The organism is Curtobacterium herbarum (genome assembly GCF_016907335.1).
Classification (GTDB): Bacteria; Actinomycetota; Actinomycetes; order Actinomycetales; family Microbacteriaceae; genus Curtobacterium; species Curtobacterium herbarum.
In genome coordinates this window covers 1,927,983-2,158,668 of sequence record NZ_JAFBBT010000001.1, presented here as the reverse complement: position 1 = coordinate 2,158,668, position 230,686 = coordinate 1,927,983, and the positions used below count along the sequence as shown (strand labels likewise).

203 protein-coding genes, 3 tRNA genes, 1 other RNA gene and 3 pseudogenes (2 of these 210 only partly in view) are annotated in these 230,686 nt (G+C 71.2%); 150 read left to right on the top strand and 60 right to left on the bottom strand.

All coding sequences use genetic code 11. From position 1 onward, the window contains the following. A protein-coding gene (gene pknB / locus JOD51_RS10315; RefSeq protein WP_204608176.1) for a Stk1 family PASTA domain-containing Ser/Thr kinase crosses the window boundary here: on the bottom strand, window positions 1-341 show its 5' end (the start). The gene continues 1,690 nt to the left of window position 1, outside the view; the window shows 341 of its 2,031 coding nt (coding positions 1-341); it begins with the start codon at window positions 339-341; the stop codon falls past the left edge of the window. Window positions 342-527: 186 nt separating this feature from the next. Beyond that, entirely contained in the window at window positions 528-1,766 is a 1,239-nt protein-coding gene (locus tag JOD51_RS10310) for a LysM peptidoglycan-binding domain-containing protein (RefSeq protein ID WP_259557167.1), read from the bottom strand. Window positions 1,767-2,021: 255 nt separating this feature from the next. Between JOD51_RS10310 and JOD51_RS10305 the strand changes: the two genes are divergently transcribed. After that, complete coding sequence (locus JOD51_RS10305; protein ID WP_259557165.1) at window positions 2,022-2,378, top strand: Rv2175c family DNA-binding protein; 357 nt, start codon at window positions 2,022-2,024, stop codon at window positions 2,376-2,378. Window positions 2,379-2,473: 95 nt separating this feature from the next. Here the strand turns inward: JOD51_RS10305 and JOD51_RS10300 are convergent, their stop codons facing one another. After that, window positions 2,474-3,592, bottom strand: a complete 1,119-nt coding sequence (locus tag JOD51_RS10300) for a polyprenyl synthetase family protein (RefSeq protein WP_204608174.1) — start codon at window positions 3,590-3,592, stop codon at window positions 2,474-2,476. 84 nt (window positions 3,593-3,676) lie between these two features. Between JOD51_RS10300 and JOD51_RS10295 the strand changes: the two genes are divergently transcribed. From JOD51_RS10295 to JOD51_RS10180, 24 genes are all read left to right on the top strand, one after another. Continuing rightward, on the top strand, window positions 3,677-4,075 hold the full coding sequence (locus JOD51_RS10295; protein ID WP_204608173.1) for an SCO2097 family morphological protein: 399 nt from the start codon (window positions 3,677-3,679) through the stop codon (window positions 4,073-4,075). 343 nt (window positions 4,076-4,418) lie between these two features. Further along, window positions 4,419-4,850 carry a division/cell wall cluster transcriptional repressor MraZ gene (gene mraZ, locus JOD51_RS10290; RefSeq protein WP_111075069.1) on the top strand — a complete coding sequence of 144 codons (432 nt, stop codon included), beginning with the start codon at window positions 4,419-4,421 and terminating at the stop codon, window positions 4,848-4,850. Between the two features lie 104 nt (window positions 4,851-4,954). Next, the gene (gene rsmH, locus JOD51_RS10285; protein WP_204608172.1) at window positions 4,955-5,908 is read left to right on the top strand and encodes a 16S rRNA (cytosine(1402)-N(4))-methyltransferase RsmH; all 954 of its coding nucleotides are present in this window, start codon (window positions 4,955-4,957) and stop codon (window positions 5,906-5,908) included. 1 nt (window position 5,909) lies between these two features. Continuing rightward, a complete protein-coding gene (gene ftsL, locus JOD51_RS10280) occupies window positions 5,910-6,635 on the top strand; it encodes a cell division protein FtsL (RefSeq protein ID WP_204608171.1) in 726 nt (241 codons plus the stop codon). A 32-nt stretch (window positions 6,636-6,667) separates the two neighbouring features. Then, window positions 6,668-8,437: a peptidoglycan D,D-transpeptidase FtsI family protein gene (locus JOD51_RS10275; protein WP_204608170.1), complete on the top strand. Its 1,770-nt coding sequence runs from the start codon at window positions 6,668-6,670 to the stop codon at window positions 8,435-8,437. A gap of 35 nt (window positions 8,438-8,472) precedes the next feature. Beyond that, a complete protein-coding gene (locus tag JOD51_RS10270; protein ID WP_204608169.1) occupies window positions 8,473-10,095 on the top strand; it encodes a Mur ligase family protein in 1,623 nt (540 codons plus the stop codon). Next, window positions 10,092-11,558, top strand: a complete 1,467-nt coding sequence (locus JOD51_RS10265) for a UDP-N-acetylmuramoyl-tripeptide--D-alanyl-D-alanine ligase (RefSeq protein ID WP_204608168.1) — start codon at window positions 10,092-10,094, stop codon at window positions 11,556-11,558. The genes JOD51_RS10270 and JOD51_RS10265 overlap by 4 nt, the downstream gene beginning before the upstream one ends. Then, a complete protein-coding gene (gene mraY / locus JOD51_RS10260; protein ID WP_204608167.1) occupies window positions 11,555-12,670 on the top strand; it encodes a phospho-N-acetylmuramoyl-pentapeptide-transferase in 1,116 nt (371 codons plus the stop codon). The genes JOD51_RS10265 and mraY overlap by 4 nt, the downstream gene beginning before the upstream one ends. Next, entirely contained in the window at window positions 12,667-14,184 is a 1,518-nt protein-coding gene (gene murD, locus JOD51_RS10255; protein WP_259557157.1) for a UDP-N-acetylmuramoyl-L-alanine--D-glutamate ligase, read from the top strand. The genes mraY and murD overlap by 4 nt, the downstream gene beginning before the upstream one ends. Beyond that, window positions 14,147-15,466 (top strand): putative lipid II flippase FtsW, encoded by a 1,320-nt coding sequence (gene ftsW, locus JOD51_RS10250; RefSeq protein WP_204608165.1) that lies wholly within the window; start codon window positions 14,147-14,149, stop codon window positions 15,464-15,466. Before murD ends, ftsW begins: the two co-directional genes overlap by 38 nt. Then, complete coding sequence (gene murG, locus JOD51_RS10245; protein WP_204608164.1) at window positions 15,463-16,632, top strand: undecaprenyldiphospho-muramoylpentapeptide beta-N-acetylglucosaminyltransferase; 1,170 nt, start codon at window positions 15,463-15,465, stop codon at window positions 16,630-16,632. Before ftsW ends, murG begins: the two co-directional genes overlap by 4 nt. Continuing rightward, window positions 16,629-18,083, top strand: a complete 1,455-nt coding sequence (gene murC, locus JOD51_RS10240; RefSeq protein ID WP_204608163.1) for a UDP-N-acetylmuramate--L-alanine ligase — start codon at window positions 16,629-16,631, stop codon at window positions 18,081-18,083. Before murG ends, murC begins: the two co-directional genes overlap by 4 nt. Then, entirely contained in the window at window positions 18,080-19,351 is a 1,272-nt protein-coding gene (locus JOD51_RS17560) for a cell division protein FtsQ/DivIB (RefSeq protein ID WP_204608162.1), read from the top strand. The genes murC and JOD51_RS17560 overlap by 4 nt, the downstream gene beginning before the upstream one ends. 177 nt (window positions 19,352-19,528) lie before the next feature. After that, on the top strand, window positions 19,529-20,695 hold the full coding sequence (ftsZ, locus tag JOD51_RS10230) for a cell division protein FtsZ (RefSeq protein ID WP_204608161.1): 1,167 nt from the start codon (window positions 19,529-19,531) through the stop codon (window positions 20,693-20,695). Between the two features lie 13 nt (window positions 20,696-20,708). Then, entirely contained in the window at window positions 20,709-21,434 is a 726-nt protein-coding gene (locus JOD51_RS10225; RefSeq protein ID WP_204608160.1) for a YggS family pyridoxal phosphate-dependent enzyme, read from the top strand. A gap of 42 nt (window positions 21,435-21,476) precedes the next feature. Beyond that, complete coding sequence (locus tag JOD51_RS10220; RefSeq protein ID WP_204608159.1) at window positions 21,477-22,061, top strand: cell division protein SepF; 585 nt, start codon at window positions 21,477-21,479, stop codon at window positions 22,059-22,061. A 118-nt stretch (window positions 22,062-22,179) separates the two neighbouring features. Further along, on the top strand, window positions 22,180-22,476 hold the full coding sequence (locus JOD51_RS10215; RefSeq protein WP_259557153.1) for a YggT family protein: 297 nt from the start codon (window positions 22,180-22,182) through the stop codon (window positions 22,474-22,476). Between the two features lie 216 nt (window positions 22,477-22,692). Further along, entirely contained in the window at window positions 22,693-23,373 is a 681-nt protein-coding gene (locus tag JOD51_RS10210; protein ID WP_204608158.1) for a DivIVA domain-containing protein, read from the top strand. Window positions 23,374-23,375: 2 nt separating this feature from the next. Next, on the top strand, window positions 23,376-24,041 hold the full coding sequence (gene lspA / locus JOD51_RS10205; RefSeq protein ID WP_239539836.1) for a signal peptidase II: 666 nt from the start codon (window positions 23,376-23,378) through the stop codon (window positions 24,039-24,041). Further along, window positions 24,038-24,961 carry an RluA family pseudouridine synthase gene (locus JOD51_RS10200; RefSeq protein ID WP_204608157.1) on the top strand — a complete coding sequence of 308 codons (924 nt, stop codon included), beginning with the start codon at window positions 24,038-24,040 and terminating at the stop codon, window positions 24,959-24,961. Before lspA ends, JOD51_RS10200 begins: the two co-directional genes overlap by 4 nt. A 165-nt stretch (window positions 24,962-25,126) precedes the next feature. Beyond that, window positions 25,127-28,609, top strand: coding sequence for a DNA polymerase III subunit alpha (gene dnaE, locus JOD51_RS10195; protein ID WP_239540421.1), 3,483 nt, complete (start codon window positions 25,127-25,129; stop codon window positions 28,607-28,609). Between the two features lie 44 nt (window positions 28,610-28,653). After that, a complete protein-coding gene (gene hisD, locus JOD51_RS10190) occupies window positions 28,654-29,961 on the top strand; it encodes a histidinol dehydrogenase (protein WP_204608155.1) in 1,308 nt (435 codons plus the stop codon). A gap of 12 nt (window positions 29,962-29,973) precedes the next feature. Then, window positions 29,974-30,465, top strand: a complete 492-nt coding sequence (gene nrdR, locus JOD51_RS10185; RefSeq protein WP_204608154.1) for a transcriptional regulator NrdR — start codon at window positions 29,974-29,976, stop codon at window positions 30,463-30,465. 5 nt (window positions 30,466-30,470) lie between these two features. Continuing rightward, window positions 30,471-31,529 (top strand): quinone-dependent dihydroorotate dehydrogenase, encoded by a 1,059-nt coding sequence (locus JOD51_RS10180; RefSeq protein WP_204611070.1) that lies wholly within the window; start codon window positions 30,471-30,473, stop codon window positions 31,527-31,529. A gap of 382 nt (window positions 31,530-31,911) precedes the next feature. Here JOD51_RS10180 and JOD51_RS10175 read toward each other — a convergent pair whose 3' ends face one another. Further along, window positions 31,912-32,487 (bottom strand): DUF3043 domain-containing protein, encoded by a 576-nt coding sequence (locus JOD51_RS10175; RefSeq protein WP_204608153.1) that lies wholly within the window; start codon window positions 32,485-32,487, stop codon window positions 31,912-31,914. Window positions 32,488-32,538: 51 nt separating this feature from the next. On the opposite strand from JOD51_RS10175, the gene JOD51_RS10170 reads away from it, so the two are divergent. From JOD51_RS10170 to JOD51_RS10145, 6 genes are all read left to right on the top strand, one after another. Beyond that, complete coding sequence (locus tag JOD51_RS10170; RefSeq protein WP_204608152.1) at window positions 32,539-34,017, top strand: dipeptidase; 1,479 nt, start codon at window positions 32,539-32,541, stop codon at window positions 34,015-34,017. Window positions 34,018-34,135: 118 nt separating this feature from the next. Next, window positions 34,136-34,504, top strand: coding sequence for a HesB/IscA family protein (locus JOD51_RS10165; RefSeq protein ID WP_204608151.1), 369 nt, complete (start codon window positions 34,136-34,138; stop codon window positions 34,502-34,504). A 369-nt stretch (window positions 34,505-34,873) separates the two neighbouring features. Next, the gene (gene ctaC, locus JOD51_RS10160; protein ID WP_204608150.1) at window positions 34,874-35,776 is read left to right on the top strand and encodes an aa3-type cytochrome oxidase subunit II; all 903 of its coding nucleotides are present in this window, start codon (window positions 34,874-34,876) and stop codon (window positions 35,774-35,776) included. Between the two features lie 12 nt (window positions 35,777-35,788). Then, on the top strand, window positions 35,789-37,528 hold the full coding sequence (gene ctaD, locus JOD51_RS10155; RefSeq protein WP_181432887.1) for an aa3-type cytochrome oxidase subunit I: 1,740 nt from the start codon (window positions 35,789-35,791) through the stop codon (window positions 37,526-37,528). Window positions 37,529-37,533: 5 nt separating this feature from the next. Beyond that, the gene (locus tag JOD51_RS10150) at window positions 37,534-37,950 is read left to right on the top strand and encodes a cytochrome c oxidase subunit 4 (RefSeq protein WP_204608149.1); all 417 of its coding nucleotides are present in this window, start codon (window positions 37,534-37,536) and stop codon (window positions 37,948-37,950) included. Window positions 37,951-38,160: 210 nt separating this feature from the next. Next, window positions 38,161-39,534 (top strand): glucose-6-phosphate dehydrogenase, encoded by a 1,374-nt coding sequence (locus tag JOD51_RS10145; RefSeq protein ID WP_204608148.1) that lies wholly within the window; start codon window positions 38,161-38,163, stop codon window positions 39,532-39,534. A gap of 93 nt (window positions 39,535-39,627) precedes the next feature. On the opposite strand, the pseudogene JOD51_RS10140 reads toward JOD51_RS10145, so the two are convergent. Both JOD51_RS10140 and JOD51_RS10135 read right to left on the bottom strand, forming a co-directional pair. Further along, window positions 39,628-41,502, bottom strand: a pseudogene (locus JOD51_RS10140) (glycoside hydrolase family 15 protein); the annotation flags it as partial. A gap of 93 nt (window positions 41,503-41,595) precedes the next feature. Continuing rightward, entirely contained in the window at window positions 41,596-42,771 is a 1,176-nt protein-coding gene (locus tag JOD51_RS10135) for an App1 family protein phosphatidate phosphatase (RefSeq protein WP_204608146.1), read from the bottom strand. A 142-nt stretch (window positions 42,772-42,913) separates the two neighbouring features. Here JOD51_RS10135 and JOD51_RS17375 point away from each other — a divergent pair, with 142 nt between their 5' ends. The 13 genes and pseudogenes from JOD51_RS17375 (at window position 42,914) to holA (ending at window position 60,151) form a co-directional block, all read left to right on the top strand. Then, on the top strand, window positions 42,914-43,561 hold the full coding sequence (locus JOD51_RS17375; RefSeq protein WP_204608145.1) for a TetR/AcrR family transcriptional regulator: 648 nt from the start codon (window positions 42,914-42,916) through the stop codon (window positions 43,559-43,561). A 180-nt stretch (window positions 43,562-43,741) separates the two neighbouring features. Further along, window positions 43,742-44,647, top strand: a complete 906-nt coding sequence (locus JOD51_RS10125) for an ABC transporter ATP-binding protein (RefSeq protein ID WP_204608144.1) — start codon at window positions 43,742-43,744, stop codon at window positions 44,645-44,647. Beyond that, entirely contained in the window at window positions 44,644-45,360 is a 717-nt protein-coding gene (locus JOD51_RS10120; protein ID WP_204608143.1) for an ABC transporter permease, read from the top strand. Before JOD51_RS10125 ends, JOD51_RS10120 begins: the two co-directional genes overlap by 4 nt. Continuing rightward, window positions 45,357-46,085 carry an ABC transporter permease gene (locus JOD51_RS10115; protein ID WP_204608142.1) on the top strand — a complete coding sequence of 243 codons (729 nt, stop codon included), beginning with the start codon at window positions 45,357-45,359 and terminating at the stop codon, window positions 46,083-46,085. Before JOD51_RS10120 ends, JOD51_RS10115 begins: the two co-directional genes overlap by 4 nt. Beyond that, window positions 46,082-47,005 (top strand): ABC transporter substrate-binding protein, encoded by a 924-nt coding sequence (locus tag JOD51_RS10110; RefSeq protein WP_204608141.1) that lies wholly within the window; start codon window positions 46,082-46,084, stop codon window positions 47,003-47,005. The genes JOD51_RS10115 and JOD51_RS10110 overlap by 4 nt, the downstream gene beginning before the upstream one ends. 208 nt (window positions 47,006-47,213) lie before the next feature. Beyond that, a complete protein-coding gene (locus JOD51_RS10105) occupies window positions 47,214-48,626 on the top strand; it encodes a cytochrome ubiquinol oxidase subunit I (protein WP_204608140.1) in 1,413 nt (470 codons plus the stop codon). A gap of 2 nt (window positions 48,627-48,628) precedes the next feature. Continuing rightward, complete coding sequence (gene cydB / locus JOD51_RS10100; RefSeq protein WP_204608139.1) at window positions 48,629-49,633, top strand: cytochrome d ubiquinol oxidase subunit II; 1,005 nt, start codon at window positions 48,629-48,631, stop codon at window positions 49,631-49,633. Window positions 49,634-49,646: 13 nt separating this feature from the next. Further along, on the top strand, window positions 49,647-51,326 hold the full coding sequence (gene cydD, locus JOD51_RS10095; RefSeq protein WP_204608138.1) for a thiol reductant ABC exporter subunit CydD: 1,680 nt from the start codon (window positions 49,647-49,649) through the stop codon (window positions 51,324-51,326). Continuing rightward, window positions 51,323-53,023, top strand: coding sequence for a thiol reductant ABC exporter subunit CydC (cydC, locus tag JOD51_RS10090; protein WP_204608137.1), 1,701 nt, complete (start codon window positions 51,323-51,325; stop codon window positions 53,021-53,023). The genes cydD and cydC overlap by 4 nt, the downstream gene beginning before the upstream one ends. Before the next feature lie 50 nt (window positions 53,024-53,073). Next, window positions 53,074-55,635: a leucine--tRNA ligase gene (gene leuS, locus JOD51_RS10085; protein WP_204608136.1), complete on the top strand. Its 2,562-nt coding sequence runs from the start codon at window positions 53,074-53,076 to the stop codon at window positions 55,633-55,635. Between the two features lie 174 nt (window positions 55,636-55,809). Further along, window positions 55,810-56,583, top strand: a complete 774-nt coding sequence (locus JOD51_RS10080) for a ComEA family DNA-binding protein (RefSeq protein ID WP_204608135.1) — start codon at window positions 55,810-55,812, stop codon at window positions 56,581-56,583. A gap of 317 nt (window positions 56,584-56,900) precedes the next feature. Further along, window positions 56,901-58,409 (top strand): annotated as a pseudogene (locus JOD51_RS17660) (ComEC/Rec2 family competence protein); the annotation flags it as partial. Window positions 58,410-59,131: 722 nt separating this feature from the next. Beyond that, the gene (gene holA / locus JOD51_RS10065) at window positions 59,132-60,151 is read left to right on the top strand and encodes a DNA polymerase III subunit delta (RefSeq protein ID WP_204608134.1); all 1,020 of its coding nucleotides are present in this window, start codon (window positions 59,132-59,134) and stop codon (window positions 60,149-60,151) included. 245 nt (window positions 60,152-60,396) lie between these two features. Here the strand turns inward: holA and rpsT are convergent, their stop codons facing one another. Continuing rightward, on the bottom strand, window positions 60,397-60,657 hold the full coding sequence (gene rpsT / locus JOD51_RS10060) for a 30S ribosomal protein S20 (protein WP_204608133.1): 261 nt from the start codon (window positions 60,655-60,657) through the stop codon (window positions 60,397-60,399). 203 nt (window positions 60,658-60,860) lie between these two features. Here rpsT and JOD51_RS10055 point away from each other — a divergent pair, with 203 nt between their 5' ends. From JOD51_RS10055 to JOD51_RS10045, 3 genes are all read left to right on the top strand, one after another. After that, window positions 60,861-62,027 (top strand): pyridoxal phosphate-dependent aminotransferase, encoded by a 1,167-nt coding sequence (locus tag JOD51_RS10055; protein WP_204608132.1) that lies wholly within the window; start codon window positions 60,861-60,863, stop codon window positions 62,025-62,027. A gap of 82 nt (window positions 62,028-62,109) precedes the next feature. Next, entirely contained in the window at window positions 62,110-63,957 is a 1,848-nt protein-coding gene (gene lepA, locus JOD51_RS10050) for a translation elongation factor 4 (protein ID WP_204608131.1), read from the top strand. Next, window positions 63,954-64,601, top strand: coding sequence for a DUF1990 domain-containing protein (locus tag JOD51_RS10045; protein ID WP_259557118.1), 648 nt, complete (start codon window positions 63,954-63,956; stop codon window positions 64,599-64,601). The genes lepA and JOD51_RS10045 overlap by 4 nt, the downstream gene beginning before the upstream one ends. A 166-nt stretch (window positions 64,602-64,767) precedes the next feature. Here the strand turns inward: JOD51_RS10045 and JOD51_RS10040 are convergent, their stop codons facing one another. Beyond that, entirely contained in the window at window positions 64,768-65,460 is a 693-nt protein-coding gene (locus JOD51_RS10040; protein WP_204608130.1) for an HAD family hydrolase, read from the bottom strand. A gap of 29 nt (window positions 65,461-65,489) precedes the next feature. On the opposite strand from JOD51_RS10040, the gene hemW reads away from it, so the two are divergent. Next, the gene (hemW, locus tag JOD51_RS10035) at window positions 65,490-66,707 is read left to right on the top strand and encodes a radical SAM family heme chaperone HemW (RefSeq protein ID WP_204608129.1); all 1,218 of its coding nucleotides are present in this window, start codon (window positions 65,490-65,492) and stop codon (window positions 66,705-66,707) included. A gap of 43 nt (window positions 66,708-66,750) precedes the next feature. Here the strand turns inward: hemW and JOD51_RS10030 are convergent, their stop codons facing one another. Continuing rightward, window positions 66,751-67,236: a DUF4870 domain-containing protein gene (locus JOD51_RS10030; RefSeq protein ID WP_239539834.1), complete on the bottom strand. Its 486-nt coding sequence runs from the start codon at window positions 67,234-67,236 to the stop codon at window positions 66,751-66,753. Between the two features lie 120 nt (window positions 67,237-67,356). Here JOD51_RS10030 and hrcA point away from each other — a divergent pair, with 120 nt between their 5' ends. The 15 genes from hrcA to JOD51_RS09955 all read left to right on the top strand — a co-directional run bounded on the left by hrcA (window position 67,357) and on the right by JOD51_RS09955 (window position 82,626). Beyond that, a complete protein-coding gene (gene hrcA / locus JOD51_RS10025) occupies window positions 67,357-68,379 on the top strand; it encodes a heat-inducible transcriptional repressor HrcA (protein ID WP_204608128.1) in 1,023 nt (340 codons plus the stop codon). 51 nt (window positions 68,380-68,430) lie between these two features. Next, window positions 68,431-69,543, top strand: a complete 1,113-nt coding sequence (gene dnaJ, locus JOD51_RS10020; RefSeq protein ID WP_204608127.1) for a molecular chaperone DnaJ — start codon at window positions 68,431-68,433, stop codon at window positions 69,541-69,543. Next, window positions 69,543-70,307: a 16S rRNA (uracil(1498)-N(3))-methyltransferase gene (locus JOD51_RS10015; protein ID WP_204608126.1), complete on the top strand. Its 765-nt coding sequence runs from the start codon at window positions 69,543-69,545 to the stop codon at window positions 70,305-70,307. Before dnaJ ends, JOD51_RS10015 begins: the two co-directional genes overlap by 1 nt. A 77-nt stretch (window positions 70,308-70,384) precedes the next feature. After that, the gene (locus JOD51_RS10010) at window positions 70,385-70,738 is read left to right on the top strand and encodes a histidine triad nucleotide-binding protein (RefSeq protein ID WP_204608125.1); all 354 of its coding nucleotides are present in this window, start codon (window positions 70,385-70,387) and stop codon (window positions 70,736-70,738) included. Then, on the top strand, window positions 70,728-71,783 hold the full coding sequence (locus JOD51_RS10005) for a PhoH family protein (RefSeq protein ID WP_204608124.1): 1,056 nt from the start codon (window positions 70,728-70,730) through the stop codon (window positions 71,781-71,783). Before JOD51_RS10010 ends, JOD51_RS10005 begins: the two co-directional genes overlap by 11 nt. Then, entirely contained in the window at window positions 71,780-72,241 is a 462-nt protein-coding gene (gene ybeY / locus JOD51_RS10000; RefSeq protein WP_204608123.1) for an rRNA maturation RNase YbeY, read from the top strand. The genes JOD51_RS10005 and ybeY overlap by 4 nt, the downstream gene beginning before the upstream one ends. A gap of 5 nt (window positions 72,242-72,246) precedes the next feature. After that, window positions 72,247-73,569, top strand: coding sequence for a hemolysin family protein (locus tag JOD51_RS09995; protein ID WP_204611064.1), 1,323 nt, complete (start codon window positions 72,247-72,249; stop codon window positions 73,567-73,569). Beyond that, window positions 73,566-74,504 (top strand): GTPase Era, encoded by a 939-nt coding sequence (era, locus tag JOD51_RS09990; protein WP_204608122.1) that lies wholly within the window; start codon window positions 73,566-73,568, stop codon window positions 74,502-74,504. Before JOD51_RS09995 ends, era begins: the two co-directional genes overlap by 4 nt. 56 nt (window positions 74,505-74,560) lie before the next feature. Further along, complete coding sequence (locus tag JOD51_RS17555; protein ID WP_204608121.1) at window positions 74,561-75,775, top strand: sensor histidine kinase; 1,215 nt, start codon at window positions 74,561-74,563, stop codon at window positions 75,773-75,775. A gap of 10 nt (window positions 75,776-75,785) precedes the next feature. Continuing rightward, window positions 75,786-76,484 (top strand): response regulator, encoded by a 699-nt coding sequence (locus tag JOD51_RS09980; protein ID WP_204608120.1) that lies wholly within the window; start codon window positions 75,786-75,788, stop codon window positions 76,482-76,484. A gap of 107 nt (window positions 76,485-76,591) precedes the next feature. Continuing rightward, entirely contained in the window at window positions 76,592-77,341 is a 750-nt protein-coding gene (locus tag JOD51_RS09975) for an ABC transporter ATP-binding protein (protein WP_204608119.1), read from the top strand. Continuing rightward, window positions 77,338-78,744 (top strand): ABC transporter permease, encoded by a 1,407-nt coding sequence (locus tag JOD51_RS17550; RefSeq protein WP_204608118.1) that lies wholly within the window; start codon window positions 77,338-77,340, stop codon window positions 78,742-78,744. Before JOD51_RS09975 ends, JOD51_RS17550 begins: the two co-directional genes overlap by 4 nt. A gap of 264 nt (window positions 78,745-79,008) precedes the next feature. After that, window positions 79,009-80,778, top strand: coding sequence for a 2-isopropylmalate synthase (gene leuA / locus JOD51_RS09965; RefSeq protein WP_204608117.1), 1,770 nt, complete (start codon window positions 79,009-79,011; stop codon window positions 80,776-80,778). Window positions 80,779-80,983: 205 nt separating this feature from the next. Continuing rightward, window positions 80,984-81,829 (top strand): DNA repair protein RecO, encoded by an 846-nt coding sequence (gene recO / locus JOD51_RS09960; RefSeq protein WP_204608116.1) that lies wholly within the window; start codon window positions 80,984-80,986, stop codon window positions 81,827-81,829. Continuing rightward, on the top strand, window positions 81,826-82,626 hold the full coding sequence (locus tag JOD51_RS09955) for an isoprenyl transferase (RefSeq protein ID WP_204608115.1): 801 nt from the start codon (window positions 81,826-81,828) through the stop codon (window positions 82,624-82,626). Before recO ends, JOD51_RS09955 begins: the two co-directional genes overlap by 4 nt. Before the next feature lie 317 nt (window positions 82,627-82,943). Here JOD51_RS09955 and JOD51_RS09950 read toward each other — a convergent pair whose 3' ends face one another. Beyond that, complete coding sequence (locus tag JOD51_RS09950) at window positions 82,944-83,957, bottom strand: LysR family transcriptional regulator (protein WP_204608114.1); 1,014 nt, start codon at window positions 83,955-83,957, stop codon at window positions 82,944-82,946. Between the two features lie 71 nt (window positions 83,958-84,028). Here JOD51_RS09950 and JOD51_RS09945 point away from each other — a divergent pair, with 71 nt between their 5' ends. The 4 genes from JOD51_RS09945 to JOD51_RS09930 all read left to right on the top strand — a co-directional run bounded on the left by JOD51_RS09945 (window position 84,029) and on the right by JOD51_RS09930 (window position 87,644). After that, window positions 84,029-85,093, top strand: coding sequence for an aminotransferase class V-fold PLP-dependent enzyme (locus JOD51_RS09945; protein ID WP_204608113.1), 1,065 nt, complete (start codon window positions 84,029-84,031; stop codon window positions 85,091-85,093). 98 nt (window positions 85,094-85,191) lie between these two features. Next, window positions 85,192-86,577 (top strand): glycine--tRNA ligase, encoded by a 1,386-nt coding sequence (locus tag JOD51_RS09940; protein WP_204608112.1) that lies wholly within the window; start codon window positions 85,192-85,194, stop codon window positions 86,575-86,577. Between the two features lie 183 nt (window positions 86,578-86,760). Beyond that, a complete protein-coding gene (locus JOD51_RS09935) occupies window positions 86,761-87,480 on the top strand; it encodes a DsbA family oxidoreductase (RefSeq protein WP_204608111.1) in 720 nt (239 codons plus the stop codon). Further along, window positions 87,477-87,644 (top strand): hypothetical protein, encoded by a 168-nt coding sequence (locus tag JOD51_RS09930; protein WP_204608110.1) that lies wholly within the window; start codon window positions 87,477-87,479, stop codon window positions 87,642-87,644. Before JOD51_RS09935 ends, JOD51_RS09930 begins: the two co-directional genes overlap by 4 nt. Window positions 87,645-87,650: 6 nt before the next feature. On the opposite strand, the gene JOD51_RS09925 is transcribed toward JOD51_RS09930, so the two are convergent. After that, complete coding sequence (locus tag JOD51_RS09925) at window positions 87,651-88,139, bottom strand: aminoacyl-tRNA deacylase (RefSeq protein ID WP_204608109.1); 489 nt, start codon at window positions 88,137-88,139, stop codon at window positions 87,651-87,653. A 47-nt stretch (window positions 88,140-88,186) separates the two neighbouring features. Here JOD51_RS09925 and dusB point away from each other — a divergent pair, with 47 nt between their 5' ends. From dusB to JOD51_RS09870, 11 genes are all read left to right on the top strand, one after another. Next, on the top strand, window positions 88,187-89,341 hold the full coding sequence (dusB, locus tag JOD51_RS09920) for a tRNA dihydrouridine synthase DusB (protein ID WP_204608108.1): 1,155 nt from the start codon (window positions 88,187-88,189) through the stop codon (window positions 89,339-89,341). Further along, complete coding sequence (locus tag JOD51_RS09915) at window positions 89,338-90,618, top strand: deoxyguanosinetriphosphate triphosphohydrolase (RefSeq protein ID WP_204608107.1); 1,281 nt, start codon at window positions 89,338-89,340, stop codon at window positions 90,616-90,618. The genes dusB and JOD51_RS09915 overlap by 4 nt, the downstream gene beginning before the upstream one ends. A gap of 80 nt (window positions 90,619-90,698) precedes the next feature. Continuing rightward, entirely contained in the window at window positions 90,699-92,633 is a 1,935-nt protein-coding gene (dnaG, locus tag JOD51_RS09910) for a DNA primase (RefSeq protein WP_204608106.1), read from the top strand. A 382-nt stretch (window positions 92,634-93,015) separates the two neighbouring features. Continuing rightward, the gene (locus JOD51_RS09905; RefSeq protein ID WP_204608105.1) at window positions 93,016-94,635 is read left to right on the top strand and encodes an ABC transporter substrate-binding protein; all 1,620 of its coding nucleotides are present in this window, start codon (window positions 93,016-93,018) and stop codon (window positions 94,633-94,635) included. Between the two features lie 71 nt (window positions 94,636-94,706). Next, entirely contained in the window at window positions 94,707-95,804 is a 1,098-nt protein-coding gene (locus JOD51_RS09900) for an ABC transporter permease (protein ID WP_204608104.1), read from the top strand. A gap of 2 nt (window positions 95,805-95,806) precedes the next feature. Further along, the gene (locus tag JOD51_RS09895) at window positions 95,807-96,805 is read left to right on the top strand and encodes an ABC transporter permease (protein ID WP_204608103.1); all 999 of its coding nucleotides are present in this window, start codon (window positions 95,807-95,809) and stop codon (window positions 96,803-96,805) included. Further along, a complete protein-coding gene (locus JOD51_RS09890) occupies window positions 96,802-98,508 on the top strand; it encodes an ABC transporter ATP-binding protein (protein WP_204608102.1) in 1,707 nt (568 codons plus the stop codon). Before JOD51_RS09895 ends, JOD51_RS09890 begins: the two co-directional genes overlap by 4 nt. 144 nt (window positions 98,509-98,652) lie before the next feature. Continuing rightward, complete coding sequence (locus JOD51_RS09885; protein WP_204608101.1) at window positions 98,653-99,528, top strand: ATP-binding cassette domain-containing protein; 876 nt, start codon at window positions 98,653-98,655, stop codon at window positions 99,526-99,528. 68 nt (window positions 99,529-99,596) lie between these two features. Further along, window positions 99,597-100,604 carry a D-isomer specific 2-hydroxyacid dehydrogenase family protein gene (locus JOD51_RS09880; RefSeq protein WP_204611063.1) on the top strand — a complete coding sequence of 336 codons (1,008 nt, stop codon included), beginning with the start codon at window positions 99,597-99,599 and terminating at the stop codon, window positions 100,602-100,604. Window positions 100,605-100,743: 139 nt separating this feature from the next. Beyond that, window positions 100,744-100,816, top strand: a tRNA-Asn gene (locus JOD51_RS09875). A 143-nt stretch (window positions 100,817-100,959) separates the two neighbouring features. After that, on the top strand, window positions 100,960-101,502 hold the full coding sequence (locus tag JOD51_RS09870; RefSeq protein ID WP_204608100.1) for a hypothetical protein: 543 nt from the start codon (window positions 100,960-100,962) through the stop codon (window positions 101,500-101,502). Between the two features lie 67 nt (window positions 101,503-101,569). On the opposite strand, the gene def is transcribed toward JOD51_RS09870, so the two are convergent. Then, complete coding sequence (def, locus tag JOD51_RS09865; protein ID WP_204608099.1) at window positions 101,570-102,145, bottom strand: peptide deformylase; 576 nt, start codon at window positions 102,143-102,145, stop codon at window positions 101,570-101,572. Window positions 102,146-102,184: 39 nt separating this feature from the next. Here def and JOD51_RS09860 point away from each other — a divergent pair, with 39 nt between their 5' ends. From JOD51_RS09860 to JOD51_RS09840, 5 genes are all read left to right on the top strand, one after another. Then, window positions 102,185-103,099 (top strand): DMT family transporter, encoded by a 915-nt coding sequence (locus tag JOD51_RS09860; protein WP_259557089.1) that lies wholly within the window; start codon window positions 102,185-102,187, stop codon window positions 103,097-103,099. 194 nt (window positions 103,100-103,293) lie between these two features. Then, window positions 103,294-104,526: a glycosyltransferase gene (locus JOD51_RS09855; protein WP_204608098.1), complete on the top strand. Its 1,233-nt coding sequence runs from the start codon at window positions 103,294-103,296 to the stop codon at window positions 104,524-104,526. Next, window positions 104,517-104,591 (top strand) — tRNA-Ile (locus tag JOD51_RS09850). Before JOD51_RS09855 ends, JOD51_RS09850 begins: the two co-directional genes overlap by 10 nt. A gap of 64 nt (window positions 104,592-104,655) precedes the next feature. Then, window positions 104,656-105,726 (top strand): AI-2E family transporter, encoded by a 1,071-nt coding sequence (locus JOD51_RS09845; protein ID WP_239539832.1) that lies wholly within the window; start codon window positions 104,656-104,658, stop codon window positions 105,724-105,726. Between the two features lie 199 nt (window positions 105,727-105,925). Beyond that, window positions 105,926-106,459 carry a DUF3145 domain-containing protein gene (locus JOD51_RS09840; RefSeq protein ID WP_204608097.1) on the top strand — a complete coding sequence of 178 codons (534 nt, stop codon included), beginning with the start codon at window positions 105,926-105,928 and terminating at the stop codon, window positions 106,457-106,459. Between the two features lie 741 nt (window positions 106,460-107,200). Here the strand turns inward: JOD51_RS09840 and JOD51_RS09835 are convergent. From JOD51_RS09835 to aceE, 6 genes are all read right to left on the bottom strand, one after another. Next, window positions 107,201-108,445 (bottom strand): beta-ketoacyl-[acyl-carrier-protein] synthase family protein, encoded by a 1,245-nt coding sequence (locus JOD51_RS09835; RefSeq protein ID WP_204608096.1) that lies wholly within the window; start codon window positions 108,443-108,445, stop codon window positions 107,201-107,203. Between the two features lie 88 nt (window positions 108,446-108,533). Beyond that, window positions 108,534-108,782 (bottom strand): acyl carrier protein, encoded by a 249-nt coding sequence (locus JOD51_RS09830; protein WP_058741348.1) that lies wholly within the window; start codon window positions 108,780-108,782, stop codon window positions 108,534-108,536. Between the two features lie 83 nt (window positions 108,783-108,865). Further along, complete coding sequence (locus JOD51_RS09825) at window positions 108,866-109,984, bottom strand: beta-ketoacyl-ACP synthase III (protein ID WP_204608095.1); 1,119 nt, start codon at window positions 109,982-109,984, stop codon at window positions 108,866-108,868. Then, window positions 109,981-110,925, bottom strand: a complete 945-nt coding sequence (locus JOD51_RS09820; RefSeq protein WP_204608094.1) for an ACP S-malonyltransferase — start codon at window positions 110,923-110,925, stop codon at window positions 109,981-109,983. Before JOD51_RS09820 ends, JOD51_RS09825 begins: the two co-directional genes overlap by 4 nt. 79 nt (window positions 110,926-111,004) lie before the next feature. Next, window positions 111,005-112,228, bottom strand: a complete 1,224-nt coding sequence (locus tag JOD51_RS09815) for a PucR family transcriptional regulator (RefSeq protein WP_204608093.1) — start codon at window positions 112,226-112,228, stop codon at window positions 111,005-111,007. Between the two features lie 10 nt (window positions 112,229-112,238). After that, on the bottom strand, window positions 112,239-114,983 hold the full coding sequence (gene aceE, locus JOD51_RS09810; RefSeq protein WP_204608092.1) for a pyruvate dehydrogenase (acetyl-transferring), homodimeric type: 2,745 nt from the start codon (window positions 114,981-114,983) through the stop codon (window positions 112,239-112,241). Window positions 114,984-115,226: 243 nt separating this feature from the next. On the opposite strand from aceE, the gene JOD51_RS09805 reads away from it, so the two are divergent. Beyond that, window positions 115,227-115,715, top strand: coding sequence for a peroxiredoxin (locus tag JOD51_RS09805; protein ID WP_204608091.1), 489 nt, complete (start codon window positions 115,227-115,229; stop codon window positions 115,713-115,715). Between the two features lie 88 nt (window positions 115,716-115,803). Continuing rightward, window positions 115,804-116,733, top strand: a complete 930-nt coding sequence (locus tag JOD51_RS09800; RefSeq protein WP_204608090.1) for an alpha/beta fold hydrolase — start codon at window positions 115,804-115,806, stop codon at window positions 116,731-116,733. Here JOD51_RS09800 and JOD51_RS09795 read toward each other — a convergent pair. Continuing rightward, window positions 116,726-117,676, bottom strand: coding sequence for a L,D-transpeptidase (locus JOD51_RS09795; RefSeq protein ID WP_204608089.1), 951 nt, complete (start codon window positions 117,674-117,676; stop codon window positions 116,726-116,728). The genes JOD51_RS09800 and JOD51_RS09795 overlap by 8 nt on opposite strands. Window positions 117,677-117,850: 174 nt before the next feature. Here JOD51_RS09795 and JOD51_RS09790 point away from each other — a divergent pair, with 174 nt between their 5' ends. Together JOD51_RS09790 and JOD51_RS09785 are read left to right on the top strand one after the other, a co-directional pair. Further along, entirely contained in the window at window positions 117,851-118,903 is a 1,053-nt protein-coding gene (locus JOD51_RS09790) for a nitroreductase family protein (RefSeq protein ID WP_204608088.1), read from the top strand. Beyond that, a complete protein-coding gene (locus JOD51_RS09785) occupies window positions 118,900-120,474 on the top strand; it encodes a phenylacetate--CoA ligase family protein (RefSeq protein WP_259557080.1) in 1,575 nt (524 codons plus the stop codon). The genes JOD51_RS09790 and JOD51_RS09785 overlap by 4 nt, the downstream gene beginning before the upstream one ends. 59 nt (window positions 120,475-120,533) lie before the next feature. Here the strand turns inward: JOD51_RS09785 and JOD51_RS09780 are convergent, their stop codons facing one another. Beyond that, the gene (locus JOD51_RS09780; protein WP_204608087.1) at window positions 120,534-121,088 is read right to left on the bottom strand and encodes a lipoprotein; all 555 of its coding nucleotides are present in this window, start codon (window positions 121,086-121,088) and stop codon (window positions 120,534-120,536) included. A 77-nt stretch (window positions 121,089-121,165) separates the two neighbouring features. Between JOD51_RS09780 and JOD51_RS09775 the strand changes: the two genes are divergently transcribed. After that, window positions 121,166-121,238 (top strand) — tRNA-Val (locus JOD51_RS09775). Between the two features lie 419 nt (window positions 121,239-121,657). Continuing rightward, window positions 121,658-122,245, top strand: a complete 588-nt coding sequence (locus JOD51_RS09770; RefSeq protein WP_204608086.1) for a helix-turn-helix domain-containing protein — start codon at window positions 121,658-121,660, stop codon at window positions 122,243-122,245. A 744-nt stretch (window positions 122,246-122,989) separates the two neighbouring features. On the opposite strand, the gene JOD51_RS09765 is transcribed toward JOD51_RS09770, so the two are convergent. Next, the gene (locus tag JOD51_RS09765; RefSeq protein ID WP_204608085.1) at window positions 122,990-124,789 is read right to left on the bottom strand and encodes a histidine phosphatase family protein; all 1,800 of its coding nucleotides are present in this window, start codon (window positions 124,787-124,789) and stop codon (window positions 122,990-122,992) included. Between the two features lie 438 nt (window positions 124,790-125,227). Here JOD51_RS09765 and JOD51_RS17080 point away from each other — a divergent pair, with 438 nt between their 5' ends. Then, entirely contained in the window at window positions 125,228-125,671 is a 444-nt protein-coding gene (locus JOD51_RS17080; RefSeq protein ID WP_204608084.1) for a barstar family protein, read from the top strand. Window positions 125,672-125,753: 82 nt separating this feature from the next. Here the strand turns inward: JOD51_RS17080 and JOD51_RS09755 are convergent, their stop codons facing one another. Then, window positions 125,754-126,245 carry a hypothetical protein gene (locus JOD51_RS09755; protein ID WP_204608083.1) on the bottom strand — a complete coding sequence of 164 codons (492 nt, stop codon included), beginning with the start codon at window positions 126,243-126,245 and terminating at the stop codon, window positions 125,754-125,756. An 85-nt stretch (window positions 126,246-126,330) separates the two neighbouring features. Continuing rightward, window positions 126,331-127,338, bottom strand: a complete 1,008-nt coding sequence (locus JOD51_RS09750) for a phosphotransferase (protein WP_204608082.1) — start codon at window positions 127,336-127,338, stop codon at window positions 126,331-126,333. A 143-nt stretch (window positions 127,339-127,481) separates the two neighbouring features. On the opposite strand from JOD51_RS09750, the gene JOD51_RS09745 reads away from it, so the two are divergent. Next, a complete protein-coding gene (locus JOD51_RS09745; protein ID WP_204608081.1) occupies window positions 127,482-128,129 on the top strand; it encodes an HAD family hydrolase in 648 nt (215 codons plus the stop codon). A 36-nt stretch (window positions 128,130-128,165) separates the two neighbouring features. On the opposite strand, the gene JOD51_RS09740 is transcribed toward JOD51_RS09745, so the two are convergent. After that, window positions 128,166-128,957 (bottom strand): DeoR/GlpR family DNA-binding transcription regulator, encoded by a 792-nt coding sequence (locus JOD51_RS09740; protein WP_204608080.1) that lies wholly within the window; start codon window positions 128,955-128,957, stop codon window positions 128,166-128,168. Between the two features lie 54 nt (window positions 128,958-129,011). Between JOD51_RS09740 and JOD51_RS09735 the strand changes: the two genes are divergently transcribed. Next, window positions 129,012-129,380: a DUF4406 domain-containing protein gene (locus tag JOD51_RS09735; RefSeq protein ID WP_204608079.1), complete on the top strand. Its 369-nt coding sequence runs from the start codon at window positions 129,012-129,014 to the stop codon at window positions 129,378-129,380. Beyond that, entirely contained in the window at window positions 129,373-130,383 is a 1,011-nt protein-coding gene (locus JOD51_RS09730; RefSeq protein ID WP_259557073.1) for an alpha/beta fold hydrolase, read from the top strand. The genes JOD51_RS09735 and JOD51_RS09730 overlap by 8 nt, the downstream gene beginning before the upstream one ends. Before the next feature lie 114 nt (window positions 130,384-130,497). On the opposite strand, the gene JOD51_RS09725 is transcribed toward JOD51_RS09730, so the two are convergent. The 6 genes from JOD51_RS09725 to JOD51_RS09700 form a co-directional block, all read right to left on the bottom strand. Beyond that, window positions 130,498-132,192: a ribonuclease J gene (locus JOD51_RS09725; protein WP_204608078.1), complete on the bottom strand. Its 1,695-nt coding sequence runs from the start codon at window positions 132,190-132,192 to the stop codon at window positions 130,498-130,500. Window positions 132,193-132,346: 154 nt separating this feature from the next. Beyond that, window positions 132,347-133,864, bottom strand: coding sequence for a SulP family inorganic anion transporter (locus JOD51_RS09720; RefSeq protein WP_204608077.1), 1,518 nt, complete (start codon window positions 133,862-133,864; stop codon window positions 132,347-132,349). 202 nt (window positions 133,865-134,066) lie between these two features. Next, on the bottom strand, window positions 134,067-134,885 hold the full coding sequence (locus tag JOD51_RS09715) for a metal ABC transporter permease (RefSeq protein WP_204608076.1): 819 nt from the start codon (window positions 134,883-134,885) through the stop codon (window positions 134,067-134,069). Continuing rightward, window positions 134,885-135,811, bottom strand: coding sequence for a metal ABC transporter permease (locus tag JOD51_RS09710; RefSeq protein WP_204608075.1), 927 nt, complete (start codon window positions 135,809-135,811; stop codon window positions 134,885-134,887). The genes JOD51_RS09715 and JOD51_RS09710 overlap by 1 nt, the downstream gene beginning before the upstream one ends. Next, on the bottom strand, window positions 135,808-136,620 hold the full coding sequence (locus JOD51_RS09705; RefSeq protein ID WP_204608074.1) for a metal ABC transporter ATP-binding protein: 813 nt from the start codon (window positions 136,618-136,620) through the stop codon (window positions 135,808-135,810). Before JOD51_RS09705 ends, JOD51_RS09710 begins: the two co-directional genes overlap by 4 nt. Then, window positions 136,617-137,534, bottom strand: coding sequence for a metal ABC transporter solute-binding protein, Zn/Mn family (locus JOD51_RS09700; RefSeq protein ID WP_204608073.1), 918 nt, complete (start codon window positions 137,532-137,534; stop codon window positions 136,617-136,619). The genes JOD51_RS09705 and JOD51_RS09700 overlap by 4 nt, the downstream gene beginning before the upstream one ends. Window positions 137,535-137,666: 132 nt before the next feature. Here JOD51_RS09700 and JOD51_RS09695 point away from each other — a divergent pair, with 132 nt between their 5' ends. Continuing rightward, window positions 137,667-138,041 carry a Fur family transcriptional regulator gene (locus tag JOD51_RS09695; RefSeq protein WP_204608072.1) on the top strand — a complete coding sequence of 125 codons (375 nt, stop codon included), beginning with the start codon at window positions 137,667-137,669 and terminating at the stop codon, window positions 138,039-138,041. Between the two features lie 25 nt (window positions 138,042-138,066). Here JOD51_RS09695 and JOD51_RS09690 read toward each other — a convergent pair whose 3' ends face one another. Continuing rightward, complete coding sequence (locus JOD51_RS09690) at window positions 138,067-138,537, bottom strand: GNAT family N-acetyltransferase (protein WP_204608071.1); 471 nt, start codon at window positions 138,535-138,537, stop codon at window positions 138,067-138,069. A gap of 49 nt (window positions 138,538-138,586) precedes the next feature. Between JOD51_RS09690 and JOD51_RS09685 the strand changes: the two genes are divergently transcribed. The 3 genes from JOD51_RS09685 to JOD51_RS09675 are packed head-to-tail and all read left to right on the top strand — an operon-like array spanning window position 138,587 to window position 141,090. Then, window positions 138,587-139,540: a TetR family transcriptional regulator C-terminal domain-containing protein gene (locus tag JOD51_RS09685; protein WP_204608070.1), complete on the top strand. Its 954-nt coding sequence runs from the start codon at window positions 138,587-138,589 to the stop codon at window positions 139,538-139,540. A 38-nt stretch (window positions 139,541-139,578) separates the two neighbouring features. After that, window positions 139,579-140,127, top strand: a complete 549-nt coding sequence (locus tag JOD51_RS09680; RefSeq protein WP_204608069.1) for a GNAT family N-acetyltransferase — start codon at window positions 139,579-139,581, stop codon at window positions 140,125-140,127. A gap of 9 nt (window positions 140,128-140,136) precedes the next feature. After that, the gene (locus JOD51_RS09675) at window positions 140,137-141,090 is read left to right on the top strand and encodes a GNAT family N-acetyltransferase (protein WP_204608068.1); all 954 of its coding nucleotides are present in this window, start codon (window positions 140,137-140,139) and stop codon (window positions 141,088-141,090) included. Window positions 141,091-141,132: 42 nt separating this feature from the next. Here JOD51_RS09675 and JOD51_RS09670 read toward each other — a convergent pair whose 3' ends face one another. Both JOD51_RS09670 and JOD51_RS09665 read right to left on the bottom strand, forming a co-directional pair. Next, window positions 141,133-142,605 carry a GH32 C-terminal domain-containing protein gene (locus tag JOD51_RS09670; RefSeq protein WP_204608067.1) on the bottom strand — a complete coding sequence of 491 codons (1,473 nt, stop codon included), beginning with the start codon at window positions 142,603-142,605 and terminating at the stop codon, window positions 141,133-141,135. Further along, on the bottom strand, window positions 142,606-143,649 hold the full coding sequence (locus JOD51_RS09665; RefSeq protein ID WP_204608066.1) for a LacI family DNA-binding transcriptional regulator: 1,044 nt from the start codon (window positions 143,647-143,649) through the stop codon (window positions 142,606-142,608). A gap of 133 nt (window positions 143,650-143,782) precedes the next feature. Between JOD51_RS09665 and JOD51_RS09660 the strand changes: the two genes are divergently transcribed. The 8 genes from JOD51_RS09660 (at window position 143,783) to JOD51_RS09625 (ending at window position 153,372) form a co-directional block, all read left to right on the top strand. Next, window positions 143,783-145,192 (top strand): ABC transporter substrate-binding protein, encoded by a 1,410-nt coding sequence (locus JOD51_RS09660; protein ID WP_204608065.1) that lies wholly within the window; start codon window positions 143,783-143,785, stop codon window positions 145,190-145,192. Beyond that, window positions 145,189-146,136 carry a carbohydrate ABC transporter permease gene (locus JOD51_RS09655; protein ID WP_204608064.1) on the top strand — a complete coding sequence of 316 codons (948 nt, stop codon included), beginning with the start codon at window positions 145,189-145,191 and terminating at the stop codon, window positions 146,134-146,136. The genes JOD51_RS09660 and JOD51_RS09655 overlap by 4 nt, the downstream gene beginning before the upstream one ends. Then, entirely contained in the window at window positions 146,133-147,041 is a 909-nt protein-coding gene (locus JOD51_RS09650; protein ID WP_204608063.1) for a carbohydrate ABC transporter permease, read from the top strand. The genes JOD51_RS09655 and JOD51_RS09650 overlap by 4 nt, the downstream gene beginning before the upstream one ends. Continuing rightward, a complete protein-coding gene (locus JOD51_RS09645; RefSeq protein ID WP_204608062.1) occupies window positions 147,038-148,456 on the top strand; it encodes a glycoside hydrolase family 32 protein in 1,419 nt (472 codons plus the stop codon). The genes JOD51_RS09650 and JOD51_RS09645 overlap by 4 nt, the downstream gene beginning before the upstream one ends. Continuing rightward, the gene (locus JOD51_RS09640; RefSeq protein ID WP_204608061.1) at window positions 148,453-149,373 is read left to right on the top strand and encodes a carbohydrate kinase family protein; all 921 of its coding nucleotides are present in this window, start codon (window positions 148,453-148,455) and stop codon (window positions 149,371-149,373) included. Before JOD51_RS09645 ends, JOD51_RS09640 begins: the two co-directional genes overlap by 4 nt. Window positions 149,374-149,442: 69 nt before the next feature. Further along, window positions 149,443-151,038 (top strand): glycoside hydrolase family 32 protein, encoded by a 1,596-nt coding sequence (locus JOD51_RS09635; RefSeq protein ID WP_204608060.1) that lies wholly within the window; start codon window positions 149,443-149,445, stop codon window positions 151,036-151,038. A gap of 191 nt (window positions 151,039-151,229) precedes the next feature. Further along, window positions 151,230-152,504 (top strand): SGNH/GDSL hydrolase family protein, encoded by a 1,275-nt coding sequence (locus JOD51_RS09630; protein ID WP_204608059.1) that lies wholly within the window; start codon window positions 151,230-151,232, stop codon window positions 152,502-152,504. Between the two features lie 199 nt (window positions 152,505-152,703). Continuing rightward, a complete protein-coding gene (locus JOD51_RS09625; RefSeq protein WP_204608058.1) occupies window positions 152,704-153,372 on the top strand; it encodes an NUDIX domain-containing protein in 669 nt (222 codons plus the stop codon). Between the two features lie 203 nt (window positions 153,373-153,575). Here JOD51_RS09625 and JOD51_RS09620 read toward each other — a convergent pair whose 3' ends face one another. Beyond that, window positions 153,576-153,998 (bottom strand): hypothetical protein, encoded by a 423-nt coding sequence (locus JOD51_RS09620; protein ID WP_204608057.1) that lies wholly within the window; start codon window positions 153,996-153,998, stop codon window positions 153,576-153,578. Window positions 153,999-154,222: 224 nt separating this feature from the next. On the opposite strand from JOD51_RS09620, the gene JOD51_RS09615 reads away from it, so the two are divergent. Genes JOD51_RS09615 through JOD51_RS09605 form a run of 3 tightly spaced genes read left to right on the top strand, consistent with a single transcriptional unit; the run spans window position 154,223 to window position 156,850 of the window. Next, window positions 154,223-154,906: an ATP-binding cassette domain-containing protein gene (locus tag JOD51_RS09615; protein ID WP_204608056.1), complete on the top strand. Its 684-nt coding sequence runs from the start codon at window positions 154,223-154,225 to the stop codon at window positions 154,904-154,906. Window position 154,907: 1 nt separating this feature from the next. Continuing rightward, window positions 154,908-156,206 (top strand): DUF7224 domain-containing protein, encoded by a 1,299-nt coding sequence (locus tag JOD51_RS09610; RefSeq protein ID WP_204608055.1) that lies wholly within the window; start codon window positions 154,908-154,910, stop codon window positions 156,204-156,206. A gap of 8 nt (window positions 156,207-156,214) precedes the next feature. Continuing rightward, window positions 156,215-156,850, top strand: a complete 636-nt coding sequence (locus tag JOD51_RS09605) for a hypothetical protein (protein ID WP_204608054.1) — start codon at window positions 156,215-156,217, stop codon at window positions 156,848-156,850. A 39-nt stretch (window positions 156,851-156,889) separates the two neighbouring features. Here the strand turns inward: JOD51_RS09605 and JOD51_RS09600 are convergent, their stop codons facing one another. The 4 genes from JOD51_RS09600 to JOD51_RS09585 are packed head-to-tail and all read right to left on the bottom strand — an operon-like array spanning window position 156,890 to window position 160,003. Further along, on the bottom strand, window positions 156,890-157,486 hold the full coding sequence (locus tag JOD51_RS09600; RefSeq protein ID WP_204608053.1) for a GNAT family N-acetyltransferase: 597 nt from the start codon (window positions 157,484-157,486) through the stop codon (window positions 156,890-156,892). After that, window positions 157,483-158,160 (bottom strand): ribonuclease FAU-1 family protein, encoded by a 678-nt coding sequence (locus JOD51_RS09595; protein ID WP_204608052.1) that lies wholly within the window; start codon window positions 158,158-158,160, stop codon window positions 157,483-157,485. Before JOD51_RS09595 ends, JOD51_RS09600 begins: the two co-directional genes overlap by 4 nt. A gap of 51 nt (window positions 158,161-158,211) precedes the next feature. Further along, complete coding sequence (locus JOD51_RS09590; RefSeq protein ID WP_204608051.1) at window positions 158,212-159,237, bottom strand: LLM class flavin-dependent oxidoreductase; 1,026 nt, start codon at window positions 159,235-159,237, stop codon at window positions 158,212-158,214. 49 nt (window positions 159,238-159,286) lie between these two features. Beyond that, on the bottom strand, window positions 159,287-160,003 hold the full coding sequence (locus tag JOD51_RS09585) for an alpha/beta fold hydrolase (protein ID WP_204608050.1): 717 nt from the start codon (window positions 160,001-160,003) through the stop codon (window positions 159,287-159,289). A gap of 161 nt (window positions 160,004-160,164) precedes the next feature. Here JOD51_RS09585 and JOD51_RS09580 point away from each other — a divergent pair, with 161 nt between their 5' ends. The 3 genes from JOD51_RS09580 to JOD51_RS09570 all read left to right on the top strand — a co-directional run bounded on the left by JOD51_RS09580 (window position 160,165) and on the right by JOD51_RS09570 (window position 162,012). Next, entirely contained in the window at window positions 160,165-161,271 is a 1,107-nt protein-coding gene (locus JOD51_RS09580) for a fatty acid desaturase family protein (protein WP_239539828.1), read from the top strand. Between the two features lie 68 nt (window positions 161,272-161,339). Beyond that, window positions 161,340-161,822, top strand: a complete 483-nt coding sequence (locus JOD51_RS09575; RefSeq protein WP_204608049.1) for a GNAT family N-acetyltransferase — start codon at window positions 161,340-161,342, stop codon at window positions 161,820-161,822. A 28-nt stretch (window positions 161,823-161,850) separates the two neighbouring features. Next, complete coding sequence (locus JOD51_RS09570) at window positions 161,851-162,012, top strand: hypothetical protein (RefSeq protein ID WP_204608048.1); 162 nt, start codon at window positions 161,851-161,853, stop codon at window positions 162,010-162,012. 30 nt (window positions 162,013-162,042) lie between these two features. Here JOD51_RS09570 and JOD51_RS09565 read toward each other — a convergent pair whose 3' ends face one another. Beyond that, window positions 162,043-163,152, bottom strand: a complete 1,110-nt coding sequence (locus JOD51_RS09565) for a hypothetical protein (protein ID WP_204608047.1) — start codon at window positions 163,150-163,152, stop codon at window positions 162,043-162,045. Between the two features lie 116 nt (window positions 163,153-163,268). On the opposite strand from JOD51_RS09565, the gene JOD51_RS09560 reads away from it, so the two are divergent. Together JOD51_RS09560 and JOD51_RS09555 are read left to right on the top strand one after the other, a co-directional pair. Beyond that, the gene (locus tag JOD51_RS09560) at window positions 163,269-164,030 is read left to right on the top strand and encodes an SDR family NAD(P)-dependent oxidoreductase (protein ID WP_204608046.1); all 762 of its coding nucleotides are present in this window, start codon (window positions 163,269-163,271) and stop codon (window positions 164,028-164,030) included. Continuing rightward, window positions 164,027-165,202, top strand: coding sequence for a low temperature requirement protein A (locus JOD51_RS09555; RefSeq protein ID WP_239539826.1), 1,176 nt, complete (start codon window positions 164,027-164,029; stop codon window positions 165,200-165,202). Before JOD51_RS09560 ends, JOD51_RS09555 begins: the two co-directional genes overlap by 4 nt. Window positions 165,203-165,300: 98 nt before the next feature. On the opposite strand, the gene JOD51_RS09550 is transcribed toward JOD51_RS09555, so the two are convergent. Then, on the bottom strand, window positions 165,301-166,587 hold the full coding sequence (locus JOD51_RS09550) for an AI-2E family transporter (RefSeq protein WP_259557038.1): 1,287 nt from the start codon (window positions 166,585-166,587) through the stop codon (window positions 165,301-165,303). Between the two features lie 93 nt (window positions 166,588-166,680). Between JOD51_RS09550 and JOD51_RS09545 the strand changes: the two genes are divergently transcribed. From JOD51_RS09545 to JOD51_RS09535, 3 genes are all read left to right on the top strand, one after another. Continuing rightward, entirely contained in the window at window positions 166,681-168,753 is a 2,073-nt protein-coding gene (locus tag JOD51_RS09545) for an acyltransferase family protein (RefSeq protein ID WP_204608045.1), read from the top strand. 80 nt (window positions 168,754-168,833) lie between these two features. Further along, complete coding sequence (locus JOD51_RS09540) at window positions 168,834-169,793, top strand: SDR family NAD(P)-dependent oxidoreductase (protein WP_204608044.1); 960 nt, start codon at window positions 168,834-168,836, stop codon at window positions 169,791-169,793. 56 nt (window positions 169,794-169,849) lie between these two features. Further along, window positions 169,850-170,860 (top strand): YwqG family protein, encoded by a 1,011-nt coding sequence (locus JOD51_RS09535; protein WP_204608043.1) that lies wholly within the window; start codon window positions 169,850-169,852, stop codon window positions 170,858-170,860. Here JOD51_RS09535 and JOD51_RS09530 read toward each other — a convergent pair. Next, the gene (locus tag JOD51_RS09530) at window positions 170,857-171,864 is read right to left on the bottom strand and encodes a hypothetical protein (protein ID WP_204608042.1); all 1,008 of its coding nucleotides are present in this window, start codon (window positions 171,862-171,864) and stop codon (window positions 170,857-170,859) included. The genes JOD51_RS09535 and JOD51_RS09530 overlap by 4 nt on opposite strands. 57 nt (window positions 171,865-171,921) lie before the next feature. Between JOD51_RS09530 and JOD51_RS09525 the strand changes: the two genes are divergently transcribed. Beyond that, complete coding sequence (locus JOD51_RS09525) at window positions 171,922-172,587, top strand: copper resistance CopC family protein (RefSeq protein WP_204608041.1); 666 nt, start codon at window positions 171,922-171,924, stop codon at window positions 172,585-172,587. Between the two features lie 26 nt (window positions 172,588-172,613). Here the strand turns inward: JOD51_RS09525 and JOD51_RS09520 are convergent, their stop codons facing one another. The 4 genes from JOD51_RS09520 to JOD51_RS09505 all read right to left on the bottom strand — a co-directional run bounded on the left by JOD51_RS09520 (window position 172,614) and on the right by JOD51_RS09505 (window position 174,734). Next, entirely contained in the window at window positions 172,614-173,228 is a 615-nt protein-coding gene (locus JOD51_RS09520) for a hypothetical protein (RefSeq protein ID WP_259557033.1), read from the bottom strand. Between the two features lie 137 nt (window positions 173,229-173,365). Next, a complete protein-coding gene (locus tag JOD51_RS09515) occupies window positions 173,366-173,791 on the bottom strand; it encodes a RidA family protein (protein WP_204608039.1) in 426 nt (141 codons plus the stop codon). Further along, window positions 173,788-174,225, bottom strand: a complete 438-nt coding sequence (locus tag JOD51_RS09510) for an HIT family protein (RefSeq protein WP_204608038.1) — start codon at window positions 174,223-174,225, stop codon at window positions 173,788-173,790. Before JOD51_RS09510 ends, JOD51_RS09515 begins: the two co-directional genes overlap by 4 nt. After that, window positions 174,222-174,734, bottom strand: a complete 513-nt coding sequence (locus tag JOD51_RS09505) for a heme-degrading domain-containing protein (RefSeq protein ID WP_204608037.1) — start codon at window positions 174,732-174,734, stop codon at window positions 174,222-174,224. Before JOD51_RS09505 ends, JOD51_RS09510 begins: the two co-directional genes overlap by 4 nt. Before the next feature lie 64 nt (window positions 174,735-174,798). Here JOD51_RS09505 and JOD51_RS17365 point away from each other — a divergent pair, with 64 nt between their 5' ends. After that, window positions 174,799-176,283 carry a reverse transcriptase family protein gene (locus JOD51_RS17365; protein ID WP_204608036.1) on the top strand — a complete coding sequence of 495 codons (1,485 nt, stop codon included), beginning with the start codon at window positions 174,799-174,801 and terminating at the stop codon, window positions 176,281-176,283. A gap of 33 nt (window positions 176,284-176,316) precedes the next feature. On the opposite strand, the gene JOD51_RS09495 is transcribed toward JOD51_RS17365, so the two are convergent. Then, window positions 176,317-177,285, bottom strand: a complete 969-nt coding sequence (locus JOD51_RS09495) for an acetylxylan esterase (protein WP_204608035.1) — start codon at window positions 177,283-177,285, stop codon at window positions 176,317-176,319. A gap of 107 nt (window positions 177,286-177,392) precedes the next feature. Here JOD51_RS09495 and JOD51_RS09490 point away from each other — a divergent pair, with 107 nt between their 5' ends. The 4 genes from JOD51_RS09490 to JOD51_RS09475 all read left to right on the top strand — a co-directional run bounded on the left by JOD51_RS09490 (window position 177,393) and on the right by JOD51_RS09475 (window position 179,993). Further along, the gene (locus tag JOD51_RS09490; protein ID WP_204608034.1) at window positions 177,393-177,578 is read left to right on the top strand and encodes a zinc transporter permease; all 186 of its coding nucleotides are present in this window, start codon (window positions 177,393-177,395) and stop codon (window positions 177,576-177,578) included. Window positions 177,579-177,733: 155 nt separating this feature from the next. Continuing rightward, window positions 177,734-178,285 (top strand): hypothetical protein, encoded by a 552-nt coding sequence (locus JOD51_RS09485; RefSeq protein WP_204608033.1) that lies wholly within the window; start codon window positions 177,734-177,736, stop codon window positions 178,283-178,285. Further along, the gene (locus tag JOD51_RS09480; RefSeq protein ID WP_204608032.1) at window positions 178,272-178,952 is read left to right on the top strand and encodes an RES family NAD+ phosphorylase; all 681 of its coding nucleotides are present in this window, start codon (window positions 178,272-178,274) and stop codon (window positions 178,950-178,952) included. Before JOD51_RS09485 ends, JOD51_RS09480 begins: the two co-directional genes overlap by 14 nt. Before the next feature lie 48 nt (window positions 178,953-179,000). Next, entirely contained in the window at window positions 179,001-179,993 is a 993-nt protein-coding gene (locus tag JOD51_RS09475; protein WP_204608031.1) for a putative endonuclease domain-containing protein, read from the top strand. 226 nt (window positions 179,994-180,219) lie between these two features. Here the strand turns inward: JOD51_RS09475 and JOD51_RS09470 are convergent, their stop codons facing one another. Then, window positions 180,220-180,795, bottom strand: coding sequence for a GIY-YIG nuclease family protein (locus JOD51_RS09470; protein WP_204608030.1), 576 nt, complete (start codon window positions 180,793-180,795; stop codon window positions 180,220-180,222). A 38-nt stretch (window positions 180,796-180,833) separates the two neighbouring features. Then, entirely contained in the window at window positions 180,834-181,679 is an 846-nt protein-coding gene (locus JOD51_RS09465; protein WP_204608029.1) for a siderophore-interacting protein, read from the bottom strand. 76 nt (window positions 181,680-181,755) lie between these two features. Between JOD51_RS09465 and JOD51_RS09460 the strand changes: the two genes are divergently transcribed. The 8 genes from JOD51_RS09460 to JOD51_RS09425 all read left to right on the top strand — a co-directional run bounded on the left by JOD51_RS09460 (window position 181,756) and on the right by JOD51_RS09425 (window position 190,066). Beyond that, entirely contained in the window at window positions 181,756-182,454 is a 699-nt protein-coding gene (locus JOD51_RS09460; RefSeq protein WP_204608028.1) for a biliverdin-producing heme oxygenase, read from the top strand. A gap of 190 nt (window positions 182,455-182,644) precedes the next feature. Beyond that, a complete protein-coding gene (locus JOD51_RS09455; RefSeq protein ID WP_204608027.1) occupies window positions 182,645-185,302 on the top strand; it encodes a phosphoenolpyruvate carboxylase in 2,658 nt (885 codons plus the stop codon). A gap of 108 nt (window positions 185,303-185,410) precedes the next feature. Then, window positions 185,411-185,749, top strand: a complete 339-nt coding sequence (locus JOD51_RS09450; protein WP_204608026.1) for an STAS domain-containing protein — start codon at window positions 185,411-185,413, stop codon at window positions 185,747-185,749. Continuing rightward, window positions 185,740-186,168 carry an ATP-binding protein gene (locus tag JOD51_RS09445; protein WP_204608025.1) on the top strand — a complete coding sequence of 143 codons (429 nt, stop codon included), beginning with the start codon at window positions 185,740-185,742 and terminating at the stop codon, window positions 186,166-186,168. Before JOD51_RS09450 ends, JOD51_RS09445 begins: the two co-directional genes overlap by 10 nt. Window positions 186,169-186,234: 66 nt before the next feature. Next, on the top strand, window positions 186,235-187,194 hold the full coding sequence (locus tag JOD51_RS09440; protein ID WP_204608024.1) for a helix-turn-helix transcriptional regulator: 960 nt from the start codon (window positions 186,235-186,237) through the stop codon (window positions 187,192-187,194). A gap of 120 nt (window positions 187,195-187,314) precedes the next feature. Then, on the top strand, window positions 187,315-188,457 hold the full coding sequence (locus JOD51_RS09435) for a hypothetical protein (RefSeq protein ID WP_204608023.1): 1,143 nt from the start codon (window positions 187,315-187,317) through the stop codon (window positions 188,455-188,457). Window positions 188,458-188,495: 38 nt separating this feature from the next. Next, window positions 188,496-189,329, top strand: a complete 834-nt coding sequence (locus JOD51_RS09430; protein ID WP_204608022.1) for a Nif3-like dinuclear metal center hexameric protein — start codon at window positions 188,496-188,498, stop codon at window positions 189,327-189,329. 2 nt (window positions 189,330-189,331) lie between these two features. Beyond that, the gene (locus JOD51_RS09425; protein ID WP_204608021.1) at window positions 189,332-190,066 is read left to right on the top strand and encodes a zinc ribbon domain-containing protein; all 735 of its coding nucleotides are present in this window, start codon (window positions 189,332-189,334) and stop codon (window positions 190,064-190,066) included. Window positions 190,067-190,455: 389 nt separating this feature from the next. Here JOD51_RS09425 and rnpB read toward each other — a convergent pair. The 3 genes from rnpB to map all read right to left on the bottom strand — a co-directional run bounded on the left by rnpB (window position 190,456) and on the right by map (window position 192,734). After that, window positions 190,456-190,816, bottom strand: an RNA gene (rnpB, locus tag JOD51_RS09420) — RNase P RNA component class A. Window positions 190,817-191,047: 231 nt separating this feature from the next. After that, window positions 191,048-191,800, bottom strand: coding sequence for a polyphosphate--glucose phosphotransferase (ppgK, locus tag JOD51_RS09415; protein ID WP_204608020.1), 753 nt, complete (start codon window positions 191,798-191,800; stop codon window positions 191,048-191,050). A gap of 70 nt (window positions 191,801-191,870) precedes the next feature. Next, window positions 191,871-192,734, bottom strand: coding sequence for a type I methionyl aminopeptidase (gene map, locus JOD51_RS09410; protein ID WP_204608019.1), 864 nt, complete (start codon window positions 192,732-192,734; stop codon window positions 191,871-191,873). Between the two features lie 203 nt (window positions 192,735-192,937). On the opposite strand from map, the gene JOD51_RS09405 reads away from it, so the two are divergent. The 6 genes from JOD51_RS09405 to JOD51_RS09380 all read left to right on the top strand — a co-directional run bounded on the left by JOD51_RS09405 (window position 192,938) and on the right by JOD51_RS09380 (window position 202,575). After that, the gene (locus JOD51_RS09405; RefSeq protein ID WP_111073266.1) at window positions 192,938-193,123 is read left to right on the top strand and encodes an SPOR domain-containing protein; all 186 of its coding nucleotides are present in this window, start codon (window positions 192,938-192,940) and stop codon (window positions 193,121-193,123) included. Window positions 193,124-193,180: 57 nt separating this feature from the next. Next, window positions 193,181-194,518 (top strand): type I glutamate--ammonia ligase, encoded by a 1,338-nt coding sequence (glnA, locus tag JOD51_RS09400; RefSeq protein ID WP_111073267.1) that lies wholly within the window; start codon window positions 193,181-193,183, stop codon window positions 194,516-194,518. Window positions 194,519-194,555: 37 nt separating this feature from the next. After that, window positions 194,556-197,531, top strand: a complete 2,976-nt coding sequence (locus JOD51_RS09395; protein ID WP_204608018.1) for a bifunctional [glutamine synthetase] adenylyltransferase/[glutamine synthetase]-adenylyl-L-tyrosine phosphorylase — start codon at window positions 194,556-194,558, stop codon at window positions 197,529-197,531. Between the two features lie 523 nt (window positions 197,532-198,054). Continuing rightward, the gene (locus JOD51_RS09390; RefSeq protein ID WP_204608017.1) at window positions 198,055-199,626 is read left to right on the top strand and encodes a glycosyltransferase family 2 protein; all 1,572 of its coding nucleotides are present in this window, start codon (window positions 198,055-198,057) and stop codon (window positions 199,624-199,626) included. After that, window positions 199,619-201,160 carry a glycoside hydrolase family 26 protein gene (locus tag JOD51_RS09385; RefSeq protein ID WP_204608016.1) on the top strand — a complete coding sequence of 514 codons (1,542 nt, stop codon included), beginning with the start codon at window positions 199,619-199,621 and terminating at the stop codon, window positions 201,158-201,160. The genes JOD51_RS09390 and JOD51_RS09385 overlap by 8 nt, the downstream gene beginning before the upstream one ends. Then, on the top strand, window positions 201,157-202,575 hold the full coding sequence (locus JOD51_RS09380) for a UDP-glucose dehydrogenase family protein (RefSeq protein WP_204608015.1): 1,419 nt from the start codon (window positions 201,157-201,159) through the stop codon (window positions 202,573-202,575). The genes JOD51_RS09385 and JOD51_RS09380 overlap by 4 nt, the downstream gene beginning before the upstream one ends. Before the next feature lie 395 nt (window positions 202,576-202,970). On the opposite strand, the gene glnA (JOD51_RS09375) is transcribed toward JOD51_RS09380, so the two are convergent. Further along, window positions 202,971-204,395: a type I glutamate--ammonia ligase gene (gene glnA, locus JOD51_RS09375; protein ID WP_204608014.1), complete on the bottom strand. Its 1,425-nt coding sequence runs from the start codon at window positions 204,393-204,395 to the stop codon at window positions 202,971-202,973. Window positions 204,396-204,537: 142 nt separating this feature from the next. On the opposite strand from glnA (JOD51_RS09375), the gene JOD51_RS09370 reads away from it, so the two are divergent. Further along, window positions 204,538-204,975, top strand: a complete 438-nt coding sequence (locus JOD51_RS09370) for an RDD family protein (RefSeq protein ID WP_204608013.1) — start codon at window positions 204,538-204,540, stop codon at window positions 204,973-204,975. 266 nt (window positions 204,976-205,241) lie between these two features. On the opposite strand, the gene JOD51_RS09365 is transcribed toward JOD51_RS09370, so the two are convergent. Then, window positions 205,242-205,955: a DUF4191 domain-containing protein gene (locus JOD51_RS09365; protein WP_204608012.1), complete on the bottom strand. Its 714-nt coding sequence runs from the start codon at window positions 205,953-205,955 to the stop codon at window positions 205,242-205,244. 128 nt (window positions 205,956-206,083) lie between these two features. Here JOD51_RS09365 and JOD51_RS09360 point away from each other — a divergent pair, with 128 nt between their 5' ends. Further along, the gene (locus tag JOD51_RS09360; RefSeq protein ID WP_204608011.1) at window positions 206,084-206,908 is read left to right on the top strand and encodes a hypothetical protein; all 825 of its coding nucleotides are present in this window, start codon (window positions 206,084-206,086) and stop codon (window positions 206,906-206,908) included. A gap of 97 nt (window positions 206,909-207,005) precedes the next feature. Here JOD51_RS09360 and sucB read toward each other — a convergent pair whose 3' ends face one another. From sucB to JOD51_RS09345, 3 genes are all read right to left on the bottom strand, one after another. After that, window positions 207,006-208,529, bottom strand: a complete 1,524-nt coding sequence (sucB, locus tag JOD51_RS09355; protein WP_204608010.1) for a 2-oxoglutarate dehydrogenase, E2 component, dihydrolipoamide succinyltransferase — start codon at window positions 208,527-208,529, stop codon at window positions 207,006-207,008. A 67-nt stretch (window positions 208,530-208,596) separates the two neighbouring features. Beyond that, a complete protein-coding gene (lpdA, locus tag JOD51_RS09350) occupies window positions 208,597-209,970 on the bottom strand; it encodes a dihydrolipoyl dehydrogenase (RefSeq protein ID WP_204608009.1) in 1,374 nt (457 codons plus the stop codon). 171 nt (window positions 209,971-210,141) lie between these two features. Further along, window positions 210,142-211,647 (bottom strand): leucyl aminopeptidase, encoded by a 1,506-nt coding sequence (locus JOD51_RS09345; protein WP_204608008.1) that lies wholly within the window; start codon window positions 211,645-211,647, stop codon window positions 210,142-210,144. 140 nt (window positions 211,648-211,787) lie between these two features. On the opposite strand from JOD51_RS09345, the gene JOD51_RS09340 reads away from it, so the two are divergent. The 5 genes from JOD51_RS09340 (at window position 211,788) to JOD51_RS09320 (ending at window position 217,576) form a co-directional block, all read left to right on the top strand. Next, a complete protein-coding gene (locus JOD51_RS09340; protein ID WP_204608007.1) occupies window positions 211,788-212,705 on the top strand; it encodes a proteasome assembly chaperone family protein in 918 nt (305 codons plus the stop codon). Between the two features lie 43 nt (window positions 212,706-212,748). Next, the gene (locus tag JOD51_RS09335; RefSeq protein WP_204608006.1) at window positions 212,749-214,068 is read left to right on the top strand and encodes an MFS transporter; all 1,320 of its coding nucleotides are present in this window, start codon (window positions 212,749-212,751) and stop codon (window positions 214,066-214,068) included. Between the two features lie 171 nt (window positions 214,069-214,239). Then, window positions 214,240-215,535: an RNA polymerase sigma factor gene (locus tag JOD51_RS09330; RefSeq protein WP_204608005.1), complete on the top strand. Its 1,296-nt coding sequence runs from the start codon at window positions 214,240-214,242 to the stop codon at window positions 215,533-215,535. 8 nt (window positions 215,536-215,543) lie between these two features. Next, on the top strand, window positions 215,544-216,806 hold the full coding sequence (locus JOD51_RS09325) for a MurT ligase domain-containing protein (RefSeq protein ID WP_204608004.1): 1,263 nt from the start codon (window positions 215,544-215,546) through the stop codon (window positions 216,804-216,806). Then, a complete protein-coding gene (locus JOD51_RS09320) occupies window positions 216,803-217,576 on the top strand; it encodes a type 1 glutamine amidotransferase (protein ID WP_204608003.1) in 774 nt (257 codons plus the stop codon). The genes JOD51_RS09325 and JOD51_RS09320 overlap by 4 nt, the downstream gene beginning before the upstream one ends. 122 nt (window positions 217,577-217,698) lie before the next feature. Here JOD51_RS09320 and JOD51_RS09315 read toward each other — a convergent pair whose 3' ends face one another. After that, window positions 217,699-217,926: a DUF7455 domain-containing protein gene (locus JOD51_RS09315; protein ID WP_204608002.1), complete on the bottom strand. Its 228-nt coding sequence runs from the start codon at window positions 217,924-217,926 to the stop codon at window positions 217,699-217,701. A gap of 179 nt (window positions 217,927-218,105) precedes the next feature. On the opposite strand from JOD51_RS09315, the gene JOD51_RS09310 reads away from it, so the two are divergent. Next, window positions 218,106-220,277 (top strand): DNA gyrase/topoisomerase IV subunit B, encoded by a 2,172-nt coding sequence (locus JOD51_RS09310; RefSeq protein ID WP_204608001.1) that lies wholly within the window; start codon window positions 218,106-218,108, stop codon window positions 220,275-220,277. A gap of 109 nt (window positions 220,278-220,386) precedes the next feature. On the opposite strand, the gene JOD51_RS09305 is transcribed toward JOD51_RS09310, so the two are convergent. Then, on the bottom strand, window positions 220,387-222,873 hold the full coding sequence (locus JOD51_RS09305; protein ID WP_204608000.1) for a DNA gyrase/topoisomerase IV subunit A: 2,487 nt from the start codon (window positions 222,871-222,873) through the stop codon (window positions 220,387-220,389). A gap of 43 nt (window positions 222,874-222,916) precedes the next feature. Between JOD51_RS09305 and JOD51_RS09300 the strand changes: the two genes are divergently transcribed. After that, window positions 222,917-224,068, top strand: coding sequence for an alkaline phosphatase family protein (locus JOD51_RS09300; protein WP_259557005.1), 1,152 nt, complete (start codon window positions 222,917-222,919; stop codon window positions 224,066-224,068). 121 nt (window positions 224,069-224,189) lie between these two features. On the opposite strand, the gene sepH is transcribed toward JOD51_RS09300, so the two are convergent. Then, complete coding sequence (gene sepH / locus JOD51_RS09295; RefSeq protein ID WP_204607998.1) at window positions 224,190-225,209, bottom strand: septation protein SepH; 1,020 nt, start codon at window positions 225,207-225,209, stop codon at window positions 224,190-224,192. Between the two features lie 254 nt (window positions 225,210-225,463). On the opposite strand from sepH, the gene JOD51_RS09290 reads away from it, so the two are divergent. Continuing rightward, window positions 225,464-225,763: a DUF4193 domain-containing protein gene (locus JOD51_RS09290; protein ID WP_110825450.1), complete on the top strand. Its 300-nt coding sequence runs from the start codon at window positions 225,464-225,466 to the stop codon at window positions 225,761-225,763. Window positions 225,764-225,871: 108 nt separating this feature from the next. On the opposite strand, the gene JOD51_RS09285 is transcribed toward JOD51_RS09290, so the two are convergent. Further along, entirely contained in the window at window positions 225,872-226,336 is a 465-nt protein-coding gene (locus JOD51_RS09285) for a DUF3093 domain-containing protein (RefSeq protein WP_204607997.1), read from the bottom strand. Between the two features lie 76 nt (window positions 226,337-226,412). Between JOD51_RS09285 and dut the strand changes: the two are divergent. The 4 genes and pseudogenes from dut to JOD51_RS09265 all read left to right on the top strand — a co-directional run. After that, a pseudogene (dut, locus tag JOD51_RS17070) lies at window positions 226,413-226,841 on the top strand (dUTP diphosphatase); the annotation flags it as partial. Window positions 226,842-226,963: 122 nt separating this feature from the next. Beyond that, entirely contained in the window at window positions 226,964-227,683 is a 720-nt protein-coding gene (locus JOD51_RS09275) for a DUF3710 domain-containing protein (protein ID WP_204607995.1), read from the top strand. A 40-nt stretch (window positions 227,684-227,723) separates the two neighbouring features. Continuing rightward, window positions 227,724-228,488 carry a DUF3159 domain-containing protein gene (locus tag JOD51_RS09270; RefSeq protein WP_204607994.1) on the top strand — a complete coding sequence of 255 codons (765 nt, stop codon included), beginning with the start codon at window positions 227,724-227,726 and terminating at the stop codon, window positions 228,486-228,488. Between the two features lie 128 nt (window positions 228,489-228,616). After that, a protein-coding gene (locus JOD51_RS09265; RefSeq protein ID WP_204607993.1) for an aconitate hydratase crosses the window boundary here: on the top strand, window positions 228,617-230,686 show its 5' portion. 768 nt of this gene lie beyond the right edge of the window; the window shows 2,070 of its 2,838 coding nt (coding positions 1-2,070); its start codon is at window positions 228,617-228,619; the stop codon falls past the right edge of the window.

The following is a 230,686-nucleotide window of genomic DNA, read 5'->3' as shown; positions in this document are numbered from 1 at the left end:
AGCGCGCGGTGTTCGTGGAGCAGGTCGCGGAGCGTGATGCCCGGGATGTACTCCATCACGATGTAGACGCAGTCGTCCTCGGCGCCCTGGTCGTAGACGCCGACCAGGTTCGGGTGCGACAGTCGGGCGGCCGAACGGGCCTCCTGGATGAAGCGTTCCCGGAAGGCCTGGTCGTCGGCCAGGTGCCCGTGCATGATCTTCACCGCGACACGACGTTCCAGGCGCACGTCGGTCGCCAGGTACACGGTCGCCATGCCGCCGCGCGCGATCCGGGATCGGACGCGGTACCGCTGATCGATCATGCGACCGATCATCGGGTCCGTGGCGGCGTTCGTGGTCATCTGCGGCATTCTACGAATCCGGACGGGGATGACCGGCACCGGCGCACCGGTCGTTACACGATCTCGACCGGAGGGATGACCCGGCGGTGCGGACCAGGCCGGCGGTGCGGACCAGGAGGGGACGCCGGGTGGGCCCGACGGGGGTCAGCGCGAGCAGGTCAGCGCGAGGAGGTCAGCGTGCGGGGCTCAGAGCGAGCGGAGCCACGCGTGCGCGGACTGCTCCCACTGCGCGTACGCCTTCGGGTACGCGGAGCGCTGGACGGCCTGCGCCGCCTCGGTCACGCTCATCGACGACCAGCCCGGGATGTCGAGCAGGCCGGCGGTGACGCCGGGGTTCGGGTTGCGCGAGCCGCCGAAGAACAGCTCGGACGCGTAGACCGTGTCCTGCAGCTGGGCGGGCGTGCCCCAGCCCTGGCTCGGACGCTGCTGGAACAGGCCGACGGAGTCGCGGTCGCCGTGTGCCAGGTTCCGCAGGTTCGACTCCTGCATCGCGGTGGCGAGCGCGATGACGAGGCCGCGGTCCGAGACGCCGAGCGACCGGCCGACCCGGACGATCGTCGCGGCGTTCGCGCGCTGCTCGCTGGAGAGCGAGGGGCCGCTGGCGGGCAGGACGAGGGTGCTGCCGGCGTAGATCGTGCTCGTGTAGGTCAGGCCGTTCGCCGCCAGGAGCGACGACACCGAGACGCCGTGCGTGGTCGCGACCGAGAGGATGGTGTCGCCGTTGCCGACCGTCACCGAGCCGGCGCGGCGGACGGTGGCGCTCGTGGTGGGCGCGGCACTCGAGGTGGCGGGTCCGGCGGTCGTGGCCGTCTTCGTGGTGCTGGACTGCCCGGCCGGGACGCGGAGCGACTGCCCGGGGTAGATGACGCTGCGCTGCGAGAGCTCGTTGGCGGTGAGGAGCGCGGCGGTGGAGACGCCGACCTTCGCCGCGATGCCGGAGACGGTGTCGCCCTGCTTGACGTGGTAGCTGGCGGTCGTTGTGCTCGTGGTGACCGCACCGCCGACCGGGGTCGAGGCGAGGCGCAGCGTCTGGCCGGCGTGGATGATCGTGTTCCAGCCGAGGCCGTTGCGGACCAGGATCTCCTGCGCGGACAAGCCGTAGCGGGCGGCGATGGCGGAGACGGTGTCGCCCTGGCGCACGGTGTACGTGGTGGGCGCCGCGGTGCGGGTGGCGGCGACCGTCGTGACGTCGGGCTGCTGCTGGCGGGCGACGGCGGTGCCGAAGACCGGGCCGGAGCCGAGGTTCCGGTCCTCGTCGACGTGCCGGCGGTTCGAGTCGTCGTCGTGACGCTGCTCGATGTGGGCGATCGGTCCGGTCAGGCCGGCCGTCACCGCGATCGTGCCGGCGAGGACGATCGGCATCGTCGCGAAGCGCGACGAGCGGAGGCGTCGGGCTGCCTCGTCGGGGGTCGTGTCCCTGTCCACGGTCGTTCTCCTGTCTCCGCACGTCGTCGGCACGGGGTGGGTCTGTCGGCCGTGTGTGCACGTACACGGCACACACAGGTGATCACACGCTGACACGCTGTGATTCCCAAGTCAACCAGAGCGCCGAAAGTTGCGCTCGTGACTGGTGTGACTCGTGTTACCAGTGTGACTCGATTGCACGGGATCCGCCGGGTTCTGGGCGCTCGAGGTGCCCGGTGCTGCGCGGGCGTGCCCGGCTCTGGCACGATGGGACCCGTGAGTGCTGCCCTTCCCGGAGACGACGCCCTGTCCGAACGCTGGTTGACCGTGCCCGACCTGGTCGACCTGCTGGGGGTGAGCCCCGGCCGCGTCCATCGCCTGTTCGAGGAGCGGACCCTGCTGCCGGCCCGCGTCGGCGGTGTCCTCCGTGTCCCGTCCGAGTTCCTCGACGACACCGAGCCGCTGCCCTCGCTGCGCGGCACCCTGATCGTCCTCGGCGACAACGGGCTCACCGACGACGAGGCCGTCCGGTGGATGCTCACCGAGGACGACGCGATGGGGACGACGCCGATCGCCGCCCTCCGTGCGAACCGGAAGGCCGAGGTCCGGCGCGCGGCGCAGTCGCTGCTCTAGCGTCGCGCTCGTCGCGCGTGCGACGCGCGCGATGACGGACGGGAGGCCCGGTACCAGCTGGTACCGGGCCTCCCGTCCGTCAGGGGGTGCGCGGGTCAGGCCGAGCGGCGGCTGACCGTGTCCGCGAGCGAGGCGAGCTGCTCACGGGCCGACGGCGTCAGCGGCGACGCGTCGAGCGCGGCCTTGGCCCGCTGGACGTGCCGCTCGATGGACCGCTCGACCGCGCTGACCGCACCGGAGTCGGTGAGGGTGGCGCGGAGCATCTGCACCTGGTCGTCGTCGAGGTCCGGGTCACCGAGCAACTCGTCGAGCAGCTGGCGGGCCCCGACCGGCAGGGACTTGCGGGCGGTGGCGACGAGGACGGTGCGCTTGCCCTCGCGGAGGTCGTCGCCGGCGGGCTTGCCGGTGACCTCCGGGTCGCCGAACACGCCGAGCATGTCGTCACGCAGCTGGTATGCCACGCCGAGGGGCAGGCCGAAGGACCGGAGTCCGTCGAGCTGGCTCTCGCTGGCTCCGGCGATGAGCGCCCCGATGAGCAGCGGCGCCTCGACCGAGTACTTGGCGGACTTGAAGACGATGACGCGCTGGGCCCGGACGAGCTGTTCGGCGTCGTCGACGGTCGGCCAGGCGGTCTCCTCGTGGATGTCGAGGTACTGACCGGCGGTGACCTCGAGCCGCATCGTGTGGAACTCCTGCCGCACGATTCGGGCGCGCACCGGGTCGAGCAGCGCGAGGGCCTCGTCGAAGAGGGAGTCGCTGAGCGACAGGAGCATGTCACCGAGGAGCAGTGCGGCGTTCGTGCCGAAGAGCGCACGGTCCCCGACCCAGCCGGACTCGGCGTGCTGGGACTCGAAGCGGCGGTGCGCTGCCGGACGCCCGCGACGGGTGTCCGAGCGGTCCATGATGTCGTCGTGCACCAGGGCCGCGGCGTGGAAGACCTCGAGCGCGGCGGCCGCGGTGACGATGGCCTCGGCGGTGGTCTGCCGGGCACCTTCCGACAGCGGGTCGAACGAGCCGGAGCGCCCCGCGACCGACTGCCAGCCCCAGTAGCAGAACAGCGCCCGGAAGCGCTTCCCGCCGGACAGCAGGTCTCGGGCGAACGTGTCGAAGGAGACCAGGTCGGGACTGATCGCCGCGAGGCGGTCGCGCTGCTCGTCGAGAGCCCGATCGATCCGCGCCGAGACGAGGTCCACTAATCGCGTACTCTCAGCCACGGTCCTTACCTTAGTGGGTGGTCCGGTCGTAAGATCGATCCACCCCTTCCACCGCGTCGATCCCAGGAACCAGAGGGAACCAAGATGCCACTCTCGGAGCAAGAGCAGCGCCTCCTCGAAGAGATGGAGCGGAGCCTCTACCAGAACGACTCCGACTTCGTGGCGCGCGTCACTCGCCGCCAGGGCCGTCCGACGTACACCGCCATCACGATCGGTGTCCTGATCGGACTCGTCGGCGTCGGTGTGATCGTCCTCGGGCTCGTCATCAAGCAGCCCCTCATCGGTGTGCTCGGCTTCGTCGTGATGCTGGCCGGGGTGCTCTTCGCCCTCCGCCCCGGCGGTCGGACCGCCACCGCCCGTCCGGCGCGCGGTGCGTCCGCCCGACCCGCCCGCGGCGGTGCCCGCCCGGCTCGCGGTTCCGGCGGCGGTTCCTTCATCGACCGGATGAACGAGCGCTGGGACAAGCGCAACCAGCAGGACTAGCTCCTCCACATCCCTCCACGGGGTCGGCCTTCCCAGGCCGGCCCCGTTTTTTCGTGCCCGGCGGGCCGCCGGGGAGGGCTGAACACCGGTGTTCGTCGGTCGCGCCGCTCCACGACGCGGCGTGACCGACGAACACCGGTGTTCTGCGCGCCCGGAACCCTCCACTGCGCTCCACCCGGACGGGAGGCCCGTGGTTGCGCGGATCGGGCGGCCCACGGCGGCGCGCGGGTGCCCCCAGAAGGGGTGTCGGAGGCTGAGAGTGGGGCAACAGAGCAGCGAAGTGGAGGGAAGTGGAGTAGCGTGGGGCGAGACGAAGACCAGTGGAGCTGACGGGAGGCCCCGAGTGCTGCTCGGTACCCATGCCCCGAAGCTCGACGAGAAGGGTCGCGTGATCCTGCCCGCCAAGTTCCGGGACGAACTCTCCGGCGGTCTCGTCATGACCCGCGGCCAAGAGCGGTGCGTGGTCGTCTTCAGCGCCAGGACCTTCGAGGAACTCCACGAGCGGATCCGCCAGGCGCCGATGACGTCGAAGCGCACCCGTGACTACATGCGCCTGTTCCTCTCCGGAGCCAGCGCCGAACAACCCGACAAGCAGAACCGCGTCACCATCCCGCAGAACCTCCGCGAGTACGCGGGTCTCGAGCGGGACCTGACGGTCATCGGCAGCGGTGACCGCGCCGAGATCTGGTCGACCAGTGCCTGGGAGACCTACTACGCGGAGACCGAAGAGGCCTTCGCCGAGAACGACGAGGAGGTGATCCCGGGGATCTTCTGATCCGTGGATCGAGACTCCCAGCCGTCCGCCCTGACACACCTTCCCCGGTGTCAGGTCGCATGGATGGGGATCCGGACCCACGGCCCAGGAGTCCAGGGGCGCACATGGCAGCACCGGAGAAGTTCCCGCACACCCCCGTGATGCTCGAGCGGATCGTCGACCTCTTCACGCCGACGCTCGAGGGCCCGGGCAAGACCGTCGTCGACGCCACGCTCGGCATGGGCGGCCACTCCGCCGGCCTGCTCGAGCGCTTTCCGGAGCTGACACTCGTCGGACTCGACCGCGACACCGACGCCCTCGGCATCGCGGGGGAGCGGCTCGCCCGCTTCGGCGACCGCGTGCACCTCGTGCACACCGTCTACGACGAGCTGCCGGAGGCCCTCGACGGCCTGGGCATCGACGCGGTCGACGGCGTGCTCTTCGACCTCGGGGTCTCGTCGCTGCAGCTCGACCGGGCCGAGCGCGGGTTCGCCTACAGCCAGGACGCCCCGCTCGACATGCGGATGGACCGGACGCAGGGCATCACCGCGGCCGAGGTCCTGGCCGACTACGACGAGCGCGAACTGCGCCGGATCTTCCAGCGCTACGGCGAGGAGAAGCTCGCCGGCCGGTACGCGAAGGCGATCGTCGAGCGTCGGACCGAGCGCCCGTTCACGATGTCCGGCGACCTGGTCCAGGTCCTCCACGACGCCACCCCGGTCGCGATCCAGCGGCAGGGGCACCCGGCGAAGCGGGTCTTCCAGGCGCTCCGCATCGAGGTCAACACCGAACTCAGCGTCCTCGAGCGGGCGATCCCGGCCGCCCTCGACCGGATCCGGGTCGGCGGCCGCCTGGTCGTCGAGTCGTACCAGTCGCTCGAGGACCGCATCGTCAAGCGGGCCCTCGTCGAACGCACCACCTCGAGCGCCCCGGCGGACCTGCCGGTGGAGCTCCCCGAGCACGCGCCGACCTTCGCGCTCGTCGTCAAGGGCGCCGAGCAGGCCGACGACGCCGAACGCGCCGTCAACCCCCGAGCTACCCCCGTGCGCCTGCGCGCGGCCGAGCGGATCCGGAAGTGACATGAGCACGAACCTCGCACTCGTCGACCCTGTCGTCGCCCCGTCGCGCGCGCCGCGTCCCGACTCCGTCCGACCCGAGCGGCAGCGCCCGGAGCTCGTCGAGGTCACCACGACCAAGGCCCAGCGCCGAGCCCGACCGCGGGTGGCCTACGCCATCGTCGCGATCGCCGCACTCGGGCTGCTGCTGCTCGCCCAGCTCGGCATCAGCATGGCGCTGAGCCAGGGCGCCTACACGCTGAGCTCGCTGAAGACCGAGCAGACCGGGCTCACCCGGACCCAGGCGTCCCTGTCCGAGGGGCTCAAGGTGCTCGAGTCGCCGCAGAACCTGGCACGCAACGCACAGGCCCTCGGCATGATCGCGAACTCGACGCCGGTGTACCTCGACCCGAAGACCGGCACCGTCTACGGCACGCCCACCCCGGCCACGCCCGGCGAAGCGACCGGCAACACCGCGAACCAGGTCCCGAACTCCCTGCTCGGCGACGTGCCGCTCGCGGCCAAGCCCGGCGACACCGCGACCAGCAAGGAGAACAGCTCGGCTGCTCCGGCCGCCGGGGCCGCTGCGCCCGCGGCCGCCGCTCCTGCGGCGGCCGCGCCCGCCGCCGCAGCGCCCGCCGCCGCGGCCGACACTGAGAAGGCCGGGTCGGCCAGCGCGTCGGACCAGGGTTCGACGAAGTCCTCCGTAGAGTCCGACCCGAACCAGCTCCAGGCACCCACGACGCGGTGACCGAGGGCTCAGCACCACCCGGAAGGCCGCTCGTGACGAAGACGCTCCGCAACCGACGACTGCGCTACAGCGTCGTGATGATCGCCGTGATCGCGCTCGTCGCGGTGTTCGTGGTCCGCCTGGTCGACATCCAGGTCGTCCAGGCCGACGAGCTGTCGAAGGCCGCCGAGTCGAAGCGCAGCATCCCGGTGACGCTCTACGGCACCCGCGGCACGATCGTCGACCGCGACGGGACGGCCCTGGCCGAGAGCGTGGTCCGCTACAACATCACGACCTCGCCCCGCCTGGTGAAGGGGTTCGAGGGCAAGCTCGGCGGGACCCGCGTCAAGGACGTCTCGGTCGACCAGGCGCTCAGCGCGATCGCGAAGGCCTCCGGCGGTGACGTCGCCGCCATGCAGAAGAACATCACGGCCGACCCGAAGTCCGACTTCGCGTACCTGGTCAAGGGCATCGACGTCGCGCACTACGAGGCCGTCCGTGCCCTGCAGGTCCCGTGGCTGTACCCGGAGCAGCAGGCCGCACGGTCGTACCCGACCGGCGCCGCCACCGGCAACGTCACCGGCTTCATGGGGACCGACGGTGCCCAGGCCGGCCTCGAGCTGGCGTACCAGAAGTGCCTCGCCGGGACGAACGGTTCCGAGACGTACGAGCGCGGTGAGGACGGCGTCCAGCTGCCGGGCAGCACCGTGACGCAGAAGCGTGCGAAGGACGGCGGGACGCTCGTCACCACGATCGACAGCGACCTGCAGTACATGGCGTCGCAGGACATCGCGGACGCCGCCCAGCAGCTCAAGGCCGAGTCCGCGACCGCCACCGTGGTGAACGCCAAGACCGGCGAGGTCCTGGCCGTCGCGGACTACCCGACGGTCGACCCGAACGACGTCGACGCCACGAAGGACCCCGGTGCCTACGGTTCCCGTGCCCTGACCGCCGCCTACGAGCCCGGTTCGACGATCAAGGCCGCGATCGCCGCCGCGCTCATCGACAAGGGGCTGGCGAGCCCGACCACCCAGGCGGTCGTGCCGTACTCGCGGACCTTCCCCTGGGGCGGCACGATCCACGACTCCGAGTTCCACCCCACCGAGAACCTGACGCTCACGGGCATCCTCCGGGACTCCTCGAACGTCGGCATCACGGAGCTCGGCTCGAAGCTCACGACCCAGCAGCGCTACGACGTGATGCGCGAGTTCGGCCTGTTCGAGCCCGAGTCCGGCATCGACTACCCGGGCCAGCCGACGATGAACTACGGCGCGAGCCCGCAGTGGGACAAGCAGACCGACATCAACTCGATGTTCGGCCAGGGCATCTCGACCACGGCCATGCAGGTGTCGAGCATCTACCAGACGCTCGCGAACCAGGGCGTCCGGATCCCGCTGCACATGGTGAAGGGCTGCCAGACCGAGGACGGCAAGACGATCGACGCGCCCGACGTGCAGAGCAAGCGTGTCGTGTCGGCCGCCGCGGCGACCCAGACGGTCGACATGCTGCAGAGCGTGGTCACCGGCGGCACCCTGGTCGGCATGAAGCCGATCTCGGGCTACAACATCGCCGCGAAGACCGGGACGGCCGAGGTCGCCGACGGCGCCAAGGGCTACGGCGCGGACCGTATCATCTCGGTGGCCGGAATGGCACCCGCCGAAGACCCCCAGTATGTTGTCACGGTGACGTTCACGAAGCCGCAGACCACCAAGTGGTCGAGCGGAGCGGCTCCGGCGTTCCGCACACTCATGTCCCAGGTGCTCGAGAAGTACCGAGTCGCCCCCTCCACGACGCAGGCACGGACCTACCCGTCGACCTGGTAGGCCGACCCGTCCACGTGGTGAGGAAGAAGGAGCACTTGTCAGCACGGATCCCCCCGGTCCTCCGGCCCGAACACCCGACCCCGCGGCCGGTCGCCGAACTCGCGAACGCCTTCGGGCTCCGGGTCGTCGGGTCGCTCGACGGCGTCGAGACGACCGGCGTCACCCTGAGCGCCGCCGAGGTGCAGCCCGGTGACCTGTTCGTCGGCGTCCACGGTGCGAACCGCCACGGTGCCGAGTTCGCCGCCGACGCCGCCGAGCGCGGTGCCGTCGCCGTCCTGACCGACGCCGACGGTGTGGCCGTCGCCGAGGCCTCCGGTCTGCCCGTGCTGGTCGTCGACGACCCGCGGGCAGCGCTCGGGGACGTCTCCGCGTGGGTGTACCGCACGAACCCGGACGAGGCCGAGCTGCCGCAGCTCTTCGCCGTCACCGGGACGAACGGCAAGACCAGCACCTCGTACATCCTCGAGGGCATCCTCAAGCAGCTCGGCCTGGTCACCGGCCTGAGCTCGACCGCCGAGCGCCACATCGGCCAGCTCAGCGTCACCAGCCGGCTCACCACGCCCGAGGCCAGCGAGATGCACGCGCTCCTCGCCCGGATGCGCGAGAGCGAGGTCCGCGCCGTCGCCGTCGAGGTCAGCGCCCAGGCCCTCAGCCGGCACCGCGTCGACGGCATCGTCTTCGACGTCGTGGCGTTCACGAACCTCAGCCACGACCACCTCGACGACTACGCCGACATGGAGGAGTACTTCCAGGCGAAGCTCCCGCTGTTCCAGCCGGAGCACGGCCGTCGTGGTGTCGTCTCGCTCGACACCGACTGGGGCCACCGCGTCGTCCAGGACTGCCGGATCCCGGTGACCACCATCACCGTGCACCCCGACGTCGAGGCCGAGTGGCACGTCGACATCGTGGCGTCCCACGCCGCCTACACCGAGTTCCGCCTGACCGGACCGGAGGGCCGCGAGCTCACCACCCGCGTCCCGCTGATCGGCTGGCACATGGCAGCGAACGCCGCACTCGCCATCGTGATGCTCGTCGAGGGCGGCTTCGAACTCGGCGCGATCGCGCACGCGCTCGAGACGAACCACCGCACCTACGCCGACGAGCGCGACGGCACCGTCGTCAGCGCCATCGAGTGCTACCTGCCCGGCCGCACCGAGCGCGTCTCCGGCAACTCCGGGCCGAGCGTCTACGTCGACTTCGGGCACAGCCCCGACGCCTTCCTCAACACCCTCGCCGCGGTGCGCCAGTTCACGCCGGGCAAGGTCGTCATGCTCTTCGGCGCCGATGGTGACCGCGACACGACGAAGCGTGCCGACATGGCCCGTGTCGCGGCCGAGGGCTCCGACATCCTCGTCGTCACCGACCACCACCCTCGGTTCGAGGACGCCGCGTCGATCCGGAAGACCCTGGTCGACGCCGCCCGTGCCGCCCTGCCGGAGCACGAGATCCACGAGGTGAGCCCGCCCGAGGCGGCCATCCGTGCCGCCGTCGCCCTGGTCGGCGAGGGCGACTCGATCCTCTGGGCCGGCCCCGGTCACCAGGACTACCGCGACATCCAGGGCGTCCGGACGCCGTACTCGGCCCGCGACGAGGCCCGCGCGGCGCTCCGCGAGGCCGGCTGGGAACCCAACTCCGGCCCGGCGGAGGACGTGCGATGATCGCCCTCACCCTCGCCGAGATCGCCGCCGCGGTCGACGGCGAGCTCGTCCGCGGTGCCGCCGACACGACCGTCGACGGCTCGGTGGAGACCGACTCGCGCCTCGTCGGGGACGGCAGCGTCTTCTTCGCCCTGCTCGGGGAAGAGACCGACGGCCACCACTTCGTGCCGTCCGCCGCGACCGCCGGTGCCGCACTGGTCATCACCGAACGCCCCGTCGACCTGCCCGAGGACTCCGCCACCGCCCAGATCGTCGTCGCCGACGGGTACGCCGCGCTGGCCGCCCTCGCCCACGAGGTCGTCGCGCGCGTCCGTGCCGGCGGATCGCTCCGCGTGGTCGGCATCACCGGCTCGAACGGCAAGACCAGCACGAAGAACATGCTCCGCACGATCCTGTCCCGGGTCGGCGAGACCGTCGCGCCCGAGGGCTCGTTCAACAACCACGTCGGTGCACCGATCTCGATGCTCCGGATCACGGCCAACACCCGCTTCCTCGTCGTCGAGATGGGCGCGAGCGGCATCGGACACATCGCCAAGCTCGTCCGGATCGCCGAGCCGGACGTCGGCGTCGTCCTCAAGGTCGGGCTCGCCCACGCCGGTGAGTTCGGCGGGATCGAGGCGACCGAACGCGCGAAGTCGGAGATGGTCACCGACCTGCCGACGACCGCGGTCGCCCTCCTCAACGTCGACGACGACCGTGTCGCGCGGATGCGCGAGCGCACCGCTGCACGCGTGGTCGGCTTCGGCACGTCCGCCGGGGCGGACTACCGCATCAGCGGGGTCACCACGGACCGCGAGGGCACCCGCTTCACGCTCACCGCGCCTCCCGTCGGCGACGCCGCGCCCGCACCCGACGACGCGACGGGAGGCCCGTCCGACGTCCTCGAGACCGTCGACGTCCGCCTCGCCATCCTCGGCGAGCACCACGCGATGAACGCGGCCGCCGCCCTGACGGTGGCGCACCTCTGGGGTGTGCCGCTCGCCGACGGCGCCGAGGCGCTCGCGTCGATGACGCGCGCCGAGCGCTGGCGCATGGAGCTGCTGCAGGGTCCCGACGGTGTCACCGTCATCAACGACGCGTACAACGCCTCGCCCGACTCGACCGCCGCCGCACTGCGGACGCTCGCGCAGGTCGTCCGACCGGGGGAGCGCACCGTCGCCGTCCTCGGCGAGATGGCCGAGCTCGGTGAGTTCTCGGTGGAGGAGCACGACACCATCGGGCGGCTCGTCGTCCGACTGAACATCGGCCAGCTCGTGGTCGTCGGCCGCGGCGCCATGGCCATCCACCAGGCCGCCACCCTCGAAGGGTCGTGGGACGGCGAGTCCGTGTTCATCGAGGACGTCGACGACGCCGTCCGTGCCCTGCAGGAGCTCGTGCGTCCGGGTGACGTCGTCCTGGTCAAGTCCTCGAAGTCGGCCGGGCTGCGGTTCCTCGGCGACCGCCTCGGAGGTGTCCCCGAATGATCGCGCTCCTCGTCGCCGGCGCTGTGTCGCTGGTGTTCACACTGCTGCTCACGCCGCTGTTCATCAAGCTGTTCCACCGACTCGGGTGGGGCCAGTTCATCCGTGACGACGGTCCGAAGTCGCACCACACCAAGCGCGGCACCGCCACCATGGGCGGCATCGTCCTCATCCTCGGCGCGGTGCTCGGCTACTTCGTCGGACACCTGGTCGGCCGGGACCCGGTGACGCTCTCCGGGCTGCTCGTCCTGTTCCTCATGGTCGGGCTCGGGGTCGTCGGGTTCGTCGACGACTTCCTGAAGGTCCGTCGGCAGCGCAGCCTGGGGCTCGGCGGGTGGGCGAAGATCCTCGGCCAGGTCATCGTCGGCGTGGTCTTCGCCACGATCGCCCTCGTCGTCCCCGCCGGCAGCGGCAAACCGCCGGCGTCCACGATGATCTCGGCGATCCGGGACATCCCGTGGCTCGACTTCATGGCGCTCGGCACCGTCATCGGGACGGTCCTGTTCCTGGCGTGGATCGTGCTCCTGACCGTGTCGACCTCGAACGGCGTCAACGTCGCGGACGGGCTCGACGGCCTGGCCACCGGGTCGAGCATCCTGGCGATCGGTTCCTACGTCATCATCGGGTTCTGGCAGTCGAACCAGATCTGCGGCGGCATCCGGATCGACGAGAACACGAAGCACGCCTGCTACACCGTCACCGACCCGCTCGACCTGGCGGTCGTCGCGGCCGCGGTCTGCGGTGGGCTGATCGGCTTCCTCTGGTACAACACCTCGCCGGCGCAGATCTTCCTCGGCGACACCGGGTCCCTCGGGCTCGGCGGCGCGCTGGCCGGGCTCGCGATCCTCAGCCGCACCGAGCTGCTGCTCGTCCTGATCGGTGGCCTGTTCTTCATCGTCACCGGGTCGGTCATCCTGCAGCGGGCGTACTTCAAGATCACGCACGGCAAGCGCATCTTCCGGATGAGCCCCCTGCACCACCACTTCGAGCTCAAGGGCTGGGCCGAGGTGACCGTCGTCGTCCGGTTCTGGATCATCGCGGGGCTCTGCGTCGCGGCCGGGGTCGGACTGTTCTACCTGGAGTGGATCGCACGAGTCCAGGGAGCGAACGGGTGAACGGTCTCGACAGCTGGTACTCCGAGGGCTGGAAGGGGCTGCGGGTCGCCGTGCTCGGCCTCGGTGCCACCGGGTTCTCGGTGGCCGACACCCTCGCCGAGCTCGGCAGCGACGTCGTCGTGTACTCGACCGACGCCCCCGCCGACAGCGTCGAGCTCCTCGACGTCATCGGTGCCCGCTTCGTGCAGACGCCGCTCGACACGGTGCCGGCGGAGCTCGTCGAGCAGGCACCCGACCTGGTCGTCGTGTCCCCGGGCCTCCCGCCGCACAACGCGACCGTCGTCTGGGCGCACGAGCACGGCCCGGTCTGGGGCGACGTCGAGCTCGCCTGGCGGGTCCGCGACAAGGTCGTGAAGGGCCCGGTGGCCGCCCCCTGGGTGACGATCACCGGCACGAACGGCAAGACCACCACGACGCAGCTGACCACCGCGATGTACGCCGCCACCGGGCTCCGCGCCGTGGCCTGCGGCAACATCGGCGTGCCGGTGCTCGACGTGGTCCGCGACCCGGAGGGCTTCGACGTCCTGGTCGTCGAGCTCTCCAGCCACCAGCTGCACTCGATGGCGACCGAGGGGCCGGGCGCCGTCGTGCCGCTCGCCTCGGCCTGCCTGAACATCGCCGACGACCACCTGGAGTGGCACGGATCCGCCGAGGCCTACCGGGCCGCGAAGGCGAAGGTGTACGAGCGCACCGTCCTGGCCTGCGTCTACAACACCGCCGACGACGTCACCCGCCGCATGGTCGAGGACGCCGACGTGGTGGAGGGCTGCCGCGCGGTGGGCTTCTCGCTCGGTGTACCCGCTCCCGGTGACGTCGGGGTCGTCGAGGACGTGCTCTGCGACCGGGCGTTCGGCGAGGACCGCCGGAACAGCGCGCTCGAGCTCGCCACCGTCGCGGACCTCGAGACCGCCGGGCTCGACAGCCCGCACATGACCGCCAACGTCCTGGCCGCCGCCGCCCTGGCCCGCGCCGGGTCCGTCCCGCCGAGCGCGATCCGCTCCGCGGTGCAGGCCTTCCGCGCCGACCACCACCGCACCGAGTCGGTCGCCAGCGCGGACGGCATCGCCTGGGTCGACGACTCGAAGGCGACGAACCCGCACGCCGCCACGGCCTCGCTGTCGGCGTTCGACTCCGTGGTCTGGATCGTCGGCGGGCTCTTCAAGGGCGTCGACATCGACGGACTGGTCGAGCGCTTCGGTCCGGCGGTCCGTGGCGTCGTCGTGATCGGCACCGACCGGACCCCCGTCCTGGAGGCATTCGCACGACACGCGCCCACGGTCCCGGTCCTGCAGGTGGAAGCGCTGGACACTGATCAGGTCATGCCCGAGGCGGTCCGGCATGCCGCATCGGTCGCGAGGCCGGGCGACACGGTCCTCCTCGCCCCGGCCGCCGCGTCCTTCGACCAGTTCGGTTCCTACGCCGACCGGGGCGAACGTTTCGCGGCAGCGGTCCACGAGCACCTGGGAGGCGACGCCGATGGCGACACCGACGGATCTGCCGACGCACGGTCGTAGCGCCCGAGCCCGTGCCGGCGCAGCGGGAGCCGCAGCCGGAGCCCGCGTGAGCTCCGGGGTGGACGGTGCCCGACGCCGCTCGAACGGCGCGGTCGTGGCCGTGAAGAACGTCTTCGTGGCCGAGTCCACGACGTTCTACACGATCCTCGGCGTCACCCTCTTCCTCGTCGTCTTCGGCGTCGTGATGGTCCTGTCGTCGTCGAGCGTGGAGGAGTACCGCTACAAGCACGGCTTCTTCGGCGCCTTCACGAAGCAGGGCCTGTACGCGTTGATCGGCGTGCCGCTGATGCTCGTGGTGAGCCGGTTCTCCGCAGAGTTCTGGCGCCGCTGGGCGATGCGGATCCTCGGCGCCGGGCTCGTCCTGCAGCTGCTGGTGTTCAGCCCGCTCGGCATCTCGGTGCAGGGCAACCGGAACTGGATCGGCATCGGCGGGTTCACCGCGCAGCCGTCCGAGATCCTCAAGCTCGCGCTCGTGCTCGGCATCGGCGCGGTGCTGTTCCGGAAGCGCGAGAAGCTGCACGACTGGCGTGAGGTCTTCATCCCCGTGGGGCTCGCGACGGCCGTCTCGATCGGCCTCGTGCTGGTCGGTGGCGACCAGGGCACCGCGATGATCATGATGATCCTGGTCTTCGGCAGCCTGTTCGTCGGCGGCGTGCGGCTGCGGCACCTGGCGGTCGGAGTCGCGGCGATCGCGGTCATGCTGCCGGTCGTGACCATGGCCTCCAGCTCCCGCCAGTCCCGCATCACCGCCTGGCTCTCCGGGTGCACCGACTCGAACCAGGCGCAGGACCTCTGCTGGCAGCCCGTGCACGGCATGTGGGCGCTGGCGTCCGGCGGTGTCTTCGGCGTCGGCCTCGGCAACTCGAAGCTGAAGTGGTCGTGGCTGCCGGAGGCGGACAACGACTACATCTTCGCGATCGTCGGCGAGGAGCTCGGTCTGATCGGCGCGGTCGTCGTCCTGGCCCTGTTCGTCGTCCTGGCGATCGGCATGGTCCGGATCATCCGCCTGTCGCCGGACCCCTTCGTCCGCACCGTCACCGGCGGCGTCCTCGCCTGGGTGATCGGGCAGGCACTCGTCAACATCGCGGTCGTCCTCGGACTCCTGCCGGTGCTCGGGGTGCCGCTCCCACTCATCTCGGCCGGTGGATCGGCGCTGATCATGACGCTCGTCGCCATCGGCGTCGTGCTGTCCTTCGCCCGTGACCTGCCCAGCCGTTCCGGCAGCGGCGCGCGCACCACCACCGTCCCGGAGCCCGGGACGCGGAACGGAGCCCTGCGGTGAGCCGCTTCCTCTTCGCCGGCGGCGGGACCGCCGGCCACGTGAACCCCCTGCTCGCGGTGGCCGACCGGCTGACCCAGCGGTCCCCGGAGGACGAGGTCCTGGTCCTCGGCACCGCCGAGGGGTTGGAGGCTCGGCTCGTCCCGATGCGCGGGTACGAACTCGTGACGATCCCGCGCCTGCCGTTCCCGCGGAAGCTCAACGGCGCCGCGCTGCGGTTCCCCGGCGCCTTCTGGTCGGCGGTGCGCCGGACGGAGCGGATCATCCGCGAGCGTGAGATCACCGCCGTCCTCGGGGTCGGCGGTTACGCGGCCGCGCCGGCGTACCTCGCGGCGAAGCGCACCGGCACACCGATCGTCGTGCACGAGCAGAACGCGAAGCCGGGCCTGGCGAACCGGATGGCCGCCGTCCTGACGAAGCACGTGGGCGTGACCTTCTCGAACACGACGCTGCCGCACTCCCGCGTCGTCGGGATGCCCCTGCGCCGTGAGATCGAGCGCCTCGACCGTCGTGCCGAGCGGGCGGCGGGCTTCGCCGAGTTCGGTCTCGACCCGGAACGTCCGGTGCTGCTCGTCACCGGTGGCTCGTCGGGTGCGCGGAGCATCAACCGCACCGTCAACCAGGCCGCGGCGACGATCCTCGGGGCCGGCTGGCAGATCCTGCACGTCGTCGGCGGCGCGTCGGACATCGGGCCGAGCGACCTGGACGGCTACCACGTGCTGCCGTACTGCGACCGGATGGACCTGGCGTACGCGGCGGCGGACTTCGTCGTCTCGCGCTCCGGGGCGGGCATGGTCTGCGAGCTCACCGCCGTCGGCCTGCCGAGCGTCCTGGTGCCGTACCCGGTCGGCAACGGCGAGCAGCGGCACAACGCCCGCGACGTGGTCGCCGCCGGAGGAGCGGTGCTCGTGGCCGACCAGGAATTCACGCCGGAGTGGATCACGTTGCAGCTGCTGACGATGCTGGAGGACCGTGCCGGCATCGCGGACATGGCCGTCCGGTCCGGCAGCGTCGGACACCGCGACGGCGCCGACCGGATGACGGAGCTCGTCCTGAGCGCGGCCCGCACGAGCGGGCGCCGCAGCGGCAGCAGTGGCACCGGCAGCAGTGGCACCAGCAGCAGCGACAGCAGCAGCACCCGCTCCACCAGCACCACGGAGGAACCATGACCATCAAGCCGGACCTCACCCAGCCGATCCCGGACGACCTGGGCACGGTGCACTTCGTCGGCATCGGCGGGTCCGGCATGAGCGGCATCGCCCGGATGTTCCTGGCCGCCGGGCACCGGGTCACGGGCAGCGACTCCCGCGAGACCGCGACGACCGGCCGGATGCGCGAGCTCGGTGCCGAGGTCCGGATCGGGCACGACGCCGTGAACGTCGGCGACGCGGACACGATCGTCGTCACGAGTGCGCTGTGGCCGGACAACCCCGAGCTCCTCGAGGCGCAGCGTCGCGGGCTGCCGGTGCTGCACCGGTCGCAGGCCCTGGCGGCGCTGATCTCCGAGCACCGCCTGGTCGCCGTCGCGGGTGCGCACGGCAAGACCACCTCGACGGGCATGATCGTGACCGCGCTGGTCGAGCTGGGCCTCGACCCGAGCTTCGTCAACGGCGGCGTCATCCAGTCCCTCGGCACGAGTTCGGCACCGGGCAGCAGCGACCTGTTCGTCGTCGAGGCGGACGAGTCCGACGGCTCCTTCCTGCTCTACGACGTCGCGATCGCCCTGATCACGAACGTCGACCCGGACCACCTGGACCACTACGGCAGCGAGCAGGCCTTCATCGACGCGTTCGTCGAGTTCGCCGCGAAGGCCCGCGAGCGGGTCGTCGTCTCGAGCGACGACGCCGGTGCGGTCCGGGTCACCGAGGGCCTCCGTACCCGTCCGGACGCCCCCGAGATCGTCACCTTCGGCGAGGCCGAGGACGCCGACGTCCGCATCGAGCGCGTCACCGAGGGCGCCGGGGTCACGGTCGACCTGCGCTGGGGCGGGGCGTCGCACCACATCGCCCTGCGTGTCCCGGGCCGGCACAACGCCGTCAACGCCGTGGGCGCCTTCGCGGTGCTCGTCGGCCTGGGCGTCGAACCGGCCGACGCGGTCCGCGGCATCGAGGCCTTCGGCGGCACCGAGCGGCGCTTCGAGCTGCACGGGGTCGAGCGCGGTGTCTCGGTGTACGACGACTACGCCCACCACCCGACCGAGGTCGCCGCGGCGCTGCACGCCGCCCGCGACGTGGTCGGTGCCGGCCGGATCATCGCGATCCACCAGCCGCACCTGTACTCGCGGACGCGGCTGATGGCGGCGGACTTCGCGAAGGTCTACGAGGACCTGGCCGACCACACGGTCGTGCTCGACGTCTACGGCGCCCGCGAGGACCCGGAGCCCGGCGTCACCGGCGCCCTGGTGCAGGAGCGCTTCGCCGACCAGGCGCGCGTCGACTACCTGCCGGACTGGGCCGAGGCCTCGGCCCGCGCGGCTGCGGTCGCCCGTGACGGCGACATCATCATGACCCTGAGCTGCGGCGACGTGTACCGGATCATCCCGCAGGTCCTCACGGCGCTGCAGGACGAGCCCGCCGCCGACCTGCACACCTCTGGCGACGCCGGAGCCGCAGGCCGGTGAAGCGCCCCGAGGGCTTCGACGACCGGGCCGGGGCCGACGAGCGGTCCACCGATCCGGACACGCCCGACGGCACGGCCCGCTCCGGTCGTCCGGCGCGCGGCGGCGGCTTCCGCTCGGCACTGAGCGGCGCCCGGGAGGCCCGGCGTGCCGCCCGCACGTCGGCTCCCCGTGACGACGTGGCCGCGTCCACCCCCGCGTCCGACGTCGATCCGCTGGACGCCCTCCTGCCCGACCTGCCGGAGGTCGACCTCACGGAGGACGACCGGACGGCGGACGCCCGCCTGACCGCCCCGGTCCCGCTGGACCGGCACCGCACCGGCACCGTCGCGACCGGTGGCGACGTGACGGAGCCGGGCCGGGCCTCCCGTCCGGCCGCGACGCGCACCACCGGCACGGACGCGCACACCGACGCGCACGACGCGACCGACGCCTCGGTGTCCGCCCACGTGCCGCACGAGACCCCGATCGGCGCCCGTGCCCGCGCGGCCGAGACCGCCCGTGAGGCGCGCATCGCCCGCAAGCGGCGTCGCCTGCTCGAGCGTGCCGAGGTCCGTCGGTTCACCCGACGCTCCCGGTACCGCCGCGCGGCGTGGACCACGGCGGGCGGTGTCGTCGTCGTGCTCGTCGCCTCGATCCTGGTCGCGGTGTTCTCGCCGCTGATGGCGCTGCAGCGGATCGAGGTGCAGGGCACCGACCGGGTCGACGCGGCCGAGGTCCGATCGGCGCTGTCCGGTCAGATCGGCACGCCGCTCGCCCGCATCGACCTCGACGAGGTGAAACGGCGGATCGCCGGCTTCCCGCTCATCGAGAGCTACGTGACCGAGGAGGAACCGCCGCACACCCTCGTGGTCACCGTCACCGAGCGGACGCCGGTCGTCGCGGTGCAGTCGGGGAAGTCGTTCGACCTGGTCGACCCGGCCGGCATCGTCGTGCAGTCGACGACGAAGCGCCCGAGCGGCATGCCGGTGGCGGACATCGGGCGGGCGAAGCTCGGCAGCACGGTGTTCCGGACCATGACCGAGGTCGTGCTGGCGATGCCGGCGAGCGTCCGCGAACAGGTGTCGGGCATCTCGGCCTCGACCTCGGACGACGTGACGCTGACCATGGGCGACGGGTCGAGCGTGGTGTGGGGGAGCCCGGACGAGTCCCCGGCGAAGGCGACCCTGCTCGCCGCCCTCGTCAAGGACCACGCGGCGCGCGACAAGGACTCGAAGGTCGAGTACGACGTGTCGGCGCCGGACAACGGCATCATCCGCCCGCAGGGGTGACCGTCCGCCGAGCGGACGCGGCGGCGACACGATCTGCGCCGCGATCGGCGACACGCGGCGTGGCGGGTCGTCAGCAGCAGGACGGCACCCGTAGCGTCGGGGCCAGCACCATTCGTAGCAGCTAGAACTCTGAACTTCAAGCACAGGTTGAGGGTTTTGACCGGAGGCCGGACAGACGTGACCACGAACCACAACTACCTCGCCGTCATCAAGGTGGTCGGTGTCGGCGGCGGCGGTGTCAACGCCGTCAACCGCATGATCGAGCTCGGACTCCGCGGCGTCGAGTTCATCGCCATCAACACCGACGCACAGGCGCTCCTCCTCAGCGACGCCGACGTCAAGCTCGACGTGGGACGCGAGATCACCCGCGGCCTCGGAGCCGGCGCCGACCCCGAGGTGGGTCGCCGCGCCGCCGAGGACCACGCGGAGGAGATCGAGGAAGCCCTCGCCGGCGCCGACATGGTCTTCGTCACCGCCGGTGAAGGTGGTGGTACCGGGACCGGTGGCGCCCCCGTCGTCGCGCGCATCGCGAAGTCGATCGGCGCCCTGACCATCGGTGTCGTCACGAAGCCGTTCGGCTTCGAGGGCAAGCGCCGTCAGTCCCAGGCCGAGAACGGCGTCGCGAGCCTCAAGGACGAGGTCGACACGCTCATCGTCGTGCCGAACGACCGCCTGCTCGAGATCTCCGACCGCGGCATCTCGATGGTCGAGGCCTTCGCCACGGCCGACCAGGTGCTCCTCGCCGGTGTCCAGGGCATCACGGACCTCATCACGACCCCGGGCCTGATCAACCTCGACTTCGCCGACGTCAAGAGCGTCATGCAGGGTGCCGGCTCGGCGCTCATGGGCATCGGCTCCTCGCGGGGTGCCGACCGGGCGATCAAGGCGGCCGAGCTCGCCGTCGCGTCGCCGCTGCTCGAGGCCTCGATCGACGGCGCGCACGGTGTGCTGCTGTCGATCCAGGGTGGGTCGAACCTCGGCATCTTCGAGATCAACGACGCGGCCCGCCTCGTGCAGGAAGCCGTGCACCCCGAAGCGAACATCATCTTCGGTGCGGTCATCGACGACACCCTCGGTGACGAGGTCCGCGTCACGGTCATCGCCGCCGGCTTCGACGGTGGCGAGCCGTCGCAGCAGGGGCACCAGGAGCGTCGCTCGAGCTACGTCGACCCGGACGCCGGCGCCACCGTGCCCGTCACCACCGGTTCGTCCAGCCGCATCGAGGACTCCGGCCACTCGACCCCGTCGTGGGCGTCGCAGGAGCACGAGCCGCCGGCGCAGCGCGCCGCCGACCCGGCCTTCGACGACGACGACGAGCTCGACGTCCCCGACTTCCTGAAGTGAGCCGTCCGCGCACGTGAGTGACGCCGACCAGCGTGAGCCGAGCCTCCCGTCCGACACCGGACTGGAGGCTCGGCTCGCGTCCGTCCGCGCGGGCATCGCCGACGCGGCCCGCGCCGCCGACCGCTCCGTCGACGAGCTGACGCTCGTCGTCGTCACGAAGTACCACCCGGCCGCCCTGGTCCGCCAGCTCGCCGCACTCGGGGTCACCGACGTGGGGGAGAACCGGCACCAGGAGGCGCAGGCGAAGGCAGCGGAACTCGAGGACCTCGGCCTGACCTGGCACTTCGTCGGGCAGCTGCAGTCGAAGAAGGCCCGGCAGGCCCGTCGGTACGCCCACGTCGTGCAGTCGCTCGACCGGGCGAGCGTGGTCGATGCCTTCGCGCCGACCGAGACCGAGCCGGACCCCCGCGTCCTCGACGGCTTCGTGCAGGTGAACCTCACCGACGACCCGGGTCGCGGCGGGGTCGTGCCGGACGACGTCGACGCCCTGGCCGAGCGGGTCCTGGCCACCGGGACCCTGCGCCTCCGGGGTGTGATGGCGGTCGCGCCGCTCGACGAGGAGCCCCGCGCGGCCTTCGCCCGACTCCGTGCGATCTCCGAGCGGGTGCGCCTGATCGACCCCGCGGCGACCGACATCTCGGCCGGCATGAGCGGCGACTACGCCGAGGCCGTCGCCGAGGGCGCGACACACCTGCGGATCGGGAGCGCAATCACCGGGAATCGCCCCGCCGCACCATAGCCTCGACGCAGGGCATCAACGAGCACGACTCCCGGAGGAACCATGGCCAACCCGCTGAAGAAGACGATGGTCTACCTCGGCCTCGCCGACGAGGAACTCGAGTACGAGGACGAGCAGCAGGCCGCGCCGACGCAGGCGCGCCAGCAGGCTCCGGCCCCGGCAGCGCAGCAGGAGGCCCCGGCCGCCGCAGCGCCCGCTGCCGCCCCGGCCGCCGCCGCACCCGTGGCCGCCGCTCCGGCCGCCGCCCCCGCGAAGCCCCAGCACACCACACAGCGCGGCGCGCAGGTCACCCCGCTCCGCCGCGCACACACGACCGCACAGAAGGCGACCCCGGTCCAGGAAATGAACGAGATCCTCACCGTCCACCCGCGCGAGTACAAGGACGCCCAGTCCATCGCCGAGAGCTTCCGTGACGGCATCCCCGTCATCATCAACCTCTCGCAGATGACCGAGGGCGACGCCCGCCGGATGATCGACTTCGCCAGCGGCCTGTCGCTCGGCCTGTACGGCAAGATCGAGCGCGTCACGAACAAGGTCTTCCTGCTCTCGCCCGCGCACATCGCAGTGAGCGGTGAGCCTGCTGAGGTAGAGTCCGACATCGAGGCGAACTTCTTCGCCCAGTCCTGAGCCGCCCCCGCGGTACGGGTGTCCCACGGGCACCCGGACGACCGCTCGGCACCCAGGCCCACCCGCCCCGTGACCGGTGCCACCCGGCCCCGGTCACACGAGACGAGCGAGCCGAACCGTGTTCATCTTCACGATCCTCTCCTTCCTCCTCACGCTCTACTTCTTCGTGATGTGGGGGCGTTTCATCCTCGACATGGTCCAGGCGTTCAACCGCTCCTGGCGCCCGCAGCGTGCGCTGCTCGTCGTGGCGGAGTTCGTCTACACGATCACCGACCCACCGATCAAGGCGGTGCGACGTGTCCTCCCGCCGCTCCGGCTCGGGCCCGTCGCGCTCGACTTCGGCTGGACGATCGTGATGCTCGTCGTGATCATCCTGCGGGTCGTCGTCAACTCGTTCGCGCTCCGCTTCATCTGATCCCTCGGCCGCCCGGGCACCCGGCCGGCACCACCGCGACACGCGCCACGCGGGCCACCGACACGGTTCGGTGCCGCCCTCGGTGTACGGTGGTCGGGATCGATGTCCTGCCCTGGCGGGACATCCGCACCGGGACCCCGGCTGGTACCTTCAGCACGGACGGTCCAGCAGGGCCCCCGGTTCCACACGTTCAGCAGTTCTATTGAGGTGACGGCAATGGCTTTGACGCCGGAAGACGTAGTCAACAAGCGGTTCCAGCCGACCAAGTTCCGCGAGGGCTACGACCAGGACGAGGTCGACGACTTCCTCGACGAGATCGTGGCCGAGCTGCGTCGCCTGAACCAGGAGAACGAGGAGCTGCGTCAGCGCCTCGAGTCGGCCGACTCCGCGCCGTCGCTCGTCAAGAACGACGAGCCCGCGCCGGCCCCGACCCCCGAGCCGACGCCGGTCGCCGCCGCTCCGGAGCCCGCACCGGTCGCCGCTGCTGCTCCGGCCACCACGGTGAACCCGGACGAGGACACCGAGGGCACCACGAACCTCCTGACGCTCGCACGTCGTCTCCACGAGGAGCACGTCCGCGAAGGCGTCGAGAAGCGCGATGCACTCATCGCCGAGGGCCAGGCCCAGGCCGCCCGCCTCGTGTCCGAGGCCGAGGCCAAGCAGCGCCAGGTCCTCGCCGACACCGAGAACCAGAACCGCCAGCGCGTCGCGGTGCTCGACCAGGAGCGCACGCAGCTCGAGGGCAAGATCGACGAGCTCCGCACGTTCGAGCGCGACTACCGTGCGCAGCTCAAGAGCTACATCCAGAGCCAGCTCGCCGAGCTCGACTCGTCTGCCAGCACCGAGCAGTCCGGCTTCGCGCCGGCCCCGGCCTCGGCGCAGGGCTTCGGCAACTGACGTTGGACCGACCCGTCCCACGAGCGAAGGTCAGTGCACGCGCTATCGCGGCACTGGCCTTCGCCGCTGTCGTGGTGGTGACGCTCGACCAGGTCACGAAGGCCCTCGTCGTCGCGAAGCTGCCCGAGGGCGTCGTCGTCCCGGTGCTCGGCAGCGCCCTGCAGTTCCTGTCGGTGCGGAACCCCGGTGCGGCGTTCTCCTTCGCGGTGAACATGACGTGGGTCTTCTCGCTCATCTCCGCCGCGGTCGTCGTCGCGATCATCGTGTACGCACGGCGCATCCGGTCGATGTGGTGGGCGATCGTCCTCGGCATGTTGCTGGGCGGCGCGCTCGGCAACCTGACCGACCGACTGTTCCGTGAACCGGGCTTCGGTCGCGGACACGTCGTGGACTTCATCTCGACGCCGTGGATGATGCCGGCGATCTACAACGTGGCGGACTCGTTCATCTGCGTGAGCATGGTCGTCTTCGTGCTGCTCGTGATCCTCGGGGTGAACCTCGACGGCACACGGGCCGTCTCCGAGAAGCGCCAGCGTGCGATGGCCGAGGCCGAGTCCCAGGCGAGCGACGCCGCCGTCCCCGCGTCGGGGACCGCCACCGACGGGACGGACACGAACCGTGCCTCCCGTCCGGCCGCCGACGGCCCGCTCGGGCACGACGCGACGTGAGCGAGCAGCGACAGCTGCCCGTCCCGGACGGGCTCGCCGGTGAGCGTGTCGACGCCGCCATCGCCAAGCTCCTCGGGTTCAGCCGGTCCTTCGCGGCCGACGTCGTCGCCGCCGGCGGTGTCCGCGTCGACGGCGTCGTCGCCGAGAAGTCCGACCGGCTGCACGCCGACGCCTGGCTCGAGGTCGAGTGGGCACCGAAGGAACCGCCGCGCATCGTGCCGGTCGTGGTGCCGGGCATGACGGTGGTGCACGACGACGAGGACATCGTCGTCGTCGACAAGCCCGTCGGTGTCGCCGCGCACCCGTCGCCCGGGTGGGACGGCCCGACCGTCCCCGGTGGCCTGGCCGCCGCGGGCTTCACGATCGCGACGTCCGGTGCGGCCGAACGCGCCGGCATCGTGCACCGACTCGACGTCGGCACCTCCGGGCTGATGGTCGTCGCGAAGACCGAGCTCGCCTACACGCACCTGAAGCGGGCGTTCAAGGAGCGGACGGTCGAGAAGGTCTACCACGCCCTCGCCCAGGGGCACCCGGACCCGTCCTCCGGCACCGTCGACGCCCCGATCGGCCGGCACCCCTCCAGCGACTGGAAGTTCGCGGTCACCGCGGACGGCAAGCCGAGCGTGACGCACTACGCGACCCTCGAGGCGTTCCGGTCGGCGACCCTGCTCGAGGTGCACCTGGAGACCGGGCGAACCCACCAGATCCGCGTGCACATGGCGGCGACCCGGCACCCGCTGGTCGGCGACACGATGTACGGCGCGGACCCGGTGCTCGCCGAGGAACTCGGGCTCACGCGGCAGTGGCTCGACGCGGTCCGGCTCGGCTTCGCGCACCCGCGCACGGGGGACTGGGTCGAGTTCCAGGCGTCGTACCCGGACGACCTGCAGCTCGCGCTCGACCGCATCCGCGCGGCCTGAGGGACGGGCGCGCCGGGCGGCCACGCCGGCGTCGGGAGCGACACGCTCGGGATCGTCGTGGGTCGCGGTTAGGCTGTCCACACCCCACCGCAGACCGTACGAACCGGAGGTTCCGTGTCGGATTCCGACTCCTTCGTCCACCTGCACGTGCACAGCGAGTACTCGATGCTCGACGGTGCCGCCAGGCTCTCCGACCTCGTGGCGGAGACCGCCGCGCAGGGCATGCCGGCCGTGGCGGTGACGGACCACGGCAACATGTTCGGTGCCTTCGAGTTCTGGAAGACCGCGAAGGCCGGCGGGGTGAAGCCGATCATCGGGACCGAGGCGTACATCACGCCCCGCACGCACCGCACCGACAAGACCCGTGTGCGCTGGGGCGACGGCGGTGGCGACGACGTCTCCGGTTCGGGCGCCTACACGCACATGACGATGTTCGCCGAGGACACCACCGGCATGCACAACCTGTTCCGGTTGTCGTCGCGGGCGTCGATCGAGGGCTACTACTTCAAGCCCCGCATGGACATCGAGCTGCTGCAGGAGTACCACCAGGGCATCATCGCGACGACGGGCTGCCCCTCGGGCGAGATCCAGACGCGCCTGCGCCTCGGGCAGTACGACGAAGCCGTGCAGGCGGCCGCCGACTACCGCGACATCTTCGGCAAGGAGAACTACTTCGCCGAGGTGATGGACCACGGCCTCGAGATCGAACGTCGCATCATGAGCGACCTGATCCGGCTCGCCAAGGACCTCGACATCCCGCTCGTCGGCACGAACGACCTGCACTACACGCACGCCCACGACGCCACCTCGCACGCGGCCCTGCTCTGCGTGCAGTCCGGCTCGACGCTGAACGACCCGAACCGGTTCAAGTTCGACGCCGACGAGTTCTACCTGAAGACCCCGGCGCAGATGCGGCACGTCTTCCGCGACAACCTCGAGGCCTGCGACAACACGCTGCTCATCGCCGAGCGGTGCAACGTCGAGTTCGACACCACGGCCAACTACATGCCGAAGTTCCCGGTGCCCGAAGGCGAGACCGAGCACTCCTGGTTCGAGAAGGAAGTGGCGAAGGGGCTGGAGTACCGGTACCCGGACGGCATCTCGACCGAAGTCCAGGAGCGCGCCGACTACGAGGTCGGCATCATCAACCAGATGGGGTTCCCGGGCTACTTCCTGGTCGTCGCGGACTTCATCAACTGGTCGAAGAACAACGGCATCCGCGTCGGACCCGGCCGTGGTTCCGGCGCCGGCTCGATGGTCGCGTACGCGATGCGCATCACCGACCTGGACCCGATCCGGCACGGGCTGATCTTCGAGCGCTTCCTCAACCCGGACCGCGTCTCGATGCCCGACTTCGACGTCGACTTCGACGACCGGCGCCGCGGTGAGGCGATCAAGTACGTCACCGAGAAGTACGGGTCCGAGCGCGTCGCGCAGATCGTCACGTACGGCACGATCAAGGCCAAGCAGGCGCTGAAGGACTCCTCGCGCGTCCTCGGCTTCCCCTTCGGCATGGGCGAGAAGCTCACCAAGGCGATGCCGCCGCCCGTGATGGGCAAGGACATCCCGCTCACCGGGATCTTCGACAAGGACCACCCGCGCTACAAGGAAGCCGTCGACGTCCGCACCGTCGTCGAGACCGACCCCGAGGCGAAGACGGTCTTCGACACCGCCCTGGGGCTCGAGGGGCTGAAGCGGCAGTGGGGCGTCCACGCGGCCGGCGTCATCATGTCGAGCGACCCGCTGATCGACATCATCCCGATCATGAAGCGGGAGCAGGACGGCCAGATCGTCACGCAGTTCGACTACCCGGCAGCGGAGTCGCTCGGCCTGATCAAGATGGACTTCCTGGGGCTCCGCAACCTCACGATCATCAGCGACGCCCTCGACAACATCAAGACCAACCGCGGGATCGACCTGGACCTCGAGCACATGGGGCTCGAGGACCCCGAGGCCTACGCCCTGCTGCAGCGCGGCGACACCCTCGGCGTGTTCCAGCTCGACGGCGGGCCCATGCGCGGGCTCCTCCGCCTGATGAAGCCCGACAACTTCGAGGACATCTCCGCACTCATCGCCCTGTACCGCCCGGGGCCCATGGGTGCGAACTCGCACACCAACTACGCGCTCCGCAAGAACGGCGAGCAGGCGATCACGCCGATCCACCCGCAGCTCGAAGAGCCCCTGGCGGAGATCCTCGGCGGCACCTACGGCCTGATCATCTACCAGGAGCAGGTGATGGCGATCGCGCAGAAGGTCGCCGGCTTCTCGCTCGGCCAGGCGGACATCCTCCGTCGCGCGATGGGCAAGAAGAAGAAGTCCGAGCTGGACAAGCAGTACGCCGGCTTCCACCAGGGCATGATCGACAACGGCTACGGCGAAGCGGCGATCAAGACGCTGTGGGACATCCTGCTGCCGTTCTCCGACTACGCGTTCAACAAGGCGCACTCCGCCGCGTACGGCGTGGTGTCGTTCTGGACCGCGTACCTGAAGGCGCACTACCCGGCCGAGTACATGGCCGCGCTGCTCACCAGTGTCGGCGACGCCCGCGACAAGCTGGCGCTGTACCTCAACGAGTGCCGCCGGATGGGCATCAAGGTCATGCCGCCGGACGTCAACGAGTCGATCGGGTTCTTCGCCGCCGTCGGCGACGACATCCGCTTCGGCATGGGCGCGATCCGGAACGTCGGCTTCAACGTCGTCGACGACATCGTCGCCGCCCGCAAGGAGAAGGGCGCGTTCGAGTCCTTCCACGACTTCCTCCGCAAGATCCCGATCTCGTCGGCGAACAAGCGGACCGTCGAGTCGCTCATCAAGGCCGGCGCCTTCGACGAGTTCGGCGACAGCCGCCGGGCCCTCGTCGAGATCCACGAGGGCGCGGTCGAGGCCGCCGTGAAGGTCAAGCGTGACGAGGCCCACGGCAACGTCGGCTTCGACTTCGACTCGCTGTTCGCCGAGGTCGCCGAGGAGCACCCGGCGTCCCTCACGGTGTCGCAGGTGCCGGAGCGGCCGGAGTGGTCCAAGCGCGACAAGCTGGCGTTCGAGCGGGACATGCTCGGGCTCTACGTCTCCGACCACCCACTGGCCGGGCTCGAGATCGAGCTCGCCAAGCACCAGTCGATCACCATCGCCGACCTGCTCGCCGCCGACGACTCGATCGAGGGCGAGACCGTCACCGTCGCCGGACTGCTGACCAGCGTGCAGCACCGGGTGGCGAAGACGAGCGGCAACCCGTACGGCATCGTCGACGTCGAGGACTTCGGCGGTCAGATCGGCGTGATGTTCCTGGGCAAGACGTACCAGGAGTTCGGGCCGTCCCTGGTGGCGGACTCGATCGTCGTCCTGCGTGGCCGGGTCAACGTCCGTGACGACGGCAAGGCGCTGCACGCGGTGAGCATGTTCCAGCCGAACGTCGGCGACGCGATGGGCTCCGGGCCGCTGACGCTGTCGCTGCCCGAACGGCAGGCCACCACGCAGACGGTGACCGAGCTGGCCGCCGTCCTCGGGCGGCACCAGGGCGACACCGAGGTGCGGTTGACGCTCCTCAAGGACGACGTGGCCCGGACGTTCGAGCTGCCGTTCCCGGTGAACCTGACGCCGGACCTGTTCGGGGAGCTGAAGAGCCTGCTCGGGCCGCGCTGCCTGGTGTAGCGGGGTCCGGGCCGGTCGGCGGTCCTCGGTACGATGGACGCCTCATGATGCAGCGAATCGACCTCCGCGGCGGGCTCCCCGGCCGCGCCGAACTCCTCCGACTCATGCCGCGTGCGGCGGGCGACGTCGGGCACGCGGTGGACGCGGCACGGGTGCTCGTCGACGACGTCCGTGACCGTGGTGCCGAGGCGCTCCGTGAGCAGGCCGAACGCTTCGACGGGGGCGCGCCCGAGCACGTCCGGGTGCCCGCCGCCGAGATCGACGCCGCCGTCGCCGGACTGGCGCCGGAGCTCCGCGCCGCGCTCGACGAGGCGATCCGCCGCGTCCGTGCCGCGAGCGCCGCGCAGGTCCCGTCGCCGTCGGTGACGACCCTCGCCGACGGGGCCGAGGTGCACCAGCGCTGGCAGCCGATGCGCCGCGTCGGGCTCTACGTGCCCGGTGGCAAGGCCGTCTACCCGTCGAGCGTCGTCATGAACGTCGTGCCCGCGCAGGTCGCCGGCGTCGGGTCGATCGCGCTCGTGTCCCCGCCGCAGCGTGCCCACGGCGGCGCGGTGCACCCGACGATCCTCGCCGCGGCCGGGCTCCTCGGTGTGCAGGAGGTCTACGCGATGGGCGGTGCCGGCGCGGTCGGCGCCCTGGCCCACGGCGTGGCGGAGATCGGTCTCGAGCCCGTCGACCTGGTCACCGGCCCGGGCAACAACTACGTCGCCGCCGCCAAGCGTCTGGTGCGCGGCATCGTCGGCATCGACTCCGAGGCGGGTGCCTCGGAGATCCTCGTGATCGCCGACGACACCGCCGACGCCGGCAACGTCGCGGCCGACCTCATCAGCCAGGCCGAGCACGACGAACAGGCCGGCAGCGTCCTCGTCACGACGTCGGCCGCGTTCGCCGATGCGGTGGAGGCGGCGATCCCGGAACGGACGGCGGTGCTCGGGACGGCTGCGCGCCTCCAGACCGCCCTGGACGGGCCGCAGTCCGCGATCGTCCTGGTGGACTCGCTGACCGACGCCGCCACCGTGAGCAACGCCTACGGGCCGGAGCACCTCGAGATCCAGACGGCCGACGACGACGCGGTGCTCGCCGACATCGACGCCGCGGGCGCGGTGTTCGTCGGACCGGACACACCGGTCAGCCTGGGGGACTACGTCGCCGGGTCGAACCACGTCCTGCCGACCGGCGGCCAGGCACGGTTCGGGTCGGGGCTGTCTGCGTCGACGTTCCTCCGCCCGCAGCAGGTGATCCGGTACACGGCGGCCGCCCTGGCCGAGGTCGCGCCGCACATCGTCGCGCTCGCCACCGAAGAGCAGCTGCCGGCGCACGGTGCCGCCGTGTCCGAGCGCACGAACCGCTAGCCTGAGGGCGCCATGTTCTGCCCCTTCTGCCGCCACCCGGACTCCCGTGTCGTCGACTCCCGGACGAGCGACGACGGAACCTCCATCCGCCGACGCCGCCAGTGCCCGAACTGCGGACGGCGGTTCTCGACGACCGAGACCGCGTCGTTGAACGTGGTGAAGCGCAACGGCGTCCTCGAGCCGTTCAGCCGCGAGAAGATCATCTCCGGTGTGCGGAAGGCCTGCCAGGGCCGCCCGGTCACGGACTCGGACCTCGCGGTGCTCGCACAGCGGGTCGAGGAGATCGTCCGGTCCTCCGGCGCGAGCCAGATCGAGGCGAACGACATCGGCCTGGCCATCCTCAGTCCGCTCCGCGAACTCGACGAGGTCGCCTACCTGCGGTACGCCAGCGTCTACCAGGCGTTCGACTCGCTCGAGGACTTCGAGGACGCCATCGGCCAGCTCCGCATCGACCACCACACTGCGACCGGCGCCGACCGTGCCGCGGACGGCGCCAGCGCGTGAGCGGCATGGAGACCCTGGTCCGTACCGGGTACGGGGTCGTGTTCCGGAACGTCTTCGCGAAGATGGACCCCGAGCGGGCCCACCACATCGCCTTCGCGGTGATCCGCCTGCTGCCGCTCGTGCCCGTCGTCGGCCGGGCCGTCGAGCGGTCTGCCCGACCCGCGGCCGAGGACGGCATCACCACGATGGGGATCCACTTCCCGTCCCGCTTCGGCCTGGCCGCCGGGTTCGACAAGGACGCCCGCGCGATCGCCGGGCTCGGTGTGCTCGGGTTCGGGCACGTCGAGGTCGGCACGATCACGGCGCGTGCCCAGCCCGGCAACGAACGCCCCCGACTGTTCCGACTGATCGCCGACCGCGCGCTCATCAACCGGATGGGCTTCAACAACCACGGAGCCGTCAAGGCCGCCGGCCGCCTGGAACGCGCCCGCCGCAACCCCGGCCGCCCGGTCATCGGCGTGAACATCGGCAAGAGCCGCGTCGTCTCCGTCGAGGACGCTATCGAGGACTACCTCGAGTCCACCCGCCTGCTCGCCCCGTTCGCCGACTACCTGGCCGTCAACGTGAGCTCGCCGAACACGCCAGGCCTCCGCGGACTGCAGGAGCTCGACCAGCTGCGGCCACTGCTCGCCGCCGTGCACGAGGCGGCCGGCCGGACCCCGGTGCTCGTGAAGATCGCCCCGGACCTGACCGACGAGCAGATCGACGCGATCGCCGGGCTCGCGGTCGACCTCGGGCTCGCCGGGGTCATCGCGACGAACACGACGATCGAGCGCACCGGGCTCTCGACGCCCGACGCCGAGGTCCAGGCGATGGGCGCCGGCGGACTCTCCGGTGCGCCGCTCGGGGACCGCTCGCTCGCGGTCCTGCGCCGCGTCCGCGCTGCGGTCCCGGCCGGGTTCTGCGTCATCGCGGTCGGTGGGGTCACGTCCGAGGCCGACGTCCAGGCCCGGATCGCCGCCGGCGCCACGCTGGTGCAGGGGTACACGGCGTTCCTCTACGAGGGGCCGACCTGGGCGATGCGCATCAACCGGCTGCGGCGGAAGCGCCTGCGGCGTCGCTGAGGCCGCGCCTGGCAAGTGTCCCTGCGGCGGCGCGTCGTGGGGTGGCGTGGCCCGGTGGTGGCCGGCGTCGGCGTCTCGGTGCGACGCTGCGCTGTCTGCGAGACGCCGCGATCTGCGTGTGACACCGCGGGATCTGTCGGCGTCTCGTGCACGCGTCGGCGTCTCAAGCACTCGGCGGCGTCTCGTGCACGCGGCGGCGTTCGGGCGGGAGGCCCGTGGCCAGGCCGCCACGTCCCTCCCGTCCGGCAGACGGCCGCGCGACACCGGCGTCGCGCCACCGCACGACGCGCCACAGGCGACAGCGACGCACGCGACAGTGCCACGTGCAACAGCGCCGCCGACCCGGAGGTCGACGGCGCTGCAGTGCTCGAGCGGAGTTCGGTCAGAGGGTCGGGTGCTGCCCGCGCTTGACCTGCGGCTTCGGCAGGCGGAGGAACCGCAGCTGCCACGCACGGGTGAGGATGTAGAGGAAGTTCCCGCGCTGGAAATCCTGGCCCGCGGCGGCGAACTTGCGGCGCAGCATGAACCAGAGCACCGCGCAGTCGAGGACGAACAGCAGCACGAACGCCCAGACGAACAGCAGGGAGTACGAGGCAGCAGCGGTCTGCGCGGCGAGGAAGCCGACGAGCAGGAAGAGGATGAGCACCGGCATCATGACCTCTCCCACGTTCCAGCGGGCATCGATCGTGTTGCGGATGAAACGACGCTGCTCGCCGCGGTCCTTCGCCGGCAGGTAGCGTTCTTCGCCGTTCGCCATGCCGACCCGGGCACGCTCGCGGTCGCTGTTCAGGCGGGTCCGCGCGGCCTTCTTGTCCGCCGGGGTGCTGCCGACGATCGGACGCTTGTTGGCGGCTTCACGTTCACGGCGCGACGGCGTGGGGCGACCCTTGCCGTGCGCGACGAGCTCGTCGTCGGCCGGGTTCACGGTCACGTTGGTCTTGGGGGTTGCCTTCGCCACGGTCGTTCCTAACGGCGCTCTGCGTGCTGGTCGTCCTCTAGATTACCGGCCATGACCGACACCGAGAAGCACACCTCCGCAGCGGGGCCCCACGCGCCCGCGACCGACCCCGCCCTGCTGGCGGCGCTGCGCGAGCACGTGCACGGCGCGCTGCCCGCCACGATCGCCGACCTGTCCGCGCTCGTGCGCATCCCGTCGGTGTCCTGGTCGGCCTTCGACCCGGCGCACGTGCGTCGGAACGCGGAGGCCGTGGCCGAGCTGGTGCGCTCGACCGAGGTGTTCGACGAGGTCCGGATCCTGCGGTCCGCGGTCGAGGGCGACACGCCCGCCGACGCCGACACGGTGGCGCCGGGGGAGGAGACCGTCGAGCTCGGGCAGCCCGCGGTCCTGGCGGTGCGGCCGGCGCGGAACGGCAAGCCGACCGTGATGCTCTACGCCCACCACGACGTCCAGCCGCAGGGCGACGACGCGCTGTGGGAGACCCCGCCGTTCGAGCCGACCCTCCGCGGCGACCGGCTGTACGGGCGCGGGGCCTCGGACGACAAGGCCGGCGTGATGACCCACGTCGCCGCACTCCGGGCCGTGCACGCGCAGTTCGGCGACGACCTGGACATCGGCATCGTGCTGTTCATCGAGGGGGAGGAGGAGTTCGGCTCCCGTTCGTTCCGGACCTTCCTCCGCGAGCAGCGTGCGCACCTGGCCGCCGACGTCATCGTGGTGGCCGACAGCGACAACTGGTCGACCGAGGTGCCGGCCATCACCGTCTCACTCCGCGGCAACACCACGTTCAAGCTCACGGTGACGACGCTCGAGCACGCCAGCCACAGCGGCATGTACGGCGGCGCCGCCCCCGACGCGATGATGCCGATGGTGCGCCTCCTGGCCTCGCTGCACGACGACGACGGCGCGGTCGCCGTCGCCGGGCTGACGGCGCACGACGCGCCGGTGCCCGAGCGGTCCGAGGCGGACTTCGCGACCGAGGCCGCCCTGGTCGAGGGTGCACGACCGGTCGGCACCGGCCCGGTGCTGTCGCGGATGTGGTTCCAGCCGTCGGTGACCGTCACCGGCCTCGACGTCCCGAGCGTCGCGAACGCCTCGAACACGCTGATCCCGACGGTGTCGGCCCGCGTCTCGGTCCGGGTCGCCCCGGGCCAGGCAGCGACCGAGGCCTTCGCCGCGGTGGAGGCGCACCTGCGGCAGCACGTCCCCTTCGGTGCCCGGATGGAGATCACCGAGGTCGACGCCGGCGACGGCTTCCTGGTCGACGCGACCGGGTGGGCCGTCCAGGAGGCACGCACCGCGATGTCCGAGGGCTGGGGCGCGGACCCCGTGGAGCAGGGCATCGGCGGGTCGATCCCGTTCGTGTCCGACCTGGCCGCCGAGTTCCCGGAGGCCCAGATCCTGGTCACCGGCGTCGAGGACCCCGACACGCGAGCGCACAGCCCGAACGAGTCGCAGCACCTCGGCGTGCTGCACCGCGCGATCGTCTCGGAGGCGATCCTCCTGGCACGTCTGCAGGGCCGGGCGTGACGGTCGTCCTCGGCGGCCCGTCCTCCACAGGTGCTGGGTCCGGACCCCGTTGGTCGGTGCACGTGCTTAGAATCGACGCGACGGCCGGTGAACGACACCGCCAGCAAGGGAGACGTCGATGAGCGACACCATCACGACCGAAGCAGCGACCGAAGCCAAGTCGCACGGCGTGCTGCTGAGCGACGCGGCCTCGGCGAAGGTCGCCAGCCTGCTCGAGCAGGAAGGGCGCGACGACCTGCGTCTCCGCCTGGCCGTCCAGCCCGGTGGCTGCTCGGGGCTCATCTACCAGCTCTACTTCGACGAGCGTCTGCTCGACGGTGACGCCACGGCCGAGTTCGACGGGGTCGAGGTGGTCGTCGACAAGATGAGCGTCCCGTACCTCGACGGTGCCACGATCGACTTCGAGGACACGATCCAGAAGCAGGGCTTCACGATCGACAACCCGAATGCGCAGGGCTCCTGCGCGTGTGGCGACAGCTTCCACTGAGCGCCCGACGGACCGCCCGCCGCACCTCCGCAGACGCGGGGGAGCGGCGACACGCGAACGGGGAGTGACCGACTGGTCACTCCCCGTTCGCGTTCCCGCGTCCCGATCCCGACGCAGATCGTCGTGGACATCCTCGAGGACGCAGATGACCAGGGAAAACCGCTGCTGAGCGTGCCGTTTCCGTCCACAACGCGTGTCGGTTGTGCGCTCGGTGTCGATGGCTGCGAGTAGGCTAGGAGTGTTCCAACCAAGCTGGGAGTCACCCACGCGTCAGCCCTGTGGCTGACCTCGGTGCTCGTCGACGGGGTCACCGTCGGCGCCGGTCGCACGACGACCGGTTCCCGGGCCACGTCTTTCCGAGAGGTAACAGTGCGTTCGAATCGCCGTATACGTTGGGCGGCCGTGCCGGTGGCCGTCGGTCTGGTCATCGCACTGGCTGGCTGCTCGCAGCAGCAGCTGAACGGATGGCTCCCCGGCACGGAGCAGACGAAGGACGTCACCAACCACACCAGCCGCATCGTCGGTCTGTGGACGACGAGCTGGATCGTGCTGCTCGCCGTGGGTCTGATCGTCTGGGGCCTGATCATCTGGGCCGCGATCGTCTACCGCCGCCGGAAGGGCCAGACCGGCCTGCCCGTGCAGATGCGGTACAACATGCCGCTCGAGATCTTCTACACGATCGTGCCGCTGATCCTCGTCCTCGGCTTCTTCGCCTTCACCGCGAAGGACCAGGCCGCGATCGAGAAGCCGTTCGCGCAGCCCGATGCCACCGTGCACGTCTACGGCAAGCGCTGGGGCTGGGACTTCAACTACATCGACAAGGCCAACCCGAAGGAAAGCGTCTACTACCAGGGCATCCAGGCCCAGGAAGAAGAGAACGGCGGCGGTGCTGTCGACGAGTCGCTGCTCCCGACGCTGTACCTGCCGGTGGGCAAGAAGGTCGAGATCGAGCTCAGCTCTCGCGACGTCAACCACTCGTTCTGGGTCATCGACTTCCTCTACAAGAAGGACATGCTCCCGGGCCGGACGAACTACGAGTACTTCATCCCGGAGAAGGAAGGCACCTTCCAGGGCAAGTGCGCCGAGCTCTGCGGTGAGTACCACTCCCTCATGCTCTTCCAGGTGAAGGTCGTGTCGCAGGCGAAGTACGACGACTACCTCGCGTCCCTCAAGGACCAGGGCAAGGTCGGTCTGCTCGGCAACGAGTACGACACCAACACGAACCAGCCGAACAACGAGGCGCCTGCCGAGGCGTCCAGCGAGAAGAAGTAAGGGCGCGTCTCAATGACAACGTCATTCGTCGGCCAGGCGACCACCAGGCCTTCGACGCCGGACTTCCAGGCGTCGCGGGTCGGTCGCAAGGGCAACATCATCGTTCGGTGGGCCACCTCCACCGACCACAAGACGATCGGGTACATGTACCTGATCACCTCGTTCCTCTACTTCCTGCTCGCCGGCATCATGGCGCTCGTCATCCGCGCGCAGCTGTTCGAGCCGGGCCTGCAGGTCGTCGCGACCAAGGAGCAGTACAACCAGCTCTTCACGATGCACGGCACGATCATGCTGCTGATGTTCGCGACGCCGCTGTTCTCGGGCTTCGCGAACGCGATCATGCCGCTGCAGATCGGTGCACCGGACGTCGCGTTCCCGCGTCTGAACGGCCTGGCCTTCTGGATGTACTTCTTCGGCAGCGCGATCGCCGTCGGTGGCTTCCTCACCCCGCAGGGTGCGGCCTCGTTCGGGTGGTTCGCCTACGCGCCACTGAGTGACACGACGTTCACACCAGGGCTCGGCGGGACGTTGTGGGTCTTCGGGCTCGGCATGACCGGCTTCTCGACGATCCTCGGTGCGGTCAACTTCATCACCACGATCATCACGATGCGTGCCCCGGGCATGACGATGTTCCGCATGTCGATCTTCACGTGGAACGTGCTCGTCACGAGCCTCCTCGTGCTGATGGCCTTCCCGGTCCTCGCAGCCGCACTGTTCGGCCTCGGTCTCGACCGGGTGTTCGACGCCCAGATCTTCAACCCGGCCAACGGCGGGGCCCTGCTCTGGCAGCACCTCTTCTGGTTCTTCGGGCACCCCGAGGTCTACATCATCGCGCTGCCGTTCTTCGGCATCGTCTCCGAGGTCTTCCCGGTCTTCAGCCGCAAGCCGATCTTCGGGTACAAGACCCTCGTCTACGCGACCATCACCATCGCGGCCCTCTCGGTCACGGTGTGGGCGCACCACATGTACGTGACCGGTGGCGTCCTGCTGCCCTGGTTCTCGCTGATGACGATGCTCATCGCGGTCCCGACCGGCGTGAAGATCTTCAACTGGGTCGGCACCATGTGGCGCGGCTCGGTCACGTTCGAGACCCCGATCCTCTGGGCCATCGGCTTCCTCGTGACCTTCACCTTCGGTGGTCTCACCGGCGTGATCCTGGCGTCGCCGCCGCTCGACTTCCACGTGTCCGACACGTACTTCGTCGTGGCGCACTTCCACTACGTGGTCTTCGGCACCGTCGTCTTCGCGATGTTCTCCGGCTTCTACTTCTGGTGGCCGAAGTTCACCGGCAAGATGCTCAACGAGCGTCTCGGCAAGATCCACTTCTGGCTGCTGTTCGTGGGCTTCCACACGACGTTCCTCATCCAGCACTGGCTGGGCGTCGTCGGCATGCCCCGTCGGTACGCGACCTACCTGCCGAACGACGGCTTCACCTGGATGAACCAGGTGTCGACGATCGGCTCGATGATCCTCGGCATCTCGTTCCTGCCGTTCATCTTCAACGTCTACGTCACCGCGCGGAACGCTCCGAAGGTGGCCGTCAACGACCCGTGGGGTTACGGCCGCTCGCTCGAGTGGGCGACCTCCTGCCCGCCGCCGCGCCACAACTTCACCTCGATCCCGCGGATCCGTTCCGAGTCCCCGGCGTTCGACCTGAACCACCCCGAGGCCGGCGTGCCGGTCGGTGTGGGCCCGGCGAAGGACGCACCTGACGCTCCGACCTACGACGCCGCGAAGGGCGAGGTGAAGTAGACGCCATGCGCGCCAACACCAATCTGTTCTGGATCCTGTTCGTCTTCTTCGTGGTCGCGGACGCCGCCTACACGATCTGGTCGATGATCTACTACGGCGAGGTCGAGTGGGTCGGCACCCTCTCGATCGGTCTGACCGGAATCATGTCCGCGTTCATCGCCTTCTACCTGGGCCGCGTCATGTCGGCGCAGGGCGGGGTGCTGCCGGAGGACCGCCAGGACGCCAACATCGAGGACGGCGACGCCGAACTCGGGCACTTCAGCCCGTGGTCCTGGTGGCCGCTGTTCCTCGCCGCGGCGATCGCGCTCGTGTTCCTCGGGGTCGCAGCCGGCCTCTGGATCGTGCCGATCGGCCTCGTGCTCGTCGCGATCACGCTCGTGGGCTGGGTCTACGAGTACTACCGCGGCAACTTCGGGCACTGACCCACGCCACACACGCTTCGGGCGGCACCATCTCGGTGCCGCCCGAACTGCGTCCGGGGCAGGCGGGTCGCCGCCACCGGGCGCACGCACCGAACACCATCTCGAACGGTCCGGGAATCTCCCGGGCACGATGGGCCTTGGCTCCTGAGGACCGCACGACCGCGGCCGCAGGTCCTGCGGACCGTCCACAAGCGAAAGGAGTCACCTCCGGTGACTGACAAGCGCACGCTCATCATCTTCGGCGCGACCGGCGACCTCGCCTCACGCCTCCTCCTGCCGGGTCTCGGTACCTTCCTGCAGAGCGGCCGCTCCGTCCCGGTCCAGCTCATCGGCACGGGCCGCAGCGCCCGCAGCGAGGAGCAGTGGAAGGACGTCGTCACGAAGTCGTTCGCGTCGCAGGACGTCGTCGGCCCCGAGGTGGACGCGACGATCGAGTCGACGAAGTTCATCCAGGGCGACCCGACCGACCCGGAGCACCTGAAGGCCCTGCTCGACGCCGCCGAGGCCGAGCCGATCCTGTACTTCGCGCTGCCCCCGCAGATCGCGTCCGACATCTGCGAGGCGCTACAGCACGTCGAGCTCCCCGAGGGCACCACGCTGGCGTTCGAGAAGCCCTTCGGCACCGACGTCGCGAGTGCCGAGGCGCTCAACAAGACCGTCCTCGAGCTCGTCCCCGAGGAGCGCGTGCACCGCACCGACCACTTCCTCGGTCGTACCACGGTCCTCAACATCATCGGTCTCCGCTTCGCGAACCGCATGTTCGAGCCGATCTGGAACGCGGACAACATCGAGAAGGTCGACGTCTTCTACGACGAGACCCTGGGCCTCGAGAACCGTGCGCAGTACTACGACGAGGCCGGCGCCCTGGTCGACATGATCCAGTCGCACCTGCTCCAGATCCTGGCGCTCGTCACGATGGACGCCCCGGCAGCGATCGACTCCGTCGAGTTCCGTTCCTCCCTGGCCCGCGTCCTCCGCTCGACCCGCATCAAGGGCGACGACGCGACCATCGCCTCGCGCCGTGCGGTCTACACGGCCGGCACGATCGACGGCAAGGACCTGCCGTCCTACCAGCAGGAGGACGGGGTCGACCCGTCGCGCGAGACCGAGACGCTGGCCGAGATCGAGGTCGAGGTGGACACCGCCCGCTGGGCCGGGGTCCCCTTCACGCTCCGCTCCGGCAAGGCGCTCGGCGCCAGCCGCAAGGAGGTCCTCATCACCTTCAAGCCCGTGACGCGCCTGCCCTCCGGCCTGTCCGGTCGCCCGAAGGCGGACACGCTGCGCATCGTCCTGAACCCGGACGAGATCGAGCTGTCGGTCTCGGCCAACGGCGGCGGCAACCCGTTCGAGATGGGCCAGGTCACCCTGTCGTCCTCGTTCGACGACGGCGAGCTGACCCCCTACGGCGAGGTCCTCAACGGCATCTTCCACGACGACCCGCTGCTCTCCATCCGTGGCGACGTCGCGGAGCGCTGCTGGGAGATCGTCGAGCCGGTCGTGAACGCCTGGAAGTCCGGCGAGGTCCCGCTCGAGGAGTACCGCGCGGGTTCGCGCGGCCCGGCCGAGTGGGTCAGCTCGTCCTGACCGACGCGACCACCGCACGACGGGAGGCCCGGTACCAGCTGGTACCGGGCCTCCCGTCCGTCGTGGCGCACCCCGCGCCGGACCGCGGCTGCGTCAGGCGGGCCGTCCGGCCCGCTCGCCGGCGCCGCTGACGCTCCACGTCCCACCGCCGCGCTGAGCGGAGCGGGTCCGGTGTCCTGCGACGGTGCCCTTGGCCCGCGCGATGGCATCGGCCGCGGCGACGAGTGTCAGGTGCGAGAGGGCCTGCGGGGTGTTGCCGATGTGGTGGCCGGTCGCGACGTCGATCTCCTCGGAGAGCATGCCGACGTCGTTCGCGAAGCCGACGAGCACGTCCATGAGCCGTTCGGCGTCCGCCACCCGACCGGAACCGGCGTACTGCTCGACGAGCCAGAACGAGCAGGCCAGGAACGGGTGTTCCGCACCGCTGAGCCCGTCGAAGCCGGAGGACGTCCGGTAGCGGAGCAGCAGTCCGTCGTCGCCGACGCGCAGGTCCTCTTCGATGGCTGCGACGGTCCCGAGCATCCGCGGGTCGTCGGGCGCGCAGTAGCCGATCTGGGGGAGGACGAGCAGGCTCGCGTCCACCTCGTCGGTGTCGTAGTGCTGGCGGTAGGCGCCGCGCTCGGCGTTCCAGGCGTGTTCCTCGATCTCGGCGCGGACCTGGTCGCGGAGGGTGCGCCAGCGTTCGACGGGCCCCTCGAGCCCGAACTCCTCGCAGGCCGCGACCCCGCGGTCGAACGCCGCCCAGATCATCGCGCGCGAGTGGGTGAAGTGCCGTCGCGGGCCGCGCATCTCCCAGATGCCGTTGTCGGGCTCCTGCCAGTGCGCCTCGACGTGGCTGAGGAGCGCGCGCTGCAGCGACCACGAGGCACCGCTCTCCTCGACACCCAGTTCGCGGGCGTCGTGCAGGGCCGCGAGCACCTCGCCGAACACGTCGCCCTGGTACTGCGTGTACGCGCCGTTGCCGACGCGGACGGGCTTCGAGTCCGCGTAGCCGGTCAGGTGGTCGAGCGTGCGCTCCGGCAGTTCCCGTTCGCCGGCGATGCCGTACATGATCTGCACGTCGTCCGGGTCGCCGGCGATCGCGCGGAGCAGCCACGCCCGCCAGTGCGAGGCCTCGTCGCGGTACCCGTGTGCGATGAGGGACGCGAGCGCCATCGACGCGTCGCGCAGCCACACGAAGCGGTAGTCCCAGTTGCGTTCGCCGCCGGGGTCCTCCGGGAGGCTCGTGGTCGCGGCCGCCACGACGCCGCCGGTCTCGGCGTGGGTCATCGCGCGCAGGTACATCAGCGAGCTGCGGACGGCGGGGGCGTACTTCCCCTCGGCGCGGGTGCGGGAGGTCCAGTCGTGCCACCAGTCGCGGGTGTGGTGCAGGGCCGCGTCGACGTCGAACGGCTCCGGGGGCTCGCGGTGCGAGGGGTACCAGGTGAGGACGGTGTCGAGGACGTCGCCGTCGGCGATCGTGGTGGTGGCGGTGTGGCGGTGGTCGTCGGCCCGGAAGCGCGGCCCCCGGACGACGACGGCGTCCGGGCCGGCGGTCGCGACGAGGACCGGGTCGTCGTCGTTCCCGACCTGGCGGATCCACGGCAGCACGGTGCCGTAGCCGAACCGGATACGGAGGACCTGCCGCATCTCGACCGTGCCGGTGAGCCCGCGGACCCGTCGGACGATCGCGGCTCGGTGCGCGTCCACCGGCATGAAGTCGGTGACCTCGACGACGCCGGTCTGGGTGGTCCACACCGTCGAGAGGACCAGGGAGTCGCCGTCGTGCCGGCGGACCGGGGTGGCGGCGGGGTCGGCGGGGCGGAGCGACCACTGCCCGTCGTGTTCGTCGCCGAGCAGTGCGGCGAACGTCGATGCGCTGTCGAACCGGGGCAGGCACGCCCAGTCGACGTCACCGTCCCGGGTGACGAGTGCGGCGGTGTGACAGTCCCCGATGAGGGCGTGGTCCTCGATGCGCTGAGCCATGGCCTGATCGAACCACCCGGAGGCCGCGGCGCACCTGCGCTGAAGGTGCGTTCAGATCACTCCCGGCAGGACTTCGGCCGCGACACGGACCGTCGTTCAGCCGAGTTCGGCGATGCCGACGCGACCGAGCTCGGTCCAGAGCGCGGCGCCGTCCGGCGCGTAGACCCACGGCACGGTCGAGTCCCGCGTGCGCTCCTGGGCCCGCGACCGACCGCCGGCGAGGACGGCCTCACTGGTGGACAACTGCCGGATCGCGACTGCGGCGACGTTGTCCGGGTGCTCCCGCGCGAACTCGCCGTAGAGGTGCTCGTCGTGCTGTCCGTCGTCGCCGACGAGCAGCCACTGGATGTCCGGGAAGTCCCGGGCGAGGCGCCGCAGGTTGTCCTGCTTGTGCTGCTGTCCGCTCCGGAAGAGCCGGTCGTGGGTGGGGCCCCAGTCGGTGAGCAGCAGGGTGCCGGACGGGTACATGTTCCGCGTCAGGAAGCGCTGCAGCGTCGGTGCCACGTTCCAGGCGCCGGTGGACAGGTACACGGTCGGTGCGCCCGGGTGCTGCGCGAGGATCCGTTCGTAGAGGACCGACATCCCCGGGACCGGGCGGCGGGCGTGCTCGGTGAGGACGAACGAGTTCCACGCCGCCAGCATCGGGCGGGGCAGGCTCGTCACCATCACGGTGTCGTCGATGTCCGACAGCAGGCCGAAGCGGGTGTCCGGGTGCACCACGAAGACGTCGGCGTCGACGTCGCGCATGCCACCGGCGGACAGGCGGATCGTCTGCCAGCCGGGCTCGAGGTCGATCGGGACGATGGCGTCGACCACACCACCACGGTCGCTCTGGACGGTGTGCGTGCTGCCACCGGCGGTGATCGTGACCTCGGCGTGGTCGACGGCCACGCTCGTGAAGCTGCGCCAGCCGCGGACGCCCGCGTACGAGACGTCGGAGGCCAGGCCGCGGCGGGTGAGGAGCACCCGGCAGAGCACCCGGACCCACCCCGGCGCGCCGTAGCCCGTGTACGGGATCACCGTCGGCACCTGGCCGCGCTTCCGGGCGTGCTGCTCGCGGTACTCCTGCACGGCGTCCTCGATGCGGGCGGCACGGTGCAGGATCGGCTCGGGGATCGCGGTCTCCCACTGCTGGATGCCCCACGGGGTCTGTTCGCGTCGGTCGTGCTCGCGTTCCACGGACCGGGCGTCGGGACCGGGAGCGGTGCTGCCCTCGGGCGCCGGGGTGGTGTCCCGGGGCGCAGCAGGGTCCGGAGGCGTCGACTCGGGCATCGCACCATCATCCCATGTGGGGTGGTCCCGGGACGGGGTCGTGCACCCGACACCCCGGGAATCGCAGCCAAGACCAAGCCGGTGTCTGCGAGAGTTGCGGTCTCAGCCAGTCAGCCCGCGGTCACCGCGAGAAGGAGTTCACGTGCTCGTCACCGAGGTTTCGAACGCACTGCCGGGGGGATCGTCACTGCTCAGGAACGAGCCGGTCCAGGCCCGCAGCTCGGCGCGCCTCGCGGGTCTGCTCGACGCCGCGGCGGCGGTCATCGACGAGATCGGCTTCGAGCGGCTCACGACCGCCATGGTCGCCGAGCGTGCCGGCGCGTCCATCGGGACGGTCTACCGGTACTTCCCGGACCGCATCGCCGTGGTCGAGGCCCTGGCGATCCGCTGCACCCAGCGCCTCGCCGCCCGATTCGTCGAGACGCTCGACGCCTCCGGTGCCACGACCTGGCAGGAGGGCTGCGACGCGCTCGTCGACATGACCGCCGAGATGTACCGGACGGAGCCCGGCTTCCGCGCGATCCGCTTCGCCGACATCGACACCACGTCCGGTGACGAGGACGCCGACCGGCTCGCCGCGCTCGGCGGGGCCGTCGGCACCGTGATGCGCGAGCGATTCGACCTGCCGCAGACCGAGGCGATCAGCCGCGCCTGGGTCGTGCTGGCGGAGTCCGCGCACGCGGTCCTCGCCCGGGCCCACGTCGACCGCGACCACCCCGACACCGAGCTGATCGCTGCGTACCGCGCGATGAGCCGGCCGTACCTGGAGTCGGTGATCGGGGCCTCCTGACCGTCGACCCACCTCGGGCGCCCGTCCCTCTGACCGCAGAGGGGCGGGCGTTCCTGTCCGGACTGCGCGGACCCGTCGTCGCTGTCCGCATGGCGTCATGCACCGCCGCGACGGAACCACCACGCGCTCCGGCCTGTACTGTCGTCCGGAGTCGGGCTACCTCCACCAAGAAGGGCACCCATGATCGAGTTCCGCTCGGTGCGCAAGACCTACCCGGACGGCACGAACGCCGTCGAGTCGTTCGACCTCGTGATCCCCTCGCGGAGCACGACGGTGTTCGTCGGTTCGAGCGGTTGTGGCAAGACCACGCTCCTCCGGATGATCAACAGGATGATCGACCCGACCTCGGGCTCCGTCCAGATCGACGGCGAGGACATCGCGGGTGTCGACCCGGTGCAGCTGCGCCGTCGGATCGGCTACGTGATGCAGAACGCCGGGCTGCTGCCGCACCGCAAGGTCGCCGACAACATCGCGACCGTGCCGCTGCTCACCGGTGTCTCGAAGGCCGACGCGCGGAAGCGTGCCCTCGAGTTGATGGACACCGTCGGCCTCGACCGGTCGCTCGCCGACCGGTACCCCTCGCAGCTCTCCGGCGGACAGCAGCAGCGCGTCGGCGTCGCCCGCGGCCTGGCCGTCGACCCGAACGTGCTGCTCATGGACGAGCCGTTCGGTGCCGTCGACCCGCTCGTCCGCAACGACCTGCAGGACGAGCTGATCCGGCTGCAGCGCGAGCTCGGCAAGACCGTCGTCTTCGTGACGCACGACATCGACGAGGCCTTCAAGCTCGGCGACCAGGTCGTCATCCTCAAGAAGGGCGGCGAGATCGCCCAGCAGGGGACCCCGGCGGAGATCCTGTCCGCACCGGCGGACGACTTCGTCGCGAACTTCATCGGCGTCGGGCGGGGCCGTCGGTCCCTCCGCGTCGAGCAGACCCCGACCGGTCCGGTCGTCGTGGACGGTGACGGTCGCGCCGCAGGCGTCCTGACCGGTCCCGTGGGCGTCGTCGACGCCGCTGCCGCTGTCCGCTCCGAGGCCGGGACGCCCAGCGTCCCGGGTGCTGCGGCGCAGGGTGGGAGCACCCGGTGAAGTGGGTGCTGTCGAACCTCGACACGATCGGGGACGACACGGTCGCACACCTGATGATCGCGATCCCGCCGATCATCGTCGCCTTCCTGCTGTCGATCCCGATCGGGTGGCTCGTCGTCCGACTCCGCCGGCCTGGCGCGCGCCGCTTCAGCAGCGGGGTGGGTGGCGGCATCGTCACGTTCGCCGGGCTGCTCTACGCCGTCCCGTCGCTGCCGCTGTTCATCGCGCTGCCTGGCCTGATCGGCACCGGACTGCAGGACCCGATCAACGTCGTCATCGGCCTGACGCTCTACGGCCTCGCGCTCATGGTCCGCTCCACGGTGGACGGTCTCGGGTCGGTCGACGCCGAGACCACGTCGGCCGCGACCGCCATGGGGTACTCGGGCGCCCAGCGCTTCTTCCGCGTCGACCTGCCGCTCGCCGGACCGGTGCTGCTCGCCGGACTCCGGGTCGTCTCGGTGTCGACGATCTCGCTCACCACGGTCGGCGCGGTCCTCGGCATCCAGAGCCTCGGGTCGCTCTTCACGGACGGCATCGGGCGGAACATCCCGGAGGAGATCCTGGCGGGTGTCGTGATGGTCCTCGTCCTGGCCTTCGCGATCGACGGGCTGCTCGTGCTGCTTGGCCGCATCGTGATGCCGTGGACGCGTCGCTCGGCGCCGTCGAAGCGCGCGACCCGCCGTGTGCTCCAGAACGCGGAGGTCACGTCATGATCATCGGACAAGCCTTCGGCTGGGTGTTCGACCCCGCCAACTACGCCGGTCCCGACGCCGTGCCCGCGCGGCTGTGGGAGCACATCTGGATCTCGCTCCTCGCCGTCCTGATCGCGTCGGTGATCGCCATCCCGATCGGCTACGCCATCGGGCACACCGGCAAGGCCCGCGGCTTCGCGATCGCCCTGTCCGGCGGCATCCGCGCCCTGCCGACCCTCGGCGTGCTCACCCTGGTGGGCCTCCTGCTCGGCGCCAACCTGCAGGCTCCGCTGCTGGCGCTCGTCGTCCTGGCGATCCCGTCGGTGCTCGCCGGTGCGTACGCCGGCATCGAGTCCGTCGAGCCGGTGACCGTCGACGCCGCCCGCGCGCAGGGCATGACCGGGTGGCAGATCCTGACCAAGGTCGAGATCCCGCTCGGCCTGCCGCTGCTCGTCGGTGGTGTCCGTGCCGCCGTGCTCCAGGTCGTCGCCACCGCCACCCTCGCCGCGTACGTCGGCTCGGGCGGGCTCGGCGGGTACGTGTTCCTCGGGCTGAAGACCCAGGACTACGCCATGATGCTCGGCGCTTCCATCCTCGTGATCGCACTCGCGATCGCGTTCGAGATCGTCTTCTCCGTGCTCCAGCGGGCGGTGGTGCCCGCGGGCGTCGCCGAACGCCCGACGCGGCGTCGCTCGGGATCGCGTGAGCGGCCCCACACACCCATCCCGGAAGGAACCCCCTCGTGATCACAGCACCCAAGCTCCGCGCCGGCATCGCCGCCGCGGTCGCCGTCGGCGTGGCCGCCGCCCTGGCCGGCTGCTCCTCCAGCAGCCCGCTCGACAGCGGCTCCAGCACCTCCTCCGACTCGAAGACCATCGTCGTCGGGTCGCAGCAGTACTACTCGAACGAGATCATCGCCGAGCTCTACGCCCAGGTCCTCGAGAAGGACGGCTTCCAGGTGAAGCGCAACTTCAACATCGGGCAGCGCGAGGTCTACCTCCCGCAGCTCGAGAAGGGCGCGATCGACGTCATGCCCGAGTACGGCGGCAACCTGCTGCAGTACTTCGACAAGAAGTCGACCGCCAAGACCGAGTCCGAGATCACGGCCGGGCTCGAGAAGTCGCTGCCTAAGGGGCTCCGTGCCCTGGACGCCGCCGAGGCCACCGACCAGGACAGCTACACCGTCACGAAGAAGTTCTCCGAGGAGAACGACGTGACGAGCCTCGCCGACCTGTCGAAGGTCAAGGGCACGCTGACCGTCGGCGCGAACTCCGAGAACCAGACCCGCCCGTACGGTCCGAAGGGCCTGCAGTCGGTCTACGGCGTCACCGTCCAGTCCAAGGCGATCGAGGACTCCGGCGGAGCCCTGACGGTCAAGGCGCTGAAGGACGGCACCGTGCAGCTCGCGGACATCTACACCGCCGACCCGAGCATCAAGGCCAACGACTTCGTGGTCCTCAAGGACCCGAAGAACCTGATCGTGCCGCAGAACGTCACCCCGGTCGTGTCGAGCAAGGTCGACGACAAGGCCGCGGCGGACATCAACAAGGTGAGCAAGGTCCTGACGACCGACGCGCTCATCGAGCTGAACACGAAGAGCACCGTCGACAAGGAGAAGGCCTCGACGATCGCGAAGGACTTCCTGACCGACGAGGGTCTGCTCTAGGTCGCACGGACACCCCGGGTCCCGCGTCGTTCTGCGGGGTCCACGACGACAGGCGTCGGGCATCGAGCCCGACGCCTGTCGTCGTTCCGGGAGCGGTCGTGCGTGACACTTGTTCCGCACGGTTGTGCCGTGCAGAGCCTGTGCACGTTCGTGCACGAGGCCCCTCTACAACTTGTCGAATCGGCGCCTGGACAAGTACCGTCGAAGCATGAACGACCTCCTGGACCCGCTCCTGCTGTCGCGGTGGCAGTTCGGTCTGACGACGATCTACCACTTCCTCTTCGTCCCGCTGACGATCGGCATGGCCGTCGTCGTCGCGGTGTTCCAGACCGCCTGGGTCCGGACCGGGCGCGCGCACTACCTGCAGCTCACGCGGTTCTTCGGACGCATCTTCCTCATCAACTTCGCGATGGGCGTCGTCACCGGCATCGTCCAGGAGTTCCAGTTCGGCATGAACTGGTCGGACTACTCGCGCTTCGTCGGTGACGTCTTCGGCGCCCCGCTCGCGCTCGAGGGCATCCTGGCGTTCTTCTTCGAGGCGGCGTTCATCGGCATCTGGATCTTCGGCTGGGACCGCCTGCCGAAGAAGGTGCACCTGGCGAGCATCTGGTGCGTCAGCGCGGGCACGATCATGTCGGCGTACTTCATCATCGCCGCGAACGCGTTCATGCAGCACCCGGTCGGCTACACGATCAACGAGGCCAAGGGGCGCGCCGAACTCACCGACATCTGGGCCGTCCTCGGCAACAAGGTCGCCCTGGCCGCCTTCCCGCACACGATCTTCGCGTGCTTCATGGTCGCCGCCGGCGTCATCATCTCGGTCGCCGCGTACCACCTGTCGCGCAACCAGAACCTCGAGACCATGATGCCGGCGCTGAAGTTCGGCCTGTGGACGATGGTCGCGGCCGGTGCACTCACGGTCCTCACCGGTGACCAGCTCGGCCTCACGATGGTCGACACGCAGCCGATGAAGATGGCCGCCGCCGAGGCGCTCTACAACACCGCGACCGGCAAGGACGCCTCGTTCTCGATCTTCACGCTCGGCACACCCGACGGCGTCACCGAGCTCTTCTCGATCCGGGTGCCCTACCTGCTGTCCTTCCTGTCGACGCACACGTTCTCCGGCACGGTCGAGGGCATCAACGACCTGCAGGCGCAGTACACGCAGGTCTACGGCCCGGGCGACTACAAGCCGATCATCTGGGTGACCTACTGGTCCTTCCGCTGGATGATCGCGCTCGGGATGGGTGCGGTGATGGTCTCGCTCGCCGGGCTCTGGCTCACCCGCAAGGGTCGCTTCCCGCAGCAGCGCTGGATCTGGCGCATCGCGATCTGGGCCGTGCCGCTGCCGATGGCCGCGATGATCGTCGGCTGGGTCTTCACCGAGATGGGCCGCCAGCCCTGGCTGGTGTTCGGCCTGCTCAAGACGGCCGACGGGGTCTCCCCGAACGTGACGGGTCTCGAGGTCCTCATCTCGCTCGTCGTGTTCACGCTCATCTACGGATCCCTCGCGGTGGTCGAGTTCCGACTCATCAAGAAGGTCGCCCAGGAGGGCCCGGCCGCCCCGGCCGAGGTCGATGCGGAGACCGGCGAGGTCAAGCACGAAGTGACGGTGTACTGAAGATGGACCTGCCCGTTCTGTGGTTCGCGATCGTCGGACTCTTCTTCGTCGGGTACTTCGTGCTCGACGGGTTCGACTTCGGCGTCGGCATGTCCCTGCCGTTCCTCGGCAGGGACGACACCGACCGCCGGGTCCTCATCAACACCATCGGCCCCGTCTGGGACCTCAACGAGACCTGGGTGATCGTCGCCGGTGCCTGCCTGTTCGCAGCGTTCCCGGAGTGGTACGCGACGATGTTCTCCGGCTTCTACCTGGCGCTGCTGTTCATCCTCGCCGCCCTGATCCTGCGCGGGGTGTCCTTCGAGTACCGGCACCAGAACAAGCACCTGGCGTGGAAGCGCCGGTTCGACCTGATGATCGTGGTCGGCAGCGCGGTGCCGTCGTTCCTCTGGGGCGTCGCGTTCGGCAACGTCGTCCGGGGGATCCCGATGGACTCCGGCCACAACTACACCGGCACGCTGTTCGACCTGCTCAACCCCTTCGCGCTGCTCGCCGGTGCGACGACCCTGCTGGTCTTCTTCACCCACGGCGTCGTGTTCGTGGCGCTGAAGACCGAGGGCGAGATGCGCGAGCGGGCGATGCGCCTGGCGAAGCGCGCCGGCGTCGTCACGATCGTGGTCGCCGCCGTGTTCCTGGTGACGATGGCCCTCGTGCGCTCCACCCCGACGTCGCTCGTGCTGTCCGTCATCGCCGCGGTGGCCCTGGTCGTCGCGGTCCTCTGTGCCGCACGCGGCCGGGAGGGACGTGCCTTCGCCCTGATGGCCGTCACGATCGCGGCGGTCGTCGTCGCGATGTTCACCGCGGTGTTCCCGGACGTCATGCCCGCCACGAACGACCCGGCGAACAGCCTGACCGTCGCCAACGCCTCGTCCGGCACGTACACGCTGACCGTGATGAGCTGGGTCGCGCTGGTCTGCGTCCCGCTCGTGCTCGCCTACCAGGCGTGGACCTACTGGATCTTCCGCAAGCGGGTCTCGCGCGCCACCGTCGCGCAGGCCGCGCACTGACCAGGAGGCACGGGTGAAGCCGCTCGATCCCCGTCTGCTCCGTCTGTCCCGGACGGCGCGCGGCTTCGTCGTGGCCGCCGCCGGCACCGGCGCGGTGCGGACGGTCGCGACCATCGCGATCGCGTGGGGGATCGCGGCCGCGGTGACCCAGGTCGTCGACGCGGTCCGTGTCGGCGTCGTCCCCGCGACCTTCGCCGGCACGCTCGCCCTGCTCGGCGGGGCGTTCCTGCTGCGGGCGGTCGCGGCCTGGGCAACGGACGACCTCGCCGCCCGCGCGGGTGCTCGCGTCAAGAGCGAGCTCCGCGCCGCCGTGCTCCGGCGCGCGGCCGACCGGGGCCCCGGGTGGCTCGCCGGTCGGTCGAGCGCCGGCTTCGCGACGACGCTCGGCCCCGGGCTCGACGCGCTCGACGCCTACTTCGGCCGCTACCTGCCGCAGCTCGCGCTCACCGCCGTGGCCACACCGCTGCTGCTCGTGGCGATCGGCGCGGGCGACCTGACGAGCGCCGTCGTCATCGTGTGCGCGCTGCCGGTCATCCCGGTGTTCATGGTGCTCATCGGTCTCGCCACCCGCTCGCTGCAGCAGGAGCAGGCGGACGCGCTCGCCCGGCTCGGCAGTGCCTTCACCGAGGCCGTCGAGGGCCTGGCGACCCTCAAGGTCTTCGGCCGTGCCCGCCGTCAGGTCGGCCGGATCGGGCAGGTCACCAACGACCACCGCCGGGGCACCATCGGCGTGCTGCGGCTCTCCTTCGTCAGCGGGTTCGCCCTCGAGCTCGCCGCGAGCCTGTCCGTCGCGCTCGTCGCGGTGTCGATCGGCATCCGGTTGGTCGACGGCTCGCTCGGGCTCGGTGCGGCGATGTTCGTGCTGGTCCTCGCCCCGGAGGCGTTCGCCCCGATCCGGCAGGTCGGCGCCGACTTCCACGCGGCGCAGGACGGGGTGGCGGCGTCGCAGGCCGTGCTCGACGTGCTCGACGGCCCGGACGAGCCGGCAGCGGTCGCGCCGGAGACCGCCGCCGCCGTCGCTGCGTCCGCGGGCTCCGCCGCCCTGGTGCTCGTCGGGCTCACCGTGCGCCGCCCCGACACCGTCATCGGACCGGTCGACCTGACCGCCACGGCCGGCACCGTGGTCGCCCTGGCCGGCCCGAGCGGCTCCGGCAAGTCCAGCCTGCTCGCCGCGATCCGCGGGGTCCTGCCCGCCGACGGCACGGTCACGGTGCCCGGCCGTGCCGACCTGCCGCCCCGCGACCGCACCACCTGGGTCGACCAGCGTCCGCGCCTGGTGCGCGGCACGGTCGCCGAGAACGTCGCACTCTCCGCCGACCCGGACGTGGCGGACGTCCGGCGTGCACTCGGTGCGGTGGGGCTGGGAGTCGACCCGGGCCTCCCGGTCGGCAGCGGCGGATCCGGACTGTCCGGCGGGCAGGCCCAGCGCGTCGCCGTCGCGCGCGGCCTGTACCGCGCGACCCGGCAGCAGACACCGCTGGTGCTCCTCGACGAGCCGACGTCGGCGCTCGACGCGGAGTCCGAAGCGCAGGTCGTCGCCGCCGTCCGTCGGCTGGCCCAGGCCGGGGCGGTCGTCGTCGTCGCGAGCCACCGAGCGGCGGTCGTGGCCGCGGCCGACGTCGTCGTCGCGATCGGCGCCTCCGGCTCCGTCACGGTCGAGACCCGCCGATCCGCGCAGGAGGTCTCCGCATGACCGGCACCACCGACCGGGAGGCCCGCACCGGGTCCGTCCTGCGGCTCGCCCTGCCCCGTGGGCGTGGCTGGACCACGGCCGTCGCCGCCGGCGTGCTCAGCGCACTCTGCGGCGTGGCCCTCCTCGCCGCGAGCGGGTACCTCATCACCCGCGCCGCCGAGCACCCGCCGATCCTCTACCTGACGCTCGTCATGGTCGGAGTCCGCGCGTTCGCACTCGGGCGCGCCGTGTTCCGTTACGTCGATCGGCTCGCCGGGCACGACGCCTCGTTCCGGCAGCTCGCCGTCGTCCGGACCGAGATGTACCGGCGGCTCGCCTCGGTCGCACCGGCCGGGCTCGGAGCGACCGGGCGTGGCGACCTGATGACCCGGCTCGTCACCGACACCGACCGGCTGCAGGACCTGCCGATCCGGGTCGTCGGACCGCTCGTGTCGGCCGGCGTCACCGCGCTGCTCTCCGTCGTCGCCGTCGCGTTCGTCTCCCTGCCGGCCGCCCTCGTGCTGCTGGTGGCCCTCGCCGTGGCCGCCCTGGTCGGGACGCTCGTCACCGCCGCCGTCGCCCGTCGCTCGGACGAGGAGACCGCGGCCGACCGTGGGCACGTCGCCGACCTGGTCCTCGACACGGTCCGCACGCTCGACGTCTTCGTCGCCTACGGCTCGCTGGAGGAACGACTCACCCACATCGCACGCCTCGACGACCACGTCACCCGGGCGGTCCGCCGTCGGGGCGCCGTCGAGTCCCTCGTCGGCGCGCTCGTCGGCCTGGTCGGCGGGGCCGCGGTCATCGGCGTGCTGGCCGTCGGCGCCCCGACGGTCGTCAGCGGCGCCCTGGACGGTCCGCTCTGGGCGCTGGCGGTGTTCGTGCCGCTCGCGCTCTTCGAGGTCGTCGGCGCGGTCCCGCTCGCCGTCCTCACGCTCCGGCGTGTCCGGGCCGCAGCCGACCGCGTCGAGCAGGTCGTGCCCGCGGAGCTGCCGGCCGGCCTGGTGCCGGAACCCGAGGACGCCGCCGACGCCCGGGACCTCCTCGCGCCGGCCACCGTCACCGTCCGGGTCCGCGACCTGTCCGTCCGCTGGCCGGGCGCGCCGACGCCGGCGGTCGACGGGGTGTCGTTCGCCCTGGAACCCGGCGAGGTCGTCGTGCTCAGCGGCCCGAGCGGTGCCGGCAAGTCGACCCTGGTGGACGCCCTCGTGCGCTTCGTCGACCACACCGGCAGCTACACCCTGGACGGGACGGAGGCGCGGAGCATGCACCCGGACGCCGTCCGCGCCCGCGTCGGGCTGATCGAGCAGGACCCCTTCGTCTTCGACCAGTCCGTCCGGCAGAACCTGCTCTTCGCACGGGACACCGCGACCGACGACGAGCTGCTCGCCGTGCTCGACCGGGTCGGGCTCGGCGACTGGGTCCGGCGACGCGGCGGACTCGACGCCGGGGTGGGGGAGCGCGGCGCACTCGTGTCCGGCGGACAGGCGCACCGGCTGGCGCTGGCCCGGGCGCTCCTGCACGCGTTCCCGGTCCTGGTGCTCGACGAACCGACCGCCGACATCGACCCCGACCTCGGCGACCGTGTGCTCCGCGACCTCGTGACCACCGCCCGCGCGGCCGGACGCACGCTGCTCATCGTGTCGCACGTCCCGGTGCCGGCCGACCTGGTCGATCGGACCCTGCGGATGCGGGACGGACGCCTGCTCGCAGGGTGAGCCGACGCCGGGACGCGGGACGGGCCTCCCGGCTTGTATCGTTGACGACCGTGACCATCGAGCAGCACGTCGAGGACCCGCACACCTACGACTTCCGGCGCATCCAGCAGAAGTGGCAGGCGCGGTGGGAAGAGCTCGGCCTCTTCACCGCCGACCCCGACGACAAGCGCCCGCGCAAGTACATCCTCGAGATGTTCCCGTACCCCTCCGGCGACCTGCACATGGGCCACGCCGAGAACTGGGCGCTCGGGGACTTCGTCGCGCGCTACTGGCGCCAGCAGGGCTTCAACGTGCTGCACCCGATCGGTTGGGACTCGTTCGGCCTGCCCGCCGAGAACGCCGCCATCAAGCGCGGCGTGGACCCGAAGGAGTGGACCTACGCGAACATCGCGCAGCAGAAGGCCTCCTTCAAGCGCTACGCGCCCTCGTTCGACTGGTCGACCGAGATCCACACCTCTGACCCCGAGTACTACAAGTGGAACCAGTGGCTGTTCCTGAAGATGTACGAGAAGGGCCTGGCGTACCGGAAGGACAGCTGGGTCAACTGGGACCCGGTGGACCAGACCGTCCTGGCCAACGAGCAGGTCCTGCCCGACGGCACCTCGGACCGCTCCGGCGCCGTCGTCGTCAAGAAGAAGCTGACGCAGTGGTACTTCAAGATCACGGACTACGCGGACCGGCTGCTCGACGACCTGAACCAGCTCGAGGGCCGGTGGCCGTCGAAGGTCATCGCCATGCAGCGCAACTGGATCGGCCGCTCGGTCGGTGCGGACGTCGACTTCGTCATCGAGGGCCGTGACGAACCCGTCACCGTGTTCACCACCCGCCCGGACACCATCCACGGCGTGACCTTCCTGGTCGTCGCGCCGGACTCCGACCTGGCCGCCGAACTCGTCGCGGACCCGTCCGTCGACGACGCCACCCGCGCCGCGTTCCAGGAGTACCTGGTCGCCACGCAGAAGACCTCGGACATCGACCGGCAGAACGCCGACCGCCCGAAGACCGGCGTGCCGCTCGGCCGCTGGGCGATCCACCCGCTGACCGGGGAGCGCCTGCCGCTCTGGGCCGCCGACTACGTACTGGCCGACTACGGACACGGCGCCGTGATGGCCGTGCCGGCCCACGACCAGCGCGACCTGGACTTCGCCCGTGCATTCGACCTGCCCGTCACGGTCGTCGTCGACACCAACGCCGCCGTGACCGGCGCGATCCCCGTGATCCCGGAGGGGGCGACGCTCGACGACTTCGACGTCCCCACGCTCGACCCGGTCGCCACCGGCCAGGCCCTGACGGGCGCCGGTCGGATGATCAACTCCGGGCCGCTCGACGGCATGAGCAAGCAGCACGCGATCACCGCGGCGATCAGCCTGCTCGACGAGCGGGGCACCGGCCGCGCCGCCAAGACCTACCGGCTGCGCGACTGGCTCATCTCGCGCCAGCGCTTCTGGGGCACGCCGATCCCGATCATCCACGGCGCGGACGGCACCGAGTACCCGGTGCCCGAGGACCAGCTGCCCGTCGTGCTGCCCCCCACCGAGGGCCTCGACCTGAAGCCGAAGGGCACGTCCCCCCTGGGCGGCGCGACCGACTGGGTGAACGTGCCGAACCCGGTCGACGGCACGCCCGCCAAGCGCGACGCCGACACGATGGACACGTTCGTCGACTCGTCGTGGTACTTCCTGCGCTTCCTGTCGGCGAACGACGACACGCAGGCCTTCGACCCGGCGCTCGTGAACAAGTGGGCACCCGTCGACCAGTACATCGGCGGTGTCGAGCACGCGATCCTGCACCTGCTGTACGCGCGCTTCGTCACGAAGGTGCTGTTCGACCTCGGCTACCTCGACTTCACCGAGCCGTTCTCGGCGCTGCTCAACCAGGGCATGGTGCTCTCCGGCGGCTCGAAGATGTCGAAGTCGAAGGGCGGCGTCTCGCTCGGCGACGAGCTCGACGCGCACGGTGTCGACGCGATCCGCCTGGTGATGGGCTTCGCCGGCCCGCCGGAGGACGACATCAACTGGGAGGACGTCTCGCCGGCGGCCTCCGCCCGGTTCCTGGCGCGTGCCTACCGGATCGCCGTCGACGTCACCTCGACGCCCGACGCCGTCTGGTCGACCGGTGACCGCAGCGTCCGGCAGGCGACGCACCGCTTCCTGGCGGACGCCCCCGGGCTGATGGAGTCGTTCAAGTTCAACGTCGTGATCGCACGGCTCATGGACCTGGTGAACGTCACCCGCAAGGCGATCGACAGCGGACCCGGTGCCGCAGACCCCGCTGTCCGCGAAGCCGCCGAGACGATCGCGCTGGGCCTCAGCGTCTTCGCGCCGTACACCGGTGAAGAGATGTGGCAGACGCTCGGCTACGACTCCCCGGTCGCGACGTTCGGGTGGCGGAAGGCCGACCCGACGCTGCTCGTGCAGGAGACGCTGACCGCGGTCGTGCAGGTCAACGGCAAGGTGCGCGACTCGTTCGAGGTGTCGAAGTCGATCGAGGCGGACGAGCTCGAGCAGCTCGCGCGCTCGTCGCACGCGGTGCAGCGGTACATCGGCGACCGGGAGATCGTGAAGGTGATCGTCCGGGCGCCGAAGCTCGTCAACATCGCCATCAAGAGCTAGTCGCTCCGGGGCCGGGGCCGGGGCCGGGGCCGGGGCCGGCTCCGGCTCCGGTCCCTCGGGGTCGGGCCTGGTCGGGCTCGCCGGTCCCTCCACAGGGGGCGGTGCGGCGGAACTGTCCACCGGTGTGCTGCGGGGAGCCCGGTCGGGAGGCCGGGCTCCCTAGCGTCTCGGGACATGTCCCGGTTCACGCTGTCGCCCCGTGCCGCCCTCCTGCTGGTGGGCGTCGTGGTGGTGCTCGCGCTCGGGGTCGTGGTCGCCGGGTGGTGGGGCGGTGGTCGTGGGGACGGCACGGACGGCCCCGGGGTCTCGGTCGTCACCGGAGCATCGACGGCCGGGGCCGCTGAGTCGGCTGCGGCTGCGGCTGCCTCCGCGTCCGGGAGCGCTCCGGCGTCCGTGCCTGCAGGGCCTTCTTCCGGGTCGGCGTCGCCCGCTGCCGCCGTGCTGTACGTCGTCGGGGCGGTCGAGCACGCGGGTGTCGTCAGCGTCGCCGCGGACGCCCGGGTGGCCGATGCGCTGGCGGCAGCCGGGGGAGCGGCGGCGGACGCGGACCTGTCGCGGCTGAACCTGGCGCGGCCGGTCGTCGACGGGGAGCGGCTCTACGTGCCCCGCGTCGGCGAGGACGAGGTCCCGGCGGAGCTGCCCGCTGGCGGCGGCGGCGGCGGTGGCAGTGGCCGTGGTGCCGTTCCGGGTGCCGGCGGTTCGGCGTCGGGTCCCACCGGGTCCTCGGGGTCGGGCGGCGGTGCGGGGGCAGCGCCGGAGCTCGTCGACCTCAACGCCGCCGACGCCACCGCGCTCGAGTCCCTGCCGGGCATCGGCCCGGCGCTGGCCGAGCGGATCATCGCCTGGCGCGACGAACACGGCGGCTTCCGGTCGGTCGAGGACCTGCTCGAGGTCAGCGGCATCGGGGAGGGCCGGTTCGCCGACCTGCAGGACCGGGTGACGGTGTGAGTGCGCCCGTCGTGTCGGCGGCTGCGCGGACCGCGTCCGGCGCGGCACTCGGCAGTGCCGTGCGGGCATCGCTGGCGGACCTGCGGCTGGCGGGACCGGTCGCGGCGACGTGGATCGTCGTGGCGGTGCTCGTCGGCGTCCCGGCCACGGCCGGCCGCGTGGTCGTGGGCGCGACCGTGATCGCACTGGCGTCACTCGTCGTGGTCCTCCGACACCGGCCGTCCCAGGCGGTCCGGGCGGTCGCGGCGCTGACCCTCACGACCGCCCTGCTGGCCGCCCTGACCGCCGCGGCGGTCCTGTCCGGGCAGATCCACCGGATGCCGCCGGTCGTGCGGCAGACGGCCGGCCACAGCCTGGAGGCGCGTGTCCGCCTGGACCGCGACCTCGCGCCCGGCGACCGGTCCGTGGTCGGGACGCTCGAGGCGGTCGTGGTGCGGGCCTCCCGGTCGGACGGTCTGCGTGTGCCGGTCCGGGTCGTCCCCGCGCTCGACGAGCCGCGGCCGAGCGTGCTGCCGGCCGGAACGGTCGTCACCGTCCGCGGGCAGCTGCAGCTCGACGAACCGGGCTCGACGACCAGCGTCGTGCTCTTCGCACGTGGAGCCCTCGCGACACGGTCCGGCCCGACCGGCGTCCTCGGAACCAGCGCGGTGGCCCGCGCGGCGTTCGCCACCGTCACCGCCGACCTGCCGGAGCCGGGCGGCGCGCTCCTCCGCGGGCTCGCCATCGGCGACCGGTCCGGACTCGACGCCGCGACCGGACAGGCGATGGAGACCGCGGCGCTGACCCACCTGACCGCGGTCTCCGGGTCGAACTGCGCGGTCCTCGTCGGCCTCGTGGTGCTGCTCGGACGGGTCGTGGGCGCACCGCGGGCCCTGCGTGCGGCGGTGGCCGTCGTCGTGCTGCTCGGGTTCGTCGTGCTCGTGCGGCCGGACCCGTCGATCACGCGCGCGACCGTGATGGCGATCGTGGTGCTCGTCGTGCACCTCGGTGGACGGCCGGTCCGGGGTGTGCCGCTCGTCGCCCTCGCCGCCGTGGGCATGCTCGTCGTCGACCCGTGGGTGGCCCACTCGTTCGCCTTCGCGCTGTCGGTACTGGCGACCACCGGGATCGTGGTCCTCGCCGCACCGCTCACCGAGCTGCTCGCGCGGCGGGTGTGGACGCCGCTCGCCGCCGCCGTCGCGGTGCCGATCGCCGCGCAGGTCGCCTGCTGGCCGGTCACGATCCCGTTGTCCGCGGCCCTGCCGACGTACGCGGTGCCGGCGAACCTGCTCGCCGAGGTCCTCGCACCCGTCGCCACCGTCGTCGGTCTCGCCGCGTGCCTGCTCGCGCCGGTGTGGCCGGTCGGTGCCGGGATGCTCGCGACCGTCGGGTGGGTGCCCGCCGCCGGGATCGGGCTCATCGCCCACGGGGCGGCCGGGCTGCCGGTGGCCTCGGCTCCGTGGCCGTCGGGCCCGGGCGGGATCGTCGCCGCCGGGGTGGTGAGCGCTGCCGTCGCGGTCGGGGTGCTCGTCCGGGCGCGGGGGCGGACCGTGCTCCTCGGCCTCGCGGCCCTCGTGGTCGTCGCGGGGGTCGGGTCGGTCACGGTGCCCGCCGTCCTCGTCCGTGGCACGGTGCCGAACGGTTGGAGCGTCGCGATGTGCGACGTCGGGCAGGGGGACGCCACGCTGCTCCGGAGCGGTGGCCGGACGGCCCTCGTCGACACCGGGGACGACGCAGGACGGCTGACGGCCTGCCTGACGCTCCTCGGCGTGAACCGGATCGACCTGCTCGTCCTGACGCACTTCGACCGCGACCACGTCGGCGCCGTGGCCTCGGTCGCGGCGCGGGTCGAGACCGCCCTGGTCGGTCCGGTCGGTCGGCCTGCCGACGAGCGGGTGGTCACGGACCTCCAGGGCGCGGGCGTGGACGTCCGGCGGGCGGCAGACCGGACCAACGGGCTGCTCGGGGACCTCCGGTGGCGGGTGCTCTGGCCGCCGGACGGCGACGACCGGGCAGGCAACGCGGCGAGCATCGTCATCCGGGTCGATCCGGCGCCGGAGCACGCCTGCCCGGGCTGCGTCAGCGCGGTGCTCCTCGGCGACCTGGGCGAGGACGCGCAGCGCCGACTCCTCCGCTCCGCGCCGCCGGAGGCCCTGGTGCCCGTCGACGTCGTGAAGGTCGCGCACCACGGCTCCGCCGACCAGGACCCCGAGCTCTACCGGGTGCTCGCGGCCCGGGTCGGACTGATCGGCGTCGGCGCGGACAACGACTACGGGCACCCGACGCCGAGCGCGCTGGAGATGCTCGCCGCCGCCGGGACCGCGCCGTACCGCACGGACCGGTCGGGGACGATCGTGGTGCGCGGCGGGAGCGACACCGGGGACGCGGGGGACACGGCGGGTGGGGCGACGGTCGGTGGCGATGGTCGTGCGCCCGTCGAGCTGTGGACCGAGCGCGACGCCGGGGCGTCGGCTGCCGCCCGTAGGATCGGTGCGACGCCGACCGGCCCTGCGCCACCGATGCACGGGCCCGGCCGTCGTCGTCGCCCAGCACCACCGGAAGGACCCGCATGCCCGCCAAGAAGCCCGCGCGCGCCGCAGCGAAGATCGACCAGATCCCGTGGTCGGCCATCCGCCCGGCCCCGGTCGTCCTGGTCACCGGTGCCGAGACGTTCCTGGCGGAGCGGTCGATCGGCATGCTCCGCGACCTGCTCGTCGCCGAGGACCCCGCGCTCGAGGTGCACGACCTCGAAGCGGACCAGTACGCTCCCGGACTGCTGTCGACCCTGGCGAGCCCGTCCCTCTTCGGCGAACCCCGGCTCGTCCGCGTCACCACGGTCGAGAAGTGCACGGACGCCTTCATCACGGAGACGATCTCGTACCTGCAGAACCCGGCCGACGACGTCACCCTGGTGCTCCGGCACGGCGGGGGAGTCCGCGGCAAGAAGCTCCTCGACACCGTCCGCAGCGGGGTGGGCGGCGGCATCGAGGTGCAGTGCGACGAGATCAAGCGGGACACCGACCGGATCGACTTCGTCAACGCCGAGTTCCGCGCTGCCCGCCGGAAGATCGCCCCCTCCGCCGTCCGGACCCTGGTGGCCGCGTTCGCCGACGACCTGGCCGAACTCGCCGCCGCGTGCCGACAGCTCCTCGCCGACGAGGCCGCCGAGATCACCGACCGCACCGTCGACAAGTACTACGGCGGCCGGGTCGAGACGAACGCCTTCAAGGTCGCCGACATCGCCCTGGCCGGTCGGTCCGCTCCGGCGATCGTCGAACTGCGGCACGCCCTGGCGACCGGCGAGGCCCCGGTGCCGATCGTCGCCGCGTTCGCGAGCAAGATCCGCACGATGGCGAAGGTCAGCTCCTTCCGCGGGTCGAGCGGGCAGGCGGCCTCGGCGCTCGGCATGGCGCCGTGGCAGGTCCAGCGCGCACAGCGGGACGTCGCCGGGTGGAGTGAAGCGGGCCTGGCGAACGCCATCATGAGCATCGCGACCGCCGACGCCGCGGTGAAGGGCGGGTCCCGCGACGCACACTTCGCGCTCGAGGTGATGGTCCGCACCATCGCCCGACGCGGCGAGGAGCGCTGACCGGCACCGAGCCTCCCGGCCGTGCCCGGTGGTTCCGGGCGGCTCCGATCGGCGCCGCCCAACCGGATCCCGCTCGAGCCGCGGGATCCCCTGGCTCGGGCGGGTTGCTGTTGGGCGCAGCCGGCTGGCACTAGCCCGGCCCGCCGCCGCCCCGCCCCGCCCGCCACCCGGGAACGACGAAGGCCCCGCACCACCGGTGCGGGGCCTTCGTCAGCGCCTCAGAACCGAGGCAGGAGGTCGAGGACTCAGAGAGCCGAGACCTTCTTCGCGATGGCCGACTTGCGGTTCGCGGCCTGGTTCTTGTGGATGACACCCTTGCTCACGGCCTTGTCGAGCTTCTTCGACGCGAGCGACAGAGCGGCAACGGCCTTCTCCTTGTCGCCCGTGGCGATCGCCGCGTTGGTCTGGCGGATGTACGTCTTGAGCTCCGACTTGTACGCCTTGTTGCGGTCGGTGGCCTTCTGGTTGGTCTTGATGCGCTTGAGCTGCGACTTGATGTTCGCCATGCGTGTTGCTCCTGGTTTCGTCTCGGACGGGTGGTTGCGATCCCGGGTAGAGGGGCCCTTCGTCGCATCGCGTTCCACCCGTGGGCGACGGAACGCGTAAGCCAGCGACAAACGTTACCAGGCCGACCCGTCCGGACCAAAGCCCGACACGGTCAGCGTGGCGGGGCGATCGGCGCCCGAACCGGAGCGGATACGGTGTCGACATGCCGTCCCTCGCGCCCCGCATCGACACCGTCCCGCCGTCGGGCATCCGCCGGGTGTTCGAGCAGGCGGCCCTCCTCGACGACGTGACGATGCTCGTGATCGGGGAGCCGGACGTCCCCGTCGCGAAGCACATCGGCGACGCCGCGCGCCGAGCGTGGGCCGAGGACCGCACCGACTACGGCCCCAACGGTGGCATCCCGCAGCTGCGGCAGGCGATCCAGGACAAGCTCCACCGCGAGAACCGGATGGACGTGGACCTCGAGCAGGTCTGGGTCACGGTCGGTGCGACGCAGGCCCTGTTCACGGCGATGACGCTCGTGCTCTCGCCCGGTGACGAGGTCCTGGTGCCGGACCCCGGCTACACGACGTTCACGATGAACGCCCACATCATCGGCGCCGACCCGGTGCCCTACCAGCTGACGCCGGCGCACGGTTTCGGACCCGACCTGGCCGCCCTGGAGGCACGGATCACCGGCCGCACGCGCGCGATCGTCGTGAACTCCCCGTCCAACCCCCTCGGCACCGTCTTCGGTGAGCAGACGCTGCGCGACCTGTTGGCACTGGCGAAGCGCCACGACCTGTGGGTGATCAGCGACGAGGTCTACGAGTACTTCACCTACGGCACCCGGCACGTCAGCCTGGCGTCCCTCGACGAGGACGACCGTGTCTTCTCGGCGTTCTCGCTGAGCAAGACGTACGCGATGACCGGGGTGCGGGTCGGCTACCTCGTGACGCCGAAGGGCCTGGGGCCGACGATGCGGACCGTGCAGGAGTCGATCATCAGCTGCGTCGCCGAGCCCGACCAGTGGGCCGCCCTCGCGGCGATCGTCGGCGACCACTCGCCGGTGCAGGACGCCCGCGAGCACTACCGCGAGAACCTCGAGATCGCGACCGGGGTCCTGGACGCCGCCGGCATCCGGTACAACGACCCGCAGGGCGCGTTCTACCTGTGGATCGACGTCTCGCACGCCACCCAGGGTGACGTCGCCGAGTGGGCCCTGGCGTTCCTCCAGGGCGAGCGCGTCGCCGTCGCACCGGGCAGCGCGTTCGGCCGGACCGGTGAGGGGTGGATCCGGGTGTGCCTGGCGGCCTCGGCCGAGGACCTCCGCCGCGGGCTCGGCGCGCTGCCGGTCCCCACCGTCGGCACCCGCACGACCGAGGCCTGACCAGGGGCCGCCCGTCCGGTGCGCACCGCCGAGGTGCGAGCATGGGACAATCGACGGACCGTCCGACCCACCCCGAGGAACCGTGAGCCCACAAGCATCTGCGCCGCTCGAGCCCGCCTCGACGCCGGCCGCCGCGATCCGCAACTTCTGCATCATCGCGCACATCGACCACGGCAAGTCCACGCTGGCCGACCGCATGCTCTCGATCACCGGCATCGTCGAGGACCGGGCGATGCGTGCGCAGTACCTCGACCGGATGGACATCGAGCGTGAGCGCGGCATCACCATCAAGTCGCAGGCCGTCCGCATGCCGTGGGAGCTCGACGGCGAGACCTTCGCGCTGAACATGATCGACACCCCCGGGCACGTCGACTTCTCGTACGAGGTCTCCCGCTCCCTGGCCGCGTGCGAGGGCGCGATCCTGCTCGTCGACGCCGCCCAGGGCATCGAGGCGCAGACGCTCGCGAACCTGTACCTGGCGCTCGAGAACGACCTCGAGATCATCCCGGTGCTCAACAAGATCGACCTGCCGGCCGCCGAGCCGGAGAAGTACGCGGCCGAGCTCGCGCAGCTCATCGGCGGCAAGCCGGAGGACGTGCTCCGTGTCTCCGGCAAGACCGGCGAGGGCGTGGCCGAACTGCTCGACCGCGTCGTCCGCACGGTGCCGGCTCCGGTCGGCACGGTCGACGCCGCACCCCGCGCGATGATCTTCGACTCGGTCTACGACAGCTACCGCGGCGTCGTCACCTACGTGCGCATGATCGACGGCTCGATCAAGCCACGCGAGAAGGTCCAGATGATGTCGACCAAGTCGACGCACGAGATCCTCGAGATCGGGGTGTCGAACCCCGAGCCGACCCCGACGAAGGGCCTCTCCGTCGGCGAGGTCGGGTACCTCATCACCGGCGTGAAGGACGTCCGCCAGTCCAAGGTCGGCGACACGGTCACGAGCGCACTGCGTCCGGCGACCCAGGCCCTGCCCGGCTACACGGACCCGAAGCCGATGGTCTTCTCGGGCCTGTACCCGATCGACGGCAGCGACTACCCGGTGCTCCGCGAAGCGCTCGACAAGCTGAAGCTGTCCGACGCCGCGCTCGTGTACGAACCGGAGACCTCCGTCGCGCTGGGCTTCGGCTTCCGCTGCGGCTTCCTCGGCCTGCTGCACCTCGAGATCATCACCGAGCGGCTGTCCCGCGAGTTCGCCCTCGACCTCATCACCACCGCCCCGAGCGTGGTCTACGCGGTCACGACCGAGGACAACGAGGTCACCGAGGTCACGAACCCGTCCGAGTTCCCGACCGGCCGCATCCTCGAGGTCCGCGAGCCGATGGTCCGCGCCGCGATCCTGGCCCCGAAGGACTACGTCGGCGCGATCATGGAGCTCTGCCAGCAGCGCCGCGGCTCCCTGCTCGGCATGGAGTACCTCGGCGAGGACCGGGTCGAGATCCGCTACGAGATGCCTCTCGGCGAGATCGTGTTCGACTTCTTCGACCAGCTGAAGAGCAAGACGCAGGGCTACGCCAGCCTGGACTACGAGCCCACCGGCGACCAGGCCGCCGACCTCGTCAAGGTCGACATCCTGCTGCAGGGCGACCAGGTCGACGCGTTCAGCGCGATCGTGCACCGCGAGAAGGCGTACGCGTACGGCACGCTGATGACGGAGCGGCTCCGCAAGCTCATCCCGCGCCAGCAGTTCGAGGTCCCGATCCAGGCCGCGATCGGCGCCCGCATCATCGCCCGCGAGAGCATCCGCGCGATGCGCAAGGACGTCCTGGCGAAGTGCTACGGCGGTGACATCACCCGCAAGCGGAAGCTCCTCGAGAAGCAGAAGGAGGGCAAGAAGCGCATGAAGACGATCGGCCGGGTCGAGGTCCCGCAGGAGGCCTTCATCGCCGCCCTGTCCGGTGACGTGGAAGAGAAGAAGAAGTGAGCCGCGGACACCAGCACCGCACGGCGCTGACGTACGGGGCCGTCGGTGCCACGCAGGCGTCCGACCTCATGACGTACCCGCCGGAGGGCTTCGTGCCGGCCGAGTCCCGCGCCCGCATCGGGCACGGCGACCAGCGCTTCGACACCGCCGTCATGCAGGCGCTCACCTGGCAGATCCAGGAGCGCAGCGGCATGGGCGTCCACGTCGAGGACATGCCCGAGGACGACGAGGTCCGCTACAACCCGGTCACCTTCGACGAGCAGGGCGTCCCGATCGCCCCCGCCTCGATCGGCACACCCCGGGTCGAGAAGACCACGCCCGACGGTACGCCGCTCATCACGGCGGGCACCACGGCGACGCTGACGATGCACGCCTTCGGGCGGACCGTGCCGGCGCCGGTCCGGGTCGTCGCGATCATCGACGAGCGCGACCGCAAGGGGTTCGCGTACGGCACGCTCGACGGGCACCCGCTCTCGGGTGAGGAGTCCTTCGTCGTCGAGCGCACCCCGGACGGCTCGGTGTGGCTGCAGGTCCGCCAGTTCTCGCAGCCGGCCAGCCGCAAGTGGCGCTTCGTCGCGCCGCTGCTGCGCCGCCAGCAGCGGGTGATGGCGGAGAAGTACCTGGCCGCCCTGCGCGGCGACTGACCCGACGGCGTGACCGGTCCCGGAGACCGGTCACGGGCCTCCCGGCCGGGAGGCACGCCCCGCGTCCGACAGGCAGTCCCGCGTCCGACGGGCGGACCCGCCCCGGCACAGCACCGACGGGCGGACCCGCCCCGGCGCAGCCCCGACAGTCCGGCAGCCGCCCCGCTCAGGCGAGTGGCGGCAGCCCCGCGATCGCTTCCTCGATGAGCCGCGCGTCCTCGACGCAGTCCCGGGCCACGGCGACCGCGCTCGTCGCCCCGAGCGCCGCGACGTCGTACGCCCCGGTCGCGACCGCCACGAACGGGATCCCGACCGCGTCGGCCGCCTCGCCGTCGCGCGGGGTGTCGCCGACGATGACCGCCCGGGTGCCGGACAACGCCGCAGCGGCGACGGCGGTGACGCCGGCCCGCTCGACCTCGGTGTCGCCGAAGTACGAGTGCTCCCAGTCGAAGTCGTCGACGTCGAAGCCCGCGCCGAGCAGCTTCACGCGCGCCCGGTACGCGGAGTTGCCGGTGAGCAGGCCGTTCCGCCACCCGAGCTCGGCGAAGTGGCGGACCAGTGCGCGGGCACCCGGGGCGGGCGAGCGGCGGTCGCCGGAGCGGTGCCGTTCCTCCGACAGGTCACGGAGGTGCCCGCTGACGGTGGGGACCAGTCCGTCGTCGAGCCGGTGGGCACGGACGTGCTCGACGATGATGCCGGCGTCGGTTCGACCGTGCTGGTGGCCGACGAGCTGGGGGAGGTCGCGGCCGAGCGCTCGTTCGAGCGCCAGGTGGTACAGGTTCCCCGGTGACGCGGCGTTGCGCACGAGGGTGCCGTCGATGTCCCACAGGACCGTGGTGCTGACCGGGTGGTGCTCCATGCCGTCCATGATGACGGACAATGGACTCCATGCCGAGTGCTCTCCCGATCGCCGATCCCGCTCCGTCGGACGGACTGGTCGCACCGGCAGCCGGAGCGGGCGACGTCCCGTTCGGCGTCTACGTGCACGTGCCCTTCTGCCGGGTGCGCTGCGGCTACTGCGACTTCAACACGTACACGGCGTCCGAACTGCGCGGGGTGCGGCGTGACGACTACGCCGGCCACGCCCTGCGCGAGATCGCGTTCGCGGACCAGGTGCTCGAGCGCTCCGGGGTCCCGCGTCGCCCGGTCTCGACGGTGTTCTTCGGCGGCGGCACCCCGACGATGCTGCCGGCGTCCGACCTGGCGATGATCCTCCGGGCGATCGACGACACGTGGGGGATCGTGCCCGGTGCCGAGGTCACGACCGAGGCGAACCCGGACTCCGTCGACGCGGACTCGATCGCGACGCTGCAGCGCGCCGGCTTCACCCGGATGAGCTACGGCATGCAGTCCGCGGTGCCGCACGTGCTCGCGACCCTCGACCGCACGCACGACCCCGAGCGGGTGCCGGTCGTGGTGGACCTGGCGAAGCAGCAGGGCCTCGACGTCAGCCTCGACCTCATCTACTCGACGCCGGGGGAGTCGCTCGACGACTGGCGCACCTCGCTCGACGCGGCCATCGCCTGCGCCCCGGACCACGTGTCGGCGTACTCGCTGATCGTCGAGGACGGCACCGCGATGGGCCGGGCCGTCGCACGCGGCGAACTGCCCGCGCCGGACGACGACCTGGCTGCCGACATGTACGAGCTCGCCGACCAGGTGCTCGGCGACGCCGGCTACGACTGGTACGAGGTCTCGAACTGGTCGCGCGGCCCCGAGCACGCCAGCCGGCACAACCTGTCCTACTGGAAGGGCCACGACTGGTGGGGCATCGGCCCGGGCGCACACTCGGCCGTCGCCGGCACCCGCTGGTGGAACGTCAAGCACCCGGCCGCCTACGCGGGCAAGGTGCTGCAGGACGTGTCCCCGGCCGCGGGCCGCGAGACCCTGGACGACGAGACCCGGTACGTCGAGCGGGTCCTGCTCGCGGCGCGGGTCCGCGGTGAGCTGCGGATCGACGAGCTCCGCCGGGAGGCGCGTGGCCGCGTCGCCGGCCTCATCGCACGTGGTCTCGTGGACGGGCGGGCGGCGCTGGGCGGGACGCTCGAGCTGACGCTGTCCGGACGGCTGCTCGCCGACGCCGTGGTGCGCGACCTGCTCGACTGAGCGGACGGCGCCGCGTGCACGTGGTCGCTGGGGCGCGCGTTCGCTACTGCTTGATGAACTCGATCGCGAGCGGGTAGCGGTAGAACTGCCCCTGGTTCGCGGCGAGGGCGGCCAGGATGCCGAAGACGATCGAGACGATGCCGGCGGCCGTGATGACGAGGAAGCCGATGCCGAGCACCGACGTCAGGATCCCGGCGAAGTAGGCGATGGCCATCGTGATGTGGAAGTTCAGCGCCACCCGGGTGTGCTCCCGGACGAACTGCCCGCGGTCACGCAGCACGAAGAAGGCGATGACGGGCACCAGGACGTTCGAGAAGATGCCGCCGACGTGCGTCAGGGTCGCCCAGAGCCGCTGGTCCTCCGGGGTCATCGGCTGCGGGGGCCGGTAGCCGGCGGGGTACTGGTCCCCGGGCTGCTGGCCGCCGCCGTACTGCCCACCGCCGTACTGCCCGCCCGCCTTGCCGCCGGCGGGCTGCCCGCCGCCCGGGTACTGGTCGCCGGGTCCGCCGGGTCCGTGTCCGTCGCTCATGCCCGCAGCGTACCGAGACGCCCGTGGAGAAGTCCCGTCCGGTCGGCGGTCAGGCGTAGGATCAGCACTCGGCATGTGAGAGTGCCAGCCGGTGCGGAACGACAGGAGCGGAGGGAACCGATGGTCAGCGAACGGAGCCTCGAGGTCCTCAAGGCCATCGTGCGTGACTACGTCGCCTCGCGCGAACCCGTCGGCTCGAAGACCATCGTCGACCGGCACGCCTTCGGGGTCAGCGCCGCGACGATCCGCAACGACATGGCCCAGCTCGAGGACGAGCAGCTCATCATCGCCCCGCACACCTCGTCCGGCCGGGTCCCCACCGACAAGGGCTACCGGGTGTTCGTCGACCACCTGGCCGCCGCCCGCCCGCTCTCCGGCGCACAGCGTCAGGCGATCGAGACGTTCCTGGGCGCCTCGAACGACCTCGACGACGTCCTCACCCGCACCGTCCGGCTGCTCAGCCAGCTGACGAACCAGGTGGCCCTCGTGCAGTACCCGACGATGGGGCACGCCCGGGTCCAGCACGTCGAGCTCGTCCGGCTCGCCGACACCCGGTTGATGGTGGTCCTCATCACGGACACCGCCCGGGTCGAGCAGCGCGTCATCGAGACGGACGTGCCCTTCGACGAGTCCGCGCTCGCCGAACTCCGCACCCTGGTCAACGGCGCGACCGTCGGGCTCCCGCTGCAGGACGCCCCGCCGGCGCTCCGCGCGATCCCCGGCCAGCTCCGGCCCGCGGTCCAGCCGCTCGCCGGTGTCGTGGTCGCCAGCCTGGTCGAACAGGTCGCCGCCAACCGGCAGGACCGCCTGCTGATGGCGGGCGCCGCGAACCTGGCGAAGAGCGAGCAGGACTTCTCCGGCGGGCTCTTCCCCGTGCTCGAGGCGATCGAGGAACAGGTCACCCTGCTCCGGTTGTTCGGCGAGATGCAGGTCGACGACATCGCCGTGGCGGCGAGCATCGGGCGTGAGAACGCCGAGTACGGTCTCGACGCCACGAGCATCGTCGCCGGCGGCTACCTGGCCGCCCGCGGTGAGATCGCCCGACTGGGCGTCCTCGGTCCGACCAGGATGGACTACGGCACGAACATGGCCGCCGTCCGAGCGGTCGCCCGTTACCTGTCCCGGCTGCTCGGCGAGAACTGATCGCCGGACGCCCCTCCCACCCCGTCCACCCACGCACCCCCTGAGGAACACTTGGCAGACCACTACGACGTCCTCGGCGTCCCGCGCGACGCCTCCGACGCCGACATCAAGAAGGCGTACCGGCGGCTCGCCCGCGAACTGCACCCGGACGTGAACCCGAGTCCCGACGCCGCAGAACGCTTCAAGGACGTCACGCACGCGTACGACGTCCTGAGTGACCCCGAGCAGCGCCGCCGCTTCGACGCCGGCCCCCAGGACGGCGGGTTCGGCGCCGGTGCCGGCGGGTTCAGCGACATCTTCGACGCCTTCTTCGGTGGCGGCGGTGGTGGCGGCGGCCGGGGGACCGGTCCGCGCAGCCGTGCCGAGCGCGGTGGCGACGCCCTGCTCCGACTCGAGGTCGACCTGGACGAGGTCGTCTTCGGCACGCACAAGGACCTCGAGGTCGACACCGCGGTGCTCTGCGACACGTGCGCCGGTTCCTGCTGCGCCCCCGGCACGAGCCCGCAGACGTGCGACATCTGCGGTGGGACCGGCCACATCCAGCGCCAGGTCCGCTCGCTCCTCGGCAACGTCGTGACGAGCGCCCCCTGTGGCACCTGCCGCGGCTACGGCACCGTCATCCCGAACCCGTGCCCGACCTGCCAGGGCCAGGGCCGCGTCCGCGCCCGTCGCACCGTGCCGGTCGACGTGCCCGCCGGCGTCGACTCGGGCCTCCGCCTGCAGATGCCCGGTCAGGGCGAGGTCGGCCCCGCCGGTGGCCCCGCCGGCGACCTGTACCTCGAGGTCCGCGTCCGGCACCACGACGTCTTCAGCCGCGACGGCGACGACCTGCTCGCCACGCTCGAGGTCCCGATGACCGACGCGATCCTCGGTGCCACGACGACGATCGACGGTCTCGACGGACCGGTGGAGCTCGAACTCCGCCCGGGCGTGCAGAGCGCCGACGTGCTCGTCATCAAGGACCGCGGCGTCACGAAGCTCCGTGGCTCCGGCCGAGGGGACCTCAAGGTCGGCATCCAGGTCGTCACGCCGAGCAAGCTCTCGCACAAGGAACGGCAGCTGGTCGAACAGCTCGCGAAGTCGCACAAGGCCGGCTCCCCGCAGCTGTCCCGCTTCCAGCAGGGCATGTTCGGCAAGATCCGCGACCGGTTCTTCAACTTCTGATGGCCTCGCTCTACCTCGTCGACACCCTCGACGACGTCACGGTGGGCGGCCAGGTGGCGCTCGACGGCGCCGAGGGTCGCCACGCCGTGACGGTGTCGCGGGTGCGTGTCGGCGAGCAGCTCCGGCTCTCGGACGGCCGCGGCACGGTCGTCGCCGGCACGGTCGCGACGGTGGGCAAGGACTCGCTCCTGCTCACGGTCGCGTCGGTCGGCGTCGAACCGGCGCCGCGACCCGCGCTGACCCTCGTGCAGGCGCTCGCCAAGGGCGGCCGTGACGAGATGGCCGTGCAGGCCGCGACCGAGATCGGTGTCGACCGGGTCGTGCCGTGGTCTGCGGCGCGCAGCGTGTCGCGCTGGGACGGCCCGAAGGTCGAGAAGGGTCGCGCCCGATGGGCGGCGATCGCGCAGGAGGCCGCGAAGCAGGCCGTGCGCGCCCGGGTCCCCGAGGTGGTCGCCCCGGTGACGACGGCCCAGCTCGCCGGCGGTGCGGGTGCGGCGGCGACGGAGGACGGCCGGGAGGCACGCCGCCAGCTGGTCCTGCTGGAACCGACCGCCTCGGTGCGGCTCGCCACCTGGGAGCCGCCGACCGACGTCGACGAGATCGCCCTGGTGGTCGGACCGGAGGGCGGCATCGAGCCGTCCGAGCTCGAGCGGCTCGAAGCGGCCGGCGCGGTCCGGGTCCGACTCGGCGACACCGTGCTCCGGACCTCGACCGCGGGCCCGGCTGCGCTGGCCGTCCTGCAGTCGCGGCTCGGACGCTGGTGAGCCGGTCCGGCGTGGATCGGAGCACCGGGGGACACCGGGACGGCGCGGCGTCGGTCGCGCGTTCTACGATGGTGCCCATGACCAGCACCGAGCCCAGCGTCTTCACGAAGATCGTCGCGCGCGAGATCCCGGCGACCATCGTCGCCGAGGACGACCGCGTCATCGCGTTCGAGGACATCGCCCCGAAGGCCCCCGTGCACGTGCTGGTCGTGCCGAAGACCCCGGCGTACGCGAACGTCGGTGAGCTCGCAGCAGCCGACCCCGACCTGCTCGCGCACGTCGTCCAGACCGCCCAGCGCATCGCCGACGAGCGCGCCGGCGGACAGTTCCGACTCGTGTTCAACACCGGCGAAGCCGCCGGCCAGACCGTGTTCCACGTGCACGCGCACGTACTCGCAGGAGACCTGCAGGAAGGCACCCTTGCCAGCTGACGAACCAGCCACCACCGAGCCGCAGTCCGTCTCGGAGCCCGTCTCGACCTCCGAACTCACCGTCGACGGCATCGCCATGGTGCAGTTGCTCGGCCCGCAGGACCGCCTGTTGAAGACGGTCGAACGCCAGTACCCGTCGGTCCGCGTCCTGGTGCGCGGCAACCAGGTCACGCTGTCCGGGCCGGAGCGCGACGTCACCCGTGCCCGGGCCCTGGTGGACGAACTCGTCGGCATGGTCCGGCGCGGGCAGGACATCGGCCAGACCGACATCCCCACCTCGGCTCGGATCATCGACGAAGAGCGCAGCCCGTCGGGCGTGTTCGGCACCCCGATCGTGTCGAGCCGCGGCAAGTCGGTGCGCCCGAAGACGGACGGTCAGCGTGCCTACGTCGACGCCATCGACGAGCACACCATCACGTTCGGCATCGGCCCGGCCGGTACCGGCAAGACGTACCTGGCGATGGCGAAGGCGGTGCAGGCCCTGCAGCGACGCGAGGTCTCGCGCATCATCTTGACCCGTCCCGCGGTCGAGGCCGGTGAGCGCCTCGGGTTCCTGCCCGGCACGCTGACCGACAAGATCGACCCGTACCTCCGCCCGCTGTACGACGCGCTCAACGAGATGATGGACCCCGAGCTGGTCCCGAAGCTCCTGGCCGCCGGCACGGTCGAGGTCGCGCCGCTGGCGTACATGCGCGGCCGGACGCTCAACGACTCGTTCGTCGTCCTCGACGAGGCGCAGAACACCACGCCCGAGCAGATGAAGATGTTCCTCACCCGTCTGGGCTTCGGCTCGAAGATGGCCATCACGGGCGACATCACCCAGGTCGACCTGCCGGGCAACGTCTCGGGCCTCCGCCTGGTGACCCGGATCCTGCAGGACGTCGACGACATCCACTTCGCCCGCCTCGGCAGCGAGGACGTGGTCCGCCACACCCTGGTCGGCCGGATCGTCGACGCGTACACCGTCTACGACGAGGAACGTCTCGTCGAACAGGCCGCCACGCGCCCCCACCAGCAGGACGAACGCCGAGGAGGCACCCGGTGAGCATCGAGCTCAACAACGAGTCCGGTGTGGGCGTGGACGAGGACGTGGTGCAGCGTCTCGCCGCCTTCGCACTCGACGCCATGCACGTGCACGCCGACGCCGAGCTCGCGATCGTGTTCGTCGACGAGGGCGCGATGGAGCAGCTGCACGTCCGGTGGATGGACGAGCCCGGTCCGACCGACGTCCTGAGCTTCCCGATGGACGAGCTCCGCCCGGGCACCGAGGACGAGCCGACGCCCGCGGGGCTCCTCGGCGACATCGTCGTCTGCCCGCAGGTCGCCGAGGAGCAGGCGAAGACCGCCGGTCACTCGACGCTCGACGAGATCCTGCTGCTGACCTGCCACGGCATCCTCCACCTGCTCGGCTTCGACCACGCGGAGCCGGAGGAGAAGGCCGAGATGTTCGGTCTGCAGGGCGAGATCCTGGCCGCCTTCGCCGCCCAGCGCCGGGGGCGGTGACCGCAGTGCTGCTCGTCGCCGGTCTGCTCGCGGTGGCGTTCGTGCTGGTCGTCCTCGGTGGACTGCTCGCGGCCGCCGACTCCGCCCTGTCGGTGCTCTCGCGCGCCGACCTCGAGGAGATCGCCCGCGGTAGCAAGCGCCGCCGTGCGATCGAGGCGCTGGCGGACGACCCGGGCGCCCACGTCAACGCGCTGAACTTCTTCCGTGTCCTCGCCGAGACGGCCGCCGCGGTGCTCGTGACGATCGCCCTCGTGACGGTGTTCGACACGTGGTGGGTCGCCCTCATCGTCTCCGCGGCCGTCATGACCGCGGTGTCGTTCGTGCTCGTCGGGTCGAGCCCCCGCAGCGTCGGACGGGCCCACGCCGAGGGCATCATCGCGGCGACCGGGGGACTGGTCCGCGGTGTCCGCATCGTGCTCGGTCCGCTCGCCGGGCTCCTCGTCGCGATCGGCGACCGGGTCACCCCGGGCCGGGTCCGCAGCGCGTCGAGCGTCTCGAGCGAAGAGCAGCTGCTGTCCCTGGTCGACGAGGCGACCGAGAGCAACGTGCTCGAGGCCGACGACCGCGAACTCATCCACTCGGTCTTCGCGTTCAGCGACACCCTGGTGCGCGAGGTGATGGTGCCGCGCACCGACATGGTCACCGCGGACGCCCACGACACCGTCGCCGCCGTGATGGAGCAGTTCCTGGCGACCGGTGTCTCCCGGATGCCGGTGATCGGCCGCGACAGCGACGACGTGCTCGGCGTCGCGTACCTCCGCGACCTGGCCCGGGGCCTCTACGAGCGCCCCGAGGTCGGCACCCGCCCGGTGCGCAGCATGCTCCGGCCGGCCGAGTTCCTGCCGGAGTCGAAGCCCGCCGACGAGACCCTGCGCCACATGCAGCTGGCGAAGAACCACCTGGTGCTGGTCGTCGACGAGTACGGCGGCGTCGCGGGCCTGGTCACGATGGAGGACCTCATCGAGGAACTCGTCGGTGACATCTCGGACGAGTACGACCGCGCCGTGGTCGACCGCGCCGAGATCGAGCCCGGCCGGTGGCGCATCTCGGCCCGACTGCCGATCGACGAGCTCGGCGACCTGTTCGGCATCGAGCTCGACGACGACGACGTCGACACCGCCGGCGGCCTGCTCACCAAGGAGCTCGGTCACCTGCCCTCCGCCGGGGACACCGTCACGGTCTCCGGGGTCCTGCTCATCGCGGACCGCGTCGAGGGCAAGCGCCGCCACCTCATCACCGTGATCGCCGAGCGGACCGCCGACCTGGCGTCCGCCGAACAGGCCTTCGGTGACTCCGACCACTCCACGACGGGAACACGATCCACATGACCGACTCCGGACCCGACACCACACCGGCGACGACGGCTCCCTACCGCGCGGGGTTCGTCTCCTTCGTCGGCCGCCCGAACGTCGGCAAGTCGACGCTGACGAACGCCCTGGTCGGCCAGAAGGTCGCCATCACCTCGTCGAAGCCGCAGACCACCCGGCGGGCGATCCGCGGCATCGTGCACCGCCCGCACGGGCAGGTCATCGTCGTCGACACCCCCGGTGTGCACCGCCCACGCACGCTCTTGGGCGAGCGCCTCAACGACCTCGTGCAGTCCACGCTCGGCGACGTCGACGTGATCGGCTTCTGCGTGCCGGCGAACGAGCCGATCGGGCCGGGTGACCGGTTCATCAACGACACCCTCGACCAGTACCCGCGGGCCAAGAAGATCGCCATCGTCACGAAGATCGACCGCTCCGGCAAGGAGAAGATCGCCGAGCAGTTGCTCGCGGTGTCGCGCCTCCGCGAGTGGGACGCGATCATCCCGACCTCCGGTACCGAGGGCCTGCAGCTCGAGGACCTGATCGACGAGGTCGTGTCACTGCTGCCGGAGTCGCCGCAGCTCTACGACGACCTCGCGGTGACGGAGGAGACCGACGAGGAGCGGATCGGCGAACTCATCCGCGAAGCCGCGCTCGAGGGCGTCCGCGACGAACTGCCGCACTCGCTCGCGGTCGTCATCGAGGACATGGTCGAACCGGACGGCGATGACGACCCGAACGGACCGCTGCGCATCTTCGCGAACCTGTTCGTCGAGCGGGACAGCCAGAAGTCGATCGTCATCGGGCACAAGGGCGGTCGTCTCAAGGACGTCGGTACCCGGGCCCGGGTCGAGATCGAGGGGCTGCTCGGTCGTCACGTCTACCTGAACATCCGCGTGAAGGTCGCCAAGGAGTGGCAGCGCGACCCGAAGCAGCTCGGCCGACTCGGCTTCTGACCCGGGTCATCCCACGGTCGGACGCGCTGGCCGCCCGCGCGCCGTACCGTGGGGTCGTGTTCCGTCCCGTCCTCCGCACCCAGCTCGTCGTCGACATCGGCACGGCGCTGCTCCTCGGTGCGCTCGTCGCCATCGTGTCGGCGCAGGGGATCGACGCGCTCACGGGCCTCGTCACCACCGGCATCCTGGCCCTGTCGCTCGCACTCCGCCGGGTCGCCCCGGGGCTCGCACTCGGGATCGCCTGGGTCGGCGCCGTCGTCCAGATGGCGACGATGCAGAACGCCGGCCTCGCCGACCTGTTCATCTCCGGCGTGCTGTACACCACGAGCGTCTACGGCACCCGGCGCATCCGGATCGCCGGGCTCGTCTCGGCGTTCGTCGGCTCGGTCGTCGCCGGCACCTACATGGGCGTCCGCATCTACGGCGTGCAGGGCATCGGGGGCCGGGAGACCCTGAACGGTGCCGTGCAGTACGGCGCGATGCTGTTCGTCGTCGTCCTGGCCGTCCTGTTGCTGCCCTGGCTCGCCGGTCTGGCCGTCCGGGCCCGCCGCTCCGCCCGGATGAGCCGGGAGGCTCAACTGCTGGCCGAACGCGACGCCGCCCGGGCCGACCGGAACGTCGCGATCGAGCAGGAACGCGTCCGGATCGCCCGCGACATGCACGACATCGTGGCGCACTCGCTCGCGGTCGTGATCGCGCAGGCCGACGGCGCCCGCTACGCCCTCCGTGCCGACCCCGCGGTCGCCGACGAGGCCCTCGACACCATCGGTGCGACCGCCCGCCGTGCGCTCGGCGACGTCCGCGAGCTGCTCGGGGCACTCCGGCACGAGCAGGGCACCGCGCCGACCCCGGACATCGACGACATCGAGCGGCTCGTCGGGCAGATGCGCGACGTCGGGCTCGAGGTGGAGGTCGAGCGCGCGGGCGACTCGTCCACGCTGCCGACCACCACGCAGCTCGCCGTGTACCGGATCGTGCAGGAGAGCCTGACGAACGCGTACAAGCACGGGGCTCCCGGCAGCACCGTCCGGGCACGCCTGACCTACCGTCCGGACACGGTCGAGATCGACGTGGTGAACCGCCGCGCCGAGGACGACCGACCCGGACCCGGCACCGGCCACGGACTGGTCGGCATGCGGGAGCGTGCCACCATGTCCGGCGGGAGCATGACGGCGGGGCCCCGGGGCGAGGACTTCGCCGTGGCGGTCCGGATGCCCGCCCAGCCGGCGACCGGACAGATGCCCCGGAACACGATCACGACCAACCGATGACGAGCAGGCGATGACGGACACGACCACGACCACGAGCACCCCCGGACCGGCCCGGATCCGCGTCGCCCTGGTCGACGACCAGGCGCTGTTCCGCACCGGCATCCGGATGCTCATCGGCTCCCAGCCCGACCTGCAGTTCGTGGGGGAGGCCGGCGACGGTGCCGAGGGCATCGAACTCGTCCGCCGGAACCGCCCGGACGTCGTGCTCATGGACATCCGGATGCCGGTGAAGGACGGCATCAGCGCCACTGCCGACATCGTCTCGAGCGGTTCCGACGCCAAGGTGCTCGTCCTCACCACGTTCGACTTCGACGAGGCCGCGGCGAAGGCCATCCGCGCCGGGGCGAGCGGCTTCGTGCTGAAGGACGCCGACCCGGAGTTCCTGCTCGCGGCGATCCGCACCGTGCACGCCGGCACGACGGTGTTCGCCGCCTCGGCGACCCGCGAACTCCTCCGTCGCTACGAGGACCCGGCGGAGGTGCGGTCCACGGTGCCCGCGGCCTTCGCCGGCCTGACGCCCCGGGAGCGCGAGATCTTCGACCTGGCGGCACGTGGGCTCAGCAACGCCGAGATCGCCGCGCACGAGTACGTCAGCGAGGCGACGGTGAAGACCCACATCTCGCGGGTCCTCACCAAGCTCGAGCTGCGCGACCGGGTGCGCCTCGTCGTGTTCGCGCACCAGCACGGCCTCGTCAGTCGAGCCGACTGAGCCTCATCCGCTCGGAGGACACCGGCCGCAGATGCCCACCGTGGGGATGACGGACCGAGGTCCCGCGGCGGACGCGGGACGGGCCTCCCGGACGCGATGGTGGAGTCATGACCAACCACGCTCCGATCATCCGTCTCGACCATGTCTCCAAGCACTACGGTGACGCCGCGCGCCGGGTGACGGCGCTGGACGACGTCAGCGTCGACATCGGTGCCGGCGAGTTCACCGCGGTGATGGGCCCCTCCGGTTCCGGCAAGTCCACGCTCATGCACGTCGCGGCTGGCCTCGACCAGGTGTCCGCCGGTCGGATCACGATCAACGGCGCGGACATCACCGGGCTCGGCGACCGCGAGCTCACCGAACTCCGTCGTCGACGTCTGGGCTTCGTGTTCCAGTCGTTCAACCTCGTGCCGACGCTCGACGTCAGCGAGAACATCCGGCTGCCGTTCCTGCTCGGTGGGCACAAGCCGGACCGCGACGAGACCGCGTGGATCGACCGTCTGGTCGAGATGCTCGGGCTCGGGAACCGCCTGAGCCACCGGCCGCACGAGCTCTCCGGCGGGCAGCAGCAGCGCGTCGCCATCGCCCGCGCCCTCGCCTCGCGCCCGGCCGTCGTCGTCGCCGACGAGCCGACCGGTGCGCTCGACTCCCGGACCGGGCGGGACGTGCTCGCGATCCTCCGCGGCGCCGTCGACGACTGGGGTCAGAGCGTCGTCATGGTGACGCACGACCCGGTCGCCGCCGCGAACGCCGACCGGATCCTGTTCCTCGCCGACGGCCGCGTCGTCGACGACCGGCCCCGCACGGGTGCCGCCGAGATCTCCGCCACGATGCTCGGCATGGAGGCGGCGGCGTGACCGGCAGCACGAACGGCGTGCGGCAGTTCGCCCCGACGATCCTGGTCGCCGCACTCGGCACGACCTTCGGGTCCGCGCTCGTCATCGCCCCGGGCATCGTCACCGAGGCGATCTCCGCCACCGGCCTCGACGACGTCAGCTCGGTCAAGGCCATCCTGTCGGTGATCGGCTGGCTGGCGCTCGGCATCGCCCTGTACGTCGGCGCCATCGTGACCGCCAACACCTGCGCGACGCTCATCGCCGGCCAGACCCGCGTGATCGCGCTGCAGCGGCTCGTCGGCGCCACCGGGGCCTCGCTCCGTGCCCGGATCACCCGCACCGGGCTCGTCGTCGGCCTGCTCGGCGGGCTCATCGGCGCCGTCGTCGGGACCGGTCTCTCCGCGGTGTTCGTCGCCGTGCTCCGCGGCAACGGGTTCCTGCCCGACCGCTCGTACACGCTCCTGCCCTGGGAGCTCGTGCTGCCCGTGGTCGCCGTCGTGCTGGCCACCTGGGGCGCCTTCGCCGCCGGGTCTCGACGCGTGCTCACCGTCACCCCGCTGCAGGCGCTGTCCTCGAGCGTCGAGCCCAGCCACGAGGACGTCCGCACCGGCACCGCGCGGAAGGTCTGGGCGATCGTGCTCATGGCCGTCGGCGCACTGCTCGCACTGATCGGCCTGGCCCTCAGCGGCGCGACGCCCCTGGCGGTCCTGCCCGCGGCGCTCGGCGGGTTCGTCTCGTTCGCCGGGGTCGCGGTCGGCGCCACCATCGTGATGCCGCCGATCCTGCAGCTGATCGGGCGGATCGGGTCGCACGACCCCGTGGTCCTGCTCGCCGGCCGGAACGCGATGCGCGCCCCGGCACGCACGGCCCGCGCCACCATCGGACTCGTCATCGGCGTCACGCTGCTCGTCACGTTCGCCGTCGCGCTCGGGATCATGCAGCACGTCACCGAGTCCGCGCTGTCCGGGCAGAGCGGCATCACGCCCGCGATGCTCGACGAACAGCGCAGCTTCTTCGTGCAGCTCGACGCCGTGGTCAGCGTGATCGTCGGCTTCTCGGCCGTGATCGCCGCCGTCGGGGTCGTGAACGCCCTGGCCCTCGGCGTGCTGCAGCGTCGCCGGGAGCTCGGCCTGCTCCGCGTCCTCGGGCTGACCGGTGCGCAGGTCCGGCGGATGATCGTCACCGAGGCCGTCCAGATGGTCGTCGCGGCCGTCGTCACCGGGCTCGTGCTCGGCACCGCCTACGGCTGGCTCGGCGGGCAGACGCTCCTCGGCACGCTCCGCTCGGTCACCGCGCCGGTGCTGCCGCCGACGACCATCGCGGTCGTGGTGGTCGGGGCGCTCGTCCTGGCGGTCGTCGCGACCGTCGCTCCGGTCCGGCGCGCGATGCGCGTGCCGCCGACCGAGGCGCTGGCCGTCGACTGAGTGGTGACCACGTCACGGACGGGAGGCACGGTGCCAGCGGGTGCCGTGCCTCCCGTCCGTCACGTGGTGCGTCCGTCAGGTGGTCCGTCCGGCGCGTGGTCCGTCCGTCACACGGTGCGCCGTCGGCGCCCTCCGGTGCTAGCGTGAACCCGATGTACTCGGCACTCCTCCTCCTTCGTCGCCGCGACGAGGCCTGACAACCGGCCCACCTCGTCGCGGAGTCCGTCGTGGCCGCACCGCAACCACACCGACGAAAGCGAACCGATGCAGAACGCGCAGCGCCCCTCCGGGATGCCGATCCACAAGTACGTCCCCTTCTCCGAGCAGATCACCGTCGACCTGCCCGACCGCACCTGGCCGACGAAGCAGATCGACCGTGCGCCCCGCTGGTGTGCCGTCGACCTGCGTGACGGCAACCAGGCACTCATCGACCCGATGGACGCCGAACGCAAGCGCGCCATGTTCGACCTGCTCGTCCGGATGGGCTACAAGGAGATCGAGGTCGGGTTCCCCAGCGCCTCGCAGACCGACTTCGACTTCGTCCGCAGCCTGATCGACGAGGGTGCGATCCCCGACGACGTCACGATCCAGGTCCTGACCCAGGCGCGCGAGCACCTCATCGACCGCACGTACGAGGCGATCGACGGCGCGAAGCAGGCCATCGTCCACCTGTACAACTCGACGAGCATCGTGCAGCGCGAGGTCGTCTTCCGCACCGACGTGCAGGGTGTCGTCGACATCGCCGTCGCCGGCGCGCACATGTGCAAGGCGGCCGAGGCCCGGCTGCAGCACGACACCACCGTCTACTACGAGTACTCGCCGGAGTCCTACACGGGCACCGAGCTCGAGGTCGCGGTGCAGATCTGCAACGCGGTGCTCGAGGTCTTCCAGCCGACGCCCGAGCGCAAGGTCATCATCAACCTGCCCGCGACCGTCGAGATGGCGACCCCGAACGTCTACGCCGACTCGATCGAGTGGATGTCGCGCAACCTCGCCCACCGCGAGGACGTCATCCTGTCGCTGCACCCCCACAACGACCGCGGCACCGCCGTCGCCGCCGCCGAGCTCGGCTACATGGCCGGCGCCGACCGCATCGAGGGCTGCCTGTTCGGCAACGGCGAGCGGACCGGCAACGTCGACCTCGTCGCGCTGGGCATGAACCTGTTCACGCAGGGCATCGACCCGGAGATCGACTTCTCGGACATCGACCAGGTCAAGCGCACCGTCGAGTACTGCAACCAGCTGCCGGTGCCCGAGCGCCAGCCGTGGGCCGGGGACCTGGTCTACACGGCCTTCAGCGGCTCGCACCAGGACGCCATCAAGAAGGGCCTCGAAGCGCTGGAGGCCCGCGCGACCGCCGAAGGTGTCGGCGTCGACGACGTCGTCTGGGCGGTGCCGTACCTGCCCGTCGACCCGAAGGACATCGGCCGCTCGTACGAGGCCGTCATCCGCGTCAACTCGCAGTCCGGCAAGGGCGGCGTCGCGTACCTGCTGAAGACCGACCACGCGCTCGACCTGCCCCGCAAGCTGCAGATCGAGTTCAGCGGTGTCGTGCAGCAGCGCACGGACGCCGAGGGTGGCGAGTTCACCTCCGAGCGCATCTGGGACCTGTTCCACGACGAGTACCTGCCCGCCCACGTCGACGACGACAAGTGGGGCCGGTACGAGATCACGAAGACCGCCACGTCGAGCGACTTCGACGGCACGACGAAGCTGTCGGTCGCGATGCGCGTCGACGAGGGCACCGTCGCGGCCGAGGCGGTCGGCACCGGTCCGATCGACGCGTTCCTGTCGGTGATGGCGGACCAGGGCGTCGCCGTCACGCTGTACGACTACTCCGAGCACACGATGAGCGCCTCGGGTGACGCGCAGGCGGCGTCCTACGTCGAGCTCGACGTCGACGGGGTGCGGCTCTGGGGTGTCGGGATCGACGCCGACATCGCGACCGCGTCGCTCAAGGCGATCGTCTCCGCTGTGAACCGCGCGGTGCGCGCGGGCGCGGCCTCGGGTGCGCCGGAGCTCGTCTCCGCCTGATCCGCCTGGTCCGTCCGGACGGGAGGCGCGGTGCGGGCCCGCACCGCGCCTCCCGTCCGTCCCATGGCCGCCGCCCTATCTGCGAAACACCGGTGTTCGTCGGTGGAACACCGGCATCGCGCGGTGTTCCGGACGAACACCGGTGTTCTGCAGAGGGGCTGGGGCAGGGGGCCGAGGTGTCGGCGGGGCGGGGGATACTTGAGGCATGCCGCTGTACCGGGACGAGTGCGTCGTGTTGCGCACCCACAAGCTCGGTGAGGCCGACCGCATCGTCACGATGCTCAGCCGGGAGCACGGCAAGATCCGCGCCGTCGCGAAGGGCGTCCGGCGCACCGCGTCGAAGTTCGGCTCGCGGCTCGAACCGTTCATGGTCGTCGACGCCCAGTTCTACGAGGGCCGCTCGCTCGACATCGTCACGCAGGCCGAGTCCCTCGGCGCGTACGGCGCCCGGATCGTCGCCGACTACGGCGCGTACACCGCTGCGAGTGCGATGGTCGAGACCGCCGACCGACTGAGTGAGGCGGACGCGGGGCTGCAGCAGTACCTGCTGCTCGTCGGGGCCCTCCGCTCCCTGTCCCGCGGCGAACACCAGCCGAGCGCGACGCTCGACTCGTACCTGCTCCGCGCGATGAGCATCGCCGGGTGGGCGCCCTCGTTCAGCGACTGCGCGGTCACCGGGGAGCCCGGGCCGCACTCGGCGTTCGTCGTGCAGCTCGGTGGGGTCGTGGCGGACTCGGCCGCGCCTCCCGGCACGCCGCGGTTGGACCCGGCGACGCTCGCCGTCCTCGGGCAGCTGCTGGCGGGGGACTGGGGCAGCGTCGACGTGACCGACGAGCGGACGAGATCGCGGGCCTCCGGCGTGGTCGCGGCGTACGCGCAGTGGCACCTGGAACGATCGCTCCGTTCGTTGCCGCACGTCGACCGCACCGAGCACCCCTCGCCCCTCGCTCCGCACCCCGGTGGTGTGCCGGCGGCGGTCGCAGCGGTGCCGGCGCCCGCCGTGCCGACGCCGGACGACCACGACCCCGCCCTCGGAGGAACCCGCGCATGAGCCCTCGCCGTCCCGCTGCCGAAGCGGCTCCGTTCCTGCCCCTGGACTGGACCGGCGAGCAGCCCCCGGCGATCCCGAAGCGGTTCGTGCCCGGCCACGTGGCGATCGTGATGGACGGCAACGGCCGATGGGCGAACCAGCGTGGTCTCACCCGGATCGAGGGGCACAAGGCGGGCGAGGCATCGCTGCTCGACGTCGTCGCCGGCGCGATCCAGATCGGTGTCACGCACGTCTCCGCCTACGCGTTCTCGACCGAGAACTGGAAGCGCTCACCCGAAGAGGTCCGGTTCCTCATGGGCTTCAACCGCGACGTCATCCGCCGCCGCCGCGACCAGCTGAACGAGTGGGGCGTGCGGGTCCGCTGGGCCGGGCGCACCCCGAAGCTCTGGCGCAGTGTCATCGACGAGCTGCAGACCGCCGAGGAGATGACGGCCGACAACGACGTCCTGACCCTGACGATGTGCGTCAACTACGGCGGGCGGAACGAGATCGCCGACGCGGTGCGGTCCATCGCGGACGACGTCGCCGCGGGCCGCCTGAAGCCGAGCCAGGTGACCGAGAAGACCCTGGCGAAGCGGCTGTACGTGCCCGAGCTGCCGGACGTCGACCTGTTCCTCCGGAGCTCGGGGGAACAGCGGACGAGCAACTTCCTGCTGTGGCAGTCGGCGTACGCCGAGATGGTGTTCCTCGACCGGCTCTGGCCGGACTTCCGACGCTCCGACCTGTGGGGGGCGATCGAGGAGTACGCCAGCCGCGACCGTCGCTACGGCGGCGCCGTCGACACGCCGACCGCCTAGCGCGGCGGCGGGGCGCGCCCGGCGCGTGCCGTGCGGGGCCGTGCGGGGCCGAGGCTCGGCCTGGCGGACATGTTGCGCCGTTCGGGCGCCGCAATGTGTCCGCTCAGCCGAGGCTCGGCGCGCGCCCGATGCCGGCCGGCGCGGCGGGCCGCGCGGCGGGCGGGGCCGCCGGCCGCGCCCGGCGGGGCCGCCGGCGCGCGCCGTGCGGGGCCGAGGCTCGGCCTGGCGGACATGTTGCGCCGTTCCGGCGCCGCAATGTGTCCGCTCAGCCGAGGCTCGGCGCTGGCCGGCCGGCCTGCGCCGCGGCCGCGGCCGCGTCAGGCGAGCAGGTGGGCGGCGGAGCGCACCGCGTCGAGCGCGGCGCGGACACTCGGCACGCGGTCGGCACCGCGGGCGACGACGACCTCGACGCGGCGGGCCAGGTCGTCGTCCACGGGGTCGATCGCGACCCCGGCGGGGATGACCGTCGTCGCGAGGGCCAGCCGGGGGAGCAGCGCCACTCCGAGTCCGGCGGCGACGAGCCCCACCACCGCGGCCGCGTTGTCCGTCTCGAGGACGATGTCCGGCGTGAACCCCGCACTCGCGCACGAGGCGAGCAGGTGCCCTCGGCAGCGCGGACACCCACCGATCCACCGGGCATCGCGGTGGGACGCGAGGTCCACGACGGTGGAGCCGGCGGGGCGGACCGGAGTCGGGCCTCCCGGTCGGTCGGCACCGACGCGCTGGCCAGTGCCGACCGGCTGGCCAGCACCGACGGGCTGGCCAGCACCGACGGGCTGGCCGGCACCGACCGGCGTGACCAGCGCGAGCGGATCGCGACCGAGCGCCCGGGTGACGAGCCCCGGGTCCGGGACGGCCCCGACCTCGTCGCCGACGTAGGTGAAGGTGAGGGCGACGTCGACCTCGCCACCGCGCAGCAGGTCGAGCGCCTCGGGAGGCTCGACCTCCACGTACGAGGTCGTCACCCCCGGCGCCGTGGCGGCGAGCCGGGCGAGCACCGCGGGCACGAGGGCCGAGGACGCGCTCGGGAACCCGGCGAGCCGGACACGCCCACGGGTGAGTCCGCCGACGGCGTCGAGGTCCTCGCGCGCCGCGGTCAGCGCGGCCTGCACGTGCAGGGCGTGGTCGGCGAGCACCTGTCCGGCGTGCGTGAGTGTCGCACCACGTCCGCCCCGCAGGACCAGGGCGTGCCCGAGCCGCTGTTCGGCCCGGGTCAGGAGCTGGCTGACGGCCGGTTGGCTCGACCCGAGCGCGGCGGCCGCCCGGGTGATCGACCCGCTGTCGGCGACGGCACGCAGGACCCTGAGCAGCTGCGGGTCGATGTCGTCCATCACACGATGTTACCGGTGGCACAACGAACCTGCTCTGGCGTGATGGCCCGAGCGGCGGGACCCTGTCGGACATGGACACGTTCCCCGCCGGCCGCGGCTACCTCGCGGCGTGCACCGCCGGCCTCCCGTCGCACGCCACGCTCGCCGCGCAGCGCGCCGACCTCGACGCGTGGTCCCGCGGCGAGTCCTCACCCGCGCACTACGGTGCCCTCGTCGAGGAGGGGCGCGCGCTCTTCGCCGACCTGGTCGGCGTGCCGGCAGCGCAGGTCGCGACCGGCTCCCAGACCTCGGTGATGGCCGCCGTCGTCGCCGACGCCCTGCCCGACGGCGCCGAGGTGGTCGTCCCCGACGGCGACTTCAGCTCCGTCGTGTTCCCGTTCCTGGCGCAGGCGCACCGCGGCGTCCGCGTCCGGAGCGTCCCCCTCGCCGAGCTCGCCGCCTCGATCGGCCCCGACACCGCACTCGTCGCCTGGTCCGTCGTGCAGTCCGCCACCGGCACGGTCACCGACCCGGCACCCGTCCTCGCCGCGGCACGACGGGTCGGCGCGCTGACGCTCTGCGACCTGACCCAGGCCGCCGGCGTCCTGCCCGTGTCCGCCGCGCCCTTCGACATCACGATCACGCACACCTACAAGTGGCTCTGCGCACCCCGCGGCGTCGCGTTCATGACGCTCTCCGACACCGCGCTCGGCCGCCTCCGCCCCGTCCAGGCCGGGTGGTACGCGGGCGAGGACGTCTGGTCCTCCTGCTACGGCCCCGCCATGCACCTGGCCGACGACGCCCGCCGCTTCGACGTCTCCCCGGCCTGGCAGGCGTGGCCGGGGGCGGTCGCCGCGCTCCGGCACGCCGCCTCGCTCGACGCGCACACGACCTGGAGGCACGCCACCGGACTCGCAGACCGGCTCTGCGACGCGCTCGGGTCACCGCGGCAGGGGCTCGCCACCGGTGGGCAGGCGATCGTCACCTTCCCGGACGCCGACGGCACCGGACTGCGGGCACTCACCGCGGCGGGCATCACCGCGTCGGGGCGGGCCGGGCGCCTGCGGATCGCGTTCCACCTCTGGAACGACGCGGACGACGTGACCGACGTGGCGGCGGCGCTGGCGGGGGTGGAGCCGGGCGCGTCGCGGCGGTGAGCGAGCGGGCGGCGGTGGGTCGGGCCTCCCGGGCCGCTAGCATTGCCGGGTCCGACCGCACACCGAGCACCCAGCTCGGCGAACTCAGGAGCACCTCAGTGGCACAGCCCTCCCGTCTCGACAGCGTCATCGCCCTGGCCAAGCGCCGTGGGTTCGTCTTCCAGTCGGGGGAGATCTACGGCGGATCCCGCTCCGCCTGGGACTACGGGCCCCTCGGCGTCGAGCTCAAGGAGAACATCAAGCGCCAGTGGTGGCAGCGGTTCGTCCGCGGCCGTGGCGACATGGTGGGCCTGGACTCCGCCGTCATCCTGCCCCGCAAGGTGTGGGAGGCCTCCGGCCACGTCGCCACGTTCACCGACCCGCTCGTGGAGTGCCTGCACTGCCACCACCGCTTCCGCGAGGACCACCTGGTCGAGGCGTTCCAGGCCAAGAAGGGCCGCGGTCCCGAGGGCGGCATGGCCGAGATCGCCTGCCCGAACTGCGGCACCCGCGGCGAGTGGACCGAGCCCCGCGAGTTCAGCGGCATGCTCAAGACCTACCTCGGCCCGGTCGAGTCGGAAGAGGGCCTGAACTTCCTGCGACCCGAGACGGCGCAGGGCATCTTCGTCGACTTCGCGCAGGTCGTCACGACCAGCCGCATGAAGCCCCCGTTCGGCATCGGTCAGGTCGGCAAGGCCTTCCGCAACGAGATCACACCCGGCAACTTCATCTTCCGGACCCGCGAGTTCGAGCAGATGGAGATCGAGTACTTCGTGCCGCCGGCCTCGGCCGAGGAGCACTACGAGCAGTGGATCGCCGACGCCGTCGCGTTCTACACCGATCTCGGCATCGACCCGGAGAACCTGCGTCGCTTCGACGTGCCGGACGGCGAGCGTGCGCACTACTCCGACGCGACCGCCGACATCGAGTACCGCTTCGGGTTCGCCGGCACCGAGTGGGGCGAGCTCATGGGTGTCGCGAACCGCACCGACTTCGACCTGAAGAACCACATCGAGGCGTCGGGGCAGGACCTGCGGTACTTCGACCAGGCTGCGAACGAGAAGTACGTGCCGTACGTCATCGAGCCGTCGTTCGGTCTCACCCGTGCGCTGATGGCGTTCCTGCTCGACTCGTACCACGAGGACGAGGCCCCGAACGCGAAGGGCGGCGTCGACAAGCGCACCGTCCTGCGCCTCGACCCGCGCCTGGCGCCCGTGAAGGCCGCGGTCCTGCCGCTGTCCCGCAACGAGCAGCTCTCGCCCGTCGCCCGTGGCCTGGCTGACGACCTGCGCAAGAACTGGAACGTGGACTTCGACGACGCTGGTGCGATCGGTCGTCGCTACCGTCGCCACGACGAGATCGGCACCCCGTTCTGCATCACGGTGGACTTCGACACGCTCGAGGACAAGGCCGTCACCGTCCGCGAGCGCGACACCATGGGCCAGGAGCGCGTGTCGCTCGACCGCCTGCAGGGCTTCCTGGCCGAGCGGCTGCTCGGCGCGTAGCGCGCGCGAGGCCGGGCTGGCTGGCCGGCGGGTCCGGCTGGCGCCGACCGGACCCGCACAACAGAAACCGCCCCGAACCACGGGATCCCGTGGTTCGGGGCGGTTTCCGTTGTGCCCAGCCGGACGACACCGACCCGCGGCGGGGCGCGGGAATGTCGGGACCGCGTCCGCGTTGGGGTCAGCATGAACGACTCCGTGAAGGTCGATGTCTGGTCGGACATCGCCTGCCCCTGGTGCTACATCGGCAAGCGCAAGTTCGAGGCGGGCGTCTCCGCGTTCGGCGGCCCGGTCGAGGTCGAGTACCACTCCTTCGAACTGAGCCCGGACACCCCCGTCGACTTCGAGGGCACCGAAGCCGAGTTCCTGTCGCAGCACAAGGGCCTGCCGGTCGAGCAGGCGCAGCAGATGATCGACCAGGTCGCCGGCATCGCCGCCCAGGTCGACCTGCACTACGACTACGACGCCCTCCGTCACACCAACACGGTCAAGGCGCACCAGGTCATCCACCTCGCCAAGCAGCACGGCAAGCAGCTCGAGATGGTCGAGCGCCTCTTCGCCGCCTACTTCGAGCGCGGTGAGCACGTCGGGCAGGACGACTCGCTGGCCGACCTGGCCGCCGAGGTCGGGATCGACCGCGACGAGGTCCTCGCCACCCTCCGTGACGACAGCCAGCTCGCCGCGGTCCGCGCCGACCAGTCCCAGGCGCAGGCGTACGGGATCAACGGCGTGCCGTTCTTCGTCATCGACGGCAAGTACGGCGTCTCCGGCGCGCAGGACCCGGCCGCGTTCGAGCAGGTCCTCCGCCAGGTGGTCGCCCTCCGCGAGTCGACCCCGCAGGAGGTCGCCGAGGCCACCCAGCGTGCCGAGGACGACGCGGCAGCGGACGCCGGGGTGACCCGGTGACGGGCGCGACGGCTCCCGTGGGTGGTGGGTCGGGCCTCCCGGCCGGAGCGGAGGCGCGACCCGCCCTCCTGACGCTCGTCACCCCCGGCGGTGCGCCGGTCTGCGAGGGCGACTCGTGCTTCGTGCCGGGCGCCGAGGGCGACTGGTCCGAGGTCCCCGACTGACCGCGGTCAGGGGCGGGTCGGCTCCTCGTCGGTGATGTCGGCGACCGTCGCGTCGTAGGCGGCGACGAGCGCGTCGCCGTCGACGAAGGCGCTCGCACCGTGTCGGCCGGCGCCGAGGGCGACCCGTCGCCCGAGCACCCGCTCGTCGGCGAACACCGGCAGGTCACCCGTCGCGCCGATCGGCGTGATGGTGCCCCGCTCGTAGCCGCTGGCCTCGAGCGCGGTGGCCGCGTCGGGCATCGACAGCTTGTTCACGCCGACGACCGTGCGGAGCTTCTTCCAGGCGATGCTCCGGCCGCCGGGGACGAGCGCCAGCAGGAACCCACCGTCGTGGCGCTTGACCACCAGGGTCTTGACGACGTCACCCGGGTCGATGCCGAGCAGGGTCGCGGCGGCCTCGAGCGAGTCGGCGGCGGGACGCTCGACGACCTGCACCTCGAGCCCGCGGGCGGCGGCATCGGAGTCGAAGCGGGTGACGGCATCCGGAACGGTCATGTGGAGAACGCTACCGGCGGCCGACGACGTGGGAGAATGACGAACGTATGACGATCACACAAGCTGCAGCAGCACCGCTGCGCATCGGCCCGATCCAGGTCGATGCGCCCGTCGTGCTCGCCCCGATGGCCGGCATCACGAACATGGCGTACCGCCGCCTCTGCCGTGAGTACGGCGCCGGGCTGTACGTGTGCGAGATGATCACCTCCCGCGCCCTGGTCGAGCGGACGCCCGAGTCGATGCGACTCATCCGGCACCACGAGTCCGAGACCCCGCGGTCGATCCAGCTGTACGGCGTCGAACCGAACACCGTCGCCGAAGCCGCCACGATCCTGGTCGGCGAAGACCGTGCGGACCACATCGACCTGAACTTCGGGTGCCCGGTGCCGAAGGTCACGCGGAAGGGCGGCGGTGCGGCGCTGCCGTGGAAGCTCGACCTGTTCCGCGACCTCGTCACGAAGACCGTCCAGGCCGCGGGTGACGTCCCGGTCACCGTGAAGATGCGCAAGGGCATCGACGGCGACCACCTGACCTACCTCGACGCCGCCCGCATCGCGCGGGACGCCGGTGTCGCGAGCGTCGCCCTGCACGCCCGGACCGCCAACGAGCACTACTCGGGGCAGGCCGACTGGTCGGCGATCGCGACCCTCAAGGAGACGATCACCGACATCCCGGTCCTCGGCAACGGGGACATCTGGTCCGCCGCCGACGCCCTGCGCATGGTCGACGAGACCGGCTGCGACGGCGTGGTCGTCGGGCGCGGCTGCCTGGGCCGTCCGTGGCTCTTCGGCGACCTGGCCGCGGCGTTCCGTGGCGAGGACCTCCGGGCCGCCCCGGGCCTCGGCGAGGTCGCGGTCGCGTTCCGCCGGCACGCCGAACTGCTCGTCGAGTTCTTCGAGTCGGAAGAGCACGGCTGCCGGGACATCCGGAAGCACGTGGCCTGGTACTTCAAGGGGTACCCGATCGGGGGCGAGGTCCGCTCCGGTCTCGCGATGGCCTCGAGCCTGCAGGAGATCGACGACCTGCTCGGCCAGCTCGACTGGAGCGCGCCCTACCCGGGTGCCGACGTCGAGGGCCCCCGTGGTCGGGCCGGTCATGCCAAGCGGACCGCGCTGCCGGACCGCTGGCTCGAGAGCCGTGACGTCGACTCGGAGTTCCGCAAGGTCCTGGCCGCCGCCGAGATGCACCACAGCGGCGGATGAGCGCCACCTCGTCGTACGGTCCGGCCGACGCTGACCGCTGGTTCCCCGAGCAGCACGGCAGCCGGCGGAGCGACTTCGCGCGCGACCGCGCCCGACTGCTGCACTCCAGCGCGCTCCGACGCCTGGCCGCGAAGACGCAGGTGCTCAGCCCGACCACCGGCCTGGACTTCGCCCGCAACCGTCTGACGCACTCGCTCGAGGTCGCGCAGGTGGGGCGCGAGCTCGCCGACAGCCTGGGCCTCGACCCGGACGTCGTCGACACCGCCTGCCTGGCGCACGACATCGGGCACCCGCCGTTCGGGCACAACGGCGAGACCGCGGTGAACGCCTGGGCGGTCGGCATCGGCGGGTTCGAGGGCAACGCCCAGACCCTGCGGCTGCTCACCCGGCTCGAGCCGAAGGTGTACGGCGACGACGGCCGCGCGTACGGGCTCAACCTGACCCGCGCTTCCCTCGACGCCAGCTGCAAGTACCCGTGGCCGGCGTCCCAGGGTGTCGGGGAGGCCTCCTCCGGCCGCACGAAGTTCGGCTTCTACGACGACGACCACGAGGCGTTTGCCTGGCTCCGCGCCGGTGCACCCCGTCGGCAGCGCTGCATCGAGGCCCAGGTGATGGACCTGTCCGACGACATCGCGTACTCGGTGCACGACTTCGAGGACGCCGTCGTCGCCGGCTTCATCGACGTCGCCGCCCTGGGGGACCGCGTCGGCGAGAACGACATCGTCACCGCGATGCACGCGTGGGTCGGCGACGACCTGAGCCGCGACGAACTGCTCGAGGCGTTCGACCGGCTGCGTGGGATGTCGCTCTGGATGACCGCGTACGACGGGTCCCGGCAGGACCAGGCCCGACTGAAGAACCTGACGAGCCAGCTCATCGGCCGCTTCGCCCGGACCGCGACGACCGCCACCCGTGACTCCTACGCGTCCGGGTCCCTGGTCCGGTTCGCCGCGAGCGTCGTCACCCCGCCGGAGATCATCGGCGAGATCGCGGTCCTCAAGGGCATCGTGGCCGCGTTCGTCATGACCCAGGGCGACCGGCAGCCCGTCTACGAGGACCAGCGCCGCATCCTGACCGAGCTGCTCGACGCGGTCGCCGAGCGCGAGGACACGGCGCTCGAGCCCGGCTTCGCGGCGGACTGGCGTGCGGCCGGCGACGACGCCGGACGGATCCGGGCCGTCGTCGACCAGGTCGCGAGCCTCACCGACCAGGGGGCCATCGCCTGGCACAAGCGCCTGGTCGTGGGGGAGCGGGAGTCCGTCCACATCGCGGTCTGAGCACGACCGGCGACGGAACGCTCGGTGTCCACCGTCCACAGGCGTCCGCTGACGTCGGCACACCGAACTAGAATCGTCGGGTGGCAGGACTGATCGCGCGGAACGACATCGACGAGGTCCGCGCGCGCGTGAACATCGCCGACGTGGTGGGCGACTACGTCACCCTGAAGTCCGCGGGCGTCGGCTCGCTGAAGGGCCTCTGCCCGTTCCACGACGAGCGCACCCCGTCGTTCCACGTCCGCCCCCAGGTCGGTCGGTACCACTGCTTCGGCTGCGGTGAGGACGGTGACGTCTTCAGCTTCCTGATGTCGCAGGAGCACACCACCTTCCAGGAAGCCGTCGAGCGGATGGCCGCGAAGATCGGCTTCACGCTCCACTACGAAGAGGGCGACGGCCCCCGCACCGACTACAACGCGCGCGCCCGGCTGATCGCCGCGAACGAGGCCGCGCAGGCGTTCTTCACCGCGCAGCTGACCACGGCCGCGGCCGAGCCGGCACGGCAGTTCCTGGGGGAGCGCGGCTTCGACCCGGCCGCCGCGCAGCACTTCGGCGTCGGGTTCGCCCCGAAGTCGTTCGACGCGCTCAAGGACCACCTGCGGGGGCTGCGGTTCAGCATCGACGAGATCGTCGCCGCCGGCCTGGTCAGCCAGGGAGACCGCTCGCCGTACGACCGGTTCCGCGGCCGCCTGATGTGGCCGATCCGCGACGTCACCGGGGCGACGATCGGGTTCGGCGCCCGGCGTCTGCTCGAGGACGACAAGGGCCCGAAGTACCTCAACACGCCGGAGACCCCGATCTACCACAAGAGCCAGGTGCTCTACGGCCTCGACCTGGCCCGCAAGGAGATCGCGAAGGGCAAGCAGGTCGTCATCGTCGAGGGCTACACCGACGTGATGGCGTGCCACCTGGCCGGCATCACGACCGCGGTGGCCACGTGTGGCACGTCGTTCGGCGTCGATCACATCAAGGTCCTGCGTCCGATGCTCGGTGACTCCGCCGGACAGCACGTCTCGCAGCTCGGCCAGATCGTCTTCACGTTCGACCCGGACGAGGCCGGGCAGCGCGCCGCCTCCCGAGCGTTCGCCGAGGAGCAGCGATTCGCGTCGCAGACGTACGTCGCGGTCGCCCCGGGCGGGCTCGACCCGTGCGACCTGCGGCTCGCCCGCGGCGACGACGCGATCCGCCGGCTGGTCGAGAACCGTCGGCCGATGTTCGAGTTCATGATCCGTCGACGGCTCGACGGCCACGACCTGGACACGGTCGAGGGGCGGGTCGGCGGGCTCCGCGAGTGCGCGCCGGTCATCGCGGACATCCGCGACCGCGCACTCGCCGACGGCTACATCCGCAACACCGCCGGGTGGCTCGGCATGGACATCGAGGACGTCCGTCGTGCGGTCGCCTCGGTCCGTCGTCGCCCGTCCGACGGTGGCCAGGGCGCCCGGAACGGAGGCCCGTCCGGCGCCGGGCAGAACGGTCGCGGCACCGGGACCAACGGATCCGGGGATGGCTCGGGCGTGCCCGAGGAACCGCAGGCGAGCCTCCGGTCCCTGCCGGACGACCCGATCGCCCGGATGGAGCGCGACGCCGTGATGGCGATGGTGCAGCAGCCGCAGTCGGTGGGCGTCCCCTTGCTCGCGCTGGCAGCGTCGGCGACGTTCTCGGCGCGGATGCTCTCGGTGGTCCGTGATGCCGTCGTGGCGAACATCGACGCGGTGGGGGACCGGGCGTGGCTCGACAAGCTCCTGGCCGACGTCCCCGCGCCGTTCCGGTCGCTCGTGCAGGAACTCGCACTCGCACCGATCCCCGCGCGGTCGGACGAAGACCTGGCGATCTACTGCCGTGGCATCGTCGTGGCCCTGGTCGAGCGTGACCTGCTCGCGCGGAAGGCCTCGCTGCTCGGACAGTTGCAGCGCACCGATCCGTCCGACCAGGAGCGTCGGGCGGATGTGCAGCGCCAGTTGATGGACCTCGACGCACAGCGGATGCGGCTCCGCGCGGACACCCCCGGCGCCTGAGCGCACCGCCCGGCGCCTGCGCGCACCGCGCCGTCGGCGCCTGAGCGCACCGCGCCGTCTGGGCCCGCCGCCTGACCTGCCGTCTGGCCCCGTCGTCCGGCGGGGCGGGCGACAGACGCCCCTCCGACCGCCGCGGAACCGAGGAGTTGCTGGACGCAACAGTTCTCGGCAGGGCGCAAGGAAGCTGCGCGCCGCGCCGGGCACACTGCCCTCGATCATGCGCTCGCAGACGCGATCCTGCGTTACAGCGGTGTAAACAATCAGCCCCCGACGGCTCCCGATGTCTGGCAGGGTGTGACCATTGAACGTCCCTGCGACCGGTCACAGCCCGTTCCACTCGGTCCCAGGACTCTTGCAACCACATTCAGAGAGGCAATCGGACATGGCATCCGTTTCCACATGGGGCAAGCGCACCCTCGCACTCGGCGCCGGCGCCGCTGCGACCGCGCTCGTGCTCACCGGCTGCGCAGGCGGCACCAGCGGTGGCTCCGGCGACCTCAACGGCCTGATCATCGGCACGACCGACAAGATCACCTCGCTCGACCCGGCCGGCTCGTACGACAACGGCTCGTTCGCCGTGCAGAACCAGGTGTTCCCGTTCCTCATGAACACCCCGACGGGCAGCCCGGACGTCGAGCCGGACATCGCCACGAAGGCGGAGTTCACCAGCCCGACGACGTACGAGGTGACCCTGAAGAAGGGGCTCGAGTTCGCGAACGGCAACAAGCTCACCTCGAGCGACGTCAAGTTCTCGTTCGAGCGCGACCTGAAGATCAAGAACGACAACGGCCCCTGGTCGCTGCTCGCGAACCTCAAGAGCATCGACACCCCGGACGCCACGACGGTCGTCTTCAACCTCGACCACGCCGACCAGACCTGGCCGCAGGTGCTCTCGAGCCCCGCCGGTCCGATCGTCGACGAGGACGTCTTCTCGGCGACGAAGCTCACCAGCGCCGCCGACATCGTCAAGGGCAACGCGTTCGCCGGTCAGTACAAGATCACCTCCTACAAGGAGAACGACCTGATCGCGTACGCGGCGAACGACAAGTACGACGGTGTCCTCGACAAGGCGAAGACCAAGGACGTCACCGCCCAGTACTTCACCAAGGAGACCGACCTGAAGCTCGCGGTCCAGAAGGGCGACGTCGACGTGGCGTACCGCTCCCTGACCCCGACCGACATCTCGTCGCTCCGCAAGGACTCCAAGCTGCAGGTCATCGACGGCCCCGGCGGCGAGATCCGCTACGTCGTCTTCAACTTCAAGACGCAGCCCTTCGGCACCGGCCAGTCGGATGCCGACGAGGCGAAGGCCCTGGCCGTGCGCCAGGCCGTCGCGGACGTCGTCGACCGCGACGAGCTCGCCAAGGAGGTCTACAACGACACCTACACGCCCGTGTACTCGATGGTGCCGGACGGCCTGACCGGTGCGGCGACGCCGTTCAAGACGCTCTACGGTGACGGCAACGGTGCGCCGGACCTCGACAAGGCCAAGCAGACGCTCAAGGACGCCGGCGTCTCGGGCAAGATCGAGCTCGACATCCAGTACTCGCCGGACCACTACGGCTCGGCCTCGGACGACGAGTACGCCACGCTGAAGACCCAGCTCGAGAAGTCGGGCCTGTTCACCGTGAACATCCAGTCCACGGTCTACACGACCTACGCGGTCGAGCGCACGAAGGACGCCTACCCGCTGTACCAGCTCGGGTGGTTCCCGGACTTCTCGGACGCCGACAACTACCTCTCGCCGTTCTTCACGAAGGACAACTTCGTGCAGAACCACTACGACGACCCGACCATCCAGGGTCTGATCGCCGACGAGCAGGAGGAGTCCGACAAGGACAAGCGCGCCGGGATCATCGAGAAGGCCCAGCAGCGTGAGGCCGAGCAGATCTCGACCCTCCCGCTCCTGCAGGGCAAGTCGGTCGCCGTGGCCGGCAAGGACGTCAAGGGTGTCACCCTCGACGCGTCCTTCAAGTTCCGCTACGGGACCATCACCAAGTAACCAGACGCACGGCAGGGGGCGCTCCCACGAGGAGCGCCCCCTCTCGGCGTCATGCGAAAGGCACACACCCCGTGACCCTCACGAACCCAGAGGCGATCGAGACCGAGCCCACGAAACCCCAGGCACAGCGACGTGCCAAGGGACAGGGCGGCGGACTCGGCCGGTACATCCTCATCCGCTTCCTCCTGATCTTCCCGACCGTGTTCATCCTGGTGACCCTGGTCTTCTTCCTGATGCGCGTCGTCGGGAACCCCATCACCGCGTCGGTCGGCGGGCGGCTCACGCCCACGCAGCTGCAGGAACGCCTGCACGCCGCCGGCTACGACCGCCCGGTGATCGTCCAGTACATCGAGTACCTGGGCCAGATCGTCCGCGGTGACTTCGGCTCGTCGGTGACCGACAACCGCCCGGTGACCGAGATCATCCTGCAGTACGGCGGCGCGACGGCAGAGCTGGTGTTCTACGCCCTCATCGTCGCCCTCGTGCTCGGCATCCCGCTCGGCATGCTCGCCGCGTACCTCCGCGACAAGTGGCCCGACGTCCTGCTCCGGGCCCTCGCGATCCTGACCTACGCGACGCCGGTCTTCTTCGGCGGTCTGCTGCTCAAGCTCGTCTTCTCGGTGTGGCTCGGGTGGCTGCCGCTCGGCGACCGGGCCTCGACCCGGGTGCAGTTGATCCTCGACCGCATCGACAACCCCACCGGGGTGTTCCTCATCGACGCGATCCGGACCGGCAACGGCCAGATCATCGGCGACGTCCTGCTGCACGCGGTCCTGCCGGCGCTGACGCTCGGACTGCTGACCGCCGGCATCTTCCTGCGCCTGGTGCGCGCGAACATGATCGGCTCGCTCGGCTCCGAGTACGTCGACGCCGCCCGCTCACGCGGTGTCCGGGAGTCCAGGCTGGTCCGGACCCACGCGTTCCGACCGGCCCTGGTGCCGATCATCACCGTGATGGGCCTGCAGATCGCGATGCTGCTCGGCGGCTCGGTCCTCACCGAGACGACCTTCGGCTGGCGCGGGCTCGGCTTCGAGCTCAACCAGTACCTGTCCGCCCGCGACTTCGTCGCCGTGCAGGGCATCGTCGCGATGCTGGCGGTGATCGTCGCCGTCACCAACTTCGCCGTCGACGTCGTCGCGGCGCTCATCGACCCGAGAGTGAGGTTCTGACGATGTCCGACATCACCCTCGTCGACCGCCACGAGCCGCTGTGGAAGCGGCTCCCCGTCGTCGTCCAGCTCCGCCGGAGCACCGGATGGCAGCGCGCCATGCTCATCGTCGGCGTCGTCATCTGCGCCCTGTACCTGCTCGTCGCGGTGTTCGCCCCGCTCATCGCCCCGTACGGGTTCGGTGACCAGCAGGGTGCGGACGGAGTGAACTTCCCCCGCACCGGCGCCCCGAGCGCCGAGCACATCTGGGGCACCACGGTCGGTGGCCTCGACGTGTTCAGCCGCGTCGTCTACGGCACGCGCACCGCGGTGCTCGTCGTCATCGTCGCCGTGGTCGTCTCGATCGCGATCGGCGTCCTGCTCGGCATGGTGTCGGGCTACATCGGCGGCTGGCTCGACCGGGTGCTCGTGGTCGTCGCGGACGCCATCTACGCGTTCCCATCGCTGCTGCTCGCGATCGTGGTCTCGATCGTCGTCTCCGGCGGTGACTCGAACTACTGGGGCGGCATCACGGCGGCGGCGATCTCGATCACCGTGGTCTACATCCCGCAGTACTTCCGGGTGGTCCGCGCCGAGGCCGTGCGCCTGAAGAACGACGCCTTCGTGGAGTCGGCACGGGTCATCGGCACGAACCCGTGGCGGATCATGACCCGGCACGTGCTCCGGAACTCGACCCGGTCGCTGCCGCTCATCCTCACCCTGAACGCCAGCGACGCGGTGCTCACCCTGGCGGGCCTCGGCTTCCTCGGGTTCGGCATCGGCCCGACCCAGGGCGCCGAGTGGGGCTACGACCTCAGCCGTGCGCTGTCCGACGTCGCGAGCGGCGTCTGGTGGACGGGCGTGTACCCGGGCATCGCGATCGTGGTGCTCGTCCTCGGTGTGACGTTCATCGGCGAGAGCCTCAACGACATCTCCGACCCCCGCCTGCGTGCGCGACGACGGCTCGGGAAGCTGGTCTCCACGCGCGACAAGGCGACCACCGCCGAAGGGGCAGCAGCATGAACGGCAGCACCACGGGCCTCCCGTCCGACACGGGCCGCACCGCGGCCGACCCGGTCGTCGTCGTCGACGACCTCACCGTCACCTTCGCGACCGACGGCGGCGCCGTCGACGCGGTCAAGGGCGTCAGCCTCGACGTCCGCCCCGGCGAGGTGCTCGCCCTGGTCGGCGAGTCCGGCTCGGGCAAGTCGGTCACGGCGCGGAGCATGCTCCGGCTGATGCCGGAGACGGCGACGCTCGGCGGTGCGGTCCTGCTCGACGGCGTCGACGTCGTCGCGGTCGGGTCGCAGAAGCTCCGCGAGCTGCGCGGCACCGCCGGCGCGATGGTCTTCCAGGAGCCGTCGACCGCGCTGAACCCGGTGTTCACCGTCGGGTGGCAGATCGCCGAGGGCCTGCGCGCCCACGGCGGGGTCTCGAAGAAGGACGCGCGCGCCACGGCGATCGACTACCTGCGCCGCGTCGGCATCCCCGACCCCGAGGTGCGCGTCGACCACTACCCGCACCAGTTCTCCGGCGGGCAGAAGCAGCGTGTCGTCATCGCGAGTGCCCTGGCGCTCGAGCCGAGCGTCATCATCGCCGACGAGCCGACCACGGCGCTCGACGTGACGGTCCAGGCGGAGATCCTCGACCTGCTCCGCCGGTGCCGCGACGAGTTCGGCGCGGCGATCGTCATCATCACGCACAACATGGGCGTGGTCGCCGACCTGGCCGACCGGGTCGCGGTGATGTACCAGGGCGAGGTCGTCGAGGAAGCCCCCGTGGAGCAGCTCTTCGCCGCACCGCAGGCCGACTACACGAAGCGGTTGCTGGCCGCCGTACCGCGGCTGGAGGCCTCGACCGGTGTCGCCCGCCGTGCCCTGATCACCGAGGACGTCGAGCCCGTCGTGTCCGCGAGGGGCCTCGAGATCGAGTACCCGGGCCGGCTCGGCTCGCCGGCGTTCCGCGCGGTGAAGGGCGTCGACCTGACGATCCGCCCCGGCGAGGTCCTCGGCCTGGTGGGGGAGTCCGGCTCGGGCAAGACCACCATCGGTCGCGCCATCGCCGGCCTGACGAAGATCACCGGTGGGTCGCTCACCGTCCTCGGCACCGAGATGCTCGGGTACCGGGAGCGCGACTTCAAGCGGCTGCGGAAGGACATCGGGTTCGTCTTCCAGGACCCGGCGACCTCGTTCAACCCGCTGCTGACGATCGCCGAGTGCGTCGCCGAGCCGCTCGTCGTGCACGGGGTCGCCTCGTCGCCGCGGGCCGCACGCAAGCAGGTGGACGAGCTCATGGAGGCCGTGCAACTGCCCGCCGCGTACGGCGACCGGTACCCGCACGAGCTCTCCGGCGGGCAGCGCCAGCGCGCCTCGCTCGCCCGGTCGCTCGCGCTCCGGCCGAAGCTGCTCATCGCCGACGAGCCGACGAGTGCGCTCGACGTGTCGGTGCAGGCCCGCGTCCTCGAGCTCTTCCTCGAGCTGCAGCAGGACTTCGGGTTCGCGTCGCTGTTCATCAGCCACGACCTCGCCGTCGTCGGTGCACTGTCCGACCGGATCGCCGTGCTCTACCGCGGTGACCTGGTGGAGACCGGCACCACGGCCGAGGTCCTCGGCGCCCCGCAGCACCCGTACACGCAGCGGCTCCTGGCGTCGCTGCCGGTGCCGGACCCGACGGAGCAGGCCGAGCGACGGCGTACGCTGGAGCGACTGGAGCAGGCCGGGGCCTGACCGGACGGTGACACACCGTCGGGTGCACCCGACCAGCCAGGAGGCCCGGCCCAGTCCGCGACGCACGTCGCGCGGACGAGTGGTCCGGGCCTCCCGTCCAGCGGTGGACCGCGGCAGGGCGCACGCGGCAGGAGAAGGGGTTCCATGACCGGGGAGAACGGTCCGGCCGTCGTCGCGGACGACGTCAGCATCGAGTACCGGGGCGGGCCGGTGAAGCACCCGATCCGCGCGGTCGACGGCGTGAGCCTGACGCTCGGGTGGGGCGAGATCCTCGCCGTGCTCGGCGAGTCCGGTTCGGGGAAGTCGACCTTCGCCGCCGCCGTCGCCGGCCAGCTCGGCACGCACGGCGAGGGCGAGGGCGCGCACCGCCGGCGGATCGTCGGCGGGGAGCTCAGCGTGCTCGGCCAGCCGACCCGTCGGCTCCGACAGTCCTCGCGCCGCTACACGCGCCTGACCGGGCAGATCGGCTACCTGCCGCAGGACGGCGCCGATCGTCTGCGCCCGGACCTGCTCGTCGGCGAGGCGATCGCCGAACCCATCTACGCCCGCGACCGCCGCTTCGACCGGAAGGAAGCCGGCCTCATCGTCGCCCGCCTGGTCGACGCCGTGCACCTGCCGCTCGGCGTGCTCCGCCTCAACACGTGGGAGCTGTCCAGCGGGCAGCGGCAGCGCGTGGCGCTGGCTCGCGCGCTCGTCCTGGAGCCGCAGCTGCTCGTCGCCGACGAGCCCGCCCGCGGCGTCGACGTGCTCGTCCGGCAGTCCGTCCTGGAGGCCCTGGCCGGCCTCCAGCGGCACCGCCAGTTCGCCGCGATCGTCGTCTCGAGCGACCTGCGGGAGGCCCGCGCCCTCGCCGACCGGGTCGCGATCATGAGCGCCGGCCGACTGGTCGGGCTCGGTACGTTCGACGAGGTCCTCGACAACCCGCTGGACCCGTACGTCCGGACCCTCGCCGCGACGGCGTCGCGACCGGTGAAGCGGAAGCCGGCGACCGCCGGCCGTGGCGGGGTACGCCAAGCATGAGCGGTGGGACGGGCACGAGTGGTGAGACAGGCACGAGCGGTGGGACGGGCATGAGCGGCGGGACGGGCATGAGCGAGCAGCAGCAGGCGCGGGGGCACCGCGCGGTCGTGACGGACGCCGGGCGACCCCTGCCCGTCCGGACTCCGACGCCCGGGTCGGTGACGATCCTGCCGACGCCCACCGCCCTGCACGAGGACGCCGTCCGCCGCGCCGGTGGGACCCTGACCGCCCTCGGTGAGGACACCCGCGGCATCGTGTGGCTCGACGCGAGCGATCCGGACGGGCTGCAGGACGCCCTGACGACCGCTCCCGGCGTGACCTGGGTGCAGTTGCCGTTCGCCGGCGTCGACGCCTTCGCGCACCTGATCGCCGAGCACGGCGACCGCGTGCTGTTCACCTCGGCCAAGGGCGCCTACGCCGAACCCGTCGCCGAGCACGCGCTGGCACTGACCCTCGCGACGCTCCGCGTGCTGCAGAAGCGTGCCCGGACGACCTCCTGGTCGCGGGAGCCCGAGGGCACGTCCCTGTACGGGCGGCACGTGGTGCTCATCGGCGCGGGCGGCATCGCACTCGAGTACCTGCGGCTCGTCGCGCCGTTCGACGTCCGCGTGACCGTCGTCCGGCGCTCGACGGAGCCGGTGCCCGGGGCCGAGCGCACCGTCACCACCGACCAGCTCGACGCCGTCCTGCCGGACGCCGACGTGGTCGTGGTCGCGGCGGCGATGACCGCGGACACGTCGCAGCTCCTCGGCGAGCACCAGTTCGCGATCATGCCGGACCACGCCCGCCTGGTGAACATCGCCCGCGGTGGCCTGGTCGACACCGATGCCCTCGTCGACGCCCTGCGGTCCGGGGCGATCACGGCGGCCGGACTCGACGTGACCGACCCGGAGCCGCTGCCGGACGGCCACCCGCTCTGGAGCGAACCGGGTGCGCTCATCACGCCGCACCAGGCGGACACCCCGGAGATGGTCGCACCGCTGCTGGCCGAGCGGGTCGCCACCAACGTCCGGGCGTTCCTGGGCGGTGACGGCACCGGGTTCGTGGGCGTCGTCGATCCGGCCGCCGGGTACTGACGAAGCGGTCCTGACCGGGGCTTCCTCGGGTCGAGCTCTGCGGCGCGCCCGGGATGCGGCACCGATGCGCGGGACGCTGGACGTTTCCTGCTATGCTGTTACCCGCTGTTCAACCGCCTTCCAGCGGGACACACAGTGATCCTCGATAGCTCAATTGGCAGAGCAGCCGGCTGTTAACCGGCAGGTTGTTGGTTCGAGTCCAACTCGGGGAGCGACAGGCCCTCACCCTCCGGGGTGGGGGCCTTCTCGTTTCCTGCAGCAGCGGCGGCTGGGGCGGCAGCTCGGTCCGCGGTTCCCGGGCGTCGTGGTGCGCTTCCACAGCCGGCATGCCCGCCGAAGCTGTTAACGTCCACAGGTGCACTGCCGACCTCGACGCCCCACGACGATCGTCGCCGTGCTCGCGCTCGGGGTCGCCCTGACGGCGCTGACCGGCTGTTCCTCGAGCGAGACCGGCACTGCTCGTGCCGAGGCCGCTGACGGGCCGTCGACGACCGCCACGCAGTCGCCGTCTGGGGCGACGGACCCGTCCGGGACGTCCGGCTCGTCCGGTACCGCGCCGATCGTCTTCGCGTTCACCTGCACGGTCGGGAACGGTCCGTCGGTCGAGACCTACACGACGTCGTCGGCGGTGTGGGAGGACGCCCGTACCTCGTGCACGGCCGCCCCGATCACCGGGACGGAGCCCTCCGCACAGCAGCGGTCCGCGCTCGACGCCGCCCGCGGGGACGCCACGCTCGAGCAGCTCGCGGCAGGGTGTGCCGTCAGCGGGATCGGACCGTGGCGGTCACCCGTCGAGACCTCGTCGCAGGCGCACCTGGCGGCCGGGCTCGAACGCTACTGCCCGGGGCACCCGGACATCGAGCGGCTGCGCGACGCACTGGCGGCGTACCGGGGCTGAACCGGGCTCTCGGCGCTGCCGCCGTCGCTGCCGTTGCTGCCGCTGCCGCCGCGGACTGCGTCGGCGCTCAGCCCTCGGGGTGGTCGCGCCCCGGCAGCCAGGACTGGCCGGGCCCGCCCCAGCTGGCCTTCCGGATCGCCTTCTGCGCCTGCTTGGCGTACGGGTGGACGAGACGGTCCGCGTACAGCACGCCGTCCAGGTGGTCGTACTCGTGCTGGAACACGCGGGCGAGCCACCCGTGCGCCTCGATCTCGAACGGTTCGCCGTGCTCGTCGACCGCCCGGAGCAGGGAGCCCTCGGACCGGCGCAGCGGGAACCGTTCGCCGGGCACCGACAGGCAGCCCTCGGACTCGTCGTCCTCGTCGAGCTCCTCGATCGACTCCGGCACCGGGGGAGTCGTCCACAGCACCGGGTTGACCGCGGCACCGCGCCAGAGCACACCGTCGTCGTCCGTCCACGAGTAGACGAACAGCCGCTGGCCGACCCCGACCTGCGGGCCGGCGAGCCCGACACCGGGCGCCAGGTCCATCGTCTCGAACATGTCGGCGACGAGCGTGCGCAGGTCGTCGTCGAAGACGGTGACCTCGGTCGCGGGGGCGTGCAGGACGGGTTCACCGGTGATCCGGATCGGGAGGACGGCCATGCGACCAGGTTATCTGCGCCCGTCGGCTAGCCTCGACCCGTGACACCGGACCTGCCGATCCCCGACGTGGTGCAGAACCTCACCCCGTTCCAGGCGCTCATGATCCCCGTCGCCCTCGTCGGCGCCGTGTTCCTGTCGCTCGGCGCGCAGTTCCAGAGCCGCGGAGTGCAGCGGGTCGAAGCGCGTCTCGGACAGCAGTCGAAGGGGTTGTCGCTCCGGCACGTCCTCGCGCTCCTCGGCAGCGGCAACTGGGTGCTCGGCACCCTGATGCTCGGTGCCGCGATCGTCCTGCAGCTCGTCAGCATCACCTACGCGCCGCTCATCGTCGTGCAGCCGCTCGGTGCCGTGGCGCTCGTCGTGACGACGTGGTTCTCGTCGCGGAGCTCCGGCGTCCCGCTCGGCACCCAGGCACGTCGAGCCGTGTGGACGTGCATCGGCGGCGTCGGCCTGTTCGTGCTCATCGCCGCGCTGTACGGCCGCGAGAGCCCGATCGGCCGCGGCCAGCTCATCACCGTGCTCGTGGTCCTGGCGATCGTCCTGACGCTCGTCGTGATCTCGTTCCGCCTGGTCGCCAAGCGCCGCAACGCGCTCTACTACATCATCGGCGCCGGCATCCTCTACGGCTTCGTCGCCACCCTGGCGAAGGTCACGCTGAACCGCATCGTCAACGGCACCTTCGACTGGGTCACCGCCTTCGCCATCGTCGGCGTCGTGGTCGCCTCCGCCGTGGGCGCGTACTTCGTCCAGAACGCCTACTCGAGCGGCTCCGCCGACCTCGTCATCGCCGGCCTGACGGTCGTCGACCCGATCGTCGCGGTCGGCATCGGCGTCATCGTCCTCGACGAGGCCGCCGGTGCCCCCGTCGGCGCCGGCATCGGCTTCCTGGTCGCCGGAGCGATCGCGATCACCGGCGTCTTCCTGCTGGCCAAGCACCACCCGGACTCGCGACGGTGATGTCGGACGGGAGGCGCGCCTCCCGTCCGTCAGCCGGCCCGCGCCCGACGGTCGGCGCCGTCCCGGGGGATGACGCGGGTCCGCCGCGCGGCTGAGGCGGGCGGCCAGAGGGGTGCGGTAGCGTTCCGAACCGACCAGACCGGCGTGCGACCACCACGCGTGCCGGCGTTCGCGACGAGAGGACGACCCCCGCCGTGTCAGCAGACGCCACGACCGAGACGACCGACACCACGGCCGCCACCGGAGGGCGACGGCCGCTGCGGGTGCTCATCGCCGCCGACACGTTCGCGCCGGACGTGAACGGTGCCGCGACCTTCACCGAGGAACTCGCGCTCGGGCTCGCCGCCCGCGGGCACGAGGTGCACATCATCGCGCCGTCCTGGAACTGGTGGCACGCCGGGTCGTTCGACGAGGAGTACCGGGGCGTGACGCTCACGGTGCACCGGCTGGCCTCGTACCGGTGGCCCGCGCACGAGTGGTACCGCTTCGCCTGGCCGTGGACCGTCCGCAAGCACACCGCGCCGATCATCGCGGCGCTGCGACCCGACGTCGTGCACATCCAGTCCCACATCGTCGTCGGCCGCGGTGTCGCCCGCGAAGCGCACGACCGGGGGATCCGGATCATCGGCACGAACCACTTCATGCCGGAGAACCTGCTCGAGTACACGCCGTTCGGCAAGCGCACGACGCCGCTCGCCCTGAAGATCGCGTGGGCGGACGCGGCGAAGACGTACCGCCTGGCCGAGGCGATCACCACGCCGACCGAGCTCGCCGCCGACTACCTGCGCGACGCGATCGCCGGGCAGCCCGTGCTCGCCATCTCGTGCGGCGTCGACGCGACGCGCTACACGGCGGCCTCCGGTCGGCCCGCGGGCAACGACATCGTCTTCGTCGGCCGGGTCGCGCCGGAGAAGAACCTCGACGTCATGATCCGGGCGCTCCCGCTGCTGCCGGCCGCACTCGACGCCCGCTTCACGATCGTCGGCGACGGCGACATGATCCCGAAGCTGACCGCGCTCGCGAAGGAGCTCGGGGTCGAGGACCGGGTCCGCTTCCTCGGGTTCGTGCCCGACGAGGTCAAGCTCCGGACGCTCACCGAGGGCACCGTCTTCGTGATGCCGTCCACGGCGGAACTGCAGAGCATCTCGTCGCTCGAGGCGATGGCCTCCGGGCTGCCGGTCGTCGCGGCGGACTCGATGGCGCTGCCGCACCTGATCGACGGCAACGGATACCTGTTCACCCCCGGCGACGAGCACGACCTGGCGGCGAAGCTCACCTCGGTGCTGACCGCTCCGGATGCCGACTACCAGGCGATGCGGCAGCGCAGCCTGACCATGATCGAGGCACACGACATCAACCGCACGCTCTCGACGTTCGAGGCGTTGTATCGTGGGGAGCCGGTGGCCTCGGCCCCCGAGGGGCGGTAGCCAAGCTGGTCAAGGCAGTCGGCTCATAACCGAACGATTCGCGGGTTCAAGTCCCGCCCGCCCTACGTGCACCTGCCGTCCAAGAAGCGCCCTCCCGAAGACACGAGTCACGCGCCCACCCCGAACGTGATGTTCGAGGTGAGCCGGGCCGGTACCGGCGTGCGCGTCAACGCCTTCCGCATCGGCTTCATGGGGGCGATCGGCGTCCTCGTCGCGCTCCTCGCCGGGTCCCTCGTCAACGAGCTCGGCACGGTGCTCGTCTACATCGGCGTCGCGCTGTTCATCGCCCTGGGCCTCGACCCCCTCGTGAACCTGCTCGAGCGGTACATCCCTCGGTGGGCGGCGATCCTCATCGTGGTCGTCGTCGTGCTCGGTGCCTTCGTCGGGGTCGTCTTCGCGATCGTGCCGATCCTGGTGAACCAGGCGACGAACCTGGTGCAGAACTTCCCGGAGATCGTCGGGGACATCTCGAAGCAGGGGTGGGTGCAGGACCTGGCCCGGCAGTTCGAGGGCTCGTTCGACGTCGACCACGCGCTCGACTCGGCGCAGCAGTTCGTCGAGAACCCGGGCAACCTGCTCAGCCTCGGCGGCGGGATCCTGGCGGTCGGCAGCGGCATCCTGTCCGGGTTGACCGGGGCCCTCATCGTCATCATCCTGATGCTGTACTTCCTCGCCTCGATGCGCGGGCTCAAGACGATGGTCTACCGCTTCGTGCCGGCCTCGCGTCGCGACAACTTCGTCGAGGTCAGTGAGCAGGTGACCTCCTCGGTCGGCCGCTACGTCGTCGGGCAGATCACCCAGGCCGGCATCAACGGCGTGCTCAGCATCATCTGGCTCCTCGTCATCGGGGCGCCGCTGCCGGTGCTCCTGGCGTCCTTCGCGTTCCTCGGCTCGCTCATCCCGCTCGTCGGGACCCTCGGTGCGGCGGTCCTCATCTCGCTGCTCTGCCTGTTCGCGTCACCCGCGACGGCGCTGGCGGCGGCGATCTACTACCTCGTCTACATGCAGGTCGAGGCGTACATCATCTCGCCGCGCATCATGTCCCGCGCCGTGCAGGTGCCGGGGGCGCTCGTCGTCATCGCGGCGGTCGCCGGTGCCACGATCGGCGGCGTGCTCGGTGCGCTCGTGGCGGTGCCGGCAGCGGCGTCGGTGATCATCATCGTGCAGAAGGTGATCTACCCGCGCCAGGAGCTCTCGTAGGTCTCGGTGCTCTCGTAGCTCTCCAGGCCTTCGTCGGGCTCGTCGTCTGCGCTGCCTGGCCCGTCGTGCACGGGAGTTCTCCACCGACATGGTCCGGATGGTTGCCGTTCCCAGTCGGCACCTGGCATGATGAGCGTGTCCTCCGGGACATCACAATCGCATACCGATGGCCCGAACGGGTCCTCCGCTGTACAGGTCGATGGGGAAGTCGCACCTGACGATCGGAGGAATCGTGACTGGGACAACGTCAGGAGTGCTCTACGTGCACTCCTCACCACGCGCGCTCTGCCCACACGTCGAATGGGCGGCAGGTCGCGCGATGAACCGTGCCGTGAACTTCTCGTGGCTGGATCAGCCCGCACTCGACGGTTCGCGCCGTACCGAGTTCACCTGGTCCGGACCGGTCGGGTCCGGCGCGGCGATCGCCTCTGCGCTGCGCGGGTGGGAGCACCTGCGCTTCGAGGTCACCGAGGACGCCACCACCGAGGCCGACGGCGGCCGGTGGATGCACACGCCCGACCTCGGTGTGTTCTACGCGCAGACCGACGTCAGCGGCAACATGGTCGTCCCCGAGGACCGGATCCGCTACGCGATGGAGATCGCCGGCAGCAACGCCCTCGAACTGCACCGGGAGCTCCGGCTCGCCCTCGGGCAGGCGTGGGACGACGAACTCGAGCCGTTCCGGCACGCCGCCGAGGGCAACCCCGTCGTCTGGCTGCACCGCGTCGGCTGAGTCCGCACGTTCCTCCCGTCACGCCGAACGCCGTCCTCCGGGGCGGCGTTCGGCGTCCCGCCGGGTGCCGGGGGTGGGCCGGGGGGCCGGTGCCGGGGGTAGGGCGTAGGCCGGGGTAGGCGGGCTGGGCGCGCCGGCCCCGTGTCGCCGAGTGGTCACGTTCTGTCGGTTGCGGGCCTCCAGAGCGACGGTTCGTCACCGGTCGGCGGAGGTGAGCGGGGCGTCGTGACCGCTCGGGGGATGCTCGCCACCCCCCCCGGACGGATGGGAGGCTCGCCTCGCGACGCGGTACGGGCCTCCCGACCGGCGGGTGGGCTCGCCCGGCCCCGTGTGGCCGAGCGGTCAGGTTCTGTCGGTTGCGGGCCTCCAGAGCGACGGTTCGTGACCAGTCGGCGAGAGGTGAGCGGGGCGGCGTGACCGCTCGGGGGGGGGTACCTCGGCTGACGTGCCGGCCCCGGCGGGCGACCCCGACTGACGTGCCGTCCTGGGCGGGCGGGGTTGTCGGCGTGTGCCGTCGGGTGGGCGCGCCCGGCTCGTGTCGCCGAGTGGTCACGTTCTGTCGGTTGCGGGCCTCCGGAGCGACGGTTCGTGACCAGTCGGCGGAGGTGAGCGGGGTGTTGTGACCGCTCGGGGGATACCAGCCAGCCCGCCGGCCCGCCCGCTCGGGAGAGGCTCGCCACCCCCGGACGGACAGGAGGCCCGCCCCGCGACGCGGGACGGGCCTCCAGACCGACAGGTGGATCAGACGGAACGGAACGCCACCACGGCGTTGTGCCCACCGAACCCGAACGAGTTGCTCACCGCGAGCAGGTCGCCCTGCGGCAGGTCGCGCGGCGCGGTCGCGACGTCCATCACGATCTCCGGGTCCTGCTCGGTCAGGTTGATCGTCGGCGGTGCGACGCGGTTCTCGAGTGCGAGGACGGTGAAGACCGCCTCGATCGCGCCGGCACCACCGAGCAGGTGCCCGGTGGAGGCCTTCGTGGCGGACACGACGACGGAGTCGAGGTGGTCGCCGAAGACGCGACGCATGGCGTGGTACTCGGCGACGTCACCGACGGGGGTCGACGTCGCGTGTGCGTTGACGTGTGCGACGTCCTCGCGGCTGGCGTCGGCGTGCTCGAGCGCCATGAGGACGGCACGGGCGGCCGCGGAGCCCTCGGGGTCCGGCGCGGTGATGTGGAACGCGTCCGAGGTGATGCCGGAGCCGGCGACCTCGGCGTAGATGTGCGCACCGCGGGCCTCGGCGTGTTCCTTCGTCTCGAGGATCAGCGCGGCGGCGCCGTCGGCGAGCACGAAGCCGTCACGGGTGACGTCGTACGGGCGGGACGCGGTCTCGGGGGAGTCGTTCCGACGGGACAGCGCCTGCATCGCCGCGAACGAGGCGAGCGGCAGCGGGTGCAGCGCCGCCTCGGCGCCACCGGCGATGACGATGTCCGCGTCACCGAAGGCGACGTGACGGTAGGCCTCGGCCAGGGACTCCGTGGAGGAGGCGCAGGCGGAGAGGTAGGTACGGGCGCCACCACGGGCGCCGAACTCCATCTCGATGGCTGCGGCGGGGCCGTTCGCCATGAGCATCGGGACCGTCATCGGCATGACGCGACGCGGGCCCTTCTCGCGGAGGGTGTCCCAGGCGTCGAGGAGCGTGTTCACGCCGCCGATGCCGGTCGCCCAGTCGACGATGAGACGCTCGGGGACGACGGACTCGGCGTCGATGCCGGCGTCGGCCCAGGCTTCGCGCGCCGCGATGAGCGACAGCTGCGAGGACGGGTCGAGCCGCTTCGACTCGGGACGGGTGAGCTGGTCGGTGACGAAGCGACGCGCCTGACCGGCGAACTCGACGGGGAGCTCCAGCTCGGCGTAGCGCGGGTCTTCGATGCGGCTGATGCCGGACTCACCGGCGAGCAGGGCCGCCCAGGATTCCTTGGCGGTCGCAGCGAGGGGACTGATCGCACCGATCCCGGTGACGACGACGGTTCTCTTGGTCATGAACGACGGTTCTTTCTGCGAGGGACAAGACGAGCGCCGCGGGCCATGACTGGAGGGTCAGCAGCCCGCGGCGCTCAGGAAGCTCGTTTCAGGCCTGGGCCTTGACGATGAAGTCGACGGCGTCGCCGACGGTCTTGAGGTTCTTGACCTCTTCGTCGGGGATCTTGACGTCGAACTTCTCTTCGGCGTTCACGACGATGGTCATCATCGAGATGGAGTCGATGTCGAGGTCGTCGGTGAACGACTTGTCTGCGGCGACGGTGTCGGTAGCGATACCGGTCTCGTCGTTGATCAGCTCGGCCAGGCCGGCGAGGACTTCTTCGTTGGACAGGGCCATGAGTGTTCTCCTTGAGGGGGGTGTCGTTTGACCGTGGGACAGCCTAGGGCACGGGCCGCGCCCGCGCCCGGAGGCGCGTGGGACTAGGGGAGGACGACCACCTGCGCGCCGAACACGAGTCCGGCGCCGAACCCGATCTGCAGGGCGAGTCCGCCCGACAGTTCCGGGTGCTCGGCGAGCAGGCGGTGCGTGGCGAGCGGGATGCTCGCGGCGGAGGTGTTGCCAGTGGTGGTGATGTCGCGGGCGATGGCCACCGTGTCCGGGATGCCGAGCTGCTTCGCGAACTCGTCGATGATCCGGATGTTCGCCTGGTGCGGCACGAACGCGGCGAGCTGGTCGGCGCGGACGCCGGCCGCCTCGAGCGCCTGGCGGGCGACCTTCACCATCTCCCAGACGGCCCAGCGGAAGACCGTCTGACCGGCCTGGCGCATGGTCGGGCGGGGTGCGCCGGCCTCCCACTCGTTGTAGGTCGCGGTCATGCCGATCGCGTCCCACTTCGAGCCGTCGGAGCCCCAGATGCTCGGGCCGATGCCGGCGGTCTCGCTCGGACCGACGACCGCCGCGCCCGCCCCGTCCCCGAGCAGGAACGAGATCGAGCGGTCGGTCGGGTCGACGACGTCGCTGAGCTTCTCCGCGCCGATGACCAGCACGTGGTCGGCGATGCCCGACTTGATGAACGAGTCGGCCTGGGCGATGCCGTACGCGTACCCGGCGCACGCGGCGCTGATGTCGTACGCGGCAGCCGGCGTGGCGCCGATCCGCTCGGCGAGCAGCGAGGCCAGCGACGGCGTGGCGACCGAGTGCGTGACGGTGGCGACCAGGACGACACCGATCTGGTCGGGCGTCAGGCCGGCCTTCGCGATCGCTTCGCGCGCAGCCGTCTCGGCCAGGTCCACCGCCTCGACGTCGCGTCCGGCGCGCATGCGGGTGACGATGCCGGTGCGCTGACGGATCCACTCGTCGGAGGAGTCGATCGGTCCGATCAGGTCCTCGTTCGGGACGGCGTTCTCGCCGCGCGCGGCGCCGAACGCGAGGATCCGGGTGAACTCGTGGCCGCGTCGCTGCGACAGGACCGGTCGGGCGACGGACGGGAGGCCCGTGGTCGCGTCGGTCCCGTCGGTGTCGGTCGTGCCGCTGGTCGCGCTGGTGCTGCTGGCGTCGGCGGTGCCGCTCGTGTCGGCGGTGCTGCTCGTGTCGGTCATCGGGTGCCCTCGGTGGTGTCGGCGGCGGCGCTCTGGAGCAGCTCGACCGCGGCGGGCAGGTCCTCGGGCGTCTTGATCGCGACGGTCGGTGTGCCGCGGAGCCCGCGCTTCGCCAGGCCGACGAGCGCGCCGGCCGGAGCGAGCTCGATGATCCCGGTGACCCCGGCCTGCTGGAACGAGGCCATCACGGCGTCCCAGTGCACGGGGTTGGCGATCTGCCGGACCATGAGGTCGACGAAGTGACGGCCGTCCGTGACGCGCGAGCCGTCGGCGTTGGTCCAGAGCGGCAGGGTCGGGTCCTGCACGGTGGCGGCAGCAGCGACCGGGGCGACCCGGTCGACCGCGGGGGCCATGAAGCGGGTGTGGAAGGCGCCGGCGACCGCGAGCGGGATGACCCGTGCCTTCGCGGGCGGCTCGGCGGCGAGACGCGCGATCGCCTCGGCCGGTCCGGCGACGACGGTCTGTCCGCCGCCGTTGTGGTTCGCGGCGGTCAGGCCGAGCGACTCGAGGGCGGCGGCCAGTGCGTCGGCGTCGCCGCCGAGGACGGCGGCCATCGAGGTCGGCTCGAGTGCGGCGGCGGCGGCCATCGCACGGCCACGCTCGGCGACCAGTGACACGGCGTCGGTCGGCGTGAGGACCCCCGCGACGGCGGCGGCGGTGAACTCGCCCACCGAGTGACCGGCGACCCCGCCGACGAGGTCGCGGCGACCGTCGGCGAGCAGGGCGTCCGCGGTCACGAGTCCGGCGGCCACGATGAGCGGCTGCGCCAGGGCGGTGTCCTTGATGGTGTCCGCGTCGGAGTTCGTGCCGTGCTCGGCCAGGTCGACGCCGATCGCCTCGGACCACTGCCCGACTCGGTCACGGACGGCGGAGTCCTCGAGCCAGGGGGCGAGGAAGCCGGGGGTCTGGGAGCCCTGTCCGGGCGCGACGACGACGATCACCGGTCAATCCTGTCTGCCCGTCCCCGCAGGACCCGTGTGGACTCCCCACACGGATTCGACGGATGCGTTGTAGGAACCCCTAGCGGCGGGTCGGACGACGGCGGGTGGACGCCGACTCGGACATCGCGCCGAGGATGAGCGCCGACTGCACGATCAGGGCGTCCCGGGCGTGTGTGGCGTCCCAGCCGATGACGTCGGCGACGCGGCGGAGCCGGTAGCGCACGGTGTTCGGGTGCACGAAGAGCTCGCGTGCCGTGGCCTCGAGCGAGCGCCCGGTGTCCAGGTAGCACCAGAGCGTCTGCAGCAGCTCGGTCGACTGGTCCTTCAGCGGGATGTAGATCCGTTGCACGAGTGCCGACCGGGCAAGCGGGTCGCCGGCCAGTGCCCGCTCGGGCAGCAGGTCGTCCGCGAGGGCCGGTCGGGGTGCCCCGCGCCAGGCCCGGGCGACCGCGAAGCCGGCGAGTGCGGCCTTGGCGCTGGTCGAGGCGTCGACCACACCGGGGACCTCGTTGCCGAGCACCAGGTGGCCCTCGCCGAACAGCGGTTCCAGCTCCTGCGCGATCGACATGAAGGAGACCGGCTCTTCGCCCTCGGGCACGTCGTCCCGCGGGGTGGACCGCCCGATGACGACGACGAGGCGGGAGCCCTGCACGCCGATGAGCACGTCCGCGTCCTGGTGCCGCGCCGTCCGACGGACCTGGTCCACCTCGAGCTGCTTCGGGGCGGTCCCGACGAGCACCGCGACCTCACCGTGCCCGTGCCAGCCGAGGGCGGCGATGCGGGACGGCAGTTCGTCGTCGTACTCGCCCGACAGGATCGAGTCGACCACGAGGGCCTCGAGCCGGGCGTCCCAGAGCCCACGGGCCTCGGCCGCACGGGCGTAGACGTCGGCCGCGGCGAACGCGATGTCGCGCGAGTACTTGAGGATCGCCTCCTGCAGCATCTCGTCGTCGGCGGCGCGTTCCTCGACGACGGTCACCACGACGCGGATGAGCTGCAGGGTCTGCTGCAGGCTCACCGAGCGCAGGAGCTCCCGTGGCGCCGAGCCGAACACGTCGGCCGCGGCGATCCACGGGGTCGACGCACTGCCCTCGAGCCAGGAGATGAACGACGTGATGCCGGCCTGGGCCACCATGCCGACCGCCGAGCGTCGGCCCGGCGGCATCTCGCTGTACCAGGGGAGTGTGTCCTCCAGCCGCTTGATGGTCGCGGTCGAGAGTTCGCCCGACACCTGCCGGAGCCAGGAGAGCGCCCGTGCCCGGTCGTCCTCCTGCGCTCCGGCAGCGTCGGTGCGGGGTGTCATCACCAGCGGTTCAGCTCTCGCCGCCCGCGCTGCCGGTCGTTCCGGCGGTCACGTCGTGCAGGCGGTACTTGTCGATCGCCTGCTGCAGGACCGAGGCGTCGAGCTTGCCCTGGCGGACCAGCTGCTGCAGCGTCCGCACGACGACCGAGGGGCCGTCGATGTGGAAGAAGCGGCGTGCGGCCGGACGGGTGTCCGAGAAGCCGAAGCCGTCGGCGCCGAGCGTGGCGTAGTCGGTCGGGACGAACGGGCGGATCTGCTCCTGCACGGCGTGCATGAAGTCGCTGACCGCCACGACCGGGCCCTCGGTGTCGAGCAGGCGCTCGGTCACGTACGGGGTGCGCGGCTGCTCGTTCGGGTTGAGGAACGCGTGCTGCTCGGCGTCCACACCGTCACGGTAGAGCTCGCCCCAGCTGGTGACGCTCCAGACGTCGGCGGACACGCCCCAGTCCTCGGCGAGGAGCTGCTGCGCCTCGAGGATCCACGGCACGGCGACACCGGACGCGAGCAGCTGGGCCTTCGGGCCGTCGTGCTCGCTGGCCTTGAGCAGGTACATGCCCTTGACGATGCCCTCGACGTCGACGCCCTCGGGCTCGGCCGGCTGCACGAGCGGCTCGTTGTAGACCGTCAGGTAGTACATGACGTTCGGGTCGTCGTGCGACGGGGTGCCGTCCTCGTTCGTGCCGTACATGCGGTCGAGGCCGGTCCGGACGATGTGGCCGATCTCATACCCGTACGCGGGGTCGTACGACACCACGGCCGGGTTCGACGCCGCGAGGAGCGGCGAGTGGCCGTCGGCGTGCTGCAGACCCTCACCCGTCAGGGTGGTACGGCCGGCGGTGGCGCCGATCATGAACCCGCGGGTCATCTGGTCACCGGCGGCCCAGATGGCATCGCCGGTGCGCTGGAAGCCGAACATCGAGTAGAAGACGTAGACCGGGATGAGCGGCTCGCCCTGCGTCGAGTACGACGTGCCGACGGCGGTGAAGGCCGCCATCGCGCCGGCCTCGTTGATGCCGACGTGGATGATCTGGCCCTGCGGGCTCTCCTTGTAGGCCAGCAGGAGCTCACGGTCGACCGACGTGTAGTGCTGGCCGTTCGGGTTGTAGATCTTCGCGGTCGGGAAGTACGCGTCCATCCCGAACGTGCGCGCTTCGTCCGGGATGATCGGGACGACGCGGTTGCCGAAGTCCGGCGAGCGGAGCAGGTCCTTCAGCAGACGGGCGAACGCCATCGTGGTGGCGACCTCCTGCTTGCCGGAGCCCTTCTTGACGACCTGGTACTTCGACTCGTCCGGCAGGTTGACCTGCGTGTACTTCGTGCGACGCTCCGGCACGTAGCCACCGAGTTCACGGCGACGCTCGTGCATGTACTGGATCGCCTCGTCGTCGTTGCCCGGGTGGTAGTACGGCGGCGTGTAGGGGTTCTCCTCGAGCTGGGCGTCCGTGATCGGGATGCGCATCTCGTCGCGGAACTGCTTGAGGTTGTCGAGCGTGAGCTTCTTCATCTGGTGGGTCGCGTTGCGGCCCTCGAAGCTCGGGCCGAGGCCGTAGCCCTTGACCGTCTTCGCCAGGATGACGGTCGGCTGGCCCTTGTGCTCGCTGGCGGCCTTGAAGGCGGCGTAGACCTTGCGGTAGTCGTGGCCACCGCGCTTGAGGTTCCAGATCTGGTCGTCCGAGTAGCCCTCGACCAGCTCGAGCGCCTTCGGGTCGCGCCCGAAGAAGTTCTCGCGGACGTAGGCACCGTTCTCGGCCTTGTACGTCTGGTAGTCGCCGTCCGGCGTCACGTTCATCAGGTTGAGCAGCGCGCCGTCGGTGTCGCGGGCGAGCAGGTCGTCCCACTCGCGGCCCCAGACGACCTTGATGACGTTCCAGCCCGCACCGCGGAAGAACGCCTCGAGCTCCTGGATGATCTTGCCGTTGCCACGGACGGGTCCGTCGAGGCGCTGGAGGTTGCAGTTGATGACGAAGTTCAGGTTGTCGAGACCGTCGTTCGCGGCGACCTGGAGCTGCCCGCGGGACTCGACCTCGTCCATCTCGCCGTCACCGAGGAACGCCCAGACCTGCTGGTCCATGGCGTCCTTGATGCCGCGGTTGGACAGGTACTTGGCCTGCTGCGCCTGGTAGATCGCGTTGATCGGACCGATGCCCATCGACACGGTCGGGAACTGCCAGAAGTGCGGCATCAGGCGCGGGTGCGGGTAGGACGACAGCCCGCCGCCGCTGTGCGACTTCTCCTGACGGAAGCCGTCGAGCTGGTCCTCGCTCAGGCGACCTTCCATGTAGGCGCGGGCGTACATGCCGGGGGAGGCGTGGCCCTGGAAGAAGACCTGGTCGCCGCCGGACGGGTGGTCCTGCGCGCGGAAGAAGTGGTTGTAGCCGACCTCGTACATGGCGGCGCTCGACGCGTAGGTCGAGATGTGGCCACCGACCGAGATGCCGGGTCGCTGCGCGCGGTGCACCGTGATGGCCGCGTTCCAGCGGATCCACCGACGGTAGCGACGCTCGAGCTCTTCGTCGCCGGGGAACTCGGGCTCGTCCTCCGGCGCGATCGTGTTGACGTAGTCGGTCGTCGGGACCATCGGCACACCGAGGTGCAGCTCGTTCGAGCGCTTCAGCAGGCTCTGCATGATCTCGCGAGCCCGCTGGTGTCCGTGGGTCTGGACGAGGCCGTCGAGGGACTCACGCCACTCGGCGGTCTCCTCCGGGTCCTGGTCCGTTCCTGCGGTGCTGCGCGGGTCCTGGTCGTTCACCGTCACCGTTGACCTCGTTCGTTCTCGTGGTGGTGGACATGTCGGGCCGTCGGTGGTCGGATCACGACCGGGGACGGGCCGCGTCCACTCTAGGCCCCTGCACCGACGCTCCCGCTGACGGCGGCGCGCACCGGACGCCACTTGCGTTCGGACGGCGTCGGCGTAGCATGGCCGACCGTGCGTCCGCGACCGGTGGACGTGTGGAACCGTAGGGCACACCCAACGCCCTGGGAGAGAAGCACCCCAACGATGGCTCTGGAGATCGGCTCACTCGCGCCGGACTTCGAGCTCCCGAACCAGTTCGGTGAGCACGTCCGACTCAGCGACCACCGCGGCCACCGCCCGGTCGCCCTCGTCTTCTTCCCCCTCGCGTTCTCGTCCACCTGCACGGACGAGCTCTGCACCCTGCAGGACAACATCGCGATGTTCCAGGACCAGCGCATCGAGCTGATCGGCATATCGGTCGACTCGAAGGCGACGCTGCGGTCCTTCGCGCAGGTCAACGGGTACGACTTCGAGCTGCTCGCGGACTTCTGGCCGCACGGTGCCGTCTCGAAGGAGTACGGCGTGTTCCTCGAGAAGAAGGGCTTCGCGACCCGCGCGACCTTCGTCATCGACGTGGACGGTCGCATCAAGGCCTCGATCATCTCCGAGCCGGGCGTCGCCCGTGACGTGACCGAGTACCGGGCAGCCCTCGACCGGCTCGCGGCCTGTGCCGCACCGGTCCCCGTCGCCTGACATCCCGTCGGCTGGACCGCCGACCCCTCCACGACGGGGTCGGTTCCGAACTCCGGGTGACGTCACGAGACGTCGGACTGGAGGCACGGTGAGCGTCACCGACACCGGCGCGGTCCCACAGGTGCGGACCGTGCACCCGGACGCGTACGCGCCGTACCCCGTCGTCGACGACCCCGATCGCTGGGGCCTCACGACGACGACCGTGCCGTCGAGCGCCGGCCCGACGGTGGTCCACCACCGACCCGGTCCCCGCCCGCTGCTGTTCCTGCACGGTGTCGCCGGGTCGTGGACCACGTGGACGCCGCTCCTGTCCGCAGCCGACGGCGTCGCCGGGCGGGGCCTGGTACTCGTCGACCTACCGGGCTGGGGCTCCTCGCCCGCACCGGCCGTCCCGCTCGACGTCGACGAGTCGTCGCAGGTGCTCGTCGACGTGCTCGACGCGCTGGGACTCGACCGGGTGGACGTCGTCGGCCACTCCATGGGGGCCTTCGTCGGCCTCCACCTGGCGGTCACCAGGCCGGAGCGGGTGCGCTCCCTCGGCCTCGTCTCCGGCACCACCTTCGCCACCGCGGCGGCCGCGCGGCGGCCGGTCCGCGCCCTGCGGACGCTGCCGGCCTTCACGCTCCTGCGTGCCGGGCTGGGCGTGACCCGGGGAGCCGCTCGGGGCCTCCTCCGCGGACTCGCCCGGATCGGGCTGCTCCCGCTGCTCGCCGGACCGGTGTTCGCCGCCGTCCGGCAGCTGCCGGCGAGCGTGCTGCAGGCGTTCGTCGACGAGTTCCGGCCGGCCGGGTTCCTCGGTGCGGCCCGCTCAGCCGCGCACTACGACACCGGACGCTGGTCGGCGGTCCGCTGCCCGGTCGTGGCGATCGCCGGGCGGCAGGACGTGTTCGCGCGGGTGGACGACCTCGCGCGTCTCCGCGCCGTCCTGCCGGACGTCCGCACGGTCCTGGTGGAGGACTGCGGGCACTTCGCGCACGTCGAGCGCCCCGACGCGGTGGTCCGCGAACTGTTCAGCTGAACTCGATCGGCGTGCCGATCGGCAGCGTCGCGAGCGCCTCCGTCATCGCAGCCGTGATGCGGACGCAGCCGTGGGACGAGCCGTTCGGGTCCGGGTAGAAGTGCAGCGCGGTGAGGGCCGCGTTGCCGCCGTACCCGGACAGCTTCGACGAGTGCGCACCGGTCAGCGAGATCGGGTGCCCCTGCGTGTACGGCACCTGCGGGTCGACGTAGTTCGCCTCCATGTAGGTCTTCGTGTCCGCGGGGGTCGGGTCGTCGGGGGTGCCGAGCCGTGCGGTCTCGCTCGTCTCGACGGTGCCGTCGCGGTGCACGATCGCGATGGTGGAGGTGGCGTTGTCGATCCGGACCTCGCGGTCGATGCGCGCGAACGTGAAGTCGGCGGCGCGGGCCCAGGCGAACGTCGAGCTCGGGGCCTCGGCGACCCCACCGTCGCCGGGCGTCCGGTTCCGCGACGGCGTCGACACGAGGACCATGCCGCCGTCCCGACCGGCTGATCGACCCCACACGGCGGTCGCGGCCGGCGTGTTGATCGTCGACACCGACGAGGACAGCGTCGCGACCGGGGCAGCGTCGGCGTCGGGCGCGGCGTAGAGCGGGACGAGGGGCACCTTCGGGGTCGCGGTCGTCCACCGGTTCCGGGCGTCGACCTGGGAGCCGTCCAGGAGCTGGCCGATCACGGCGTCGTGGAACGCCAGGGGCAGTGCGGCGAGGGCCTCGGCCGACGGGCGGTCGGGGACCGCGGGCAGGGGCGTCCGCGAGGGGGTCGGGGTGGGAGTGGGCGTGGCGGAGGCGACGGCCGCGGTGGTGGTGGGGCGGGCCTCCCGGCCGGAGTCGGCGAGCGACCACGCGACCGTGCCGGCGGCGACCACGACGGCGAGCGCACCGGCCCCGACGATCCACCAGCGTCGGGCGTTCCCTGGCGGTGGTGCTGACGGTTCCGTCATCGAAGTCCCCGTTCCCCTGTCCCCGTGGTGCTGATCTCCGACGGCGGCCTGGTCCGCGGTCGTTCCTCCACAGCATCCCAGACGTCCCTGCGTCGTCCACAGGCATGCCACGTCGAGCATGGGTGCGGAAGGGCGGTGCGTATGCTCGCGGCAACGACCACCGAGGGGGAACCGATGGCCACACCGTGGACCGGCATCATCGAGGACGCACGGCACTACCCGTCGCCGCACAACTCGCAGCCCATCGTGCTGCGGGTGGACGACGACCAGACGGCGACCGTGTTCTACGACCTGCGGCGGGGACTGCCGGCGGAGTCCTTCGGCATCCCGTTCGGGCACGTCTGCGCGGGCGTCTTCCTCGCCGGGCTCGATCTGGTCGCCCGGGCGCACGGCTTCGCCGTGACCGAGTCGCTCGACCACGCCGAGATGGACTTCAGCCGGGTCGACCGTGACCCGGCGGACCACCTGCACCGGCTGGGCAGCGTCGCGCTCACGCCGCACCCGGCGACGGCTGCCGACCGGGAGGCCCTGCACGGCTTCCTCGCGCGGCGCACCTCGCGCAGGCCCTACGACGCGACCCTCGTCGATGACGACGCGATCCGGGCCTCCGAGGCGATCGCCGCGCAGGCAGGACACCGGTTCCGGACGACGGCGGACCGGGCGACGGTGGACGAGATCGTGCGGGTGAACCAGGCGACGCTGTTCGACGACCTGCGGAACGACGCGGTGCACACCGAGATCCTGCACTGGCTGCGGTTCTCGAAGCGCCAGGCGGCCGACACCGGTGACGGGCTGTCCGCCGAGACGATGCTCATGCCCGGGCCGGTGCTCAAGTTCGCGATGGAGCACCGTGGGCTGTGGGAAGCACCCGGCATCGGTGCCACGTTCAAGAAGGTCTACCTGTCGACGATGCGGGGCGTGCGGCAGCTCGGGTGGCTCGAAGGGCCGTTCGGGTCGCCGGCGGAGTACGTCGAGGCGGGTCGGACGTTCATGCGGATCTGGCTCGACCTCGATGCGCGGGGGATCGCCCTGCACCCGTTCGGCACCGTCATCACGAACCCGCGGTCGCACGCGGCGTTCGTCGAGCGTGCCGGGGTGGACGAGTCCGACGGGCGGATGGCGTGGATGCTGTTCCGCTTCGGTCGGAGTGCGCCGCCGCCCCTGGCGCACCGACGACCCGCGTCGGCGATGACGCTCACCGCGACTGCGGACGGCGGCGCCTCGTGAAGCGCGCGGCGGTGTTCACGGTGGTGTGGGTCGTCGAGGCGGTCGTCGGACTGTTCATGCCGCGGGTCGGGACGCACAAGTTCCTGCTCGCGCCGGGCATCGAGCCGCTCCGCTGGACCCTCGGGCGGTGGCGTGCGTGGCGGACGGCGGAGCTCGCGGCGAAGCGGGTGCCCGCGTACCGGGCGTTCCTGGCGGGCGCGGGGCGTTCCTCCCGTCTGGACACGCGCAGCGGGATCGCCGCGGCGTTCTCGGGGCTGCCGGAGATGGACAAGGAGTCCTACGTCAAGCGGTGGAGCATCCCGGAGCGCTGTCTCGACGGGCGGCTGCCGCGACGCGGTGTCGTCGTGGACGAGTCGTCCGGGTCGTCGGGTGTGCCGACGAGCTGGGTGCGTGGTCCGGACGAGCGCCAGGCGACGCGGCAGCTGCTGCAGCTCGGGTTCGCGCGGACCTCGAAGGAACTGGCGAAGCAGCCGTTCGTGCTGAACGCGTTCTCGCTCGGTGCGTGGGCGACCGGTATGAACGTCACCGCGTCACTCACCGAGTCGACGATGATCAAGTCGATCGGGCCGGACCGCGACAAGATCGTGCAGACGATGCAGGAGTTCGGCACGGGCTTCACCTACGTCATCCTCAGCTACCCGCCGTTCCTCAAGGCGCTGTTCGAGGACGACCGGATCGACTGGCGCGAGTACACGATCGTCGCGGCGTTCGGCGGCGAGGGCATCAGCGAGAACATGCGCACCCACATCGAGCAGTACGCGCACACCGTGCTCGGGTCCTACGGGGCGAGCGACCTCGAGATCAACCTGGGCATCGAGACCGGCTTCTCGGTGGCGTTGCGGAAGGCGGTCGCCGCCGACCCGGCACTGTCGAGCGCCCTGACGAAGCAGTCCGAGTACGGCGTCCTGCCGATGGTCTTCCAGTTCAACCCGTTCGGGTACCTCATCGAGACGAACGACCGCGGCGAGCTCGTCGTCACCATCGCCCGCTCCGAGAACATCAGCCCCCGGATCCGGTACAACATCCACGACCGCGGACACGTGGTGCGGATGCGCGACCTGAAGCCCGTGCTGCGGGCGACCGGGCACGAGGACCTGCTCGCCGAGGCCGAACTCGACCTGCCGCTGCTGTTCCACTACGGTCGCTCGGACCTGTCCGTCGACTTCAACGGTGCTGTCGTCGCGCCCGATGCCGTGCGGGACGTCGTCTACGGCGACCCGGTCCTGCTCGAGGCCGTCGAGAACCACCGGCTGATCAGCTACGAGGACGACCACGGCAACCGTCAGCTGCACATCGCCTTCCAGCTGGCCGCATCCGCCGAGTCCTTCGACGCCGATCGAGCCCGGCCCGCGGTCGTGGACGAGCTGCGCCGACTCAACCGCGACTTCTCGAACGCGATTCGCACCGCGCCGGACGGCACCCTGCCGACCGTGGCGTTCTACCCGTACCGGACGGGGCCGTTCCGTGAGGACGGTCGGAAGCTCAAGAACGAGTACGTGTGGCAGCTCGGACCCGGCGCGGTGGACGAGTGGGACCTGGACCTCGGGTGGGTGGCACCGAAGGACGCCTGAGGAGGTCGGTACGGGGAGGTCGGTCCGGGGAGGTCGGTCCGGGCTGGCGCCGCTGTGCGTCAGTGGTACTGCGGCGGCCAGTCGAACGGTGCCGGCCGGTGCGGGACCTCGCCGATCGTCGTGACGTCGAGCCCGATCTGCCGCAGGTTCGTCAACTCGATGGACCGTGGGTTGCCGAAGTACCGCTTGCCGTCGACCCAGACCGTCAGCTCACCACGCAGTCCGCCGACGTGTGCCGGCCCGAGGGAGACACCCCACTCGTCGAAGAACTGCCCGAGCGTGAACGTCCGGCGGGTCGGGGACTCGACGTGCAGGATCCCCGACGTGTCGTGCGTGTGCAGCTGGGCGGCGAACCGCTGCGACTTGGAGTGTCCGACGTTCGCCGGCACCACGACCGGGGTGTCGCCGTCCGTGATGGTCAGGTGCGTGTGGACGTGCTCGGCCAGGCGTTCGCCCCAGACGTTCTCGAGCCCCGCCTCCTGGGCCCGGTGCGCCAGGTCCGTCGGACGTGGCCACGGGGGCGCGACAGAAGTCGTGTCGGCACCGGGGGCCGAACAGCCGGTGAGCAGGGCGACGAGGACAGCGGCGACGACGACGGCGGGGGAGCGGCGCATGCGGCCGATCGTAGTCACGGACTCGGCATGGCTCTCGGCGCACCGGTAGGATGTGGGGCGCACCGGATCCGGTGCTGGGGCCTTTAGCTCAGCTGGTAGAGCGCCACGTTTACACCGTGGATGTCGTCGGTTCGATCCCGGCAGGGCCCACCGACCAGCAGCACTCGATCGGCTCGTCAGTCCGTCCGGTGGGGATCCCGAGCCTCCACAGGCGTGCCGGATTCGTGCTCTGAGCGGCGCGAACGGGTCTCGTCCGTCGACCTCCTGGCCACGGCGCTCGCGAACGACGGTCCGTGCGGCCCGAACACGTGCTCGCAGACGTCCGTCTGTCGTCCTGTCAGCGTGACGAGCAGTGGACCGCCCACCTGGGACAGCGACTGTCCGACCCGCTGTACGGGGTCGTGATCGAGGAGAAGGTCCGGAGCGCCGTCCCTTCCTCCGACGGACTCCAGCTCTCTCGACGAGGACCTCCGGAAGGATGGAAGCTGTGCTGACTGGCGGGTGACTGGCGGGTGACTGTCGGGATCGTGGCGTGGTGATCGCGGGTTGCGGCTTCATAGGCTCGCCCCATGAACGAATCACGGATTCCCGAACTGCGTCGCCGGCGCGGCTGGACGCAGGAACGCCTCGCGTCCGAGAGCACAGTGGCGGTGCGGACAGTTCAGCGGTTGGAGTCCGGCAGGGACGCCAGCCTCGACTCACTGTCGCTCATCGCCGCAGCGCTGAGCGTGTCGGTCGGCGAGCTCTTCGACGAAGTCGAGGGGGCCGACTTCGGGGACGCGGTCCAGGGGTTGCAGGACCGCGAGGAGCAGCAAGCTCGACGTGATGCGTTGACCGGAGCATGGAAACGCGTCTACACCGGCTGCGGTGTACTCGTCAGCATCGCGGTGATCGCGCTGATCAGTGTGCACCGTGCGCCCGGGGTCGGGATCTTGATCATCGCTGCGTACTGGGTTGCCGGGAAAGCCCTCTTCGAGTTGCTGGTGCGGCTCGTGTTGGACCCGCGGCTGGACGTCCGATTCCCGTTGAGCGTTCCGTCGGCGACGTCGAGGTGGCAGCAGGTGCGGGGCGGTCTGATGCGTCACCGCGTCGGCCGTTCCGTCCCGGCGAGCACGACTGCAGCACGCGGTCCGAAGGACACGCTGGAGTCCGAGTAAACGACGACTGCGGGACGTCCTCACGTTCGTGTACGGTGCGCCCCCAGCGGGGACCTGGGGCAAGGCTGTCTGGTCAAGGCGCACCGCTCGTGGTCGCCTCGAGAATTCCGACGCCGTTCGACCGGAGCGCATGCCAGAGAGGGAGAGCGGCTTCTGGGCGAGACGGGACAGCAGCCGGTGACGACTGTGATCGCCTCTCAAGACGATCCGTTGCGCAATGAACTCGTGGGGCTTCATCGCGGCAACACCGCGAATTACATCTCGTTCTTCGGAGATCACAGATCCGCGTTCGAGCAGGGTGACCCGGACTGGTACGAACACGAGACGATGCGCGTCGGTGCCTCGCTCCACGGGTGCGCCCTGGCCGCCGCGCGGTGGGGTGGCGTGACTGCACCAGTGGCTCGTCGCCTCGTCAGGCACGCACGTGTCCCCGCCAACGCTCAGCACCTCACCACGCAGAAACGGCCAGGAGAGGCGTTCCACGCGTCTCACGACGCCGAGTAATGGCGACCATCGCTGCCCCTCACGCCGCGTCCGTTCGACGATCGGGACTGTCGCAGGTGCACACACCACATGACGATCGGGTCCGGTCTTCGGGCCGAAGCCTGATGCGTACCTGCGTATGTCCTTCGCTGTCGACCGGAATTGTGTTCAACGTGGTTCTTCAGCTGTCGGATGGCTTGTTCCGGGCGGGTGTGAGACGGCAGATCGACGGCCTCGAGAAGCCACCACTCCGCATCGGTGTCACTCCCTGCGACGACGCGGACGACGCAGCACCAGCGTTCCGGCACCGGCCAGGAGGAGCAGTGTCGCGAGCAACGCCGGTTCAAGCGGCGACCGCGCTCCGGTCGCGGCCAGCCTGCCCTTCGTCGGGGGCGTCGGTGCGCCGGCGCCCTGAGCCGATGGTGTCACGGTCGGGGGAAGCGTCGAAGCGGCAGTGGGCGTCGCGGTCGGTGCTGGCGCGGCTGCAGCGATCAGCGGGCTCTCGGCCATCGCCGTGCCGATGAGGCAGCGCTTGAGCTCGGTCTCCTTGACCCAGTGCGACCCGGGGGCGACCGCACGGCATCCGGGGGCGAACACGATCTCCCGCTCGTCGTAGAGCATGCGCACGAGCGGCGTGTAGGCCGCTCCGGTCGCGGGGTCGATGCCCGGTCGCGACACGACGTCCCACTGCACGTTCGCAGCCATCGGTGTCACCTCGGAGCCTCGCCACGGGTTGGTGGCGTCGTCGTAGACGTCGGCGTCCGATGTCGGAGCAGCGTTGTCGGGTGCGGCCACGGTGGATCCCGGCAGACGCAGCAGCGCAGCGAACGGGATGATCGTCTCGGCGTGCGCGAAGCGGAAGGTCGCGACCACGTCGCCGCCGGCGACGCGTGCGTCGATCGTGGCGAAGAAGTCGTCGAGCAGGGGCGCGGCGATCGAGTAGGTCTCGTCGTGGCCGGCGAGGCTCGGGCCCTTCTCGTAGAAGTCCTCGGCGTCGAGCAAGTACGCGAACCACTCGGCATCCGCGGACCGGCCAGCGAAGTACTGCGCGAAGTCGAACTGGTGCGGAGCGACGTTCTCCTCCTGCATGTCGGCCGCGATGATGTAGAGGTTGTAGAGCGCCATCGCCGCATCGACGGTGGTCTTGATCGACTTCTTCGGATCGCCGCAGGCATCGGGATCGGCCTTCGTGTCGGCGCCGGGCGCGCACGCCACCGCGCCGCCCTTGGACCCGTCCGCGGTGTTGTACCAGATGTGTGCCTTGTCCGTGCCGATCGCGGCGATGAACTCGGGTGTGAAGATGCCGGAGAGCAGGTCGTCCGCCGCCTGGACCGATCGCGGCTTCGACTCGATGTACTGCAGGGCCGCCGCGATCGTGCCGCCGTCACCGGTCTGAGCGGCGATGTAGTCCTCGTACGCCTGGGCGCGCTCGCGTTCGGGCGACCCCTCGGCCTTCTCGGTGCCGTCCGGGTTCTCGACCTCGTGGAAGTAGAGCAGGTCCGGGCGCGGCTCGAGCGTGACACCCGTCATCCCGAAGCCCTGCAAGAAGTTCTCGCCTGACTCCGTTGCGCGAGCTTCACCCGATGTCTCGGCGACGACACGTCCGCCCGAGCGTGCCGCTGCGGCGAACAGCGGTGCGTTCCGCTGCGCGGCTCGCGCTCCGATGCCCCGGTGCTGGGCGGCACCCTGACCGGTGAGCATGCCGTAGCCGTTCGCGACGTTCGCGGCCGTGATCGCATCCAGGTTTGCGGAGAAGCGCTTCCCGATCTCGGGCGTCAGGAACCCGTTCTCGGCCTGCGCGGTCGCGGCGAGACGGTGCAGCAGCGCGTCGTACTTGTACGCGGAGAGCCCTCGAGACCCGTGTCGGGCGACCGATTCCGTCGCGACGGGTGCGTAGCCCGTCGGTGCCGGCGTGTACGCGTCGATGTCCGACTGGCTGGGGGCGATGTAGGGCTGCTTGCTGCTGTAGAAGCTGGCGTCCTCGGCGTGCGCTGGTGCCGCGAGCATCAGCGAGGCGACGGCAGCGACGGCAACGCAGGACAGCGCGGTGCGGGTGTTCATGTGTTCTCCGATGTCGGGACCCTCGGGTGGTGGTCCGACATGCAGAGTTAGCGGCAGCGAGTGAACAGCGCTTGACCTGGGGGTGACCGGACGGTGCTGCCGGACCTGTTGACGGGAGCCGACAGAGGATCTCGGTGGCTCCTCCGTCCAGGCGGGGGTCGTCGGGTCGGAGGCTCGTCCGTCGTCTGAACCGGAGATCAGCTACCGGACAGCAGCACCTCGCCGGTGCCGACCGCGCACGAAGAGCGCGACACAGACGACGTCGAGCACGATGAGGAGGGCGATGGTTGCTTGCGCCGTCGCCCAGAGCGCTCCGCCAAGCGGCAGGAGGCGGGACGGGACGAACGTGCCTGTCGCTTCCGATCGATCAGCCGCCTGCTCGTTGGCGAGATCGGGCGCGGAAAGACTCCCGACCTCGTCTCGCACTACGGTTCGAGCGTGCCCGCATTCACCACCGACGATGTCCTCGGCAACAGGTTGGACTTCGAGATCGCCCGCGACGGGTTCGTCCGCAGGCTGCGAGACGATGCTGTGTTGCGGGACGCCGAGACGTGGTTTCGCCGGGAGGGCTACCGAGTCACGGAACTGAACGCCGGGGCATGGAATGACGACAAGCAGATGCACGCGGCCTTCGCGACGGGCCTCCAGTTCCCCGGCCACTTCGGGAACAACCTGGACGCGCTGGACGACTGCATGTCGAACGTGGCCGAGGCGGACCACGGGTGGGACGCGTCCGAGACCGGCCTCGTCCTGATCCTCTCCGGCTTCGACCGTTTCGCTCAACGACTCCCACGGACGGCCGACCACGTGCAGGACATCCTGCGGAGGCAGGGACGCTACGCAGCGCTCTTCGGGAACCGACTCCTCACGATCTTGTCCTGAGGGGGATCGGCCGTCAGGGAAACTCACCTGACACCCGACCAGCATCGAATCGGCTGATGGGACGGGGCGGCTCTGGCTTCGATCAGACGATGACGATGACCTGGTTGCCGTCCGCGTCGACACCTGCGACCACGCACATCGTTGCGATCCACCCGCCGTGGACGGCACGAACGCCAGACCGTTCAAGCTCGTCGATCTCTGCAGCACGCGAGCAGTGCGAGCCGGGAGGGGCAGTTCCGACGGCGACCGGATGCGCCTTCGGGACCCTCACCGTCGCTCTGACCCACTCGTGAACCTCTGAGTCCGTCCTGACACCAGTCGATCGCACCACCGTGGAACCCCGCGGGAAGTCGACTCCGGTCACGCGCTCGACCGTCGGGATCGGGACATCGTGGCACAGGACGACGCAGTGTCCCCACCCGGGTACTGCAGTGATGCGCTCGATTCCCGCCCACGCGGTGAGGACCAGCGTGGTCGTCATCGTGATGATCACCAACAGGACCACTCCGAGTCGGCGCAGCGACACCCACACCGGCTCGAGGGGCCAGTCGCCGCTCACGGACTCGTCACGCACGAGACGATCATGTCTCGTTGGGCCACGGAGCACATCGGTCAGAAGGAGCACCTTCACCGCGCACGGTCGGCGTCCGCCCCTGCTGTCAGCTCCGGGGACGCCGGGCGATCCGGACGGCGTTCCCCGAGTTCGCTGTGTCCGCGAGGAGCTCGACAGCTGCCTGGCCCCACCCACCGAGGTCGTCGGCGGTCGGCACGAGTGCCCACGAGTACCAGAGCAGCAGGACCGGCCACCAGTGGAGTTCCTCGTCCGTGAGGGCGTGAACCGTCTGGTACCCGTCCAGGAACTGCTCCCGAACTGCCGCCGGAACGGGCCCCCAGTCGCGGAAGAGCGTGCCGAGCATGACCGCAGAGCGAGCGATCTCGACGATCCGATGGTCCAGCCGGAGCTCCTCGAAGTCGAGGACGCCGACGATCGCGGTGCCCGCGCACAAGATGTTCGCGGCACGGTAGTCGCCGTGCACGATCTGGACGGGAGGGAGAGCTGCCGGAGCGCGATCGAGCATCCGCCCGAGGACGTCGCGGGCCTCGGGGGACAGCGCTGGCGGTTCGGAAGCGATCCAGCCCGCGATCTGCTCGGTGAGCGGTGTCGGCGCGGACAGGACCCCCGGCCGCGAGTCGTGCCAGGGGGACGAGCGCAGCGCGTCGTGCAGCCGAGCGAGGGTCGCCCCCGCTGCACGTACCTGATCGTCGTTCCCGACATCGAGGTGTGTTCCGTCGATGACGCGTTGCACACTCATCGAGACGCCGTCGTTCGTCACCTGAACCGCACCCGCACGTGTCGGTACCGGGGCCGACACCGGCAATCCGACCGTTCCGAGCCAGGAAGTGAGCTCGGCAGCGAACGTGAGCCGTTCGAAACGGTCCGATGCGACCGACCACTTCAGCAGCAGGCGTTCGTCGCCGTTGCGGACCCAGGCGAGGGCGTTGCTGTCGCTCATCACCACCCGCTCCGGCGTCCCGACACGAACACCCCAGTGACGTTCGACCGTTGCGCTGACCCAAGCACCCACTGCCTCGGCGTCCGCGAACCCGAACCGGTTCCGGAGCACCTCGGTCGGGTCGTCCTGCTCCCACAACATCTCGATCGCCATCGATCCCCCTGTCCCACGAGACGAGCACCGAACCCGGCACCCCACCCGATCTTGCCGCGCCGCACGGTGCGGTCGCCGATCCTGTCAGCGTGCCAGAAGCCGATCCCTCGTCGACGTCGTTCCACGGTCGATACCCTCGGCCCATGAACGTGACCGCGCGAGACGTCGGGTACAAGTGGATCCTGCTCGACGCCGACGGCGTTCTCCAGTCAGCAGAACAGCCCTTCGTCGCCGCGCTCAGACGAGTTGCCGGAGGTGCCGCGGACGCATGGCTCGCGGACACGTTCCGCGTCGACGGTCCGGTCATCACGGGGAAGCAGGAAGTGCTTCCGGTGCTGGCCGAGTTCCTCCAGGCCGTCGGGGCCGAAGCTGACCCTCGCGAGGTCTACACCCGGCTGTGGGAGGGCATTCACCTGCACCAGGACGTCCTCGAACTCGTTGCGAACTGGCGAGGCGCAGGTCGTCGCGTCGCGCTGACCACGAACCAGGATCCAGGCCGGGCTCGCTTCATGCGGACCCGGCTCCGCCTCGACGAGCGGTTCGACCGCAGCTTCTACTCGTGCGACCTCGGAGTGGCGAAGCCGTCGGTGCGATTCTTCGATCGGGTGCTCAGTGAGCTCCAGGCCCAACCGGGGGAAGCGGTCTTCATCGATGACAGCGATGCCAACGTCTCGGCAGCTCGGAGCCTGGGGATCGATGCGCACCGCTGGCAGTACGGAGACAGTCTGCGCACACTCGCGGAGTGCATCGGACCAACGCCCGAGAACCCCCGCGCCACATCGCTCGACTGAGCCGTGCACCCCAGCACTCGGCGTAGGCATGCTGGTTCACACCGGCCGTGCCGCTTGGACCTCGACCGTTCCTCCGGGAAATCGGGCACCCGCACGGGTGAGTGCTGCCGCGACGGTCTCATCGAGCGGCAGGTCGGGATCGAGCACGAGGCCGGTCACCTCGGCGAAGTCGAGCACGGGGAACGCCGACGCGGCACCGATCTTCTCCGAGCTCGCCAGCACGTACGTGTCACTGGCTTGCGCTGCCATCGCGCGCTTCATCGCGGCGTCGTCCATCGAGCCGGTGGTGAGTCCGGCCTCCGGGTGCACCCCGGTCACACCGAGGAAGCAGAAGTCGGCCCGGACGCGACGGAGGGCCTCCGCCGCCAGGGGCCCGGTCGTCACCATGGAGTGGCGGGACAGTGATCCGCCGATGAGGACGATCTCGACGTGGGGGTGCTCGGCCAGGGCGACCGCCACGAGTGGCCCGGGCGTCATCACGGTGAGTCGTGCGTCGGCGGGGAGTGCACGGGCGACCTCGAGCGCGGTCGTGCCGGCGTCGAGGAGCAGCGTGGCCCCGTCCGGCAGGAGCCGCACCGCCGCCTGGGCGACCCGCTGCTTGCTGTCCGGCGCGATCGCCGTGCGGTCGGCATGACCGCGGATCGCGGGGGACACGGGGAGTGCGCCGCCGTACACGCGCTGGAGTCGACCCGCGTCGGCGAGGGTGCGCAGGTCACGGCGAACGCTGTCCTCGGTCACGCCGAGGCGCACGGCAGCGTCCTTCGCGACGAGTCGACCGTTCCGCTCGAGCTCGGCGAGCAACCACTCGTGACGCTCCGCAGCGAGCATGGCCGTTTCTCCTTGTTTTTGCGTGTTCATCCGTGTTTGCCCTACGGTACCACCATGACCGACGCGCAATTGATCCTCATCGCCGGCCCCTACCGCTCCGGCACGGACGGCGACCCCGATCGGATCGCCCACAACCTGGCCCGGCTCGAGCAGGCCGCCTGGCCCGTCTTCCAGCTCGGTCACGTGCCCCTCATCGGCGAGTGGGCAGCCCTGCCGATCCTGCGGGTCGCCGCCGAGTCCGGCGTGGACGTCGAGACGGGCCCGGACGTCATGTACGAGACCGCATCGCGGCTCCTCGGGCACTGCGACGCCGTGCTCCGGCTCCCCGGCGAGTCCGCCGGCGCCGACGCGGACGTCGCCATCGCACGCCGCCGCGGTCTCCCGGTCTACTTCGACATCGCCGAGGTCCCCGCGCGTGCCTGACACCGGAACCCCGGCACCGCACCACGACATCAGCGCCGCCGGACGGCAGCCGAGGACGCGCCTGCGCCGGCCCCTGCGGATCACCCTCTGGACCGTCGCCACACTCGTGGCACTCCCGATCTTGGCCGTGGCGACCACCTCGATCGTGAACGCCGTCGCGACGCACTCGGAGCTCGCCGCCATCAGGCCGTACGGCGAGCGCGTGCCCGTCGACGGCGGACGGATGAACGTGGTCGTCAGCGGCGCCGGCGCGGAGACGATCGTGCTCCTGCCCGGCCTCGGCACTGCGGCTCCCGGCCTCGACTTCCAGCCGCTCATCTCCGAACTCGACGACACGCACCGGGTGGTCGCCGTCGAGCCGTTCGGCACCGGACTGAGCGACCAGACGGACTCCCCGCGGACCGCGGCGAACATCGCCGGAGAGGTCCACGAGGCGCTGCACCACCTGGGCGTCGACCGGTACGTCCTCATGGGCCACTCGATCGCCGGCATCTACGCCCTGGAGTACAGCCATCGCTACGCGGACGAGGTCACCGCCTTCGTGGGGATCGACAGCAGCGTGCCGGACCAGCCCGGGTGGGACGAGCCGCCGGCGACCGAGGGGCTCGTCGCCCTGCGGGACCTCGGGATCCTCCGCGTGCTGACCGCCGTCCGTGGCGACACCTTCGCGGGACTGCCGTACGACGACGCCACGAAGCAGCAGATGCGCCTGCTCACAACGAAGAACTCGACTGCGCCGACCCTGCTCGACGAGATGGACCGTGCGCCGGAGAACTTCGCGTCCGTCCGCGGGGAGACCTTCCCGGCCGACCTGCCCGTCCTGCTCTTCGTCGCGCAGGGCGACGGCGAGGAGGACGGCTGGCGCACGCTGCACGAGCGGCAAGCGGCGAGCGTGGAACACGGCCGGGTCGTCACGCTCCGGGGCGACCACTACCTCCACCACACCCGATCGCCGGAGATCGCCGCCGACACCGACGTGTTCCTCGCGGCCGTACCCCGCTGAGACGCTCGGCGACGAGCACGCCGTGCGGTCTCGATCTCCCGAGGCCCGAGACCACCGGGGGCCACCCTGCGGAGACCCCCGGCGCCTCCGGAGGAGATGCGTGCGCTGGTCCGCTCAGTCCGCGTCGACGACGACTGCCGTGATGACCGGCGTGCGACGGTGCCGGCGGAGGAACCAGCGTTCCAGCCCCTCGGTGATCGCGCGTTCGGCCGCCGCACCGTCGACGTGCCCACGGGCGGTGGCCTCGGTGATCGCCTTGGTCGCGACCTGTTCGGCGTGCTGCATCCAGCCCGCTTCCTCGACGAATCCCTTGGGCAGGAACTCCACCGGGTCGACGAGCTTCTGGGCGGGCTCGTCGAAGATGCCGAGGACGGTGATGTGCCCCTCTTCCGCCAGGGCGAGACGGTCCTTCAGGGCCGACTCGGTGGCGACACCGATGGTGGTCCCGTCGACGAACACGTACGGCGCCGGGATGCGACCGACGATCCGGGCCTTCCCACGGTCCAGGTCGACGACCACGCCGTCCTCGACCACGAGGACGCGGTCCTCGGGGACGCCCGTCCGGGTGGCGAGTTCGGCGTTGGCGACGAGGTGACGCCACTCGCCGTGCACGGGCAGGACGTTCTTCGGCTTGACGAGGTTGTAGCAGTAGACGAGCTCGCCGGCGCTGGCGTGCCCGGAGACGTGCACCTTCGCGTTGCCCTTGTGCACGACGGTGGCACCCCAGCGGATGAGCCCGTTGATGACGCCGTAGATCGCGTTCTCGTTGCCCGGGATCAGCGAGCTCGCCAGCAGGATCGTGTCGCCTTCACCGACCTTGATGATGTGCTCGCGCCGCGCCATCCGGGACAGCGCGGCCATCGGCTCACCCTGCGAGCCGGTGCAGATCAGGACGCTCTTGTGCCCGGGGAGCTTGCCGAGCTGCTTGAGGTCAACGACCAGGCCGTCCGGCACGTGCAGGTAGCCGAGGTCGGCCGCGATCCCCATGTTGCGGACCATCGACCGGCCGACGAAGGCGACCTTCCGACCGTGCCGTTGGGCGGCGTCGAGCACCTGCTGGATGCGGTGCACGTGGCTGGCGAAGCTGGAGACGACGATGCGCTTCGGTGCTTCACGGAACACCCGGTCGATCGCGGGTCCGATGTCCTGCTCGGCCGTGGTGAACCCGGGGACCTCGGCGTTGGTGGAGTCGACGAGGAACAGGTCCACGCCCTCGTCGCCGAGTCGGGCGAACCCGTTGAGGTCCGTCAGGCGGTGGTCGAGCGGGAACTGGTCCATCTTGAAGTCACCGGTGTGCAGCACGGTGCCGGCGCTGGTGCGGATGGCGACGGCGAGGCCGTCCGGGATGGAGTGGTTGACCGCGATGAACTCGAGGTCGAACGGCCCGGCGTCGTGTCGGTCGCCGGCCTTGACCTCGTGGGTCACCGGGGTGATGCCGTGTTCCTGCAGCTTCGCGGTGATGAACGCCAACGTCAGCTTGGAGCCGATGACGGGGATGTCCGGGCGTTCCTTGAGCAGGTAGGGGACACCGCCGATGTGGTCCTCGTGGCCGTGGGTGAGGACGATGCCGTCGACCTGGTCGAGGCGGTCCCGGACTGCGGTGAAGTCCGGCAGGATGACGTCGATGCCGGGCTGGGTCTCCTCGGGGAACAGCACGCCGCAGTCGACGACGAGCAGCTTGCCGCGGTGCTCGAACAGGGTCATGTTCCGGCCGACGTCGCCGAGCCCGCCGAGCGGCGTGACGCGCAGCGCGCCACGCTTCAGGGGTGCGGGCTTCTTGAGGTCGAGCGCGTGCTGGAGGGCTGGCATCGTGGAAGATCGCCTTTCGTCAGGGACTTGAGCGGACGGGACCGTCGGTCCAGCGTAGGCGGGACGCGAGCGCTCAACTGCACACCCCGGGGATGACGGCAGAGAAGTTCGTGCTCATCGTGCAGCCGGAGCGGGGCCGGAGCGGGGCCGGAGGTCAGTGGCCGGCGCCGAGGTTCCCGGCGAGGCGGCCGTGGAACGCCCGGCTGGCGTCGTTCATGCCGCGGATGTCGACGCGCTTGCCGCGTGCGTGGTACTTCGTCTCGATCGCGTCGAGGGCGGCGACGGTGGAGGCGTCCCACACGTGCGACTTCGTCATGTCGATCACGACGAGCTCCGGGTCGTCGACGTAGTCGAACTGCGTGGTGAGGTCGTTGCTCGAGGCGAAGAAGAGCTCACCCTCGACGGTGTACAGCGCGTGCTGCTCGCCACCGTCCGGTGTCTCGAGGCTGCGGGTGACCGAGGTGAAGTGCGAGACCCGGCGGGCGAAGACGACCATCGCTGCGACGACGCCGACGATGACCCCGATGGCGAGGTTGTCGGTCGCGACCACGATCACGACGGTGAGGACCATGACGACGGTCTCCCCGACGGGCATCCGCCTGAGCGTCGAGGGCGTGATGCTGTGCCAGTCGAAGGTGCCGACGGAGACCATCACCATGACGGCGACGAGGGCGGCCATCGGGATGATCGCGACCACGTCGCCGAGCCCGACGACGAGGACGAGCAGGAACACGCCGGAGAGGAACGTGGAGATGCGGGTGCGGGCGCCCGAGGCCTTGACGTTGATCATCGTCTGGCCGATCATCGCGCAACCGCCCATCCCGCCCAGGAAGCCCGAGCAGATGTTCGCGACGCCCTGTCCGATCGCTTCGCGGGTCTTGCGGGACCCGGTGTCGGTGACCTCGTCGACCAGCTTCGCCGTCATCAGTGACTCGAGGAGTCCCACGAGGGCCATCGCGAGGGCGGAGGGGGCGATGATCGTCAGCGTCTCGAGGTTCAACGGGACGTTCGGGATGAACAGGGTCGGCAGGCTGTCGGGCAGTGTGCCCTCGTCGCCGACGGTGGGGATCGCGATCGACGCGAACACGGTCACCAGGGTGAGCACGACGATCGCGACCAGCGGTGCGGGGATCGCCTTGGTGAGGCGGGGCAGGAGCACGATGATCGCGATGCCGACGATGGTGATCGGCCAGACGAGCCAGTCGACGCCGATGATGTTGGGCAGCTGGGCGGTGAAGATCAGGATCGCGAGCGCGTTGACGAACCCCACCATCACCGACCTGGGTACGAAGCGCATCAGCTTCGCTGCTCCCAGGGCGCCGAGGATGAGCTGGAACACCCCGCCGAGCAGGACGGTGGCGATCAGGTAGTCCAGGCCGTGGTCCTTCATGACCGGGGCGACGACGAGGGCGATGGCGCCGGTCGCGCCGGAGATCATCGCGGCACGGCCGCCGACGATCGAGATGACGACGGCCATCACGAACGCCGAGAACAACCCGACGCGGGGGTCGACGCCGGCGATGATCGAGAACGAGATCGCTTCGGGGATGAGCGCGAGGGCGACGACGAGGCCGGCGAGGGCCTCGCGGGTCAGCAGGCGCGGGCTCTTCAGTGCGGACAGGACAGTGGGGCTGGTGTGCACCGGAGCCGGTGCGGGCGTGACGGTGGTCACGGGTCTCCTTCGGTGTCTGGTCCGGAGGCTCGGTGCCGGCTGGGCAGGCGAGGGCGGTGCGACACGCACGCCGGTCGCGGGAGGACCAGGGCAGACCGACCCTTCCGTAACGAGAGGGTTGACGTGCCAACTCTAACGCTACGGAAGGGTTGGTGTGTCGACCGGACCGATCCGGACGGCACCCCGCGCGGTACCGACGCCGTCAGCGGACGGTCACCACGGGCCTCCCGATCGGCACCGACCGACGGAGCCGCGGTGCGTGCGCACCGAGGAAGAGCACCGCGCTGAGCGCGGTGACGAAGAAACCGACCGGCCAGTCCGTGGCGTCGGCGAGAGCGATCGAGGCCCAGACCACGACGAGCGTGAACACCGTCGAGAGTGCGATCGCCCGCGATGGTCGGCGAGCGAGGGTCCGTGCGGCCGCGGGCGGGCCGACCAGGAGAGCGAACATGAGCAGCGCGCCGACGACGGGGACGCTCGTCGTCGTGGCGCAGGCGACGATCAACCCGAACAGGACCGTCACGACCTGCGGCCGCACGCCACGTGCGGGCGCGGTGGCCGGCAGCAACGAGGCGAGGAGCAACGGCCGGTAGAGCGTGGCGACGGCGGCGAGGCACGCGATGCCCAGGACCAGCATCGGGACGATCTCCACGGTCGAGACGCCGAGGACCTGGCCGAAGAGCAACGAGAACACCTCGGCTGAGTACTCGCTCGAGCGGCTGAGGAAGAACGCGCCGAGACCGAGCATCGTCGCCAGCGTCAGGGCGGTGGCGACGTCACCCCGCCCGCGGCGTCCGAGGACCGACACGAGCAGGGAGCCGACGGCGGCGAACACCCCGATGCCGAGCAACGAGTCGATCCCGACGAGCACGGCGCCCGCGGCACCGGCGAACGCCCCGTGCGGGAGCGCGTGCGCCAGGAAGGCGTCGCCGCGGATGACGACGAACACCCCGACGACGCCGGCCACGACGCCGACGATCGTGCCGGCGATCCAGGTGTTCACCATGAAGTCGGAGAACATCAGCCGACCCTTCCGGCGTCGGCGAGGATCCGCGGGGCGTGCATGACCGGTCGGGACGCCGTTCTCCTCCGGGCGATGCGGGAGGCGAACCGGGCTCCGACGTACACGACCAGGACCAGGGCCACGACGCAGAAGCTGACCGGCCAGTTCCCGTCCTTCCCGGCCCAGTAGTAGCTCTCGTACGCGATGAGGCAGCCGACCCACGTCTCGAGGACGCCGATGCCGGCAGCGAGGAGCACGGCGACACCGAACCGACGGGTCAGGAGCAGGGCGGTGGCCGCCGGACCGATCAGCAGCGCGGTCGAGAGGATCGCGCCGATGGTCAGGGACGAGAGCTCCACCGCGAGGGCGAGTGCCACGAGGAACACCAGCCCGGCGAGCCGGACCGGCACCCCGCGGGCGACGGCCAGGTCCTCGTCGACGGACGCCAGCAGCAGCCAGCGGTAGGTGGTGCCGACGAGCAGGAGCACGACCACACTGAGGAGCACCACCGGGGGGACGACGGAGGCATCGATGACGAACAACGAGCCGAACAGGACGGACACGGCCGCGTTGCTCGAGCCTCCGATCGTGGTGTCCCAGTACAGGAACAGCGCCGTCAGGCCGAGCCCGAACGCGAACACGACCCCGGTGGCGACGTCCCGGCCCTTCAGCCGGTGCGTCCCGATGGCCTCCATCAGGAGTGCGGCGACGACGCCCGCACCGACGAACCCCCAGAGCTGGCTGATGCCGACGAGGAACGCGCCGGCGCCGCCGACGGCACCCAGGTCGGCGAGGGCGTGTCCGGCGAACGACTGCCCACGGACCACCGTGAAGACCCCGACGACACCGGTGACCGCGGCGACGAACCCACCCACCACGAGCGCGGAGTGGACCGTCGGACTGGTGACGAAACCCGACAGCGCGACGGCGACGGACACGCTCATCGGCGGACCGCTCCCGCGGGGACGGCGGAGCGGTCGTCGGCGAGGACGACGAGGCGTCCGTCGGCGTCGATGACCCGGATCGGTCGCCCGTAGAGGCGGGAGAGGACGTCTTCGCGGATGACGTCGGCCGGGGAGCCGGTGACCGCTCGACCGTCTGCGAGGTAGACGACGCGGTCGAGCACCGGCAGGAGCAGGTTGATGTCGTGCGCGGTGAGGACGATCCCGACGCCGTGGTCGCGCCGGATGGTGTGCAGGAGCGCGACGATGTCGGCGGCGCTCGCCGGGTCGAGGTTCGCCAGGGGCTCGTCGAGGAGCAGCAGCGCCGGCTGACTGATCAGCGCGTGCGCGAGCAGGACGCGCTGCTGTTGGCCGCCGGACAGCTCGCCGATCCGCTGGTCCGCGAACGCCGTCGCGCCGACACGCTCCAGCGTCTCGTCCACGAGCGCGAGTGTCCGCCGCCGCCGGAGCGGGAGGCCGAGGCGACCGCCGTCGAGTCCGAGCGCCACGACGTCCCGGGCTCGCAGCGGCGCATCCGGATCGAGCACGGTCTTCTGCGGGAGGTAGCCGATGCCGCCGACGTCGGCAGCACGCTGCGGTCGACGGACGGTGCCGCTGGTCACCGTGACCACGCCGAGCAACGCGCGGAGGAGCGTGGTCTTGCCGGCGCCGTTCGCGCCGATGAGGCCGACGAAGTCGCCTGCCGCGACGTCGAGGTCGACGCCGTCGAGGACGGCCCGCCCGGAGAGGACGACACGCAGGTCGCGCACGGTGACGACGCCACCGGCGGCGACCGCTGCAGCGGTGGTCACAGCTTCTCCGTCGAGGTGCCGTCGGTGACGGCCTTCGAGAGCGCCGCGACTTCAGCCTCCATCCACCGCTGGTAGGTGTAGCCGGTCGGCATCGTCTCGTACACGCCGACCACCGGGACATCGTTCGCGTGTGCCAGCGACAGGTAGTGCGCCGTGATCGAGTCGGTCACCTGCTGGTTGTAGAGGAAGACCTTGACCTGCTTGGCCGTGAACAGGGAGTCCTGCGCAGCGGACTGCTGGGGCGACGGGTCGGTGTCGTTCATGATCGCTGCCTGCAGGGACCACGGTGTCTCGACGTCGACGCCCGCTGCTTCGAGGGCGTAGTCCGCGACCGGTTCGGTCACGGCGACGGGGGTCCCGCCGTGTGCGCTCTTGAAGGCGGCGAGCGCGGAGGTCCACGCGTGCAGCGAGTCGTCGAACGTCGTGAGGTTCTGCTCGAACGTCGTCTTGTGGGCCGGGTCGAGCTTCTCCAGGTCGGCGGCGATCTCCGCGGCGACGGCCGGCATCGTCTTCGGGTCGTACCAGAGGTGAGGGTTCCTGGTGCTGTCGGGGAGCCCGAGCACGGTCTGCGCGGTGATGACCCTCCTGGCGGAGTTCGGCGAGGCCTTCTCGAGCTTGGCCATGAAGTCGTCGTACCCGACGCCGTTCTGGATCACCAACTGCGCGGCGGAGAGCTCCCTCGCCACGCTGGCACTGGCCTCGAACGTGTGCGGGTCGGTGTTCGGGTTGCTCATGACGGCCGATGCCGTGACGTACTTCCCGCCGATCTGTGCGGCGACGTCGGAGTACTCGTTCTCGGCGCCGACCACGGTGATCTTCCCGCTGTCACCGGCCCCGGCGGAGGAGCACCCGGTGAGGGCTGCGGCAGTCACTGCGGCGACGACGCCCGAGGCGATGAATCTGTTGATGCGCACGGCATCCGTCCTGTCCAGGGCACTGGGCCCGATTGTGATGAGAACCATTCTCGATCGGAACCGTAGGGCACCGGCGGCCCCCTTTGCGAACCCAAATGATCGCGATACTCATTCTCGGGAGAGGATGGAGGCATGGCTCCCGCCGTCACGGTCGCGCACCGCGCGCGACGTCGACACACCGAGTGCGTCCTCGTGGCGCTCCGGACGGTTCGCCGCGCCACCGTGCAGGAGCTGTACCGGACACTGCGGAGCGCCGGCGACCCGATCAGCCTGTCCACCGTCTACCGGGAGGTGCACCGCCTCGTCGCGGTCGGCCGGGTCCGTGAGGTCGTCCTGCCGGGCGGAGCGGTCTACCTGCTGCCGGGTGACGACCTGTTCGTCTGCGACGAGTGCGGACGGATCGAGGAGGTACCGCTCCGACGCGTCGCGGTGATCCAGGACGCCGACTTCTTCGCGCAGACCGAGACACTCACCGTCCACGGCCGGTGCACCGACTGCGACCGGTGACGGCAGTGCGCGCCGAGGCGACGGATCACAGATCCCGAGCGAAGCAGACGGATTCGGCGCACCCGACGTAGGGGCCGTACAGCGGGATGCTCGTGTAGCCCTCCCGTTCGTAGAAGCGGATCGCGTCGGGCTGGAGGGTGCCCGTCTCGAGGACCACGCGCTTCGACCCGAGATCGCGAGCAGCAGCCTCCAGGGCGCGGAGGACGGTGACCGCCACCCCTGACCCCCGCGCTGGCGGCGCCACGTACATGCGCTTGATCTCGACGCTCCCGGGTCCGGCGACGTCGTCGGCCAGGGGGCGCAGGCCCCCGCAGGCGACGGGGTGGCCGTCGCTCGTCCTCGCGACGAGGAACACCGGGACGTCGGCTGCCGACGGCGGTGTGCCCGGCTCGTGGTCGTCGCTGCCGTAGCGCGCGTCCAGCTCGGCGCGCTGCGCTCGCCGCAGCTGGTCGGCATCGGGGTGGTCGAACTCCGTGCGGCTGATCGTCCAGGTCATGGGTTCCTCTCGTGACGATCGTTACCGTAACATCTGTTACCGTCGTCGCGTGAGCAGGACGAGAGATGCGGAAGCGAGCCGGCTGCGCCTGTCGGAGGCGGTGTTCGGGACGCTCGCCGACCGCGGCCCGACGGGGCTCACGCTCCGGGCCGTCGCGGAGCGTGCCGGGTGCACGACGGGCCTGGTCCTGCACACGTTCCGCGACAAACGGGCGCTCCTGCTCCACGCCCGCGACCTCATGCACGAGCGCACGCGCGTCCGCTCCGACGCGCTCGAGGCCGATGCCCCCGACGCCGGATCGGCGCTGCGTGCCGTCCTGCTGGGCGCGCTGCCCGTGGACCGCGAACGACTCGCCGAAGCACGGGTGTGGGTGGGGTTCCTCGCGGCAGCGCTGGCTGATCCGGTCCTCGCCGAGCGGCACGCCGCGAACAGCCGGGCCTTCGCGGAGCGGGTGACGCGGCTCATCGAGTCCGCGTACCCGGAGCTCCACGCCGACTCGGCCGAACGGGCAGCGGCCCTCGTCGCTGCGGTCGAGGGCGTGTCGAGCCTGGCGGCGGGAGATCCCGACGGGTGGACCGAGGCGCGACAGGTCGCAGCGGTGCGCACGGTGATCCTGGCGGTGACGACGGGGAGCGCGCCCGAAGACGACCTCGGGCAGGGTGGGGACATGGACGCCCCGACTCCGGACACCATCCACTTCCACCAGAAGCACCACGAAGCGATCGTCAGCGGCGAGAAGGTCACCACCGTCCGCTGGAACGAGTCCGTGGCGGTCGGCGCCGCGACCTTCGTCTTCGACGGTCACCCCACGGCCGAGCCGCTGGTCGGCGCGGTCACCGCCGTGCACCGGTACCGGCTCGACACCCTCACCGCGGAGCAGGCCCATCAGCCCCCGGGGACCGACATGCGCCGCTTCGGGCAACAGCTCCGCGAGAACTACTACCCCGACATGCCGGATGACGCCGTCGTCGAGGTCGCCGAACTCGTCCTCGGGTCGTCGTGACGGCCGATCTGCCACCGGGGGCCGCGAGCACCACGGGCGTGACCACCGGAGCGCTGGTGACCACGGCACGATTGACCCTCCGGCTCCACCGCGAGAGCGATCTCGAGCGACTCGTGTCCATCTACTCCCGACCGGAGGTCGCGCGCCACCTCCTCGAGGAACCGTGGACACTCGAATCCGGTGCGGCGCACCTCCAGCGTCGACTCGCCCGGACCGGCCTGGACGAACCGGGCGGCGCGCTCGCGCTGGCGATCGAACGCGGCGGGACGCTGATCGGGGCGGTCTCGGTCTGGCGCACGGAGCAGGAGCGACGCACCGTCGAGGTGGGGTGGACGCTCGATCCCGCCCACGGAGGCCACGGGTACGCGACCGAGGCGGTGGCCGCCGTCCTGCTGGCCGTCTTCGAACGGCACGACGTCCACCGTGTGGTCGCGCAGATGGACGCACGCAACGACTCGTCTGCACGCCTCGCGGGCCGCCTCGGCATGCGCCAGGAGGCGCACTTCCGGAGCGACTTCTGGAGCAAGGGAGAGTGGACGGACACCCTGGTCTTCGCGGTGCTCCGCAGTGAGGTGCGGGTCGTCTAGGGTCGTCGGATGGAGACCCAGCCGGTGAACGCCACCTCGACCCTCCACGTCCGACGCGCGGGCCGCGACGACGTGCCGGCGCTGACCGACTGGACGAGCGACGACCCCGTGGCCTGGATCGGTGCGGATCGCCTGACCGCTGAACTCGCCACTGGGAACTACCGTCCGGAGTGGTGCTGGGTCGCCGAGCGGGCCGGACGGCTCGTCGGTCGTGCGCTCTGGTGGGGCCGGTCCGACGCTGACCGCCCCGCGACCCTGGACTGCCTGACCACCGGTGCACACGGCCCGGAGGCGGTCGCGATCGGTTCTGCGTTGGTGCGCGCCGGGCTGGACGCCTTCGGCGACGCACCCGTGGAGTTCAACGTCGACGTCTCCCCGAACTGGACGAGTGATCCGGCAGCGGTCGAGGCTGCTCGGTGGCGGCACGAAGCCGCCCACCTGGGCGGGTTCTCCCGCACCACCGAGCGGATCAGCTTCGCACGCACCGCGTCGGACCCGGAGCCCCCACGGCCGACCCGACTGCGCTTCGTCCCCGCCGAGGACGCGACCTTCCGGGCGCTGTTCGCCGCCGTCGCATCCGGCTCCCTCGACGACCACACCAACGACATGGTCGCCCGTGAGGGCGTCGACGCCCTCGCCGACGACGATCTCGACTTCTACCGGTCGCTCCCTGGTGACCGGCGGGCATGGCGCACCGCGCATCTCCCGGACGGCACGACGGTGGGGTTCATCATCCCCACCAGGACCGCCTACGACGCGAGCATCAGCTACCTCGGCGTCCTTCCCGAACACCGGGGACACGGGTACGTCCACGACCTGCTCGCCGAGATGACCCACGTCCACCACGACGACGGGCAGGCCCGGATCGTCGGGACCACCGACGCCGTCAACACACCGATGCGCGCGGCGTTCGAACGAGCGGGCTTCACCGTCACGCGCGTCCGCATCGTCCACGCCCGGTGAGGGCAGTCCCGACGAACGGCCACCGACACGGTCCGCCCGTGTTCAGCGGGTGCGGATCGACAGGCGCTCCAGTGTGATCGCGCCGTCCTGCGTGAAGAGGCCCACGCGACCGGCCGGTCGGTCGTAGAGACGGGTGCTCAACGCGACGGCGCCGTCGACGACCGCGACACAGACGTCACCGTCGAGGTGGACTTCGATCCGGTGCGGCCCCGGAGCGAGCTCCACCGGACGTTCCAGTTCCACGGCGTGCGGGACGTCGCCGAGGATCTGCCACTGCTCGGTCCCGGTGCTGCCGCGCGGCCAGCGATCGACGACGACTCGGCTGCGTCCGGGCTCGAGGCGGAGCGCGTACCCCGCTTCGCCGTCGTCGCTCGAGCGCAGGAGCAGCCCGAACGACGCCGTGCCGGCGTGGAGCTCGATGTCGGCGACGACGAGCGCCTCGTCGGGGAGCTCGGGGCCGAGCCACGACGCGTACCGGGACGCCGCGCCGTTCCCGACGGTCCGATCGGCGCCGTTCAGCGGTTCGAGCTGTGCCGTGACGTCCGACTCGTGCGTGTAGGCGGCCTTCACCGTCTCCGGGAGGTCGAACCGCAGCGACCCGTCCGGGCGCTGGTGCGCCTGCAGCGTCGCCATGGTGCCGGCCCACTGCCAGGCGCTTCCGTCGCGGCGGCCGTCCTTCGTCGCGATCCAGCCGACGAAGTAGCGCGCGTCGCCGAGCGCGACCGTCTTCGCTGCGTAGAAGGCCCGTCCGTCGACGGTGTCGTCCGTCGGAGCGAGCCACGGCCCGTCCGGTGACGTCGCGACGCGGTACCGGGTGCAGAACGCGTCGGAGAACTCCGAGTACACGAGGTACCACCAGTCGCCCCACTGGAAGACGTCGGGGCACTCCTGGGTGATGAAGCGGTGGGGTTCCCAGAGCGGCTCGGCATCGCGCCACGTGACCAGGTCGTCGGACTCGAGCCGGGCGACGAGTCCGGAGCGCCGGTGGGGCTCGGCAGGCCGCCGCGTCGCGAGCAGCATCTGCCACGGGCGGTCGGCGGCCGGGCGGAACACGAACGGGTCCCGCCAGTCCTCGGGGGAGTAGCCGGCGAGAGCGGGGAGGTCCCAGTCGGGGTGCTTGGTCCAGTCGGTGAGGTCGCCGGTGGAGGTCGCGTGACAGACGACCTGAGCGTCCTTCGGTCCGGCGTCGGTGTCGGTCCTGATGCGCGGGTTGTGGCCGGTGGAGAAGAGGTGCAGGGTCCCGGCGTCGTCCTGGACGACGCTGCCGGTGTAGCAGTCGAAGTCGCTGGCGTCCGGTCCGCCGGACGGCAGCACCACGCCACGGTCCTCGAAGTCCACGAAGTCGGTCGTGGTCACGGCAGCCCACGGCATCCCCGTGCTCCGTTCGAGCGGTGGGGCGTCGGGGCGCTCGTCGAGCAGGTAGAACAGCCAGGCTGTGCCGTCGTGCTCGAAGGGGATCACGTCCCCGACGAAGCCGTTCACTGGCTGGAAGTGGGTGCTGCGCTGGAGGGCCACCTAGGTTCCTTCGGGTCGTGGGGATGCGAGCGAGCTGCGTGGCACGTAGTCGCAGGGCACGAGGTGCCGGCCGGGCTGCTCGGTCGCTGCGAGCAGCAGCGTTCCGGCGTCGTAGCCCATCTGCTGGTGCGGCAGGGCGACGGTCGTCAACGGCGGGTGCATCTGGTCGGCGAGGTCGGGTTGGTCGTCGAACCCGACGATGCTGATGTCCTCGGGGCACCGCATGCCGAGTGACTGCGCGGCCATTAGTGCGCCGACGGCCATGCGGTCGTTCCCGCAGATGATCGCCGTCGGACGGAGTGTCGTCAGGACCTCCATCGCGAGGTCGTAGCCGGAGCCCACCTGGAACGTGCCGAACGCGACGTGGATGGTGTCGGTCGAGACGTCCGCGTCCGCCGCGGCCTGCTCGAGTCCACGTCGGCGTTCCCGGCAGGCGTAGTCGTCCTCCGGGCCACCGAGGAACGCGATGTCGGTGTGTCCGGCGGCGAAGACGGCGGCGGCCACGTCGTGGCCGCCCTGGAACTCGTCGGCCAGGACGGTGACGGCGGGGGCGTCGCCGGACGGGAAGCAGTTGACGTACACGGTCCGGACGCGCTCGAGGCCGTCGATCGGTGTCACGTACTCCGGACCGGGTGCCGCGTAGATGAGCCCGGCGACGCCTTGCTGGACGAGGTTCTCGACCGCTGCCTTGCCGCCGTCCGTGGTCTGCGCCGTCTCGATGACGAAGCAGACGTAGCCCGCCTCCTGCACCGCCTGCTGCACACCGAGCACGATGTGGCCGGCGTACGGCTGGGCGACGAGTCGGTCGGCGATGACCCCGACCGTGTACGACCGGTTCGACCGGAGCGACTGTGCCGCTCGGTTCGGTTGGAAGTTCAGTTCCCTGGCCGCCTCGAGGACCCGAGCTCGGGTGTCCTCCGCGATGGAGACGTCCCTGCGGTCGTTCAGCACGAACGACACGGTCGGCTGCGACACGCCTGCGTGGCGTGCGACGTCCTTCATCGTGACGCGGTGTGACTGCGTGGTGCGTTCACGGCTCGCCATCGACCCTCCTTCGTTGCGCTCATCATGCCAGAAGCAAATACGTATTGCGTCCCCTGACCGCCGTGTGTACGCTCGCCACAAATACGTATTGGTCCCGCTCGTCGGGGCCACCATCGCTCAGAGAGGAGCGACCGTGACGAACGGATTCAGTACACCGATCGACCGGCGCACGCTGTTCAAGTTCGGCGGGGCCGGGCTCGCGCTGGCCGGCATCGGCTCGCTGGCCGCCTGCTCGACCAGCGGCGGAGGGGGCAGCGGATCGGGCACCGTGAAGATGCTCTACTTCGGCGAACAGAGCGCTGCCACTGCCCTGCAGAAGGCGATCGAGCCGAAGATCAAGCGACTGGACAAGAAGGCCAGCCTCGAGGTCACCGCGATCAACGGCACCGACTGGAACGACTTCCTCGCCAAGGTGCTCACCCAGATCGCCTCGGGCGACGTCCCCGACATCGTCAGCGTCGCGACCGAGGGGCAACAGCTCCTGGCGTCGAAGAACCTGCTCACCCCGCTCGACGACTACGTCACGAAGAACCTGTCGGATCTGCACGAGTACTTCACCGGCGCGCACCCGGTCCTGCTCGAGTCGACGATGTACCAGGGGCACCTCTACACGCTGCCGGACAGCTTCAACGCGGGCAGCATGTTCTACTCGACCGACCTGTTCGACAAGGCCGGCCTGTCCCGTCCGACGAGCAAGTGGTCGATGGACGACTTCCACTCCTCGGCCGAGAGCCTGGCGAAGGTCGGTGGCGGCACCTACGCGTTCGACTGGGTGGTGCGCCTCTGGGGCAGCTGGACCTCGTTCCTCTACGCCAACGACGGGAACCTGCTCGAGGAGGGCAAGTACTCGGGCGGCGACTGGCTGTGGAAGAGCAAGGCGTTCTCGGACAACCCGATCGGGGTCACCGGCCGCAAGGGCGGCTGGAAGTGGGGTGACCCGACGGCGAACTCCGACGCGGCCGTCGAGGCGCTCCAGTACGTCATCGACCTGCAGAAGTCCGGCGCGTCCCCCTCGCCCGACGTCGGCGGTGGCGCCACCCTGCAGGGGCTGATGGCCTCCGGTCGGATCGGCATGACCATCGGCGGCGGCTTCTGGGCCGGTGGACTCCACAACGCGGGGATGCAGGACGGCAGCTTCGACGTCGTCGAGTTCCCCACGTGGAAGAGCAACAAGTCGCTCTTCGGCGCGGGCGGGTACGGCATCTTCAACTCGTCGAAGCAGAAGGACCTCGCGTTCGAGGTCATCAAGCTGATGGTGCAGCCGGAGAGCTTCGACGCGCTGTGGCCGGGCAACGTGACGACGCCGGCGCAGAAGTCCCTGATGACCGCGGACCGGTACGCCACGACGGGGCCGGAGCACTGGTCGGTGTTCTACGACCAGCTCGACAACTCCGTGCCGATCTCGGCACCGCCGTACTACAACGCCCTCGCGACGGCGCTCAACCAGCGCACCACACAGGCGATCTCCTCCGGGAACGCGAAGAAGGCACTCGACGGCCTGCAGGCCGACATCGAGCAGGCCGCATCACAGGCGTCGTCGTGACCGCGACGACCGGGACACCCACCCGGCGGGCCGCCGAGGTCGCGGCCCGCCGGCCAGCAGCCAAGCGTGCCCGCCGACGAGAGTCCACCTTCGGCTTCCTCATGATCGGGCTGGCGGTGGTCTTCGTCGCCGTCTTCACCCTGGTCCCCATCCTGGCGTCGCTCGGACTGTCCTTCACCTCGTGGGACGTGATCAGCAGCCCCAGGTGGGTCGGGTTCGACAACTACGTCCGGCTGTTCACCGACGGTCCTGTCCTGGCGTCCTTCGGCGTCACCATCGGACTGGCCCTCGCCATCGTCGTCCTGCAGATCTCCCTGGGGTTGCTGCTGGCCGTGCTGGCGAACAACCGGAAGCGCAACGCCACCCGGGTGTTCTTCCGCACCTCGTTCTACCTGCCGCTCCTGGCGTCGACCGCCGCGGTGTCGATCTTCATGGGCTACATCTTCGACACGAAGTTCGGCCTCATCAACTACTACCTCAACGAGATCGGCCTGCCCGGGGCGCACTGGCTGAACGACCCGTTCTGGGCGAAGGTCACGATCGTGATGGTCGTGGTCTGGCAGCAGGTCGGGTTCACCTTCGTGCTGTTCGTCGCCGCGCTGCTGGCGGTGCCGGTGGACGTGCAGGAAGCCGCCTCCATCGACGGCGCCGGCCCGTGGCGCGCGCTCTTCCAGATCAAGATCCCGCTGATCAGCCCAACGATCCTGTTCGCGACCGTCATCGCGATGATCAACGCGATGCAGCTGTTCGACCAACCGTTCATCATGACCAAGGGCGGCCCCGGTACCGCGACGACGACGGCCACCATCTCGATGTACCAGGCCGGGTTCCAGAACCTGCAGTTCGGGTTCGCCTCCGCCATCGCCATCCTCCTGCTGGTCATCATCGGCATCATCACCGCCGTCCAGTTCATCGCCGCACGAAAGCTGGTGTTCTACCAATGACGACCACCGACACGATCAACCCCCTGCACAGTCCGGAGACGGTGGCGCAGCCGAGCATCGACCACATCGTGCGCCGGCGGCGACCCGCCGCCACCGTCGGCAGCGTCATCGGGCTCATCATCCTGGTGCTCGCCGCGGTGTTCGCCCTCGGGCCGCTGCTCTGGACCCTGACGACGTCGCTCCGGACACCGGCGGAGTCGTTCAACAACCCGCCGCAGTGGCTCCCGCTGTCCTGGGACTTCAGCAACTACGCCGCGGTGTTCAACCAGATCCCGATCGGACAGTTCTTCGTCAACAGCGTCGTCGTCACCCTGCTCATCGTCGTCGGCCAGACCATCACCTGCACCCTGTCGGGCTACGCGTTCGCGATGATCAGCTTCCCCGGCAAGAACACCATCTTCGGGATCTTCCTCGCCACGATGATGGTGCCGATCCAGACGATCATCATCCCGGTCTTCGTCATCCTCAAGGACATCGGTCTGACCGGGTCGATCGCCGCCCTGATCGTCCCCGCCCTCGGCAGTGCGTTCGGCACCTTCCTGATGCGGCAGTACTTCATGCAGATGCCCAAGGAGCTCGGCGAAGCGGCGCGCATCGACGGCGCCAGCCAGTTCGGCGTCTTCTGGCACGTCTACTCCCGGATGGCGAGCCCGGCGATCGCCACACTCGCGATCCTGAACTTCTCGGGCTTCTGGGCCGAGTACTACCGGCCGTTGATCTTCCTCAACCAGCAGGACACCTTCACCCTGCCGCTCGGACTGGTCGGCCTGCAGGGCAACCTCGGGACCGGGTCGATCTCGGTCGTCCTCGCCGGGGTGGTGCTGACGATGATCCCGAGTGTCCTGCTCTTCATCTTCGCCCAGCGGTACTTCATCGAAGGCGTCACGGCGGGGTCGTCACGATGACCGACACCGACACCGACACCGGCACCGGCACCGGCACCGGCACCACCACCGTCCGCACGGCGCTGCCCGCTGCCGCCACCGACCACCACCTCCCGCAGTTCCACGTCAGGCTTCCCCGCGGGTACGTCAACGACCCGAACGGCCCCGTCGACATCGGTGGGCAGGTCCACCTGTACTTCCAGTCCCGGCCCCGCGTCGACCTGGAGGTCCCGGTGGAGTGGGGGCACGCCACCAGCGAGGACCTCGTGCACTGGACCCTGCACCGACCGGCCATCGTCCCGGTCCCGGGTGGCGCTGATTCGGGAGGCGCGTGGTCCGGCAACACCGTGCTCCACGACGGCACCGTCCGCGCCTACTACTCGGGCAAGGTCGACCACAGTCCGTTCCAGTCCGTGCTCCTCGCCGAGTCCACGGACGGCGGCAACACCTACGGCCCCGGCGTGCAGGTCGTGGCCGACCCGTCCGCCGACGAAGCGATCACCATGTTCCGTGACCCGTTCGTCTGGCAGGACGAGGGCGGCTGGTCGATGGCCGTCGGAGCGGCATCAGCCGACCAGACCGCGTCCGTCCGTCACTACCGGTCCGCCGACGGCGTCACCTGGACCTCCGTCGGTGACCTGGTGGCGATGCCCCGCACCACGGTCGACGGCATCGACACGGGCGAAGGGTGGGAGTGTCCCCAGGTCCTCCGGATCGACGGGACCGACGTCGCCATCGTGGCGTCCTGGTCGCACGCGCACGGCCCGGGCGACGTCGTCGCGATCCCGCTGACCGGCGTACCGCACCCCGCCAGGGTCGACGACGGGCAGCACTTCTACGCGGCATCCGTGATGCGGACGAGCTCGTGGGGGCCGGTGCTCTTCGGTTGGGTCACCGAAGGCCGCACCGAGGAGTGGACCGAGCAGGTCGGCTGGTCCGGCGCGATCTCCGTGCCCCGCAGGACGTGGCTCGCGGACGGGCGGCTCGGCAGCGAGCCGCACCCCGCGCTCGAGGCCCTCCGCGCCGGTCGGCCGGAGCCGGCCGACGGGGCCACGGTCGGCGCGCAGGTGGAGATCGTGCTGCCGGTCGCCGTCACCGGCAGCATCCTGGTCCGGTTCTCGGAGGCCGAGTACCTCGACATCCGCATCGATCTGGAGGCTGACACCCTCACCGTCGACCGGTCCCGTTCCAGCCGCGACAGTCGCGCCGATCGACGTCCGGCAGTCGTCCGAGCGCCGTTCGACCGGTCCGCGGAGCGGCCCGCGGTGCGGGTGCTGGTGGACGGCTCCGTCGTCGAGGTGTTCACCAGCGCCGGTCGCTCCGTCACCACGCGCGTCTACCCCGAGCAGGCACCGCCCTGGACGGTGGAGGCCCCCGCGGAGGCACTGGTCTGGGAGCTGACCGGCACCGCCGTGACCGTGGCTGGGCAGCGATGACCGGCCGCCCGATCACCGTCGCGGGGGAGGCGCTGGTCGACGTCGTGCAGGACCAGCAGGCACGCGAAGTCCCCGGTGGGAGCCCTGCGAACGTCGCACTCGGGTTGGCCCGGCTCGGCGCGCCGGTCGAGTTCGCCACGTGGCTCGGGGACGACGCGCGGGGACACCGCATCGCCGACCACCTCCGGGCGTCCGGCGTCCGGCTCGTCGACGACGTGTTCCGCGCGACGCGCACGTCGTCCGCGGTCGTCCGGCTCGCACCGGACGGCCAGCCGAGGTACGAGTTCGACATCGAGTGGGACCTGCCGGCGCTGCCGCAGACGCCACGATGGCTGCACGTCGGATCGATCGGCGCGTTCCTCGAACCCGGAGCGCGCCAGGTGGCGGAACTGGCCCGGCGCACTGCGGCTGCCGGCGGGACGGTCTCGTTCGACCCGAACATCCGTCCCGCGCTCCTCGGCAGCGCCGCTGACGAACGCGTCGTGTTCGAGCGACTCGCAGCGATCGCCGACGTCGTGAAGCTCTCCGACGAGGACGCCGCCTGGCTCTACCCGGGACTGCCCGAGGACACCGTCCTCGATCGTCTCCTGGCGATCGGCGTGCAGATCGCTGCCCTGACCACGGGTGCGGCGGGGTCCCTCCTGGCGACCTCGACCCACCGGGTGTCGGTCCCCGGCGAACGTGTCGACGTGATCGACACCGTCGGCGCCGGCGACAGCTACATGGCGACGCTCATCTGGCAGCTGCAGCACCACGGCGGCACGTTCGGCCCGATCAGCCGGTCGATGCTCACCGAGCTCGGCCGGGTCAGTACCCGTGCCGCGGCGATCACCGTCACCCGGCCTGGTGCGGACCTGCCGAGCGTCGACGACCTGGTCCCCGCGGGGACCGAGCCCGAGACCGTGACCAGCCGATGACCACCCGCGACGAACCGACGACCACTCGAGACGAACCGATGACCACCCGACCACGAACCGGAGCCGACCATGACCTCTGAATTCCGACGACGTGCGCTCTTCCAGGGCGCCGGGATCGGGGCGCTGGCGCTGTTCGCGACGACCGCCCCCGGTGAGGCAGCGCGCGCGGCTGCCGCGTCCCTCCCGGCGTCCGCGGCAGCGGGAGCGACCGCGGCCTCGTTCCGGGCGATATACCACATGACCCCGCCCGCCGGATGGCTGTCCGACCCGCAGCGCCCGGTGTTCACCCGCGGTGCGTACCAGCTCTACTACCTGCACTCCGACGTCGACAACGGCGACGGCGGATGGGATCACGTGTCCACCACCGATGGCGTCGACTTCGCCTTCCAGGGCACCGTCATCCCGCTCCAGACCGGCCTCCCCACCTGGACCGGCTGCACCCTGGTCGACACCGACGACACGGCCGGCTACGGCGCTGGCGCGGTCATCGCCCTCGCCACCCGACCGACCGGAGGCGTCCGGAAGTACCAGGAGCAGTACCTCTTCTGGTCCACCGACGGCGGCTTCACGTTCACCGTCCGACCGGAGCCCGTCATCGTCAACACCGACGGGCGCGCAGCGACCACCGATGCGGAGATCGCCAACGCCGAGTGGTTCCGCGACCCGAAGGTCGCCTGGGACGATGCCCGCGGCGAGTGGGTCTGCGTCATCGGCAGGCAGCGGTACGCCGCCCTCTACACGTCGAAGAACCTCATCGACTGGACCCTGCAGCGCAACTTCGACTACCCCGACCACGACCTGGGCGGCATCGAGTGCCCGGACCTGTTCCAGATCACCGCGGACGACGGCACCACGCACTGGGTCCTCAGCGGCAGCATGGACGCGTACGACGAGGGACTGCCCTGCACCTACGCGTACTGGACCGGCTCGTGGGACGGCTCGTTCTTCACCGCCGACGACCTCACACCCCAGTGGCTCGACTGGGGATGGGACTGGTACGCCGCGGTCACGTGGCCGTCGAACGAGGCGCCGACCACGAAGCGGTACGGGCTCGGCTGGATGAACAACTGGAAGTACGCCAACCGGCAGGTCCCGACCGACACCTCGGACGGCTACAACGGTCAGAACTCCATCGTCCGTGAGATCACGCTGGAGAAGCAGCCGGACGGCCGGTACGCCCTCCTCAGCGCACCCGTCGCAGCACTCCGGGGCACCGCGACCCGCACGATCCCGATCGCTGACCAGACCGTCGACGGGTCCACCGTCCTGCCGTACACCGGGCGTGCCTACGAGATCGAGCTCGACGTCACGTGGACCGACGCCACCGACGTCGGCGTCTCGGTCGGCCGCTCCGCCGACGGGACCCGTCACACCGACATCGGCAAGTCCGGCGCGGATCTATACGTCGACCGTGCTCCCTCCGACCGTGCCGGGTTCGCACTCACGCCGTACACGCGTGCAGTCGCTCCCATCGACACGGCGGCCCGATCCGTCCACCTCCGGATCCTGGTCGACACGCAGAGCGTCGAGGTGTTCGTCGATGCCGGTCACATCGTGTCGTCGAACCAGGTGAACTTCGACGTCGGGGACACCGGCGTCTCGCTGTACGCCGTCGGCGGGTCCGCGACCTTCACCGGCATCACCATCCGCGAGTACGGACGCTGACGCCCGGGGCGGTGGGCAGGTGGCCGCTGCGGTCCGACCGCCACGCGGGGGAGTGGACCGGTCTGTCGCTCGGGCACGGACTCGCCTAGGCTCGGCGTGGGACGGGGGGCTCCGCTGTCGACCGACGTCGAGTCGGGCGCAGGGAGCGTGCCCGTGCCGTGACCATCGCATCGACGTTCCTGGGGGGAACCATGACGGATCACAGTTCGAAGAGCGGCCGAGGGATCTCGCGCCGAGGTCTGCTGCAGGGAGCCGCCGTCACGCTCGGCGGAGCAGCCCTGACCGGGGCGGCATCGTCGCCGGCATCGGCGGCGGGTACCAAGCCGTTCATCCCGTCCGGGCTGACGTACCAGGCGAACGATCCGCTGGCGGGCTTCTTCCGCAAGGTCGCCGCCGGCACCGCGACCATCGTCACGGCGGGTGACTCGATCACCGAGGCCTTCGGCGCGGCGAACCCGCAGAAGGGGTACCCGGCACGGGTGCGGGCACGACTCCGCAACGGTGCGGGACAGGCGCCCGGCGGGCTGGACTACATCCCCGCTCGCTCGCAGTACAGCACCGTCCGGACACCGCCGGCGACGGCGACGTACGTCACGTACGCGGGGCCGGACGGTGCCGCGATCGACCTGCGCTCCGCGACCTACGCGGGGGACCGGAGCACGCGGTCCGGACTCGGCCGGCGTGCCGTCGCCCTGACGAGCAGCCGGGTCCGGTCGCTCTCGTTCACGCAGCGCTTCACGTCGCTCGTGCTCGCCTGGCGCGCGACCTCGAGCACGCGTGACGCCGTGTCGATCACCATCGACGGCACCACGGTTCCGCTGCCGGCCGTGTCCAGTGGTGAGCAGACCTGGACCAGCCCGCCCCGGGCCTCCGCGACGCACACCGTGACGGTCACCTGGGCCAGCGGCGAACCCTTCGTCGAGGGGTGGCAGCTCTTCGACGGCGACGAGGGCGGCGGGTTCCACGTCCTCGAAGCGTCGCAGTCGGAGTCGCGGACCGAGGGGTTCGCGCTCGCGTCGTCGGCCGCCAACGGCAACGACAGCTGGGCCGACGCGCTCCGTCGGTTCTCCCCGGACCTGATCACGTCGATGTGGGGGACGAACGACTACGGCAAGGTCACCCCGGCGGTCCTGACGCAGCAGACGCGCAACTACCTCGACCTGGTGCACGACCGGAGCCCGGCCTCCGCGTTGCTCGTGGTCATGCCCTACCAGTTGGGCGCGGCCTCGGCGACGGAGTGGGCGAAGTACCGGGCCGCGCAGCAGCAGGCCGTGAACACGTTCCGTTCCGCGAACCCGGGAGTCGCGATCGGGTTCTTCGACCTCGGTGCGTACGTGCCGCCGTACTTCGGCCAGACCGGGGCGAAGGACAACCCGTACATGTCCGACGGCATCCACCCGAACGACACCGGCTACGACGTGATCGCGGCGATCCTGTACGCGTACTTCACGTCGACGCCGGCCTGACACCCGTCGAACGACTCGGCTGCGAGCGAGGCGGCGGAGTCACGTGACGTGCGGGCCTCCCTCGACGGGGTGACCGGCTTCGTGCCGGAAGATCCCCGCAGGGCGGATCGTGAGGGCGTCTGCTTCGAGACCCGAACTCGAAGCAGGCGCCCTCTGCCTGTGCTCCGGCAGGTCCCGTCCGGTCCGCTAGCGTCGAGGTGTGACGACGACGCGAGGGGCCACTGAGCCCGACAGCAGGGGACGGACCGGCCTCGACCGGGTCGGCCGCGATCTCGACCGCAACCCCGACGTGGTCGTCCGGGACGTCGAGGTCACGTCCGACGGCTGGCACGTGCTGCGTCGGACCACGTTCGACGTCCGAGGTCGGGACGGCTCCTGGACGACCCAGCAGCGTGAGACCTACGACCGGGGCAACGGTGCCGCGGTCCTGCCGTACGACCCGGTGCGTGGCACGGTCCTGCTCACCCGACAGTTCCGCTGGCCGGCGTACGTCAACGACCACCCGGACGGGATGCTCGTCGAGGTGGCTGCCGGCCTGCTCGACGCCGACGACCCGGAGACCGCGGTCCGGCGGGAGGCGCACGAGGAGCTCGGCGTCCGGCTCGGCCCGCTCACACACGTGGTCGACGCGTACATGAGTCCCGGCTCCGTCACCGAGCGGGTGCACTGCTACGCCGCTCCCTACGGACCGGAGGACCTGGTCGACGCGGGCGGCGGCGTCGCCGACGAAGGCGAGGAGATCGAGGTGCTCGAGGTGTCCGTCGACCAGGCGATGGCGATGCTCGAGGACGGCCGGATCGTCGACGGCAAGACCATCCTGCTGCTGCAGTGGGCCGCACTGCACGGCGTCCTGCGCACCGACGGCTGACCATCCCCGGTCTCCCGCCCCCGGCGACGGGGTGACCGGAGTCCGGTCTGTCGGGCTCCGGGGCGGTCGCGACAGCGCAGGTCGCGCCCTGCAGGCCCGGACCGGGACAGGACGGGAGGCGCGGCACCTGCTGGCACCGCGCCTCCGGCCGATCCTGTGGTCCCCACTGCTGCACCAGCGCGTGCCGCGCAGCAGTCGATGACTCAGTAGCTCGTGACGGCCTTGGCGTTCAACGTGTGCACCCTGCTGGTGCTGCCGCTGAGTGCGAAGAGGTTCCAGTGGTACCGGTCAGAGCGCGTCATCTGCCCCCAGTTGAAGCTGCCACAACTGGACCGGGCCTTGGTCCCCACCGACTGGTCCGGCAGGCCGCCGTACTCGTCGTAGAGCTTCAGTTCGATGTCGAACTCCAGGCCGCCGGACTTCGGCAGGCTGCAGTTCGACAGCGCGACGATCGTGCTCTTGCTGTCGTTGTGCGAGTCCTGCCAAGAACTCGAGTCGTACCCGGGCCGTGCGCCGGAGATCGTCGAACTGAACGTCCCTTCTGCGAATGCCGGCGTCGCCCCGAACCCGACCATCACTGCTGCCGCTCCCGCGATCAGCGCAATGTGCTTTCCCTTGTTCTGCATGCTGGAATACACCCCGTTCCTCACATCATCAAAGAAGGAACCCACGATGCTGTGGCCCCCCGGCGAGATCGTTGCATGCCCCTGTCGCTGATGCAAGGTGCAATTTTCCGGGACACGCGCTACGGTTGTGAAGAGCTGGTGGGGATCGGGGAGCAATGGCACACGAAATCGCGCTGAATGAAGTTTCATTCAGCCATGTTCGGCATTCTGTGGTTCTTGACAGAATGTCCATCGAATTCGGTTCGGGTCGCACGGTGCTGCTCGGACCGAACGGTGCCGGCAAGTCCACGCTCATGGGACTCCTCGCGAGTGTCCACCGGCCCCAGCGCGGATCGGTCGAGCTGCGTGGTGTCGGGACGCCCTTCGCTCGGCGGTCCCTCGCTCCGTTCCGACGAGCGGTCGCGTGGCTCCCACAGCATGCGGGGACGTTCCCCGGGCTGACCGTCCGGGAGCACGTCGCCTACGCCGGCTGGCTGAAGGGCCTGGGGCGGAAGGACGCGTACCGTCGCGCTGTCGATGCGCTCGGTCCGGTCGGACTCGTCGACCGTGCGGACAGCCCCGCCACGCAGCTCTCCGGTGGGCAGACTCGCCGCATGCACCTCGCCGGCGCGCTGGTCCACGACGCCCAGGTCATCCTGTTGGACGAGCCTACGGCCGGCTTCGACCCGCAGCAGCAGGCCCGCTTCCACGAGACGGTGCAGGCGCTCGACCCCGCCATCGCGGTGGTCGTGTCGACGCACGACGTCAGCGATCTGAGTGGGTCGTACGATCGCGTCGTCGTCCTCGACGGCGGCGAGGTCCGGTTCGACGGCCCGGTGAGCGGGTTCCTCGACGTGGCGCCGACCGGCACCGCGACGCACCGGCGGGGCGAGGCGGCCTACTCAACGCTCGTCCGCGGGGAGCGCTGACGTGGTGATCCCTCGTCTCGTCCGTCGTCAGCCGGTCGTGCTCCTCGCCGTGGTGGGGATCGTCGGGGTCGTGCTGTACGACCTGGCCTTCGTCCGCTCCGACAACTTCGCCGGGTACTGGACCTCCACGGTGAGCAACGCATCGATCTTCCTGATCTTCTCGTGCGCCGTGAGCTCGGCCGGCGCAGCGCTCGCAGCCGGCCGTGCACGCCGCGGCGGTCTCTGGGCGACACCAGCCGCTCGGAAACGCAGCACGTTGGCGTTCACTGCATTGTCGCCGGCATTGCTCGCCGGGCTCGTGGTGCAGTTCTCCGGCTTGGCTGTGCTCATTCCTCCGACGATCGGTGCGCCAGGCCGCATCCCTTTCGAGATGTTCTTCGCCTGGGTCGCGATCCTGGTGTTCCACTGCGCACTCGGATTCGTCCTGGGGAGATTCCTGCCGATGGTCGCGAGCATTCCCGTCGCAATCTTCCTCTCCTATTGCTGGTTGGGGTTCACGTGGTCGGTCGACTACTACCCGATCCGCTACCTCGCTGGACTGGTGATGGTTGATTGCTGCAGCGTGGACACGGTCCTCGACACGCGCGCCATCGTGGCAGTGATCGTCTTCAGCGTCATCGGCGCGGCAGCGCTCCTGTGCACGGCGGTGGCGCCTCCGCTCGACCTCGGCAGGGCGAAGACCGCCGCATCGTGGGCAGTGACGGTCCTCGGTGTCATCGGGGCTGCGGTCGGCGGTCTGCACGTGGCCGCCGACCTCGGCCCGCAACCGCTCCGAGACCGGCCGAGCTCCGAGCAACGATGCGAGGGCAGCGGACCGGTCGTCTGTCTGTACCCGCAACAGACGGCCGAGGGTGATCCCCGAACCGTCCTCCACCGGGCGACGACCAACCTCGCTGCCGCCGGAGTGCACGTCCCGGGACGGATCGAGGGCTCGCGGGGCCGTTCCTCCGCGGCCGTGCTGCGGATGGTCGTCGCTCCCCACACGTCCACTCCGGTAGTCATCGAGTCACTCGCAGCGAGCCTGCTGCCGGACGATCTGGCGCCCTACTGCGGCGACGGGTCCGACTACCCGCAACGGGTCGATGACGCGGTCGTCGCGAGTTGGTGGCTCTCGAGCGTCGCCGGCCGCGGCCAGATCTCCGAGGATGCGATCCGACCGATCGCCTCCAGCGCCGACACCACGGCCATGATCGAACGCTTCTCGCACCTGACAGCCGCAGAACAGCGTTCCTGGTACCGGTCGGCGATGCCGGCGCTGCGGTCCTGCGACCGGGCTCCGGTGGAGGTCCCGACACCGTGATCTGGTGGGTGACGGTCCTCCGTCTGCGTTGGGTCGTCGCTTCCGCGCTGGTCAGCGTCGGTCTGGCTGCCGTGTCGCCGACGTTCGCCCTGCCCGTCCCGTCGTTGTCCGGAGCGAATCCCTTCGCCGGTGTGCGTTCGTTCGCGCTGCTGGCGGTCCTGCTGACGATCCTCACGTGGAGTGCGACCGCGCTCGGCACCCGTCCGGCCTCGCTCGTGTCGGTCCGACGTGTCGCCACACCCGCGGCACTGCCGGCCGTCGCGCTGCTCACGGTGACGTTCGGAGCCGGTGTCCTGCAGATCGTCGATCCGGACGCCGCGACCCCGGCCTGGTTGCTGGTCCGTGACACGCTCGGGCTCTCCGCCCTGAGCGTGCTCCTGCTCCGTTGGACCGGGTTCCGGTACGCCGGCGTGGTGCCGACGGTCGCGCTCTTCGTCAGCGCCGTGTTCGGGCGCGACACCACCGCTGCGACGGAACGCGCGACGTGGTGGGCCTGGCCGGTCGCTGACTCGACGTCACTCGAGTACTGGTGTGCTCCGGTCGTGCTCGGAGTCGTGGCGCTGCTCGTCATGGTCGTGCGGTCGCCGGCGCCGATCACCGCTCTCGTCCGCCAGACCACGGTTCCTGCTCGGAGCGGTCAGTGAGGACCCCGTCCGTCCAGTCGCCCGGGTCCCGAAGTCGGCTCAGGTGCGCTCCGGACCCGCGATGCGCGACCACACCGCCAGGTCCACCCGGCCATCGTCCGTGAACCCGGCGTTCCGCGCCACACCTTCGTGGACGAACCCGGCGCGGGACGCGACCCGCGCTGACGCCGTGTTCCCGGTCGCGACACGGAGCTCGACACGTTCGAAGGAGTGGACGTCCAGCAACCACGACGACAGCGTCCGGACGGCAGCGGACGCCAGGCCCCGCCCGCGGAACCCGGGCGCGAGCCAGTAGCCGACCTCCGCCGTGCGGGCTCGCCAGTCGACGCGCTTCACGTCGATGCAACCGGCCAGGGCGCCGTCGACCCGGATGCAGCGGACCAGCCCGGTTCCACTGACGCGGGTCGACTCGGTGCCCTCGGTCACCCAGTGCTCGGCGAGCTCCACCGGGTACGGGCGCGGCAGCGGCAACCACCGGCGGATCTCCGGGTCCGTGACCGCCGCGACGAGCGCCGGCGCGTCCGCCACGACGAACGCGGTCAACGCCGTCGTCGCGTCCACGGGGATGACGGCGTCCGGGAGGCGCGTCACCGTCGGCCGCGTCGGTTCCGCGGGGCGCGCCTCCAGTCCGCTCACCGCACCACGCTCCAGTCCGTCGGCAGTCCGGGCGCCGGCCACGCGGGATCCGGCACCCAGCCGGACCAGTCGGCGTCGAACGGGAAGCCTCGCTCGAGCGCGACGGCGGTGGCCTCCTCGCCTGCCTGCTCGATCACGGCACGCATGCTCGCGGGCCAGTGACCGGTCGAGGCGTAGAAGGCGAGTTCGTCCTCGTCCTTGTACCGGACCGACCAGGTGCCGTCCGGGGTGGTGGTGGCGACGACGTCGAGCGTCCAGTCCTGGCTGTCGAACCCGATCGCGGTCCGGATCCAGGGCAGCTCGAGGTTGACGTACCAATCGGGCAGCCAGTCGGAACCGTCGTGCCAGCGCCACACGGACCAGGGTGAGGCCGTCGGGTGCACGCGGACGACGGCCGCGCCGGTCCACCGGTCCTCGACGTAGGAACCGTCCCAGTCCTCGGGCAGGACGAGACGTCCGTTCGGACCGCTGCCGACACCGGCTCGGCGACGGACCGCCGAGCCGACCGGACTCGCGACGACGGCCAGGGCGTCCTCGTCGACCAGGACCCGGCCGGCGACCGCGAAGGCGACGGCGTCCCCGCGGGTGCCGAAGTCGTGCACGCTGCGGATGACGACCGGGTCGCCCGGGGCGAAGGGCTCACTGCGGCGGTCGGAACGGGCGCTGGTGTCCATGGCACCGACCGTACCGGCCGTTCCACCGGGGGAGACGGACCCCCGGTCAGGTCACCCCGCGGTCGTCGGGGTCCAGCCGAGTTCCGGGCCGAGCCGCTCGGCGAGGTCCGTGATGATCTGGGCGTAGTCGTCCGGTTCGAGGTCGAACGGCAGCGCGAACGCGACCTCGGTGACCACCTGGTAGCCGACGTCGGCGCGCAGTCGGTCGGCGATCTCCGCCGAGGTCCCCACGAGGTCCGCGGCGAAGAGCAGTCCGCCGGGCCCGAACGGGACCCCGACCCGGCCGGAACGCGAGTCGACGTAGCGGCGGTAGCGCTCCTCCTGGTCGCGGGTCGCGCTGTCCGTCGGGATGACCACGAGCCCCTGGGAGATGCGGGCGGTCTCCGGGCTGGGGTGCGCGGCGAGGTAGGCGTCGATCTGGGCCCGCTGGTTCGTGGCGAAGTCCGTGCCGACCTCGCTGCGGGTGACGCTCGACGTGAGCAGGTGGAAGCCGTTCTCGGCTGCCCAGACGGCCGACCGCGTGCTGCCGGTCCCGTACCAGAGCCGGTCCACCAGACCGGCGCTGAGGGGCTGCACCGTGCGCGAGAACTCCTCGATGCCGCGTCGTTCGACGGTGTCGGTGACCGCAGCTCCGCCGACCAGGTCGCGGAAACGCAGGAGGCGGTCGTGCCCCAGGTCCTCGTGGTCAGCGGTGTCGGGATAGATCGCGTCGCGGTACAGGTCGTAGTTCATCGGCGGACCGGCCGAGAACCCGGGGTTCAGCCGGCCGCCGAGCAGCACGTCCACCGTGCCGAGGTCCTCGGCGAGCCGGAACGGGTTCTCCGCGCCGATCGGTGTGACGGCCGTGCCCAGCTCGATCCGCGACGTCCGCTGCGACGCGGCGGCCATCACCGCGACCGGGGAGGAGATGCCGTGTTGCAGGTGCCGGTGGCGGAGCCAGGCGCTGTCCAGGCCCAGGGCCTCGCCGCGCTCGATCACCCGGAGGGTGTCCTCGATCCCGAGAGACGGATCGGCGGGGTCGAACGAACCGATGGTGAGGAAGCCGACACGGTCGGGGGCAGTTCCGTCGAGGGGCATGCGCCGATCGTGCCAGACATCGCGGGACGCGACCACGGCGGAACGGCCGTCAGCGGTCGAACACCTCCGGCAGCGCCGCGACGAACGCGTCGAAGTGGCTGTACCAGACGGAGTGGGCCGCCCCGGGGATGCTCCGGACGTCCACGCCCGACGCGGTCAGCGCCGCAGCGGTCGCGTCGTCGACGTAGTGGCTCGGGTCCGCGCGGACGACGATCGAGCCCGGCCGCGGCATCCACGTCCCACCCGGTCCCGCCGCGATGGCCGCCGCGGTCGCCGGGTCGAACCGGGAGGCTGCACGCGCCTCCACCTGACGGTCGCGCTCGCCGTAGTGCGGCTTCTCCGCCCGGAGTCGCTCCTCGGTCCGGTCCGCCCGCGCCGCCTGGTACTCGGCCTGCACCTCGGCCCGGTCGTGCCCGCCGCGGGCGGTGAACGGGGCGTCGACCGACACCGCGAGGCCGGGGTCGAGCCGTCCCGTCGCGACGGCGGCGGCGAGCAGGAGACCGCCGAACGAGTGCCCGATGGTCACCGTCGGCCGGATGTCCATCGTGTCGAGGGTCTCGGCGACCGAGGCCGCTGCGTCGAGGACGGTCATCGTCGAGCCGCGGGGTGAGTGTCCGTGCCCCGGCAGGTCGAGTGCGACGACCCGGACGCCTCGGTCCACCAGGAGGCCCGTGACACGCCACCAGCTCTCCGCCGAGCCCGCCATCCCGTGCAGGAGCACGACGGTCTCGGAGCCCTCCCCGGCGGTCTCGGCGTGCAGCAGCATCCCCACATCGAAGCACAGACCGCGTTCAGCGGCGTTTCACCGCGAGTTCCGCATGGTGCAGGTGGTTTCGCATGTTCGGCCCATATCGTCAACGCAAGCGCGATTGCGTGAACTCCTCTGCGCTGGTCGAAGGACCGCGATGACGGAAGGTCGGTCCCTCCTTGACCACCACTCCTGTCCAGTCGGGCTACACCCGCACCCGTCCCGCCACGAGCGGACGGGGCTCGAGCACCTCGACGTACTCTGCTGTCCTGGCACAGGTGAAGGAGCACGACCTGCTCCGCCGCCGCACCGGCTTCTACTGGTCCCTCTTCGGTTCCCTCGTCGGCACGCTCGCCCTGGCCTGGGTGGCGTTCTCGTTCCTCGGAGACTCCTGGTTCCAGCTGATCGTCGCCGGTGTCCTCGGCGTGCTGTTCACCCAGTTCGCGTTCCTGTCGCACGAGGCCGCGCACCGCCAGGTGTTCGCGTCGCAGCGCTGGAACGACCGGGCGGGCCGATACGTCGGCACGTTCCTGGTGGGCCTCAGCTACTCGTGGTGGATGAACAAGCACACCCGCCACCACGGCAACCCGAACACCGTCGGCAAGGACCCGGACATCGCGCCCGGCGTCATCGCCTTCATCCCCGAGGACGTGCCCGCGTCCGGCCTGAAGCGTGTCTTCACCCGCTTCCAGGGCTGGCTGTTCTTCCCGCTGCTCACCCTCGAGGGCATCAACCTGCACTGGTCCGCCGTCCGCGCCGTCATCAGCGGCACCGGCACCACGGCCGACCGCCGACACCGCATCATCGAGGGCACCCTGCTCGCTGCCCGGTTCGCGATCTACCTGACCGCCGTGTTCTGGTTCCTGCCGTTCGGCATGGCGTGTGCGTTCCTCGGTGTGCAGCTGGCCGTGTTCGGCGTGATGATGGGTGCCTCGTTCGCTCCGAACCACAAGGGCATGCCGACCATCGCCCACGACGCGAAGGTCGACTTCTTCTCCCGCCAGGTCCGCACCTCGCGCAACATCCGGGGTGGCTGGTGGGTGTCGTTCCTGATGGGCGGCCTGAACTACCAGGTCGAGCACCACCTGTTCCCCTCGATGCCCCGCCCCGCACTGAAGCAGGCACGGCTGCTGGTCCGCGACCACTGCGACAGCCTCGACGTGCCCTACACCGAGACCACCCTGCTCCGCTCGTACGGCATCGTCGTCGCCTACCTGAACCGCGTCGGTCTCGCGGCCCGCGACCCGTTCACCTGCCCGATGGTGTCGCAGCTCCGCATCAACTGACCGCAGGCGGATCGGGTGCGGGTCGCGGCGGACTTCCGCGATCCGCCTGGTCCGGGCAGGATCGGAGCATGGTCCTCACCCCGGTGTCCGGTGCCGACGTCGAGCAGCTGCGGGAGTTCCTCCGCGACGCCGACCTGACCCTCTCCGGGCTCGACGACGAGACGGTCCGGCTGTGGGTGGAGCGTGACGCCGACGGCACGGTCGTCGGCAGCACCGGGTACGAGTGCAGCCGTGACGGCCGAGACGTCCTCGTCCGCAGTGTCGCGGTCGCTGCCGATCGGCGGTCTGCAGGCGCCGGGACACGGCTGGCCCGGTACGCACTCGACCGGGCGGCGGACGAGGGGGCAGAGCGTGCCTGGTTGTTCTCCCGGCGGTCCGGGCCGTTCTGGCAGGGGCTCGGGTTCGTACCGGCGGACCGGCAGGCGCTCGTCGCTGCCCTGCCGGAGACGCAGCAGGTGCGCCTCTTCCTGACGACGGGCCAGCTGGACCGGGAGGTCGCGTGGACGCGTCCACTCGGCAGAGGCCTTCCTGTCGCACCGGCGCCGGACTAGCGTGATCCCGAGACGTGGGGGAGGCGCCGTGGCCGTGTTGCTGTTGTTCCCGATCGGGGTGGTGGGGACGATCGTGCTGCTCGCGCTGGCGGTGCGCGGGTCGGCGCAGAAGAGCCCGACCCAGGAACGCCAGGACGCGGAGTGGCGCGCCCGTCGCGCGGACCGCAAGCGGGCCCGTTCCCGTTCCTGAGCAGGCCGCGAGCAGCCGGTCGCCGCCGCGTCAGGTGCGGACCCACCTCGGCTCGTCGTCCTCGTCCTCGTCCTCGCCGGAGCGCAGCTGCCACCGCTCCGCATCCGGCTCGATCACGATGTCGTCGGTCAGCCAGAACGTCTCGTCCGGTGCCCATCCGGCGAGCACCGTCGCACCGCCGTCGACGTCGATCGCCCGACCAGCTGCGGCGAGGTAGCCCTGCACGGACACGTGCACGGCGTCGTGGTCCGCCGCGACGGCCGCGTAGTCGGGGAGGAACCAGTGCTCATCGCGCCCGGTCGACTCCCACCACACCCGCCGTCGTGCCCACCGCACCGACATCGGGTAGCCGTCGACCAGGCGCGCCCAGTCCGCGGCACCGTGCACCTCGAACACCCGGGCGCCGGCGGGCGGCTGCAGGGATCGGAGCAGGACCTCGTCGTCGCCGAAGGAGTCCTCGACGAGGGTCGACCCGGACGAGCCGAGGCCGTCGATGCGCCGCGTCGACGACGGCAGGATCGCTGCTCCGCCGGGCTCGTCACCGAACTCGTGGGGCGTCGACCACCACGTGCCACCAGCGGCGTCCGTCACGGGCCCGTCGACGCGGGATCGTCCTTCACCGGCGACGACGTTGCGCCGCCACCGGTCGAGCACCTCAGCCACCGACCCCGCGGACGCGACGACCTCCGGCGCACCGTTCCGTACCGGCTGGGTCACCCACTGCGCCGTCCGGTCGACGTCCGTGCCCCACCACACGGCGGCGGGGGAGGTGACGACCGCCTCAGCCACGGTCCGGAGTGCGTCCCGCACGGCCGGGAGGCCCGTGATCGCGTCCTCGACGAACGGTGGCTGCCACGGCATCGCCGACTCGACCGTGTGATCGAGTACGGGGAGGAACCGCATCGGATCGGTCCACGAGGCGAGCTCCGTCGCGTCGACACCGGACAGGACTGCGGCGAGAGCGTCGGCAGCGTCCTGCTCCGGCCGGAGGTCGGCGAGCAGCCCGTAGCTCGTGGTGAGCGGATCGAGGAGCGCACCGACGGCCCGGTCCACGCCCGCGTCGAGCCCGGCGGCCACGGCGAGGCAGAGCGTCCGGAACCGGGGACCGTCGAGGAGGTCGTCGAGCGTCGTCTGCTGCACCTGCAGATCCTTCCACGGTCCGGCGGTCTGCAGGAGGATGGCAGCGGCGACGACGCTGGTCGCGCCTCCCGTCCGTGCCGACGACGGCTGTCGGCTCGATCCGTGAAGGACACCACATGCAGCCCACCACCCTGACCGGATCCGTCGCCCTGGTGACCGCGGCGTCCCGCGGCATCGGCCGCGCCGTCGCACTCGACCTCGCCGCGCACGGGGCGGACGTCGCGCTCGGGGTCCGCGACCCCGAGGCAGCGGCCGGCCTGGCCGACGAGATCCGCGCGATGGGCCGACGTGTGGCGGTGGTGGCGATGGACGTCACCGACCTGCCCTCCTGCCGGGCCGCCGTGGACACCGTCGTCACGGAGCTCGGCACGATCGACGTGCTCGTGAACAACGCCGGCGGCGGCATCGTCGAGGACGCCCTCGACGTGACCGAGGAGCACTTCGACACGGTGTGGGCGCTGACGACGAAGTCGACGTTCTTCGTGTCGCAGTACGTCGCCGAGCAAATGCGGACCACCGGTGGCGGGTCGATCGTGAACATCGCCTCACAGGCCGGGCTCGTGGCGCTGCCGGGGGAGTCCGTCTACTGCCTGAGCAAGGCTGCGGTGATCCACCTGACGAAGTGCCTGGCGGTGGAGTGGGGGCCGTACGGCATCCGCGTCAACGCCGTCGCGCCGACGTTCATCGAGACCGACGGCACCGCCCCGGCGCTCTCGGACGAGGCGTTCCGTGCCGACACGGTGGAGCGGATCGCGGCACTGCACCGGATCGGTCGGCCCGAGGAGGTCGCCGCCGCGGTGACGTTCCTGGCAGGCCCGGGCGCATCGCTCGTCACGGGGACGGCGCTGCCGATCGACGGGGGCTGGACGGCCCGATGACGATCGGACTGCGGCGGATGGGCCCGCGCGACCCCGGGCAACGGCACCGGGCCGCGACGCCGCTGGAACTGCTGTTCGACCTGGTGTTCGTCGTCGCGGTGGGTCTGGCGGCGACGAACCTGCACGAGATCGAGGCCGAGGGACACCTGGCCTCGGCGGTGTTCTCGTACTGCCTGGTGTTCTTCTCGATCTGGTGGGCCTGGGTGAACTTCACCTGGTTCGCGACCTCGTTCGACACCGACGACTGGCTCTACCGGGTGATGACGGTCGTGCAGATGGCCGGGGTGCTGGTGCTCGCCGCCGGGGTGCACGACGCGATGGTCGACGGTGACTTCACCATCGGCATCATCGGGTACGTCCTGATGCGCCTGGCGCTCGTCGGACAGTGGATCCGTGCCGCGGTCTCGTCGCCGCGGTACCGACGGACCGCGCTGCGGTACGTCGTCGGGGTGGTCCTCGTGCAGATCCTCTGGGTGGCCTCGCTCGCGCTGCCGCTGGAACTGCGACCGGTCGCCACGCCGTTCCTCATCCTGGCCGAGGTCCTGGTGCCGGTGTGGGCGGAGACCGCCGCCGAGACGACCCAGTGGCACACCCGGCACCTGGCGGAGCGGTACTCCCTGTTCACGCTGATAGTCCTCGGCGAAGGGTTGGTCGCGTCCGCGAACGCGGTGATCGACGCCCTGGCCCACACCGAGCACCTCGGCTCGCTGCTGACCCTCGCCGCCTGCGGTCTGGTGATCACAGTCGGCATGTGGTGGATCTACTTCGCACGGGAGCAGCACGACCACATCCGGTCACTGCCGACGGCGCTGTTGTTCGGGTACGGCCACTACGTCGTCTTCGCGGCCGCCGGTGCGCTGCCGGCGGGGATCGAGGTCGCGGTGCAGGCCGATGCGGGACACAGCGGACTGACCGCATCGGCGGTCGCGGCGACGGTCGCCGTGCCGGTCGCCCTGTTCGTGCTGTCGATCTGGTGGTTGGCGATCCGCCCGTCGCTGCCGCGGCGGGTGAACGTGCTCGTGGTCGTCCTCACCCTGACGGTCGTCGCGTCCGTCGCGGTGCCGGCGGTGTCGCTGCCGCTGACGGCGGTACTCGTCGTCGCGGTGGTGGTGACGCTCGAGGTCGCCTCGTCGTCCGGACACCGGTCGAGGTTCGCCCGTCCCGCACTGTGACCCCGGCGGTCCCGACCACCGCGGTCCCGCTCCCGGCGGTCCGGACCCGGAGCCGGACAGGCGGCGCGGGTCGGCACTGCCCCCGCGCCTCCCGTCCGTCAGTCCGAGCCGACCACGACCGTCTCCCGACGCTTCTGCCGCCACGGCTCCGCCGGACGGTCCTCGCCGTTCCACACCTGCACCACACCCCACACCGCTGCGACGAGCGGCACGGCGACGATCGCCCCGGTCACGCCCGCGACCACGGTGCCGGCCGTCAGCGCGACCAGGACCACGAGTCCGTGCAACTGCAGCGACCTGCCCATGAGCACCGGCTGCAGGAAGTTGCCCTCGACCTGGTTCACCACCACGACGATGACGACGACCGCCAAGGCCTGCCACGGCCCCAGGGCGACGAGCGTCACGAGCGCTGCCAGGAGCCCGATGATCGGCGCACCGATCATCGGGATGAACGACGTCACGAACGCCACCACCGCGAGCGGGACGGCCAACGGCACCCCGAGCAGGACCAGCGCGGTCCCGATCGCGATCCCGTCGAACGTGGCGATCGCCGCCTTCCCCCGCACGTAGCCGCCCAGGGTCGACACCACCCGGTCCCCGATGCGCCGCGCCCGCTCGTACGACGTACCCGTGAACGGGCGGAGCAGGAACTCCCACAGCGCCGGACCGTCCTTGACGAAGAAGAACAGGATGACCGCGGTCAACACCGTGCCGGTCACGAAGCTCGTCAGCGCGGACAGACCCGCCAACGCCCCAGCCCCGAAGCGGGAACTCGTCACGAAGCCGACGACCGTGTCCACGAACTGGTCGATCTGCCGGTCCGTGATCGTCACCGGCAGGTGCTGCACCCGGTCGTGCAGCTGCTGCAACCCGTCCACCGCCGACTCGCGCAACGCCGGCATCTGCTGCGACACCGCCGCCACGAGCAACCACCCGATCGCGGTCAGCACCGCCAGGACCGCCACGAAGCACACCAGGGTCGCGACCAGCGACGGCACCCCGTGCCGACGCAACCACCCCGCCACCGGGTACATGGCGGACGCGATGATCAGCGCCAACAGCACCGGGATCGTCACCACACCGACCTGGGACAGGGCGGTCACCAGGACGCCCAGGACGATCAGCACCCCGATGACCTGGAAGCACCGGACCGCCAGACGACCGAAGCCGTCCGACCACGGCGACCGACGGCCGGGGACCGCACCCGGATGCCCGGGGACCGCACCCGGTGTCGTCGTGGGGTGTGGCGTCGACGACCGGGCCGGGGTCGTCGACGACCGGGCCGGGGTCGTCGACGACGAGGCGTGGCGGAGGAAGGGCATGGCGCTCCGGACGATCAGCGCGGCACGACGACGGAGCCGTGCCGCTGCAGGTGGACGGGTCACGGCAGCGACGACCCGCCCCGACCGTACCCGGACCCGGACCGCACCGCGACCGCGTCCCCTGCCGTTCACCCGACCTGCCTACCGTCAGCCCTGATGCCGTCGCAGCACACCCCCTTCCGCGCCGACGTCCACGCGATCCGCGCCGTGGCCGTCGTGCTCGTGCTCGTCTACCACCTCGACGTCGGCTGGCTCCGCGGCGGCTTCGTCGGCGTCGACGCCTTCTTCGTCGTCTCCGGGTACCTCATCACCGGGCAGCTCCTCCGCCAGCTCCGCGACACCGGACGCATCGACCTGCCCGCGTTCTGGGCCCGCCGAGCACGCCGACTCGCCCCCGCCGCACTCCTGGTCCTCGCCGCCACCGCGACCGCCGCCGTGCTGCTCACCCCGCGGGAGGACTGGCCCACCCTCGGCGCCCAGCTCGCCGCCAGCGCACTCGCCGTCGAGAACTGGGCGCTCGCAGCCGCCAGCACCGACTACCTGGCCGCCGGGGACCCGTCGACACCGTTCGAACACTTCTGGTCCCTCGGGGTCGAGGAGCAGTTCTACCTCCTGTGGCCCCTCCTGCTGCTGGCCGTGTGGTGGGCGGCCCGACGACGCCGGCGCCCGATCCCGGCAGCCGGGGACCGCGCCGTCCTCGTCACCGTCCTGGTCGTCATCGCTACGTCCCTCACCTGCTCGGTCGTCCTCACCGCCACCGACCCCGCACCCGCCTACTTCTGGCCGCACACCCGCGCGTGGGAGTTCGGCGTCGGCGCGCTCCTCACCCTCGCCCCGCGCGTGGGCGCCGGAGCCGTCGGCGCGTTCCCGGGCCACCCGCGTGTCCGTGCGGCGCTGGCCGCCACCGGCTGGCTCGGTCTCGTCGCCTGCGGACTCCTCCTCACCCCCACGGTCCCGTACCCCGGGGCCGCCGCGGTCCTGCCCATCGCGGCCACCGCCCTCGTCATCGCAGGGCGGACCGAGACCGGCGTGCTCGGCCTGGCCACGCGCCTCCCGCCCGTCCGCTGGCTCGGCCGCGTCTCGTACCCGCTCTACCTGTGGCACTGGCCGGTCGCCCTCCTGCTCCCACGGGCCCTCGACCTGCCCACCCCGGCACGCGTCGTCGTCACGGTGGTCCTCGCCGCCGGACTCGCGCACCTCACCACCGTGCTCGTCGAACGTCCCGTCACGACCGGGAGGCTCGCCCACCTCCGCCCGCGCGTCACCCTGGCCGTCGTGGCCGCGGCCACCGCCCTCGTCCTCGTCGTCCCCGCCGTCGGGTGGGGCGCCCTCACCGGACAGCTCCGGCAGGACCGCGCCCTCGCCGCCGAGCTCAGCTCCGACGGCGACCCGTGCTGGGGAGCCGCCGCCATCGCCCCGGGCAGCGGGTGTGCGGTCGCGGGGGAGCCCGGACGCGGCACCACCCCGTCGACCATGACCGCCGCGTACGACGTCGACCCGACGTGGGACGACTGCCAGGCCGAGGCGACCGACGCCCGCAGCTGCGTCGTCGGCGTCCGCGGCGGCACCCGGGTCGCCCTCATCGGGGACTCGCACGCCCACCAGTGGTCCTCGGCCCTGATCACCCTCGCCGAGCAGCGCGGGTGGGAACTGCACCTGATGGTGAAGGGCGGGTGCGAGTTCTCCCACGTCCGCTGGAGCGACGTCTCCGCCGCCGACGAGCGACGCTGCGGTACCTGGAACCGGGCCGTCGACCGGTCCCTCGCGGCCGCCGCACCGTTCGCGCTGGTGTTCACGTCCGCCCGGGCCGACCTCCGGGGTGCCCCCGTGGGGACGGACCCGGCGAGGAGCGCGCACGACGGGTACCGGGCCTCCTGGCAGCCGCTCATCGACCGCGGGGCGAAGATCGTCGCGATCCCGGACACCCCGGCCGTCGGCAGCGGCGTGCAGCGCTGCGTCGACGACCACCAGCGCGACCCCGGTGCCTGCCGGATCAGCACCGGACGGGCGTTCGCGGCGGGGGACCGGCTCGTCGCCGCAGCCCGAACGACTCCGGGGGCGGTGGTGGCGGACATGACGCCGTCGTTCTGCGCGGCCGGCAGCTGCCCGGCGGTGATCGGGAACGTGCTGGTCTACCGGGACTCGCAGCACCTCACCCGCACCTACGTGACCACGCTCGTCGGGGCGCTCGGACGGCGGACGGACGCGGCGCTCCGCGCTGCCGGGTGACCGCGCAGCCGACGTTCCAGAACCGCGACCCGGCGGCGCGGCTGGACCCGCGACCAGTGCACCGCGGGTAGTCAGGACCCATGGGTCATCGTTTCCGCGGCAAGGTCGTCGTCATCACCGGAGCATCGAGCGGCATCGGCCGAGCCGCTGCGCACGAGTTCGCCAAGCAGGGCGCCACGCTCGTCCTCGCCGCACGCGGGAAGGAGAGCCTGGAGGCCGCCGCCGCCGAGTGCCGCGCGCTCGGTGCCGAAGCCGTCGCGATCCCCACCGACGTCGCCGTGGAGCGGCAGGTCGACGACCTCGTCGCCACCGTCACCGCACGCTTCGGCCGCATCGACGTGTTCGTCGGCAACGCGGCGCTCTTCGTGTACGGCCTGTTCGAGCAGACGCCGACCGAGGCGTTCAAGCGCGTCGTCGACACGAACCTGCACGGCCACGTCCACGCGGTCAAGGCGCTGCTGCCGCACTGGAAGCAGCGGGGGAAGGGCACCTACGTCCTCGTCGGGTCGATCCAGTCGCTGCTCTCGGCGCCGTACCAGTCGGCGTACGTCACGAGCAAGCACGCCGCCCTCGGGCTGATCGACGTCCTGGCCGACGAGCACCAGGGCACCGGGATCCGTTTCGGCGCGGTGCTGCCGTCGACGATCGACACCCCGATCTACCAGAACGGCGCGAACTACACCGACAAGGCCTCGCACCCGCTGCCGCCCACCGTCTCCGTGCAGCGTGCCGCGAAGGCCGTCGTCGCGCAGGCCGTGCACCCGAAGCGGAACCGCTACGTCGGTCGTCTGCAGGCCTCGTTCGTCATCGCCGAGTTCGCCGTGCCGTGGCTGTTCCACCGCATCACGACGCCCGCGGTGCAGATCTTCGCACTGCGCGGACACCAGGCACCGACGGACGGCAACCTCTACGCGCCGAACGACGCCGGCAACGCCACCGACGGCGGCTGGGTCGCGAAGCGCCGCCGGGTCACCCGACCGCTCGTGTGGCTCGGTCTCGCCGGACTCGTCACGCTCCTCGTGCGGCGCGGTCGCCGCTGACGTCGTCGCCCCTCCCGATCCCGGTACTGTGCTGAGGTCGGGTGGGAGGGGCACTGATGGACGGTCACGAGGCGCAGGTGGACGAGGTCGCCGTGCGCGATCCGGGTGGGTCGGCATGGACTGCGGTCCTGGTCCTCGCCTGGACGGTGTTCGGGCTGGGCTTCCTGGCGCTCGCGATCTGGTGGAACGCCTTCGAGCACGTGGACGTCGGTCCCGCGTTCGGCCGTGCCGCGCTCGTCGCGCTGCCGCCACTGGTCGTTCTGCACCTGGTGCACTGGGCCGTCCGGCGGCGGGCTGCACGTCGACCGACCGACGCGGTCCACGCTGCCGCCCCGACCGTCCCGACCGTCCCGGGTCCGCCGACCGCGCGGCCAGCGTCGGCACCGGTGTCGTCGACGGCGCCGATCGCCGCTGACCGCCCACCTGCCGCCGGGGACGCTCGCGCGACGGCGGCAGCCCTCGAGGCCGGCGCGATCGCGGTCCTCGGTGCCTACCGCTCCTCTGTGCCGGCGCCGATCGCAGCGACGCGGATCGGCGGGCTCCCCGCGGTGCCCCAAGACTTCGTGTGGCCCGAGTGCCGGCACCACGGCGAACCGATGCAGTTCACCGCACAGATCGAACACGAGGGCACCCTCGTCAGCGTCTTCGTCTGCCAGTTCGACCCCGGCACCTGCGCCTCGTGGGAAGCGGACTCCGGGGCGAACGCGGCCTTCGTGTTCCGCGGTCGGGACCTCCGGCTCGCCGAGTACCCGCCGTCGCCGCACGGGGACCCCGACGACCCGGAACCGGCCTGGCCGCCGGTCACCGACGACGAGTACCTGCTCGGCCTCGCCGCGGCGACCACCCCGTCGGACGAGGACGAGCAGCTCGGTGTGCCCGACGACGTGTGGTTCGCCGGGCAGTACGGCGGGGACCCCGACTGGATCCAGGACGACGAGACCCCGGACGGCCTGCGCTTCGTCGCCTCGATCGAGTCCGGTCCGCTGGAGTTCGACTTCGGTGACGGCGGATGCGCCTACGTGTTCTCGGACGGGCAGCGGGCCGCGGTCCTCTGGCAGTGCTCCTAGGCGTTCCGCCGGACTTCCTCGTCCAGGAGCCGCTCCAGGGCACGTCGCCGCAGCCCCCACGGCACCCAGACGGCGGCGACCGCAGCAGCGCCGACACCGAGCGCGACGGCCGTCTCCTGGGTCACGGCTGCGGCGAGCAGGACCCCGGCGACACCGGTGACGAGGGACGCCGGGACCATCCACCACCACGGCGGGGTGGCTGCGAGACGAGCGAGACGCTGCTGCTCGCGCCGGGCCTGACGGAGCGCTGCCGCTTCCCACCGGTCGTCGCCGTGCGCGTCGTACCGGGGACCGGAGCCGGTGCCGACCGCAGCCGCTTCCGCGACCGTCGGAGCGGACCCGAGCGACAGACCGGACCCGACCGTCAGGACGGATGCGGCCGGCAGCAGCGGCGGACGGCTGCGGGGCGCGGGTGTGCCGCCGGAGGTCCACTCGCCGCCGAGCAGGAACGACCGGTCCGGTTCCGCGAGGGCCAGTGCCGACGCCAGGTCCGTGAGCGGCGAGACGGTCGACACGGCGGACGGCTCGTCCCAGTTCGATGCTTCACGGCGGACCTCGTCGACGTACTGCTCGACGTCCTCCGCACCGCCCCAGGACATGGCGACGAGCTGGTCCAGCGCCAGGTGCACGACGGCGTGTCCGGTCCGCTCGGCGACCGAGGCCACGTCCGCCAGGAAGGCACGGGCGGGCTCGTCGACCTCGGGCCAGGCGGCGGTGACGGCCGGCAGCCGACGTTCGAACGCGCCCCGGGCCTCCCGCCAGTCGACGACGACGTCGGTCACCGACGCGTCCGGCTCGTCGCCGTGCTCGACCGCGGTCCGGAGTCGCGCCACATGGGCGTCCCACGCGGATGCGGGGACGAGTCCGACCCAGAGGAACGGCAGGAGGTTCTGCACGTCCCACGTGCCGGTGACGGCCGTCAGGTCCTCCGTCGCAGCCGCGGTCACCGCCCGTGCCTCGTCGGTCGAGCCCGGACGGATGAGCAGTGTCAGCTGGTTCCCCACCCGTCGGACACTACCGGCGCGCCCGGTCTGTCATCCGTCCACCCGTAGGGTCGAGTCGTGTCATCGACCGCCCGCAGCAGCCACACCAGGACCACGCCGACCCTCCGCCGCACCCTCGGCTCGTTGGTCGGCGTCGCCACCGTCCTCGCCGGCCTCGCGACCGCGGCGCCGGCGTCGGCCCACTCCGGCCTCACCGGCAGCACGCCCGCCGAGGGTGCGGTCGTGTCGAGCGACCTGCGCCAGGTGGACCTGACGTTCACCGAGGCGCCCCTCGCCGGACTCGATGCGGGCCTCCGGATCGAGGTCCGCGACCAGGCCGGCCAGGACGAGTCGACCGGGGAGGTCACCGTCGCCGGCACGACGATGTCGAAGCAGGTGGACCTGTCCGCCGGCCCCCACACGATGCTCTGGCGGTACGTCTCGCCGGACGGCCACCCGATCGACGGGCAGGTCGCGTTCACGGTGCAGGGGGCGCCCTCCGCGGCCGCCGAGCCGACCGGCACGCCCACCGCCACGCCCAGCCGGGAGGCCCGTGGGTCGTCCGGCACGTCGGTCACGACGACACCGACACCGGCCGCCGCCGCGGACCGCGCCGACGGGACCTCCGCCGACGCGTCGCCGAGCGCGCTGCCGTGGGTGATCGGCGGGGTCGCCCTCGTCGTGGTCCTCGGTGTCGTCGTGGTCCTGGCGAGCCGTCGTCGCTCTGCCCCCGCGGCGGACTGACTGCTTCCGGGTACGGTCGGGCCCGGTCAGTTCGCCAGGTCGTCCAACCAGTTCGACCGCAACCGGAGCGCTCGCTCGATGCTCCCCGCGACCGTCGCGACGCCGGCCGCGATGTTGACCACGAGCGGGATCTCGATCGCCAGTTCGAACGCCCCGACGGCCTGTCCGATCGGCGGGATGGCGGTGATGCCCTCGAGCAGCTGCGGTGCGGCGAGCCCCACACCCGCCAGGACGACCAGGGTCGAGGTGGTGCCGATCGCCCGGCTCAGTCCGGGGCGCTCGGCCGCCAGGCGGGCTCGTCGGCCCTCGGCGCTGTCGGGGAGTGGCGTCAGTTGCCGCACGTCACCCGTGACGGCGACGAAGTGGCACCGGCGCACCCCGAAGGTCCCGACGGCGACCTCGATGTGGCCGCCCGGCACCGGGAACCGCGTCGGGAGCGACGAGAGGGCGAGCAGTCGGCCGTCGCGGTACAGCCGGGCGCGGACGGCGCCATCGTCACGGTCGCCCAGGTGGTTCACGTCGACCGTGTAGCTCGCCGCCATCGTGGTGCCGGGGTCGCTCAGGTGGATCTGGAACAACGACCGGGTCGCCACCTGCCACCAGCGCAGCGGCGGCAACGGCTCCCCGTTGCCCTTCCGCACGCGCCGTTCACGTCGCTGATCGCGCCACCCCTCGGTCCCCATCGGCCCCCGCCTCCGCCCGTGGCGCTCTCCGCGCCGTCACCGGTGTCGGCCACGCGACTGCGGACCGACCGGTGCGACCAGTCTCGCAGGCCGGGTCAGGGTGCGTCGAGGACCGCGGCCACCGCCTCCACCTCGACCAGCTGGTCGTCGTAGCCGAGGACCGTGACGCCGAGCAGTGTGCTCGGCACGTCGTGCTCGCCGAACGCATCGCGGACGACCCGCCATGCGGTGACCAGGTCTGCCTGCTGCGTCGACGCGACGAGGACGCGGGTGCTGACGACGTCCGTCATGCGTGCGCCGGCGTCGGCCAGGGCCTGCCGCAGGTTCGCAACGCACTGCGCGGCCTGCGCGGCGTGGTCACCCGGTGCCACGGTCGTGCCGTCCGCGGCGAGCGGGCACGATCCGGCGAGGAAGACGACACGGGCGTCAGCCGGCACCGTCGCGGCGTGCGAGTACTCCGCCCGGCTGAGCACGCTGGACCGGATCAGCTCGACCGCGCTGGGCCGTCCGCCGTCCGTCACTCGAACATCTCCGCGAGCATCGCCGTCGCGTCCCCCTCGACCACGTGGGCGGACCGCGCCTCCGGCCAGTGCAGCACCCCGTCGTCGGACCAGCACGGCACCACGTGGAGGTGCAGGTGCGGCACGCTCTGCCCCGCGTCGGTCCCGGTCGCGCTGAGCACGACGACCCCGGTCGCCCCGAGCGCGGCACGCATCGCCCGTCCGACCCGCTGGGCGAGCAGGGTCGTCGCCCGCAGCGCGTCCGGTGCGACGTCCAGGAGGCCCGTGGCGTGCTCCCGCGGGACCACCAGCGTGTGACCCGGGGCGAGTTCCGACTCGGGCAGCGGCCGGAACGCCACCGCGTCGGGCTCTCGCTCGACCCAGGCCGTGCCCTGGTCGTCGTGCTCGATGAGGTGGCAGAAGACGCAGTCGTCCGCAGGGTCCGTCCCCGTCACGCGCGCTCGTCCCGTCGTGCGCGGTGTGCGCGCAGGGCCTCGACCACGAGGGCGTGGTCGTCGTGCATCTCGAGGCCGCTGACGCCGACCGCTCCGACGAGGGCGCCGCGGACGAACAGCGGGAACCCGCCGCCGGCCGCCTGGTACTGCCGAGGGTCGAGCGCCGCGGCCTCGTCGAACGAGGACCCGCCGAGCTCGTACTGCGTCCGCACCGCCAGGGTGCTGTGCGCGAAGTGCCGGACGACCCGGAACTTCCGGTCGAGCCAGGCGTCGTTGACGGCGGCGGACCCGGGCGTCGCCGCGTGGAAGACCCGCTGCTCCCCGAAGGCCACCGTGAAGCCGACGCCGAGCCCGCGTTCGAGGGCAGTGGTGCGCAACCACGAGCCCACCGCCCAGGCGTCGTCGAGGTCGAACGCGTCGTGGTCGAGTTCGCGCTCCTCGGCCAGCAGCACGGCGAGCTTCTCGTCGGTCGGCAGGTCGCGGTAGCGGGCTCCGGTGGTGTCGGGCATGGTGCTCCTCACTGGGACGGCGGTGTCGCTCGTCACGGTAGCGGCTTCCTCCTATGGTGGGCACGTGGAGTTCCCGGGGGAGGCGGACGGCGCGCGTGACGCGTCGACCTCTCCGGGGTCACCCCGGGGCACGCAGGACCAGCAGGACCACACGCCCCGAGAGGCTCGGCGCGCTCCGCGCGCGCGTCCTCACGGAGGCACCGACAGGTCCCCCGGGAACCCCACGCCCCTCGACGTCGTCGCCACCGCACTGGCCGACGCGTTCCTCGCGGCGGACGCGTGGGACGTCGACCACCTGACCGCCGCCGGCTACGACGTCGTCGGTCTGGAACGTGCGTACGTGGGACTCGCGGTCCGGGCCGCTCTCGAGACGTACCCACGGCCTCCCGTCGGTGCGCCCCGCCAGCTGGCCGCGGCCCTGGCCGGGTCCCCGCCGCTGGTGCGCCTGCACGACGCGCGGCGCGACCGCCGACCGGTCCGGGTGCTGCTCCGCCGTGCGGTCGCGGTGCAGGCGGTGCCGACCGTGTCGAGCCGCCTGCTCGTCGACACGCTGCCCGAGCTCGCCCGGGAGCTCGACGTGACCGTCGGGCGGCTGCTCTGGCTCGCGGACACCCGCGGGTGGAACCGGCGACCGGGACCCGCCAGCCCGTTGCACCACCACCGTCACGAGTGGGTGCACCGACCCGGGCGGACGCCGCGACTGCTCGAGAAGCCGATGGACCTGCTCCGTCGGACGCAGCGCACCGTGCTCGACGAGCTGCTCGCGATGCTGCCGGTGCACGACGCGGCGCACGGGTTCGTCCCCGGCCGCAGCGTCGTGACGGGCGCTCGGGTCCACGTCGGTCAGCAGGTCGTGGTGTCGGCGGACCTGACCACGTTCTTCGCCAGCGTGCGAGCGCCGTCGGTGTACGGGGTGTTCCGGAGCGCCGGGCTCGCCGAGCCGCTCGCGCACGTCCTCACCGGCCTCTGCACGCACCGGGTTCCGGTGCACGTCCTCACCGCGATGCCGCCCGGGGGCGACGCGGACGAGCGGGGTGCACTGCGCCGGTTGCTCGCCGACTCCCACCTGCCGCAGGGCGCCCCGACCTCGCCGGCCCTGGCGAACACCGTGCTGCGACACCTCGACGCCCGGCTGGCGGGATGGGCGGCGTCGGTCGGTGCGGCCTACACGCGGTACGCCGACGACCTGACGTTCAGCGGCGGTGCCGAGCTGGCGCGTCGGCCGGACGCGTTCCTGCGGGGTGTCGAGCGGATCGTCACCGACCAGGGGTACCGGCTCAACGCCCCGAAGACGCGGGTCCGTCGTGCTGGCGTCCGCCAGTCCGTGACCGGCGTGGTCGTCAACGAGCGGACCGCACCCGGACGTCGCGAGGTCGACCGGCTGCACGCCGTCCTGCACAACTGCGTGGTGCACGGCCCGGTGTCACAGGACCGCGGCGGCCATGCGGACTTCCGGGCGCACCTGCTCGGCCGGATCGGCTGGGTCGCCCAGGTGCACCCGGCCCAGGCCGTGCGGCTCCGGGCGGAGTTCGACCGCATCGCGTGGTGACGCGTGGCGCGCGCGTCGGCCGACCAGCCCGCGTCAGCCGAACAGCGCGCGCAGGCGGGGGAGCGTGTCGGCGTCCTCGTGCGGACCGCCGCCCTCGTGGCCGTTGTACTCCCAGACGGTGATCTCCTTCGGCCCCGCCCACGCGTTGTAGGCGGCGTACACCGTCGACGCGGGGCAGATCGGGTCCATCAGCGCCACCGAGAACCACGCCGGCGCACTCGCGCGGGCGGCGTGCAGCACCCCGTCGAAGTAGGCGAGCGTGCCGAAGACCCGGTCCGTCGCGGTGCGGTGCGTCGCCAGGTAGTCGACGAGCTCGTGGTACGGGTAGGCGTCGGTGATCTGCGTCGCGTGCCGGTGGTCGCAGAGGAACGGCACGCGTGGGAAGACCCCGGCCAGCCCCTCGACCAGCCCGGCGACGGCGATCGCCAGCCCGCCGCCCTGGCTGCCGCCGAGGACCGCGATCCGGTCGCTGTCGATCAGGTCCAGGTCGCGTGCGGCGTCCACGGCACGGACGGCGTCGGTGGTGAGCCGTCGGTAGTAGTAGGTGTCGGGTGACTCGATGCCGCGCGTCATGACCCCGGGGATCGCGGGCCCGGTGCCGTCCGGGTCGGGGGTGTCGCCGGTCGCCCAGCCCGAGCCCTGCCCGCGTGTGTCCATGAGCAGGTGGGCGACGCCGGCGGAGGCCCAGAGCAGCCGCTCGGTGGGCAGGCCGCGTCCGCCGCCGTACCCGATGTACTCGACGACGGCGGGGAGCGGGGCGTCGGCACCGCTGCCGGCCGGGACGGTGAGCCACGCGGCGATCCGCTGCCCGTCCCACCCGGCGAACGAGACGTCGTAGGTGTCGACGGTGGTCAGGCCCGTGTCGACCCGGTCGGCCTGCACGGCGATCGGGTGCTCGCGGGCTGCGGTGAGGGTGCGTCGCCAGAAGTCGTCGAAGTCGTCCGGTTCGGCGACGCTGCCGCGGTACGAGGTGAGGTCCGGTCCGGTGATGTCGGTGTACACGTTCCGACCCTGGCACGACGGCTGAGTGTCTGCACGGATCACTGCCGGATCCGCCCGACGTCCTCTACGATGCAGGTGAGAATCGATCTCACGAAAGGACGGTACCCATGACCGACACCACCCCCGACGTCCCCCAGGGCGACGAGCACCGCATCGCCGAGCACGGCGTCGCCGAGCACGACCACGAGCAGGACGGCGGCGAGCACCAGCAGGTCGAGCACGGCGACCACGTCGACTTCGTGCACGACGGCCACCGCCACGCGCGTCACGAGGACCACTACGACGAGCACTGATCGTCGCACGGTGACCGCCCGGCGCTGATCGCAGCGCGGGCACGACCGGACGGGAGGCGCGGTGCGGGACTCGCACCGCGCCTCCCGTCCGGCGGTTGACGTGGTTGTCGGTGGGGGAGTACCGTCGGGTTGACGCGGTTGACGAGAGGGGCCTGATGGAATCGACACTGCACCGCACGCGATCCGCGGCCGAGGAGCTGAGCCCGGCCGAGTCCGCGCTGCTGCAGGCGCTGACCGAGCGGATCCGCCTGGGCGAGGCGGACGCCGCCCTCACCGACACCGCGGACGTCGACGCGCTGGCGGAGCGGATGCTCGCCGCGCTGCCGACCGTCAAGCACGAGACCGACGCGCTGATCGGGCCGTTCTACGACACCGCCTCGCTGGCGAACTGGCGTGGCGTCACCCGGCAGGCGATCCACAAGGCGACCCAGAAGCGCGACCTCATCGGGCTGAAGATCGGCGACGGCACCCGGGTCTTCCCGGCGTTCCAGTTCGGTCGGACCGGAACCCCGCTGCCGCACCTGCGCCAGGTGCTCGACCTGATCGACCGGGACGGCATCGACCCGTGGGGCAGCGCGCTGTGGCTCAACACGGTCGCCGACGAGTTCGGCGGGACGACGGCCGCGCAGGCGCTCCGCGACGGTCGGGTCGAGCCGGTCCTGGTCGCCGCCCGCCGAGCCGCGCACGCCTGGCATGCCGACGCCTGACCGGGAACCGGCTCGGACCGACGTCGCCCAGCGGGTCCCGGCCGACGACCTCGACCTGACGGACTTCCCGGCTGCCGAGTCGCGCGGCACCACCTTCTACCGGGCGAAGCGCCACGACCGTGGGGCGTGGTGGTTCGCGTCGACGCCCGCGGACGCCGACGGTGTGGACGGCGGCCGGTTCGACCTCGCCGACCCGCGGGGCACCTGTTACTGGGCGGACTCGGTCGAGGTCGCGGTGCGGGAACGGCTCGCGCACCACACCCTCCACACGAACACGGTGTTCGCTGCCCGGGCGCGCGAGATGGTCGTCGTGGCGGCCCGCGCCTCCCGGGGTCGACGGTTCGCCGACGTCACCGACCCCGCGGCGGTGCGCTCCGGGGTCGGCGCCGAGCTGCAGACGATGGGCGACTACCGGGTGCCGCAGGCCTGGGCGCGGGCGTTCGACGCGGCCGGGTTCGCCGGCGTCCGGTACAGCACCCGGTTCACCAGCGCCGCCGCGGCGAACGCGTGGGCGGTCTTCGGCGACGCCGGCGTCCCACGGAAGCCGCGCCCGGAGCGGGTGCACCGCGACGGCATCGCGGCGTGTCGGGAGTCCGGCATCCGGGTGCTCGAGGACGGTTCGCAGGCCGGGCCCGAGCGGTTCACGTTCGTCACCCCGCCGCGCTGACGGAGTACTGCACCGCTGCTGTCGGTGGCTCGTCCTACCGTGCGGGTCGTGGCCGAACCAGTGGATGCGTGGTGGCGCCGGCGGCAGTGGTCGCGCGGTGTGCCGGTGCCGTACGCCGTGGGCGAGTTCCGTGCGGAGTGGGCGTCGTGGCCCGTCCTGGTGCGGCAGTACCACCCCGACTGGAACGCCGGCGTCGTCCTCACCCAGATCCCGCCGGCGGCTGACGTCCTGCTGACGTGGGAGTGCGACGTCGGCCACGTCTTCGTCGCCACGCCGAGCGAGCAGCGGTCCCGTCCCGGTCGTGAGCGCCGGCGGTCGGTGTGGTGCCCGGAGTGTGCTGTGCTCGCCCAGCCGCAGCGGTGGCCGGTGCTGCCCGAGGACTGGCCGTCTGCGGTTCCGGTCCCGCAGCGAGCGGTTCGGTCGGCCGGACGCCAGACCCTGCCGGCCGCACCGGCACGCGGGCTGCCCGGTGGTGCGGTCGCGTCGTCCCGACGCGTGCCCACGCGCACCCGGGGCGGCGGCAGCGCCGGCAGCAGCGCCGGACGGGGGCGCAGCACCCGGACGACCGCGCCCCGGACGATCTGCCCGAAGACCCCGCGGTTGCCGTCGGGGGAGTCGTTCGTCAGCCAGTGCGCGCCGGCGCCGGCCTCGGCGGTCGAGGCCGAGCTCCGGGCCGGGCTGCGCGACCGCCTCGATCTGACGTTCGAGCACACCGCGATCCGCCTGGACCGGCCCTTCCACGAGCACGTCGAGGTCTGGCCGGACATCATCCTGCCGGAGCTCCGCGTCGCGATCGAGTACGACTCCACCGGTCGACACGGGCTCGAGCACGTCGGCTCGCGCGAGGCGTCCGACCGCCGGAAGGACCGCGCCACCCGGGCCGTCGGGTGGGAGGTCGTCCGGATCCGCACGGGGCGCCTGCCGGTCCTCGGGCCCTGGGACCTGCAGGAGTCCGGGGTGTCCGGCCGCACCATCGACCGGCTCGTCGACGTCCTGCGTGAGATCCGCGGCCCGCTGTTCGTCGACGCCTACGCGCGCTGACGTCGGGCCGGCCGTGCCCGGCCGTGCCCGGCCGTGCCCGACCCGGCTCAGCCGGCTGGGTCGCCGCACAACGAGAACCGGTCCGCGCCAGGGTTTCCCACGGTGCGAACCGGTGCCGGTGGTGCGTGTCCACGCCGAACCGACGCAGCGCGAGCCGGGCCGGTGCGCCGGCAGCCGACCGTGTCGACGCACGACGAGAGCCGGCCGACGCCGGCCCGGGCTCGGCTCAGCCCCGCAGCGCCAGCGCCTCGCTCATCCACCGCGTGTGCAGCGCCCACGGGTCCGGCACACCGGCGGCCACGACGTCGACGTGCGCCAACAGCTCCGGCGTCACCCGGAACCACTCGGTGCCCGGGTACCGCGAAGCGGCGAACTGCGCGTGCCGCTGCCGTTCCAGGGTGCGGTCGCCGCGCTCGAACCCGAGCAGGTCCTGGTGGGCGATCCGACCGAGGCGCTGCCGTGGGTTCGCGGTCGTGCCGATCTTGATCCGGTCCCCGGTGTCGTCGCGCATCCGCAGGTAGTACACGACGTCGACCCGCGGTGCGCCGAGTTCGCCGTCCGGCACGTCGCCGAAGCGCCACTCGCACACGGCGCACACCGCGCCGGAGGGGAACCGCACCCCGACCCGGCCGCCGCAGACCAGGCACGGTCCGGGCAGGACGTCCTCGACCCCGACGTGCTCGGCCGCGAACTCCCCGACGAGCCCCACGTGTCCGGTGCACAGCGGTACCGGGGCGTCGGGGGAGCTGACCGCAGCACAGCCGGGGACGCAGCAGCGAGCAGGGCTCTCCGACCGGACCATGCGCGGCACGCTACCGACGGCCACCGACGCGGCCGGGCTCAGTCCTCGAAGACCACGCCGATCGGCTCGCGCTTCTCCTCCTGGAACCGGTCCTCGGCACGCCCCAGCGCCCAGTACGCCGACAGCGACAGGTCGGACTTCTCCAGCCCCCAGTCGTCCTGCAGCACCCGACGGATCGCCTTGACGGCGGCCCGCTCGCCGTGCGCGAAGACACTCACCGCTCGGGAGGGACGTGCCAGCTCCCGGGTCGCCGCCAGCAGCAGCGTGCCCGGCTGGGCACCCGCCGCGTCGCGGTGCAGCCAGCGCAGCTCGACGCCGGCCGGGTGCGCGAGGGGCTGTTCGTCGGCGGGGCCGGCCACCTCGACCAGGGCGACACCCGTGGCGGACGGGAGCATGGCCTCCAGGGCGGCGCCGATCGCGGGCAGGGCGCTGTCGTCACCGAGCAGCACGTGCGTGACCTCGGGGTCCGCGGCGGGGGCCCAGCCACCGCCGGGGCCGGAGAGGGCGATGCGGTCGCCGGGCCGGGCTGCCGCGGCCCAGGGCCCCGCGAGCCCGTCGGTGCCGTGCACGACGAAGTCGATCGCGATGGTCCGCGCGACGGGGTCGACGGCACGGACGGTGTAGGTGCGGCGGGCGAGCAGGTCCGCCTTCGGCATCGTCGCGCGGAGGGCCTCGAGGTCGTACGGCGGCTGCAGGCCGGTGCCGGGCTGCGGGAGCAGGAGCTTGACGTACTTGTCCGTGGTGGCCAGGCGCTCGGGGTCGGCGTGCTCGACGAACGTGTCGTACCCGGGGCCGCCGAGGTGGACGCGCACCATGTGCGGGGTGAGGCGCTCGGTGTGGTCGACGACCAGGACGTGCTGCGGGCGGTTCGGCTTCGGGCTCATCGGTGGACGAGCCTCCTTTCCTGGGTCTTCCCGTCGGAGGGTGACGACGGACACCTTGTGAGGTTAGCCTCACCTCATGAGCACGAACGTCGTCCCGTTCTCCGAGGCCCTGCGGGTCCGGACGCGGCGCTCGCACGGGGTCTCCGCCGGCCACGGCTTCATGCACGACCTGGTCGAGGGGCGCTGTGACGTCGCGGACTACGCCACGCTCCTGGGGCAGTACGCCTTCGTGTACGACGCCCTCGAGTGCGCAGCCGACCGGATGGCGGACCACCCGGTCGCCGCACCCTTCGTGACCAGCCGACTGACCCGCATGCCGGGCATCCGCGCCGATCTCGAGTACCTGGTCGGGCCGGACTGGGACGAGCTGCTCACGCCGCTGCCCGCGACGACGGCGTACGTGCGCCGGCTCAACGAGGTCGCGGCGACGTGGCCCGGCGGCTTCGTCGCGCACCACTACACGCGCTACCTCGGGGACCTGACCGGCGGCCACGCCATCGGACGCCTGCTCGCCGACCAGTTCGGCTTCGAGACCAACGGCGTGCTGCTCTGGATCTTCGACCAGGTCGCCGACCCCGCCGCGTTCACCGACACGTACCGGGCGGAGCTCGACGCGGCGCCGTGGAGCGACGAGGAACGGGAGCGGGTGATCGCGGAGGTCGAGCTGGCCTACCGTCTCGACGCCGGGCTGCTCGCCGCCGTGGACGGGATGCGTCTGCCGTCCGCCCTCGCCGACCCCGCCCGAGCCGAGCCCGCCCTCGCCGACCCCGCCTGAGCCGAACCCGCGTGAACCGAGCGCGCACCGCGTGAGCCGAGCGCGCACCGCCTGAGCCGAGCGCGCACCGCCCGAGCCGGGTTCCGAGTCCGCCGCAGCAGGCCGTCCGGACGGTCGTCGTCACGTGGTGTCGGCGCCCGGTACGCTGCTGCCACGCCGGGACAGCCCGGACCGACCCGGGAAGGACGAGATGACGGCGATCGACGGTTCGACGCGCTTCGGACGCGCGCGTGACGACGTCAGCGGAGCGGTCGACAGTGACCTCCGCGCTGACGTGCGGTACCTCGGCAACCTGCTCGGGCGGGTGCTCCGCGAGACCGGCGGTGACGACCTGCTGCGCGACGTCGAGTCGCTGCGCCAGGCGGTCATCGACGCGTACGAGGGCACCGACGACGACGGAGCCGCCCGTGCCGAGGCGGTGGTCGCCACGTTCTCCGCCGAGCGTGCCGAAGAGGTCGCCCGGGCGTTCACCTCGTACTTCCACCTGGTCAACCTGGCCGAGGAGCACCACCGTGTGCGGGTCCTCCGCGCCCGCGGTGACGACGGCGGGCAGCCGGGCGACTCGTTCCCCGCGACGTTCGTCGAACTCGTCGAGCAGGTCGGCCCGGACGAGGCCGCAGCCCGGCTCGAGGGACTGCGCTTCCACCCGGTCCTGACCGCCCACCCGACCGAGGCCCGCCGTCGCGCGGTGACCACGGGCGTCCGGCGCATCACGGACCTCATCGACGAGCGCGACCGCAGCAAGAACGCGACCGCCCGCGCCGAGAACGAGCGTCGGCTCCTCGAGGAGATCGCGACGCTGCTCCGCACCTCGCCGCTCCGCACCACCCGGCCGACCCCGCTCGACGAGGTCCGCACCGCGATGAGCGTGTTCGACCAGACCCTGTTCGAGATCGTGCCGCAGGTGTACCGCCTGCTCGACGACCGCCTGCAGGGTGACGACGCCGGCCGTGCCCCGGTGCAGGCGCCGGCGTTCGTGCGCTTCGGTACCTGGATCGGTGGTGACCGTGACGGCAACCCGCACGTCACCGCCGACGTCACCCGCCAGGCTGCCGAGATCGCCGCGGAGCACATCCTGCTCGGGCTGGCCCGGGCCGCGACCCGCATCGGCAGCGCCCTGACCCTCGACGCCGACCACACCCCGGGTGACGCCGGTCTCACCGCACTGGTGGCGGCGCAGGAAGCGCTCGACCCGGACGTCGCCGAGCGCATCGGCATCCGCGCCCCGAACGAGACCCACCGTCGGGCGCTGCTGTTCATCGCCGCCCGCATCGACGCCACCCGTCGCGACGATCGTCCGCTGGCCTACGGCGGCCCGGACGAGCTACTCGCCGACCTCCACGTCGTGCAGGCGTCACTGACCGCTGCGGGGGCCCTCCGTGCCGCGAACGGTGAGCTGCAGAACCTGGTCTGGCAGGTCGAGACCTTCGGGTTCCACCTGGCCGAGCTCGAGATCCGCCAGCACTCCCAGGTGCACCGCACGGCCCTCGCCGAGATCCGTGCCGGGGGAGCCCTGAGCGAGATGACCGAAGAGGTCCTCGCCGTGTTCCGCACCATCGCCGACCTGCAGCGCCGGTACGGGGTCCGGTCGGCCCGCCGGTATATCGTCTCGTTCACCCAGTCCGCCGCGGACCTGGCGAACGTGCACGAGCTCGCGGTGGCGGCACTCGGGTCGGTCGAGGCCGCTCCGGTGCTCGACGTCATCCCGCTGTTCGAGACCTTCGCCGACCTGCACGCCAGCGTCGACATCCTCGACGAGGCCGTCCGCACCGAGCCGTTCCAGCGTCGCCTCGCCGCGACCGGGCGTCGGCTCGAGGTGATGCTCGGGTACTCCGACTCCTCGAAGGACGTCGGACCGGTGTCCGCGAACCTGGCGCTGTACGACGCGCAGGCCCGGATCGCGACCTGGGCGACGGAGCACGACGTCGAACTGACCCTCTTCCACGGCCGCGGTGGTTCGCTCGGCCGCGGTGGCGGCCCGGCGAACGAAGCCGTGCTCGCGCAGCCGCCGGGGTCGATCGACGGGCGGCTCAAGCTCACCGAGCAGGGCGAGGTCATCTTCGCCCAGTACGGCGACCAGGACATCGCGGCCCGGCACCTCGAGCAGATGGCCTCGGCCACCCTGTTCGCGTCCTCGCCGACGAACGAGGCCCGCACCGCTGCTGCCGCGACCCGGTTCGCCGACCTGGCACAGCAGCTCGACGACGTCTCCCGCGCGGCGTTCTACGACCTGGTGAAGGCCGACGGCTTCGCCCCGTGGTTCGCCCGGGTCACCCCGATGGAGGAGCTCGGGCTCCTGCCGCTCGGGTCCCGTCCGGCCCGGCGCGGCCTCAGTGTCGAGTCGCTCGAGGACCTCCGGGCGATCCCGTGGGTGTTCTCGTGGACGCAGGCCCGCATCAACCTCGCCGGCTGGTACGGCCTGGGCTCCGCGCTCGAGGCGGTCGGCGACCTCGACCTGCTCCGTACCGCGGCTGCCGAGTGGCCGCTCTTCGCAGCGCTGATCAAGAACGTCGAGATGTCGCTCGCGAAGACCGACGTCCAGATCGCCCGGCGCTACCTCGAGCTCGCGGACCGCAGCGACCTCGGCCAGAAGGTCCTCGACGAGATGGACCGCACGCGCTCGTGGGTGCTGCGGATCAGCGGCGCCGAGGACGTCCTCGAGGACCGACCGGTGCTCGCGCGGGCCGTCCGGCTGCGCTCTCCGTACGTCGACGCCCTGTCGCACCTGCAGCTGCGGGCACTCCGGGCGATCCGCTCGTCCGGCAGCTCCGACCCCACCGACGGCGACCACCGGCTGCTCCTGCTGACCGTGAACGGCATCGCCGCCGGCCTGCAGAACACGGGGTGATCCCCCGGACCGGGGGTACGGGCGCCAGCGCGTCCTGTTCCCCCGGTCGTCACGACCCGTTAGCCTCCGATGAGGCACGCGCAGACTCTCGAGGGGGCCCCACACACAATGGACATCGTCGTACACGAAGCCGGAACGGAAGCGGCGGTGCTGGAGTGCTCCGGCCGCCTCAACATGGTGTCGGCACCCGCCTTCCGTGAGACCGTCGCGACGGTCATCGAGAACGGTCGTCCTCGTGTCGCCGTCGAGCTCTCCCACGTCGAGTTCCTCGACTCCTCGGGGCTCGGTGCGCTCGTCGGGGCGCTGAAGACCGCTCGGCAGGCCGGTGGTGACCTCCGGATCGCCGCACCGTCCGAGCAGGTCGCGATGGTGCTGAAGCTGTCGAACATCGACAAGATCCTCCGCAGCTACGCCGACGGTGACGAAGCCGTCCGCGAATGGGTCTGACCGGGGTCGGCGTGGGCGAGCACCGGTTGGACTTCGCGTCGCCGCCCGACGACGTCTCCTCGGTGCACGACTTCCTCAGCGACGTCTGGACGGCTGAGCCCGCCGTCAGCGTCGAGGACCGCATGGCCCTCGAACTCGCGATCATCGAGCTCGCGTCCAACGTGATCGAGCACGCGGCCGGCGGCGGGCAGGTCACGTGCTCGCTGACGCTCGCGGTCGCCAGCGACGCCCTGGAGGCCCGGATCACCGACGACGGCCGCCCCGCGTCCGTCGACGTGGCCGGTGCCACCCTGCCGGACGACATGGCGGAGGGCGGCCGCGGCCTGGCCCTCGTGCAGATGGTCGTGGACGAGCTGCGCTACGACCGACTCGGCGACGAGAACCGGTGGACCGTCCGGAAGGCCACCCGCGCGGTGTGAGCCGCTTCCCGCGTCGGATTCATCCGGATGCATGGAGTTCGAGAGGTGCGTGCCACGATGCCCGGGATGACCACCACCACGGAATCCAGGACCGTCTTCGAGACGTCCGGCTCCGACCTCGACGCTGCTCGGTCGATGTTCGAGCAGACCTACGAGGCATCCGGCTTCCTGCCCGAGCGGACCGAGCGGGCCTTCGGGTACCGCTTCCGGTCCGTCGGCGACCAGACGATGTCGCTGCGGTCCACCCGCTTCGACGCGCGGATGGTCGGCGAGGTCGACTCCGGCGACCAGGTCAGCGTGGCGTGGGTGACGGACGGCGGCGGCGTACTCGACGTCGGCCGTGACGAGGTCGCCCTCGCACCGGGGCGCCCGGTGGTGTTCCCGATCGGCCGTCCCTACCGCTTCGACCTGGCCGACGTGCGACAGAGCGTCGTACAGTTCGATCGCACGTTCCTCGAGCGCATCGCCGCCGAGGCCTACGGCACCGAGCCCGGCACCCTGGTCTTCGACCACACGGCCATCCCCGGGGCGCAGGCCGTGCGCGCCTGGAACCACCAGGTGCAGGAAGCCTCCCGCATCGTCCTCGGCAACACGCCGGTGTCCGTGCTCGCCCTCGCCGACACCGCCCGGCGGACCGCCCTGGCGCTCCTCAGCACCTTCCCGCACCGGATCACCGCGCGCCAGGTCCCGCTGCCCGCCGGCGCCACCGGACGCGTGCGGTCGGCGATCGAGTACATGCACGCCGCCGCGCACACGCCGATCACCACGACCGACGTCGCCGAGCACGTCGGCCTGAGCATCCGCGGCCTGCAGCAGGCGTTCCAGCGCCAGGTCGGCATCGCCCCGAACGCCCTGCTCCGTGGCATCCGACTCGACCGGGTCCGCGACGAGCTCCGCGCCGGCACTCCCGCCGACACGACGGTGGCGAGCGTCGCCGTCGACTGGGGTTTCGCGCACCTCGGTCGGTTCTCGGCGGCGTACGCCCGGCGGTTCGGCGAGTACCCCCGCGACACCCTGCACGGCTGACCCGAGCGACCGGTCCCGACGCGGCGACGGGTGGTTCGTGCGGGAGCGACATGCCACCGGATCCCGCGACACTCCGGGGATGTCCGTACCGATCGGGTCCGCGATATTCATACTCCTCACATGGAGACGCAGTCCGGAGCACGCACGCCCCTCGTGGACCCCTTCGGTCGCGAACTCGAGGAGTGGTTGCGCGACGCCCCGGCCACGCGGTCGCCGTACCTCGCTGACCTCGTCGTGCCGCCGGTCACCGGTCCGGTCCGCCGTCCGGTCCTGCCCCCGGTGGACGTCGAGGAGCCGGTCGCGGACGTGCCGGCAGCCGAGCTCCCGGTGGTCGAGCACGCGGCAGCCGAGCACGCGGCAGCCGAGCTCCCCGCACCCGAGACCACCGCTGCGGTCGAGACGACCTCCGGTGACGACCGCGCCTTCCGCCGCGACCGGGACCGCGCCCGCCACGTCGCCGTCTGCGCTCCGTCGTTCCCGGAACCGCCCGAGCGCCTCGCGCTCCGGTTCGACGACCTCGCCGTCGCGCTCGACGCCTCGAGCGGTCGCACCACCATCGAGCGCATCGACCTGCTCGAGGACGAGGTCCGCGTCCGCGACGAGGACCTCGCCCGCCTGGCCGCGTGGGAGGCCGTCGTCGCCGACAGCACCGACGCCGAGGTCGAGGGGGCCCGGGCCTTCGCCCGCGAGGTCTTCGCCGACCTCCTCGCCGACGCCGCCCGCGAAGCCGACCGCCGCGAGCGTGCCGCGCTCCGCCGCGCCGCCACCGCGCCGGTCCGCGTCGGAGTCGTTCGCCCCCTCCTGCCGGCACCGCACCGTGCGGTCGCCGAACCGGTTTCGATCGACGTGTCCGCGGCGGACCAGGCCGACGCCGACGCCGTGGTGACCACCGACGGACCGCAGGCCGCGGTCCGACCGGTGTCGAGCCTCCAGACCGTGTCGCCCTCGTCGCCGCCGGTCCCCGCCTCCGGCCGGCCGACCCCGCTGGTGCAGCCGGCGACCGGCCCGACGGTCATCGACCGCGAGGCGTTCGCCGCCGTGATCCGCGCCCACACCGGCGAGCAGCCGGTCGTCTCCGTCGCGGTGCCGGTGGCCGCGCCGGTCGCCACCCCCGAGGCCACCGACGACGCCGACGACACCGTCGCCACCGCCGTCGTGGACGCATCCGATCGGGAGGCCCGTGCCGACACCGCGTCGATCGCCCCGACCGGCTGGTGGTCGCGTCTCGTCGCCCGCCTGCTGCGCCTCGTCGGCCGTCGCTGACACCCGGGCCGACCCCGTCGTCTCGGTACACTGACGGGATGCCGACGCTCCGAGAACTGCAGTCCGTCGTCGAGTCCCTGTGGCCGGCGGCCGGGGCGGAGTCCTGGGACTCCGTCGGCCTCGTCTCGGGTGACCCGGACGCCGTGGTCGAGCACGTCCACCTGGCGGTCGACGCCGTGCCGGACACCGCGCGCGAAGCCGTCGCCGCCGGGGCAGACCTGCTCCTGACCCACCACCCGCTGCTGCTGCGCGGCGTGACCACGATCGACGAGTCCACCTACAAGGGCTCCGTCCTCGCCACCCTCGTCCGTGGCGGGTGCGCGCTCCTGGCGGCCCACACGAACGCCGACGTCGTGACCACCGGCACCTCGGCCGTCCTCGCGGACCGGATCGGCCTGCAGGAGCAGCGTCCGCTCGAGCCCGCAGCCGACGGTGTCACCGGGATCGGACGGGTCGGCGTCCTCGCCGAGCCGGTGCCCCTCGGTGTGCTCGCCCGGCGGATCGTCGACGTCCTGCCCGCCACCGCGACCGGGGTCCGCGTGTCGGGGGAGTACGACCGACCCGTCCGCACCGTCGCCCTCTGCGCCGGCGCCGGTGACGCCTACCTCGGCAACCCCGAGGTCCGGGCCGCCGACGTCTACGTCACGAGCGACCTGCGGCACCACCCCGCCTCCGAGTTCCGCGAGCAGGCGATGGTGGCGGACGGCCCCGCGCTCATCGACACCTCGCACTGGGCGACCGAGTGGCTCTGGCTCGACGTCGCCGCCGAACAGCTGCGCGCCGCCACCGGGGTCCGCGTCACCGTGAGCGACCTCCGCACCGACCCGTGGGACTTCGCCGTCCTGCCATCCGCCCCCAACGAAGGAGCCTGACCATGAAGGCAGCACCCGAGGACCAGGCCATCCTGCTCGACGTCCAGCGACTCGACAACGACATCACCCGGCTGGCACACCGGATCAGCTCCCTGCAGAAGGGCGAGCACCTCACCGAGCTCGGCACCCGGGCCGCCGGCCTGCGCAGCCAGCTCGCCGCCGCCACCGGGGACGTCGAGGACGCCGAGCGCGACCTCGCCCGCCTCGAGTCGGACACCGCCACCGCGCAGGCCCGCATCGAGCGCGACACCACGCTGCTGCAGAGCGTCGGCAACGCCAAGGACGCCGCCGGCCTGCAGAACGAGCTCGACTCGCTGAACCGTCGGACGAACGACCTCGAGACGCAGGAGCTCGAGGTGATGGAGACGCTCGACCGCCTCCGCGCCCGTGTCGGCGACATCGAGAAGCAGCTCGCCGACATCGACGCCGAGCGTGGCCGGCTGATGGGCGTCCGCGACGACGGCATCGCCCGGTTCGAGAAGGACCGCGTCGCCGCCGTCCAGTCCCGCGCCGACGTCGCCGCGAAGGTGCCGGCCGACCTCCTCGCACTGTACGAGCGGCAGCGAGCCCGGTACGGCTTCGGGGCGTCGCTGCTGCAGGGCGGCGTGTCGACGGCGTCCGGCGTGGCGCTGAACAACTCCGACCTGGCCTCGATCCGGGCCGCGGCGCCGGACGACGTCGTGCTCTGCCCGGACAGCGACGCGATCCTGGTGCGGACGGCCGAGTCCGGCCTGTAGGCGCTGCCGGCCGGCGCCGCCGCCGCAAAACGCCGCCGCTTCCGCGAGACGCCGCCGAATCCGGCGGCGTCTCGTGCGTTTCGCGGTGTCTCGCGGCGGCGGGCGCCAGCCAGAGTCCGGGGGCATGCCGGGCGGGAGGCGCGGTGCGGGCTGGCTGCGGGCCTCCCGGCCGCCGAGACGCTTCCGTCCGCATGCGACGCCGTCGTCCGGGCGAGACGCCGCTGCCGACGCGACACGCCGGTGCGTGCGTGAGACGCCGCTGCGTGCGTGAGAAGCCGCGGAATCCGGGGGCGTCTCGTGCGCTTCCTGGTGTCTCGCGGTGTCGGCGGCCTGGACACGACAGCCCGGCACCTCGCGGTACCGGGCTGTCGTGATCGTACGGTCTGGGGCGAACGGGCCGGCCGTACGCCGGGTTCTGTCCCGCGACCGAGGTCGCGGTGACGGCCATCTCTCTCGGACCGACGTTGCCGTCGGCCTCCAGCGGTCTACCCGAGGACTCGGCGAGCAGCCTCAGCGTCCTCTGTCTGACCTTGCTCCGGGCGAGGTTTACCGAGCAGATCCGGTCACCCGGATCCCTGGTGGTCTCTTACACCACCGTTTCACCCTTACCGGTGTCGCCACCGGCGGTCTGTTCTCTGTGGCACTGTCTCGCGGATTGCTCCGGGTGGGTGTTACCCACCGCCCTGCTCTGTGGAGCCCGGACGTTCCTCGGCACTCCCGGGGGAGTGACGCGACCGTCTCACCGACCCGTTCGCTCCGACGAGTGTACCGGCCCGCCCGATCCTCCCGGCCCGTCTCCGAGGTGCGTCCGGTCGACCGACCCCGACACGCCGCACGTCGTCCGCCGAGCGGTCGCAGATCGTCGGTCTCGGGCGTGGAGAACGACGTTTCGTGACCGCTCGACGGGGAGCCTGCGGGGTGTCGTGACCGGTCGGCGCCGGGCAGGCGGGCGCGCCCGGGTGCCGGGCAGGGCGGGGCAGGTCAGCGGGAGCTGCGTGCCGCCAGGGTCGCCGCGCCGATGATGCCCGCGTTGTTGCGGAGTGTCGCGGGGATGATCTCCGCCTGCAGGTCGAGCAGCGGCAGGAACTCCTCGTACTGCTTCGACACGCCACCGCCGACGACGAAGAGCTCCGGGGAGAGCAGTGCCTCGAGTCGCGAGTAGTACTTCTGCAGACGCTTCGCCCAGTGCTTCCACGTCAGGTCGTCCCGCTCCTTGGCAGCGAAGGACGCCTTCGTCTCGTAGTCGACGCCCTCGATCTCCAGGTGCCCGAGCTCGGCGTTGACGATGAGCACGCCGTCGTTGATGAGCGCGGTGCCGATGCCGGTGCCGAGCGTCGTCATAATGACGAGCCCGTCACGGCCCTTCGCCGCGCCGAACTGCTGCTCGGCGAACCCGGCGGCATCGGCGTCGTTGACGAAGTGGATGGAGCGGCCGAGCTCCTTCTCGAAGAGCGCCTCGGCCTCGAAGCCGATCCACTTCTTCGACACGTTCGCCGCGGACATGGTCTTGCCGTCGCGGACGATCGCCGGGAAGCAGACGCCGACCGGGACGTCCGAGGCGGGGGACAGGTCGTCCAGGATCGACTTGGCGACCTCGACGATGTCCTGGGGCTTGCCGCCCTCCGGGGTCGCCTTCTTGATCCGCTCGGTGGTGAGTTCGCCGGTCGCCGTGTCGACGATCGCGCCCTTGATGCCTGTTCCGCCGATGTCGACGCCGACTGCGAGTGAGGTCATGGGGAGCGGTGCCTTCCGTAGGTGACGCGGGTGTCCGGCACGGTCCCGGGATCGGGTGCGCCGCGGGGGATCAGGAGACGGTGAGGAGTTCGGTGCCGCGTTCGGTCACGAGGAGCGTGTGCTCGAACTGGGCCGTCCAGGAGCGGTCGCGCGTGGTGACGGTCCAGTCGTCGGCCCAGATGTCGGCGTCGATGCCGCCGAGGGTCAGCATCGGTTCGATCGTGAACACCATGCCCGGCTCGATCACGGTGTCGTAGCGGACGTCGTCCACGTGCGGGATGACCAGCCCGGAGTGGAAGGCCCGACCGACGCCGTGTCCGGTGTAGTCGCGGACGACCCCGTAGCCGAAGCGCTTGGCGTACGACTCGATCGCGCGGCCGATCACGTTCACCTGGCGGCCCGGGGCGACGGCGCGGATGCCGCGGTGCATCGCCTCTTCCGTGCGGGTGACGAGGTCCTGGACCTCCGGCGCGACCTGCCCGACCACGAAGGTCCGGTTGGTGTCGCCGTGCATGCCGTCCTTGTACGCGGTGATGTCGATGTTCACGATGTCGCCGTCCTGCAGCACGGTGTCGTCGGGGATGCCGTGGCAGATCACCTCGTTCAGCGACGAGCAGAGCGACTTCGGGTACCCGCGGTAGCCGAGCGTCGAGGGGTAGGCACCGTGGCCGACGATGAACTCGTGGCCGATCCGGTCGAGTTCGTCGGTCGTGACGCCCGGGCGGATCGCCGCGCCGACGGCGTCGATGGCCTGCGAGGCGATGCGGCCCGCGGTGCGGATGCGCTCGACCTCGTCCGGCGTGTAGCTGTCGCCGAGGCCGTGCTCGTGCGGTTCGACCTTGCCGACGTACTCGGGACGCTCGACGTCCCGCGGGACGGGCCGCTGCGGGGAGATGCGGCCAGCGGTCAGGTGTCCGTGTTCGTCCCGTGGCATGCGCTCCACTCTAGCGGCGTGTCGGAACCGACCGCCGCCTCCCGTGTCGGAGCCGACCGCCGCCTCCCGAACGCGGAGCCGGACGTCCGCGCGCACCCGGACCGACCCGGCCAGCACCGCCGACCCGGACCGACCCGGCCAGCACCGCCGCCCCGGGCCCGCCCGTCCGGACGACCCGGGCCGGCCCGGGTACGGTCAGCCCCATGACCGACGAGCGCATCGAATCCCAGTGGTGGTACAACGACAAGACCGGCGAGGTCGAGCAGGGCCTCAAGTCGACCAACCGTCACCACATCGGCCCCTTCGCCACGCGTGACGAGGCCGCGCACGCCCTGGACCGCATCCAGTCCAACAACGAGCGCGCCGACGCCGCGGACACGGAAGGTTGACCACTAGCCTGTGACAACGGTCGTGGACCCGACCAGCTGAACTCGGAAAGGTCGTGCATGGACAAGCAGACGGACTTCGTGCTCCGCACCATCGAGGAGCGCGGGATCAAGTTCATCCGACTCTGGTTCACCGACGTGATCGGCACCCTCAAGTCGGTCGCCATCGCGCCGGCCGAGGTGGAGGGCGCGTTCGCCGAGGGCATCGGCTTCGACGGCTCCGCGATCGAGGGCCTGACCCGCTCGTACGAGGCCGACGTGCTCGCGCACCCGGACCCCTCGACGTTCCAGATCCTGCCGTGGCGCGGGGAGATCGACCCGACCGCGCGGATGTTCTGCGACATCACGACCCCGGACGGACAGCCCGCCGTGGCCGACCCCCGCAACGTCCTGAAGCGCACGCTGGCCCGGGCGAGCGACCGCGGGTTCACGTTCTACACGCACCCCGAGATCGAGTTCTACCTGCTCAAGGACCGCGACTGGAAGGACGGCGGCCCGAAGCCCGTCGACCAGGCCGGTTACTTCGACAACGTCCCCGGCGGCAGCGCGCACGACTTCCGTCGTCGGTCGGTCCGGATGCTCGAGGACCTCGGCATCTCGGTGGAGTTCAGCCACCACGAGGCCGGCCCGGGGCAGAACGAGATCGACCTCCGCTACGCCGACGCGCTGACGATGGCGGACAACATCATGACGTTCCGCACGGTCGTCAAGGAGGTCGCGATCGAGCAGGGCGTCTACGCGACGTTCATGCCGAAGCCGCTCTCCGGCCAGCCCGGCTCCGGCATGCACACGCACGTGTCGCTCTTCGAGGGCGACCAGAACGCGTTCTACGAGCCCGGCGGCGAGTACCAGCTCTCGCCGACGGCCAAGCAGTTCATCGCCGGTGTGCTCAAGCACGCGCCGGAGATCACCGCGGTGACGAACCAGTTCGTCAACTCGTACAAGCGTCTCTGGGGTGGCGACGAGGCCCCGTCATTCGTGACCTGGGGCCACAACAACCGGTCCGCGCTCGTCCGCGTGCCGCTGTACAAGCCGAACAAGGGCCAGTCCGCCCGGATCGAGTACCGCGGCATCGACTCCGCCGCGAACCCGTACCTGGCGTACTCGCTGCTGCTCGCCGCCGGTCTCAAGGGCATCGAGGAGGGCTACGAGCTCCCCGCCGAGGCCGAGGACAACGTCTGGAGCCTGTCCGACTCGGAGCGCAAGGCACTCGGCTACAGCCAGCTGCCGGCCAGCCTCGACCACGCCCTGTCGCTGATGGAGGACTCGGAGCTCGTCGCCGAGACCCTGGGCGAGCAGGTCTTCAACTTCGTGCTCCTCAACAAGCGCCAGGAGTGGAAGCGGTACCGCGACCAGGTCACCCCCTTCGAGCTGGACACCAACCTCGGCATGCTCTGACCGTTCCGGTCCGACACCCCACGGGAGCGCACGCGCGATGACCAGCAGGACGGCGACCTCGCGTTCGCAGCTGGCGCGGCTCGGCTTCGCCGACCTGTCCGGCACGCTGGAGCGGATCGCCGCCCTGGAGGCACGCCCCGCGTCCGACCTGCACGTCCCGATCGCGGACGCCGAGTCGGTCTGGGCCGCCACTGCGGACCCGGACGGCGCGCTCCTGGCACTCGAGCGGCTGATCGAGTCGGCGCCGGAGCAGCTGCGGCCGGTCCTGGCCGACGCCGGTGCGACCGAACGGCTGATCCGGCTGCTCGGCGCCTCGATCGGGTTGGCGGAGTTCCTGCAGCGTCGCCCGGACGAGCTCGCCCTGCTGCGCGAGCCGGTGACCCCGCCGTGGTCCCAGGAGCGGTACACCGCGTCGCTCGACGAGGCCGTCGACGGTGCCTCGGGTGAGACCGCCCGTCGCCGTCTGCGGGTCCGCTACCGCCGACACCTGGCGCAGATCGCCCTGTTCGACGTCCTGCACACGTCGCCGACCGAGGCGTTCCCGGACGTCGCCGCGGGCCTCGCCGACCTCGCCGGGGCCGCGCTCGACGCGGCCGTGACGGTCGCGCGTCGTGAGCTCCCGTTCCCCGCCGCGGACGTCGCCGCCACCCCGCTCGCGGTGATCGCGATGGGCAAGGCCGGCGCGCGGGAACTCAACTACGTCAGCGACGTCGACGTGATCTTCGTGACGGAGCCCACCGAGCCCGCCGACGGGGACGACGCACCCGCGATCAGCACCGACCGTGCCGTGCTCATCGCGACCCGGTTGGCGATCGCGGCGACGCACGTGATCACGGACCTCGCCGCCGAACCCGCCCTGTGGGAGGTCGACGCGAACCTCCGCCCCGAGGGCAAGGACGGCGCGCTCGTCCGGACGCTCGAGTCGCACGTGGCGTACTACGAGCGCTGGGCGAAGGGGTGGGAGTTCCAGGCGCTGCTCAAGGCGCGGGCGATCGCCGGTTCGACGGACCTCGGGGAACGCTACGTCGCCGCGGTGGCCCCCTTCGTGTGGGACTCGTCGAAGCGCCCGGGCTTCGTGGAGTCCGTGCAGCGGATGCGGGAGCGGGTGACCGCGCACATCCCGGACGCCCAGGTCGACCGGCAGCTGAAGCTCGGTCCCGGCGGGCTGCGCGACGTCGAGTTCACCGTGCAGCTGCTGCAGCTCGTGCACGGGCGTGACGACGAGTCGGTGCGGGTCCGCTCCACGTTGGAGGCGATGGACGCGCTCGCGAGCGCCGGGTACGTCGGACGGCCGGAAGCGGCACGCTTCGGGCCCGACTACGCCCTGCTGCGGGTCCTCGAGCACCACATCCAGCTGCGGCGGCTGCAGCGCACGCACCTGATGCCGTCCGACGAGGACGAACTGCGGGTCCTGGCACGCTCGACCCGCCTGGCGTCCTCGGCGTCGGCGCTGCAGGACCGGTGGCGTTCGGTGAAGCTCGAGGTCCGGGGCCTGCACGAGCGGCTCTTCTACCGGCCGATGCTCGCGGCGGTGGCCTCGACCGAGGGCGAGATCGTCCTGACGAGCAACCAGGTCCGCGACCGGCTCACCGCCATCGGGTTCGCCGACCCGGACGGCGCCGTCACCCACATCCGGGCGTTGACGCAGGGCACCACCCGGCGTGCGGCGATCCAGCGGAACCTGCTGCCGGTGCTGCTGCGGTGGATGGCGGAGGGGCCCGCTCCGGACCGGGCCCTGCTGGCCTTCCGGCGGCTCAGCGACGTGCTGGGGGAGTCGAGCTGGTTCCTCCGGATGCTCCGCGACTCCTCGGGTGCCGCCCACAGCCTGACGACCGTCCTGAGCGAGTCGGCGTTCCTGTCCGGGCTGCTCGAACGCTTCCCGGAGGCCGTGGCCTGGCTCGACGAGCCGGAGACGCTCCTCAGGCCCCGACCGCTGCCGGCACTGCTGGCCGAGACCGGTGCGACGACCGCGCGGCACGGGGACGCCGTGGACACCGCGGCCTCGCTCCTCCGCGGGGTCCGGCGGCGGGAGACGCTCCGGCTCGGCATGGCCGCCGTGCTCGGCCACCTGGACGTCGACGGCCTCGGTCCGGCGCTCACCGACGTCACCGAGGCGACCCTGAGCGGCGCGCTCGACCTGGCCCGGCGGGACGCGCCGGAGGGCCTGGAGTTCGGCGTCGTCGCGATGGGACGGTACGGCGGGCGTGAGCTCGGGTTCGGTTCGGACGCGGACGTCCTGTTCGTCTACCGGTCCTCGACGGTGCCGAACGACGTCGCGTCCCGGGCGTCACAGGTCGTCGTGCGCGAGCTGAACCGGCTGACCGAGGACGCCATGTACCCGTTCGACCTCGACATCGACCTGCGTCCCGAGGGCAAGAACGGCCCGGTGGTGCGCTCGTTCGACTCGTACGCGGCGTACTACGCCCGCTGGTCGCTCACGTGGGAGGCCCAGGCGCTCCTCCGTGCCCGCGGTGCCGTGGGGGACGAGCAGCTGCTCCGCGACTTCGAACACCTGGCCGACCGCACCCGGTACCCCGCCGCGATCGAGGACCGGGAGGTGCGCGAGGTCCGGCGCATCAAGGCCCGGGTGGAGTCCGAACGGCTGCCCCGCGGCGCCGATCCCGCCCGCCACCTGAAGCTCGGACGCGGCTCGTTGAGCGACGTGGAGTGGTTCGTGCAGCTCCTGCAGCTCCAGCACGGCCGGGCACAGCCGGCGCTCCGGACGACCTCGACGCTCGAGGCGCTGCAGGCCGCGACGGACGCCGGCTGGGTCGCCCCGGAGGACGCCGAACGCCTGGCGGCCGCGTGGCGGTTCGCGTCCCGGACCCGCAGCGCGCTGGTGCTCTGGTCGGGCCGGACGACGGACGTGCTGCCGGTCGAACGGACGCAGCTCGAGGGCATCGCCCGGCTGCTCGAGTACCCGCCGGGGTCGGCGTCGCAGCTCGAGGAGGACTACCTCGCGGTGACACGCCGTGCCCGCCAGGTGTTCGAACGCGAGTTCTACGGCGCCTGAGCGTCGGTCCGAGCGGATCCGCTGGACGTGCGACACGCCCGAGGCAGCGCGTTCCGCACCAAGGTGAAGAGTCGTCGAAGACATTTTCCGCCGCCGTCGAGCCGTACCCCGTTGCCGCCAGGCCCGTACCCCGGTCGATTCCGACGCGGAACCGTTGCCAGGCTGTGACCAGCCTTTCGGAACACGTCCCGGGTGCCGCTCGCGCGCATGCTCATCACCGAACGGAACTGCCTGCTGACCGGGGATTACCGGCGGACCGGTGACGGGCCTCCCGGTCGGTGGCGGGGTCTGATCGACCGCTGCTCGCCGTGGGACCGGTCCACGGAACTGCTGTCAGCACCAGTGAGGACACGGGGATGTCCGACATCCGGCGGACCGATCTGTACCCCGCTCGGTGTGCCGACCACCCCCACACGAGGGACACGTTGCAGTGCCTGCCTGCGATCTGCCTGAATGAAGGCACCCGAACCGACCCCGATTTCCCGATGGCGCGGAATCTCCCCGAACGTTGAAGCAGGGATCGATGTTCACCTTCATCCTCCAGATCCGCCAGATGGTCGACGGCCACCCCGAGTTCTACCTGTTCACCGTGTACTCACTGGTGATCTGGTTGCTCTGGCTGCTCAAGGTCGTCCTCTCCGCCCGGTACCGCCCCTTCACCGGCACGTACACCGGGACGACGAGTGTCGTCGTGCCCGTCGTGGACGAGCCGCTCGACCTGTTCCGTGACGTGATCGGCCGCATGGTCGAGCAGCGTCCGGGCGAGATCATCGTCGTCATCAACGGCGCCCGGAACGAGGCGCTCGAGGCGGTCTGCGACGAGTTCGCCCCCCTCGTCCGCTGGACCCACACGCCGATCCCCGGCAAGCGCAACGCCGTCAAGGTCGGCACCGAGATGTCGAACGGCGACATCACCGTGCTCGTCGACTCCGACACCGTCTGGACGCCCGGCGCGCTCGAGGAGCTGCTCCGCCCGTTCGCCGACGAGTCCGTCGGCGGTGTCACCACCCGGCAGCGCATCCTCGAGCCCGAGCGCTCCTGGATCACCCGCTGGGCGGACTGGCTGGAGAACTCCCGCGCGCTGTACTCGATGCCCGCGCAGAGCGTCCTCGGCCAGATCGGCTGCCTGCCCGGGCGCACGATCGCGTTCCGCCGGAACATCCTCATGCGCGTCATGGACAAGTTCATGCACGAGAAGTTCATGGGCGTCTTCCTCGAGGTGTCCGACGACCGGACCCTGACGAACCTGACGCTCAAGGAGGGCTACCGGACCGTCTACCAGTACACGTCGCTCGTGTACACGGACGCTCCGCTGCAGGTGAAGAAGCTGTTCAAGCAGCAGCTCCGCTGGGCCCGCGGCTCGCAGTACAACACGCTGCGGATGCTGCCCTGGATGCTCGGCCACGCGCCGATCCTGGCGATGTTCTTCGTGACCGACATCATCCTGCCGTTCATGCTCTTCGGCGTGATCGCGGGCTGGATCTACCGGGCGCTCACCGGGCAGGGGCAGAACCTCTACCAGGGGATCCTGCACCAGTACGGCTTCTCCACCGGCTTCGTCTACGTGGCCGGACTCATGGTGGTCTCCAGCGTGCTGAGCATGGCGATCCGTCAGATGCGGCACCTGGCCGAGAAGCCCTCCGACTTCTTCCGGCTGCCGATGTTCATCATCGTGTCGACGTTCTTCCTCATGCCGATCCGGCTCATCGGCTTCTTCCGCCTGGCCCACGCCAGCGGCTGGGGGACCCGGGCCGGCGCGTACGCCGGTGGACCGATGGAGGAGGACCCGGCGCAGCCGCAGCTCACCGGCGCGACCGTGCCGATGAGCCCGGTGGACCGTGCACTGACGTCCCCGACCGGCCGACCGGCCGACCAGGCCGACGTCGACCGCGCGTTCGACGAACTGTTCGGACCGGACGCGACCACGGCCTCCACCTCGACCGTGCTCGCCACCCGCCGTGATGTCGCCACCGCGACCGACCGTGCCCCGCAGCGTGCGGCGAAGCCCGCACGCCGCCGACTCAACCCGTACGCAGCGATCCCCTACCTCATCGGGATCGCGGTCTTCGCTCTGGAGGCGTTCCTCATTGTCTGATCTCGACCGCCCCTCGTCCGCCTGGTGGGCACCCTCCACCAAGCACGCCAAGCGCACCGCGCTCGGCATGGCGGCCATCGTCGCCGTCCTCGCCCTCATCACCTGGTCCATCTGGATCTCGCCCTCCGGACCGGTCTCCACCGCGGTCAACCGGGCGCTCGGCGTCCCGACCAAGCAGGAGCCGTCGGCCGACGTCGACGCCATGCAGGCGAAGCTCGCGGCCGCGCAGCAGCGGATCTGGAAGCTCGAGGGGAAGCTGCAGAGCACCACGGCGCAGTCCGGCTCACGCGGTGACCAGGTCACCCAGCTCAAGGCGCAGATCGCGGACCTGCGGTCGCAGCTCGGGCACGCCCGCTCCGCAGCGTCGGCGCACGGCTCCGGCCACGGGGCCGGGTCCGGTTCGGGAGGCTCGTCCTCCTCCGGCACGACGGTCACGGCGGGCAAGGCGGCCGGCTCCACCTCCGGCGGCTCCGGTCAGGGCGGTGGCCCGACCGTCGCGCCCGGCAACGGTGGTCCCTCGACCGACCCGGACCCCGGCACCCCGGTCGACGTCCCGACCAAGGCCGAGGTCCTCGCCCAGCAGTCCCGCTGGTACGGCCTGTACACCGCGCAGTCGCCCTTCAACTGGGCCGAGTACGACGAGGTGTCACGGCAGGTCGGCAAGGCGACGAACATGGTCGGCTACTTCCAGGGATTCGACCAGGACTTCAACGTCGGCGCCGTGCAGCGGTCGTGGAACAACGGTCGCATCCCGATGCTCACGTGGGAGACCCGGCCGGCCACGACCGGCAACGACCAGCCGTTCGTCGCCGGGTACTCGAACGCCGACATCACCGGTGGCGCGTTCGACGACTACCTGACGAAGTACGCCGACGCCCTCAAGGCGAACGGGCAGCCCGTCGTGATCCGTCTCGACCACGAGATGAACGGCAGTTGGTACAACTGGTCCGACGGCACCGACCAGAAGAACGCACCGGGCTCGTACGTGGCGATGTGGAAGCACGTGCACGACGTGTTCCAGCGCGAGGGTGCGAACGACTACGTCATCTGGAACTGGTCGCCGACCCGCATCGACGCCCTGGGGAACGCGAAGTACCAGACCGTCGACTACATGCGGGCGTACTACCCGGGCGCGGACTACGTCGACTGGGTCGGCATGAGCGGGTACTACCGCAAGGCCGAGGAGACCCCGACCTTCGCCACCACCTTCGGTCGCACGCTCGAGCAGATCCGGCAGGTCGCACCCGGCAAGCACATCCTGCTCAGCGAGATCGGCGCGACCGAGACCGGTGCCGCCGTGTCGAACGGGCAGAAGTCGCAGTGGATCGACTCGCTGTTCGACGCCCTCGCCGACCCCGCCAACTCGGACGTCATCGGGTTCGCGTACTTCAGCGAGACCGCCACCACGGTCGTCGACGGTGCCCGCACCACGAACGACTGGCGACTCAACTCCCGTGCCGACAGCCTGGCGGCGTTCGCTGCCGGCATCGCCCGCACCGACACCGACTACGACCTGCAGGAGGTCAAGAAGTGACCGCATCGAAGAAGTCCGCCGACACCCGACCCGCACCCGTCATCAGCGTCATCGGCACCGGGTACCTCGGTGCCACGCACGCGGCCGCCATGGCCGAGATGGGCTTCGAGACCATCGGCGTGGACGTCGACCCCGCGAAGCTCGCTGCGCTGTCCGCCGGCGAGGTCCCGTTCTTCGAGCCCGGCCTGCCCGAGCTCATCACGAAGCACGTGGCCAGCGGCGCGCTCCGCTTCACCTCGGACATCGCGTCCGCCGTCGCTGCTGCCGACGTCCACTTCGTGTGCGTCGGCACACCCCAGAAGGCCGGCTCGCACGCCGCGAACCTCGCGTACGTCGAGAGCGCCACCCGCGGTGTCGCCGAGAACCTCACCCACCCGGGCCTCATCGTCGGCAAGTCGACCGTACCCGTCGGCACCGCGGCCCGGCTCCGCGGCATCGTCAGCGAGTTCACGCCCGCCGGCATCGACGCGGAGCTGATCTGGAACCCGGAGTTCCTCCGCGAGGGCAAGGCCGTCGAGGACACCCTGCACCCGGACCGTCTGGTCTGGGGTGGTGCGTCCGAGGCCGCCGACGCCGTGATCCGGGAGGTCTACGCCGCACCCATCAGCGAGGGCACCCCGGTCATCACGACGGACCTCGCCACCGCCGAGCTCGTCAAGGTCAGCGCGAACGCGTTCCTCGCCACGAAGATCTCGTTCATCAACGCGATCTCCGAGATGTGTGCGATCGCCGGTGCGGACGTGACGACGCTCGCCGACGCCCTGGGCCACGACGCCCGCATCGGCCGGAAGTTCCTGAACGCCGGGCTCGGCTTCGGCGGGGGCTGCCTGCCGAAGGACATCCGTGCGCTGATGCACCGCGCGAACGAGATCGGTGCCGGCCGGGTGGTCGGGCTCATGCAGCAGGTCGACGAGATCAACATGGGCCAGCGCCAGCGGGTCATCGACATGGCGATCGAGTCCGCCGGGGGATCGGTCCTCAACCGCCGCATCGCCGTCGTCGGGGCGGCGTTCAAGCCCCTCACCGACGACGTCCGCGACTCGCCCGCGCTCAACGTCGCCGCCGCACTGCACCTCCGCGGTGCCCAGGTCACGCTCTGGGACCCGGAGGCGATGGAGACCGCCCGCCGCTCGTTCCCGACCCTCACGTACGCCGCGTCGATGACCGAGGCGATCGAGGGCGCCGACCTCGTCCTCGTCCTCACCGAGTGGCACGACGTCGTCGAGGCCGATCCGGTCGCCCTCGGCGCCGTCGTCGGCCAGCGTGTCGTCATCGACGCGCGCAACTGCCTGCCGATCGGGCGCTGGGTCGCGGCGGGCTGGACGGTCCGTTCCCTGGGCCGGCCGACCCCGGTCACGGGCGCTCCCGTGAGCGTCGCCGCCGGCACGCTCGACGCCCTGGCCACCATCCGCTGACGCGCGCCGCGCGCCGCGCGCCGCGCGCCGCGCGCGGCCACGCCGCGCGCGGCCGCGCCGCCCGTGGCCGAGCCTCGGCCTGGCGGACACGCTGCGCCGTTCGTGTGCCGCAGGATGTCCGCGCAGCCGAGGCTCGCCGCCGCAGTGGCGGTGACGGCCGGGAGGCCCGGTGCCGGTCCGACGGGCTGGCACCGGGCCTCCCGGCCGTCGCCGTGCGTCCGCCGGCCCGCCGTGCGTGCGCCGAGCCTCGGCCTGGCGGACACGCTGCGCCGTCCGCTTGCCGCAGGGTGTCCGCCCAGCCGAGGCTCGGCCGCGCCGGCCGGCCGCCGGCCGCGGGCACGCGGAAGGGCCCCGCACCTGACGGTGCGGGGCCCTTCGCGGTGGTGCGTGGAGCGTCAGACGCCGAAGTACAGCTCGTACTCGAACGGGTGCGGGCGCTGCGCCATCGGGAGGATCTCCTTCTCGCGCTTGTAGTCGATCCAGGTCTGGATCAGGTCCTCGGTGAAGACGTTGCCCTTGAGGAGGAACTCGTGGTCCGCCTCGAGTGCGTCCAGCGCAGCACCGAGCGAGGCCGGCACCTGCGGGATGTTCTTCGCCTCCTCCGGGGGGAGCTCGTAGAGGTCCTTGTCGACCGGCTCGTGCGGCTCGATGCGGTTCTGGATGCCGTCGAGGCCCGCCATCAGCTGGACGGCGAACGCCAGGTACGGGTTGCCGGAGGCGTCGGGCGCGCGGAACTCGATGCGCTTGGCCTTCGGGTTCGTGCCGGTGATCGGGATGCGGATCGAAGCCGACCGGTTGCCCGCCGAGTAGACCAGGTTGACGGGTGCTTCGAAGCCCGGGATCAGACGGTGGTACGAGTTGATCGTCGGGTTGGTGAAGGCCAGGACCGCCGGGGCGTGCTTGAGCAGGCCACCGATGTACCAGCGGGCCAGGTCGGACAGGCCGCCGTAGCCGTTCTCGTCGTAGAACAGCGGGCTGCCGTCGGACCACAGCGACTGGTGGGTGTGCATGCCCGAGCCGTTGTCACCGAAGAGCGGCTTCGGCATGAAGGTCGCGACCTTGCCCCACTGCTCGGCCGTGTTCTTCACGATGTACTTGAACTTCAGGATGTCGTCCGCCGCGTGGACCAGCGTGTCGAACTTGTAGTTGATCTCCTGCTGGCCGCCGGTGCCCACCTCGTGGTGCGCACGCTCGAGCTCGAGGCCCGCGTCGATCAGCTTGAGGGAGATGTCGTCGCGGAGGTCGGCGGTCTTGTCGACCGGCGACACCGGGAAGTAGCCACCCTTGTACGGCGTCTTGTTGGCGAGGTTGCCGCCCTCTTCTTCGCGTCCGGAGTTCCAGGCGCCCTCTTCGGAGTCGACCGAGAAGAACGACTCGTTCTGCGTCACCGAGTAGCGGACGTCGTCGAAGATGTAGAACTCGGCCTCGGGGGCGAAGAACGCCGTGTCCGCGATGCCGGTGGAGGCGAGGTACTTCTCGGCCTTCTTGGCGACCTGACGCGGGTCACGGCCGTAGATCTCGCCGTTGCGCGGGTTGTAGATGTCGAACACCATGATCAGCGTGCGCTCCGCACGGAACGGGTCCACGTAGGCCGTCGTCACGTCGGGGATGAGCTGCATGTCCGACTCGTGGATCGACGCGAAGCCGCGGATCGAGGAGCCGTCGAAGAGCTGACCGACGGCGAAGAAGTCCTCGTCGACCGTTGATGCGGGGATGTTGAAGTGCTGCTGGACCCCGGGGAGGTCCGTGAACCGGATGTCGAGGAACTTGACGTCCGTGTCCTTGATGAAGGCAAGCACCTCGGAGGAATCGCTGAACATACGAGTCGGTCTCCTGTGGGGTTGGGTGGTGTCGAGGGAACCAGGAGGCACCCTCCGACGAGGGTATTGACACGGAGTTTCCCGGACGTGACTGGTTTGTTTCCAGCGTGTTACGTGCCGGGGGAGCGCCTACGCTGGGGACATGGCCCGCTCCACTCTGCCCTCCTCGCCCGCTGCCGGTTCCGGGCGCACCGAGTGGCCGGGCAAGGTCCTCGGGCTGCCGGAGTCCGGACCCCGCAGCATGGGCTCCTTCGGACGCCGGTTCCTGGGCCTCGTCATCGACTGGGCACTGGCATCGCTGCTGTCCCTGGCGTTCGGGACCTACGGTGCGGCGGGCAACTTCGTGACGCTCGGGATCTTCGCCGTACTGCAGATCGTGTTCATCGCACTGCTGTCCGGGTCCTTCGGGCACGTCTGCGTCGGACTCCGGGTGGTGCCGGTTCGCGGCGGCTACGTCGGGGTGTGGCGGCCGGTCGTCCGCACGGTCCTGCTCTGCATCGTCGTCCCCGTGCTCATCCACGCGAAGGACGGGCGGCCGCTGCACGACGCGGTCGCCGGGACGGTGCTCGTCCGGCGCTGAAGCCTGGTCGGTACCGAGGCCTGACCGGCCCCGTGCCCTCGTCGGCCCGGTCGGCCCGCGTGCAGCCGCCGAGGTCGTACGACGTGCCGCGACCCCTCCGCCGAGGTCGCACGACCTGCCGCTCCGGTTCTCGGCTGGCGGCATCTCCTGCGACTTCGAGTGCCACCGCCACATCCGCCCCGGCACAGCGCTGCCGCCCGCCCCGCACAGCACGACGCCCCCGACCCGCAAGGGGCCGAGGGCGCCGCGTCAGCGAGTGCGCAGTGTCAGCGCGGGCGACCGGCACGGACCCGCGTCGGGTCGATGCCCTTCGGGATCGCCGCAGCCGGACCGTGGGTGAGGGAGTCGAGACGGTTCGAGACCGCCAGGACCTCGGTGCGGTTCAGCGCCTTCTTGTACTTGTTCATCGCACGCGGCAGCTTGTGGAGCGTGACCTGGCCGTCCGCGTCCCCGACGTTGACGACGTGGATCGGGACGTTCGGCACGATACGTGCGACCTTGCGACGCTCTTCCTCGACCTGACGGGTGAGGTTCGTGACCGGGCCCTCGGTGATCAGGACGACGCCCGGGTTCCCGACGGCACGGTAGACGGCCGCCTGCGACCGACCGTGGACGGCGACGGGCATCTCGCTGGAGCGCCACTGCCGACGCAGTGAGTTCGACAGGACGGCACCGACGGCGCCGGGCTGGCCTTCGATCTGCGAGTACGCGGCACGCTCGGCGAGACGGCTGAGCACGATCAGGAAGAGCAGCACACCGAGCATCACGCCGGCGATGATCCAGAGCGTGATCGCGAGCCAGTTCTGACCCGGGATGAGCAGCGCCGCGAGGACGCCGACCACGACCGGCCCGAGGAACGCGAGGGCGAACCACCAGACGGAACTGGGGTCGGCCCGACGGGTCATGGTGAAGACCTGGTACATCTGCTTGAGACGACCGGGCTCCTTCGCCGGGGTTCTGGAGGAACTGCTGCGTGCCATGCCGACAAGGATACGGCCTGGCACGCCGTTCGGGGACCGCTCGTCGCCAGGCTGTGGGCGAACAGGAGTTCTCCACAGATCGCCGTTCCGGCCGGGAGGCCCGCCCTCCGCCCGCCACGCTGGTCACCATGGAACCTTGGGAACAGATCGACCTCTGCTGGCGAGCACCGGAGCCCGCCGACGCCTTCGCCACGTGGCTCGCCGACCGGAGCACCGTGACGCACGACCACCTGGTCGGGGTCGCCGAGGTCGGGCGCGACGAGACCGGTGCCCTCGTCGCCCGGGCGTCGGCACCGGCAGGGCTGCCGCTGCCCGCGGCGCTGGACCGCATCGGAGCGCCGACGGTGGGCGTCGCCGTCACACTGACGCTCCCGCTGCTCGAGCTCGCACGGCTCGCCGATGCGGGCGCTGTCCTGCTCGGTCGTGCCGGGGTGGACGACGTCCTGGTGGACGACGCCGGGGCCGTCGTCCTGGTCGACCGTCCACCCGGCACCACCGATCGGATCGGTCCGGGCCTGGTGCCGGGGACCGAGGCGCTGGTCCTCGCCGTCCGGGCTGTCTGGGACCGGGTGGATCCCCGCGAGACCTGCCGGAACGCCATCGACCAGGCGTGCACGGATGCCCGTCGGGACGGCGGAGCGGCACTGCTGGCGCTCGAGCGTCGGATCCGTGCGGCTGCGCCGCCGCGGCCGGTGCGGTGGGACCCACCGCCCATGACGTTCACGTTCGCCCTGGACGCCGGTGGTGGCACGTCCTCGGGCGGTGGCCCGCCTCCACGGAGCGCGGCGCCGGGTGCGTCGGACTCGGCGCTCGGACGCCTCCTCGAGGCAGGCCGTGAACTCCTGCGCTCGGGCCTGCTGATCGGGTCGCACCGGATCGGCGTGCGCGGCCTGGTCACCGGACTCGTCGTCGTCATCGGGGTCGTCGTCGCCGGCTCGTGGGGCGCGGGGTGACCGCCGCCTGCGGGAACGACGGCGGCCCCGCCTCCCACCGGGGGAGACGGGGCCGCCGTCGGACTGGTCAGCTCCCGGATGACCAGGAGCCGCGGGCTCAGTAGCCCAGGTTGGGGGCGAAGTTGCCCTCTTCCAGACGGTTCTTCACGGCCACCAGGTACCGGGACGCGTCCGCGCCGTCGATGATGCGGTGGTCGTAGGACAGCGCCAGGTAGACGAACGAGCGGATCGCGATCGCTTCCTGTCCGTCGACCTTCACGACCGCCGGGCGCTTCGTCACGATGCCCGTGCCGAGGATCGCCGACTGCGGCAGGAAGACCACCGGGGTGTCGAACAGCGCGCCGCGCGAACCGGTGTTGGTCAGCGTGAACGTGCCACCGGCGAGCTCGTCGGGCTTGAGCTGGTTGTTGCGGGTGCGCTCGGCCAGGTCGGCGATCGACTTCGAGAACTGGGCGAGGTCGAGTGACGCCGCGTCCTTGATCACCGGGGTGAGCAGGCCGCGCTCGGTGTCCACCGCGATGGAGACGTTCTCGGACTCCGGGTAGACGATCTCGTCGCCGTCCACGGTCGAGTTGATCTTCGGGTGTGCCTTGAGCGCCTCGGACGCCGCCAGGGCGAAGAACGGCATGAAGGAGAGCTTCGAGCCGGTCTTCTCGAGGAACTCGGCCTTGTGGGCGTCGCGGAACTGCGCGACCTTGGTCACGTCGACCTCGACCACGCTGGTGAGCTGTGCCGTCGAGGTCATCGACTGCACCGCACGCTCGGCGACGACCTTGCGCAGGCGCGTCATCTTCTCGCGGGTCCCGCGGAGCGGCGAGACCTCGGCGACGAACGGGCCGGACGGTGCCGGAGCCGACGAGCCGGACGCGGGTGCGGCGGGGGTGGCTGCAGCAGCGGAGGCCGCGGCGAGCACGTCCTCCTTGCGGATGCGTCCACCGACGCCGGTGCCGGTGACGGTCGACAGGTCGACACCCTGCTCGTTCGCCATCTTGCGCACGAGCGGCGTGACGTACCCGGAGGCCGCACCGTTGGCGGTGGGGTTCGGGACCTCGGCCGACGGCGTCGACGAGGGGGCTGCGGCGGCGGGGGCAGCGGCCGGAGCCGGTGCGGCCTTGGCCGGGGCGGGGACGGCTGCCGGCGGGGCCGCGGCGGGCGGCGGGACCGGCGCTGCCTGCGGCACCGGCGACGCGGCGGGCGGTGCCGACGGTGCCTGGGGTGCTGCCGGCTGGGTCTGGCCAGCAGGGGTCGGCTCGGGCTCGGTGGGCTCCGGGGCCTTCGCCTCGGTGTCCTGCTCCGTGCTCGGCGCCGTCTCCGGCTCGGTGTCCTCGGCGACTGCCTCGGTCGACTCGGACCCACCCTGGTCGGACGAGTCACTGCCGCCGGAGCCGTCACCGATCTTGACCAGGGCGGTGCCGACCTCGACGGTCTCGTCCTCCTGGACGAGGATCTCCTCGATGACGCCGGCGACCGGCGACGGGATCTCGGTGTCGACCTTGTCGGTGGAGACCTCGAGCAGCGGCTCGTCGACCTCGATCCGGTCACCGACGTTCTTCAGCCATCGGGTGACCGTACCCTCGGTGACGCTCTCTCCGAGCGCCGGGAGGTTGACGGATTCGCTCATCGGGTGGACTCCTTCTCGCAGGCGTGGTTCTGGGTTGTGGTGTTCGTGGTGCGCACGACGGTGCCGCTCACAGCGCGTGGAGCGGCTTGCCCGCGAGGTGCAGGAGCGCTTCGCCGAGCGCTTCGCTCTGCGTCGGGTGGGCGTGCACGAGCGGCGCGACGTCCTCGGGGTGGGCTTCCCAGTTCACGGCGAGCTGGGCCTCGGCGATGAGCTCGCCGACGCGGGCGCCGATCATGCTGATGCCGACGACGGGGCCGTCGATGACGCGCACGACCTTGACCGCACCGGACGTGCCGATGATGTGGCTCTTGCCGTTGCCGGCCAGGTTGTACTCGTACGAGTCGATCTTGTCGGCGCCGTACTGCTCTTCGGCCTTCGACTGCGACAGGCCGACGGAGGCGACCTCGGGGTCGGAGTACGTGACCTTCGGGATGTTCGTGTCCGAGATGACGACCGGGTTGAGGCCGGCGATCTCCTCGGCGACGAACATGCCCTGCTGGAAGCCGCGGTGGGCGAGCTGCAGGCCCGGGACGATGTCGCCGACGGCGTACACGTTCGGCAGGTTGGTGGCGAGGCGCTCGTTCGTCGTGACGAACCCGCGGTCCATGGCGACACCGACCTCTTCGTAGCCGACGTTCTGCGTCAGCGGGCCACGACCGACGGCGACCAGGAGGACGTCGCCGTCGTAGGTCTTGCCGTTCTCGAGCGTCACGACGACGCCGTTCTCGTGCTGCTCGACGCCCTGGAACCGGACGCCCAGCGAGAACTCGATGCCGCGCTTGCGGAACGCGCGCTCGAGCTGCTTGGACATCGACTCGTCCTCGGCCGGGATCAGGTGCGGCAGGCCCTCGACGATCGTGACCTCGGCCCCGAACGACTTCCAGACGCTGGCGAACTCGACGCCGATGACGCCACCGCCGAGGATGACGACCTTGTTCGGGACGTAGTCCATGCGGAGGGCGGTCTCGGAGGTGATGACCCGGCCGCCGATCTCGAGACCGGGCAGCGACTTCGAGTAGGAGCCGGTGGCCAGGACGACGTTGCGACCGGTGACGGTCTGGTCGCCGACCTGCACGGTGTTCTGCGAGGTCAGACGACCCCAGCCCTCGACGACGGTGATGCCGCGGGCCTTGATGAGACCCTGCAGGCCCTTGTACTTCGAGTTGATGACGCCCTGCTGGTACTCGATGACCTTGGGCACGTCCACGCCGGCGAACTCGGCGATGACGCCGTACTTCTCCGCGTCGCGGGCGCCGTCGGCGATCTCGGCCGAGTGCAGCAGCGCCTTCGTCGGGATGCAGCCGCGGTGCAGGCAGGTCCCTCCGAGCTTGTCGCCCTCGATGAGCGCGACGCTCATCCCGAGTTCGGCGGCTCGGAGCGCTGCGGCGTAGCCGCCGCTGCCGCCACCGAGGACCACGACGTCGTAAGTCTGTTCCGTCACCTGGTGCAACTCCCTCGTGCGTGTCGGGGGCGGCTTCTCGTCTCATGGACACCGTCCCGGTGGACACCGCGCGGCGGCGTCCGGCGGTCGGACCGTCTGTACCGGTCCCGTCCCGTCAGTTCCGGCGGGGGAGCGCGCGCGGACGCGGCGGCCCCGCCGGAACCAAACCTACTACTTGGACTGCAGGTCTTCTGCGAGTGCGACCAGGGTGCGGACCATCACGGCGGTCGCGCCCTTGCCGAGCCAGCCGTAGCCGGCCCCGCGGTTCTCGGACGGGCCGGCGATGTCGAGGTGTGCCCACGGGATCGTGGTGCCCTCGGCGGTCTCCCCGACGAAGCGCTCGAGGAACTTCGCGGCGAGCAGCATGCCGCCCGCGGTCTGCCCGACGGTGGCGTTGACCATGTCGGCGACGTCGCTGCTGAGACGGCCGTCGAGCTCTTCCGGCAGCGGCATCGGCCAGATCGGCTCCGCGACGGTCTCGGCGAGGGCACGCACTTGTGCGACGAGGTCGTCGCTGCCCATCAGGCCGGTGGTGCGGTCACCCAGGGCGACCATCTGGGCGCCGGTCAGGGTGGCGATGTCGACGATCGCGTCGGGCTGCTCGAGCGACGCCGCGGCCATGCCGTCACCGAGGACGAGTCGGCCCTCGGCGTCGGTGTTCGTGACCTCGACGGTCTTGCCGTTCTTCAGCGTCAGGACGTCACCCGGACGGATGGCGGACCCGGACGGCATGTTCTCGGCCAGGCAGAGCCAGGCGGTGACCTTCGTGTCGAGGCCCAGGCGTGCGGCTGCGACGGTCGCCGCGAGCACGGTGGCGGCTCCGGTCATGTCGGTCTTCATGCCGAGCATCGACGCCGCCGGCTTGAGCGAGAGCCCGCCGGAGTCGAACGTGATGCCCTTGCCGACGAGGGCGAGGTGCTTCGTCGCGCCGGCCGGTTCGTAGCGGACGACGACGAGCCGGGGCGGCCGGACCGAGCCCTGGCCGACGCCGGCGATGCCGCCGAAGCCCTGCTCGGCGAGTTCGGTCTCGTCGAGGACCTCGACGGTGAGGGGCAGCCCCTCGGCCTGGGCGCGGGCGACGTCGGCGACGTCGGACGGACCCAGGTCCCCGGCGGCGGTGTTGACGAGGTCGCGGACCAGCGCGGCCGCGTCCGCGACGATCGCCGGGCGGACGGTGGCGTCGGCGTTGACCGAGGCCGGTGCGACGACCGTGATGCGCTGGTCGCCCCGGGTCGGGCCGGTCGTGCCGGCGCCCTTGTGGCGGGTGAACGAGTAGGCGCCGAGCGCGGCGCCCTCGAGTGCCGCGGCGACGGTCGCGTCGTCCTCGGTGGGCAGGGCCAGGGCGATGGCGGCGACGTGCGGCAGCTGACGGACCGCGCTGCCGGCAGCGGTGCGGACGGCGGCCGGGCCGGTGGCGCTGCCGAGCCCGACGAGGGCGATGCCCGCGGCGGCGACGCCGACGGCCGATCCGCCGGGGATCCGGACGAGCTGGTCCTTCGCGCCGGTCGCGCCGACGGCGGCGAGGTCGAGGTCGGCGAGCCCGTCGACGGGGCCGGCCGCGGACGGCACGAGGGTGGCCGGCGCGCCGTCGGCGCCCGGGCGGACGCCCAGGACGAGGACGTCGGCGTCGACGGAGGAAGGGGACGAAGAAGTGGTGGAGAGCGTCGGTCGGACCATGCGTCCAGCCTACTGACGGCGGACCGACGGGCGGTGGACGGGCCTCCCGTCGGACGCCGGCCGGGAGGCTCCGCACCTGTTCGCTGTCGGCGTCGCGACCCAGCCGGGTCGCGTCGGTGCCCCCGCCTAGCATTGGCGTGATGAACCACCCCGAGGACCTCTACCTGCTCGACGACTCCGCCCCGACGGTGCCCGCCGGGCTGCACCTCGTCGCTGCCCTGACGGGTTTCGCGGACGCGGGCTCGGCGGTGGCGCAGATCACGGCGTCGATCACCGGCTCGCTCGAGTCGCAGCTCGTGGCCGAGTTCGACCCGGACGTGCTGCTCGACTGGCGTGCCCGTCGCCCGGTCATCACGTTCGAGCACGACCACATCACGGCCGTCGAACCGCCCCGGCTGACGCTGCACCTGGTGCGCGACGAGCTCGGGCAGCCGTTCCTGTTCCTCTCCGGCTACGAGCCCGACTTCCAGTGGAACCGGTTCGTCCAGGCCGTCATCGACCTGGCCGAGGACCTGCAGGTCGTCGACACGACGTGGGTGCAGGCGATCCCGATGCCGGTGCCGCACACTCGGTCGATCGGCGTCACGGTCTCCGGCACGCGTGCGGACCTGGTCGAGTCGATGAGCGTCTGGAAGCCCGAGACCCAGGCCCCCGCGAACGTCCTGCACCTGGTCGAGCACCGTCTGTCCGAGCTCGGACAGCAGGTCATCGGCCTGGTGCTGCTCGTGCCGCACTACCTGTCGGACACCGAGTTCCCGGACGCCGCCGTCGCTGCCCTCTCCGGCATCTCGGCGGCCACCGGTCTCATCTTCCCGACGGACGCGCTCCGCGAAGAGGGGCGTGAGTTCCTCGCCCGCGTCGACGAGCAGGTGGCCGGCAACGCGGAGCTGCAGCGCCTGGTCGGCACGCTCGAGCAGCGCCACGACACGTACATGGAGGGCAACCCGGTCGCCTCGCCGCTCACCGGGGCCGACGGGCAGGTCCCGACGGCGGACTCGATCGCCGCCGAGCTCGAGCGGTTCCTGGCGGACCGCCGCAGCGCAGCCGACGAGGACTGACAGCCGCCTGCTCTGCCCCTCGGCTGCTCGGTAGCCTGGTCCGGTGAACTCCCGCCGTGCCTTCGTCGTCTGGGGCGTCGCCGTCCTGGCCTACGTCCTGGCGGTCGTGCAGCGGTCGTCCCTCGGGGTCTCCGGGGTCGACGCGCAGGACCGCTTCGCCGTCTCCGCCGCCGTCCTGTCCACGCTCGCGGTGGTGCAGATCGCGGTGTACGCGGGGCTGCAGATCCCGGTGGGCATCGCCCTCGACCGGGTCGGACCGCGGCGCCTGGTGCTGCTCGGTGCGCTGCTGCTGACGCTCGGTCAGGCCGTCGTCGCGCTGTCCCCGACGATCGGACCGGCGATCGTCGGACGGGTGTTGGTCGGTGCCGGCGACGCGATGACGTTCATCTCGGTGATGCGCCTGCTGCCGATGTGGTTCAGCGGACCGCTCCTGCCGCAGATCTCGCAGTGGACGGGCAACCTCGGGCAGATCGGACAGATCGTCTCGGCGTTCCCGTTCGCCCTGCTCCTGCACACCGTCGGCTGGGACGCGGCGTTCGGCGTGGCGGCGATCGCCAGCGCCGTGGGGCTGGTCCTGGCGGTGGTGTTCGTCCGTGCCGGGCCGGTCGTGGTCCGCACCGACACGATCCCGATCCCGCACTCGTGGGGTGCCGCGTTCCACACCTTCGGGCACGCCCTCCGGCGACCCGGCACGCAGCTCGGCTTCTGGTCCCACTACGTGACGCAGTCCTCCGGCACCGTGTTCAGCCTGCTCTGGGGCGTGCCGATGCTCCGTGGCCTGGGCTACTCGGCGACCGAGGCCGCGACCTTCCTCACCGTGATCGTCGTCGTCGGGTTCGTCGCCGGACCGGTCCTCGGCCTGCTCTGCGCCCGCTTCCCGATGCGTCGGTCGAACCTGGTGCTCGGGATCGTCACGGCGCTCGGTGTCGTGTGGACGGCGGTGCTGCTCTGGCCGGACCAGCCGCCGACGTGGCTGCTCGTCCTGCTGGTCGTGGCGATGGGCGTCGGTGGCCCGGGGTCCCTGATCGGGTTCGACTTCGCGCGCTCCTTCAACCCGGTCGGCTCGCTCGGGTCCGCGAACGGCGTGGTCAACGTCGGCGGGTTCCTGGCGGCCTTCGTGATGATGTTCGCGATCGGGTCGCTGCTGGACGTGCTGGCGGCGGCCTCCGGCACCGACACGTTCGCGTGGCAGAACTTCCGGATCGCGATGACCGTGCAGTACGTGGTCGTCGGGTTCGGCGTGGTGATGCTGCTCCTGGCCCGTCGCCGGACGCGTGCACGGCTGCACGCAGAGGACGGAATACGGGTGGGTCCGCTGTGGGTTGCACTGGTTGCACGCTTCCGGAACGGCCGCGTGCAATAATGACCACGGACCCTTTCGGGTTCCCTGCGTTCAGCGTCGGGGGACTTGACATGGGTCCTAGTGCTGCCCGGAACGGTAGGACCAGACGACGTGGGGGACCGCGGCGGTGGCCCTGGGTGGCGAGGGAAGGCCACGACCCCAGGAACGTGGCACGACGAGGAAGGTGATCGCATGGCTGCCCGGAGCACGACGGTCGATCCCACGAAGGACACCACGCCCGACGGCGTCGTGGCGGAAGACGCCACGGACACGACGGAGGGCACGGTCGCGCCGAAGAAGCGCGCCACCAGGACCACCACCGCCACCAAGAAGGCCGCCCCCAAGAAGGCGGCCCCGAAGAAGGCGAGCGGCAAGAAGGCCGCCGCGTCGGAGGACGACGAGGCGACCGCCGAGGACGAGACCCCGGCCGAGGACGCCACCGACGACGCGACCGAGGACTCGGACGACGACTCGGCCGCGAAGCCCGCGACGGAAGCGGCTGCGGTCGCCGCCGGCGCCCTGGTCATCTCGCAGACCGACGACGACGAAGCGCCGGTCTACTCGACGACCATCACGGGTGCCACCGCGGACCCGGTGAAGGACTACCTCAAGCAGATCGGCAAGGTCGCCCTGCTCAACGCCGAGCAGGAGGTCGAGCTCGCGATGCGCATCGAGGCCGGCCTGTTCGCCGAGGACAAGCTGCAGCACTCGACCGGGCTGTCCAAGCCGGCCGAGCGCGAGCTGCGCTGGGTGGCCCGCGACGGTCAGCGCGCGAAGTCGCACCTGCTCGGTGCGAACCTCCGCCTGGTCGTCTCGCTCGCCAAGCGCTACACGGGTCGTGGGATGCAGTTCCTCGACCTCATCCAGGAAGGCAACCTGGGCCTGATCCGTGCCGTCGAGAAGTTCGACTACACGAAGGGCTTCAAGTTCTCGACCTACGCGACGTGGTGGATCCGTCAGGCCATCACCCGCGCGATGGCGGACCAGGCACGCACCATCCGCATCCCGGTGCACATGGTCGAGGTCATCAACAAGCTCGCCCGTGTCCAGCGGCAGATGCTGCAGGACCTCGGTCGCGAGCCCACGCCGGAAGAGCTCGCCCGCGAGCTCGACATGACGCCCGAGAAGGTCGTCGAGGTCCAGAAGTACGGTCGCGAGCCGATCTCCCTGCACACCCCGCTCGGCGAGGACGGTGACTCCGAGTTCGGTGACCTCATCGAGGACACCGAAGCGGTCGTGCCGGCCGACGCGGTGGGCTTCACGATGCTGCAGAAGCAGCTCGAGAGCCTGCTCGACTCCCTCTCCGAGCGTGAGGCCGGCGTGATCCGGATGCGCTTCGGCCTGGGCGACGGTCAGCCGAAGACCCTCGACCAGATCGGCGACACGTTCGGCGTCACGCGTGAGCGGATCCGCCAGATCGAGTCGAAGACGATGGCGAAGCTCCGCCACCCGTCCCGGTCGCAGTCGCTCCGCGACTACCTCGAGTAGGCCGACCGGTGCGTTTCGTGGTCCCGATCCTGGTCGGGCGGATCCTCCGTGCCCTCGCGCGAGCGCGGGGCGGGGGGTCCGCCTACCCGGGCTACATCGTCCTCAAGCTCGTGCCGGACTTCCTGCAGCACGTGACGCGGCAGTTCCCGAACGGCGTCGTCTTCGTGCTCGGGTCGAACGGCAAGTCGACGACGACCCACATGATCTCGGAGATCGTGCGGGCGCACGGCCTCCGGGTGTTCACGAACCCGTCCGGCGCGAACCTGCCGCAGGGCATCGCGTCGGCGCTGCTGTCCGAGGTCTCGCTGGGCGGCAAGCTCAAGGCGGACATCGGGATCCTCGAGGTCGACGAGGCCTTCGCGGTCGAGCTCGCCGGCATCCTGTCGCCGTCCACGGTGACGATGCTCAACGTCCAGGTCGACCAGCTCTACCGGTTCTTCGAGACCGAGCGCGTCGCGACGATGATGCTCGACACGGCGGCCCTGTCGACGGCGAACGTCATCACGAACCACGACGACCAGTTCCTCGACGCCTACTCGGCCGTCGACGCCCAGCGGGTCCTGCGGTTCGGCGCGAGCACCGACGTCGTCGCCGCCGCACCGAACGGTCTGCAGAACGCCGACGACTTCGTCGCCGGTGCCGACCGGGCACAGACGACCGCCGACGCCGAGATCGTGACCTTCACCGGTGACGCTGCGACCATCGCGTTCGCCGGCACCGAGATCCCGGTCCGCCTGCCGGCCCGCGGCCTGCACTACGCGGTGGACGCTGCCGCTGCCGCCGCGACGGCCAGTGCCGCGCTGGGCGACCAGTTCCGTCCGGCCGCCGTGACCAAGGCGTTCGAGCGGATGAAGCCGGCCTACGGGCGTGGCGAGCGTCTGCCGATCGCGGGGGAGTCGGCCGAGTTCACGATGTTCAAGAACGCGGCGAGCCTGCAGCTGAACCTGGACGCCCTGCCGGCGCACCCGGAGCAGGTCCTCATGGCGATCGACGAGGGCACGCCCGACATCTCGTGGATCTACGACATCGACTTCTCGAAGCTCGACCACGTGGACGTCGTCTCGGGCGACAAGGCCTGGCAGATCGCGGTCGCACTCGAGCACGCCGGTGTCCGCATCGGTCGCGTCGAGCCGGACGTCGAGTCCGCGATCCGGCACATGCAGGGCCTCGGGTCCACGACGACCGGCACGAAGAACTTCATCGTCAACTACGAGATCATGATGATCGCCCGGAAGGCCCTCGGCCACCCGGACATGGAGAAGACCGCATGACGGCCGATCGCCTGACCATCCTGCACGTCTACCCCCGCCAGATGGGGGTCTCGGGAGACCGCGGCAACGTCGCGGCCCTGGTCCGTCGTGCGGACGCTGCGGACATCGCCACGGAGGTCGTCGAGTACGCGCCCGGCGACGTCCTGCCCACCACGGCCGACGTCGTCGTGGTCGGCAACGGTCCGCTCAGCGCGATGCGCTCGCTCGGATCTGACGTCGGTCGGATCGGCGCCGTGCTGCGCGACCTCGCCACCGCCGGTGTGCCGGTCGTGGCCGTCGGTGGCGGGTTCGACCTCGCCACGAACCAGGTGGTCCCGACCGACGGTGCACCGATCGACGGCTTCGGTGTGTTCGACGCACGGGCCGTCCGCGGCGCCGAGCGTCGGGTGAACTACTTCGTCCTCGAGACCCGGTACCCGCTGCTGTCGGGCGCATCGACCCGGCTGGCCGGCTTCGAGGATCACGCCGCACGCATTGAGCTCGCCGACGGCGTGTCGCCGTTCGCCGACGTCGTCTCCGGCGGCGGCAACCAGGCCGGGTCACCGGTCGAGGGTGCGCTCACCGGGAACTCCTTCGGCACGCACACCCAGGGACCGGTCCTGCCGCTCAACCCGCAGCTGACCGACGGTGTCCTCGCGGCCGCGACGACCCGCCTCGGCCGCGGCTACACGCCGGACCCGGCGCGGACCGCGACGATCGACCGGTACGCCGGCGAAGCCCGCGCGACCATCGACCGGTACGTCGACAAGGCGTTCAAGCGCATCGCCTGACGCTCGCCAGGTCCGCCCGCCAGGGCAACGCGCCCGGTCCGCCCGCCAGCGCAACGCACCGGAGGCCCGGTGCCGGTTCTCAGAACCGGCACCGGGCCTCCGGTGCGTTGCGGGTGTGTCGCCTACTTGGACTCGTGGAGTCGCGACGACTCGTCGTGCCACTCGAGCGCGGTCGCGGCGAGCTTGTCCTTGAACTCTGCGCCGTGGTGCGCGCAGAACAGGAGCTCACCACTGGCCATGGTGGCGCGGATGTAGGCCTGCGCACCGCAGCTGTCGCAACGGTCGGCCGCGGTGAGCTGGTGGTTGTTGCTGAGTTCGTCGACGGGGAGGTCCTGCACGGTCTGGGTCATTGCTGTGCTCCTCACGGATCGCAGTACGGTGCGGTGAATGGACCCATTCCAACACGTCCTGGCTGGATGCCCGGCATCCTGAGCCCCCTCGTTCGCTCTGCGCGCAAGGGTTGTCCCCAGGCCGAGGCACACCGGCCGGGCGCCCCGGCAGTGTCGGTCTCGGTCGGTAGGCTCGGGAGGTGAGCTCCGACTACTCCGCACGGCATCTCTCCGTCCTCGAAGGACTCGAGGCGGTCCGGAAGCGTCCCGGCATGTACATCGGCTCGACGGACTCCCGTGGGCTGATGCACTGCCTGTGGGAGGTCATCGACAACTCGGTGGACGAAGCCCTCGCCGGACACGGTGACGAGATCGGTGTGATCCTGCACGCGGACGGGTCGGTCGAGGTCTCCGACGTCGCCCGCGGCATCCCCGTCGACGTCGAGCCGAAGACCGGTCTGACCGGGGTGGAGGTCGTGTTCACGAAGCTGCACGCCGGCGGCAAGTTCGGCTCCGGGTCGTACGCGGCCTCGGGTGGGCTGCACGGGGTCGGCGCCTCGGTCGTGAACGCGCTGTCGGAGCGCCTCGACGTCGAGGTCGACCGCGGTGGCAAGACCTACGCCATGTCGTTCCACCGCGGTGAGCCCGGCATCTTCGACGACGCGCAGGGCATCGGCCCGGACGCCCCGTTCGCGCCCTTCACCTCGGGCAGCGAACTCCGCGTCATCGGCAAGGTGAAGAAGGGCGTCACCGGCACCCGCGTGCGGTACTGGGCGGATCGGCAGATCTTCACGAAGGACGCGGCGTTCAGCACCGGCGACCTGGTGAACCGGGCGCGTCAGACGGCGTTCCTGGTGCCCGGGCTCGGGCTGACCATCACCGACGCCCGGCCCGCGTCGATCCGGGCCGCGGCGGAGCGTGCCGCGCTGGCCGCGCCGGCACCCGCACTGTCGGGGACGGACGCGGACGGTGCGTCCAGTGCCCCCGCCGACCAGGGTCCGGTCATCGAGCGGTTCCGCTACGAGGGCGGCATCGGCGAGTTCGTCGAGCACCTCGCCCTCGACGGCGCGAAGACCGACGTCTGGCGCATCCAGGGCTCCGGCACGTTCAAGGAGACCGTGCCGATGCTCGACGACAAGGGGCACATGGTCTCCACCGAGGTCGAGCGCACGTGTGAGGTCGACGTGGCCCTGCGCTGGGGCGACGGCTACGAGACGGTGTTCCGCAGCTTCGTCAACATCATCGCCACGCCGAAGGGCGGGACGCACCAAGCGGGGTTCGAGGCGGGTCTCGTCAAGGCCGTGCGCACCCAGGTCGAGGCGAACGCCCGCAAGCTCAAGGTCGGCCAGGACAAGCTCGAGAAGGACGACGTGCTCGCAGGCCTGACCGCCGTGCTCACCGTCCGGCTACCGGAGCCGCAGTTCGAGGGCCAGACGAAGGAGATCCTGGGGACGCCTGCCGTCCGCCGCATCGTCGACTCGGTCGTGGCGAAGCGGATGACGGAGATCCTCACCTCGACCCAGCGCACCGAGAAGGCGCAGGCGGCCGGGCTCCTCGAGAAGGTCGTCGCCGAGATGAAGACCCGGATCTCGGCCCGTGCCCACAAGGAGACGCAGCGTCGCAAGAACGCGCTCGAGAACTCCTCGCTGCCGACGAAGCTGGCGGACTGCCGGTCGAACGACGTCGAGGGCACCGAGCTCTTCATCGTCGAGGGTGACTCGGCCCTGGGCACCGCGAAGCTCGCCCGGAACAGCGAGTACCAGGCGCTCCTGCCGATCCGCGGCAAGATCCTCAACGTGCAGAAGGCGTCCGTGTCGGACATGCTGTCGAACGTCGAGTGCGCGTCGATCATCCAGGTCATCGGTGCCGGGTCCGGTCGCACGTTCGAGCTCGACCAGGCCCGGTACGGCAAGATCATCATCATGTCGGACGCCGACGTCGACGGCGCACACATCCGCACGCTGCTGCTGACCCTGTTCTTCCGCTACATGCGACCGATGATCGAGCAGGGCCGGGTGTTCGCCGCTGTGCCACCGCTGCACCGGGTCGTGGTCGTGAACCGGGGCAAGCCGAACGACACGCTGTACACGTACTCCGAGCAGGAGCTCGCGACGCTGCTGAAGAAGCTCGAGCGGTCGAACAAGAAGTACCTCGAGCCGATCCAGCGCTACAAGGGGCTGGGGGAGATGGACGCCGACCAGCTCGCCGAGACGACGATGGACCGTGCGCACCGCACCCTGCGCCGGGTGAACGTGTCGGATGCGGAGTCCGCGGCGAAGGTCTTCGAGCTGCTCATGGGCAACGACGTCGCGCCCCGCAAGGAGTTCATCCTGGCCGGCGAGGGTCTGGACCGCGAGCGCATCGACGCCTGACCGGCGGTGGGCGTGACCGCCTGACGGACGGGAGGCGCGGTGCGAGCCCGCACCGCGCCTCCCGTCCGTCTCGGCGCAGGCGTCTCGCCCGGCGGCGGATGCGCCCGCGTCAGGCCTCGCCGCGCGTCCCGTCGACCGCCGCAGCGCTGCCACCGATGGTGACGACCTCCGCGTCGAGCGGGCTGCCCGACCCGTCGCGCTTCGACAACCAGTCCGGCAGCGTCCGGGCGGCGCCGTCCGAGCCGACCGCGTGCGGGGGCGCGATGCCGGCCCACGCGACGGTGATGCCGTCCTCGCCCTTGAGGAACGCGTGCGCCCGGACGCCCTGGGTGCCGCGGCCCTTCGCGGGGAACTCGGTCAGCGCCGACACCTTGGCACGGCCGGCGTCGGTGCCGGGCAGGGCGCTCGAGGTGGTCGACACGGTGGCGACGACGGTGTCCTCGGTGACGGCGACGGAGCCGAACCAGATCACGCTGGCACCGCCGGCGAGCGACACGCCCGCGACACCACCGGCCGGCAGCCCCTGCGGTCGGACCGCGGCGGCCGGGAACCGCAGCAGCTGGGCGTTCGAGGTGACGAACACCAGGTCGTCGGACTCCGGCGCCTGGGTGGCACCGACGACGTGGTCGCCGGGCTTCAGGCCGATGGCGGGGAAGTCCGGCTTGTCGGGCCAGGCGGCCGGGACGACGCGCTTGACGACGCCCTGCGCGGTGCCGATCGCGACCGAGTCGGCCACGGACGCGTCGAGCGAGACCAGGGCGACGACGGTCTCGGTCTTCGGGACACCGAGGTACTCGGTGACCCGGACCCCGGCGTCGAGCCGGACCGAGGCGGGCGGGACGGCGGGGACGTCGACGGGGGAGAACCGCACGACACGCCCGGTCGACGTGAGTGCGCCGACCTGCCCGCGGACGGTGCTGACGACGGTCGACCGGACGGCGTCGTGCTTCGAGCGCTTCGGGACGTGCACGATGCCGGATTCGGCCGCCGGGATGTCGACACGGACCAGCCGCCCGGTCGTCGAGAGCAGCACCCGGCACGGGGCGTCGGCGACCTGCAGCGACTCCGGGTCGACCGTGGCCTTCCGTCCGCCGCGGACCGGGGCGTCGGCCTCGGTGAGCAGGGTGCGCCGGGGTGTGGCGAACTTCTCGGACACCTCGGTGAGCTCGGTCGCGACCTGGGCGCGGAGTCGTTCGTCGGAGGCCAGCAGTTCCTCGAGCGCGGCGATGTCGGCGAGCAGCTGGTCGCGTTCGCCCTCGAGTTCCATGCGCGAGAACTTCGTCAGGCGCCGCAGACGGAGTTCGAGAATGTACTCGGCCTGCACCTCGGACAGGTCGAACACGTCGCGCAGCCGGCTCCGTGCGGCCTCGGAGTCGTCCGAGGTGCGGATGACCTGGATGACCTCGTCGATGTCGAGGATCGCGATGAGCAGTCCCTCGACCAGGTGCAGACGCTCACGACGTCGGGCCAGCCGGTACTGGGTGCGGCGCGTGACGACCGACAGGCGGTGCTTGACGTAGACGTCGAGCAGGTCGCGGAGCCCGAGGGTGCGGGGCGAACCGTCGACCAGTGCGACGTTGTTGATGCCGAAGTTCTCCTCGAGCGGGGTGTGCTTGTAGAGCTGTTCGAGGACTGCCGTCGGGTTGAAGCCGGACTTGATGCCGATGACGAGCCGGAGGCCGTGGTTGCGGTCCGTCAGGTCGTTGACGTCCGAGATGCCGACGAGCTTCTTCGACTGCACCCCGTCCTTGATCTTCTCGATGACCCGCTCGGGGCCGACCAGGTAGGGCAGCTCGGTGACGACGAGCCCGGTCTTCCGAGGGGTGAGGTTCTCGACCGAGACCTTCGCGCGGGTGCGGAACGTGCCGCGTCCGGTGGCGTAGGCGTCGCGGACCCCGGAGAGCCCGACGATCGTGCCGCCGGAGGGCAGGTCGGGCCCGGGCACGAACTCCATCAGCTCGTCGAGGGTGGCCTGCGGGTGCACGAGCAGGTGCTTCGCGGCCTCGACGACCTCGCCGAGGTTGTGCGGCGCCATGTTCGTCGCCATGCCGACCGCGATGCCCGAGGCCCCGTTGACGAGTAGGTTCGGGAACGCCGCCGGCAGCACGCTCGGCTGCATGATCTGGTTGTCGTAGTTCGGGACGAAGTCGACGACGTCTTCACCGAGGCCCTCGGTCATCGCCATCGAGGGTTCGGCCAGGCGGGCCTCGGTGTACCGGGCGGCAGCGGGGCCGTCGTCGAGCGAGCCGAAGTTGCCGTGGCCGTCGATGAGCGGCACCCGCATGGTGAACGGCTGCGCGAGCCGGACGAGTGCGTCGTAGATCGCGCCGTCGCCGTGCGGGTGCAGCTTGCCCATCACCTCACCGGTGACGCGTGCGCTCTTCACGTGGCCGCGGTCCGGCCGCAGGCCCATCTCCGCCATCTGGTAGAGGATGCGGCGCTGCACCGGCTTCAGGCCGTCGCGGGCATCGGGCAGTGCGCGGGAGTAGATGACCGAGTACGCGTACTCCAGGAACGACCCCTGCATCTCCTCCGAGACGTCGACGTCCTCGATGCGCTCACCGTCGGGCAGCCCGACGACGTCCGTGCGTGCCATGACACCTTCCTGCCGACCCAGCTCGATCTGGAAGACTCTGGGGGTGGGAACAAGCGTACCGACGGCCCCCGACGCCGCAGCGAACCTCGCCGACGTGCTGCCGAGTTGCCTGGTCGCGCTGGGCGCCGCCGACGACGCCTGGTTGCGGGACACCGGTCGGCAGGCCCGGATCGCGCTCCGTCCCGCCCGTTCCGCGATCGTCGTGCTGGTCGACGGCCTCGGTGCGAACGCCCTCGCGGCCCGCGCCGGCCACGCCCGGTTCCTGACCGCGACGAAGAAGCGCCTGTACAGCGGCTTCCCGACGACGACCGCCGCGGCCCTGACCACCCTGACCACCGGCCGTCCGCCGGGTACGCACGGTGTCGTCGGCTACAGCGGCTGGGACCCGAACGGGTCGCGCGTGATGAACCTGCTCAGCGGGTGGGACACCGAGGTGCCCGCCGGGTGGCTGCGCGCCGAGACGGTGTTCACCGCGGCGTCCGGGCTCGGCGTGGACCCGGTCGTCGTCGCCCCGAGCCGCTACCGGTCCTCCGGCATGACGGCGAACGTGCTGGGCGGCGCACGGTTCGTCGCCGGCGACACGATCCCGGCCCGTGTCGACGCCGCGCTCGACGCCACCGGCAGCGGCCGACAGCTCGTCTACCTCTACATCCCCGAGCTCGACTCGATCGGGCACAAGCACGGCTGGCAGTCGGACCGGTGGACCGCGGCGCTCGAGCTCGTCGACGCCGAACTGTCCCGACTGGCCGCGCGGGTGGCCCCGGACGTCGGGGTGCTCGTCACGGCGGACCACGGCGTGCTCGACGTCCCGCCGCACGGCAACGTCGCGATGGACCCCGCACTGCTGGTGGACGTCGTCGGCGTCGCCGGGGACCCGCGCTGCCGGCAGCTGACCGTCGCGCCGGGGACGGACGTGTCGGCACTCGTCGAGGCGTTCCGGGCGTCGCTGGGCAAGCGTGCGGTGGTCGCCAGCCGCGACGAGGCGGTGGCCGCCGGCTGGTTCGGCCCGGTCGACGACGCGGTCCTGCCGCGCATCGGTGACGTGCTGCTCGTCGCGAAGGGGTCGTGGGCGTTCAACGACGACCGCGACGTCCGGGCCGGCACCGAGCCCGGCCGGATGATCGGCCAGCACGGGGCGATGAGCGACGACGAACTGCTCGTGCCGTTGCGGCTCGCCGGCGCGTTCGCCCAGTAGCCGGCACGGCCGGCCTCGGAACGCTGGTCCCGAGACCGTCGGCCCCGAGACAGCCGGCCCCGAGACGGACAGGAGGCCCGCCCCACGGACGTGGGACGGGCCTCCTGGCAGGTCGGTCGGGTCAGACGGTGTCGTCGTCCGGGCGGGTCCCGAAGACGATCTCGTCCCAGCTGGGCATCGCCCGGCGGTTGCGCTTCCGGCGACCGTCGGCGTCCGGGACGGCGGTGGGACGGGCCTCCGGCTGCGGGGCGGTGTCCGAGTCGTCCTCGGGCGAGACGGGCAGGTCGACGAGGCCGACGGACGGGCCACGCGGGGCGTCCTGCTGGTCGGGGAAGGACGCGGCCTCGCGCTCACCGCGACGACGACGGAGGGCTTCGAGCAGGTCGGCGGTCTCGTTGCCGGGCGCGCGCTCCTCGACGTACGAGGTCCCGATGCGGGGGAGCGGGGGACGCAGCGTGGTCCGCTCGACGGCCTCGGGGGCAGCGGCTTCCTCGGCGGCGACGGGTTCCTCGACGTGGAAGGCACCGGAGTCGAACCGGGTGCCGTCCTCGTCCTGACGCTCGTACTCGACGGCGCGGAGGCGCGGGGCGATGCCCTCGTCCTCGGTGTGCGACAGGCGGTGGGCGTCGCCGTTGTCCGGCACGAGCGTCGCGGTCTTCGGGTCGAAGCGCCACTGGGCGTCGTGCTCGACCTCGGCGGCGGTGTAGCGGACCTGCACCTGCCAGCCGTTCTCGGCGTGCTTCCAGCTCGACCAGGCGATGTCGGTGGCGTCCCCGGACTCGAGACGGGCTGTGATGGCCGCGCCGAAGGTGTCGGGCGACTCGTCGTCGACCGGGGTCACGCTGACGCGACGCGCGGCGTCGAGGACGAACGCGCGCTCCGCGAGCACGGGGCCCTCGAAGCGGCGGACGTAGTCGACCTCGACCCCGAGGACGGCGGCGACGTCGGCGGCGTCGGAACCGCTGCGGATCCGCGCCTGGACGTCCTTCGGGGAGACGCGCTTCTGCGGCCCGGAGTCGGGGTTCGCCTGCCGGACCTGGCCCGGGAGCGACGCGGTGACGGGCAGCCGGAACTCGGTCCCGCCGTCCGTCGCCAGGAGCAGTGACCCGGATTCGACTCCGATGACTCTCACGTCTTGCATGGGTTCCGCCTTCCGCTGCCTGCGTACGGTCGTGCGTCGTACCCGAGGAGTATGCAGGCCGCTGCAGCACTTTCCCCGCAGGCACCCGGCGTGCCGCGCGTCTGGTCCCCGGCAGTGGGAATGGGCGGGACGCGCGCCGGGTTGCACGGCCAGAACGCACCGCTCGAGTACTCGGTTTGCACTCGGACGGGCCGTGGTGCAAACTGTCGCCGCCGAATCCGGCGACGACCTCTCGATACGAGAAATGGATGGGCATGGCCACCGATTACGACGCCCCTCGGAAGACCGACGACAACTCTGACTCGGAGTCGATCGAGGCCCTCAAGGAGCGCGTCCCCGACAAGATGTCGGGAGTCGTCGACGACGATTCTGACAACCCGGGCAGCTTCGAGCTCGCGGGCCAGGACCTCAGCGACGTCGACCTCGACGTCGTCGTCCTGCCCCCGCAGGTCGACGAGTTCACCTGTGTGGAGTGCTTCCTGGTGAAGCACCGCTCGCAGCTCGACCACGAGACGAAGCTCGGCCCGGTCTGCATGGAGTGCGCGGCACTCTGAGACACCGACCGAACGCCGGAACGGCCCGCATCCAAGTGGATGCGGGCCGTTCCGCACGTGCGGGGTCCGAGGTCTGGGCGGGATCCGCGGTCGGACCGGGATCCGTGTTCAGGCCGGTCCGGGGCCGTTCGTCTGCGTGGCGCCGCTCGTCAGGGCGCGCGTGACGGCCTGCGGGTCGCGGACGCTCACCAGCCAGTACGGCGTCGGGTCGGCGGGGTCCCGGACCTCGACCTTGACGACCCCGTGCACGTAGCCGCGGAACAGCGTCCAGGCGCGCGCGTCGAGCTCCGGCCCGCGCTGGCTCGTGGCCGCCGCACCGTCGAACCCGGCGACCTCGCCGACGACCGAGCGTGGCAGGTGGGCCCGTCCGGCGCGGAACTCGGTGTCCGTCACCTCGATGACGGGTGCGAGTGCCCACAGGAGGACGAGCACCCCGAGCTCCATGCCGATGGCGACGGCGACCCCGGCCGTCGCACTGATGGGGAGGAAGACGAGCAGGCTCGCGGGGATGACGAGCGCCGTCGCCAGGTACAGGGCAGGCGGGGCCCACAGTCGTTCGCGGTACACGGTCACCCCTCCATTCGACCACGAGCCGCTGCGTGCTCGGAGCAGGTCACGGATCGGTCACGGTCTGCACTACCCTCGACTCGTGACCGAAGCAGTCGACGTCCTCTGGACCGGCACCACCGCCCCCGTCTTCGCCAAGCCCGGTGACGCCGGGGCCGACCTGGTGTCCGCCGAGTCCTTCGTGCTCGCGCCCGGAGAACGCCGCCTGGTCGGCACCGGGGTCGCGATCGCCCTGCCGGACCAGCACGTCGGCTTCGTCGTGCCCCGCAGCGGGCTCGCCGCCAAGCACGGCATCACCATCGTGAACGCACCCGGCACCATCGACTCCGGGTACCGGGGCGAGCTCAGGGTCGCGCTGCTCAACACGGACGCCACCGAGCCGTACGCGGTCCAGGTCGGCGACCGGATCGCGCAGCTCATCGTCATGCCGGTGCCCCGCGTGACGTTCACGCAGGTCACCGCGTTGCCGGAGAGCGTGCGCGGACAGGGCGGCTTCGGTTCGTCGGGCTACGGTGACCGCACCGGTCAGCAGCGGTCCGCCGACGTCGTCGACGCCGAGCGGGACACCGAACGGAACGACGGAGCGGGAACGCCCGTCGACATGCACGAGCAGGGTCTGGAAGGGACGCGGTCATGAGGATCGGACGACGCAAGCGCGACGAGGTCGAGGTCGCCGAGGCCGTGGCGGACGACGTCGAGGTCGGCGGGCCCTCGCCCGAGATCGAACTCGCCGACGACGCCGACGCCGGCTTCGACGAGGTCCTGGCCACCGAGTCGACCGACAAGTCGGCACCGCTCGACCGCAGCGACAACGGCCCCCTCGACGAGACCGAGGCGAACCTGGTCCGTCCGTACGTGGACCTCGGCGGCGTGAAGATCCTGCCGCGCGAAGGTCTCCACCTCCGCCTCGAGGTGGAAGAGGACTCGCAGCGCGTGGTCGCCGTCGGGCTCGACTTCGACGACTCGACCCTGCAGGTGCAGCCCTTCGCCGCACCGCGGTCGACCGGGCTCTGGCACGAGATCCGCGCGCAGATCGCGGAGCAGATCCAGCAGCAGGGCGGGGTCGTGACCGAGGTCGACGGACCGTTCGGCCCGGAACTCCGCGCCCAGGTGCCCGTCGTCGGTGGCGAGGGCGTCACCGACGGGGTCCGTGCGGCCCGCTTCGTCGGCGTCGACGGCCCGCGCTGGTTCCTCCGTGGCGTGATCGCCGGCAAGGCCGCCGACCAGCCCGACGACTCCGCCGACATCGAGGAACTGTTCCGCAGCGTCGTCGTCGTGCGCGGCACGACCCCGATGCCGCCGCGCGACCTCATCCCGCTGCACATGCCGAAGTCGGCGCAGTCGACCATCTGACGCGGCTGCGGCCGCCCCGACGAACCAGCCTGGAGGCCCGGTGACGGACCACGACGACCGCTCGCGTCCCGACGCGGTCACCCCGGACCCCTTCGCCGAGGAGCGCGCCGAACCCCTGTCGCTGCAGGCCCAGCTCCGGGACGCGGTGCGGAACGCGGGCATCGGGCAGGTCGCCCCGGGTGAGGCACCGTCCGGCAAGGCCCTGCTGACGGCCGTCGGTGGCGTCCGTGGGCTCGCCGAGTCGGTACTGCCGGGCTTCGCCTTCCTGATCGTCTACGCGATCACGAAGGAGGTCGTGCCGAGCGTCGTCGTCCCGGTCGCGATCGGGCTCGTCTTCGTGGTGCTCCGCCTGCTCCAGCGCCAGTCGATCATGATGTCCTTCGCGGGCATCTTCGGCGTCGCGATCTCGGCTGGCCTCGCACTGCTGACCGGCCGCGCGGAGAGCAACTTCATCCCCGGCATCGTCATCAACGCGGTCTTCCTGGCGGTGATCCTCGTCAGCCTGGCGATGCGCCGGCCGCTGATCGGCCTGATCGTCGGGCTGCTCGTGCCGGGCGACGAGGACGGTCACGGCTGGCGGGACGACCCGGCGAAACGCCGTGTGCTGACCGTGGCGACCTGGATGTGGGCCGGGCTCTTCGCCTTCCGGCTCGCCTTCGAGATCCCGCTCTGGCTGGCGGCGCAGGTCGAACTGCTCGCCGGCATCAAGCTCATCACCGGCGTCCCGCTCTACGCCGCGCTGCTCTGGGTGACCTGGCTGCTCGTCCGAACCGTCTTCGTCAAGGACGAACCCGCCGCGGTGTAGAGTTGTCTCGACGTCAAGACACTTTCCCCCGGGCACGACGGAGTCCCCGGGTTTAGGTTCACCTTGCTGGTGGGACGTCCCGCGGCCCGCGAGGATGAGGGCACACCGATCAACAGGGAGGCGGCACAGTGGCTGCAGTCAACAGCTTCGGCTCGAAGGACACACTCTCGGTCGGGGGTGTCGACTACGCCATCCACCGGATCGACGCCGTGCCCGGGCACGAGAAGCTCCCGTACAGCCTCAAGGTGCTGCTCGAGAACCTCCTGCGCACCGAGGACGGCAAGAACGTCACCGAGGGCCAGATCCGCGCGCTCGGCTCGTGGAAGCCCGAGGCCGACCCGGACACCGAGATCCAGTTCTCCCCGGCCCGCGTGGTCATGCAGGACTTCACCGGCGTCCCGTGCATCGTCGACCTCGCCACCATGCGCGAGGCGATGGCGGAGATCGGCGGCGACCCGAACAAGATCAACCCGCTGTCCCCGGCCGAGATGGTCATCGACCACTCGGTCATCGCGGACCTCTTCGGCAGCTCCGACGCCCTCCAGCGCAACACCGACCTGGAGTACGAGCGGAACGGGGAGCGCTACCAGTTCCTCCGCTGGGGCCAGACGGCGTTCGAGGACTTCAAGGTCGTCCCGCCGGGCACCGGCATCGTCCACCAGGTCAACATCGAGTACCTGGCGAAGGTCACCTACACGCGTGACTTCGACGGCGAGACCTACGCCTACCCGGACACCCTCGTCGGCACCGACTCGCACACCACGATGGTGAACGGCCTCGGCGTGCTGGGCTGGGGTGTCGGCGGCATCGAGGCCGAGGCAGCGATGCTCGGCCAGCCGGTGTCGATGCTCATCCCGAAGGTCGTCGGCTTCAAGCTCTCGGGCGAGATCCCCGCCGGCGTGACCGCGACCGACGTGGTGCTCACGATCACCGAGCAGCTGCGCAAGCACGGCGTGGTCGGCAAGTTCGTCGAGTTCTACGGTGAAGGCGTCGGCGCGGTGCCGCTCGCGAACCGCGCGACCATCGGCAACATGAGCCCCGAGTTCGGCTCGACGGCCGCGATCTTCCCGGTCGACGACGTCACGCTCGACTACCTGCGCCTGACCGGCCGCGACGAGGCACAGATCGCCCTGGTCGAGGCCTACTCGAAGGCCCAGGGCCTCTGGCACGACCCGTCGGTCGAGCCGGCGTACTCGGAGTACCTCGAGCTCGACCTCTCCACGGTCGTCCCGTCGATCTCCGGCCCGAAGCGCCCGCAGGACCGCATCGTCCTGTCCCACGCCAAGGACCAGTTCGAGGTCGACCTCGCCAACTACGCGAGCATCGACCACTCCGAAGAGGACAAGGCCGTCGCGGACACGTTCCCGGCCTCCGACCCGGTGGCCGCGGCCCCCGGCGACGAGCACGCGGTCGACGACCTGCAGGACGCACCGGCGTCCGAGGTCCCGGCCCACGCCTCCAGTGCGCCCGGCACCGTCTCCAAGCCGACCTCGGTCGCCATCGCCGATGGTGCCCCGTTCACCATCGACCACGGCGCCGTCGCGATCGCGGCGATCACGTCCTGCACGAACACGTCGAACCCGTCCGTGATGATGGCGGCCGGCATCCTCGCCCGCAACGCGGCGAAGAAGGGCCTGAAGGCCAAGCCGTGGGTGAAGACCACGCTCGCGCCCGGCTCGAAGGTCGTCACGGACTACTACGAGAAGGCCGGTCTCACGACCTACCTCGAGGACCTCGGCTTCTACACGGTCGGCTACGGCTGCACGACCTGCATCGGCAACTCCGGCCCGCTGCCGGACGAGATCTCGCAGGCCGTGCAGGACAACGACCTCGCCGTCACCGCGGTGCTCTCGGGCAACCGCAACTTCGAGGGCCGCATCAACCCCGACGTGAAGATGAACTACCTGGCCTCGCCGCCGCTGGTCATCGCCTACGCCCTCGCCGGCTCGATGCACTTCGACTTCGACACCGACTCGCTCGGCACCGACACCGACGGCAACGCGGTGTACCTGAAGGACATCTGGCCCGACACGGCCGAGGTCCAGCAGGTCATCGACTCGTCGATCGACACCGAGATGTTCACCCACGAGTACGGCTCCGTGTTCGAGGGCGACGACCGGTGGAAGAACCTGCCGACCCCGACCGGCGACACGTTCGAGTGGGACAGCGAGTCCACCTACGTGCGGAAGCCCCCGTAC

Bases quoted from the DNA above. Each gene is read 5' to 3' on its own strand.
- sucB (WP_204608010.1), bottom strand. From the start codon at position 208,529: ATGAGCGAATCCGTCAACCTCCCGGCGCTCGGAGAGAGCGTCACCGAG.
- JOD51_RS09980 (WP_204608120.1), top strand. From the start codon at position 75,786: ATGACGGACACGACCACGACCACGAGCACCCCCGGACCGGCCCGGATC.
- JOD51_RS09405 (WP_111073266.1), top strand. From the start codon at position 192,938: ATGACCGACGAGCGCATCGAATCCCAGTGGTGGTACAACGACAAGACC.
- JOD51_RS09340 (WP_204608007.1), top strand. From the start codon at position 211,788: ATGAACCACCCCGAGGACCTCTACCTGCTCGACGACTCCGCCCCGACG.
- JOD51_RS09880 (WP_204611063.1), top strand. From the start codon at position 99,597: ATGAGCGAGCAGCAGCAGGCGCGGGGGCACCGCGCGGTCGTGACGGAC.
- JOD51_RS09645 (WP_204608062.1), top strand. From the start codon at position 147,038: ATGACCGACACCGACACCGACACCGGCACCGGCACCGGCACCGGCACC.
- mraY (WP_204608167.1), top strand. From the start codon at position 11,555: ATGATCGCGCTCCTCGTCGCCGGCGCTGTGTCGCTGGTGTTCACACTG.
- holA (WP_204608134.1), top strand. From the start codon at position 59,132: ATGCCCGCCAAGAAGCCCGCGCGCGCCGCAGCGAAGATCGACCAGATC.
- JOD51_RS09425 (WP_204608021.1), top strand. From the start codon at position 189,332: ATGAAGGCAGCACCCGAGGACCAGGCCATCCTGCTCGACGTCCAGCGA.
- JOD51_RS09805 (WP_204608091.1), top strand. From the start codon at position 115,227: ATGGCTCTGGAGATCGGCTCACTCGCGCCGGACTTCGAGCTCCCGAAC.
- recO (WP_204608116.1), top strand. From the start codon at position 80,984: ATGCCGCTGTACCGGGACGAGTGCGTCGTGTTGCGCACCCACAAGCTC.
- JOD51_RS09440 (WP_204608024.1), top strand. From the start codon at position 186,235: ATGACCACCACCACGGAATCCAGGACCGTCTTCGAGACGTCCGGCTCC.
- JOD51_RS09535 (WP_204608043.1), top strand. From the start codon at position 169,850: ATGGACGGTCACGAGGCGCAGGTGGACGAGGTCGCCGTGCGCGATCCG.
- JOD51_RS09615 (WP_204608056.1), top strand. From the start codon at position 154,223: ATGTCCATCGAATTCGGTTCGGGTCGCACGGTGCTGCTCGGACCGAAC.
- JOD51_RS09915 (WP_204608107.1), top strand. From the start codon at position 89,338: ATGAGCGCCACCTCGTCGTACGGTCCGGCCGACGCTGACCGCTGGTTC.
- JOD51_RS09370 (WP_204608013.1), top strand. From the start codon at position 204,538: ATGGCCCGCTCCACTCTGCCCTCCTCGCCCGCTGCCGGTTCCGGGCGC.
- JOD51_RS09445 (WP_204608025.1), top strand. From the start codon at position 185,740: ATGGGTCTGACCGGGGTCGGCGTGGGCGAGCACCGGTTGGACTTCGCG.
- JOD51_RS09770 (WP_204608086.1), top strand. From the start codon at position 121,658: ATGAACGAATCACGGATTCCCGAACTGCGTCGCCGGCGCGGCTGGACG.
- JOD51_RS09690 (WP_204608071.1), bottom strand. From the start codon at position 138,537: ATGACCTGGACGATCAGCCGCACGGAGTTCGACCACCCCGATGCCGAC.
- JOD51_RS09840 (WP_204608097.1), top strand. From the start codon at position 105,926: ATGGGGAAGTCGCACCTGACGATCGGAGGAATCGTGACTGGGACAACG.
- glnA (WP_204608014.1), bottom strand. From the start codon at position 204,395: ATGTTCAGCGATTCCTCCGAGGTGCTTGCCTTCATCAAGGACACGGAC.
- JOD51_RS09275 (WP_204607995.1), top strand. From the start codon at position 226,964: ATGAGGATCGGACGACGCAAGCGCGACGAGGTCGAGGTCGCCGAGGCC.
- JOD51_RS09740 (WP_204608080.1), bottom strand. From the start codon at position 128,957: ATGCTCGCTGCGGAGCGTCACGAGTGGTTGCTCGCCGAGCTCGAGCGG.
- JOD51_RS09650 (WP_204608063.1), top strand. From the start codon at position 146,133: ATGACGACCACCGACACGATCAACCCCCTGCACAGTCCGGAGACGGTG.
- dusB (WP_204608108.1), top strand. From the start codon at position 88,187: ATGACGATCACACAAGCTGCAGCAGCACCGCTGCGCATCGGCCCGATC.
- JOD51_RS09395 (WP_204608018.1), top strand. From the start codon at position 194,556: ATGACCAGCAGGACGGCGACCTCGCGTTCGCAGCTGGCGCGGCTCGGC.
- JOD51_RS10135 (WP_204608146.1), bottom strand. From the start codon at position 42,771: ATGCCCGAGTCGACGCCTCCGGACCCTGCTGCGCCCCGGGACACCACC.
- JOD51_RS09430 (WP_204608022.1), top strand. From the start codon at position 188,496: ATGCCGACGCTCCGAGAACTGCAGTCCGTCGTCGAGTCCCTGTGGCCG.
- JOD51_RS09640 (WP_204608061.1), top strand. From the start codon at position 148,453: ATGACCGGCCGCCCGATCACCGTCGCGGGGGAGGCGCTGGTCGACGTC.
- JOD51_RS09790 (WP_204608088.1), top strand. From the start codon at position 117,851: ATGGCCACACCGTGGACCGGCATCATCGAGGACGCACGGCACTACCCG.
- def (WP_204608099.1), bottom strand. From the start codon at position 102,145: ATGGCCGTCCTCCCGATCCGGATCACCGGTGAACCCGTCCTGCACGCC.
- JOD51_RS10080 (WP_204608135.1), top strand. From the start codon at position 55,810: ATGTCCCGGTTCACGCTGTCGCCCCGTGCCGCCCTCCTGCTGGTGGGC.
- JOD51_RS09590 (WP_204608051.1), bottom strand. From the start codon at position 159,237: ATGCCCCTCGACGGAACTGCCCCCGACCGTGTCGGCTTCCTCACCATC.
- JOD51_RS09950 (WP_204608114.1), bottom strand. From the start codon at position 83,957: ATGGACGACATCGACCCGCAGCTGCTCAGGGTCCTGCGTGCCGTCGCC.
- JOD51_RS09635 (WP_204608060.1), top strand. From the start codon at position 149,443: ATGACCTCTGAATTCCGACGACGTGCGCTCTTCCAGGGCGCCGGGATC.
- JOD51_RS09665 (WP_204608066.1), bottom strand. From the start codon at position 143,649: ATGGCGAGCCGTGAACGCACCACGCAGTCACACCGCGTCACGATGAAG.
- JOD51_RS10170 (WP_204608152.1), top strand. From the start codon at position 32,539: ATGACCGACACCGAGAAGCACACCTCCGCAGCGGGGCCCCACGCGCCC.
- ctaD (WP_181432887.1), top strand. From the start codon at position 35,789: ATGACAACGTCATTCGTCGGCCAGGCGACCACCAGGCCTTCGACGCCG.
- JOD51_RS09460 (WP_204608028.1), top strand. From the start codon at position 181,756: ATGAGCACGAACGTCGTCCCGTTCTCCGAGGCCCTGCGGGTCCGGACG.
- JOD51_RS09835 (WP_204608096.1), bottom strand. From the start codon at position 108,445: ATGACCAAGAGAACCGTCGTCGTCACCGGGATCGGTGCGATCAGTCCC.
- JOD51_RS09750 (WP_204608082.1), bottom strand. From the start codon at position 127,338: ATGGCGATCGAGATGTTGTGGGAGCAGGACGACCCGACCGAGGTGCTC.
- hrcA (WP_204608128.1), top strand. From the start codon at position 67,357: ATGGTCAGCGAACGGAGCCTCGAGGTCCTCAAGGCCATCGTGCGTGAC.
- JOD51_RS09315 (WP_204608002.1), bottom strand. From the start codon at position 217,926: ATGACCCAGACCGTGCAGGACCTCCCCGTCGACGAACTCAGCAACAAC.
- JOD51_RS09330 (WP_204608005.1), top strand. From the start codon at position 214,240: ATGGCTGCCCGGAGCACGACGGTCGATCCCACGAAGGACACCACGCCC.
- JOD51_RS09585 (WP_204608050.1), bottom strand. From the start codon at position 160,003: ATGCTGCTGCACGCCGAGACCGCCGGGGAGGGCTCCGAGACCGTCGTG.
- JOD51_RS09925 (WP_204608109.1), bottom strand. From the start codon at position 88,139: ATGACCGTTCCGGATGCCGTCACCCGCTTCGACTCCGATGCCGCCGCC.
- JOD51_RS09490 (WP_204608034.1), top strand. From the start codon at position 177,393: ATGACCGACACCACCCCCGACGTCCCCCAGGGCGACGAGCACCGCATC.
- JOD51_RS09555 (WP_239539826.1), top strand. From the start codon at position 164,027: ATGACGATCGGACTGCGGCGGATGGGCCCGCGCGACCCCGGGCAACGG.
- JOD51_RS10150 (WP_204608149.1), top strand. From the start codon at position 37,534: ATGCGCGCCAACACCAATCTGTTCTGGATCCTGTTCGTCTTCTTCGTG.
- JOD51_RS10295 (WP_204608173.1), top strand. From the start codon at position 3,677: ATGCCACTCTCGGAGCAAGAGCAGCGCCTCCTCGAAGAGATGGAGCGG.
- JOD51_RS09450 (WP_204608026.1), top strand. From the start codon at position 185,411: ATGGACATCGTCGTACACGAAGCCGGAACGGAAGCGGCGGTGCTGGAG.
- JOD51_RS10030 (WP_239539834.1), bottom strand. From the start codon at position 67,236: ATGAGCGACGGACACGGACCCGGCGGACCCGGCGACCAGTACCCGGGC.
- JOD51_RS10210 (WP_204608158.1), top strand. From the start codon at position 22,693: ATGGCTTTGACGCCGGAAGACGTAGTCAACAAGCGGTTCCAGCCGACC.
- glnA (WP_111073267.1), top strand. From the start codon at position 193,181: ATGGACAAGCAGACGGACTTCGTGCTCCGCACCATCGAGGAGCGCGGG.
- map (WP_204608019.1), bottom strand. From the start codon at position 192,734: ATGCCACGGGACGAACACGGACACCTGACCGCTGGCCGCATCTCCCCG.
- JOD51_RS09885 (WP_204608101.1), top strand. From the start codon at position 98,653: ATGACCGGGGAGAACGGTCCGGCCGTCGTCGCGGACGACGTCAGCATC.
- JOD51_RS09765 (WP_204608085.1), bottom strand. From the start codon at position 124,789: ATGAACACCCGCACCGCGCTGTCCTGCGTTGCCGTCGCTGCCGTCGCC.
- JOD51_RS10125 (WP_204608144.1), top strand. From the start codon at position 43,742: ATGATCGAGTTCCGCTCGGTGCGCAAGACCTACCCGGACGGCACGAAC.
- JOD51_RS09345 (WP_204608008.1), bottom strand. From the start codon at position 211,647: ATGGTCCGACCGACGCTCTCCACCACTTCTTCGTCCCCTTCCTCCGTC.
- JOD51_RS09825 (WP_204608095.1), bottom strand. From the start codon at position 109,984: ATGACCGACACGAGCAGCACCGCCGACACGAGCGGCACCGCCGACGCC.
- dnaE (WP_239540421.1), top strand. From the start codon at position 25,127: ATGCTCGACGGTGCCGCCAGGCTCTCCGACCTCGTGGCGGAGACCGCC.
- JOD51_RS10220 (WP_204608159.1), top strand. From the start codon at position 21,477: ATGGCCAACCCGCTGAAGAAGACGATGGTCTACCTCGGCCTCGCCGAC.
- JOD51_RS10040 (WP_204608130.1), bottom strand. From the start codon at position 65,460: ATGGAGCACCACCCGGTCAGCACCACGGTCCTGTGGGACATCGACGGC.
- JOD51_RS09305 (WP_204608000.1), bottom strand. From the start codon at position 222,873: ATGGCACGCACGGACGTCGTCGGGCTGCCCGACGGTGAGCGCATCGAG.
- JOD51_RS09545 (WP_204608045.1), top strand. From the start codon at position 166,681: ATGCCGTCGCAGCACACCCCCTTCCGCGCCGACGTCCACGCGATCCGC.
- murC (WP_204608163.1), top strand. From the start codon at position 16,629: ATGACCATCAAGCCGGACCTCACCCAGCCGATCCCGGACGACCTGGGC.
- JOD51_RS09485 (WP_204608033.1), top strand. From the start codon at position 177,734: ATGGAATCGACACTGCACCGCACGCGATCCGCGGCCGAGGAGCTGAGC.
- JOD51_RS09945 (WP_204608113.1), top strand. From the start codon at position 84,029: ATGGACACGTTCCCCGCCGGCCGCGGCTACCTCGCGGCGTGCACCGCC.
- JOD51_RS09465 (WP_204608029.1), bottom strand. From the start codon at position 181,679: ATGAGCCCGAAGCCGAACCGCCCGCAGCACGTCCTGGTCGTCGACCAC.
- JOD51_RS09540 (WP_204608044.1), top strand. From the start codon at position 168,834: ATGGGTCATCGTTTCCGCGGCAAGGTCGTCGTCATCACCGGAGCATCG.
- hemW (WP_204608129.1), top strand. From the start codon at position 65,490: ATGCCGAGTGCTCTCCCGATCGCCGATCCCGCTCCGTCGGACGGACTG.
- leuA (WP_204608117.1), top strand. From the start codon at position 79,009: ATGCAGAACGCGCAGCGCCCCTCCGGGATGCCGATCCACAAGTACGTC.
- JOD51_RS09595 (WP_204608052.1), bottom strand. From the start codon at position 158,160: ATGGACACCAGCGCCCGTTCCGACCGCCGCAGTGAGCCCTTCGCCCCG.
- JOD51_RS10105 (WP_204608140.1), top strand. From the start codon at position 47,214: ATGAACGACCTCCTGGACCCGCTCCTGCTGTCGCGGTGGCAGTTCGGT.
- JOD51_RS10010 (WP_204608125.1), top strand. From the start codon at position 70,385: ATGACCAGCACCGAGCCCAGCGTCTTCACGAAGATCGTCGCGCGCGAG.
- JOD51_RS09630 (WP_204608059.1), top strand. From the start codon at position 151,230: ATGACGGATCACAGTTCGAAGAGCGGCCGAGGGATCTCGCGCCGAGGT.
- JOD51_RS09560 (WP_204608046.1), top strand. From the start codon at position 163,269: ATGCAGCCCACCACCCTGACCGGATCCGTCGCCCTGGTGACCGCGGCG.
- JOD51_RS10165 (WP_204608151.1), top strand. From the start codon at position 34,136: ATGAGCGACACCATCACGACCGAAGCAGCGACCGAAGCCAAGTCGCAC.
- JOD51_RS09795 (WP_204608089.1), bottom strand. From the start codon at position 117,676: ATGACGGAACCGTCAGCACCACCGCCAGGGAACGCCCGACGCTGGTGG.
- JOD51_RS09320 (WP_204608003.1), top strand. From the start codon at position 216,803: ATGACGGCCGATCGCCTGACCATCCTGCACGTCTACCCCCGCCAGATG.
- JOD51_RS10115 (WP_204608142.1), top strand. From the start codon at position 45,357: ATGATCATCGGACAAGCCTTCGGCTGGGTGTTCGACCCCGCCAACTAC.
- JOD51_RS09710 (WP_204608075.1), bottom strand. From the start codon at position 135,811: ATGAGCGTGTCCGTCGCCGTCGCGCTGTCGGGTTTCGTCACCAGTCCG.
- JOD51_RS09290 (WP_110825450.1), top strand. From the start codon at position 225,464: ATGGCCACCGATTACGACGCCCCTCGGAAGACCGACGACAACTCTGAC.
- JOD51_RS09735 (WP_204608079.1), top strand. From the start codon at position 129,012: ATGACCGACGCGCAATTGATCCTCATCGCCGGCCCCTACCGCTCCGGC.
- sepH (WP_204607998.1), bottom strand. From the start codon at position 225,209: ATGCAAGACGTGAGAGTCATCGGAGTCGAATCCGGGTCACTGCTCCTG.
- JOD51_RS09890 (WP_204608102.1), top strand. From the start codon at position 96,802: ATGAACGGCAGCACCACGGGCCTCCCGTCCGACACGGGCCGCACCGCG.
- JOD51_RS09365 (WP_204608012.1), bottom strand. From the start codon at position 205,955: ATGGCACGCAGCAGTTCCTCCAGAACCCCGGCGAAGGAGCCCGGTCGT.
- hisD (WP_204608155.1), top strand. From the start codon at position 28,654: ATGATGCAGCGAATCGACCTCCGCGGCGGGCTCCCCGGCCGCGCCGAA.
- JOD51_RS10015 (WP_204608126.1), top strand. From the start codon at position 69,543: ATGGCCTCGCTCTACCTCGTCGACACCCTCGACGACGTCACGGTGGGC.
- JOD51_RS09895 (WP_204608103.1), top strand. From the start codon at position 95,807: ATGTCCGACATCACCCTCGTCGACCGCCACGAGCCGCTGTGGAAGCGG.
- JOD51_RS10055 (WP_204608132.1), top strand. From the start codon at position 60,861: ATGCCGTCCCTCGCGCCCCGCATCGACACCGTCCCGCCGTCGGGCATC.
- JOD51_RS09845 (WP_239539832.1), top strand. From the start codon at position 104,656: ATGTTCGAGGTGAGCCGGGCCGGTACCGGCGTGCGCGTCAACGCCTTC.
- JOD51_RS09620 (WP_204608057.1), bottom strand. From the start codon at position 153,998: ATGCAGAACAAGGGAAAGCACATTGCGCTGATCGCGGGAGCGGCAGCA.
- ppgK (WP_204608020.1), bottom strand. From the start codon at position 191,800: ATGACCTCACTCGCAGTCGGCGTCGACATCGGCGGAACAGGCATCAAG.
- JOD51_RS09435 (WP_204608023.1), top strand. From the start codon at position 187,315: ATGGAGACGCAGTCCGGAGCACGCACGCCCCTCGTGGACCCCTTCGGT.
- JOD51_RS09935 (WP_204608111.1), top strand. From the start codon at position 86,761: ATGAACGACTCCGTGAAGGTCGATGTCTGGTCGGACATCGCCTGCCCC.
- rsmH (WP_204608172.1), top strand. From the start codon at position 4,955: ATGGCAGCACCGGAGAAGTTCCCGCACACCCCCGTGATGCTCGAGCGG.
- JOD51_RS09360 (WP_204608011.1), top strand. From the start codon at position 206,084: ATGGAACCTTGGGAACAGATCGACCTCTGCTGGCGAGCACCGGAGCCC.
- ftsW (WP_204608165.1), top strand. From the start codon at position 14,147: ATGGCGACACCGACGGATCTGCCGACGCACGGTCGTAGCGCCCGAGCC.
- nrdR (WP_204608154.1), top strand. From the start codon at position 29,974: ATGTTCTGCCCCTTCTGCCGCCACCCGGACTCCCGTGTCGTCGACTCC.
- JOD51_RS09470 (WP_204608030.1), bottom strand. From the start codon at position 180,795: ATGGTCCGGTCGGAGAGCCCTGCTCGCTGCTGCGTCCCCGGCTGTGCT.
- JOD51_RS09745 (WP_204608081.1), top strand. From the start codon at position 127,482: ATGAACGTGACCGCGCGAGACGTCGGGTACAAGTGGATCCTGCTCGAC.
- cydC (WP_204608137.1), top strand. From the start codon at position 51,323: ATGACCGGCACCACCGACCGGGAGGCCCGCACCGGGTCCGTCCTGCGG.
- JOD51_RS09955 (WP_204608115.1), top strand. From the start codon at position 81,826: ATGAGCCCTCGCCGTCCCGCTGCCGAAGCGGCTCCGTTCCTGCCCCTG.
- JOD51_RS09390 (WP_204608017.1), top strand. From the start codon at position 198,055: ATGTTCACCTTCATCCTCCAGATCCGCCAGATGGTCGACGGCCACCCC.
- JOD51_RS09505 (WP_204608037.1), bottom strand. From the start codon at position 174,734: ATGCCCGACACCACCGGAGCCCGCTACCGCGACCTGCCGACCGACGAG.
- JOD51_RS09675 (WP_204608068.1), top strand. From the start codon at position 140,137: ATGGAGACCCAGCCGGTGAACGCCACCTCGACCCTCCACGTCCGACGC.
- JOD51_RS09575 (WP_204608049.1), top strand. From the start codon at position 161,340: ATGGTCCTCACCCCGGTGTCCGGTGCCGACGTCGAGCAGCTGCGGGAG.
- JOD51_RS09815 (WP_204608093.1), bottom strand. From the start codon at position 112,228: ATGACACCCCGCACCGACGCTGCCGGAGCGCAGGAGGACGACCGGGCA.
- JOD51_RS09455 (WP_204608027.1), top strand. From the start codon at position 182,645: ATGACGGCGATCGACGGTTCGACGCGCTTCGGACGCGCGCGTGACGAC.
- JOD51_RS09975 (WP_204608119.1), top strand. From the start codon at position 76,592: ATGACCAACCACGCTCCGATCATCCGTCTCGACCATGTCTCCAAGCAC.
- JOD51_RS09695 (WP_204608072.1), top strand. From the start codon at position 137,667: ATGGCTCCCGCCGTCACGGTCGCGCACCGCGCGCGACGTCGACACACC.
- rpsT (WP_204608133.1), bottom strand. From the start codon at position 60,657: ATGGCGAACATCAAGTCGCAGCTCAAGCGCATCAAGACCAACCAGAAG.
- JOD51_RS09905 (WP_204608105.1), top strand. From the start codon at position 93,016: ATGGCATCCGTTTCCACATGGGGCAAGCGCACCCTCGCACTCGGCGCC.
- ftsL (WP_204608171.1), top strand. From the start codon at position 5,910: ATGAGCACGAACCTCGCACTCGTCGACCCTGTCGTCGCCCCGTCGCGC.
- JOD51_RS09830 (WP_058741348.1), bottom strand. From the start codon at position 108,782: ATGGCCCTGTCCAACGAAGAAGTCCTCGCCGGCCTGGCCGAGCTGATC.
- JOD51_RS09480 (WP_204608032.1), top strand. From the start codon at position 178,272: ATGCCGACGCCTGACCGGGAACCGGCTCGGACCGACGTCGCCCAGCGG.
- era (WP_204608122.1), top strand. From the start codon at position 73,566: ATGACCGACTCCGGACCCGACACCACACCGGCGACGACGGCTCCCTAC.
- JOD51_RS10180 (WP_204611070.1), top strand. From the start codon at position 30,471: ATGGAGACCCTGGTCCGTACCGGGTACGGGGTCGTGTTCCGGAACGTC.
- cydB (WP_204608139.1), top strand. From the start codon at position 48,629: ATGGACCTGCCCGTTCTGTGGTTCGCGATCGTCGGACTCTTCTTCGTC.
- JOD51_RS10265 (WP_204608168.1), top strand. From the start codon at position 10,092: ATGATCGCCCTCACCCTCGCCGAGATCGCCGCCGCGGTCGACGGCGAG.
- JOD51_RS09715 (WP_204608076.1), bottom strand. From the start codon at position 134,885: ATGTTCTCCGACTTCATGGTGAACACCTGGATCGCCGGCACGATCGTC.
- JOD51_RS09780 (WP_204608087.1), bottom strand. From the start codon at position 121,088: ATGCGCCGCTCCCCCGCCGTCGTCGTCGCCGCTGTCCTCGTCGCCCTG.
- JOD51_RS09725 (WP_204608078.1), bottom strand. From the start codon at position 132,192: ATGCCAGCCCTCCAGCACGCGCTCGACCTCAAGAAGCCCGCACCCCTG.